General features: G+C 63.1%; 214 protein-coding genes and 3 pseudogenes (1 of these 217 running past the window's edge). 101 read left to right on the top strand and 116 right to left on the bottom strand.

Annotation, left to right across the window (positions count from 1 at the left end):
* The 3 genes from hemH to GSQ90_RS23015 all read right to left on the bottom strand — a co-directional run.
* On the bottom strand, positions 1-770 hold the 5' portion of the coding sequence (gene hemH, locus GSQ90_RS23025; RefSeq protein WP_158817224.1) for a ferrochelatase. Its footprint begins 298 nt before the window's first position; 770 of the gene's 1068 nt are visible here — the first part of the coding sequence; it begins with the start codon at positions 768-770; its stop codon lies beyond the left edge, outside the window.
* Between the two features lie 73 nt (positions 771-843).
* The gene (gene msrB / locus GSQ90_RS23020; protein ID WP_158817222.1) at positions 844-1245 is read right to left on the bottom strand and encodes a peptide-methionine (R)-S-oxide reductase MsrB; all 402 of its coding nucleotides are present in this window, start codon (positions 1243-1245) and stop codon (positions 844-846) included.
* 62 nt (positions 1246-1307) lie between these two features.
* Positions 1308-3089, bottom strand: a complete 1782-nt coding sequence (locus GSQ90_RS23015) for a glucan ABC transporter ATP-binding protein/ permease (protein WP_158817221.1) — start codon at positions 3087-3089, stop codon at positions 1308-1310.
* 308 nt (positions 3090-3397) lie between these two features.
* Between GSQ90_RS23015 and GSQ90_RS23010 the strand changes: the two genes are divergently transcribed.
* Entirely contained in the window at positions 3398-4576 is a 1179-nt protein-coding gene (locus GSQ90_RS23010) for a site-specific DNA-methyltransferase (protein ID WP_158817219.1), read from the top strand.
* Positions 4577-4619: 43 nt separating this feature from the next.
* On the opposite strand, the gene GSQ90_RS23005 is transcribed toward GSQ90_RS23010, so the two are convergent.
* Positions 4620-4817 carry a hypothetical protein gene (locus GSQ90_RS23005; RefSeq protein ID WP_158817217.1) on the bottom strand — a complete coding sequence of 66 codons (198 nt, stop codon included), beginning with the start codon at positions 4815-4817 and terminating at the stop codon, positions 4620-4622.
* A 162-nt stretch (positions 4818-4979) separates the two neighbouring features.
* On the opposite strand from GSQ90_RS23005, the gene GSQ90_RS23000 reads away from it, so the two are divergent.
* Together GSQ90_RS23000 and GSQ90_RS22995 are read left to right on the top strand one after the other, a co-directional pair.
* A complete protein-coding gene (locus tag GSQ90_RS23000) occupies positions 4980-5348 on the top strand; it encodes a hypothetical protein (protein WP_246731723.1) in 369 nt (122 codons plus the stop codon).
* A gap of 671 nt (positions 5349-6019) precedes the next feature.
* Positions 6020-6319 (top strand): hypothetical protein, encoded by a 300-nt coding sequence (locus tag GSQ90_RS22995; RefSeq protein WP_158817215.1) that lies wholly within the window; start codon positions 6020-6022, stop codon positions 6317-6319.
* A 131-nt stretch (positions 6320-6450) separates the two neighbouring features.
* Here GSQ90_RS22995 and GSQ90_RS22990 read toward each other — a convergent pair whose 3' ends face one another.
* From GSQ90_RS22990 to msuE, 8 genes are all read right to left on the bottom strand, one after another.
* The gene (locus GSQ90_RS22990; protein WP_158817213.1) at positions 6451-7710 is read right to left on the bottom strand and encodes an SfnB family sulfur acquisition oxidoreductase; all 1260 of its coding nucleotides are present in this window, start codon (positions 7708-7710) and stop codon (positions 6451-6453) included.
* A gap of 23 nt (positions 7711-7733) precedes the next feature.
* Complete coding sequence (locus GSQ90_RS22985) at positions 7734-8546, bottom strand: ABC transporter ATP-binding protein (RefSeq protein WP_158817211.1); 813 nt, start codon at positions 8544-8546, stop codon at positions 7734-7736.
* 65 nt (positions 8547-8611) lie between these two features.
* Positions 8612-9955 carry an ABC transporter substrate-binding protein gene (locus GSQ90_RS22980; RefSeq protein ID WP_158817210.1) on the bottom strand — a complete coding sequence of 448 codons (1344 nt, stop codon included), beginning with the start codon at positions 9953-9955 and terminating at the stop codon, positions 8612-8614.
* A 41-nt stretch (positions 9956-9996) separates the two neighbouring features.
* Positions 9997-11052 (bottom strand): branched-chain amino acid ABC transporter permease, encoded by a 1056-nt coding sequence (locus tag GSQ90_RS22975; protein WP_158817208.1) that lies wholly within the window; start codon positions 11050-11052, stop codon positions 9997-9999.
* A 4-nt stretch (positions 11053-11056) separates the two neighbouring features.
* Positions 11057-11953 carry a branched-chain amino acid ABC transporter permease gene (locus tag GSQ90_RS22970; RefSeq protein ID WP_158817207.1) on the bottom strand — a complete coding sequence of 299 codons (897 nt, stop codon included), beginning with the start codon at positions 11951-11953 and terminating at the stop codon, positions 11057-11059.
* Positions 11953-12861, bottom strand: a complete 909-nt coding sequence (locus GSQ90_RS22965) for an ABC transporter ATP-binding protein (RefSeq protein ID WP_158817205.1) — start codon at positions 12859-12861, stop codon at positions 11953-11955. Before GSQ90_RS22965 ends, GSQ90_RS22970 begins: the two co-directional genes overlap by 1 nt.
* A gap of 52 nt (positions 12862-12913) precedes the next feature.
* Positions 12914-14038, bottom strand: a complete 1125-nt coding sequence (gene sfnG, locus GSQ90_RS22960; protein WP_158817204.1) for a dimethylsulfone monooxygenase SfnG — start codon at positions 14036-14038, stop codon at positions 12914-12916.
* Positions 14039-14079: 41 nt separating this feature from the next.
* Positions 14080-14664: an FMN reductase gene (msuE, locus tag GSQ90_RS22955; RefSeq protein WP_158817202.1), complete on the bottom strand. Its 585-nt coding sequence runs from the start codon at positions 14662-14664 to the stop codon at positions 14080-14082.
* Positions 14665-14858: 194 nt separating this feature from the next.
* On the opposite strand from msuE, the gene GSQ90_RS22950 reads away from it, so the two are divergent.
* The 3 genes from GSQ90_RS22950 to zwf all read left to right on the top strand — a co-directional run bounded on the left by GSQ90_RS22950 (position 14859) and on the right by zwf (position 16882).
* A complete protein-coding gene (locus GSQ90_RS22950) occupies positions 14859-15020 on the top strand; it encodes a hypothetical protein (RefSeq protein WP_371418434.1) in 162 nt (53 codons plus the stop codon).
* A gap of 35 nt (positions 15021-15055) precedes the next feature.
* Positions 15056-15220, top strand: a complete 165-nt coding sequence (locus GSQ90_RS22945) for a hypothetical protein (RefSeq protein WP_158817200.1) — start codon at positions 15056-15058, stop codon at positions 15218-15220.
* 264 nt (positions 15221-15484) lie between these two features.
* Positions 15485-16882 carry a glucose-6-phosphate dehydrogenase gene (gene zwf / locus GSQ90_RS22940; RefSeq protein WP_158817199.1) on the top strand — a complete coding sequence of 466 codons (1398 nt, stop codon included), beginning with the start codon at positions 15485-15487 and terminating at the stop codon, positions 16880-16882.
* Positions 16883-16940: 58 nt separating this feature from the next.
* On the opposite strand, the gene GSQ90_RS22935 is transcribed toward zwf, so the two are convergent.
* The gene (locus GSQ90_RS22935) at positions 16941-18332 is read right to left on the bottom strand and encodes a PLP-dependent aminotransferase family protein (RefSeq protein ID WP_158817198.1); all 1392 of its coding nucleotides are present in this window, start codon (positions 18330-18332) and stop codon (positions 16941-16943) included.
* 453 nt (positions 18333-18785) lie between these two features.
* Between GSQ90_RS22935 and GSQ90_RS22930 the strand changes: the two genes are divergently transcribed.
* The 11 genes from GSQ90_RS22930 (at position 18786) to GSQ90_RS22880 (ending at position 27765) form a co-directional block, all read left to right on the top strand.
* Complete coding sequence (locus GSQ90_RS22930; RefSeq protein ID WP_158817196.1) at positions 18786-19268, top strand: MSMEG_0572/Sll0783 family nitrogen starvation response protein; 483 nt, start codon at positions 18786-18788, stop codon at positions 19266-19268.
* A gap of 34 nt (positions 19269-19302) precedes the next feature.
* On the top strand, positions 19303-20337 hold the full coding sequence (locus tag GSQ90_RS22925; protein ID WP_158817194.1) for a Nit6803 family nitrilase: 1035 nt from the start codon (positions 19303-19305) through the stop codon (positions 20335-20337).
* Positions 20270-21397, top strand: a complete 1128-nt coding sequence (locus GSQ90_RS22920; protein WP_158817193.1) for an MSMEG_0568 family radical SAM protein — start codon at positions 20270-20272, stop codon at positions 21395-21397. The genes GSQ90_RS22925 and GSQ90_RS22920 overlap by 68 nt, the downstream gene beginning before the upstream one ends.
* Positions 21394-21933 carry an MSMEG_0567/Sll0786 family nitrogen starvation N-acetyltransferase gene (locus GSQ90_RS22915; RefSeq protein WP_174247521.1) on the top strand — a complete coding sequence of 180 codons (540 nt, stop codon included), beginning with the start codon at positions 21394-21396 and terminating at the stop codon, positions 21931-21933. Before GSQ90_RS22920 ends, GSQ90_RS22915 begins: the two co-directional genes overlap by 4 nt.
* On the top strand, positions 21933-22928 hold the full coding sequence (locus GSQ90_RS22910; RefSeq protein WP_158817192.1) for a sll0787 family AIR synthase-like protein: 996 nt from the start codon (positions 21933-21935) through the stop codon (positions 22926-22928). Before GSQ90_RS22915 ends, GSQ90_RS22910 begins: the two co-directional genes overlap by 1 nt.
* Positions 22925-24088 carry an MSMEG_0565 family glycosyltransferase gene (locus GSQ90_RS22905; RefSeq protein WP_158817191.1) on the top strand — a complete coding sequence of 388 codons (1164 nt, stop codon included), beginning with the start codon at positions 22925-22927 and terminating at the stop codon, positions 24086-24088. Before GSQ90_RS22910 ends, GSQ90_RS22905 begins: the two co-directional genes overlap by 4 nt.
* Positions 24081-24386, top strand: a complete 306-nt coding sequence (locus GSQ90_RS22900; protein WP_158817190.1) for an MSMEG_0570 family nitrogen starvation response protein — start codon at positions 24081-24083, stop codon at positions 24384-24386. Before GSQ90_RS22905 ends, GSQ90_RS22900 begins: the two co-directional genes overlap by 8 nt.
* Positions 24383-25630 carry an MSMEG_0569 family flavin-dependent oxidoreductase gene (locus GSQ90_RS22895; RefSeq protein ID WP_158817189.1) on the top strand — a complete coding sequence of 416 codons (1248 nt, stop codon included), beginning with the start codon at positions 24383-24385 and terminating at the stop codon, positions 25628-25630. Before GSQ90_RS22900 ends, GSQ90_RS22895 begins: the two co-directional genes overlap by 4 nt.
* A gap of 425 nt (positions 25631-26055) precedes the next feature.
* Positions 26056-26286: a hypothetical protein gene (locus GSQ90_RS22890; protein WP_158817188.1), complete on the top strand. Its 231-nt coding sequence runs from the start codon at positions 26056-26058 to the stop codon at positions 26284-26286.
* A 352-nt stretch (positions 26287-26638) separates the two neighbouring features.
* Positions 26639-27052 carry an MbcA/ParS/Xre antitoxin family protein gene (locus GSQ90_RS22885; protein ID WP_158817187.1) on the top strand — a complete coding sequence of 138 codons (414 nt, stop codon included), beginning with the start codon at positions 26639-26641 and terminating at the stop codon, positions 27050-27052.
* The gene (locus GSQ90_RS22880; protein WP_210254946.1) at positions 27046-27765 is read left to right on the top strand and encodes an RES family NAD+ phosphorylase; all 720 of its coding nucleotides are present in this window, start codon (positions 27046-27048) and stop codon (positions 27763-27765) included. Before GSQ90_RS22885 ends, GSQ90_RS22880 begins: the two co-directional genes overlap by 7 nt.
* 59 nt (positions 27766-27824) lie before the next feature.
* Here the strand turns inward: GSQ90_RS22880 and GSQ90_RS22875 are convergent, their stop codons facing one another.
* The 10 genes from GSQ90_RS22875 to GSQ90_RS22830 form a co-directional block, all read right to left on the bottom strand.
* Positions 27825-30092 (bottom strand): LamG domain-containing protein, encoded by a 2268-nt coding sequence (locus tag GSQ90_RS22875; RefSeq protein WP_158817185.1) that lies wholly within the window; start codon positions 30090-30092, stop codon positions 27825-27827.
* Between the two features lie 55 nt (positions 30093-30147).
* Positions 30148-30468 (bottom strand): hypothetical protein, encoded by a 321-nt coding sequence (locus GSQ90_RS22870; protein ID WP_158817184.1) that lies wholly within the window; start codon positions 30466-30468, stop codon positions 30148-30150.
* A 15-nt stretch (positions 30469-30483) separates the two neighbouring features.
* Positions 30484-31161 carry an HAD family phosphatase gene (locus GSQ90_RS22865; RefSeq protein WP_158817183.1) on the bottom strand — a complete coding sequence of 226 codons (678 nt, stop codon included), beginning with the start codon at positions 31159-31161 and terminating at the stop codon, positions 30484-30486.
* Entirely contained in the window at positions 31158-32657 is a 1500-nt protein-coding gene (locus GSQ90_RS22860; protein WP_158817182.1) for an FGGY-family carbohydrate kinase, read from the bottom strand. Before GSQ90_RS22860 ends, GSQ90_RS22865 begins: the two co-directional genes overlap by 4 nt.
* 59 nt (positions 32658-32716) lie before the next feature.
* Positions 32717-35377: a DEAD/DEAH box helicase gene (locus GSQ90_RS22855; RefSeq protein WP_158817181.1), complete on the bottom strand. Its 2661-nt coding sequence runs from the start codon at positions 35375-35377 to the stop codon at positions 32717-32719.
* The gene (locus GSQ90_RS22850) at positions 35374-36432 is read right to left on the bottom strand and encodes a virulence RhuM family protein (RefSeq protein ID WP_158817180.1); all 1059 of its coding nucleotides are present in this window, start codon (positions 36430-36432) and stop codon (positions 35374-35376) included. The genes GSQ90_RS22855 and GSQ90_RS22850 overlap by 4 nt, the downstream gene beginning before the upstream one ends.
* Before the next feature lie 2 nt (positions 36433-36434).
* Positions 36435-38066: a site-specific DNA-methyltransferase gene (locus GSQ90_RS22845; RefSeq protein WP_158817179.1), complete on the bottom strand. Its 1632-nt coding sequence runs from the start codon at positions 38064-38066 to the stop codon at positions 36435-36437.
* Between the two features lie 423 nt (positions 38067-38489).
* Positions 38490-39170, bottom strand: a complete 681-nt coding sequence (locus tag GSQ90_RS22840; RefSeq protein WP_158817178.1) for an SH3 domain-containing protein — start codon at positions 39168-39170, stop codon at positions 38490-38492.
* Between the two features lie 92 nt (positions 39171-39262).
* Positions 39263-40219 carry a 50S ribosomal protein L3 N(5)-glutamine methyltransferase gene (gene prmB / locus GSQ90_RS22835; RefSeq protein ID WP_158817177.1) on the bottom strand — a complete coding sequence of 319 codons (957 nt, stop codon included), beginning with the start codon at positions 40217-40219 and terminating at the stop codon, positions 39263-39265.
* Between the two features lie 105 nt (positions 40220-40324).
* Entirely contained in the window at positions 40325-40564 is a 240-nt protein-coding gene (locus GSQ90_RS22830; protein ID WP_158817176.1) for a PsiF family protein, read from the bottom strand.
* Between the two features lie 237 nt (positions 40565-40801).
* On the opposite strand from GSQ90_RS22830, the gene GSQ90_RS22825 reads away from it, so the two are divergent.
* A complete protein-coding gene (locus GSQ90_RS22825) occupies positions 40802-41842 on the top strand; it encodes a metalloregulator ArsR/SmtB family transcription factor (protein WP_158817175.1) in 1041 nt (346 codons plus the stop codon).
* Positions 41843-42802 carry a methylenetetrahydrofolate reductase [NAD(P)H] gene (metF, locus tag GSQ90_RS22820; protein ID WP_158817174.1) on the top strand — a complete coding sequence of 320 codons (960 nt, stop codon included), beginning with the start codon at positions 41843-41845 and terminating at the stop codon, positions 42800-42802.
* A 573-nt stretch (positions 42803-43375) separates the two neighbouring features.
* On the opposite strand, the gene GSQ90_RS22815 is transcribed toward metF, so the two are convergent.
* The 5 genes and pseudogenes from GSQ90_RS22815 to GSQ90_RS22795 all read right to left on the bottom strand — a co-directional run bounded on the left by GSQ90_RS22815 (position 43376) and on the right by GSQ90_RS22795 (position 50080).
* Complete coding sequence (locus tag GSQ90_RS22815) at positions 43376-44722, bottom strand: trypsin-like serine protease (RefSeq protein WP_158817173.1); 1347 nt, start codon at positions 44720-44722, stop codon at positions 43376-43378.
* A 735-nt stretch (positions 44723-45457) separates the two neighbouring features.
* Positions 45458-45676 (bottom strand): annotated as a pseudogene (locus tag GSQ90_RS32910) (hypothetical protein); the annotation flags it as partial.
* Positions 45677-45903: 227 nt separating this feature from the next.
* Entirely contained in the window at positions 45904-47517 is a 1614-nt protein-coding gene (locus GSQ90_RS22805; protein WP_158817171.1) for a hypothetical protein, read from the bottom strand.
* Between the two features lie 23 nt (positions 47518-47540).
* Entirely contained in the window at positions 47541-48755 is a 1215-nt protein-coding gene (locus tag GSQ90_RS22800; protein WP_158817170.1) for a hypothetical protein, read from the bottom strand.
* 392 nt (positions 48756-49147) lie between these two features.
* Positions 49148-50080 (bottom strand): LysR family transcriptional regulator, encoded by a 933-nt coding sequence (locus GSQ90_RS22795; RefSeq protein ID WP_158817169.1) that lies wholly within the window; start codon positions 50078-50080, stop codon positions 49148-49150.
* Positions 50081-50176: 96 nt separating this feature from the next.
* On the opposite strand from GSQ90_RS22795, the gene GSQ90_RS22790 reads away from it, so the two are divergent.
* Both GSQ90_RS22790 and GSQ90_RS22785 read left to right on the top strand, forming a co-directional pair.
* Complete coding sequence (locus GSQ90_RS22790; RefSeq protein ID WP_158817168.1) at positions 50177-50995, top strand: NAD(P)H-dependent oxidoreductase; 819 nt, start codon at positions 50177-50179, stop codon at positions 50993-50995.
* A 207-nt stretch (positions 50996-51202) separates the two neighbouring features.
* Complete coding sequence (locus GSQ90_RS22785; protein ID WP_158817167.1) at positions 51203-51931, top strand: outer membrane protein; 729 nt, start codon at positions 51203-51205, stop codon at positions 51929-51931.
* Positions 51932-52132: 201 nt separating this feature from the next.
* On the opposite strand, the gene GSQ90_RS22780 is transcribed toward GSQ90_RS22785, so the two are convergent.
* The 6 genes from GSQ90_RS22780 to GSQ90_RS22755 form a co-directional block, all read right to left on the bottom strand.
* The gene (locus GSQ90_RS22780) at positions 52133-53005 is read right to left on the bottom strand and encodes a LuxR C-terminal-related transcriptional regulator (protein WP_158817166.1); all 873 of its coding nucleotides are present in this window, start codon (positions 53003-53005) and stop codon (positions 52133-52135) included.
* A 246-nt stretch (positions 53006-53251) separates the two neighbouring features.
* Complete coding sequence (locus GSQ90_RS22775) at positions 53252-53680, bottom strand: hypothetical protein (RefSeq protein WP_158817165.1); 429 nt, start codon at positions 53678-53680, stop codon at positions 53252-53254.
* A 1096-nt stretch (positions 53681-54776) separates the two neighbouring features.
* Entirely contained in the window at positions 54777-55247 is a 471-nt protein-coding gene (locus tag GSQ90_RS22770; RefSeq protein WP_158817164.1) for a hypothetical protein, read from the bottom strand.
* Between the two features lie 427 nt (positions 55248-55674).
* Positions 55675-56373: a hypothetical protein gene (locus GSQ90_RS22765; protein ID WP_158817163.1), complete on the bottom strand. Its 699-nt coding sequence runs from the start codon at positions 56371-56373 to the stop codon at positions 55675-55677.
* Positions 56374-56518: 145 nt separating this feature from the next.
* A complete protein-coding gene (locus tag GSQ90_RS22760; RefSeq protein WP_158817162.1) occupies positions 56519-57064 on the bottom strand; it encodes a hypothetical protein in 546 nt (181 codons plus the stop codon).
* A gap of 211 nt (positions 57065-57275) precedes the next feature.
* On the bottom strand, positions 57276-59435 hold the full coding sequence (locus tag GSQ90_RS22755) for a BTAD domain-containing putative transcriptional regulator (protein WP_158817161.1): 2160 nt from the start codon (positions 59433-59435) through the stop codon (positions 57276-57278).
* A gap of 353 nt (positions 59436-59788) precedes the next feature.
* Between GSQ90_RS22755 and poxB the strand changes: the two genes are divergently transcribed.
* The 13 genes from poxB (at position 59789) to GSQ90_RS22690 (ending at position 74633) form a co-directional block, all read left to right on the top strand.
* Entirely contained in the window at positions 59789-61513 is a 1725-nt protein-coding gene (gene poxB / locus GSQ90_RS22750) for a ubiquinone-dependent pyruvate dehydrogenase (RefSeq protein WP_158817160.1), read from the top strand.
* Positions 61514-61878: 365 nt separating this feature from the next.
* Positions 61879-62232, top strand: a complete 354-nt coding sequence (locus GSQ90_RS22745) for a glycine zipper domain-containing protein (RefSeq protein ID WP_158817159.1) — start codon at positions 61879-61881, stop codon at positions 62230-62232.
* A gap of 66 nt (positions 62233-62298) precedes the next feature.
* Positions 62299-63081 carry an N-acetylmuramoyl-L-alanine amidase gene (locus GSQ90_RS22740; protein ID WP_158817158.1) on the top strand — a complete coding sequence of 261 codons (783 nt, stop codon included), beginning with the start codon at positions 62299-62301 and terminating at the stop codon, positions 63079-63081.
* Positions 63082-63293: 212 nt separating this feature from the next.
* A complete protein-coding gene (locus GSQ90_RS22735) occupies positions 63294-63806 on the top strand; it encodes a GNAT family N-acetyltransferase (RefSeq protein ID WP_158817157.1) in 513 nt (170 codons plus the stop codon).
* A gap of 199 nt (positions 63807-64005) precedes the next feature.
* Positions 64006-64869 carry an ABC transporter permease gene (locus tag GSQ90_RS22730; RefSeq protein WP_158817156.1) on the top strand — a complete coding sequence of 288 codons (864 nt, stop codon included), beginning with the start codon at positions 64006-64008 and terminating at the stop codon, positions 64867-64869.
* 71 nt (positions 64870-64940) lie between these two features.
* Positions 64941-66002, top strand: a complete 1062-nt coding sequence (locus GSQ90_RS22725; RefSeq protein ID WP_158817155.1) for an ABC transporter substrate-binding protein — start codon at positions 64941-64943, stop codon at positions 66000-66002.
* Between the two features lie 132 nt (positions 66003-66134).
* Complete coding sequence (locus tag GSQ90_RS22720) at positions 66135-66998, top strand: ABC transporter ATP-binding protein (RefSeq protein WP_246731735.1); 864 nt, start codon at positions 66135-66137, stop codon at positions 66996-66998.
* A gap of 25 nt (positions 66999-67023) precedes the next feature.
* Positions 67024-68448: an LLM class flavin-dependent oxidoreductase gene (locus GSQ90_RS22715; RefSeq protein WP_158817153.1), complete on the top strand. Its 1425-nt coding sequence runs from the start codon at positions 67024-67026 to the stop codon at positions 68446-68448.
* Positions 68449-68672: 224 nt separating this feature from the next.
* Positions 68673-69626 carry a DMT family transporter gene (locus GSQ90_RS22710; RefSeq protein ID WP_158817152.1) on the top strand — a complete coding sequence of 318 codons (954 nt, stop codon included), beginning with the start codon at positions 68673-68675 and terminating at the stop codon, positions 69624-69626.
* 112 nt (positions 69627-69738) lie between these two features.
* Positions 69739-70071 carry a hypothetical protein gene (locus GSQ90_RS22705; RefSeq protein ID WP_158817151.1) on the top strand — a complete coding sequence of 111 codons (333 nt, stop codon included), beginning with the start codon at positions 69739-69741 and terminating at the stop codon, positions 70069-70071.
* Positions 70072-70549: 478 nt separating this feature from the next.
* Positions 70550-72370 carry a chloride channel protein gene (locus GSQ90_RS22700; RefSeq protein WP_158817150.1) on the top strand — a complete coding sequence of 607 codons (1821 nt, stop codon included), beginning with the start codon at positions 70550-70552 and terminating at the stop codon, positions 72368-72370.
* Positions 72371-72583: 213 nt separating this feature from the next.
* Positions 72584-74188 (top strand): bifunctional diguanylate cyclase/phosphodiesterase, encoded by a 1605-nt coding sequence (locus GSQ90_RS22695; protein ID WP_246731722.1) that lies wholly within the window; start codon positions 72584-72586, stop codon positions 74186-74188.
* Positions 74189-74276: 88 nt separating this feature from the next.
* Entirely contained in the window at positions 74277-74633 is a 357-nt protein-coding gene (locus GSQ90_RS22690) for a lysozyme inhibitor LprI family protein (RefSeq protein WP_158817149.1), read from the top strand.
* Here the strand turns inward: GSQ90_RS22690 and GSQ90_RS22685 are convergent, their stop codons facing one another.
* On the bottom strand, positions 74634-76049 hold the full coding sequence (locus GSQ90_RS22685; protein WP_158817148.1) for a PLP-dependent aminotransferase family protein: 1416 nt from the start codon (positions 76047-76049) through the stop codon (positions 74634-74636). It abuts the gene before it with no gap.
* A gap of 111 nt (positions 76050-76160) precedes the next feature.
* Between GSQ90_RS22685 and GSQ90_RS22680 the strand changes: the two genes are divergently transcribed.
* Complete coding sequence (locus tag GSQ90_RS22680) at positions 76161-76415, top strand: DUF1127 domain-containing protein (protein ID WP_158817147.1); 255 nt, start codon at positions 76161-76163, stop codon at positions 76413-76415.
* A gap of 127 nt (positions 76416-76542) precedes the next feature.
* The gene (locus GSQ90_RS22675) at positions 76543-76704 is read left to right on the top strand and encodes a hypothetical protein (protein WP_158817146.1); all 162 of its coding nucleotides are present in this window, start codon (positions 76543-76545) and stop codon (positions 76702-76704) included.
* 154 nt (positions 76705-76858) lie between these two features.
* Here the strand turns inward: GSQ90_RS22675 and GSQ90_RS22670 are convergent, their stop codons facing one another.
* The 3 genes from GSQ90_RS22670 to GSQ90_RS22660 form a co-directional block, all read right to left on the bottom strand.
* Positions 76859-77950 (bottom strand): sensor histidine kinase, encoded by a 1092-nt coding sequence (locus tag GSQ90_RS22670; protein WP_158817145.1) that lies wholly within the window; start codon positions 77948-77950, stop codon positions 76859-76861.
* A 138-nt stretch (positions 77951-78088) separates the two neighbouring features.
* The gene (gene pcaF, locus GSQ90_RS22665) at positions 78089-79291 is read right to left on the bottom strand and encodes a 3-oxoadipyl-CoA thiolase (RefSeq protein WP_158817144.1); all 1203 of its coding nucleotides are present in this window, start codon (positions 79289-79291) and stop codon (positions 78089-78091) included.
* A gap of 16 nt (positions 79292-79307) precedes the next feature.
* Positions 79308-81422 carry a 3-hydroxyacyl-CoA dehydrogenase NAD-binding domain-containing protein gene (locus GSQ90_RS22660; RefSeq protein WP_158817143.1) on the bottom strand — a complete coding sequence of 705 codons (2115 nt, stop codon included), beginning with the start codon at positions 81420-81422 and terminating at the stop codon, positions 79308-79310.
* A gap of 245 nt (positions 81423-81667) precedes the next feature.
* Here GSQ90_RS22660 and GSQ90_RS22655 point away from each other — a divergent pair, with 245 nt between their 5' ends.
* The 3 genes from GSQ90_RS22655 (at position 81668) to GSQ90_RS22645 (ending at position 83857) form a co-directional block, all read left to right on the top strand.
* Complete coding sequence (locus GSQ90_RS22655; RefSeq protein ID WP_158817142.1) at positions 81668-82030, top strand: YciI family protein; 363 nt, start codon at positions 81668-81670, stop codon at positions 82028-82030.
* Between the two features lie 210 nt (positions 82031-82240).
* The gene (locus tag GSQ90_RS22650; RefSeq protein ID WP_158817141.1) at positions 82241-82588 is read left to right on the top strand and encodes a YciI family protein; all 348 of its coding nucleotides are present in this window, start codon (positions 82241-82243) and stop codon (positions 82586-82588) included.
* A gap of 12 nt (positions 82589-82600) precedes the next feature.
* Positions 82601-83857 carry an RNA polymerase sigma factor gene (locus GSQ90_RS22645; RefSeq protein ID WP_158817140.1) on the top strand — a complete coding sequence of 419 codons (1257 nt, stop codon included), beginning with the start codon at positions 82601-82603 and terminating at the stop codon, positions 83855-83857.
* A 1040-nt stretch (positions 83858-84897) separates the two neighbouring features.
* On the opposite strand, the gene GSQ90_RS22640 is transcribed toward GSQ90_RS22645, so the two are convergent.
* Positions 84898-85494 (bottom strand): malonic semialdehyde reductase, encoded by a 597-nt coding sequence (locus GSQ90_RS22640; RefSeq protein WP_158817139.1) that lies wholly within the window; start codon positions 85492-85494, stop codon positions 84898-84900.
* A gap of 141 nt (positions 85495-85635) precedes the next feature.
* Here GSQ90_RS22640 and GSQ90_RS22635 point away from each other — a divergent pair, with 141 nt between their 5' ends.
* Positions 85636-86562 (top strand): LysR family transcriptional regulator, encoded by a 927-nt coding sequence (locus GSQ90_RS22635; protein WP_158817138.1) that lies wholly within the window; start codon positions 85636-85638, stop codon positions 86560-86562.
* A gap of 1304 nt (positions 86563-87866) precedes the next feature.
* On the opposite strand, the gene GSQ90_RS22630 is transcribed toward GSQ90_RS22635, so the two are convergent.
* The 5 genes from GSQ90_RS22630 to GSQ90_RS22610 all read right to left on the bottom strand — a co-directional run bounded on the left by GSQ90_RS22630 (position 87867) and on the right by GSQ90_RS22610 (position 92817).
* Positions 87867-88925, bottom strand: a complete 1059-nt coding sequence (locus GSQ90_RS22630; protein WP_158817137.1) for a branched-chain amino acid ABC transporter permease — start codon at positions 88923-88925, stop codon at positions 87867-87869.
* Positions 88922-89932: a branched-chain amino acid ABC transporter permease gene (locus tag GSQ90_RS22625; protein ID WP_158817136.1), complete on the bottom strand. Its 1011-nt coding sequence runs from the start codon at positions 89930-89932 to the stop codon at positions 88922-88924. Before GSQ90_RS22625 ends, GSQ90_RS22630 begins: the two co-directional genes overlap by 4 nt.
* The gene (locus GSQ90_RS22620; protein WP_158817135.1) at positions 89929-90651 is read right to left on the bottom strand and encodes an ABC transporter ATP-binding protein; all 723 of its coding nucleotides are present in this window, start codon (positions 90649-90651) and stop codon (positions 89929-89931) included. Before GSQ90_RS22620 ends, GSQ90_RS22625 begins: the two co-directional genes overlap by 4 nt.
* Positions 90648-91415: an ABC transporter ATP-binding protein gene (locus GSQ90_RS22615; protein WP_158817134.1), complete on the bottom strand. Its 768-nt coding sequence runs from the start codon at positions 91413-91415 to the stop codon at positions 90648-90650. Before GSQ90_RS22615 ends, GSQ90_RS22620 begins: the two co-directional genes overlap by 4 nt.
* A gap of 214 nt (positions 91416-91629) precedes the next feature.
* Complete coding sequence (locus GSQ90_RS22610) at positions 91630-92817, bottom strand: substrate-binding domain-containing protein (RefSeq protein WP_158817133.1); 1188 nt, start codon at positions 92815-92817, stop codon at positions 91630-91632.
* Between the two features lie 312 nt (positions 92818-93129).
* Between GSQ90_RS22610 and dxs the strand changes: the two genes are divergently transcribed.
* On the top strand, positions 93130-95070 hold the full coding sequence (gene dxs / locus GSQ90_RS22605; RefSeq protein ID WP_158817132.1) for a 1-deoxy-D-xylulose-5-phosphate synthase: 1941 nt from the start codon (positions 93130-93132) through the stop codon (positions 95068-95070).
* Entirely contained in the window at positions 95067-95294 is a 228-nt protein-coding gene (locus tag GSQ90_RS22600) for a hypothetical protein (RefSeq protein ID WP_158817131.1), read from the top strand. Before dxs ends, GSQ90_RS22600 begins: the two co-directional genes overlap by 4 nt.
* Positions 95295-95330: 36 nt before the next feature.
* On the opposite strand, the gene GSQ90_RS22595 is transcribed toward GSQ90_RS22600, so the two are convergent.
* The gene (locus GSQ90_RS22595; protein WP_158817130.1) at positions 95331-96332 is read right to left on the bottom strand and encodes a LacI family DNA-binding transcriptional regulator; all 1002 of its coding nucleotides are present in this window, start codon (positions 96330-96332) and stop codon (positions 95331-95333) included.
* A 106-nt stretch (positions 96333-96438) separates the two neighbouring features.
* Here GSQ90_RS22595 and GSQ90_RS22590 point away from each other — a divergent pair, with 106 nt between their 5' ends.
* From GSQ90_RS22590 to GSQ90_RS22550, 9 genes are all read left to right on the top strand, one after another.
* Positions 96439-97797, top strand: coding sequence for a sugar ABC transporter substrate-binding protein (locus GSQ90_RS22590; RefSeq protein ID WP_158817129.1), 1359 nt, complete (start codon positions 96439-96441; stop codon positions 97795-97797).
* A gap of 2 nt (positions 97798-97799) precedes the next feature.
* Positions 97800-98753, top strand: coding sequence for a carbohydrate ABC transporter permease (locus tag GSQ90_RS22585; RefSeq protein ID WP_158817128.1), 954 nt, complete (start codon positions 97800-97802; stop codon positions 98751-98753).
* Positions 98746-99603 carry a carbohydrate ABC transporter permease gene (locus tag GSQ90_RS22580; protein ID WP_246731721.1) on the top strand — a complete coding sequence of 286 codons (858 nt, stop codon included), beginning with the start codon at positions 98746-98748 and terminating at the stop codon, positions 99601-99603. Before GSQ90_RS22585 ends, GSQ90_RS22580 begins: the two co-directional genes overlap by 8 nt.
* A gap of 39 nt (positions 99604-99642) precedes the next feature.
* Positions 99643-100752 (top strand): glycoside hydrolase family 172 protein, encoded by a 1110-nt coding sequence (locus GSQ90_RS22575; protein WP_158817126.1) that lies wholly within the window; start codon positions 99643-99645, stop codon positions 100750-100752.
* Between the two features lie 240 nt (positions 100753-100992).
* On the top strand, positions 100993-101127 hold the full coding sequence (rpmH, locus tag GSQ90_RS22570; protein WP_158817125.1) for a 50S ribosomal protein L34: 135 nt from the start codon (positions 100993-100995) through the stop codon (positions 101125-101127).
* 49 nt (positions 101128-101176) lie between these two features.
* The gene (gene rnpA / locus GSQ90_RS22565) at positions 101177-101623 is read left to right on the top strand and encodes a ribonuclease P protein component (protein ID WP_158817124.1); all 447 of its coding nucleotides are present in this window, start codon (positions 101177-101179) and stop codon (positions 101621-101623) included.
* Positions 101620-103440, top strand: coding sequence for a membrane protein insertase YidC (gene yidC / locus GSQ90_RS22560; protein ID WP_158817123.1), 1821 nt, complete (start codon positions 101620-101622; stop codon positions 103438-103440). Before rnpA ends, yidC begins: the two co-directional genes overlap by 4 nt.
* On the top strand, positions 103433-104116 hold the full coding sequence (gene yihA, locus GSQ90_RS22555) for a ribosome biogenesis GTP-binding protein YihA/YsxC (RefSeq protein WP_158817122.1): 684 nt from the start codon (positions 103433-103435) through the stop codon (positions 104114-104116). Before yidC ends, yihA begins: the two co-directional genes overlap by 8 nt.
* 154 nt (positions 104117-104270) lie before the next feature.
* On the top strand, positions 104271-104942 hold the full coding sequence (locus GSQ90_RS22550) for a hypothetical protein (RefSeq protein WP_158817121.1): 672 nt from the start codon (positions 104271-104273) through the stop codon (positions 104940-104942).
* 66 nt (positions 104943-105008) lie between these two features.
* Here GSQ90_RS22550 and GSQ90_RS22545 read toward each other — a convergent pair whose 3' ends face one another.
* The gene (locus tag GSQ90_RS22545) at positions 105009-106130 is read right to left on the bottom strand and encodes a sensor domain-containing diguanylate cyclase (protein ID WP_158817120.1); all 1122 of its coding nucleotides are present in this window, start codon (positions 106128-106130) and stop codon (positions 105009-105011) included.
* Positions 106131-106362: 232 nt separating this feature from the next.
* On the opposite strand from GSQ90_RS22545, the gene GSQ90_RS22540 reads away from it, so the two are divergent.
* From GSQ90_RS22540 to GSQ90_RS22530, 3 genes are all read left to right on the top strand, one after another.
* Positions 106363-107622, top strand: a complete 1260-nt coding sequence (locus GSQ90_RS22540) for an NAD(P)/FAD-dependent oxidoreductase (protein ID WP_158817119.1) — start codon at positions 106363-106365, stop codon at positions 107620-107622.
* A gap of 10 nt (positions 107623-107632) precedes the next feature.
* The gene (locus tag GSQ90_RS22535; RefSeq protein ID WP_158817118.1) at positions 107633-108259 is read left to right on the top strand and encodes a TMEM175 family protein; all 627 of its coding nucleotides are present in this window, start codon (positions 107633-107635) and stop codon (positions 108257-108259) included.
* Between the two features lie 81 nt (positions 108260-108340).
* Positions 108341-109291 carry an energy transducer TonB gene (locus GSQ90_RS22530; protein ID WP_158817117.1) on the top strand — a complete coding sequence of 317 codons (951 nt, stop codon included), beginning with the start codon at positions 108341-108343 and terminating at the stop codon, positions 109289-109291.
* 17 nt (positions 109292-109308) lie between these two features.
* Here GSQ90_RS22530 and GSQ90_RS22525 read toward each other — a convergent pair whose 3' ends face one another.
* The 4 genes and pseudogenes from GSQ90_RS22525 to GSQ90_RS22510 form a co-directional block, all read right to left on the bottom strand.
* Positions 109309-110670, bottom strand: coding sequence for an AarF/ABC1/UbiB kinase family protein (locus tag GSQ90_RS22525; RefSeq protein ID WP_158817116.1), 1362 nt, complete (start codon positions 110668-110670; stop codon positions 109309-109311).
* A 217-nt stretch (positions 110671-110887) separates the two neighbouring features.
* A pseudogene (locus tag GSQ90_RS22520) lies at positions 110888-111613 on the bottom strand (DUF3445 domain-containing protein); the annotation flags it as partial.
* Between the two features lie 14 nt (positions 111614-111627).
* On the bottom strand, positions 111628-112164 hold the full coding sequence (locus GSQ90_RS22515; RefSeq protein WP_158817115.1) for a GNAT family N-acetyltransferase: 537 nt from the start codon (positions 112162-112164) through the stop codon (positions 111628-111630).
* A gap of 49 nt (positions 112165-112213) precedes the next feature.
* The gene (locus tag GSQ90_RS22510) at positions 112214-114064 is read right to left on the bottom strand and encodes a M3 family oligoendopeptidase (protein ID WP_158817114.1); all 1851 of its coding nucleotides are present in this window, start codon (positions 114062-114064) and stop codon (positions 112214-112216) included.
* 172 nt (positions 114065-114236) lie between these two features.
* On the opposite strand from GSQ90_RS22510, the gene GSQ90_RS22505 reads away from it, so the two are divergent.
* From GSQ90_RS22505 to GSQ90_RS22495, 3 genes are all read left to right on the top strand, one after another.
* Positions 114237-115736, top strand: a complete 1500-nt coding sequence (locus GSQ90_RS22505; protein WP_158817113.1) for a sigma-54 dependent transcriptional regulator — start codon at positions 114237-114239, stop codon at positions 115734-115736.
* Positions 115737-115853: 117 nt separating this feature from the next.
* The gene (locus GSQ90_RS22500; protein WP_158817112.1) at positions 115854-117827 is read left to right on the top strand and encodes a murein L,D-transpeptidase; all 1974 of its coding nucleotides are present in this window, start codon (positions 115854-115856) and stop codon (positions 117825-117827) included.
* Positions 117828-117976: 149 nt separating this feature from the next.
* A complete protein-coding gene (locus GSQ90_RS22495) occupies positions 117977-119800 on the top strand; it encodes a DUF882 domain-containing protein (protein WP_158817111.1) in 1824 nt (607 codons plus the stop codon).
* A gap of 298 nt (positions 119801-120098) precedes the next feature.
* Here GSQ90_RS22495 and GSQ90_RS22490 read toward each other — a convergent pair whose 3' ends face one another.
* Both GSQ90_RS22490 and GSQ90_RS22485 read right to left on the bottom strand, forming a co-directional pair.
* Positions 120099-120485, bottom strand: a complete 387-nt coding sequence (locus GSQ90_RS22490) for a DoxX family protein (protein ID WP_158817366.1) — start codon at positions 120483-120485, stop codon at positions 120099-120101.
* 221 nt (positions 120486-120706) lie between these two features.
* Positions 120707-121303 (bottom strand): malonic semialdehyde reductase, encoded by a 597-nt coding sequence (locus GSQ90_RS22485; protein ID WP_158817110.1) that lies wholly within the window; start codon positions 121301-121303, stop codon positions 120707-120709.
* Between the two features lie 105 nt (positions 121304-121408).
* Between GSQ90_RS22485 and GSQ90_RS22480 the strand changes: the two genes are divergently transcribed.
* A complete protein-coding gene (locus tag GSQ90_RS22480) occupies positions 121409-122464 on the top strand; it encodes a LysR family transcriptional regulator (RefSeq protein ID WP_158817109.1) in 1056 nt (351 codons plus the stop codon).
* 58 nt (positions 122465-122522) lie between these two features.
* Here GSQ90_RS22480 and GSQ90_RS22475 read toward each other — a convergent pair whose 3' ends face one another.
* From GSQ90_RS22475 to GSQ90_RS22455, 5 genes are all read right to left on the bottom strand, one after another.
* Entirely contained in the window at positions 122523-122897 is a 375-nt protein-coding gene (locus tag GSQ90_RS22475) for a hypothetical protein (RefSeq protein ID WP_158817108.1), read from the bottom strand.
* A complete protein-coding gene (locus GSQ90_RS22470; RefSeq protein ID WP_158817365.1) occupies positions 122858-123592 on the bottom strand; it encodes an MIP/aquaporin family protein in 735 nt (244 codons plus the stop codon). The genes GSQ90_RS22475 and GSQ90_RS22470 overlap by 40 nt, the downstream gene beginning before the upstream one ends.
* Positions 123592-124017 (bottom strand): arsenate reductase (glutaredoxin), encoded by a 426-nt coding sequence (arsC, locus tag GSQ90_RS22465; RefSeq protein ID WP_158817107.1) that lies wholly within the window; start codon positions 124015-124017, stop codon positions 123592-123594. Before arsC ends, GSQ90_RS22470 begins: the two co-directional genes overlap by 1 nt.
* Positions 124017-124364, bottom strand: coding sequence for a helix-turn-helix transcriptional regulator (locus tag GSQ90_RS22460; protein ID WP_158817106.1), 348 nt, complete (start codon positions 124362-124364; stop codon positions 124017-124019). Before GSQ90_RS22460 ends, arsC begins: the two co-directional genes overlap by 1 nt.
* 140 nt (positions 124365-124504) lie before the next feature.
* Positions 124505-126037 carry an MFS transporter gene (locus GSQ90_RS22455; protein WP_158817105.1) on the bottom strand — a complete coding sequence of 511 codons (1533 nt, stop codon included), beginning with the start codon at positions 126035-126037 and terminating at the stop codon, positions 124505-124507.
* Positions 126038-126297: 260 nt separating this feature from the next.
* Between GSQ90_RS22455 and GSQ90_RS22450 the strand changes: the two genes are divergently transcribed.
* Positions 126298-126858 (top strand): TetR/AcrR family transcriptional regulator, encoded by a 561-nt coding sequence (locus GSQ90_RS22450; RefSeq protein ID WP_158817104.1) that lies wholly within the window; start codon positions 126298-126300, stop codon positions 126856-126858.
* Between the two features lie 58 nt (positions 126859-126916).
* Here the strand turns inward: GSQ90_RS22450 and rpsA are convergent, their stop codons facing one another.
* The 3 genes from rpsA to GSQ90_RS22435 all read right to left on the bottom strand — a co-directional run bounded on the left by rpsA (position 126917) and on the right by GSQ90_RS22435 (position 129502).
* The gene (gene rpsA / locus GSQ90_RS22445; protein ID WP_158817103.1) at positions 126917-128674 is read right to left on the bottom strand and encodes a 30S ribosomal protein S1; all 1758 of its coding nucleotides are present in this window, start codon (positions 128672-128674) and stop codon (positions 126917-126919) included.
* Between the two features lie 242 nt (positions 128675-128916).
* Positions 128917-129078: a hypothetical protein gene (locus GSQ90_RS22440; protein ID WP_158817102.1), complete on the bottom strand. Its 162-nt coding sequence runs from the start codon at positions 129076-129078 to the stop codon at positions 128917-128919.
* A gap of 106 nt (positions 129079-129184) precedes the next feature.
* Positions 129185-129502 (bottom strand): hypothetical protein, encoded by a 318-nt coding sequence (locus tag GSQ90_RS22435; protein WP_158817101.1) that lies wholly within the window; start codon positions 129500-129502, stop codon positions 129185-129187.
* 229 nt (positions 129503-129731) lie between these two features.
* Here GSQ90_RS22435 and GSQ90_RS22430 point away from each other — a divergent pair, with 229 nt between their 5' ends.
* The 3 genes from GSQ90_RS22430 (at position 129732) to mutT (ending at position 132784) form a co-directional block, all read left to right on the top strand.
* Complete coding sequence (locus tag GSQ90_RS22430; RefSeq protein WP_158817100.1) at positions 129732-130634, top strand: peptidylprolyl isomerase; 903 nt, start codon at positions 129732-129734, stop codon at positions 130632-130634.
* 67 nt (positions 130635-130701) lie between these two features.
* Positions 130702-131949 (top strand): bifunctional glutamate N-acetyltransferase/amino-acid acetyltransferase ArgJ, encoded by a 1248-nt coding sequence (gene argJ / locus GSQ90_RS22425; protein WP_158817099.1) that lies wholly within the window; start codon positions 130702-130704, stop codon positions 131947-131949.
* A 427-nt stretch (positions 131950-132376) separates the two neighbouring features.
* Positions 132377-132784 carry an 8-oxo-dGTP diphosphatase MutT gene (mutT, locus tag GSQ90_RS22420; RefSeq protein ID WP_246731720.1) on the top strand — a complete coding sequence of 136 codons (408 nt, stop codon included), beginning with the start codon at positions 132377-132379 and terminating at the stop codon, positions 132782-132784.
* 263 nt (positions 132785-133047) lie between these two features.
* On the opposite strand, the gene GSQ90_RS22415 is transcribed toward mutT, so the two are convergent.
* Positions 133048-133287, bottom strand: a complete 240-nt coding sequence (locus GSQ90_RS22415; RefSeq protein ID WP_158817097.1) for a hypothetical protein — start codon at positions 133285-133287, stop codon at positions 133048-133050.
* A 164-nt stretch (positions 133288-133451) separates the two neighbouring features.
* On the opposite strand from GSQ90_RS22415, the gene GSQ90_RS22410 reads away from it, so the two are divergent.
* The gene (locus GSQ90_RS22410; protein WP_158817096.1) at positions 133452-134393 is read left to right on the top strand and encodes a LysR family transcriptional regulator; all 942 of its coding nucleotides are present in this window, start codon (positions 133452-133454) and stop codon (positions 134391-134393) included.
* A 66-nt stretch (positions 134394-134459) separates the two neighbouring features.
* Here GSQ90_RS22410 and GSQ90_RS22405 read toward each other — a convergent pair whose 3' ends face one another.
* Together GSQ90_RS22405 and GSQ90_RS22400 are read right to left on the bottom strand one after the other, a co-directional pair.
* Positions 134460-134867 carry a hypothetical protein gene (locus GSQ90_RS22405; protein ID WP_158817095.1) on the bottom strand — a complete coding sequence of 136 codons (408 nt, stop codon included), beginning with the start codon at positions 134865-134867 and terminating at the stop codon, positions 134460-134462.
* A 30-nt stretch (positions 134868-134897) separates the two neighbouring features.
* Positions 134898-135386 (bottom strand): hypothetical protein, encoded by a 489-nt coding sequence (locus tag GSQ90_RS22400; protein ID WP_158817094.1) that lies wholly within the window; start codon positions 135384-135386, stop codon positions 134898-134900.
* Between the two features lie 349 nt (positions 135387-135735).
* On the opposite strand from GSQ90_RS22400, the gene dksA reads away from it, so the two are divergent.
* Positions 135736-136158: an RNA polymerase-binding protein DksA gene (gene dksA / locus GSQ90_RS22395; protein WP_371418431.1), complete on the top strand. Its 423-nt coding sequence runs from the start codon at positions 135736-135738 to the stop codon at positions 136156-136158.
* A 184-nt stretch (positions 136159-136342) separates the two neighbouring features.
* Here dksA and GSQ90_RS22390 read toward each other — a convergent pair whose 3' ends face one another.
* Positions 136343-137206 (bottom strand): C40 family peptidase, encoded by an 864-nt coding sequence (locus tag GSQ90_RS22390; RefSeq protein WP_158817093.1) that lies wholly within the window; start codon positions 137204-137206, stop codon positions 136343-136345.
* Positions 137207-137351: 145 nt separating this feature from the next.
* Here GSQ90_RS22390 and GSQ90_RS22385 point away from each other — a divergent pair, with 145 nt between their 5' ends.
* On the top strand, positions 137352-139463 hold the full coding sequence (locus GSQ90_RS22385) for a S9 family peptidase (RefSeq protein WP_158817092.1): 2112 nt from the start codon (positions 137352-137354) through the stop codon (positions 139461-139463).
* 45 nt (positions 139464-139508) lie between these two features.
* Here the strand turns inward: GSQ90_RS22385 and GSQ90_RS22380 are convergent, their stop codons facing one another.
* On the bottom strand, positions 139509-139871 hold the full coding sequence (locus GSQ90_RS22380) for a nuclear transport factor 2 family protein (protein WP_158817091.1): 363 nt from the start codon (positions 139869-139871) through the stop codon (positions 139509-139511).
* 121 nt (positions 139872-139992) lie between these two features.
* On the opposite strand from GSQ90_RS22380, the gene GSQ90_RS22375 reads away from it, so the two are divergent.
* Positions 139993-140781, top strand: coding sequence for a helix-turn-helix domain-containing protein (locus GSQ90_RS22375; RefSeq protein WP_158817090.1), 789 nt, complete (start codon positions 139993-139995; stop codon positions 140779-140781).
* Positions 140782-140791: 10 nt separating this feature from the next.
* Here the strand turns inward: GSQ90_RS22375 and GSQ90_RS22370 are convergent, their stop codons facing one another.
* The gene (locus tag GSQ90_RS22370; protein ID WP_158817089.1) at positions 140792-141739 is read right to left on the bottom strand and encodes a LysR substrate-binding domain-containing protein; all 948 of its coding nucleotides are present in this window, start codon (positions 141737-141739) and stop codon (positions 140792-140794) included.
* 125 nt (positions 141740-141864) lie between these two features.
* On the opposite strand from GSQ90_RS22370, the gene GSQ90_RS22365 reads away from it, so the two are divergent.
* From GSQ90_RS22365 to GSQ90_RS22355, 3 genes are read left to right on the top strand one after another with little or no spacing between them, the layout of a single operon-like run.
* Positions 141865-142254, top strand: coding sequence for a tautomerase family protein (locus GSQ90_RS22365; protein WP_158817088.1), 390 nt, complete (start codon positions 141865-141867; stop codon positions 142252-142254).
* 24 nt (positions 142255-142278) lie between these two features.
* Positions 142279-142716: a cupin domain-containing protein gene (locus tag GSQ90_RS22360; protein WP_246731719.1), complete on the top strand. Its 438-nt coding sequence runs from the start codon at positions 142279-142281 to the stop codon at positions 142714-142716.
* A complete protein-coding gene (locus GSQ90_RS22355) occupies positions 142713-143294 on the top strand; it encodes a DUF4865 family protein (protein WP_158817087.1) in 582 nt (193 codons plus the stop codon). The genes GSQ90_RS22360 and GSQ90_RS22355 overlap by 4 nt, the downstream gene beginning before the upstream one ends.
* Positions 143295-143339: 45 nt before the next feature.
* Here GSQ90_RS22355 and GSQ90_RS22350 read toward each other — a convergent pair whose 3' ends face one another.
* Positions 143340-144227, bottom strand: a complete 888-nt coding sequence (locus tag GSQ90_RS22350) for a LysR family transcriptional regulator (RefSeq protein WP_158817086.1) — start codon at positions 144225-144227, stop codon at positions 143340-143342.
* Between the two features lie 99 nt (positions 144228-144326).
* Between GSQ90_RS22350 and GSQ90_RS22345 the strand changes: the two genes are divergently transcribed.
* Positions 144327-145076, top strand: coding sequence for a sulfite exporter TauE/SafE family protein (locus GSQ90_RS22345; RefSeq protein ID WP_158817085.1), 750 nt, complete (start codon positions 144327-144329; stop codon positions 145074-145076).
* Positions 145077-145219: 143 nt separating this feature from the next.
* On the top strand, positions 145220-145534 hold the full coding sequence (locus tag GSQ90_RS22340; protein WP_158817084.1) for a Dabb family protein: 315 nt from the start codon (positions 145220-145222) through the stop codon (positions 145532-145534).
* A 15-nt stretch (positions 145535-145549) separates the two neighbouring features.
* Here GSQ90_RS22340 and yacG read toward each other — a convergent pair whose 3' ends face one another.
* From yacG to GSQ90_RS22310, 6 genes are all read right to left on the bottom strand, one after another.
* Positions 145550-145768, bottom strand: coding sequence for a DNA gyrase inhibitor YacG (gene yacG / locus GSQ90_RS22335; RefSeq protein ID WP_371418430.1), 219 nt, complete (start codon positions 145766-145768; stop codon positions 145550-145552).
* The gene (locus tag GSQ90_RS22330; protein ID WP_158817083.1) at positions 145765-146418 is read right to left on the bottom strand and encodes a Maf-like protein; all 654 of its coding nucleotides are present in this window, start codon (positions 146416-146418) and stop codon (positions 145765-145767) included. The genes yacG and GSQ90_RS22330 overlap by 4 nt, the downstream gene beginning before the upstream one ends.
* Positions 146419-146457: 39 nt before the next feature.
* Positions 146458-146676 carry a translation initiation factor IF-1 gene (infA, locus tag GSQ90_RS22325; protein ID WP_158817082.1) on the bottom strand — a complete coding sequence of 73 codons (219 nt, stop codon included), beginning with the start codon at positions 146674-146676 and terminating at the stop codon, positions 146458-146460.
* A gap of 235 nt (positions 146677-146911) precedes the next feature.
* A complete protein-coding gene (gene pssA, locus GSQ90_RS22320; protein ID WP_158817081.1) occupies positions 146912-147730 on the bottom strand; it encodes a CDP-diacylglycerol--serine O-phosphatidyltransferase in 819 nt (272 codons plus the stop codon).
* Between the two features lie 5 nt (positions 147731-147735).
* Positions 147736-148434: a phosphatidylserine decarboxylase gene (locus GSQ90_RS22315; RefSeq protein WP_158817080.1), complete on the bottom strand. Its 699-nt coding sequence runs from the start codon at positions 148432-148434 to the stop codon at positions 147736-147738.
* 20 nt (positions 148435-148454) lie between these two features.
* Entirely contained in the window at positions 148455-150434 is a 1980-nt protein-coding gene (locus GSQ90_RS22310) for an ABC transporter ATP-binding protein/permease (protein WP_158817079.1), read from the bottom strand.
* Between the two features lie 422 nt (positions 150435-150856).
* Between GSQ90_RS22310 and GSQ90_RS22305 the strand changes: the two genes are divergently transcribed.
* From GSQ90_RS22305 to GSQ90_RS22295, 3 genes are all read left to right on the top strand, one after another.
* Entirely contained in the window at positions 150857-151264 is a 408-nt protein-coding gene (locus tag GSQ90_RS22305) for a MucR family transcriptional regulator (RefSeq protein WP_158817078.1), read from the top strand.
* A 167-nt stretch (positions 151265-151431) separates the two neighbouring features.
* Entirely contained in the window at positions 151432-152013 is a 582-nt protein-coding gene (locus GSQ90_RS22300; protein ID WP_158817077.1) for a TIGR00730 family Rossman fold protein, read from the top strand.
* Between the two features lie 95 nt (positions 152014-152108).
* Entirely contained in the window at positions 152109-152534 is a 426-nt protein-coding gene (locus tag GSQ90_RS22295) for a hypothetical protein (RefSeq protein WP_158817076.1), read from the top strand.
* A gap of 81 nt (positions 152535-152615) precedes the next feature.
* On the opposite strand, the gene GSQ90_RS22290 is transcribed toward GSQ90_RS22295, so the two are convergent.
* Complete coding sequence (locus tag GSQ90_RS22290; RefSeq protein ID WP_158817075.1) at positions 152616-153215, bottom strand: superoxide dismutase; 600 nt, start codon at positions 153213-153215, stop codon at positions 152616-152618.
* Between the two features lie 200 nt (positions 153216-153415).
* Here GSQ90_RS22290 and GSQ90_RS22285 point away from each other — a divergent pair, with 200 nt between their 5' ends.
* A complete protein-coding gene (locus GSQ90_RS22285; RefSeq protein ID WP_158817074.1) occupies positions 153416-154024 on the top strand; it encodes a hypothetical protein in 609 nt (202 codons plus the stop codon).
* 24 nt (positions 154025-154048) lie between these two features.
* Here the strand turns inward: GSQ90_RS22285 and GSQ90_RS22280 are convergent, their stop codons facing one another.
* On the bottom strand, positions 154049-155851 hold the full coding sequence (locus GSQ90_RS22280; protein WP_158817073.1) for a hypothetical protein: 1803 nt from the start codon (positions 155849-155851) through the stop codon (positions 154049-154051).
* A 231-nt stretch (positions 155852-156082) separates the two neighbouring features.
* On the opposite strand from GSQ90_RS22280, the gene GSQ90_RS22275 reads away from it, so the two are divergent.
* The 11 genes from GSQ90_RS22275 (at position 156083) to GSQ90_RS22225 (ending at position 171590) form a co-directional block, all read left to right on the top strand.
* Entirely contained in the window at positions 156083-157090 is a 1008-nt protein-coding gene (locus tag GSQ90_RS22275; protein ID WP_246731718.1) for a glycosyltransferase, read from the top strand.
* Positions 157091-157230: 140 nt separating this feature from the next.
* Entirely contained in the window at positions 157231-157905 is a 675-nt protein-coding gene (locus GSQ90_RS22270; RefSeq protein ID WP_158817072.1) for a glutathione S-transferase family protein, read from the top strand.
* A gap of 118 nt (positions 157906-158023) precedes the next feature.
* A complete protein-coding gene (gene cfa / locus GSQ90_RS22265) occupies positions 158024-159154 on the top strand; it encodes a cyclopropane fatty acyl phospholipid synthase (protein WP_158817071.1) in 1131 nt (376 codons plus the stop codon).
* Between the two features lie 143 nt (positions 159155-159297).
* Entirely contained in the window at positions 159298-164505 is a 5208-nt protein-coding gene (locus GSQ90_RS22260; protein ID WP_158817070.1) for a ParB-like protein, read from the top strand.
* Between the two features lie 397 nt (positions 164506-164902).
* Positions 164903-165865 carry a helix-turn-helix transcriptional regulator gene (locus GSQ90_RS22255; RefSeq protein ID WP_158817069.1) on the top strand — a complete coding sequence of 321 codons (963 nt, stop codon included), beginning with the start codon at positions 164903-164905 and terminating at the stop codon, positions 165863-165865.
* 586 nt (positions 165866-166451) lie between these two features.
* Complete coding sequence (locus GSQ90_RS22250) at positions 166452-167339, top strand: outer membrane protein (RefSeq protein ID WP_210254944.1); 888 nt, start codon at positions 166452-166454, stop codon at positions 167337-167339.
* Between the two features lie 214 nt (positions 167340-167553).
* Positions 167554-167868 (top strand): phosphoribosyl-ATP diphosphatase, encoded by a 315-nt coding sequence (locus GSQ90_RS22245; RefSeq protein ID WP_158817067.1) that lies wholly within the window; start codon positions 167554-167556, stop codon positions 167866-167868.
* A gap of 85 nt (positions 167869-167953) precedes the next feature.
* On the top strand, positions 167954-168922 hold the full coding sequence (gene coaA, locus GSQ90_RS22240; RefSeq protein ID WP_158817360.1) for a type I pantothenate kinase: 969 nt from the start codon (positions 167954-167956) through the stop codon (positions 168920-168922).
* Positions 168919-169983 carry a TraB/GumN family protein gene (locus GSQ90_RS22235; protein WP_158817066.1) on the top strand — a complete coding sequence of 355 codons (1065 nt, stop codon included), beginning with the start codon at positions 168919-168921 and terminating at the stop codon, positions 169981-169983. Before coaA ends, GSQ90_RS22235 begins: the two co-directional genes overlap by 4 nt.
* A 125-nt stretch (positions 169984-170108) precedes the next feature.
* On the top strand, positions 170109-171020 hold the full coding sequence (locus tag GSQ90_RS22230) for a YgcG family protein (RefSeq protein ID WP_158817065.1): 912 nt from the start codon (positions 170109-170111) through the stop codon (positions 171018-171020).
* A 36-nt stretch (positions 171021-171056) separates the two neighbouring features.
* On the top strand, positions 171057-171590 hold the full coding sequence (locus tag GSQ90_RS22225) for a DUF3828 domain-containing protein (protein WP_158817064.1): 534 nt from the start codon (positions 171057-171059) through the stop codon (positions 171588-171590).
* A 38-nt stretch (positions 171591-171628) separates the two neighbouring features.
* On the opposite strand, the gene GSQ90_RS22220 is transcribed toward GSQ90_RS22225, so the two are convergent.
* A complete protein-coding gene (locus GSQ90_RS22220) occupies positions 171629-172627 on the bottom strand; it encodes an adenosine kinase (protein WP_158817063.1) in 999 nt (332 codons plus the stop codon).
* 233 nt (positions 172628-172860) lie between these two features.
* Here GSQ90_RS22220 and GSQ90_RS22215 point away from each other — a divergent pair, with 233 nt between their 5' ends.
* The 4 genes from GSQ90_RS22215 to GSQ90_RS22200 are packed head-to-tail and all read left to right on the top strand — an operon-like array spanning position 172861 to position 174910.
* The gene (locus GSQ90_RS22215; protein WP_158817359.1) at positions 172861-173469 is read left to right on the top strand and encodes a methyltransferase; all 609 of its coding nucleotides are present in this window, start codon (positions 172861-172863) and stop codon (positions 173467-173469) included.
* A gap of 48 nt (positions 173470-173517) precedes the next feature.
* Positions 173518-173832 carry a helix-turn-helix transcriptional regulator gene (locus GSQ90_RS22210; RefSeq protein WP_158817062.1) on the top strand — a complete coding sequence of 105 codons (315 nt, stop codon included), beginning with the start codon at positions 173518-173520 and terminating at the stop codon, positions 173830-173832.
* On the top strand, positions 173829-174248 hold the full coding sequence (locus GSQ90_RS22205; protein WP_158817061.1) for an SRPBCC domain-containing protein: 420 nt from the start codon (positions 173829-173831) through the stop codon (positions 174246-174248). The genes GSQ90_RS22210 and GSQ90_RS22205 overlap by 4 nt, the downstream gene beginning before the upstream one ends.
* A gap of 35 nt (positions 174249-174283) precedes the next feature.
* Complete coding sequence (locus GSQ90_RS22200; protein WP_158817060.1) at positions 174284-174910, top strand: ATP-dependent Clp protease proteolytic subunit; 627 nt, start codon at positions 174284-174286, stop codon at positions 174908-174910.
* A gap of 16 nt (positions 174911-174926) precedes the next feature.
* On the opposite strand, the gene dapA is transcribed toward GSQ90_RS22200, so the two are convergent.
* From dapA to GSQ90_RS22160, 8 genes are all read right to left on the bottom strand, one after another.
* A complete protein-coding gene (dapA, locus tag GSQ90_RS22195) occupies positions 174927-175838 on the bottom strand; it encodes a 4-hydroxy-tetrahydrodipicolinate synthase (RefSeq protein ID WP_158817059.1) in 912 nt (303 codons plus the stop codon).
* Between the two features lie 261 nt (positions 175839-176099).
* Positions 176100-176696, bottom strand: a complete 597-nt coding sequence (locus GSQ90_RS22190) for a Smr/MutS family protein (RefSeq protein ID WP_158817058.1) — start codon at positions 176694-176696, stop codon at positions 176100-176102.
* Entirely contained in the window at positions 176693-177802 is a 1110-nt protein-coding gene (locus GSQ90_RS22185) for a murein transglycosylase A (protein ID WP_158817057.1), read from the bottom strand. The genes GSQ90_RS22190 and GSQ90_RS22185 overlap by 4 nt, the downstream gene beginning before the upstream one ends.
* Positions 177803-177824: 22 nt before the next feature.
* The gene (locus GSQ90_RS22180) at positions 177825-178553 is read right to left on the bottom strand and encodes a Tim44/TimA family putative adaptor protein (RefSeq protein ID WP_371418429.1); all 729 of its coding nucleotides are present in this window, start codon (positions 178551-178553) and stop codon (positions 177825-177827) included.
* A 154-nt stretch (positions 178554-178707) separates the two neighbouring features.
* On the bottom strand, positions 178708-180828 hold the full coding sequence (locus GSQ90_RS22175) for a bifunctional diguanylate cyclase/phosphodiesterase (RefSeq protein WP_158817055.1): 2121 nt from the start codon (positions 180826-180828) through the stop codon (positions 178708-178710).
* A gap of 149 nt (positions 180829-180977) precedes the next feature.
* Positions 180978-181262 carry a DUF3892 domain-containing protein gene (locus GSQ90_RS22170; RefSeq protein ID WP_158817054.1) on the bottom strand — a complete coding sequence of 95 codons (285 nt, stop codon included), beginning with the start codon at positions 181260-181262 and terminating at the stop codon, positions 180978-180980.
* A 101-nt stretch (positions 181263-181363) separates the two neighbouring features.
* Positions 181364-182224, bottom strand: coding sequence for a prephenate dehydratase (locus tag GSQ90_RS22165; RefSeq protein ID WP_158817053.1), 861 nt, complete (start codon positions 182222-182224; stop codon positions 181364-181366).
* A complete protein-coding gene (locus GSQ90_RS22160; RefSeq protein ID WP_158817052.1) occupies positions 182211-182966 on the bottom strand; it encodes a 3-deoxy-manno-octulosonate cytidylyltransferase in 756 nt (251 codons plus the stop codon). Before GSQ90_RS22160 ends, GSQ90_RS22165 begins: the two co-directional genes overlap by 14 nt.
* Positions 182967-183131: 165 nt before the next feature.
* Between GSQ90_RS22160 and GSQ90_RS22155 the strand changes: the two genes are divergently transcribed.
* Positions 183132-183665 (top strand): cytochrome c family protein, encoded by a 534-nt coding sequence (locus tag GSQ90_RS22155; protein WP_158817051.1) that lies wholly within the window; start codon positions 183132-183134, stop codon positions 183663-183665.
* Between the two features lie 128 nt (positions 183666-183793).
* Here the strand turns inward: GSQ90_RS22155 and GSQ90_RS22150 are convergent, their stop codons facing one another.
* Together GSQ90_RS22150 and GSQ90_RS22145 are read right to left on the bottom strand one after the other, a co-directional pair.
* Complete coding sequence (locus tag GSQ90_RS22150; RefSeq protein WP_246731717.1) at positions 183794-184741, bottom strand: hypothetical protein; 948 nt, start codon at positions 184739-184741, stop codon at positions 183794-183796.
* Positions 184742-184944: 203 nt separating this feature from the next.
* On the bottom strand, positions 184945-185727 hold the full coding sequence (locus GSQ90_RS22145) for an HpcH/HpaI aldolase/citrate lyase family protein (protein WP_158817050.1): 783 nt from the start codon (positions 185725-185727) through the stop codon (positions 184945-184947).
* Between the two features lie 195 nt (positions 185728-185922).
* On the opposite strand from GSQ90_RS22145, the gene GSQ90_RS22140 reads away from it, so the two are divergent.
* Complete coding sequence (locus GSQ90_RS22140; protein WP_158817049.1) at positions 185923-186441, top strand: Spy/CpxP family protein refolding chaperone; 519 nt, start codon at positions 185923-185925, stop codon at positions 186439-186441.
* Positions 186442-186449: 8 nt separating this feature from the next.
* Here the strand turns inward: GSQ90_RS22140 and GSQ90_RS22135 are convergent, their stop codons facing one another.
* The 18 genes from GSQ90_RS22135 to GSQ90_RS22050 all read right to left on the bottom strand — a co-directional run bounded on the left by GSQ90_RS22135 (position 186450) and on the right by GSQ90_RS22050 (position 206919).
* A complete protein-coding gene (locus GSQ90_RS22135) occupies positions 186450-187103 on the bottom strand; it encodes a methyltransferase (protein WP_158817048.1) in 654 nt (217 codons plus the stop codon).
* A complete protein-coding gene (locus tag GSQ90_RS22130; protein WP_158817047.1) occupies positions 187100-187588 on the bottom strand; it encodes a UPF0262 family protein in 489 nt (162 codons plus the stop codon). The genes GSQ90_RS22135 and GSQ90_RS22130 overlap by 4 nt, the downstream gene beginning before the upstream one ends.
* A complete protein-coding gene (hisD, locus tag GSQ90_RS22125) occupies positions 187585-188889 on the bottom strand; it encodes a histidinol dehydrogenase (RefSeq protein WP_158817046.1) in 1305 nt (434 codons plus the stop codon). Before hisD ends, GSQ90_RS22130 begins: the two co-directional genes overlap by 4 nt.
* Positions 188890-188914: 25 nt before the next feature.
* Positions 188915-189373, bottom strand: a complete 459-nt coding sequence (locus GSQ90_RS22120; protein ID WP_158817045.1) for a DUF2948 family protein — start codon at positions 189371-189373, stop codon at positions 188915-188917.
* 3 nt (positions 189374-189376) lie between these two features.
* The gene (gene murA / locus GSQ90_RS22115) at positions 189377-190666 is read right to left on the bottom strand and encodes a UDP-N-acetylglucosamine 1-carboxyvinyltransferase (protein ID WP_158817044.1); all 1290 of its coding nucleotides are present in this window, start codon (positions 190664-190666) and stop codon (positions 189377-189379) included.
* Positions 190667-190976: 310 nt separating this feature from the next.
* Positions 190977-192647, bottom strand: a complete 1671-nt coding sequence (gene recN / locus GSQ90_RS22110; protein ID WP_158817043.1) for a DNA repair protein RecN — start codon at positions 192645-192647, stop codon at positions 190977-190979.
* A 21-nt stretch (positions 192648-192668) separates the two neighbouring features.
* Positions 192669-193547: an outer membrane protein assembly factor BamD gene (locus tag GSQ90_RS22105; protein ID WP_158817042.1), complete on the bottom strand. Its 879-nt coding sequence runs from the start codon at positions 193545-193547 to the stop codon at positions 192669-192671.
* A 331-nt stretch (positions 193548-193878) separates the two neighbouring features.
* Entirely contained in the window at positions 193879-194838 is a 960-nt protein-coding gene (gene lpxC / locus GSQ90_RS22100) for a UDP-3-O-acyl-N-acetylglucosamine deacetylase (protein WP_246731716.1), read from the bottom strand.
* Between the two features lie 351 nt (positions 194839-195189).
* A complete protein-coding gene (gene ftsZ, locus GSQ90_RS22095) occupies positions 195190-196833 on the bottom strand; it encodes a cell division protein FtsZ (RefSeq protein ID WP_158817041.1) in 1644 nt (547 codons plus the stop codon).
* A gap of 104 nt (positions 196834-196937) precedes the next feature.
* Positions 196938-198254 carry a cell division protein FtsA gene (ftsA, locus tag GSQ90_RS22090; protein WP_158817040.1) on the bottom strand — a complete coding sequence of 439 codons (1317 nt, stop codon included), beginning with the start codon at positions 198252-198254 and terminating at the stop codon, positions 196938-196940.
* Positions 198251-199171 carry a cell division protein FtsQ/DivIB gene (locus GSQ90_RS22085; protein ID WP_246731734.1) on the bottom strand — a complete coding sequence of 307 codons (921 nt, stop codon included), beginning with the start codon at positions 199169-199171 and terminating at the stop codon, positions 198251-198253. The genes ftsA and GSQ90_RS22085 overlap by 4 nt, the downstream gene beginning before the upstream one ends.
* A complete protein-coding gene (locus GSQ90_RS22080; protein WP_158817038.1) occupies positions 199168-200088 on the bottom strand; it encodes a D-alanine--D-alanine ligase in 921 nt (306 codons plus the stop codon). Before GSQ90_RS22080 ends, GSQ90_RS22085 begins: the two co-directional genes overlap by 4 nt.
* Positions 200089-200249: 161 nt before the next feature.
* Positions 200250-201173, bottom strand: coding sequence for a UDP-N-acetylmuramate dehydrogenase (gene murB, locus GSQ90_RS22075; RefSeq protein WP_158817037.1), 924 nt, complete (start codon positions 201171-201173; stop codon positions 200250-200252).
* Between the two features lie 187 nt (positions 201174-201360).
* Positions 201361-202770, bottom strand: a complete 1410-nt coding sequence (murC, locus tag GSQ90_RS22070; RefSeq protein ID WP_158817036.1) for a UDP-N-acetylmuramate--L-alanine ligase — start codon at positions 202768-202770, stop codon at positions 201361-201363.
* Between the two features lie 622 nt (positions 202771-203392).
* Positions 203393-204070: an L-2-amino-thiazoline-4-carboxylic acid hydrolase gene (locus GSQ90_RS22065; protein WP_174247520.1), complete on the bottom strand. Its 678-nt coding sequence runs from the start codon at positions 204068-204070 to the stop codon at positions 203393-203395.
* Between the two features lie 192 nt (positions 204071-204262).
* Positions 204263-206059: an NAD(P)/FAD-dependent oxidoreductase gene (locus GSQ90_RS22060; protein ID WP_158817034.1), complete on the bottom strand. Its 1797-nt coding sequence runs from the start codon at positions 206057-206059 to the stop codon at positions 204263-204265.
* 167 nt (positions 206060-206226) lie between these two features.
* The gene (locus GSQ90_RS22055; RefSeq protein WP_158817033.1) at positions 206227-206646 is read right to left on the bottom strand and encodes a type II toxin-antitoxin system VapC family toxin; all 420 of its coding nucleotides are present in this window, start codon (positions 206644-206646) and stop codon (positions 206227-206229) included.
* Between the two features lie 21 nt (positions 206647-206667).
* Positions 206668-206919 (bottom strand): Arc family DNA-binding protein, encoded by a 252-nt coding sequence (locus GSQ90_RS22050; protein WP_158817032.1) that lies wholly within the window; start codon positions 206917-206919, stop codon positions 206668-206670.
* A gap of 379 nt (positions 206920-207298) precedes the next feature.
* On the opposite strand from GSQ90_RS22050, the gene leuB reads away from it, so the two are divergent.
* Positions 207299-208411: a 3-isopropylmalate dehydrogenase gene (gene leuB / locus GSQ90_RS22045; protein ID WP_158817031.1), complete on the top strand. Its 1113-nt coding sequence runs from the start codon at positions 207299-207301 to the stop codon at positions 208409-208411.
* Positions 208412-208502: 91 nt separating this feature from the next.
* Here the strand turns inward: leuB and pgeF are convergent, their stop codons facing one another.
* The 3 genes from pgeF to lgt are packed head-to-tail and all read right to left on the bottom strand — an operon-like array spanning position 208503 to position 211197.
* The gene (gene pgeF / locus GSQ90_RS22040) at positions 208503-209285 is read right to left on the bottom strand and encodes a peptidoglycan editing factor PgeF (protein ID WP_158817030.1); all 783 of its coding nucleotides are present in this window, start codon (positions 209283-209285) and stop codon (positions 208503-208505) included.
* Complete coding sequence (locus tag GSQ90_RS22035) at positions 209282-210376, bottom strand: class I SAM-dependent methyltransferase (RefSeq protein ID WP_158817029.1); 1095 nt, start codon at positions 210374-210376, stop codon at positions 209282-209284. Before GSQ90_RS22035 ends, pgeF begins: the two co-directional genes overlap by 4 nt.
* Entirely contained in the window at positions 210373-211197 is an 825-nt protein-coding gene (lgt, locus tag GSQ90_RS22030) for a prolipoprotein diacylglyceryl transferase (RefSeq protein ID WP_158817028.1), read from the bottom strand. The genes GSQ90_RS22035 and lgt overlap by 4 nt, the downstream gene beginning before the upstream one ends.
* A gap of 186 nt (positions 211198-211383) precedes the next feature.
* Here lgt and GSQ90_RS22025 point away from each other — a divergent pair, with 186 nt between their 5' ends.
* From GSQ90_RS22025 to GSQ90_RS22005, 5 genes are all read left to right on the top strand, one after another.
* Positions 211384-211668 (top strand): aa3-type cytochrome c oxidase subunit IV, encoded by a 285-nt coding sequence (locus GSQ90_RS22025; protein ID WP_158817027.1) that lies wholly within the window; start codon positions 211384-211386, stop codon positions 211666-211668.
* Between the two features lie 65 nt (positions 211669-211733).
* Positions 211734-212870: a Re/Si-specific NAD(P)(+) transhydrogenase subunit alpha gene (locus GSQ90_RS22020; RefSeq protein ID WP_158817026.1), complete on the top strand. Its 1137-nt coding sequence runs from the start codon at positions 211734-211736 to the stop codon at positions 212868-212870.
* Between the two features lie 57 nt (positions 212871-212927).
* Positions 212928-213359 carry a proton-translocating transhydrogenase family protein gene (locus GSQ90_RS22015; protein ID WP_158817025.1) on the top strand — a complete coding sequence of 144 codons (432 nt, stop codon included), beginning with the start codon at positions 212928-212930 and terminating at the stop codon, positions 213357-213359.
* Positions 213356-214756 carry an NAD(P)(+) transhydrogenase (Re/Si-specific) subunit beta gene (locus tag GSQ90_RS22010; RefSeq protein ID WP_158817024.1) on the top strand — a complete coding sequence of 467 codons (1401 nt, stop codon included), beginning with the start codon at positions 213356-213358 and terminating at the stop codon, positions 214754-214756. The genes GSQ90_RS22015 and GSQ90_RS22010 overlap by 4 nt, the downstream gene beginning before the upstream one ends.
* 53 nt (positions 214757-214809) lie before the next feature.
* On the top strand, positions 214810-215613 hold the full coding sequence (locus GSQ90_RS22005; RefSeq protein ID WP_158817023.1) for an alpha/beta hydrolase: 804 nt from the start codon (positions 214810-214812) through the stop codon (positions 215611-215613).
* Positions 215614-215625: 12 nt separating this feature from the next.
* Here GSQ90_RS22005 and GSQ90_RS22000 read toward each other — a convergent pair whose 3' ends face one another.
* Together GSQ90_RS22000 and rpsU are read right to left on the bottom strand one after the other, a co-directional pair.
* On the bottom strand, positions 215626-216474 hold the full coding sequence (locus GSQ90_RS22000) for a tetratricopeptide repeat protein (protein ID WP_371418428.1): 849 nt from the start codon (positions 216472-216474) through the stop codon (positions 215626-215628).
* 230 nt (positions 216475-216704) lie between these two features.
* A complete protein-coding gene (gene rpsU, locus GSQ90_RS21995) occupies positions 216705-216947 on the bottom strand; it encodes a 30S ribosomal protein S21 (protein ID WP_158817022.1) in 243 nt (80 codons plus the stop codon).
* Between the two features lie 302 nt (positions 216948-217249).
* Here rpsU and GSQ90_RS21990 point away from each other — a divergent pair, with 302 nt between their 5' ends.
* Positions 217250-218212 (top strand): LysR family transcriptional regulator, encoded by a 963-nt coding sequence (locus GSQ90_RS21990; protein WP_246731715.1) that lies wholly within the window; start codon positions 217250-217252, stop codon positions 218210-218212.
* Here GSQ90_RS21990 and GSQ90_RS21985 read toward each other — a convergent pair.
* The 4 genes from GSQ90_RS21985 to GSQ90_RS21970 form a co-directional block, all read right to left on the bottom strand.
* The gene (locus tag GSQ90_RS21985; protein ID WP_158817021.1) at positions 218166-218906 is read right to left on the bottom strand and encodes an SDR family oxidoreductase; all 741 of its coding nucleotides are present in this window, start codon (positions 218904-218906) and stop codon (positions 218166-218168) included. The two genes, GSQ90_RS21990 and GSQ90_RS21985, sit on opposite strands and share 47 nt — an antisense overlap.
* 285 nt (positions 218907-219191) lie before the next feature.
* Positions 219192-220280, bottom strand: a complete 1089-nt coding sequence (locus tag GSQ90_RS21980) for a 5-(carboxyamino)imidazole ribonucleotide synthase (RefSeq protein WP_174247519.1) — start codon at positions 220278-220280, stop codon at positions 219192-219194.
* Positions 220277-220753 (bottom strand): 5-(carboxyamino)imidazole ribonucleotide mutase, encoded by a 477-nt coding sequence (gene purE / locus GSQ90_RS21975; RefSeq protein WP_158817353.1) that lies wholly within the window; start codon positions 220751-220753, stop codon positions 220277-220279. The genes GSQ90_RS21980 and purE overlap by 4 nt, the downstream gene beginning before the upstream one ends.
* A gap of 116 nt (positions 220754-220869) precedes the next feature.
* Complete coding sequence (locus GSQ90_RS21970) at positions 220870-221091, bottom strand: YdcH family protein (RefSeq protein WP_158817020.1); 222 nt, start codon at positions 221089-221091, stop codon at positions 220870-220872.
* A 264-nt stretch (positions 221092-221355) separates the two neighbouring features.
* On the opposite strand from GSQ90_RS21970, the gene GSQ90_RS21965 reads away from it, so the two are divergent.
* Positions 221356-221544, top strand: a complete 189-nt coding sequence (locus GSQ90_RS21965; RefSeq protein ID WP_158817019.1) for a DUF465 domain-containing protein — start codon at positions 221356-221358, stop codon at positions 221542-221544.
* A 37-nt stretch (positions 221545-221581) separates the two neighbouring features.
* Here GSQ90_RS21965 and queG read toward each other — a convergent pair whose 3' ends face one another.
* From queG to GSQ90_RS21950, 3 genes are all read right to left on the bottom strand, one after another.
* Positions 221582-222682 carry a tRNA epoxyqueuosine(34) reductase QueG gene (queG, locus tag GSQ90_RS21960; RefSeq protein WP_246731714.1) on the bottom strand — a complete coding sequence of 367 codons (1101 nt, stop codon included), beginning with the start codon at positions 222680-222682 and terminating at the stop codon, positions 221582-221584.
* A 5-nt stretch (positions 222683-222687) separates the two neighbouring features.
* The gene (locus GSQ90_RS21955; RefSeq protein WP_246731713.1) at positions 222688-223380 is read right to left on the bottom strand and encodes a glutathione S-transferase family protein; all 693 of its coding nucleotides are present in this window, start codon (positions 223378-223380) and stop codon (positions 222688-222690) included.
* 99 nt (positions 223381-223479) lie between these two features.
* Positions 223480-223782, bottom strand: coding sequence for a helix-turn-helix transcriptional regulator (locus GSQ90_RS21950; RefSeq protein WP_158817017.1), 303 nt, complete (start codon positions 223780-223782; stop codon positions 223480-223482).
* A 58-nt stretch (positions 223783-223840) separates the two neighbouring features.
* On the opposite strand from GSQ90_RS21950, the pseudogene GSQ90_RS21945 reads away from it, so the two are divergent.
* Positions 223841-224036: pseudogene (locus tag GSQ90_RS21945) on the top strand (threonine/serine dehydratase); the annotation flags it as partial.

Raw genomic sequence — 224036 nt, 5'->3', positions numbered from 1 at the left:
GGCGACAGACCGAGCGCTTCGCGCAGCAGCCGCCAGGTCTTGGCGCAATGACAATAATAGGGGTCGCCTTTGTCGAAATAGGTGCGCGGTATGCCGTGAAACGAGGCAAGGACGACCTCGGGCTCGAAATCGAGCGCCGCGAGCCCGGCGCGAACCGACTGCGCCACGGCGCCGATATAGACGGGATCGTCGAAATAAGGCGCCGCGACCCGCAATGTCGGCTGCCAGCGCATCGTTTTCAACGCGTCGAACGCCTTGTCGCAGACGGTCGCGCTGGTCGCGGCGCAATATTGCGGATAGAGCGGCACAAGGAGGATGCGATCGCAGCCCGCCGCGCGCATGGCGCCGAGGCGCTCGCCGATCGCCGGCTTGCCGTAGCGCATCGCCCAATCGACAAGGCAGCGCCCCGCCGGATCGCGCCCGGACTGGCCCAACGCATCGACGAGTTTCCCGGCGGTGGCGCGGGTAATGGTTTTCAGCGGGCTTTCGTCAAGCGCCTTGTTCCAGATGGCTTTGTAGTCCTTCCCCTTCACCTGCGGGCGCCGCGACAGAATGCCCAGATTGAGGATCGGCCACCATATCAGGCGATTGGTCTCGATGACCCGCCGGTCCGACAGGAACTCCTTGAGATAGCGGCGCACCGACCAATAATCCGTGCCCTCGGGCGTGCCCAGATTGACCAGGAGAACGCCGATGCGCCCGCTTTTGACGGCGGGGTGCCCGGCGGGCCTCTGGCCGCGAAAAGCGTCCGGCGATGCTGGCGCGTTCATGGCCAAGCCCTTTGTGCGGCGTTGAAAGTAATCCCCTCCGGCGCCAGGCGGAAGAAGGAATCGAGCGTGAGGCTCAGTCCGGCTTGAAATTCATCGCGACGCCGTTGATGCAATAGCGCAAATGCGTCGGCGCCGGCCCGTCGTCGAAGACATGGCCGAGGTGAGAGCCGCAACGCGCGCAATGCACCTCTGTGCGCGTCATGCCATAGCTGCGATCGACCGTCGTCTCCGTGGCGCCAGGAGCGGGATCGTTGAAGCTCGGCCAGCCGGTGCCGCTCTCGAACTTGGTTTTCGCAGTGAACAGCAGGGAATCGCAGCCCGCGCAAAAGAAGCTGCCGGCGCGCTTCTCGTAGTTGAGCGCGCAGCTTCCCGCTCGCTCGGTTCCGTGCTCGCGCATGATGGCGAATTGCTCGGGCGTCAGGATTTTGCGCCATTCCTCATCGGTGTGGGTCACAGCAAAATTTTCATGTTTCATGATCGCGCCTCCTCAAGGCATTGTATCTGGACGGCTCCCCCTTGGGAAACGGCCCCTGCGGCTTAAGCGGGAAGCTGATCCGGCGCCGCGGCCTCGCTCGCTATAAATTGGGCGCGCGCCAGCGAAGAAAAAAGGCCCTGGCGCGCAATAAGATCGTCAAACGAACCCGCCTCAACCACGCGTCCATGATCAAACACGAGGATTTGATCGGCGCGGCGGATCGTCGCGAGGCGATGGGCGATGATGAGGGTCGTGCGTCCGTGCATGGCGGCCTCAAGCGCCTCCTGCAACTGGCGCTCGGTGTTGGCGTCGAGCGCGCTGGTCGCCTCGTCGAGGATCATGATCGGCGGGTCTTTCAGCAACGCCCTGGCGATAGCGAGGCGCTGACGCTCGCCGCCCGACAGATTGCGGCCGCGCTCGCCCACAGGCGTCGCCAGGCCCATCGGCTGACCCGCGACGAAGGCGCTCGCCTGCGCGCGATCGAGCGCGGCGGCGATCTCGGCGGCGCTAGCGTCCGGCTTGCCGATGCGCAAATTCTCCTCGATCGAGCGCGCGAACAGAAACGGCTCCTGAAAAACCACGCCGATATTGTTGCGCAGCGATTGCAGCGTCATATCCCTGATATCAAGGCCATCGATCAGGATAGCGCCCTTTTGCGGATCGAAGACGCGATGCAGCAGGCTGAGCGTCGTCGATTTGCCAGAGCCCGTCGCGCCCACCAACGCGATCGTGCGCCCGGCCTCGGCCGTAAAGGACACATCGCTCACCGCCGCCTGCGCGCCCGCATAGGCGAACGAAACATGGTCAAAGGAAACCTTGCCCGTCAGGCGGCCGACATCAACCGCCCCGGGCCGCTCGGCGACATTCGAATGCGTATCGAGCACTTCGAAGAATTGCGCCAGTTTTGGCGCCTGCGTCACTGTCATATTGACGAAGGCGACGTTCTGTTCGAGCCTACCGATCAGCGTCGTCGCCAGACTCATGAACGTGACGATCTCGCCGATCGTCGCCAGGCCCTCGATGTCGAGCCAGATGCCGGTGACGAAAATGGCGAGCAGGGTCAGCGTCGCGCTCGCCCGCGTCGCCACCGCCGCGACGGCCCACCAGGAAAGGACCGGAAGCTGCGCGCCGAGCACGCGATCGATCAGGGAACGCAGCGCGCGCGCCTCTTCCTCGATCCGCGTGAAACTCTGGATGACCGGCACATTGCCGAGGACGTCGGAGACTCGTTCGGCAAGATCGGAATGCAGCCGATCGACGCTTCCCTGCAGGCCTTGCGTTTTCCGCAGGACGAAATTCATCATCAGCCCGAACGCGACGACGAGGGCGAGCAGCATCGCGCCGAGGCGAGCGTTGATCAACAGGGTCATCGGCAACAGGATCGTCAACGCGACGAAACCCGCGCAATGTTCTCGCAGGAAAGACTGCCAAAGCGCCATCTGCGCCGTGGCGCCTTCGATCATCACTTTCAGCAGGCGTCCGGAATGGGCGCCGGCGTGAAAGCCAGTCGGCAGGTGCAGGACGTGGTCGAAATAGGCCGCCATCGCCGAGAGGCGCTGGCGATGCGCGAGGCGATCGGCATGCAGCGCGACGAGGACCCCCGCTCCGATGGTGAAAAGCGCGAAGACGACCCAGGCCGCCAGCAAAGGCAGGATATCGAGCCATCGCGGCGCAGCGCCCGCCCGTTGGGCGTCCGCCAGCCGGTCGACGATGCGGCCAAATAGCACCGGCTCGGCAAATTGCGCTGCGGCAAGCCCCAGATTGGCGATGACGAGCGCGACCGCCACGCCTTTTGCGGCGCTCAATTGTCTGAGAACGCGCGCGTAAAGGCTGAGAAAGGACATGGCCGATGAAAGAAGTTCGAGGGAGAATGGCGGCCCGCCTTATCGGTCGGGTCTAATAAGGCAAGCGCGTTATCGCCCGCTTACATCCCGGCGCCAAGCAGGAATCGACGACAGCCCCGGATTCCCACGCATTCGCCAAGGGCTAGACGCGCTGCGCGAGAATACCTTTCGAAAGTGTTGAAATGTCGTCATTTTTTTCAATATTTCGGGCGTTCTAAAACGAGACGGCGGAACCCTGGCGCAGCTAACTAGCCTTTTACTCAAATGCGACAGATTCGCGTGGTCAGTCGCGTTGAGTGGTTGTGTAAATGCATATTTCCCGTGCCGGGGCGTCCGGCCAACCCGCCCAGATTCAGGTATCGCGTACTGGGAGCGGTCTGGCTCGACGCCCCGTCATCGGCGCGGCGCCGCGCGATGCGATCATCGTCGGCGATTGCATCGAAGAACTCGAAAAGCTCCCCCCCGCAAGCGTCGATCTGGTCTTCGCAGACCCGCCTTACAATCTGCAGCTCGAAGGCGCCTTGTCACGCCCGGACCAGAGCCTTGTCGACGCCGTCGACGACGATTGGGACAAATTCGCCAGTTTCGCCGACTATGATTCCTTCACGAGGCGATGGCTCGGCGCCGTGCGGCGCGTGATGAAGCCCGACGCGACGATTTTCGTCATCGGCTCCTATCATAATATTTTTCGCGTCGGCGCGATCATGCAGGATCTCGGCTTCTGGATTCTCAACGACATCGTCTGGCGCAAGGCCAATCCGATGCCCAACTTTCGCGGCCGGCGCTTCACCAACGCGCATGAGACGATGATCTGGGCGGCGCGCGGCGCCGAAGCCAAGAGCTACACCTTCAATTACGAAGCGCTGAAAGCGGGCAATGAGGATTGCCAGGCCCGCTCCGACTGGTTCCTGCCGATCTGCACCGGCGCCGAACGACTCAAAGACGCCGCGGGCCGCAAGACCCATCCGACGCAAAAGCCCGAGGCGCTGCTGGCGCGCGTCCTGCTCGCCGCCTCGAATGCCGGCGATCTCGTGCTCGATCCGTTTTTCGGCTCGGGCACCACCGGCGCGGTCGCAAGGCGCCTGCATCGCTCCTTTATCGGTCTTGAGCGTGACGAGACTTACGCCGACGCCGCGCGGGCGCGCATCGACGCGGTCGAGCCCCTGCCGGCCGACGCGATCGCTCTGGCGCCGACGCGCCGCAGCGAGCCGCGCGTCGCCTTTTCGAGCGTCATCGAAGCCGGGCTCATCCGCCCCGGCGAGCATCTGATCGACTCGCGCCGGCGTCACGCCGCTCTGGTGCGCGCCGATGGCGCATTGACGCTCGGGCCAGCGATCGGCTCGATCCACAAGATCGGCGCGCTTGCGCAAGGGTTGCCGGCCTGCAACGGTTGGACTTACTGGCATGTCGAGCGCGCTGGCTCGCTGATGCTCATCGACGACATGCGCACCAACATACGCGCAATGATGCGCGAGGCGGCGGAATAGCGCCTCAACCCCCGCGCGAGTTGCAGGAGCGGAGCCCCCACCCTCAAGCGCGCTTGCGCTCGTTGTGCTCCTTGAGCCAGGCGGCCGAACTGTTGGCGATCCACGCCCGCGCGTTGGCTTCCGTTTTGAAGCCGCCAATTCGCAGCTCTTTCGCATCCGGAAGTGTGACGAGCACGTACCATTCCGGCAGAATTTTCCATTCCACCGGCTCAAATTTCACTTCGGATTTGGCTTTAGGCATCCCTCTATTATGCCGCCGAAGCGACGATCTGACTAGGGTCGAAATCGCAGCAAGTCCGCACAACGTCGCGTCGCGCCAAGGGCGCCTGACCACGCCCTTTCATTGAGCGTTCATCGAGCTTATGTTTTAATGACGTGGCTGGGGGCAATACGGAGGTCATCCATGTCACTGCGAAGTTTAGCGAGCCGCTCGGTCGCCGCCCTTACCGGCGCCGCGATGCTCGCGCTCTCTTTGAACCCGGCGGCGGCTTTCACCCTTTCTGGGCCGTCTCTCGGCCAATCCGTCGCATCCGCGCAGATCGACAAGGTCTGGTGGCGGCATAGTTGGGGTTGGGGGTGGGGACCGGCGGCTGTCTTTGGCGGCTTGGCCGGCGGCGCGCTCGTCGGCTCCGCCCTGGCCGGACCAGGCTATTACGGCTATGGACCGGGCTATTATGGGCCCGGCTATTACGGGCCTGGACCCTATTATGGCGGATGCTGGCGTCGCGTCGCCGATTACTATGGGCGCCCGTTCTGGACGCGCGTTTGCTGAGAACGCGGCAAGACCGGCATTTGCGGCCGGCTGGATTGTAGCGCCTCCATCGACAAGAAGGCCGCCGGCGTAACGGCCGGCGGTCTGCAGGGTATTTTTGATTTTACTAATCAACTACGGATAATTTGCCCAAGGCTCCAAAAGGACGGGGAAAGAAGACCGACAAGAATGCTATAACCGGCTTGAGCGGTCGGGGCCGGGGCTCGCAGGGGCACAGGCGCCACAATCGAAATTGATGGTCGGGGAAGGCGCGTCGGGGCTTCTCCATGGAGCCCCGACGCTCCCGGCTCGCGATGCGCAGGGAGGACAATGCGCTCATCGCCGCGGCTCGGGTCGTTGTGTTCAATCAAGTCTTGCGGCCGCCCCGCGCCGCACGCCATCCCAATGTGCTAACGCAGGACTCAACGGACCGGAAGCAATCCATTTGAACCGCGATTGTTCAAAAATGTGCATCCGCCGGTCAGCAAGCTGTCGGAGCCGCTGCTTCCTCAAACGTCTTCAGCGTCTCGCGGCGGAGCCCGCGGGTCCAAAGCTCGCTTCCATTGCGCGGCGCCGCGACGACCAGGACTGGAATGGCGCAACCTTTTGGGCAATCCTGCGTTTGCATCAGCGGGCTTCATCAGGAGGCCGCCAGGAATTGGGAGGGGTGGACCATGTTATCGAGCCATTTGATGAGCGGCGCCATGACCGCGCTGGCCGCCGGCGCAATGATTCTCGCCGCTTCAACCGCGCAGGCCGCGATGTCGCCTCCGCCTTCCGAAGCCTATGCCGCATCGGACGTCCAATTGGCGGCGGGCGGTTGTGGCTATGGCAGCCATCGCCTCCTTTTCGGCGGGGGCTGCAGCCGGCGAGCCTACAACAAAGAACAGCGCGATTATATGAGAGACTTGCGGCCATGCGGCGTCGGCATGCACTCGGAGTCCTTCCCAAGTTCGCAGGGATATCGCTGCGTGTTCAATCGGCGGTATTAGGCGTTCAGCTCCCAGAAACAAGCCGTCGGGGCGACATGATGCGACGCAGCAAAGACGGGATGCGAGTCTCAGCGTCATTATGAATCGGGCGGCCGACCCGCCCGACGTCCAAGATTAAGAAATCGCCCGCCTCAACTCCAGGCGTGCAGCGGCGGGTCGACGCCGTTCAGGAAATAGTTCCCGAGAATGGCGTATTTCCAACGCACGGGATCGTGCAGCGTATGCGTGCGCGCATTGCGCCAGTGCCGGTCAAGATTGTGCACGGCGAGGGTCGAACGCGTGCCGGCCAGTTCGAACAGCTTGTTCGTCGCCGCGAGCGCAATCTCGGTGCTGAACACTTTGGCTTCCGCCACGGCGATCTGGGCCTCGGCCACCGTTTCGGCGGTGGGATTCTCCACCGCGCGGTCGGTGGCGAGCCCCGCCTTGTCGAGAAGCGCCTCGGTGGCGTGCAGCCGTAGCTTCAAATCGCCGATTGCCTGGATCGTATAGGGGTCCTGCCAGGCGTGCTCGACGCCGCTATCGATCCACGCGCGGGACTTGGTGCGCACAAACGCGATGGTCTCGTCGATCGCCGCGCGGGCGATGCCGGTATCGACCGCCGCCTGGATGATCTGGAAGATCGCGCCGTCCGCAGTCGGGTGGTCGTAGCCCTTATAGCCCGGCACGAGATGCGTCTTCGGCACTTTGACATTGTCGAGCAGCACGGTTCCGCTCAACGTGGTTTTTTGGCCGAAGCTGGACCAATCGTCGATCACCGTGAGGCCGGGCGCTTTGCGATCGGCGATCGCGTACCAGGCGCGTCCCTCATCATCGAGGGCGACAATCGGAACAAGATGCGCGAGCAAGGCGCCGCTTGCATAAAACTTGCGGCCGTTGACGATCACGTGATCGCCGGCGTCGGTGAATTTCGTTTCGAAATCGGCGGCGCGCTTGGAGCCAAACTCAGAAAAGGCGTTGCCGAATCGCACGCCCTTGAGGACTTCGGCAAACAGCAGCTTCTGCTGCGCCTCGTCGGACACGGTGCGAATGGCGGCGACGACGCCAAGATGGTTTTGCGGAATCTGCCCCAGCGACGGATCAGCCGCCGAAATGATCGCAATCACTTTCGAAAGGGTGACATAGGAGAGCTCAGGGCCGCCGAATTTTTTCGGCACATTGATCGACCACAGGCCGCTCTGCGAGAAGGCGTCGAGTTCCTCGACGGGCCATTTCCTCGTCAAATCCCGCTCCGAGGCGCCCTCGGCGAATTGTTTGGCGAGGCGTTCGGCGACAGCGATCGCCTCGGCGTCGTCCTTGATCACATGGGCCGGCTGCGACGGCCGGGCGACGCCCGGAACGCCTTCGAGCCTCGTCAGATTTTTCGTATCATCGGCTTTGAGCGGAATCGTCATAAGGATCTCCTTAAAAAGCTTTGTCAGGCGGCCGGCGCCATAGGTTCGGCGGCGCGCGGATGGGTCGGCGCGCCATCGGTCGAGACTCGGCTTTCGCCGAGGTAGAAGGCCTTGACGTCGTCGCGCTCGCGCAGCGTCGCCGCCGGGCCCTCCAGCACCGCGACGCCGTTCTCCAGCACCGTCGCACGGTCGGCATATTGAAGCGCGACCGTGGAATTCTGCTCGGCGACGAGGATCGACAGCCCTTCCGATTGGTTGAGCGATTTGAGCTTGCGAAAAATGTCGCGCACGATCAGCGGCGCCAACCCCATCGAGGGTTCGTCAAGGACGAGAAGGCGCGGCCGTGACATCAGCGCCCGTCCGATCGCGGTCATCTGCTGCTCGCCGCCGGAGGTCAGGCCGGAAATCTCCTTCCGCTTCTCCCTGAGACGCGGGAAGAGCGCATAGACCCGCTCCAGATCGCTCGTGATTTCGGCGCGGCTCGAACCGCGGCCGATTCCGCCGGTGACGAGGTTTTCCTCGACATTCAGCGAGCGGAAACAATGGCGCCCCTCCAGCACTTGCACGAGGCCGCGCCTGACGAGTTCGGCCGGGCTGGTGCGCGATACATCGAGGCCCTCGAATAGAATCGAGCCGCCGGTAATCTGGCCGCGCTCGGCCTGGAGCAGGTTTGAAATCGCCTTGAGCGTGGTTGACTTGCCGGCGCCGTTCGCGCCAAGCAAGGCGAGAATCTCGCCGCGCCGGACCGTCAGGCTGACGCCGTGGAGCGCGACGATCGAATGATTGTAGATCGCCTCGAGACGATCGACGACGAGCTGGATTTCATCCTGCGCCATGAGACGTAAGGCTCCTTCGTCTTCTCCCTCCCCGTACTGGGGAGGGAGAAGAGGTTAGCGCGACTTCAGTTGCTCGCCGCTTCCGCGTCGGCCGGCGTGCGCAGCTTGATATTGTGCTCGGCGGCATAAGCGGTGGAGGATTTCTCGATGATCGGGCGCAAGAGAGCCCAGTCCGGCGCGATCCAGTCGGACACGACGTTCCATTTCGCGCCGTCCCATTGCTGGAAGGTCACGCGGCCGTCGCCTTCATGGTTGTCCCACGTAACGTTGATCGAATGGAACAGGTCCTTGGCGCCCAGCGCGGCGACGCGCGCCTGGTCGAGTTGCAGATGTTCGAATCCCCAGCGCACTTCATCGCCGGTGAGAGTGCGGTTGCCGAACTTCTGCTGCGCAATGCGGATCGCTTCGACATTGAGGATGCCGTTCACGATGCCGAGATTGTGATAGACGCTGCCAATGCGCTTCTTATCTTCGAGATTGCCCTTGCCGGCGCCGTAGACCGTCTTGATAATCTCCTGCAGCACGGGATATTGAGCGCCCGAGGCCTGGGTCGTGATCGCGACATAACCTTTGGCGGCGTCGCCAGCCGGGATCACGTCTTCTTCCGAATTCGACCAGACGTTGCCTACGATATGATCGGCTGGGAAGCCGGTCTTCTGGGCCGTTTTCAACGCCACCGGATTCATCACGCCCCAGCCGCGCAGCACGACATAGTCGGGTTTTTCGCGACGAATGGTCAGCCATTGCGACTGCTGTTCATTGCCCGGATGCGGCACTTCGATCTGGTCGACGGTGAAGCCGAACTTCTGCGCCAGCAGCTCGTAGATCGGGATCGTCTCCTTGCCATAGGGCGAACCGTGATAGAGCACGACGATCTTCTTGCCTTTGAGCTTGTCGACGCCGCCTTCCTTGCTGGCGATATAATTGATGATGCCGGAGCTCTCGCTATAGGGGTTCAGCAGCAGCGGGAAGACATAAGGAAACACCCGCCCGTCGGTGGAATCGGTGCGGCCGTGGTTGATCGTGATCAGCGGGATTTTGTCCTGCGTGATGCGGTCGATCATGGCGTAGGCGATGCCGACTGAGAGCGGATTCCAGGCCGCGATCGCCGGATGGCTCTTCTGTCGCTCGTAGCACTCGACGCCGCGCTCGACCTCATATTGGGTCTCGCATTCGTCCCAGGTCAGCTTGACGCCATTGACGCCGCCGTCGCGGATGTTGATCAGGTTCAGATAGTCGATGAAGCCGCCGAAGAAGCCGGTGCCGCCGGCGGCGTAAGGGCCGACGCGATAGCTCTGCAGCGGAAAATATTGTTCGTCGGCGCTGGCCGAGGCGGCGAGCGGTATCGCGAACGAGACAGCCAGCGCCGCCGAAAGCGCGGCTTTGCGAAGGTTTGAGAGATAGGACACGGGAGGTCTCCGGGGGTTGCAAGAGTTGAAGGAGAGAGGGATTAGCTTTTTCTGGTCGCTTCGCCTGATCGCAGGAATCCTTTCGTGAGGCGGTCCCAGAGAGCGACGAGACCGTCCGGTTCCGCGATGAGAAAGACGATGATGAGCGCGCCCAGGACGATGCGCTGGCTCATGTCCAGCACGCCCGAGTCGAAAAGGCCGCCAAGCAGGAAGCTTCCGACGCGAGACAGGATCAGCGGGAACACGACGATCAGCGCGGCGCCAAAGAAGGCGCCGCGGATCGAGGCCAAGCCGCCAATGATGATGATGAAAAGGATCTCGAAGGAGCGATCGAGATTGAAGCCGGCGGGCTCCACCGTGCGCAAATAGGCGAACGCCCAGAGCGCGCCGGCGACGCCGATCATGAAAGACGAAATTGCAAAGGCGAGCAGTTTGGTTTTCAGAACCGGCACGCCGATCACTTTGGCCGCAAGCTCGTTGTCGCGCACCGCGATGAAATTATGCCCGGTCTGCGTATTGGCGAGCCGGTAAGCGAACGCCGTGAGCGCGACGACGATCGTCAACGCGAAGAGGTAGCGCCCGACGGGACCATCGAAGGAAATTCCGAAGATCGCCAGCGCCGGCGCGTCGATCACGCCCGAAGGATTGTTGTTGGAGAACCAGCCGAATTTGGTCAGCGCCCATTGCACGAAAAACTGCGCCGCAAGCGTCGAGACCGCGAGATAGAACCCCCGTAATCTCAAGCTCGGCAGGCCGAAGGCGATGCCGATCGCGGCGGCGGAGAAACCTGCCAGCGCAATGCTGACGATCAGAGGCAATCCGTGGATACGCAGATTGAAATTATAGGCGGCGAAGGCGCCGACCGCCATGAAGGCGGCTGTGCCCAGCGACAATTGGCCGGCATATCCCGTCAGGAGATTGAGGCCGACCGCCGCGAGGGAGAGCGCCAGGAACGGCGTCAGGATCGCTTCAAAGATATAGCTGCCGCCGAGGAACGGCAGAACGCCGTAGGCGATGGCGAGCACGGCGACAGGGCCGGCCCAGGCGGGGATCCGCCAGGGGCTCGATGCGGGACGATCGACGACGGCTGTTGACATGATCTCAGGCCCTTTCGACCAGTTTCTGGCCGAACAGACCGGCGGGCCGGATCAGAAGAAAGACGAGAGCGACGACATAGGCGAACCAGCTCTCGATGCCGCCACCGAAAAACGGGCCGATATAGACTTCGGCGAGCTTCTCCGAAGCGCCGATCAGCAGACCGCCGACAATGGCGCCGAGGATCGAGTCGAAACCGCCGAGCACCAGCACCGGAAGCGCCTTCAGCACCACTAGCGACAACGAGAATTGCACGCCGAGGCGCGCGCCCCACAACAGACCCGCCACCAGCGCCACTGCGCCCGCCGCGGTCCAGACAATCGCCCAGATGCGCGGCAGCCTCAGGCCCACCGCGAAGGCCGCAAACTGATCGTCGGCGACCGCGCGAAAGGCGAGGCCGATTCTGGTGTAGCGAAAGAAGGCGGTGAGAAAGGCGACCATGGTCGCCGCGATAGCCGCGGCGAACAGATCGAACTTGCTGATTAGGATTCCTGAAACTTCAAACGGGGTATCGTCGACGCCAAGATCGAGGCCATGCACCTGCGTGCCCCAGACAAGCTGGGCGGCGCCTTCGATGACGTAGGACAAGCCGAGCGTCGCCATGAACAGCGTAATCGGCGGCTTGTTGACCAACGGGCGAAGCACGACCCGTTCGATCGCCATGCCGAGAACCGCCATGACCACGAAAGTGGCGATAAAGGCGAGCGGGAACGGAACGCCGCGCTCCACCAGGCTGACGAAGGTCAGCGCCGCGAACAACAGCATCGCCCCTTGCGCGAAATTGAGAACGCCGGAGGTCTTGTAGATCAGCACGAAACCGATCGCGACGAGCGAATACATCACGCCCGACAGCAATCCGCCGACAAGAACTTCTAGAAAGAACGAATAGTCGAAATCGAACATCAAGGCGCTCCGGCCGGTTGATGGTCGTGCGCGACGCCGAGATAGGCGTCGATGACGGCCGGATCGGCGCGAACCTCAGCGGGGGTCCCGTCAGCGATCTTGCGGCCGTAGTCGAGAACGGCGACCCGATCCGACAGGCCCATCACGACGCCGATATCATGCTCGATCAAGACGACGGTCGTTCCAAACTCGTCGCGCGCGGCGCGCACGAACTGCGCCATCTCGTGTTTTTCAGTGGCGGTCATACCGGCCATGGGTTCGTCGAGCAGCAGGATCTTCGGCCTTGCGACGAGCGCGCGGGCAAGTTCGACACGCTTCTGAAGACCGTAGGGAAGCGCGCTCACCAGTCGGCTGCGCACGGCGCCAAGATCGAGAAAGCCGACGATCGCCTCGGCGCGTGCGTGCGCATCGTCCCTTTCTCGTCGCGCGCGCCCCAGGCCGATAATCTGTTCGACGAAATTGGCGCGGCGGGCGGCGACCCGGCCGCTCACGATATTGTCGAGAACGCTCAGCCCTTTGAACAGGGCGAGATTTTGAAAGGTTCGTGCAATGCCAAGCCGCGCCAATTGCTGCGTCGGCGCCTGGGTGAAACTTTGCGCGCCGATCCGGACCCTGCCGCTATCGGGTCGGTAGATGCCGCTGATCACATTGATCAGCGAGCTCTTGCCTGCGCCGTTAGGGCCGATAATGGCGCGGATTTCACCGGGCTCGACCGCGAGATCGACGTCGGCCAGCGCGACGACGCCGCCAAAGGACAGCGTGATCGCCTCCAACCGCAGCGCCGGCGATGTCGCGGTCGCGTCAAATCTTGGCGCCCGCCCCTCACTGGGAGGAGATGCGGGACGGGCGCCCGCCGCCGGAGCCTCGATCTCATCGAAGGCCGCGGCTCCAAAGGCGACGCTGGTCATCAATGTCCTCGCGCTATCAGCGTGCGATCTGATCGAAACAATCTCGCGGCGCTCATTCGGCGGCGACCGCCAGCTTCTGGTCGGCCTCCAATTGGCGCACCAGCGGGATGACATGCTTGCCGAAATATTCGACCTCTTCCTGGAAATGCAGGAAGGCGAGCAGAATGAGATCGGCGCCGGCGTTCTTGAGGCGGACGATGCGCTCGGCGATCTGCTCGGGCGTGCCGATCAGGTTGGAGCGGAATCCGTCGTTATATTGGACGAGATCCTCGAAACTCGACTTGGCCCAATTGCCCTGTCCTTCCGGCGAGGCCTTGCCGGCGTTTTTCACTTCGTGGCCGAACGCGTTCACCGCTTCCGGATCGGCCTTTGCAATGATTTCCGCGAGAACCTCGCGCGCCTCGGCCTCGCTCTCGCGCGCGATCAGGAAGGCGTTGACGCCGACCTTGACGGAATGGCCGTTCTGCGCGGCCTTGGCGCGGATGTCGTCGGCTTGCTTTTTGATCTCTTCGGGCGTGTTGCCGTTAGTGAAATACCAGTCGGAAACGCGCGCGGCCATGTCGCGCGCCGCGCGCGACGAACCACCCTGGAAAACCTCGGGCTGCGGGTCGCTCGGCTTCGGTTTCAGCGTGTAATTGTTGAAGCGATAGAAATCGCCGCGGAACGTGAAATTGTCTTCGCTCCAGATGCCGCGCAAGGCGCGGATGAATTCCTCGGAGCGGCGATAGCGTTCGTCATGGTCGAGCCAGGGCTCGCCGATCGCCGCGAACTCGCCGCGAAACCAACCGCTGACGACATTGACCGCGACCCGGCCGCCATAGAGCTGATTGAGCGTCGCGATCTGTTTGGCCGCCACCGCGGGATTCCAGGGCCCCGGCAGCAGCGCCGCGATCACCTTGAGCCGCGTGGTCGCCTCGAGCAGAGCCTGGCTGAAGGTCACCGGTTCGTGCTGGAATTCAGCGCCATAGCCGGCGGTGAAGCGGATCTGGCTCAGCGCGTAGTCGAAGCCGTTCTGCTCGGCGATCTGCGCGAGCTTGCGGTTGTAATCGATGTCGTGGCTGGTCCGCTGCTCGATCTTGCTGATCACCAGGCCGCCCGAAACGTTGGGTACCCAATAAGCGAATTTGAGGGCGCCGGGCGCGCTCTCAGCGGCGACGTTGCGCGAATGTGCGGTCATCGAGAAGCCTTTCGGTCTGCTGTCGGGGTTGGGGAGGAGGTTCAGCCGGCGGCCAGCGCGCGACGGTCTTCTTGCTCGGCGCTCTCAGCGCCTTGTCGGCCCAATTGCGTCAGCGCTTCGGTGACGGCGCGCTCGACGCGGTCGAGGATTTTCGAACTGGATACGCGATAGTCGAGAAAATCGGTCTCGACCGCATAGACCGTCGTCGGCAACGTCAGCGCGTTAAGGAAGCCGAACAGCGGGCGCAATTGATGCTCAGTCACAAGCCCGTGCAGATGGCTGCCGCCCGTCGCCGTCAGGATGATCGGCTTGCTGGCGAATCCCGCATGATGGACGAGATCGAAAAGATGCTTGAGGGCGCCGGTGTAAGAGGCGCGATAGACCGGCGTGCCGATCACCAGCAGGTCGGCTTGCTCGATGGCCTGGACGAGCGCCCTGGCGTCTCCGACGAGCTTGTCGCGCGTGAGGGCGCCGAACAGACGCGGCGCTGAATCGACGAGCTCGATCAACCTCGTGGCGATTCCGCTACGCGCCTCGATGCGGTCGAGAACCGCCTGCACCAGCGCCGTCGTCCGCGAAGGACGCGTGACGCTCCCTGAAACGCCGATGATCGAAATCCCCGCCATTCGCATCGATCCTTCGTTCGAATTCACAGACAATATCTATTATTTCTGTCTATCATACATTTTCTATCTATTTACTAGAAACATGAAAGGACAATGATGTCAACAGAGATTCGACGCGGTCAATTCAACGCCGACAGCGAGCAATTCCCGTGATGCGCGGACGCTCGCCGTGAGCAAGCCGGCTGGGTTCGACCATGATCTATGTCACCCATGATCAGGTCGAGGCGATGACGATGGCCGATGCGATTGTCGTTCTGCGCGAAGGAATCATTGAGCAGGTCAGATCGCCGATCGAGCTTTACGCGCGGCCGCGCAATCGCTTCGTCGCCTCTTTCCTCGGCGCCCCCCGCAGATGAACATGCTTTTGCTCACGACGAAGAGCGCTTCGCCCATGGAGCTGCGACTCGCGGTCGATGAGGATCGAAGCATCATCGACGCGTCGGTGGTGGGCAAGGAAGACGCGGGTGCGGCGCTCACCATCGGCGTCCGGCCCGAGCATCTCGCGCGTTCGGAACGCGGATTGCGCGGTAGGGTGGAGGCGAGCGACGAAGCTTGACGCAAATAGGGCCACCGCTCGGCGAACCTTCTCGTCAGCCGATGAAAGAAAGCTTGCGCAACCGCGATCCGCGCTGGCGCCGGAACGATGCGAACCTTCCGCCCGCTCCCCGCATTTCGCCAAATCCTCACTTACCATCACGGGAACGGAACTCGCTGGGCTCCTTCCCGCTTCTTTTCATTGACATCGCCGCCTTCGTGGGCGCACCGAAAAAGAATAGGATTTCGCAACATGCCGCCAAAACCTGAAAAGCGAGGGCCGCCGATGAATCCGCTCCATTCGGATGCGCTCGTGCTTTTCGGCGCGACGGGCGATCTCGCGCATAAGATGGTCTTCCCCGCGCTCTACCAGCTCGCTAAGAGTGGGGCCCTCAACGTTCCGGTGGTCGGCGTCGCCTCTACGAACTGGAGTCTCGCGCAATTGCGCGTCCGCGTCGAGGACAGCATCAAGCATTCGGGCGGCGTCGACGACCCCGCCGCCCTGCGGCGCCTGATGGCGCTGCTTGGCTATGTCAGCGGCGACTATAACGATCCCGCCACGTTCACCGCGATCAAGACGGCGCTCGTCGGCGCGCGGCGCCCCGCGCATTATCTCGCGATCCCGCCCTCGCTGTTCGAAACAGTGATCAAAGGTCTCGGCGCCGCCGGTCTCGCAGAGCACGCGCGCGTCATCGTCGAAAAGCCCTTCGGACGCGACCTCGCCTCCGCACGCGCGCTCAACCGCGTCGCGCGCAGCGTCTTCCCCGAAAACTCAATCTTCCGCATCGATCACTTCCTCGGCAAGGAAGCGATCATGAACATCCTCTACTTCCGCTTCGCCAATGCGTTCCTTGAGCCGATCTGGAACCGCAATTATGTCGCGAGCGTCCAGGTGACGCTGGCGGAGGATTTCGGCGTCAAGGACCGCGGCGCCTTTTATGAGACCGCGGGCTGCCTGCGCGACGTGATCCAGAACCACTTGTTCCAGATCGTCGCGCTGCTCGCCATGGAGCCGTCTGCTGGGCGCAACTATGGCGCCTTGCAGGACGAGAAGGCCAAGGTCTTCGCCGCGATGCGCCCGCTCAAATCCGACGATCTCGTGCGCGGTCAATATGCCGGCTATCGCCAGGAGCCGGATGTCGCGAAGCATTCCGACGTCGAGACCTTTTGCGCGCTGCGGCTGTTCATCGATTCCTGGCGCTGGCAGGGCGTGCCGTTCTATCTGCGCTCGGGAAAATATCTCGCCCAAACGATCACCGAGGTTCTGGTCGAATTGAAGCCGCCGCCGCAGCTTCTGTTCACCGATTCGGCGCCCGCGACGGGCCGCGACAATTATTTTCGCTTCCAGCTTTCGCCCAAATCCGCCATCGCGCTCGCCGCGCGCGTCAAACGCCCCGGCAAGGAATTCGTCGGCGACCAGCGCGAACTCACCTTGATCGACGAGCATCCGGGCGAGCAGACCGCCTATGCCCGGCTGCTTGGCGACGCCATGGCGGGCGATGGCGCGCTATTCACGAGAGAGGACGCGGTCGAGGCCGCCTGGGCCGTGGTCGACCCCATCCTCGACGCCCATCCCAAGGCGCTCCCGTACAGGCGCGGGACCTGGGGGCCGAAAGAGGCCGACGCGCTGATCGCCGCGCATGGCGGATGGGATAATCCGGGAGCCAAAGCGGCGCGGCGATAGGCGGCAACGCAGCCATGCCGCCCCGTCGCGCGCGTACGCATCCGGCAAAGCGCCCCGCTTAAAGAAACGTCGACGCCAGGGTCGGCGATTCCGCCAGAGCATGCGACATATATTCGAGCGCGCGCCGAAGCACCGGGCGCGTCGTCGGACCGCCCAGACAGATGCGGACGGCCTCGGGCGGATTTTCGCCAACGGTGAAGGCGTCGCTCGCCACCACGCCCACGCCGGTCGTGCGCATATGTCCAATGAAAGCCGATCGCGTCCAACCAACCGGCAATTGCGCCCACAGATTGAAGCTGAGCGGATCGGCCTTGAAACTTCCTGGCGGTAGAAGCTCCGTTGCAAGCACCTGTCGCGCGGCGGTTTCCGCTCTGATGAAGCGCAGAATCGCGTCCGCCGTACCGTCCTCAATCCAACGCGTGGCGAGCGCCACTGTGAGCGGCGAGGCCATCACGGTCGCGGCGCGAACGGCGGCGGCGAACAGCCAGCCCGAGCGCACGTCCGGAACCACGACATACGCGGCCCGAATGCCTGCGCCGATGCATTTGGCGAGGCCCGCGACATGCCAGGTGATGTCGGGCGCGATCGCCGCAAACGGCGCCGGTCCGTGAACCGGAATAAAGCCATAGGCGTCATCTTCGATGATCGGGACGCGCCAGCGCCGCGCGACCGCGGCAAGTTCGCCGCGCCGTCGCTCGGAGACGGTCAGCGTCGTCGGATTCTGCAGCGTCGGGTTGAGATAGAGGCCCTTCGGCTTGAGACGCGCGCAGGCGTCCGCGAAAGCGGCGGGGTCGACGCCCTCATGGTCCATGGGCAATCCAACGAGCTCGAGCCCCAATTGGGCCGCGATCGAGCGGGCGCCGGGATAGGTGATCGCTTCGCTCAGAATGACGTCGCCCGCTTTCCCCAGAATCCCAAAAATTCCCAGCAGCGCGGGATGAGCGCCCGGGGTGATGAAGATGCGATCCTGGGAGGGAACAAGCGCGCGCCGCCCTAACCATGCGGACGCCGCGTCCTTGTCGGCGGGCGATCCGCCAAAACCCTGGTAGCGCAAAAGCGAAACGAGATCGCGGCCGACCTCGGCAAGGCCGGCCTGCATACGTTCGATCAGCGCCGGGTCGTCGGGCTCCGGCGGCAGATTCATTGAAAGATCGACAATCTCGACACGGCGTTGCGCCGGGAGCCGCACGGGCAGACCAAGTTTGGGCGCCGCGCGCACGAAAGTGCCCTGCCCGACGCGCGATTCGATCAGGCCGCGCTTCTGCGCTTCGACATAACCCCTCGCAACAGTCGTGAAATCGACATTGAGCCGGCCCGCCAGCTTGCGCTGCGGCGGCAGGCGATCGCCGGGAGAAAGTCGCCCTTCTTTCATATCCGCCGCAATGAGGTCGGCGATGGCCAAATAGCGAGGTCTATCGCTGCTAGCGAGATTGGGCGTCCATTCGGCCATTTTACTCAATCTGAATGCGATATTTCGCGGCGACTCGGCGTCGCGGAAATTGACTGTATCGTGCGGCAAGCCGGCTTGTCACGCTGGCCGATCGCGCACCTTGCGATAGACTTCGGTTGAGGATGCTCGCCTTTTACGCGAGTGACTCTGCGGCGAATGACTGCATTATTGACTGCACAGGAAAACTTTGTCAATCGGACGCGAAATTCATCATTCCACCGGCACAGTTTTACATCAAACGAAGCCTAGCTATTGGGCGATGAGAGATTATTAGGCGCCTATCTCCGTGGGATGGATCGTAGCGGGACCGGCCCAATAAATCTGTAATTGAATGTATTGATTGCCATTTCCAGGATACCAGTCATTACATACAATAATTGGCACATTGATTGCAGTGTTCTCCTGTGATCCACGGCCTACGCCGCGGACGATCCGTCTCAGGAGAAACGCCTCATGCCCGCCGTCACGATGCCAGCCCACAAGAAGGGCGATTTTCTTGTCGATTACGAAGAGAAAGTGTTCGAGGACGTCAAAGCCGCGCCCGGCGAGAAGGCGCTGGTCACCTTCCACACCGTCGCTTTCGAAGGCTCCATCGGCTTCGTGAACCTGCTGCAGGCCACACGCCTGAAGCGCAAGGGCTTCGAAACGTCGGTGCTGCTGTATGGACCCGGCGTCACGCTCGGCGTGCAGCGCGGCTTTCCAAAGCTGGGCGACGAAGCGTTTCCAGGCCATCAGAACTTCAACAATCAGCTCGCCAAATTCATGGAGGAAGGCGGCAAGGTTTATGCTTGCCGCTTCGCCCTGCAGGCGCTCTACGGCCACGGCGACGTGTCGCTCATTCCCGGCATCAAAGGGATCAACCCGCTCGACGTGCTCGACCTGATCCTGCTGCATCGGAGGGACAACGCCTTCATCCTCGACACCTGGACCCTCTAGCGGCCGGTCCGCGCCCATCAGGAGAAGGCAGGCGATGACGGAACCGACATTGATCAGGGTCGCGGCGGCGCAGATCTCGCCCGACCTGGAGACGGCGGCCGGAACGGTCGACCGCGTTCTGGCGGCGATCGGCGAGGCGGCCGGCAAGGGCGCCAAACTCATCGTCTTTCCCGAGACCTTTGTGCCCTGGTATCCGTATTTTTCCTTCGTGCTGCCGCCGGTCCAGACCGGCGGCGAGCATGTGCGGCTCTACGAAAACGCCGTCGTCGTCCCCGGCCCCGTGACCGAGGCGGTGGCGAGCGCGGCGCGCCGCCACGCCATCGTCGTCGCGCTCGGCGTCAACGAGCGCGATCACGGCTCCCTCTACAATACGCAGATCATCTTCGACGCGACCGGCGAAATCCTGTTGAAGCGGCGCAAGATCACGCCGACTTTCCACGAGCGCATGATCTGGGGCCAGGGCGACGGCGCCGGCCTCAAAGTCGTCCACAGCGCCGTCGGGCGCATCGGCGCCCTTGCCTGCTGGGAGCACTACAATCCGCTCGCCCGTTACGCGCTGATGGCCCAGCACGAGGAAATCCACATCGCCCAGTTCCCGGGCTCTCTCGTCGGGCCGATTTTTGCCGATCAGATCGAAGTCACCATCCGCCATCACGCTTTGGAGAGCGGTTGCTTCGTCGTCAATGCGACCGGCTGGCTGTCGGAAGCGCAGATCGCCAAAATCTCGCCCGACGAAAAGCTGCGCAAGGCGCTCACCGGCGGATGCATGACGGCGATCATTTCGCCCGAAGGCAAGCATCTTGCGCCGCCGCTGACGCAGGGCGAGGGCCTTCTCATCGCCGATCTCGACATGAGCCTCATCGTCAAGCGCAAGCGGATGATGGATTCGGTCGGCCATTACGCGCGCCCCGAACTGCTCAGTCTCAATTTCGACAACAGACCCGCAGCGGCGATGCATGCCGCCGCGCCGTTCCCTTCTCTCGCTGTTGGAAGCCACGCCCATGAAACCGATGATGACGACCGAGCGACTGATCAACGAGTTGCAGTCCTTCGGAATGCGTCTGGTTGATCCGAAAGCGGGCGCGGACAGCCGCCGCGGCGGCGCCGGGCCTTCGGATCACAAGGCGATCACGATCGACGGCATGACCGTGATGGCGCCCGTCCATACGGCGCCGGCCTTCGAAAGCCCCTATCTCATCGAAAAGCCCGACGCCTTCGGGCGCAGCCGGGTTTTGCGCGACGGGCTCGCGCTCGGCGAGGTTTCTTTTCCGCTGCGCCCGAAATTCTACGACCTGCAAACGGCCGACGGCGTGCCCTATTCCAAGATCGCGGTCCTGCATGGGCGCGACGTGCTGGCGACGACGGTGCTGCAAACCTGCATCCGCTATCAAAGCCGCGCCAAGACCTGCCAGTTCTGCGCGATCGGCCAGTCGCTCGCCGCCGGGCGCACGATCGCGCGCAAGACGCCCGCCCAGCTCGCCGAAGTGGCCGAGGCCGCGGTTCGGCTCGATGGCGTCAAGCATATGGTCATGACCACCGGCACGCCGGCCGGCGCCGATCGCGGCGCCGCCATTCTTGCCGAGAGCGCGGCGGCGGTGAAAGCGGCGGTCGATCTGCCCATTCAGGTGCAATGCGAGCCGCCCGACGACGACGCCTGGTTCGGCCGGCTGAAGGAAGCGGGAGCGGATGCGCTCGGCATGCATCTCGAAGCGGTGACGGAGCGCGTGCGCCATCGCATCATGCCGGGCAAGGCGCAGGTCTCGGTGGCGCGCTATTTCTCGGCTTTCGCGGCGGCGACGCCCGTTTTCGGACGCGGGCAGGTTTCCAGCTACATTCTCGCCGGACTCGGCGATACGGCGGAGGAAATTCTCGGCGTCTGCGAACGAATGGTCGCCATCGGCGTCTATCCCTTTGTCGTACCCTTCGTGCCGATTTCGGGGACGCCGCTCGAGAGCCATCCGGCGCCGGCCCCGTCCTTCATGCACGCGATCCTCAAACCGCTCGCGCGCATGCTGATCGATGGCGGCCTCAAATCCGTCGACGTCAAAGCCGGTTGCGCCAAATGCGGCGCCTGTTCCGCGCTCGCGACCTACGAGCGCCATCAACCCGAACTGGAGGCGATCGCATGATTTTCGAACCTTTCGCGCCGTTCCTGCCGAGCGAATTCCAGATCAAATTCGCGGTCGATTCCTGGGAGAAGAACGCCGCCGCCGCGCTGCGTCGTCAGGTTTTCTGCGAGGAGCAGAAAATTTTCGCACATGACGACCGCGACGCGACCGACAAAATCGCCATTGCGCTCGTCGCCGTCTCATTCGTCGGCGTCGCCGCGGATGAAGTGGTCGGAACGGTGCGCATTCACGAAACCGAACCAGGCGTCTGGTGGGGCTCGCGGCTCGCGGTCGCAGCCGAATATCGACGGATCGGCGCGCTCGGCGCTGGCCTGATCCGCCTCGCCGTCTCATCGGCGCATGCGCGCGGCTGCACGCGCTTCCTGGCCCATGTGCAGAGCCAGAACGCGTTGCTGTTCAGCAAATTGCACTGGAGCGCCATCGCGCCCATCGACCTGCACGGCAGGCCGCACCATCTGATGGAAGCCAATCTCGATTTCTATCCGCCTTTCGCTGCGCCGGAGACGGGCTTCGTGGCTTTGCGCAAGGCGGCGTGATGCAAGCGGACGCCACAATCGAGCGCATCGACATCCAGGCGCTGGCGCGCTCGCTGCGCGCGAACCGCGGGCTTGCCGCCAAGGCCGACATCGGCGCGGTCGCGCGCCGGCTTGGCCTGTCGGGCCGATCGCTCACGCCGGTCGGCGACGATTGCGCCGCAATCGAGGATGGCGACGGCCATCTGTTGTTTGCGATCGAAGGGTTCATGAACGAATTCGTCGCCGGCGATCCCTGGTTCGCCGGCTGGTGCGGCGTGATGGTCAATGTCTCCGACATCGCGGCGATGGGTGGACGGCCTATCGCGATCATCGACGCCTTATGGGCCGATGGCGAGGCGGAAGCGGCGCCGATTCTCGACGGCATGCGCGCGGCCTCGCAACGTTTTGGCGTGCCGATCGTCGGCGGCCATACCAACATCCGCACGGATCGGGCGCAGCTTTCCGTCGCCATTCTCGGCCGCGCCAGCCGCCTGCTGACGAGTTTCGACGCGCGGCCGGGCGATCGCCTTGTCGCTGCGATCGATCTGCGGGGGCGCTACCGCGAGCCCTTTTCCAATTGGGAGGCGGCGACTGACACGCCCGCCGCGCGTCTGCGCGGCGACCTCGAACTTTTGCCGCGCATCGCAGAAGCGGGACTCGCGCACGCCGCCAAGGATATCAGCCAGGGCGGCCTCGTCGGCACCGCCGCGATGCTGGCGGAATGTTCAGGCGTTGGCATCGTCATCGACGTCGAGGCCGCGCCCAGGCCCGCTGGCGTCGCGCTCGACCGCTGGCTCACGACCTTTCCGAGCTACGGCTATCTCATCGCCGTTCGCCCCGCCAATGTCGGGGCCGTGACGCGCCTGTTCGCCGAACGCCACATCGCGGCCGCCGACATCGGCGCCGTGCATGCGGGCGGCGCGGTGTCGATCCGGCATGGCGGAGCCGTCGAGACGATCTGGGATTTCGCGGCAAACCCCCTCCTTGGCTGCGGACCGCGGGAGAGCGCGGCATGACGAGCGCCCCGCCGCTGCGCGTCGCCATCCTCGCGCATTCGACCAATCCGCGCGGCGGCGTCGTCCATGCGCTGGAACTGGGCGATGCGCTGACGCGGCTTGGCTGCGAAATTGTCGTCCACGCGCCCGACGTGAAGGGTACGGGCTTCTTCCGCGAGACGCTATGCGGCGCCGTGTCGGTTCCCGCCTCGCCGGTCGGCGCCGACAGGACGGCGATGGTGGAGGCGCGCATCGCCGATTATGTCGCCCATTTCGAAAATCCGGCGCATCGGCGCTTCGATGTTTTCCACGCCCAGGACGGTATTTCCGGCAATGCTTTGGCGACGCTGAAGGAGCGCGGCCTGATCCGCCGCTTCGCGCGCACCGTCCATCATGTCGACGCCTTCGCCGACCAACGCCTGTCGGCGCTGCAGACCCGCGCGATCCTCGACGCCGATGAGCTTTTCGTCGTCAGCCGCCTATGGCGCGACCATCTGGGCGCGCATTTTGGCCGCGCCGCCACGCTGGTGGGCAATGGCGTCGATCGCATCCGGTTTTCGCCGCAAGGCGATAGACGGGAGGACTCGCTACGCGCACGCCTCGGCCTGAAAGCCGGCCCGATATTCCTCGCCATCGGCGGCGTGGAGGAGCGCAAGAACACGATTGGCGTCCTCGAAGCCTTCGCTCAGGTCCGACGCATCCGCGCCGGCGCGCAACTCCTGATCGCTGGCGGCGCGTCTTTGCTCGATCACGCGGATTATCAGGCGCGCTTCTCCACAGCGCTCGCCGCCAGCGGGCTCCCACCCGGCGCGGTGGCGATCGCCGGCCCGATCGCGCAATCCGACCTGCCCGCACTCTACCGGATCGCCGATGCGCTGGTCTTTCCCTCCGTCAAGGAAGGCTTCGGCCTCGTCGTCCTTGAGGCGATGGCGAGCGGCGTCCCTGTCGTCACGTCGCGGATCGCGCCTTTCACCGAATATCTCGCCGAAGACGATGTCGTCTGGTGTCGTCCCAATTCCATTTCGAGCATTGCCGATGCGATGCTGATGGCGCTGGCGCCGGTTTTGCGCGCGCGTCTCGTCAAACGCGGATTGGCCGTCGCGGCGCGCCACGACTGGCTCCGCGTCGGCGCGGCGCATCGCCCCGTCTATGACGCGCTCGCGGAGCTTGAGCATGCCTGAAATGCGCTTCCACATCCAATGGCCGGATGGGAGCAGGGAGAGCTGCTACTCACCCTCGCTGGTGGTCGCTGAGCATTTCGCGCCCGGCGAATCCTATGCGCTCGCCGATTTTCTGGCGCGCAGCCAGACCGCGCTTCATATCGCCAGCGATCGGGTCAAGGCCAAATACGGCCGCGCCTGTTCGTTGGCGCTTGGCCAGCTCGCCCGCATCGAAGCGAGCTGCGCGCGCTTCGCAGATATCGAAGACGCGTGCGTGCGCGTCGATTCTTTCGAACAAGAGGGATCAGCCCGCCCATGACATCCCCTGTCCCCTCCCATCTGCCCGTCGCCATCGTCGGCGCAGGCCAGGCCGGCCTGTCGCTCAGTCATTTCCTGAAACAGCGCGGCGTGGATCATCTCGTTTTCGAAAAGCACAGCGCCATGCATGTCTGGAGCGACAGCCGCTGGGATTCTTTCACGCTGGTGACGCCGAACTGGCAATGCGATCTGCCCGGCCATCCCTATGCCGGGTCCGATCCGCACGGTTTCATGAAGAAGAACGAGATCACCACCTATCTCAGCGGATTTCGCGACCTCGTCGATGCGCCCTTGCGCGAAGGAATCGCGGTCACCCGCGTGACCCCTCGCAGTGAAGGCGGCTTTGACGTCGTCACTTCGGACGGCGCGTACCAAGCCGATCAGGTCGCCGTCGCCTCCGGCGGCTACCACATTCCGATCGTGCCGCGCATGGCCGAGCGGCTACCCAAATCGATCACGCAGATTCATTCCGAGCAATATCGCAACCCCGCCGCGCTTCCCGATGGCGGCGTGCTCGTCGTCGGCTCGGGGCAGTCGGGCGCGCAGATCGCCGAAGATTTGCATCTGGCCGGGCGCAAGGTGCATCTGGCGATCGGCCATGCGCCGCGCTGCGCGCGTTTTTATCGCGGCCGCGACGTCGTCGCCTGGCTCGCAGACATGGGCTATTATCAAATGCCGGTCGAGCGTCATCCCTTGCGCGAAGGCGTGCGCGACAACACCAATCATTACGTGACGGGACGCGACGGCGGGCGCGATATCGATCTGCGCAAATTTGCGCTCGAAGGCATGCGCCTCTACGGCCTGTTGAAGGATCTCGATGGCGCCACGCTGAGTTTTGCCGGCAATTTGCGCGCCTCGCTCGACCAGGCCGACCAGACCTATAACGGCATCAACGCCGCAATCGACAAATATATCGCTGAAAACAAAATCGAAGCGCCCGCGCCCTCGGTCTATGCGCCGGTCTGGCAGCCGGCTGAAGAGACGCTCTCGCTCGATCTTGAGGCGGCAGGCATAAGTTCGATCATCTGGTGCATCGGCTTCCAGCCCGATTTTCGCTGGCTCGACGCGCCCGTCTTTAACGGCGCCGGCCATCCCAAACACCATCGCGGCGTCTCGCCGCATCCGGGTCTCTATTTTATCGGCCTGCCCTGGCTGCACACGTGGGGCTCTGGTCGCTTCTCAGGCGTCGCGCGCGACGCTTCCTATCTGGCCGACCGCATCGTCGAGGCGCGCGCAGGTTTATGAGGCGAGAGCGCGCCGTTCCCTGCCGGCGACCCAGCGCGTCCGCGACGCGTGGGCGAGCCAATCCAAAAACCGCCGCCGCAATTCCGGCGGTCGTTTTGTTTCAGTGAGCGACGTCGCTCGTATGATCCTGCGAAGCCGCTCGGGCGTCAGACCAAAGCGCGATGGCGAGGGCGGCGACAATGGCGGCGATGGTGGAAAGCGCGATTGCTGCGAACATGGGAGCCTCCAAAGCAGTCCAGACTTGCTGGCAAGCTTTTATGAGACAGCCTGGATACGGAGGATGTGGCGGCCGCCACATGTCGGGCGCGCGTCGGAGATCGGCAGGCTCCGTGCTGAAGCCAGAGCCGCCAGCCGCTTTGGTCGGCCATTCCGAATGGAACGATCCGTTGGCGCCCGCGTTACTCCTCCAACAACAGGAGGCAAATATGCGCAATCAAATTTTAGCGGCGGCTGTCGTTCTCACAGCGCTCGCATTTCCAGCCGCGGCGATGGCCGATGAGACGGGTCTGGTCGGCGGCGCCGTCGCCGGAGCGGTCGTAGGCGGCCCGGTCGGGGCGGTCGTGGGCGGAGTCGTCGGAAACGCCGTCACCGATCATCGCTACCATCATCGCCATTACGCGCAATATCATCGCTATCACAACGACTACCGCGACTAACAATCGATGGCTTCTGGGGCGCAGCGCATTCGCGCCGCGCGTCGGGCGTCAAAAGCGGCGCCGCTTCTCGCTGCGGCGCAATCTTCAAGAATCTGAAACATCACGACAACGCTGTTGCGATGCCGCCTTCTATCGCGAACGCAACCTCGTCGCGTGCTTAAGGCGAATCGTCAGCCGCTGCGACCAAACCCCAAGAACTCGCCTCTCCATCTTAAGCCTCGTTGGCCCGCTCATCCGGCCCCATTGAGCGCCAAGGAAAACCAAGGAAAACCGGCGGACCGGGATTGGCGCCAAGACGAATGTTGCCATTTGGCATTACATCCACTATGTTATGCCAAATTGGAGAGTCACAGTGACTGCATTGCGCCTCGTCGACACCGCGCCACAGAGCTTCTCGGCCGCGCCCATTACGGATGATGAAGCAGCCGCCATGTTCCGCGCGGCAATCAACCTCTTTCGACTCTGGTCGGTCACCGACGAACAGGCCGCTATTTTGCTGGACTTGCCTGTTCGTTCCTATCGGCGCTGGAAAGCTGGCGACATTGGCCGCATCGATCGCGACAGCAAGGCGCGACTGTCGAACCTTATGGGCATCCACAAGGCGCTGAGGATCATCTTCCGCGAACCTCAGCGGGGCTATGCCTGGATTCAGGCGTCGAACGCCGCGTTGGGAGGCCAAACGGCTCTGGCCGTGATGCTCGGCGGGGAACTCACCGATCTCATGCGGGTGCGCCGATATCTGGATAGCGAGCGGGGTGGTTGGTGATTGATATCGCCACCGTTCCCGTCGCCAAGGTCGAATGGCGGAACGCGGTCCGAATTATTCGCAGCGTCTTCCCGCCGATCGATTTGTTTGAGGATATCGCAGACCCAGCCGACTGGCCGCTCCTAATCTCCGCCGAGCAGAAGACCAATCCGAGGCTGATGGAGACGATCGGCGCCCTTGATCTCGTGCCGACGGCCAGACGCGTGGCCGGTCCAGGAGCCTCTTATTTGATGGCGCCGTTCACCCATGCGAGCGCCGACCGACCGAGCCGATTCAGCGACGGCTCCTTCGGCATCCTCTACGTCGGCGATTCCTTCGAAGTCGCTTTGTTCGAGACCGCCCACCATCACGGCCGGTTCATGGCGCGTACGAACGAGCTTGCGGGATGGACCTCGCAGTTTCTGGAGATTGTGCTCGAGATCAGCGCCGAGTTGCATGACCTTCGAGGCGGGAACCCTTCTCATTTGGCGGCGCTCGACCCAGATGATTATGCCCAAAGCCAAACCCTCGGCGCTCAACTACGCGCCGCGGGATCGAATGGCCTTGTCTATCCGAGCCTTCGATACGAAGGCGGCCAATGCGTCGGGCTTTTATACCCAGATGGCGCCACAAATCCGATCCAGGGTCGACGCCTCGACTATCATTGGGACGGAGCGCGCGTGGATATGTACCGAGATCTGGCGAGCGACCACGTCTATCGGATCGAAAGTTGAGGGCGCGAACATCAGCGAGAAATATCCAAACGACCGCGCTTTCGATGGCGGCTTCATCGTCAAGGCCCCGTTGGGAAAGGCGCCTCCTCCATGAACCGTTTCAAGACGTTCAAAGTGATTCTGGAAACATTATTGTCGTAATGGTTGTGGGAGAGCGACCCGCACCATGCGATCGACGAGGTGCAAAATAGCGCGCCGCCCGCTGGCGTTTCGCCAAAGGCGAGATCGGCCCGAACGCGGGCGTTGACGTCGCCGCCCAGATTGGGCGGCACGACGCCGAACTCCTCGTTCACCAACATGATCATCGGCGAATGTTCGTCAGAGGAAGCGAGCCGGAGCATGTTCGGCGGCGATCCAAGATCGGTGGCGAGGCAGTCCAGCTCGATGCCGGCCGCGCCGCCGCCGATCAGCCCGAAATCGCCAATGATTTCGTCCTCGACACCCTCGAAGATAAAGGCCGCGCGCGGGTTGGCGGCGTCCGGCGCGCGCCGATAAAACGAACTGATGTCAAACCCCTGAGCGATGAAGCCGACGCCGCACATCACGTTCGGCGCGCGCCCGATGCGCCGCCAAAGTCCGCCATATTCGCCATTGAAGGATTGATAATATTCGCCGGGCTCCGCGATCCAGGTGCGGATGCCGTCCTCGGCGCGGCGCAGCTCGATCACGCCGGGCAGTTCATCGTGAAACGCAATCCGCCAATACCAGCCGTTGCCGCCCATATACATCAGACGCCCGCCGCGATCGATCCACGCCTTCATCGCGTCCCACATCGCCGTCGAATGATATTCGGGGTGGGTTCCCGTCAGGATGACACGGTAATCCTGGATCAGACGATAGCCGTCCTGATGCAGGTCCTCGTCGGTCACGACATCGTAGTCGACGCCTTGATGGTCGAGCCAGTCGAACAGATGCGTGTCGGCGTTATATTGATAGAGCGCCGATCCGTGGCCGCCGAGCCAGGAATGATAGCGCGGGGAATAATTGAGGTTGGGGCGCAGCCGGCTCGAATAGCAGACGCCCGAACCGTCGGCGTGGCAATCATAGAGCGAGCCGCCCAGTTCCGGATGATCGTACATGTAGAGGTCGGCATGGCCGAACGGCAGCAACCGGCCCATCTGCAGCTCCGCCCCGCGCGCGGTTATGTGTTCGCCGTGATTGGCATAGGCGAGATAGGAGGCGGTCGGCGCAAGGAACGCCACCGAAGGCCGCTTCCGCCCGGGAATCGCGCGGCGCGGCGGGCGCACGAAAAAGGCGATGTAATCTTCGCGTGTCGCCGTCTCGTCGCTGTCGCCGCAACGCACATGCAAAGCGTAGGGCCCGCTCTTCAGGCCGGCGGGAATCGTCAGCGCGACCGAGGGATCCCAGCCGGCGTCGTAGACGTCGTCGCTATGGAAATGAATGGCGCCGTAATGTTCGGGCTTGCTGGCCCAGTCATGCGCCTCGCCGGTCCAGTTCCAGCCCTTCATGCCGCGCGCCGGCAGATGGACGAGGCGTCCATGGCGCCCATGCGAGCCGATGTCGACGGCGCGCGTGGTACTTATTTCCTTTGAAAAATCCCAGCGGGCGAGCACGGCGACGCTGAGCGCGTGAGAGAGATGGGCGCGCAAGAGCGCATCGCGGGTTTCGGGCGCATGGACGCCAGCCAGAAATGTCGGGCCATCTATTTTCCCATCGAAATGCATGCCGATTTCGCCGTCCGCTTGCGGACAGCCGGCGATGAAGAGCGGCGCGTCGAACGCCGCCGGGGCGATGTCGAGGACGCCCTGGAATCGATCGCGGTCGTCGATCTGCGCATAAGCGCGCATTGGCTGCTGATCGAGCGTGACGGCGCGCGCGCCGGGATCGATCGACACGACGACCGAATACCATTGGCGCGTGAGCATGGCTTTGCCGGTCGAGATTGTGGAAACCGCGCCCGAACCATCGCCAACGGTCAGAGCGAGCCGGCCGCGGTTGATCTCGATCCTGAAACCGCGCTTGCCGGCCGAATCCCATTGCGCGGCGAGCGTCTGATCGGGCCGGTCGGGCAAGGTCGGCCAGATCATCGCAAAGAACGTGAACGGCGCCGCCGCGATCGCCGGCGCCGCCTCGGTCGTCATGTAAGAGCCGGCATCGATCCGCTGCGGCTTGCCGCGATAGCGGCCGTCGACCGCCGTCGGAACGGATCGAAACTTCAGACCGGGGCCTCCGGGATTGCAATCGCCGTGGACGACGCGCACCAGGCGCGCGTCGAAATGATCGCCTTCTTCGAGCGACACAAGGAAGGCGATGTCTTCGCCTGGCGCCACCGTATAGCGATCGGGATATCCGACGATCTTGAGCATGGCCTGTCTCTGCTTGCTGGATGAAACGTCCCCGGTCGATCGGTGGCGGCCGTCGTCAATCGCCAAACGCCTGGTTGATCGCCTCGCCGGTGAGTTTGCGCCACCGGCGCCGGAAGACTTCCCATTCCGCCTCCTCCCGACTGGCGAAGACCGGAGCGTCTTCGATGACGATGGGATCGGCGCGGTTGGGGGGCATCGTCGCCAGCACCCATTCCGCGAATGGCTTCCGGCAGACGAGGATCACCTGGAAGCCGCTGGGATCCTGGCGCATGATGGTGAGCAGCCGCATCAGGCCGGGGCTATGCGCGCCGATCGGCTTGCGGTGGAATTCCTCGATATATTGCCGATCATGCTCAGGATCGATCCGATAGACCATCGCCGCCTCCGCCCATCAGCCGCTTTCGCCGAGAACCTTTCGGCGCGCCGGCGCGTCGAGCCCGGCGTCGAAGAAATCCAAGACATCGAGGAGCCGATCAATCTTCATGTCGGTCGGCTCGAGACTTTGCCCCGATGGCGCAAAGCCAATGACGAACAGGCCGGCAGCCCGCGCCGAGCGCGCGCCGGTTTGGCTATCCTCGACGGCGAGCGCCGAGGACGGCGCGAGACCCAGAAGTTCGCAAGCCCTGCGATAGGGTTCCGGGTCGGGCTTGCCCATCGCAACATCGTCGAGACTGATCGAGAAGGCGATGCGCCGCCTGATCGCCAGCGCATCAAGATTGGCGTCGACCACACGGCGGCTCGAGTTTGATACGCAGACCTGCCGAATCCCTCGGGCCGCCAGCCCTTCAATGGCCGCGATCGCGCCGGGCAGCGCGACGATCTCCTGACTGTGTCCAGCGTAATAATCTTCGACCGTCGTCAAGAACGCGGCCTCGGCGACATCGGAGGGAAACCTGGCGGCGAGCGCGCGCCAGACGTCGCGCATATGGACGCCGCTGAAAGCCCGATCCGGCAGATCCGAGAGATCGATGCCCCAGATCGCGGACGCCGCCAGCAGCGCGCGATGATGCAGGCCCTCGCTATCCGCCAGTGTGCCGTCAATGTCCCATGCGACCGCCGACAGGTTCATGGCGCGGCTCCCGCCATCCTCCGGTAGAGATCGCGGAACTCGCGGTAGCCGGCGGCGTAGACCTCCGCGTGGCGCGGATCGGGATCGAGGCGGTCGCCCGATCCGACGAAACGCGCCACCCCGGCCCAATCATCCGTGAGACCCGCCCCGATCGCCGCCGTCCATGCGGCGCCGAGGCACGAGCCGGGATGGCCGGTCAATTGATGGATGGGCTTTTGCAGCACGTCGGCAACGATCTGCATCCAGATTCGGCTGTTCGAGCCCCCATCGGAGACAAGATATTTCTCGATGCGATGGCCGATGTCGTTGAGCACCTCGATGTGATGGGCGATCGCATAGGCATAGGCTTCGAGCAAAGCGCGCCAGACATGGCCGACATCGTGCGAAAGGGTGAGGCCGCTGATCAGGCCGCGCGCCGACGGATCGTGGATGGGCGTCTTTTCGCCAAGAAAATAAGGAAGCGCGCGCACGCCGTCAGCGCCGGCTGGCTTGGCCGCCGCCAGACGATCGAGATGCTGATGGAGCGTCAGGCCGCTCGCCGCGGCGGCGGACTTCTCGCCACCGGCGAAATGGGCGGCGAACCAATTCAGGCCGGACCCGCCTGTCGACATGCAGCCGTTCGGCACGAACAGGCCGGGGATCAAATGATAGTCGAGATAGAGGCGCGGATCGGGCCTGATCTTGTCGGTCGCAATGAGGATGTCGATCGAACCGCCGAACTTCAACAGCACATCGCCCGGCCGCGCGAGACCGGCGCCGAGCGCCGACGCGATGAAGTCGGCGGCGCCGCCAACGACGGGCAGGCCGGCGGGAAGGCCGCTTTGCGCGGCCGCGTCCGCGCTCACCCGCCCAAGAATGTCGTGCGAGGCGACTTTGCGCGGCAGGGCGCGGCGCGGAATATGGGCGAGCGCGACCAGATCGTCGGCGATCCTATGAGTCCGCACATCGACGAAGCCGGCTTCGAGCGCCCAGTTCTGTTCGACCGCGCGCTCCCCCGTCAACCGCCAGTTGATGTAATCATAGGAGCCGAACACCGTCGCAATGCGGCGGAAGACTTCCGGTTCGTGCTTCTCGATCCAGCGCAGCTTGGCGGCGACGAGCTGCTGATTGACGCCGTTTCCCGCCTGGGCGATGAACGCCGCCTCATCGACTTCGCGGCGCAGATCGGCGACTTCGGCGCCGCAGCGCCCGTCGCTCTGCTGGATGCTCGGCCGCAGCAATGCGCCGCTCTCGTCGAGGAGGACGACGGCCGGCAGCATGCCGGACACACCGATCGCCGCCAGCTCGCCAGGCGCGAGCGCGCTATTGGCCATCAATTCGCGGCTGATCGCGCAGACATTGTCCCACCATTGCAGCGGGTCCTCCTCGGCCCAGCCAGGCTTTGGCGTGTGCAGCGCGACGGGGCGCGAGGCCAAAGCGAGAACCTGATCCGGCAGGCGGATCAAAATGCCGATCGTTGAAGTCGTGCCGATATCCAGCCCTATGACACAGGCCATCGCGTCTCTCTGGTTTCGGGTTGGCGAAGGATAACCGTAACGCAAGATATCGTTCTTGCTCAGTTAAGGAATCTGCGGATTTCTTGATCAATACGCTCAAATTGCCTGCTCTCAACCATCAAGAACAAACATCGGCCTTCCGATTTATCCGCCCACAACTCGCCAATAAGGCGCTTCTCTTTCGCATCGTCGGCCGTAGCGATGTAGGCGCCCTTGTATTCCACAACGAGCACGCGCCCGTCATTCAACAACGCAACGAAATCGGGATAGAATTTATCTGACGACGTTTGCAGCCAAAACGAATGGGGCTGCTTCGATGTGTTACGGACCCATGCCTTCACGTCCGTTGAGCGCTCCAGGTAAACGGCGCAATCGAATTCCTCGCCGCTCGCCTCAAGATCGCCAACGACGCGGAACAGATGCTTTTTGAACTCGGTTCCGCCTTTGTAGGGCTGATTGTAGCCGTATCGATTTTCATCGAAGATAAGTTCCACGTCCGAACTTGTTTCGAATTCGAGCCCGCTTTGTGGAAACAACGCACGCTCGAACGCCGCGGCCTCGCGTGTGTCACGATACTTCGCGATCACCTTGACGAATGCATCGACAAGCCGGAACTTCGCTCTCGCCAGGGCGTCAAGGGTCATGCCCGTCTTGGCGGAAATCACGTCGAGCGCCTTCGTGATGAAAAGTGTCGACGACACGCGCGTAATATCGCGACGCGCCGAAGTCGGCAGTCGCCGGTCAAGCCAATTGACGAGCGCGGCTTTCGTCCAGCCACGTTCTTGCAGCGCGAGGGCCAGCTGCTCGTGAAGATCGGTCACGAATTCGACCGTCACTTTGCCGGTCGCGCTGACGTCCAAATGCGCTTCATCGAGTCCGGGTTTTGGCGGCGCGAAAAAATCCCGAAGCGACGTCGGGTCGCATTCTTCTAATTTCCAAGGGATATCGAGGAAATGCGCCCGGTCGAACAATTCCAGGCCCTTTTGCGAGCGGACAGCGAGGCGCGGCACAGCGAAGCGAGGTGCCTCATACGTAGCGCCGGTCGTTTTCAGCCGCGCCCCGCGCGATTTATGCACAAGCGATTCGATCGCCTTCGCCGCCGCCGTCGGCATCGCGCTTAACATCGCGTCGCGGTCGTAGTTGTTCAGCGCGCCGTGCGCTCGGATCACACCCGATTCGATGTCGACCTCGACGCGGCCGCCCGTGGCCGTCTCGACGTTCGTCTTGAACGAAGTGGCGTCGATTCCCTCGGGGATCGGCTCGTCAAAAATGAATGCTGCGCCGCCTTCCTCGAAGCCCCTGAAGGACTCGGCGACGGCGCGCACGAGCGCTCGCGCCTCGACGCGCTCGAAGCCGTTGCCCACGAGCCCGTCGCGAAGCGTCGCGGCGGCGTTCAGGAAGCTTGTCGTGGTCGCAAACGCAAAGGCGCGGTTCAAGTCCTCACGGCGCTTGCGTGTCGCACGCGGAAGCCGAAGCACGCGCCCCAAGAGCTGCTCAACGGCGCGCGGCGATTTTTGCTCGGCGACCGAACAGAGCACATAGGCGAAGGAGCAATCCCAGCCCTCTTTCAGCGCCTGTTGCGTAATGATGAACCGCACCTTGCAATCGCGGTCGAAAAGGTCGACGCCTTCAAGGCCTTTCGTCTCACCGGTAGCAACAACGATGTGCTCTTCAGGCGCACGAAAATCCGCGATAAGCAACTTCTTGACTTCCTCGGCGTGAAGCGTCGGCCTGTCCTTGGATTTCGGTTCGGCCTGAATCAGCATGACCGGGCGAACGAATTCGCCGGTCTCCTTTTCTTCGGCGCCGGCGAGCGTCACCAGTTCGTCCAGCCATGCGATGGCGTCGCCTAGGGTTTCCTTCGGGTCGGAGCGTCCGCGCAAGATCACCGGCAATTTGATCATATCCGCCGCTCTTAACTCAGCAGCGGACACATGATGCAGGATATTCGACGCGTAAACGCCCCTTTCCGGCTTGTGCTCTTCGGGCGTGACTGGCGTCGCCGTGAATTCGACGATGAGCGCGGGATTGAGCCTCGCCAGCGTGTCGAAGGACAAATCCGTTCGCGCGTTATGCGCTTCGTCGACGATCACCATCGGGCGGCGCGAGCGCAGCACGTTGGCGAGCGAGGGAACCGGATCGCCCGACGGTCCAATTTCGAGCGTGGCGCGCAAGCCTTCGGCAAGACTCGTGAAGTGGTCCATGAGTTCGCCGTTGGCGTCATAAACCTTGCGGCCTTCTGTCTCATCGACGCGGAAAGCCTGAATGGTCGCGACAATCACGACCGCGCCGCCGTCATAGTCGGCGCGTTTAGCGTAGAGCGCATCGGCGACGGTCATAATGCGGACGTTCTCGCCGAAGCGATCGGCGAGTGCGCGGCGGTTCGGATGCGCTCGATCCTGCAACGTCGCCAAGGTTTGATCGCGGATCGTCTGCGACGGTGTCAGCCAAAGCACCGCCGGCGCATCGGTGCGAAGAAAACTATCGGCGGCGACCTTCACGGAATGCGCGGCCAGTATCGTCTTGCCCCCGCCGGTGGGGATGCGAAGACAAACGTAGGGCAGACCCGGCATGGTCGGCGGCTGCACGAAGGGTCGCTTCGTGATGGCGTAGAAGGCGGTATCCGCTTCCCCCAGTTCTACAACCTTTTCGAGGAAGCGCTGAAGAGTCGCAAGCGTTTGAAGTTGATAGTCCTTGAGGACGAAGAGGGGCAAAGTCATTCTGTTCCCCCTTTCGGCCGATTCTTGCCTCCCGCCTTCAATGCTTTGCCCGTCGAAATTGCGCGCGTCGCCTCCCGCTCGAAATCACTTTCAAAAGCGCGATCTTGGATCACCCGGAAGGCGGAATATTCCTTCTCGGCCAGTTCCTTTGCGACGGCATGGGAAACCTTGCCCGCGTCCTGCAATATTTCGTATTCGTTGAACGCGAGAAACGCGTCGAGCTTCGCCGCCCAATCATTCATCCGCATCGCGATTTGGCGCGCCGCCTGGTTTTCTGCATAGTCGAGATACATCGACACGATGCGCTCAAGCCCCTTGATCTCGGCCTCGCGCATGTAATTCTTGGCGATCGAAACGTCCGATTTCAGGATTTTGCCGTCTGGCGCATTCTTCCAGGTTTGCAGCCCCATGTTCGGCTTCGAGGCGTCGGCGCGCGCGCCGACGATTTCCGCCGCCGTTTTTCCGGTGATCGCCCAATGCAGCTTGTTTTGAACTGTCTTGAAGAAGGTCTGCGTGACTTCGGCGTCACTGCTATAGTCGATGCTGCACTGCTCGTAGATATCGGTGATCTTCAGATAGAAGCGGCGCTCGCTCGCCCGTATCTCACGGATACGTTCGAGCAGTTCGTCGAAATAGTCTTTGCCGAATTTCTTGCCTTGCTTCAGGCGCTGGTCATCGAGCGCGAAGCCCTTGATGATGAATTCGCGCAGAACCGAGGTCGCCCAGATTCGAAATTGCGTCGCCTGTCTGCTGTTGACGCGGTAGCCGACCGCGATAATGACGTCGAGATTGTAGAAGCTCGTGAGATAGCTCTTGCCGTCGGCGGCAGTCATCCGGAATTTCCGGATAACTGAATCTTCGGCGAGTTCGCCGGTCCTGAAAATGTTTTTCAAATGTTCGTTGACCGTGCGGACGTCCACCTCGAAAAGCTCGGCCATCCGCTTTTGCGTAAGCCAAAAGCTTTCCTCTTCAAACAGGACTTCGACCCGGATAGCGCCGGCCGACCCGGTATACAGAAGGATTTCGCCTTCACGCGGCGGCGGCCTGTCCGCCATGCTCACAGCCCCTCGATTTGATAGGGAATTTGCTTGAACGTGACCCCATGGCGTGCGAGCCGCTCGTCCGGAACCGTGCAACCTTCGCCATAGACGATGCGCACACCGCCAAAGCCCGGCTCGGGCGAGGGGAGGCTTGCCAACATGGACACGGTCAGGACATTGCCCGCGTTTGCGCTCGCGACGCCGATTGCTTCGGCGGAATGCAGCAGGAAGATCGCGCGGCCTTGGAAGACGCCGATGAGCGGCGACGATCCGTCGGCGCGGCGCGGAATCGGCGAGCCCGTTTCGCAAAAGAAGACGTGCGCGGCGAGGTCGGCGTAGGTGACGGCGGGGCTCACATTGCCGTCGGCGTCGAAGAGAGGATCGCCGAGGGTGCAGAAACGGAAGCCGGAGCTGATGCCTTTAACACGATCCTTTGTTCCGTCGGTCTTCTCTCGATCATAGCCTTCGATGACCCTCTGTAACCGCGTCGCAGTGACCGATTGACAAATGGTCGATTCCATTTCGATCAATATGAATCTCCGCCCGTCTCCCTCGCGAGCGACTGCTACCCCCGTTGTCCCCGAACCCGCGAATGAATCGAGAACAATATCGCCTGGTTCGGTGCAGAGCTGCACAATGCGAGCGATCAATGAAATTGGCTTCGGCGTGGGGAACAGATTGTCCTCGCGCCCAAATATATCGATTAATTCTCTCTTGGCGTCCTGGTTGTGACCGACATCAGAATGCAGCCAAATCGTGCTCGGGCGAACATCGCCCACTTTATCCAGAAATCGTTTGAAACGAGGCGTCGTGTTCCTTCCAGTCTTGCCCCACCAAATTAAACCCTCCGCGACGTGACGCCTGTGCTCTTCTGGAGAGTAACGCCACACTGCGGTTCTTGAAGGCCAAATCTCTTCCCCGGTATTCGGCTGAATGAGCGGATAGAAACTCTTCGGTCGTTCGTCGCTGTTCTTATTGGCTGTATAATTGTCTGACTGCCAAGGGCCGCGCGGATCGTTGTCAGGATTTTTATAAAGCGAATTTTGCTTAGCTGTTCGCTTCAACCCTTTCGGTGACCAATTCCTCCTGTCCTTGGCAATAAACAGGATAAAATCGTGCTCTTCGGAAAACCATGTCGCGTCTCCTGCGGGCGAATAGCGCTTCTGCCAAATGATCGTGCTCACGAAGTTTTTCGAACCAAATATGTCGTCAATGACCGAACGGAGTCGGTGTGCCTCGTTATCGTCACAACTTATCGCCAGGATCCCATCGTCTCGCAGAAACTCCTTCAATAAGCGCAATCGCGGATACATCATGCAAAGCCATTTGTCGTGCCGCGACAGATCCTCCGCCTCCTTGCCCACAACTGAGCCCAGCCACGCCTTGATTTCCGGCGAATTGACGTTGTCGTTGTAGACCCAGCCCTCATTGCCGGTGTTGTACGGCGGGTCGATATAGATGCACTTCACCTTACCCGCGTAATAGGGAAGCAGCGCCTTCAGCGCCTCAAGATTGTCGCCCTGAACCAGCAGATTGCCCGCGTCCGGATCGCCGACGCTCTTGTCCTTGTCGCAATGAATGAGTCGATAGGGAACCTCGCGATGATGATTCACCACCGCCTTCTTCCCAATCCAATCCAGAACCGGCATTCGCAACCCTCGCCTTCGATGAGCGACGCCAATCAGCCACCCGAACGAATCAGTGAAGTATCCTATTTCCGCCGCTTCCGGAGAACGAGGCCATATCTCATGCAGGGGCCACGCCGCCGAGTCGCCGTCAAGCGGCTGCGCCGCTTCTTCGCTGCGCTACGATCCCTTCGGGATGACTGCGTCTCGTCAGCGTGGCGTTTTGCATCCATGCGCTTTTGGTGAGCGACGCGGCCTTGAGGCCGCGCCGCTCACCAAAAGCGCATGGGAGGCCAACAGCCAGCGCCGCGCGGAGGCGTCAAGCCGTCGCGATGCGAAGCATCGTCGATCTGCGAAGCGACCGCGTAGCGGCTTGACCTTGACGCCGAGCACGGCGATGGCATCGCAACGGTTGGGAGGTCTTGGTTTTCGCCTGTCGACCCCCCCTCAGCTACACGTCGTCAATTGCAACGCGCAGGAGCCTGTCGTCCAGCCGCGCACGGAATCTTTGGGGCCGTCCGAGGGGAGCGTGGGGTTCAGGCGATCGCCATTGGCGTTGAGGGGGACCTCGACGCGGAACCAGGAGCCGGAGCAGCCGAGAATGGCGCGCACGCTGACTTCCGAGGGGCCGAAGGCTTCGCCCGAAAGCACGACGACGTCCGCGGCGTCCGGGTCCGGCGCCGCCTTCAGCGTCGGCGTGCGCAGGCCGGTGGCGATCAGCTTTCCCGAAACCCAGCCGCGCCCGGCATAGAGCTTTGGCGTATTTTTGGGCAGGTGATAGTCGGTGTCGTAATAGGCGCCTTCGATCAGGAACCAGCCGTCCTGCGTTCCGATCACGCGGAACCGCGGCAGGATGGTTCCCATCGCCGGCTCGGTGCTTTCCACCGGGGGCAGACGTCCGAGAATGCGCGCCCCGGCGCTCGGAGCCTCGCGAATGTTGAGGCCAGCGGGATCGGGATCATGCGTCAGGGCGTCGAAGGCGCAAGCGGCGACGCCCGGCGGCAACGATTTAGACGCCTGGTTCTGGCCGAACGCCGGCGCCTGGCAGAGCCCGGCGAAGGCCGCGAGGCCGGCGAAAGCCAGCAGCGGCGCCCGATAAGTGCAAGCTTTCCTTTGTTTCCTGTTCATGTGACCTCGCCTATCGCCTCCAGGACACAGCGTCCGCCTGGTTCCGTCAAGCGCCTTACGGGCCGATGGCTCGAAGGAGCCAGCGCCCTGCCCTACGACCGGCGCGGGCGCTTGCGCGCCGGCGCCACAAGATCGGCGGCGTGCACAAAAAACACCTCGCCCTCGCTCTCGGCCGTATCGAGCCAGATCAGCGGCAGGGCGGGGAATTCCGCCTCGAGCCGTGCGCGTCCCGCGCCGATTTCGCAGATGAGGACGCCATCCCCAGTCAAATGCCCCGGCGCTTCGCGCAGGATGCGGCGCACGATCGCCAGGCCGTCGCCGCCGCCCTCATGGGCGAGGCGCGGCTCGGCGGCGAATTCCGGCGGGAAGGCGTCGACCGCCGCGGTCTCGACATAGGGCGGATTGGTCAGGATCAGGTCGTAGCGCCGCGCGCCCAGCGGCGCGAAGAGATCGCCCTCATGCAGCGCTATGCGTGCGCCAAGGCCATGGTCCTCGACATTGCGGCGGGCGACCGCCAGCGCGTCCGGCGACAGATCGACGGCGTCGATCCGGGCATGGGGGAAAACCCGCGCCGCCAGGATCGCCAGCGAGCCGCCGCCCGTGCAGAGGTCGAGGAGCGTTGCGATTTCGCCGGGGTTTTCGATCAGCGCGCCTTCGCCGACGAGGCCGCCGAACAGCAATTCGCCGATGAAGCTGCGCGGCACGATGACGCGCTCGTCGACATAAAAGGGCTCGCCCTGGATATAGGCGCGGTTGACGAGATAGGCGGCGGGTTTGCGGGTGGCGACGCGCGCTTCGATCAGGGACATGAGGCGCGCGCGCTCGCTACGCGTGAGCCTCGCGTCGAGGAAAGGATCGAGCGTGTCGATGGGCAGATGCAGCGCCTCGAGCAGCAGGAAAGCCGCTTCGTCGACAGCATTGGTCGTTCCATGGCCGAAGGCAAGCTGGGCCTCGTTGAACCGGCTGACCGCATAGCGGAAAAAGTCGCGCAAACAGACGAAGGTTTCGAGGATCTCGTCATGCGCGGGATTTGTCGCAGGATTGGGCAACGCCGCGCCTCAGGTCTGGCTATGATAAGAAAATGGCCGGGGGTGGGCCCGGCCATCTCCGTCGGAAACATCAGGCCGCCGGTAAAACGCGGCGGCGAAAGCCGATTATTTGGCTTTCTTCTTGCATTCCGAGCGGAATTTCTTGCGCGCCGTGCCGTGCAGGCCCTTGGCGTCCGCTTCCTTCGAACATTCGACCGACGCGGCGCTCAGCGGCGCGGGGGCGGCCTTGGCCGGGGCCGCGGCGGCCGGCGCTGCGGGAGCCGGCGCGGCTGTCTGGGCGAGGGCGACGCCGCCCATCAAGAAAGCGGTCATGGCCGCGGCGGTGGCAAGGCTGATGATCTTCATGGTTAAAAATCTTTCCGGTTTGAACAAATCTCAGGCGCTCGCCTGGAACCCAACGCTCCGCGGAGGCGACCTACACACGCGTTATAGAGCCAGGCTGCGGTTGCAGACAAGTCCGACCCCGGCATCGCGCGCCAATGCGTCGCTGCGCTCATCGCCCGCTTCCCGGCCCGAATCCGACACTGGACGACGCAATTTTGTGGCTTGCTGACAGGCCCGATGAGATATAAAGATATATTTATGTCTAGTAGACCCCCCGCATTTCATCCACCGGCGCCCTTGGGCGTCGAGGGCCTGTTGGCCGGCCTTGAGGCGGCGGGCGAGATCACCCGGCTGCGTCTGCTCAATCTGCTTTGCGAGGCGGAACTCACCGTCAGCGAACTCGTCGCCATTCTGGGCCAATCGCAACCGCGCGTCTCGCGTCACCTCAAACTGCTGGTCGAGGCGGGGCTCGCCGAGCGCCAGCGCGAAGGCGCCTGGGCTTTTTTCCGGCTTGCCGACGCGGGCGGCGCTTTGGCGCGCGACCTGATTGCGCGCCTCGATCCCAATGATCCCCTGCTGGTCGCCGATCGCGCGCGGCTCGACATGACGCGTGAGGCCCGGCGCCGCCAGGCCGCCGCCTATTTCGCGCAGCGCGCCACCGATTGGGACAATATTCGCGCGTTGCACGCGCCCGAGGAACGGGTCGAGGCCGCGATCATGACGATGATCGGCGATAAGCCGATCCGCGCCGTGCTGGATCTGGGCACCGGTACGGGGCGCATGCTCGAACTGATCGCCCCCTTGGCCGAGCGCGCGGTCGGCGTCGACCAGAGCACGCCGATGCTGGCGCTGGCCCGCTCGCGCATCGACCAGAGCGGCCTGCATAATGCGCAATTGCGCCAGGGCGACATTTACGCGCCGCCCATCGAGCGCGATTCCTACGACCTGGTGATCATTCACCAGGTCCTGCATTTTCTCGACGATCCCGCGCGCGCGATCAGCGAAGCGGCGCGCGCGCTGAGGCCGGGCGGACGTCTGATCCTCGTCGATTTCAAGGCGCATGACGAAGAAGTCCTGCGGCAGGATTACGCCCACCGCCATCTCGGCTTTAGCCAAGTCGAGATCGAGAGCTACCTCAGCGACGCCGGCCTCGCCGCCGTGCAGACCCACGAAATCATCCCGACCCCCGGCGAATCGGCGAACCTGACGGTCGCGATCTGGCTGGCGCGGGACATGCGTTTCCAGACCGCCGATTCGCCGCCCGCCACGCCGGCGCGCTACACCGTGGAGATTGCTTGAATGGCCGCCAGTCCCATTCGTCTCAGCCGCTCGGGCGCGCCGGTCCGCGTCTCGTTTGAGTTTTTTCCGCCCAAGACCGAAGAGATGGAGAAAACTCTTTGGGAGGCGATCGCGCGCCTTGAGCCATTGGCGCCCAATTTCGTCTCGATCACCTACGGCGCCGGCGGCACGACGCGCGAGCGCACGCATGCGACGGTGGCGCGCATCGTCGAAGAAACGACGCTGAAGCCGGCCGCGCATCTCACCTGCGTCGGCGCCTCGCGCGCCGAGATCGACGAGATCGTGCGCGGCTATTACAGCGCGGGCGTGCGCCATATCGTGGCGCTTCGCGGCGATCCGCCGGGCGGTCCTGACGCGCCCTACCAGCCAAGCCCCGATGGCTATCGCACGACCGCCGAACTGGTCGCCGGCATCAAGGCGATTGGCGATTTCGAAGTCTCGGTCGCCGCCTATCCCGAAAAACATCCGCAGAGCCCGAACCTCCTGCACGACATCGACCTCCTGAAACGCAAGGTCGACGCCGGCGCCGATCGTGCGATCACCCAGTTCTTTTTCGACAACAGCGTCTACTTGCGCTTTCTCGACGTCGCGGCGGCGGCCGGGCTCACTATCCCGATCGTGCCGGGCATCGTGCCGATGCAGAATTTCAAGCAGACTGCCGGCTTCGCCAAGCGCACCGGCGCCAGCGTGCCGGCCTGGCTCGCCGAACGTTTCGAAGGGCTCGACGACGATCCCGTCACGCGCCGTCTTGTGGCGGCCGCCGTCTGCGCCGAACAGGTCGTCGACCTCATCGACCGCGGCATCGAGGACCTGCATTTCATCACCATGAACCGCGCCGATCTCGTCTTCGCGATCTGCCATCTGATCGGCCTGCGGGCGCGCGACTTTTCGCCGGCCTCCCAGGCGCGCGCGCCTGGCAATGGCCAGGGGCGCGCGGCGACCGCTCAGGCGGCGCAATAGCGCGCAGCGGGCAATTTCCATCGTTCCACCCGCGCGGCCCCTCAGCTCGATTTGAGGACGTTCATTCAAAGAGCGGGCGTCCGAAAAAGGCGGCAGCGGATGGCCGCGGAATAGCAAAGGATGCGAAACGGCCCGACGAAAACCGGGCTAAGTCCTTGATATCCGCCTCCTCGGAAGCCCATTTCCTTCCGCATTTCTCGCGGTATCAAAGGGTTAGGTAGCATTGTCCTTCCGACCGCTATTTTTTGCCCCGTTTCGACAGGCTGATTCACGAAATCAGAAGCGCCGGCGGTCCTTTCGCGCCTGCCCGCGCAGACGCCTAGGGATCGTCGGGCGACCTTCCCGCATAGATTCCCTTGGATCGAAAGTACGTTCACAATACCACGAAAAAACAGAAACTGCCAGATTGATGTTCTATCGAGCCTCGCTGTGGCGGAGCCGCTGGCCGGGGAAGCCGTCGAGGGCGTTCACGAACTGCTCGTCGCCGGAGAGGTAGCCCCACTCGGCGAGAGGGGCGATGAATGCGCCGTCGCCGTGACTGCAAAATGCCGATCCGCATCTGCAAAGAAAAGATCAGAAACTGGTGGCGACGACCTGGATTTGTTGATTGGGTTCGCCGAAAACGGTGACCGTCCAATCAGCGTTCGGGGGCTGCGCGATGGGGATATCGCAGATAAGGCCTGTAGCGGTTTTGGCTTGAACGCATGGCGCGGCGGCCCCGCCGAAATCGACGACCAGCTTGATGCCCTTTCCGGACATCGGAATCGTATCGACTCCGACCCGAACCCACGAGGCGTCGGCTGGAACTTTGACCGGATGGCTCCAGGCGCCCACTTGATCGAGAGGCTCATCGCGAAAAAGGAGGAGATACCTTGTGTCGTCGTTGAGAACGGGGCTCAAGACGCGGCCGGCTTTGATGGCGGCCGGACTATCCGGGTTCGTTGGCGTGGGATGCAATTGAAGCTGGGGCAATATCCAATCTTTTGCAAACCCGGACACGTCCACAAAAATGGAGGTGTCGCCCTGCGTACAATCACTCATTGTCGAAGCGACGCCTACGATCGCCCACGCTCCGCCTATCCTGGCGAATAAGGGGCCGCCGGAATCGCCGTCACAAATGCTTCCGGTTCCTGCCGCGGATCCGAAATGGCCGCATATCAGGGCCTGCTTCTTCCGGTCGCCGGAGCATTCAGCGCGCACAATCTTCGTGTAAGTTTTTATGCCAGCAGCCTCGATGCCAGGATCCCAGATGCGGGCAGGCGCTTGGGGCTGCCCGCTGGCGTCAATGACGAGGGCGTTGCTATGCACGCCGAACCCGACCGACGTCAGCTCGGAATAATTTCCAGCCGCGCCGCTCAAATTGAGCGAGGCGGGCAAAATTCCGGAAATCCTGGACTCCAGAAACACTAGAGCGAGATCTCCGACAGGAGGACCGACAGGAGGCCCACTGTTGTCGTGAAGCACGACATGGTCGGCGCCGCCCAGCTTCTCTATCTTGACGAAGCCATAATGTTGAAAGAAAGCGCCGACAAGTTCCCTGTGAGGGCACGGCGGCTTCTCGCTTATCGCAATATTGCATTTCTCGATGCAATGGCGCGCGGTGAGCAAGGCGTTCGGCGCCACCAAAGTGGCGGTACAACCCGCAGCCTCCCATCCCTCAAAGGCGTCCGTATAAAATAGGGCTGCGACGGACGGATAATCAACCGAAATATGGTCCCTGATGAGAAGCTGTATGTATCTTTCAAGCCATTCCGGACGGACGGCGCCCGGGCTTGGAGATGTCGTCAGCACAGGGCTCCCTGGGTTGCCCTGCAAACCCGGTATGCCTGTCGTCGGATCGCCGTTGAAGACCTCTTCCGTGCGCTGATCCATCGCCTTGAAGTTTGCCGCGACATCCGGCGATTCTAACAGGCCGGTCATTTGGTAGTCTGGGGTTATTTTTATTTGGTTCTGGAATTGCTTGAAGTATAGCGAAGCTGCCTTAAAGTTCGTCGCTGTTGGAGCGGGGGCGCCATTCCCTAACGGCTGGCGGCCATGGGTTTGGATGAGAGCCGGTGCGGATGGGTTAAGGCCGAACGTCGATCCGCCTGGTCCCTGCCCCGGCATTTCGGGCGGCGCATGGCCAGGCTGAAACGGATCAAATGCATACGGGCTCCTCGCAATGGCCTCCCTCTCTCCGATGACGCGGAGCGATTTTGCGAACGACCCCACTTCCTGCATCAGAGTCATGCGCGCCAAATCACCGCTGGAATCCGCCGCCGGCGCCGCAGACGGGCGCGCCTTATCGAAAATCCCATCGGCTGCGGGCGGCGAGATTGTTTTTAGCCCTGGACTGCCGGGAGCCCAGCCTGGTCCCTGATTGGCGATGGCGCCTGAATGGGGAATGGGGACGGCGCCAGATGGAGGGGCGCCTCCTGCGAATCCGCTATTTGGCGCTTGAGGGGCGGGCGCCGCCGCGAATTGCGGCGGGCATGGAGGCTTCTTTCCATTCTTGCAAAGATAGTTCGACGCTCCCGCGGCGATCATGTCGCTCACCAGTGAAAATGCCCCTGTGGCCTGCAACGCGCCATCGGCGTCCGTTGTCGCGGTCGCCGGCCCACTTGTCGCGTCCGGCGGACCGGATAAGACGGCGCCTGTCGCGTTCGGAATGACAGACCCAATAGTGACAATGGGTATTCCGGCATCCTTGAGAACATGCACCGCATTGTTGAGGGCGCTCGTGTCGCTGCGATCCGCCACAAACAAGATGCCGTCGACGCCTATCCCGCGAAGATCGTCGATCAATGCGACCGCGTGATCCAGATTGTTGTCGTAAGATTCGGTGATAACTTTCTTATTTGCTCTTGCGGCGGCCTTTTCGACCGCACTCCTCATCATCTGATAGTAAGCCGACGCGCCGCTGGGAATGATCAATCCAATGGACGCCGCGCCGGCGTGATGAAGCTGCGCGGCCAACCCAAGCAGAATGAAGGCTCCGATAAGAAGGAGCCGCTTCCGGGCGGCGCGCGGACGGAACAAATGGGCAAAGCGCATGGCAACCCCGAATTTAATGGGATCGATCATCGAACGCCCGTTCGGCGGCCGAAGTTCGCGGCAATCGGTTACGGCGGCGGCAACAGCTCCCGCAACGTGGCGTTCAGGGCTGCAGCGTTGATCGCCTGCTGATTTCCATCGGGCGCTTTTGCCGCCGATGAAGGCCCGAGCACGATCGACAAGGTTTGGGTATTATTGTGCGCCAGGTTCAACAGGGCCGGCGAAGTCGCGGACTTGAACCGCGCCAGGTTCCAACTCGGCGTCGCGTTGATGCTTGTCGCGACGACAAATTGAACAGTGTGCGTGATGCTATCAAGCGGAGGATCTTCTTCGGCCTTCACCGGCTTTTTGTCTTCGCCGACCGTCAACAGACCCGGGCAGACTTTGGTCACATCGTAGATTTTTCTACCCGTATCAGCGGCGATGCCTTCTTGCTTCTCCAGCGTCGAGATCGCGACATTGACTTCGTCAATTCGACCGTTTGCGACGCCGCAATAGGAAGAGTGCGCTCCATCGGGACAAACGCCTCCGTCAGCAATGTTCTTGATTGCGTCGCGTATCGACAAAATAAGCCCGCGCGCTTCGGTGAGTTTTTGATCGGCCAAATTCACCGCGTTATTGTACGCCGTTTCATCCTCCGCCGGTAACGTTGGGCAGAGTTTTGGATCGTTCTTTGCATTTTTATAGATCGGCGCGATGATCTTCTTCAAATTCGATTTCAATTTGTCGAGATCAGTCGCTCGCTGTTGTTTCGGATCGATTTTCCCTTCCAATCCTGTGAGAGAGGTCTTGATGCAGGCGAGGTCTTTACAGTCCGAACCGCCGGCCGCCGCCTGCGCCCCAATATTCACCGGGTTCACGGGAATCGGCTTCGTCGGGCCGGTTGACGATGCCGGCGGATGCACCCCCGGGCGCAGATAGCGAAATCCTTGGCCTGCTTCGCATGTTTGCAGCGGGGCTTGTTCGCCGGTTGGGCCTCGGCAAAGTGTCGGGCCGAGGGCCGATTCGGTCCAGTCTTCAAGGCCAAGACCGCCCTCCAGAAACGCGCCGTCTCCCAATTCCTTGCCCCGATGCGTGCAGAATTTGTACTCCGCTTCGGTCTGTTCCCGCCTGATATCGAATTCGTCGACAAGCTCGGCCATCGACATGGAGAATTGAATATCGTCGGTTCGCACCGCCTGCGTCGTCACGCCCCCGCCGATGCCGAGACTAAAGCTCTGGGTAATGGCGGAGGCGCCTGGAGAATAGGTTGCTGGAACCTTGCCGATGGGCACGGAACTGGCTCCCGCCGCCGCGTTATACGCGTTCTTCAACAGATCGGTGAAGGTGACGCCGGGCGCTACGCTTCCCTGCTCGTTAAGCACCAATTCCAGCCGCACCGTGGCGTCCCATTGCGAAAGCCAAAAGCGCGGATCCTTTTTGTCGAACGTCGGAAGTTTTGATTTGTCCGCGCCGCCCTTGGCCGGCGCCGGCGAACTTACAACCAGCGGCAGGTGATCTTTCATCGCCCAGTAGAGTTCGCATTTGACGCGCTTCACCACGTCAAGCACCAGCACCTTTGGATCGCCGGTCACCGGAGCGTCGATCGGCGAATCGAACGACGGGACGCGAACACAACTCTCAAGAAGAAACGCGGCGACGGCCGCGCACGCGATAGTACGAATCAACATAAGGTTTCTCACAACGCCCCGCCCTTTCCCATGCGCTATGGCGCGCAGCGATTGATCGACGAACCCGTCATGCCGCAGGCGATGATGTCCATGGTGTCGTCGCTTTGGAGATAATTCAGATGCGCGCCGGAGGGCGACGCGGCCACTTCCAGGACGGGAAGGCGGTAAAGCCCGAAATATTCGCCGGTTACGCCGAGATAGACGTTCGCGACGTTCTCGTTGGGACGGTCGAACTCTTTGCTTGTGACCTCCCAGGACAGAATATCATTGGGATCGCTGATCGCGATGATCTGGCGGGAGCGCAGCCCGCGCGCTGACCGGCACGTCTGAACGCGCGGACTGTTCATTACTTCGTGAAATCTTTGCACGATCCGCGGCGTTTCTATTTCGGACGTCCGGGTCGTGAGGTCGAGCATCTTGAGCTGATTGGCCAGCATGAAGATTTGATCGAGATAGCAAGCAGCCTTCGTCGACGCGTCAAAGCTCTCCGGCGGTTTGCGGTGCGACGCAGGACGATAAATATCGGCCAGCGCGTCCATCACCATATAGGCGCCGAGACTGTGCGTGATGATGGCCGTAGGAATGTTGGCTTGACCGCCGTCGCAGACCGTCGCGTCCTGCTCCGGCGCGCCACCGATGAAGTAGCAGATCGCACGCTCGACGGCTGACCGCAAAACCTGCCGGTACTTGCCGCCGTAAAGCACGACATCGGCCAAATTGTCCTGCTCAAACGTCTTCACCCAGTCGGTCAGCAGGGCGTGATGGACCGGGAGGTCCGGCTCAAGCAACGTCTGTTTTGGCACGTCGGTCAGCGGCGACCAGACCAGGAACCAGAAGTCGACATGCCGCTCTGCGCCTGAAAACTTGTAATGGTAGAGCCGCGCCTGATGTTGAGCATTGTCGGCGGGGACCGGAATAGGCGTCGGCAGCGCGAAGTGGAAGGCGGCTTCCTGAAGACAAGGATCCGTCGTGTCGACGCTTGTCGGGCGATCCTGTTGCACGCCCAGCGCCTTGGTCAGATGCACCAGCAGCGGATCGACATAGCAAGCGTTGTAGACGCCCATGCCGTGGACGAACAGAATTCTCATGGCGCCCTGATCGCCGCCGCCGCCGTTGGGAAGCAGGTCGACCAGTCCCTTGATCTTGTCCGGCCAGGTCGAGGCGTGGACGGGGACAACATCGGGCGGCAGATAGGAGCAGGCGCCCAGCAACGCGCTGGAGCCGACGATGCACGTTCGCACAAAGATCATGAGCAGTAAGCGCGCGACCGCGCCCCCTCCGGACGGCCCTGTACGCAACGCCGTGTACGCGACAAAGCGGTCTAAAGGCTTCGAGACTTTGGAATTCAGACTGAGCGCAATAAGCCACGCCATGCGACCGCCCCCCGACGCCGCAAGAATGAACCGCTAAATTACACACGCCGGGCTTGGACTCGGAAGCAACCAATTGAGCAACGCTTGATCAAATTTGAACAAGAGAATTTGACGCCTTTGATCGCGCCTGCGCCGTCAGCGAGACAAGTTCGGCGGCGGCGATTGGGGTAATTCCTTGCGGGCAAGCAACCCGAAAGCGCGTCATGTTCGTTGGGCGGCTGGCGGTTGCGGCGACATCATGCGCGCGGCATGGCGTTGAGCCTCGCCGACTAACGCTCCGGCCGCGGCTTCTCGATCCCGGGGATGGCGCCAATTTGCTCGGCGAGAAACTCGACCAGCAGCCGGACCCGGGCGACGCCCGCGCGCTCGGGGACAATCAGCATGTTCAGCGGCGCGGAAGGCAGGCGATAGTCCGGCAGGATCGTCTCGAGCCGGCCCGCGGTCAGGAGATCGTCGACCAGCCATCGATGGGCGGGGGCGATGCCGCGCCCCGCGACAAGGGCCTCGCGCGCGGCAAGCCCATGGTCGATCCGAAATCGCCCCGCGAAGGGCGCCGTATGGCGCTCGCCCCCTGGGCCCTGCAAAGTGAGCGTGTCGCTGCCCGCCACATTCGACATCCGAATGCCCTCATGGGCCGAGAGATCCCGCGGCGCCGCCGGCCGCCCGCGCGCGGCGAGATAAGCCGGCGCCGCCACGAGCAGACGCCGGGACTGGCCGAGGGCGCGCAGCTTCATCGAACTGTCGGTAAGCGGACCTAAGCGAAGTGCGATATCGACGCCCTCCCGCACAAGATCGACGCGCTCGTCGGTGAGGCTGAGGTCAATGCCGATGTCGGGATAAAGATCCTGAAAGGCGAAGATCAGCCGGCTTACATGCAAGATTCCGAAAGCCGCCGTGCAGGATATCCGGATCGCGCCAGCCGGCGCGCCGCGCGCGCCCCGCGCTTCATCGCTGGCCTGCTCGACGAGGCGCAGGATCTGGACGCTGTCGGCGTAATAGCGGCCGCCTTCGTCGGTCACCGTGACGCGCCGGGTGGTCCGGCTGAGCAAAGGCGCGCCGACGGCCTCCTCAAGCTCCCGCAAATGCCGCGTGACCGTCGACTGTCCGATACCGAGTTCGCGCGCGACCGCCGATAGATTGCCGCGCTCGGCGACGCGGACGAAGGTGCGCATGCGCTCGAGCGTGATGTCTGACTTATCCATTATTTGGCATAATCTTATGAATTATCGAGATATAGCGGATCGTGCCGGCGCAGGCTACCTCAAGGGTCTCCTGTCCCCTCATTGGATCGCTGACCCATGAAAGTCCTGCTTGTCTTCGCTCATCCCGAACCGCGCTCGCTCAACGGCGCGCTCCGCGACGTCGCCATCGCCGCGCTTGAGGCTCAAGGCCATGAGGTGCGCGTGTCGGACCTCTACGCCGAGCGCTGGAAATCCGAGGTCGATCGCGCCGACTTTCCCTCGTTGACGCCGGACGCGCGCTTCATACCGGTCGCGGCCTCCAAAAAGGCCTTCGACGCCAACGCGCTGACCGACGATGTCAAAGCTGAGATCGAGAAGCTCCTATGGGCCGACGCCCTGATCCTGCAATTCCCCCTTTGGTGGTTCGCCATGCCGGCCATCCTCAAGGGCTGGGTCGATCGAGTGTTCGCCTACGGCTTTGCCTATGGCGTCGGCGAGCATAGCGATCAGCGATGGGGGGACCGCTACGGTGAGGGAACGCTAGCGGGCAAGCGCGCCATGTTGATCGTGACCGCCGGCGGCTGGGAGGAACATTACGCGCCTCGCGGGGTCAACGGACCGATCGACGACCTGCTGTTCCCGATCCATCATGGCATCCTCTATTATCCAGGCTACGACGTGCTTCCGCCGTTCGTGGTCTACAGAGTCGACCGTTTCGATGAGGCCGGCTTTGAGCCCGTCGCCGAGCGCCTGCGCGAGAGGATGCGGACGCTCGCGACCACGCAGCCCATCCCCTATCGGCGGCAGAATGGCGGCGACTATCTGATTCCGAGCATGAATCTCCGCCCCGCCCTGGGCGATCCGGGCGCCGCCGGCTTCGCGCTTCACGTGGACGACGCGGACGCGGACGGCTCGTTGAAAGCGACCCGGCCTTGAGAAGCGCGATCGTCGCTAGGAATGCGGGCTATGCGGTCGTCGCCTCAGCGGCTGCCGTGGACTTCCCGCCGCAAGATTTCACTGACGAAATCGAAAAGACGTTCGGCAATTACCCTATTTGAGTGGCGCGCGGGCCCCTTCCGTTGAGCTAGCAATACGCCAACCGCATTGCGGCAACGATCAACAGAATGGACTGGGGTAGACGATATGATCAAATTTACCGGCAAAGCACTCGCCGTTTCCGCTGCGCTCACCTTCTCCGCCAGCGCTTTTGCCGCCGACCTCCCGACAAGTAAGCCCGCTCCCGTGTTTCCCGCGAGCGGCCCTTACAATTGGTCCGGCTTCTACGTCGGCGGTTATGCGGGCGGCTCGTTCGGAACAACATCTTTTTCCGATCTCAGCTTCCCGAACTTCAACGGCATCGGCAATCTGTCGTCGACCAGTTTCACCGGAGGCATCCTGAACGGCTACAATGTGCAGTTTAGCGCTTTCGTCGTCGGCGCCGAAGTCGAGTTCGGCTATGATGGCCGCCACGGGTCCGGCTCTTTTCTCAACCCTGCGCTCGCAACACGCGACTATCAGGTCGACGGATCGTATATCGGCCGCCTTCGCGCGCGCGCCGGCTACGCGCTCGACAATATTCTGATCTACGCCGCCGCGGGCCTCTCCGTGGGCAATTTGCAAGCCAAGTTCACCAATCCCTTCAATGGATTCAATGAGTCGATCGCGCAGGATCTGGTCGGCTACAATATCGGCGGCGGCGTCGAATACGCCTTCACCCAAAATTGGATCGCCAGGGTCGAATATATCTATGATGGCTTCGGCGCGCGGACCTACAGCTTCAACATTACCCCGCCGACAGGCTCTCTTTTCGACACCGACAGGATCAAGTTGAGCGAGAACACCGTGCGGGCGGGCGTCGAATATAAATTCTGACATCCTCAGTCCCAGAGAAGCTCATTCCACGAAGGAAAAGGCCGCCCGCGAGCGGCCTTTTCATGATTGCGATCACAAAGAGATCACGCAGGCTTTTCTCAAGGCTCCTCGAAGAGCGCGCATGATTGCGATCACGCGCAGGCAGCAGGCGACGAGCGCGCGATTTGAGGTATGGGCGCGTATGGGAACACGGAGTGCAGGCTAAAAATGAAGGTCCGCCGCCGCGCGGACGGCGAGTCGCACCAATTGCGCCTGACTGCGGACGCCCATCCGCAGGAACGTCGACTTGAGATGAAAACGGACCGTATGAAGCGAGAGCCCGGCGCGGTCGGCGTAATCCTTCAACTCTTCGCCGACCGCCAGAGCCGCCACGAGTTCCGCTGTTTTCGGCGTTAGTCCGAAGATTTCGGCGAGAACGCGAGCGGATAGCTTCTCCGCGGAATCCGGATCGTGAATCAGCATCAGGATTCCGGCGCGACTTTCCCCACTCGCCCCCAAGCCGCCTGAACTTGCCGGCAGGGGCGCGACCATAATCGCATAGGGCCGCATGTCGCCCTCGCGCGGGACTTGCGCCAGGCCGCCCGGCCCCTCTTCGAGCGCCTTATCCTGCAAGAGGGCGAGCGCGCGATCGGCGGCGCGTTTGACGGCGCGCAGACGGCCGCCGCGGTCGAGGGTCAAGCCGTCTTTGCGCGCTATAAATTTGCGCGCGGCGTCGTTGATGTAAAGCGATTGACCTTGACCGTCCAAGACGATCACACCTGCGCTCAATCGGTCGGCCACGGCAGCAAGGCCGAGAGCTTCGGCCTGCAAACGTTCAAAGGACTCTCTCAATCGCGAGGCGCGTACGACGTGCTGCGCCAGCGTTTCCGCACCCATGGCGTTCGCTTCAGATTCCGGGCGATCGAAGCTGGCGCAAGCCGCGTCCACGCGCCCTTCGACGGCTTCCGCAAGCTCAGGAAACGCCGCGAAGGATCCAAAGTATTTTCGAAATTCGTCAAGGGCGTGACGCCAGCGCCCGGCGTCGATCACGCTCTCGTACAATAGGTCGATCAATTCGTTTTCGCGCAACGTCATGCCGCCGCGCCATATCGTTCTTCATGGGTCATCATCAGGCGCTTCAGCGATTGCGTCGGAGAACCGGGCGTTGTGCGCAGAGATGAATCACAACCTTCGTCAAGCCGCCGTCAAAATGGCGTCAACGCTGCGAGGAAATGAAAATATCGATGGATTTAAGTTCGCATCGGATACGCCAGCGCTTGCCTGAAAGCCTCGCGTCAGCCGCTGTGCGCATCCTTGTCGCGTCGGTCTGACAAAGTTCGTTCAATGTCGACCCTGAACCGGCGGCGGCTGACCGCGCAGATGGTGGTTAGCGGGGCCAGAATTAAGCGATGATTCGCCCAGCAGTTTTTTGCGCGCCGGATGTTCGGGCAACGCAGACTCCATCGCCATCGCGGTGAGTTGTGCAAAATCTTCCTCAGCCTGAACGCGATAGCGATCGCCAATCTTCTGGACGCGTATCCACCCCTTTTTCTGAGTTGGACGATCGGGGCGCGGCCTGGAAGCCATGGCGTAGGCATCGATGAATCGATTCGCCATCGAGGTGAAGGTTTTCTTGTCCGCGCCCTTCATGTGAGTGCGGGAATAGCGATCAAAATTGTCGCGATATTCGATCGCGGTCTCCAGCAAGATATCCATTTCTTCCTGGCTGTAGTGGGCGTCAATCATGCGGCCTTGGGGCGCCTCGGCCATGGAGCCCTCTTCAGGCGCCCTCGAACGGCCAAACTCTAGCGGCCTCGCAAGGTCCTTCGACGCCCCGTCGCCCTCGGCCTTTAGGAGCTCGAGATAGGCTCGTTTGAGCGCGGCCTCGGTCGGCAAACCTTGTTCGCTGGCCCGATAGAATTTGTGAAACGCCCATGCGAGCCGGGGAGTCGTGAGGCCGATGCCGATAGAAAACTCGCGGTCGCGATCGCTCAAGCCGCCCCACCATGCCAGCATGTCGCGCTCGTCGTCGATCAGGTCGTGGTTGTCGTTCATTCTGGCGGCTCTCGATGTGGACGAACACAATTCAACAATCAGACCGCAACCCAATGAACTGGCGGGTTACAAGGCCGGGCATGACCGCCACGCGCCCGCTTCCGGGTCTTTCCGGGCGGCGATCCCGGCAAACTCCCGCTTCCCGTCGTCGGGCCAGGATTTGCCTGTGACGCCGCTGATCAGCGGCGCGCGCGGCGCGGCGCCTTCGGCTCTGGCGATAGGGGCGAAGGCGCAACGCCGGCTCCGAGCGCGAATTCCGTCCGCTGCAACGCGCCCCTGAACCAGACAATGCGCCGACCGCCGGCTCCCAAACCGATGGTCCCGCCCTCGAATTACGGATGTCGTCCTCACGTCCGCTTCGTGATGCGATCGCGGCCGACGATGCAAGGCGAGCCCCGAAGGGCTCCGGCGTCCTGGCGATTCGGCATGGCGGCGACCGTGCATTCAGCTTATCCCGCGCTCCATGATGAACGCAGCGAGGATGAAGCACCGTTGCCGTCAAGCCGCCGTCAAAACAGCGTCAATGCCGCGGGGGAGTGAGAATATCGACACGTTTCCGTTCGTTGACGCATGGTCGCGGCTTGGAAGCCTTGGGTAGGCGTCGATGAATCGGCTCGCCAGGTCGATGAAGGCTTTCTCGTCGGCGTCTTCCACGCGGCTGTCGGGGCGGCGATCGAAATTGTCGCGATATTTGATCGCTCCCGCGGGAAGACATCCATTTCTTCCTGACTATGATCGGCGTCGATCATGCAGCCGTAAGGCGCGTCGGCTATGGGGCTCTCCTGACGCGTCAAAGCTGCGGACGCGACCGTCACCCGTCCTTTTTCAAGCGCCGGACCTGTTCTTGCAATTGTCCTATGTCAAGGCGGGCAAGCTCGGCGAACGCTCTTTGCGTCTCGGCGCGTTCCTCATCGGTCGGCTCGTCGGAGCAGCCGCGCTCAGCGGACTCGCGCAAGATCTCAACCGGCCATGATTTAGCAATCATGGCGGTGAGCATGGCGTGGCGCTTGAGGTCGCCTTCGGCTTCGGCGCTGTGAGCGAGCTCCCGCAGGCCGGAATCCGTGAGATCGCTGAGGCCGTCGTCGGCTACCAGATGAAATCCGCTCTCGATCCGGCTGATGCAAACCGGCGCGGCCTCGGGCCGCCGCTCGTCGACGGCGCGGTAGGCGTCGAGAAAATGTCCGCACATGACGACCAGCGCCGCCGTGTCCACGCCGAAAAAGTAGCTGCCGAAATAGTCGCGCCCGTAGCGATGAAAATGCTCCGCCGCCTCGACGAGCAAGGCCATTTCCTCGGGCGTATAAATCACGTCGATCACGGCTCGGTCCTCTCGATCGACCAAAGCTTCGGGTTTCGTGAGATCGAGAACGCGCCTGTTCGCGTCGCCTTCACGGCTTCGCCTCCTGGCATGCTTTTGCGTCGCCGCTGGCGCATTGCTCCTTGCGCATCTCTTCGTCTCCGTCTCCGTGAGTGATTTTGGCGGCGAACGCCGAGGTCGATAAAGCACCCGGCCCGTCAAGCCGCCGTCAAAACAGCGTCAACGCCGCGAGGGGATGAAAATATCGACGAATTTCGGTTCGTTTGGCCGCGCTGGCGAATCGGTCATCCGGGTCGTGATGGGCTGCTGGGGTAAAGGGAGAGGAAGCGCGCGCCATTCGTGACCCTCCGTACGAGGGTGAAGAACAGAGGATCGTCTCCGAAACCCCAAATTATTCGGATGTGAAAACTCTCAACGACCGGGCAAGATTTCTAAGTTCCTTGGCCTGCTTGAAGGCGGTGTAAGTCGTCAAGACCAGCACCGGCACGCTGAAAATGCTTCTCATAATAATATGCAACCAATCCCAGCCCGATAATTGCTGGGCCCCGACCTGCCATATGTCTTTGATTCCTTCGAGCACGCAAAAGAAGCTGAACAATGCGATGCCGGCGCAAGCCGACGCTCCAATCGAAAGATTGGAAATATTGTTCGTGTCTTCAGTCTTCAGCGCCTTGATGATTTCCTGCGTGGTAAAAACCTTACCGACTTGGTATGGAGACTTTTCAATTCGCGCTTCTTCGTCAAGATATTGAATCGAAGAAGTCTTCTGCTTTATTGATGATAAATTATGTAATATTACAAGAAATACAAAGAACGTATAAAGCACATGCGTAAGTTCGACGCCATTGTGATTGATGTCATTGAAGCCAAAAACTAGGAAAAGAGCGAACGCCAGTGAAAGGAACACGCTCCAACGGAAGTTGGACTTGATCATCCCCCAGACTGGCCGGGTTTGTCGCTCCATCAACTGTCGCCACGTTTCCCTTTCGGCTTGCTGCGTGGGCCATCTCGCGTCGGCAGCGGCGCCAGACGATTGCTGTCTGCCCGCCGAAGAAGCCTCAACGCCTGTTCCGAGTGCGAATTCTGTCATCTGGGCGATGCTCCTGGGTCGGACAATGTCTCAATCGCTTGACTCTTGAACCCACATTCCCGCGCCCGCCCGGCCTTTGTCCTCCGGCGATGAGGCGACGGGCCGTCATGGGAGTCCGTCGGGACAAGCAACCGGCGCGCCGTCCTCACCAGTGGCGGCGAGCTCGGTGCGTCATCAGGTCGAACAGGCCGTTGAACACAATCGCACGCACGATCGCAGGGACATTGGGTCCGCATCCCGATGGCGGACACTGGCGATAGTGGGGTTTGTTCAGCGTCATACGGGGCTTGGAATACCCTGGAAGAGGCGTCCGAACGTCCGCGGGTTTAGACTGGACCGGGTTCGGCTGCGCAACCGATGGCTCCGCGAAACCGACAGTCGGCGCCAAGTTCGAACCGCCCGGCTCCGCGACGCTCCCTGAAACGCCGGACGTCGGCTGCTGCTGCGCCGGCGCCTGATAACTATAGGACGGCGCGGGCGTCACATGCGGGTGCATGGCGTCATCGATAGCTTTGCGCTGCGCCTCTTCCTCACGCTGCGCCTGGTTATATCCAGAGTAACCGTCGGTGGTGTCGGGCCGCGCTTCATAATTATGGAACGCCTGCTTGCCCGCTTCATATTCGTCTTCCTGGGCATGGGCCGCGCCCACCGCGCCGATGACCAGTAGTCCGGCCAGGATCGTCCCCTTCATTCCTGACCGCGAAAATGGCTGTTTGGACAAGCTCAACACGTCGATCGTTCGACCAAGCCACGCAATGAGGCTCCGACTTTTGCAATGCGCTCCTGAAGACATCCTTCCCCCCCAATTCCCATGATCAATGCATGCGGAATGGATCACAGCGCCCGTCAAGCCGCCGTCAAAACAGCGTCAAAGCTGGGGGAATGAAAATTACCGATGAATTTCAGTTCGTTGGCGCGTAATTGTACGCATGCAGGAAATCCTCGTAGCAGGCGTCGCGTTGGTCCTGGTAGCGTTTGTCGGCCAAAGGCGCGCGATGCTGCATCCAGACGGACTGGTAGGGGACCGGCGGGTTTTGCGATTTCCGGGCTTCGTCCTGCGCCTCCCCCTTTCGACCCTTCCGCCAGAGGGCCACCGCGCGCCAGGCATGGTTGCGCGCAATCTCCGGATTGTGTGAAACCGCAGCGTCGAAATGGACCACGGCGCTGTCTGGATGATCCGCCATCAGCGCCGTCTCTCCTGCGATAAACGCCGTCACGTCGTCGACATCCTTGATCAACTCCATGTCGCGATAGGCCTCGTCGAAGAGGCCGCCAAACATTTTCACATGGGCGGCCTGGGCGGCCGCCGTCCGATTGCGGGGGCTGAGCTCCACCGCACGCGCGAAATGCGCGCCGGCCTCCGGATATTTGGATTGCAGCTTGTCGCGCATGCCTTCGAGGAAGGCGACTTCGGCAGGATCGGCCGATAGCGCCTTCGCCTGCTCCAAAGTCGCCGAGCCGCGCCGGATGTCCTCCGTTCTATCCACGTCCTTGCTCCGATCGACGCCCGCTCTCAGAAAGAGGGCGTCGGCCAGCCCGAGAAGGGCCTCGTTTTGCTCCCATGGACTCGGGCGGTTCGCGAGCACGGTTTCGAAGGCGGCGAGATTGGCGAGGTTGATGCCGGTTCTGGCTTCCACCGCTTGGGCCCGCCAGAGCAGCGCTGGATTCGAATTCGGTTTATGCGCCGCCAGCGCCTCCGCCTGATGGATCGCGATTTCCGGATAGACGAACTGATAGAGTTGGTGCACGAATTTGGTCTTATCGTCCGTCATCGGCGCCGGCGCGGTGAAAATTTGCCCCCCGGTCGCCGCATCGGACAGGCTAACGTCGAACCTCGCGCCATCGGCCGTTTTCGTCATGCTGGTCGCGACGACGTAGCGAACGTGCAGCGCGCGGCCGAGGCCGATCGGATCGCGCGACGTCAGGCCGTCGGGTCGTTCGACGAGCGACAGGTGGCGATTGTCGGCGAAGGCGAGCCTGGTCTCAGCCTCATAGGCCCCCGCCCGCGCGCGCAGATCGTCAAGACCGGGGCCAATCTCGAACGGCAGCACGACGACGGAGGCGCGTTCGGCCTCAGTGTCGACATAACCAAGCCACGCCGCGAACGGGCGCCAGGCCCGGGTTGTTATCAGTCCGCCGAACAGCAGGACGAGCGCGAAGCCCACGGCGAGGCCCGGCCGCCGCCAACTCCGCGCCGAGGCGCGGGCAGGAATTGTCGCGGGCGCGGCCGTCTCGGCGCCTTCCGCGGCTGTCGCCTGAGCGGTCGCCGCTACGGGCCCGACGTGTGTAGCCTGCTGCTGGCGCAGCTCTTCCAACAGGCGAAGGGTGGCGGGCTCGGGCCGTACGCTCAATTCGTCCCTGAGCAGCACGCGAAAAGCTTCGTAGCGTTGCATCGCGGAGGCGCGCCCCGACACGATCGCTTCCTGGGAGATCGCCAGCCGATGGGTCTCCTCGCGCAAAGGGTCGATCTCGGCGAGCCGGTTGGCGCGCCTCAGGGCCTCGTCATGGCGCCCAAGACTGATGAGCGCGCGGATCAGGCGATCGAACAGCGCAATCGCGGCTTCGCGGCTCCGCATCCGCTCGGCGGAGAGCCACGCGTCGAAATCGGGCTCGCCGATCTCCAGCCCCTGCGCAAAATCGTTACGATAGAGGTCGGCGGTCCGCATGAGTTCGGACACGTCGGCGTCGGCTGGCGCCTCCATCAAGGCAGCCCGGTCGACCGCAACCAGCGAAGAGGCAAGGCTCACGTTGGTCTCGTCGAAGGTGACGATCGCCGACGCGCGCGGATCGGCGCTGCGTCGGAAATTGCTGAGCAACTGACGCAGGCTCTGCCGCGCTTGATTGTCGCCGCTGCTCGCCCACAGCAGACCCGCGAGCCGCCGACGTGTGTCGGTGAACCGCGGCGCAGCCGCGAGATAGACGATCAACGCCTGCATTTTCGCGGCGGGCGCCGGGATCAACTCGCCGGATTGGCGATGCACAAGCTCGAATGGGCCCAACACGCGCAGTTCAAACGGCGCCGTGTGAGAAAGCAGCGGATCATCTTCATTACGCGCATGCATGGGTGTCGAATCCGAACTAGGGCGCCCGCAAGGAGGATCTGCGATCGGCAGGCCCTCAATGTAACAGCGAGCCTTTCACAGGTCCAAGTCGCATTTCCCGAAGTTGGCGCATTTCGCGGGGCTCCGCGGGTAAGGGCGGCCAAATGCTGCCTGAACCGCATTCGCAATCATTCGAATTTCGATCTTAGCCATCGTCGACAAAGCCCGACGAGCCGACACACGGCTTACGGCGATGGGATCGACTGTTGGACCATGGGCCCGGCCCGCGCTATTTTCAAACGGAGATTCAGCCGGCCGAATGGCGCGCACAAAGTCATCGGCGTTTCCACCTCCCAGTCGAAGGAGCAACCGCCATGACACGAACCGTTGCCGATCTCCTGGCCGAAACTCTCGCGCAAGTCGGCGTCGAACGCATCTGGGGCGTGACGGGCGACAGCCTGAACGGCCTTAACGACAGCCTGCGGCGTCTTGGCCGGATCGACTGGATGCATGTGCGCCATGAGGAGACCGCCGCCTTCGCCGCCGGCGCGGAAGCCGCCATCACCGGCAAGCTTGCCGTCTGCGCAGGGAGTTGCGGACCGGGAAACCTGCACCTGATCAACGGGCTCTACGACTGCCAGCGCAACCACGCGCCCGTCCTGGCGATCGCGGCGCATATCCCCTCCTCCGAAGTCGGGCTGGGCTATTTCCAGGAGACCCATCCGCAGGACTTGTTCCGCGAATGCAGCGATTTCTGCGAACTGGTGTCCAATCCCGCCCAGATGCCGGAGATCCTGCACAGAGCGCTCAACACCGCCATCGGTCGCAACGGCGTCGCCGTGCTCGTCATTCCCGGCGACGTGGCGCTGGCCGATGCGCCCGCGGGCGCGAAAACAGGTTGGGCGCCGCTGGAGCCGCCGCGCATCCTGCCTTCGGACGCGGAGGTCAGCCGGCTCTCGACGTTGCTCAACGGATCGGAGGCCATCACGATCCTGGCCGGCAGCGGCTGCGCCGGCGCCCATGACGCTTTGGTGGCGCTGGCCGAAAAGCTCGGCGCGCCGGTCGTTCATGCGCTACGCGGCAAGGAGCATGTCGAATGGGACAATCCCTATGATGTCGGCATGACCGGATTGATCGGCTTTTCGTCGGGCTATCAGGCCATGATGAACTGCGACACGCTCTTGATGCTGGGGACCGATTTCCCCTACCGCGCCTTCTATCCCAAGGACGCCAGGATCGTTCAGGTCGATCGCAATCCCTCGGCGCTGGGCAAACGGACGCAACTCGCCCAGGCGATCGTCGGCGATGTGGCCGAGACGATCGCGGCGCTGCTGCCGCGCCTGAAGGACAGGCCGAAGCACGCTTTCCTCGATGCCGCCCGCAAGCATTACGCCAAGGCGCGCGAGGGGCTCGACGAGCTCGCCGTCCCGTCGGCGAAGGGCGAGCCCATCCATCCCCAATATCTGGCGCGGCGGATAAGCGAAATCGCCGCGGCGGACACGATCTTCACCGCCGATGTCGGCACGCCGACCGTATGGGCGGCCCGCTATCTCGCGATGAACGGCAAGCGCCGTCTGCTCGGCTCGTTCAACCACGGCTCCATGGCGAATGCGATGCTGCAGGCCATCGGCGCGCAGGCGGCGGCGCCCGATCGGCAGGTCGTGTCGCTCTCGGGCGATGGCGGCTTCACGATGATGATGGGCGACTTCATCACCCTCTCCCAGCTCGAGCTGCCGGTGAAGGTGATTGTCTTCAACAACGGCTCGCTTGGCTTCGTCGCCATGGAAATGAAGGCCGGCGGCTTCCTCGACACCGGGACGGACTTGAAGAATCCAAACTTCGCCGCCATGGCTGAGGCGATGGGCGTGAAGGCGTTTAGAGTGGAGGAATCGGGCGATCTGGATGGCGCATTGCGCAAGGCATTGGCTCATCCGGGCCCGGCGCTCGTCGACGTCGTCACGGCGAAGCAGGAACTGGTCATGCCGCCGAAGATCAAGCTCGAACAAGCCAAGGGCTTCAGCCTCTACATGCTGAAAGCGATCATCAGCGGCCGCGGCGACGAGGTGGTGGAGCTTGCTAGAACCAATCTCAGGCTGTGACGGTGGCGGAGAGAGGCCGCCGGGGCGCCCTAATTGAGCGACATCGCCTGCGAGCGGGTTCATGTCGGAATAGCGCCGGCGCGCGATCCAGGCGCTGTCATATTCCCGTAACTCATCCGACGCTTATGGGGAAAACTTGGCCAGACGACCGCCGGCGGGCGCTTCGCCGTAATTAAGCCGGAAATTCACTCCCAATTCACTTTCTGCGGGCTAGTGTGGAGGAACTTTCGGAAAGAAGCGGCGTTGGCTGATGAAGCGATAAACGTTAATCCTCGCCGCGGCGGCCCGCCCGTCAATCCGTGTGCGCAAGCCCGTTGCGCGCCACAGACCTCAAGTTTCGCGCCATAGATTCGGAGTTTGAAAAAATGAACAGAGCGATCCTTCTTTCCTCGGCCCTGGCCGCGGCGATTTCGTTGGCGGGCTGCGACACGCCCCAGGGCCAGAATGCCGCCGGCGGCGCCCTTCTGGGCGGCGCGACGGGCGCCCTGATCGGCGGCCTGGCCACCGGCCATGCCGGCGGCGCGGTGGTTGGCGGCGCGCTTGGCGCGGCGACGGGCGCGATGATCGGATCGGCCTCGACGCCGCCCGGGCCTGGATATGGGCCTGGACCTGGATACGGGCCTGGACCTGGATACGGTCCGGGACCCGGTCCCGGCCCGCGCTGCGCCGAATTCTACTATGATTATAACGGCAATCGCGTCTGCCGCGCTTATTACTGACCAGTCTTGAGGGCGGCCGCTTCTGAGCGCCGCCCTCGCTTCCCCGCTGCATCGAACGGTCAAGGCATGGATCGCGGGCGCGTCCCCGACAGCCCGGTTGCGGGAGAATTCATCGCTTCGCCCAATCATGGCGAACGGCGGGGATTTGGCCGCCCCGATTGCATGATCGTGCATTATACCGGCATGCCAACCGGCGCCGCCGCGCTGGCCTGGCTGTGCGATCCGGCCTCTGAACTCTCGTCTCATTATTTCGTCTGGGAGGACGGGCGGGTCGCCCAGCTCGTTGCCGAGGATCGGCGCGCCTGGCATGCCGGGCATAGCCTCTGGAAGGGCGAGAGCGACCTCAATTCGGCCTCGATCGGCATCGAGATCGTCAATCCTGGACACGGCCCATCGCCCGGCGCGGACGATCCGCCGCCATTTCCCGCCGTTCAGATCGACGCCGTCATCGCGCTTTTGCGCGACATTGGCGCGCGCCATGACATTGCGCCAGAACGCGTGCTCGCCCATTCCGACATCGCCCCGACGCGCAAAATCGATCCCGGCGAGAAATTCCCGTGGGAGACGCTCTGGCGCGCGGGAATCGGCCATTGGACCCCGCCCGCGCCGATCATCGACGGCGCGGCCTATGGGCGCGGCCAGGAGGGCCCGCCGGTGCGCGCCCTGCAGGCTCTGCTGGCGCTCTATGGCTATGGCGTCGAACTCACCGGCGTTTATGACAAGCAGACGCAAACAATCGTCGCCGCCTTCCAGCGCCATTTTCGCCCCGAGCGCGTCGACGGCCTGGCGGATGCTTCAACGATCGCCACCTTGCGTGCGCTGATCGACGGGCTGCCCTCGCGCGTCTAATACCGATTCGTGTTTTCTGGCCGCGTTCGCGCGACCTCATGCCCAAAGTGCGCGTGGCGGTGGATGCATTGGTGAAGGCCTTTCTTCCGGTTCCCCCGTTAGGCGATCGTTGACAAATTCACGCGGATGAAAAACGCTCGCGCCTGCCAGACGACCAAGCGCTTGGCCGATGAATCGTCCCGCTCCAGACGGCAGGAAAGGCGAGAAGTCCCATGCTGATACGCGACGCGCAAGCGCATGACCTGCCTGAGATCCTCGCGATCTATAACGAGGTGATCGCGACATCGACGGCGGTCTATGCGACGCAGCCAAGCTCGCTCGCCGAACGCGCCGAATGGCTTGAACAGCGCCGCCAGCGCGGCTTTCCCGTTCTCGTGGCCGATGAAGACGGCGCCGTGCTCGGCTTTTCTTCCTTCGGCGAGTTTCGCGGCGCCTGGAATGGTTATCGCTATAGCATCGAACATAGCGTTCACGTTCGCGCCGACGCGCGCGGCAAGAACGTCGGGCGCCTTCTCGTCGAAGCGTTGTTTCCGCTTGGCGCGGCGCTCGGCAAACATGTGATGATCGGCGCCGTCGACGCAGCCAATGAAGGCTCGATCCGCTTTCACGAGCGGCTGGGCTTTGCGCGCGTCGGGCATTTCAAGGAAGTCGGACACAAATTCGACCGCTGGCTCGACCTCGTTTTCATGCAGCGGTTTCTCGATGCGCCGGGAAGTTCGCGGTAGGGCGTTTGGATCGAAATTTCGGTGGATCGCGGCCGATACCGCGCGCGCGGAGCGACGATGAAATCGCCGCCGTCGACACCCTGCGGCAATATGGACTCCTATATTTATATTAATTCTATAGACAAAGAATAATTTTCGATCTAACCCTACCCCCACGGAAGCGACGCGGACCTCGCATCGCTTCCGTGGGGACCGGGCCATGACGCTGCAAACCGCCGAGACGTTGCCAACCGCCGAGCAGCGCCTTGGGGGCTCCCGCTTCGAGCAAAGCGCGACGCCCTCGCGCATTCAGGCCCTCTGGCGAAACGTCGAGCCTTTGGTCCGCAATACGGCGGCGATCGCGGCGTTTCTGTTGCTCTGGGAACTCGCGCCGCGGTTGGGCCTGATCAATCGCACCTTTCTGCCGCCATTCTCCGAAATCATCGTCAAGGGCGTCGAATATGCGCTCGCCGGCAAGTTGCTGCCGCAGGTTCTGGTCAGCGTGGGACGCGCGGCCGGCGGCTTCGGCCTTGGAATCGTCACTGCGATTCCGCTGGGCGTTCTGTTAGGCTGGTACCGGCCGCTGGAAGCCTATTTCAACCCGCTGCTCCAGCTTCTCAGGCAGACCAATCCGGTTTCGCTGTTTCCGGCCTTCATCCTGTTCTTCGGCATCGGCTACGCCACTAATATCGCGATCATCTACTGGGTGGTTGTCTGGCCGATCCTGCTTGGGACCGTCAATGGCGTGCGGCAAGCCGATCCCGCCTTGATCAAATACGCCCGCTCCGTCGGCCTGCCCGACTGGCGCATTTTCATCAAGGTTGTGGCCCCCTCCGCCGCCCCCTCCGTCATCACCGGCATGCGATTGGCGGCGACCTATTCGTTCCTGATGCTGGTTGTTTCCGAAATGGTCGGCGCGAGCAGCGGCCTGGGCTATCTCATCGTCAACGCCCAATATCTGATGAGCATCCACCTGCTTTATGTCGGCGTGATCGTGCTCGCGCTTCTTGGCATCGCGAGCAATTGGGGACTCGTCGCGCTGGAGCGGCGGCTGACCGCCTGGAAGCAGGACATCAATCCCTGACGCGTTCGAACCTGGCGAGGCGCTGCGCGCTTCGCCGACGCTTGCCTTTCTCCACCGCAAAGGAAAACAAAATGGCTTTATCCCGATTACTCTCAGCGACGTCCGCAAGGCGCATCGCCAGAATGCTTCTGCTGGCCGCCGGCGTCGCCCTCGCGACCGGCGCAGCGAGCGCCGACGATCTCAAGACCATCAAGATTTTCTTTCCGCCGTTGAACAACGGATGGACGTCCGGCTTCGAACTGGTCGAAGTCGCCGACGCGCAGGGCTTCTTCAAGAAATATGGCGTCAAGGACGAACTCGAAGTCGTTCCCTGGGACCAATATACGGTGGCGCTCGACAGCGGCGCGCTCGATTTCGCGCCCTTTTCCGACTACGCCTATTTCATCAATGCGCTGGACAAGGGCCTGAAGGCGAAAGAGGTCGTGTCCTCGACGCTGCCGTTCAATCCCGACATCGCCGGCGACGGCCTTGTCGTACTCGACAAGGGCCCGATCAAGACCGCGCAGGATCTCAAGGGCAAGCGCATCGGCACGACCTATCCGAGCTTCTCGGGCGTCTGGTTCGCGCTCGACTGGCTGTCCAAGCGCGGCGTCGCCAAGGACGACGTCAGCATCGTCCCGGTGCCGCAGGCCCAGCTTGAGCAGGTGCTTCAGCAAGGCGGCGTCGACGCCATCATCGCTTACGCGCCGCTGAACATCCAACTGGTCCGCAAGGGCGACTTCCGCCAGTTGTTTTCCGTCTCCGATATCGCGGGCCGCTTCATCACCCGCGGCGGCACGATGGCCAGCGACAAGTTCATCGCCGAGCATCCCGACCTCGTGAGGGCCTATGTCTCCGCGATCTCGGACGCCGCCGAGTGGGCCAATACGCATCCCGCCGAGGTCATCAAGCTCGGCATTGAGCGCGGCCGCCTCGACACCGCCTTCCTGCCCGATCTCTACAACAAGGACCGCAAGGAGGATTACAGCAAGTTGCGCTGGGCGCCGCACGCGTTGAACAACGCGCAGGATCTCGCGTTCTGGCTCGACCTCGTCGAGAAAGCGGGCATCGTGCCGACCGGCAAGCTCAAGCCCGCCGACCTCTACACCAACGAATTCAATCCGCACGCCAAGGATTCAGCGGCGGCCAATTGAACGCGCTTCGACGCGGCGTTTCCCTCCCGACGCCAGCGACGAACCGGGAGCCAGGCACGGCGGTCGCCTGGCTCCCGGGAACTATATCGCCCTTGCGAGCGGAGCGAAGCAGCCACTTCGTCATCAGGATTCATCATGAGCAGCGCCATTCAAATCCAGAACGTCGGCAAGACTTTCGCGGTGCGACGCGCGGCGGGACGACGCGCCCGGGAGGCGGAGGCTTTCACCGCGCTCGAAAATATCAATCTCGACGTCAAAGCGGGCGAGTTCCTGTCGATTGTCGGACCCAGCGGTTGCGGCAAGTCGACCCTGCTCGACTTGTTGGGCGGGCTGACCTTGCCAAGTTCCGGGCGAATTCTGATCGACGGCCATCCGATAACAGGCCCGGCGCTCGATCGCGGTCTCGTTTTTCAGCAATATGCTTTGTTCCCCTGGCGAACCGCGCTCAAGAACATCGAATTCGGCCTGGAGGCGAAGGGTGTCGCGCGGCGCGAGCGCGCCGAAAAGGCCGAACATTTTCTGGGCATGGTCGGCCTCGCCGGCTTTGGCGACCGCTATCCCTTCGAACTGTCCGGCGGCATGAAGCAGCGTGTGGCGATCGCCCGCAGCCTTGCCTACGATCCCGACGTTCTGCTGATGGACGAGCCCTTCGCGGCGCTCGACGCGCAGACGCGAGAGATTTTGCAAGGCGAACTCCTGCGCATCTGGGAGGAATCGGGCAAGACGATCGTCTTCATCACCCATGGCATCGACGAAGCGGTCTATCTCGGCCAACGCGTCGCCGTCATGACCTCGCGCCCCGGGCGCATCAAGCAGGTGATCGACATCCCGCTGGAATCGCGCACGCGCCAGGAGGACCTGCGCGCCGCGCCTGAATTCGCGCGGCTGCGTCATGAGATATGGAGCCTGCTGCGCGACGAATTTCAGAAAGCGGAAATTCTCGAACGCGGCAAGGTCTCCGGCGCGGCGCCCGCCAAGGCCGCCGCCGTTCGCTGAAAACTTCGCCACAAGGGATCGCCCGATGACCAGAGCCATTCGCTTCAACGCTTTCGAGATGAACTGTGTCGGGCATCAATCGCCCGGATTGTGGGCGCATCCGCGTGATCGCTCCTGGCAATATAAGGACGTCGAATATTGGACCGATCTCGCGGTCACGCTTGAACGCGGCATCTTCGATGGTATCTTCATTGCCGATGTGATCGGCTATTACGACGTCTACAAGGCCAGCAATTATCACGCGATCGCGCAGGCCGCGCAGATCCCGGTCAACGATCCCCTGCAACTCGCCGTGCCGATTTCAATGGCGACCAAACATCTCGGCATTGGCATTACCGCTTCGACGACCTTCGAACACCCCTATACGTTCGCGCGGCGTCTTTCGACCGCCGACCACCTGACCAAGGGGCGCGTCGGCTGGAATATCGTAACGTCCTATCTGCAGAGCGGCGCCAAAAACATCGGCGAAGGCGCGCTTCGCGTTCACGATAACCGCTACGAGGTCGCTGAGGAATATATGGAGGTTCTCTACAAGCTGTTCGAAGGGTCCTGGGAGGAAGGCGCCGTGGTGCGCGACCGTAAGGCGCGGATCTTCGCGCATCCGGAAAAGGTCCATGAGATCGGCCATAAGGGGAAGTTCTTCGAGGTGCCCGGCTATCATCTCTGCGAGCCGTCGCCGCAGCGCACGCCGCTGCTTTACCAGGCGGGATCGTCGGGCGCCGGCAAGAGCTTCGCCGGCCGCAACGCGGAATGCGTATTCTCCGCGTCGTTGACGAAATATTTCCTCAAGAACTATGTCGCCGCCGTGCGCGCCGCCGCAGCTGCGGCGGGCCGCGACCCGCGCAAGGTTCTCACCTATAATCTGGCGACGGTGATCGTCGACGAGACCGACGCCAAGGCGCAGGCCAAATTCGAGGAATACCAGCGCTATGCGTCTTACGATGGTTCGCTGACCTTCATGTCCGGCTGGAGCGGCGTCGACTTCGGTCAATTCGCGCCGACCGACCTTATCCAGAAAGTTCCGTCGAACGCGATCACCTCGATGATCGAAACGCTCGCCAATAGCGGCCGGTCATGGACCGTTGAGGAACTGGCGCGCTGGGGCGGGATTGGCGGCCTCGGCCCCGTCTTCGTCGGTTCGGCCGCGACGGTCGCCGACATCCTGCAGGAATGGGTCGAGGAGACCGACGTCGACGGTTTCAACCTCGCCTATGCGGTGACGCACGAGACATTCGAGGATGTCGTCAACCACCTCGTCCCCGAGTTGCAGCGCCGCGGCGCCTATGCCCGGCAATATAGGCCGGGAACATTGCGCGAAAAGCTGTTCGGCGAGGGGCCGTATTTGCCGCCCAGCCATCCCGCTGCGCAATATCGCGACATCGAGGCGTTCAAGCGGAAAGAAGCACTTGCCGGGAAGAGACTTCTGATCGAAGAGCCTTCGCTGGCCTGAGGCTGGTAAGCATTCTTGCGAGCCGCGCGGCTTTCGTCCAAGCGCGCGACAGGCGCACGCGCTGGCCAAGTTGGCCGGCCATCTGTATTGCTTCTCCCGGTGGACAGTTTGGCGACCCGGCGCCCTTCTGTCTCTGGGACATCCCAGGCCTTGCGACGATCCTGCCTGAAACATTCAATGGGCAAGGCTGCAAATATGGATCATGCGAAACGGCTTTCCGCGCTATGAGCGCTCCCGATTTGGCTGCGGTCGCCTTCGCCCAACAAATTGACTCCCCGCGCCAAAGTCAGGCCGCCTCGCAAACGCGCGAACAGGAAAGCCTCGGCCTGCTGCTGGGCTTCCTCGGCGTCGTGATTTTCGCCGCGACCTTGCCATTGACGCGCCTCGCCGTGCCCAGTCTCGGCCCGGAATTTCTCACCGCGGCGCGCGCGCTGATCGCCGGCCTGATCGCAGCGGGCGTTTTGCTTGCCGCGCGTCGCCCACTGCCTCGCCGGCAATTCCCGCGGCTTGCGGTCGCCGCGCTTTGCCTTGCCGCCGGCTTTCCCGCCTTCAGCAGCTTTGCGATGCGCACTTTGCCGGCCGCCCATGGCGGCGTCATCGTCGGCGTCCTGCCGCTCGCCACCGCTGTCGTCGCGGCGCTCATCGCGCGCGAGCGCCCTTCCCTGTCGTTCTGGGTCTGCGCGGTGCTCGGCGCCCTGCTCGTCGGCGGCTTCGCGCTGCGGCAAGGGGGCGGCGCATTGCAATGGGGCGACGGGCTGCTGCTGCTCGCCATCGCCTCGGCCGCGCTCGGCTATACCCTCTCGGGCCAATTGTCGCGTGAAATTCCGGCAAGAGACGTCATTTCCTGGATCGTCGTCCTCGCCTTGCCGCTGTCCGCGCCGCTGACCTTCCTCTATCGTCCAGCCGAGCCCGCGCTTGTCCCGCTGTTCGCCTGGGGCTGCCTCGCCTATCTCGGCGCGATGAGCATGTATCTCGGTTTTTTCGCCTGGAACGCCGGCATGGCGCTCGGCGGCGTCGCGCGCGTCTCGCAGACGCAACTCGCGCAACCCTTCATCACCATCGGCCTGTCGGCGCTGCTGCTGGGCGAGAGGATCGACGCGGAGACGGTTGTATTCGCGGCGCTGGTGGTGGGGCTGGTGTTTGTGGGGCGCAGGCAGAGGGTGACGGCGGCGCGGTAGGGACGGAATCGCTCCGGCGGATCGAAACAAAACCTCGATTGCCAATATGCGCTGCGAATGACAATCTGCGCTAACGAAGGTCGATTGCCTCCTCCGCTTGGAACGACGCCCCGTGTTTGTTGGCAAGTCCGCCATCATAATTCTTGTCGCCGCGGCGATGGCGGCGCCCAGCATTGCGGATGCCGGATCGACATCGGGTCAATGCGGCGCGCTCAGAGCGGAGGATGCCAAGGTACGTGCCGACAACGAAATCATCCAAGAGGAGGGCCGTCGCAGAGGCCATCCAAGATGGTGCGCTTACGCGCGCGACATTATTCGCGCCGCGGACAAAGTGATCTTTATCATCACTCACGACCCTGCTAAATGCCAAGTGACTAGCGACCGGCTTGAGGCGATCGAGGCGGGGAGAACCCAAATGGTGGCGTTCACCGAGGGGTGTCCGTAACGAACGGGGCCGAACCTCGCGATAGAGCGCGACGTGAAAGCGCAGCGTCGGCGCTTGTGAGACAGTCATAGAGTTCAGAAACTTCCTCGCCAGCGACGAATTGTTTCAGTTCGATCCGGCGCTTCATCTTTTCCTGTGGCGCATCGCTAATCTCGGCCCATTCGGAATCGATGATGCTGAAGCGCGCCGCCCGCTGCCTCGCCGGCAATTCCCACGGCTTGGCGTAGCTGCCGAGACGATTGTATTCGCGGCGCTGGTGGTGGGGCTGGTGTTTATGGGGCGCAGGCAGAGGGGGACGGCTGCTTAAGGGCGTCAAGCGGCTATTGCCGCCGCTCCGAAAAAGTCTCCCGTCGATCCCCTTCCCGGTTCGTCGGAATCATGCAATGAGGCGACTTGTAATGCGGTCCGATCGCGCCACGCTAGCCAACGGAGCTGTCGAGCGAACCGGCCCTCGAATGCGATCCAGCCGAAAGTTGCTATGAACGAGAAAACCACCGGCAATCGCGAGCATTCTGACGCCATCAGCGAGGATGAGAGTCGCAGCCTGAGCCTTCTCCATCTGACGCTCCTGGCGCTGGCGCTTGGGATCGTCACCGGATTGGGCGCGGTGCTGTTTCGCGACCTGATCGGCCTGCTCCACAATCTTTTTTTCGCTGGGCGTTTCGCGCTGTCCTATGACGCCAATGATTTCACGGCGCCAAGCCCGTGGGGCGCCTTCATCATCCTGGCCCCGGTGATCGGCGCGGTGATCGTCACGTTCCTGGTGAGCAATTTCGCTCCCGAAGCCAAAGGTCACGGCGTTCCCGAAGTGATGGACGCCATTTACTATCGCGAGGGAATCATCCGGCCTGTCGTCGCTCTGGTCAAATCGCTCGCTTCGGCTTTCGCGATCGGCAGTGGTTCTTCCGTAGGGCGCGAAGGCCCCATCATTCAGATCGGTTCGGCTCTGGGTTCGACCCTGGGCCAGATTGTCGCGATGCCGCCCGGCCAGCGGATCGCGCTCGTCGCGGCCGGCGCAGGCGCTGGCATTGCCGCGACATTCAACACGCCGATCGGGGGCGTGATGTTCGCCATCGAATTGATGCTGCCGGAGGTGAGCGTCAGCACTTTTTTGCCCGTCGCGGTCGCCACAGGCGCGGCGACCTTTGTCGGACGCTGGTTCTTTGGGCAGCAGCCGGCCTTCCTGGTCCCTCAGATGGCGCCGCTGACCGCGGACGCCAGCGCGGTGGCGCTGCTGGTCCTGTATGCAGTCTTGGGCGCGCTCACAGGCGTCGCCGCGGCGGCCTTCATTCGCACCCTGCATCTGGCCGAGGATATTTTCGACAAGATTCCCTGGCGCTATCCGCGCCACATGCTGGGCATGCTGCTGGTCGGCGTCCTGATGTACGTCCTCTATCGAACGCTCGGGCAATATTATGTCGACGGCGTCGGCTATGCGACGATCGAGAGCATTCTGGTCGGCCATACATCCACGGTCTGGCTGCTGGCGCTGCTGTTTGTCTGCAAGGCGCTGGCGACATCGACCAGCCTCGGCTCAGGCTCGTCGGGCGGCATCTTTTCCCCGTCGCTGTTCATGGGCGCGACGCTCGGCGGCGGTTTCGCGGCGCTGCTGGCGGCGGCGGGCGTGCCTCTTCCGCTCAGCATTCCAGCCTTCGCGATGGTGGGCATGGGCGCGATGGTCGGGGGCGGCACCGGCGCGGTGATGACCGCCATCACGATGACGTTCGAGATGACGCGCGACTACGACATCGTCATGCCGATGATTCTGGCGGTGGCGACGAGCGTCGGCGTGCGCCGACTGCTGTCGCGGGAGAACATCTATACGATCAAGCTGGCGCGCCGCGGGCGCGCTGTTCCCAAGGCGCTGCACGCCAATATGTTCCTGGTGCGCCATGCGCGCGAGGTCATGGATTCCGACGTGCTCGTTCTGCCGGCGGAGCAGAGCTTCGACGCGTTCTTGCGCGAGCACGAAGCGGAAGGCCGGCTGCGCCATGTCGTGGTGACAAAAAGCGGCCGGCTGTTTGGAGTCATCCGCGTCAACACGGGGCTGCGGCGCGGCCTCGAAGGCGCCCATACCGGCGTCTCTCTTGGCGATGTCGCCAACCGCGATTATACGATCGCGGGCGAAGACGCGATCGCCTTCGACGTCATCGGGCGGATGTGGCGCAGGAAAGCGTTCATGGCGATCGTCGTGCGCGGCGGACGCGGCGTCCCGCGCGGCGACGACGTCGTCGGAATCATCACCAAGGAGCACGTCGCCGATTCCGTGGCGAACAGTCTGAAAATCTATCCGAATTAATGCCGGGCGCGGCGGCGTGTGCGATCGCGCGCGCTTGAACCCGCCATCGCATCTCCGCAGCCATCCGCGCGGCGTCGAATTCCCGCAAATCCCATTAGTTTCAATTAACCGTACAACGCACATAGATTGCATGTGCATCGTGTTCATTCCTCCCCATTAACCGGTTCTCCCGTATAGGCCCTGTTATCAACGGGCGGCTGGTGGGGTTTGCTTATGGATATGGGTCGTTTCGGGACCGGTCTGAGACGCGGCTCCTGGGAGCAGGGCGAGCTCTTCGAACTGTTGAGCCTCATGACAATGGGCGCCTGTCTGTGGATCATCGGCGCGCGGCTGGGCGTGTTCGACTCGATCAGCCGCTTTGCCCTCGCTCACGATCTGATGAACCTGGTCATGCTGAGCGGTTGCATGGGCCTGGGCGTCTTCGCCGCCGCGATCCGTAAATCATTCCTGCTGCGCAGGGCGATGCACGCGCGCATCGCAGCGGAGGCGCAGGCTGAATCGATCGCCCGTCATGACGCGCTGACGGGGCTCGCCAACCGGCGCCTGTTTCACGAGACCCTCGCCGAATCGCTGCGGTCGCGCCAGGCCGGCGAGCAATTCGCGGTGCTGCTGATCGATCTCGACCGGTTCAAGCCGGTCAACGATGTCCATGGCCATGCCGCCGGCAATGCGGTGCTGTGCGCCGTCGCCGATCGGCTGCGTTCGCTCACGCCGCCAAAGAGCATGGTCGCCCGTCTCGGCGGCGATGAATTCGCCGCGCTCGTGCCTTATGAGAGCGATCGCGATGCGCTGATCCGCTTGGCGCAGCAGATCATCGCCGCCGTGCGCAACCCGATTCCCTGGAACGAGGGACAGCTCGAAGTGGGTGCCACCATCGGCATCGCTCTGGCGGGCGCTGAAAACGTCGAGCCCGAGGCCCTTCTGCACGCGGCCGATGTCGCGATGTACCAAGGCAAGCGCGAAGGGCGCGGCGCCTTCCGTTTCTTCCAGGCCGAAATGGATGTCGCGCTGAAGGCGCGCGCACGGCTGGAGGCCGATCTCCGGCTGGCGATCACCCGCGGCGAAATCGCGCCCTACTTTCAGCCGATCGTTTCGCTGCCGGCGCAAGACCTGATTGGCTTCGAGGTTCTGGCGCGCTGGAACCATCCCACCGAAGGGCTGATCGCGCCTGACAATTTCATTCCCATTGCCGAGGAGACCGGAATGATCGCCGATCTCTTTTACGGCCTGCTGCGCCAGGCCTGTTCCGACGCAAGGAATTGGCCGCCTCATCTTCAGCTCGCCGTCAATATTTCGCCGCAGCAATTGCAAGATCAGTGGCTGCCCGAACGAATCCTCGGCATCCTTGCCGAGACCGGCTTCACGCCCAGCCGGCTCGAAGTCGAAATCACCGAAACGGCGCTCATCAACGATCTGGAGGCCGCGCGCTCCACCCTTACGTCGCTGCAAAACTCCGGCGTCAAGATCGCTCTCGACGATTTCGGCACCGGCTATTCGAGCCTCTATCACCTCAGGGAATTGCGCTTCAACAAGCTCAAGATCGACAGGAGCTACGTCACCTCGCTCAAGCAAGGAAGCGAGCGCGCCAAGCTCGTCGACGCCATCATTCAACTGGGCGCCAGCCTGAGCCTGCAGACGACCGCCGAGGGCATCGAAACAGCGACGAGCCTCGATTGGCTCTCCGACCAGGGCTGCAATTTCGGCCAGGGTTATTTCTTCGGCGCCCCAATGCCCAAGGACGCCGCCGACCGCTATCTCGATAGCGCGGAAGCGGCCCGGCTGGCGGAGCGGCAAGCCAAGGCCGCGCACGCCGCGTGAATCGGGCCGGCGGCCGCTGTGTTGACGCGTCGGCGGGTGCGGCCATAGGCTCGTCAGCCAGCCGCTCGCGCGGCGCATGGAGAGTTCAATGACGCGTCTGCTATCCGCCGCGATCGCGGCTTGCGTCCTGTGCTCGCCGTCCCTGGCGCTCGGCGCCGATTATGCCCCGATCAACTGCGCCAAAGCCGCTTCGCCCGCGCAACAGGCCATCTGCCGAAACTATGCGCTTGGCCAAGCGGAGGCGCGGATGGCGACGCTGTTTGGCATTTCGATGTCGCTGGTCGCGATGGGCCAGCGCGGCGATATCGGCGATGCGCAATTGCAATGGCTGAAGACGCGCGAAGCATGCGGCGGCGACGTCGCCTGCTTGACCCAGGCCTATGCGGCGCGCAACGCGCAACTGAGCGGAATCATCGACGATATCGCATCGCGCGGCCCGTATTGATCAGCCCGGCGGCCGCGCCGCCATCGCCTCTTCGAGCACTTCGAAAATGCGCGGATGCGCGCAAAGCGCCACATTGAAACGCAGGAACGCGCGCCCGCCTTGCGATAGGCTGAACACATTGCCCGGCGCGAAGACCACGTCGTTTTTCAGGCCATGGCGCGCGATGTCGGCGGCGTCGAGGCCGTCGGGCAGCCGCGCCCACAAGAACAGGCCGCCGCGCGGCTCGACCCATGGCTTGAGGCCAAGGACGCCGAGGCGGCGGATCGTCTGCCCCATCGCGCCCGAGAGCTTGGCGCGCAGCCCGACGAGATGGCGCCGGTGGCCGCCGTCGGCCAGCAGGCGATGCAGCAGCGCCGCCGATAAATGACCGTTGCCCTGGCTGATGGCGAGTTTGAGATCGACAAGCTGTTCGATCCATTCTGGCCTCGCCACGATATAGCCGCAGCGGATCGCCGCCGAGACGGTTTTGGAAAGACTGCCGACCTGGATCACCCGATCGAATCCGTCGAAGCCGGCGAAACGGGGCGCGGGCTCGGGTTCGAAATCGGCGAAAATATCGTCTTCGATAATGATCGTGTCATGCTTCTCGGCGAGCTTCAGCACGCGATGGGCGACGACCGGCGATATCGTCGCCCCGGTCGGATTATGCAGCCCCGCAATGGTCAGATAGAAGCGCGGCTTGTGGGCGGCCAGAATGCGCGCGAAAGCCTCGACATCAGGTCCCTCGGGCGTGAAAGGGACGCCGACAGCCTTCACGCGATGGGCCCGCAGCAGCGCCAGGAAATTGAAATAGCAGGGGTCGTCGACCAGCACGGTGTCGCCGGGCTCCAGCAGGAATCGGCACAACATGTCGAGCGATTGCGAGGCCGAATCGGTGAGCAGGATGTGATCGGGCTCGGCCATCACCCCGCGCTCGGCGAGGCGCCTTGCATGATGCAGACGCAAGGGGGCGAAGCCGAGCGGCGCGTCATATTGGATGCGGGCGGCCGACGGGCCGCGCGCCAGCGTGCGCAGGCCGCGCTGGATACTGAGATCGGGCATCCATGAATCAGGCAGCCAGCCCGACCCCGGCTTCAACACATCGGGGCCCGATTGCAGGGACTGGCGCATCAGCCAGAGCGGATCGATGGCGCGCTCGAGCTGCGGACCAAGCGCGGCGAGCGAGAGCGGCCGCGTCGGCCCGGCGACGTAAAAGCCCGAGCCGCGCCGCGCGACAATGGCCCCCTCGGCGATGAGCCGGTCATAGGCCTCGACTACCGTCGATTTCGAAACCTTCATCGTTTCCGCAAAGCCGCGCACCGAGGGCAGCCGGGCGCCGGGCGCAAGAGACCGGCTGTCGATGCGGCCCTGAATGGCGGCGACGACGGAGGCGGCGAGCGTCGGACCACGGCTCTCGGGCGATTGGCGATCAAGCATCTGTATTGGCTTTCATCACGGACAGTTTGGTGAAACTGTACTCATCTGTCTCTGGGATGGCTAGCGGTTTTCGACGATCCTGTCGGAAATAATGCAGGCAAGGTCGCCGCCATGTTCCATTCGAGACAGGTTTTTCAAACGACACCGACGCCGCCGGCCTGGGCGGCCTTGCAGCGGGTCGCCTCCTGGCCGTTTCGCGTGGCGGCCGCGCGCGCGGCCATGGGCCAACTCGCCGGCATGAGCGACCGCGAGCTTGCCGATATCCGCCTGACCCGCCAGGACCTGCGCGACGCTTCCGCGCTGCCGTTGGGCGATGATCCCACCCGGGTTTTCGCGATGCGCGTCAGAGAGCGGGACGGCCGGTAGAGCGGCAGGCTACGCGCGTCGGCGGAATGAACTGTCGCTGGAATTTCCCCATCCGGGCGAAGCGCTCTTGCGCGCGCCCGATATTTGCGGGAGGTTTCACAGATCAGAAACGGGACGGGAGGTTGAAATGAGCGAGAAGCATAAGCCTCAGGAAGACATTGTCCACAAAGCCGCTGTTTTTATGACGCATCCCGAAAAGGCGACGCCGGAAGACATCAAGCGGATGGCCGCGCGCATCCTCGATGACCAGCGCAACGATCCCGAAAAGCACGCCAAGGCCAAAAAATAACCGCAGGCCGGCGCGGCTTTTCCACTACGCCAGACGATGGCGCGGACGCCGTCCGCGCCATCGACGTGATTCAGCTTCGCCCGGGCGCCGGTCCTTCGGCTGAGCCCGCAATTTCACGCAGACGCGCGCGGCGCGATCGTCGCTCTAAAAGGGATCAGTCCGCTGATTGCGGCGCCGCGGCCGCGCGCGAGAAGACGATTGTCGTGCGTGTGCCCTTTCCGGGGCTCGATTCGGTCTCGACGCTCGCCTTCGCGTTCTCGCGCAGGGATTGGACGATCAACGCGCTAAGTTTGCCGCGCTCGGGCCACACGATTCCCTCGGGAAGGCCGATTCCATTGTCGGCGATGACAATGCGGCAACCGTTGCCATCGGACAGGCTGTTCAGCGTGATCGCGCCGCTGTCGCGGCCGGCGAACGCATGTTTCAAGGCGTTTGTCAGAAGCTCATTGACCACCAGCCCCGTCGGCATCGCGACATTCACCGACACCGGATAAGGATCGAGCTTCAGATCGAGCCGGATGCCCTCGACCGCGTGCGAACTCAACACCGAAGAAGCGATCTTGCTGAGATAGACGCCAAGGTCGATCTCATCTTTCGGCCCGTGATCCGCCAACAGAGCGTAGAGGTGCTGGATCGATTCGATCCGCCCCGCCAGACGTTCGAAAGGCGCGGTGTCCATACGCCCGCGCGCGTTCCTGGCCTCGATTCGCATCAGCGCCGTGATCATCTGCAGATTGTTCTTGACCCGGTGCTGGACCTCCATCAGCAGCGTGTCTTTTTCGCGAACCGCACGCTCAAGCTCTTCGCGCTCCTGCCCGTGCGCGCCGACATCCACCAGCGCGGCGAGCCGATAGCAAGGCTTCCCGTCATCATCCTCGATGACATTGGAATAGGCGTCGACGATGGAAAACTCCTGATCCCCGCGTTCGATCTTGAATGTCGCGACGAAATCGGTCGACTCGACGATGGCCGCGCCAAGGTCGCGCGTCTCGCTCTCCGCATCGCCACGGCCCTTGAGAATGCTCCACCGCTTTCCCGTCACTTCGGACGCGGCCTGCCCGGACAGTTTCTCAAATTCCGGATTGGCGTAGACGATCCGTTCGGGATCCTTCATTTCAGCGATAATGATGGCGATCGGAATTTGATCGAGAAAACGCCTGAACGCCTCGCTGTCGAGGGCGTCGGCCAGATCGGGCGTGGCGAGAAGCGTCTCGACTTGCTCGGCTTTCCCGCTTTCTTCGTTCATACGATGGCTCACTGTCGTCAGAATGACATTTCTGGCGAACGATAGGCTCACAAATCGGGCCAGGGAACAAGGAAGCGCGTTGCCGAAGCCGAGCGGGCCGAGCCCCGGAGGTCCATTTTGGCCTCCTGCTCCCTCCCCTCACGCCTTCTCCAGCGCCAGCGCGATCCCCTGCCCGACCCCGATGCACATCGTCGCCAGCGCACGCCGCGCGTCGCGATCGTTCATTTCGATCGCAGCGGTCAGCGCAAGGCGCGCGCCCGACATGCCGAGGGGATGGCCGATGGCGATGGCGCCGCCGTTGGGGTTCACATGCGGCGCATCGTCGGGCAGATGCAGCCCGCGCAAGACGGCGAGGGCCTGCGAGGCGAAGGCTTCGTTCAGTTCGATCACGCCGAAATCGCCGATCTTGAGACCCAGCCGCTCCATTAGCTTCACCGTCGCCGGCAGGGGGCCATAGCCCATGATGCGCGGCGCGACGCCCGCCGTGGCCAGGCCGATGATGCGCGCCAGCGGCTTCAGCCCGAAGCGCTTGACCGCCTCACCCGAGGCGACAATCACGGCGGCGGCGCCGTCGTTGACGCCTGAGGCGTTGCCCGCCGTCACCGTGCCGCCCTTGCGGAAGGGCGTGGGCAGAGCGGCGAGTTTGTCGAGGCTGGTCTCGCGCGGATGCTCGTCGCGCTCGACGAGCGTGACATTGCCCTTCCGGTCCTTGATTTCGACGGGCGCAATCTCGCGCGCCAGCCGGCCATTCTTTTGCGCGGCGGCGGCGCGCGCCTGGCTGCGCAGCGCGAAGGCGTCCTGATCGGCGCGCGAAATCTGGAATTCCTCGGCGACGTTCTCGCCAGTCTCGGGCATCGAATCGACGCCATATTGCGCCTTCATCAGCGGATTGACGAAGCGCCAGCCGATCGTCGTGTCATAGACTTCGACATGGCGCGAAAAAGCCTCGGCCGCCTTGCCCTGCACGAAAGGCGCGCGCGACATGGATTCGACGCCCCCTGCGATGGCGACATCGATCTCGCCGGCGCGGATCGCCCGCGCCGCGGTGCCGATCGCATCGAGGCCCGAACCGCACAGGCGGTTGATCGTCGCGCCCGGAACGCTCGTCGGTAGGCCGGCGAGTAGGCCCGCCATGCGCGCGACGTTCCGGTTATCCTCGCCCGCCTGATTGGCGCAGCCGGCGAACACATCATCGATCGCATGGGGATCGAGGCCCGGCGCCTTGGCGAGGACCGCCCTGATGGCGTGCCCGAGCAGATCGTCCGGCCGCACGGACGACAGCGCGCCGCCATAACGGCCGACCGGCGTGCGTGCGCCTTCGCAGAGGAATGCTTCGGTCATGTCACAAGCTCCATGATTACTGTCCGCCCGCCGCCTCGCCCGGCGCGAGATCGGCGAAACGGCGATCGGCGCGCGCGAGGCTGACGATCAGCGGCGCAGGCTCATAGCCCGCGCCAGCGAAGGCATGCGCCTCCTCTATATCGGCGAGGATCCGCCCAAGTCCAAGCGCATCGGCTTCGAACATCGGGCCGCCGCGCCAGGCGGGATAACCGTAGCCGCTGATCAGCACGACGTCGATGTCGAGCGCGCGACGCGCGATGCCATCGCTCAGGACCTTCGCGCCTTCGTTGACGATCGCCGCGCGCACCAGCCGCTGGATCGTGTCGTTGGAAAACACACGCTGTTCGCGATGCTTTTGGGCGCGCACCTTGTCGATGAGCCCGCTCACCAGGGGATCGAGCGCTTTCTTGCCGCCGGAATAGCTGTACCAGCCCGCCCCCGTCTTCTGGCCGAAGCGGCCGAGCGCGCAAAGCTCGTCGGCGATGGTCGAGGCGTAGCGCACATTCGGGTTCAGCGTCGGCGCGAGGCGCTTGCGCCGCGCCCAGCCGATATCGAGGCCGGCAAGGTCGCCGACCGCATAGGGCCCCATCGCAAAACCGAATTCCTCCAGCGCGCCATCCACCCCTTGCGGCGCCGCGCCGTCCTCGACCATCATATCGACGATCGGGCGCCAATGGGCGAGGATGCGATTGCCGATGAAGCCGTCGCAAACGCCGCAGACAACGGCGATCTTACCAAGCTTCTTGGCGACGGCGACGCCGGTGGCGACCGCATCCTTGGCGCTGGCCGGCGCTTCGACGACTTCGACGAGGCGCATGACATTGGCGGGCGAAAAGAAATGCAGCCCGATCACATCGCCTGGCCGGCCGCTCGCTTGCGCGATGATTCCAACATCGAGATAGGATGTATTGGTGGCGAGGACCGCGCCCGGCTTGGCGATGGCGCCGAGGCGCGCGAAAATGTCCTTCTTGACGTCCATATCCTCGAACGCCGCCTCGACGACGAGATCGCAAGCGGCAAGCGCTGCAAAATCGCTCCCCACCGCGACGCTGGCGCTGCGCGCCTCGTGCTGACTGGCGGTGAGGCGTCCCGATTTGAGCTGGCGGTCCCAGGGCGCAGCAATGCGCTTGCGCCCGGCCTCGACGGCCGCCTCGCTGGTCTCGACCACAATGACGGAAAAGCCCCCGTCGGTGAAGGCGACCGCGATCCCCGCCCCCATCGTGCCGGCGCCGATGATGCCGACGCGTTCGACCTTGCGCGGCGCGATGCCCTCAAGCTGCGGCGCGCGCGGCGCTTCCCGCTCCGCCATGAAGACGTAGCGCATCGCCTTCGACTGGTCGCTCTGCAGGCATTCGATGAAGGCCGCGCGCTCGCGCGCCATGCCCTCGGCGAAGGGCAGTTCGGCGGCGAGCAGCACGGTCCGCGCGGCGACCAAAGGCGAGGCCTGGCCGCGCGATTTCTGCGCGATTCCGGCCAGCGCGGCGTCGATTTCGGCGCGATCGAAGGGCGACGGCGCAAGCTCGCTCAGGCGGCGGATCGGGCGCCCGACAAGCGAACGGGCGAGAGCAATCGCGCTGTCGCGCAGATCGCCGGCGGCGAGGGAATCGGCGATTCCGAGCGCCAGCGCTTCATCCGCCTTGACCTGCCGGCCGCTCGCCGCGAGATCGATCGCGGCGCGGACGCCGATCAGGCGCGGCAGGCGCTGCGTGCCGCCGGCGCCGGGAATGAGGCCGAGCTTGACTTCCGGCAGGCCGACAATCGCGCCGGGGTCGAGCACGCGGGCGTGACAGGCGAGCGCCAGCTCGAAGCCGCCGCCGAGCGCGGTGCCATGGACCGCGGCGACGACAGGTTTGCCCGAGGCTTCGACGATCGTCAGGACATCGGGCAGCGCCGGCGGCAGCGGCGGCTTGCCGAATTCACGGATGTCGGCGCCCGCGACGAACGTACGCCCCTCGCAAGCGATGACGATCGCCGCGACGGCCGCGTCCTTATTAGCCGCCTCGATCGCCGTGACCAGACCTTTGCGAACCGCCTGCGAGGACGCGTTGACCGGCGGATTGTCGATCAGGATCAGCGCGACATCGCCGCGATTCTCGATCCGGACCGCGGACGCGACAGCATCGTCTGGCATTTTTCCGCTCCGCTTAGACTCGTTTCCTCGGGCAGCATCATTAATGGGGCGGTTGCTTCGACGCAATCGAGCGAGGCTGCGCGCGCTCCCCTTCTCCCGCCTCCGGCGGGAGAAGGGGAGCGCGCCGGTTTCCCATTCTTCTCACGCCCGGTTAAATATTCTTTCGGCCCCCTGTCAAAATCGCATCCGCTCGATCGTCATGGAAGCAGCGGGGCCTGACGCCTTGCGCAACCGGAGTGTGCATCATGCAATATATGCTGTTGATCTATGGCGACGAAAGCGCGCGGGCGCATGCGACGAAAGAGCAGATGGGCCAGATGTTCGCCGCCTATGGCGCCTATACCGAGGCGATGAAAAAGGCCGGCGTGTTCAAGGCGGGCGATCCGCTGGAAGCCGCCTCGACCGCGACGACCGTGCGCGTCGCCGACGGCAAGACCAAGGTGCTGAACGGCCCCTATATCGAAAGCAAGGAGCAGCTTGGCGGCTATTACCTGATCGAGGCGCCCGATCTCGACAGCGCCTTGTCCTGGGCGGCGCGCTGCCCCGGCGCGCAATTTGGCACGATGGAGGTCCGGCCCGTCAGGCCGATGGTGTTGTCTAACTTTTAACGCTGCGAGAGGGCGACGAGCGCGCGGGCGAGGCGGCGACGCAAGCGCCGCGCGCTTTCGCCTCCGCTTGGTCGATCGGACCGGCGCTGGTTTCCCATTGTTGCGATGCCGGCTCAATATTCCTGGGGCGCCCGGTCGAAATCGTGACGGCGCGAACGTCACTGAAACAGCGGGGCCTGACGCCCCGCCGTGAAAGATGAGGAGAGCGTCATGCAATATATGCTGTTGGTGTATTGGAACGAAGGCGCACAGGCCGCCGCGACAAAAGAGCAAAAGGCCGAGACTTTCGCCGCCTATAGCGCTTATGCCGAGGCGTTGAAGAAGGCCGGCGTGTTTCTGGCCGGCCATGGCTTGCAGGCGACGGCGACGGCGACCGTCGTGCGCGCCCCCGAGGGCAAAGCCAAGGCGCTCAATGGACCCTATGCCGAAAGCAAGGAGCAGCTTGGCGGTTACTTCCTCCTCGACGCGCCGGATCTCGACAGCGCGCATGCCTGGGCGGCGCGTTGCCCTGGCGCCCGGCATGGCGCGGTCGAGGTTCGCCCCCTCATGATCTATTGATCGAAACCTTCGATGCCGCGAGAAAGCGAACAACGGGCGGCAGAGACCGCGGAAGCGGTGGCGCGCCGAAGCTATGGCAAGCTCGTCGCCATTCTTGCGGCGCGAACGCGCGATGTGGCGGGCGCCGAAGACGCTTTGTCGGAGGCCTTCGCTTCCGCTTTGGTCGATTGGCCCGTCAACGGCGCGCCCCAATGCCCCGAGGCGTGGCTCGTCGCGGTCGCCCGGCGCAAGATGGTCGACGCCGCCAGGCGCAGACAGGTCGGCGATGCCGCCGCCGACCATTTGCAGCTTTTGGCGGAGGAGCTTGAGGCCATGGCCTGGGAGACGCCGCAAATTCCCGACGAGCGTCTCGCCTTGATGTTCGCCTGCGCCCATCCGGCGATCGAGGCCGGGATCAGGGCGCCGCTGATCCTGCAGACGATCCTCGGCTTTGACGCCGAGGCGATTGGCTCGGCTTTTCTCGTCTCGCCCGCCGCGATGGGCCAAAGGCTGGCGCGCGCCAAGAACAAGATCAGGGGCGCCGGCATTCCGTTCCGCGTCCCCGAACGCGCCGAAATGCGCGAGCGCCTGGAGGCGGTGCTGGAGGCGATCTACGCCGCCTATACCGAGGGCTGGAGCGATCCGGCGGGCGCCGACGTGCGCCTGCGCAATCTCGCCGAGGAGGCGATCTGGCTCGGCCGGCTGGTCGTCAAGCTTCTGCCCGACGAGGCCGAGGCGCTCGGCCTGCTCGCGCTGATGCTCTATTCGCAGGCGCGGCGCGGCGCGCGGCGCGATGCATCGGGCGAATTCGTGCCGCTCGCCGACCAAGATACCGCGCTGTGGGACGAAGGGCTGATCGACGAAGCCGAGGCGCTGCTGTTTCGCGCCAGCGCGCTGGAAAAGTTCGACCGCTACCAACTGGAGGCGGCGATCCAATCGGCCCATGTCGTGCGGCGGCGCGGCGGCGGCGCCGACTGGGCGGCGATCGAACGCCTCTACGATGGGCTCTGCGCCATCACCGGCTCGCCGGTGGCGGCGATCAATCGCGCGGTGGCTGTCGCCGAAACGCGCGGCGCGGCCGAAGGCCTCGCGGCGCTGCCCGCGCTCGGCGACCATCCCCGCCTCGCCGACTATCAGCCCTATTGGGCGGCGCGCGCCGAACTCCTGTCGCGGCTCGGCGACATCGCCGCCGCGCAGGAGGCCTACGACCAGGCGATCGGGCTGGAGGCGGACCCCGCCGTGCGGCGGTTTCTGCAGAAGCGACGGGCGGAGGGTTCGCGCGTTCACTGACGCTGGCGCACGGCGGTCGCCGATGGAAGCGCCGCGGAATAGCCGCGGCCCCCGAAAGACCCGAAACGGTCCGTCAAAATCCCCGCTAAGTCCTTGATTCTCGCCCACCCGGAAGGACGCGTGCTTCCGCGAAATAAGCCATATCAAGAACTTGCCCCCCATCGGGCTTCCACATCGTGTTTTTTGGCGCAACCGGCGGGCCTGTGAGCCCGCCGGGCGATCGCGTTCCTGCTTGGGCAGACAGGACGGGGACGTGCAAAGCGGGACGATCTGCCTTTTGGAAAACAAGCCTATGAGATTAGCGTAGATTTCATTTTTCAGAAAATAAATGTTGCGCGACGGCGATTCTCATGATGACCATGGGATACCCCCCTCCGTCATGGCCGGGCTTGTCCCGGCCATCCAAGCCGTAATGCCGAAATCAACCTCGAAAGGTTTTCGCGACGGCGCCGCGCGGATGGCCGGGACAAGCCCGGCCATGAGGACGGGTATTGCAGTAACGGTGTGGACATGGATTCACGCCCACGCCTTAGGCGGCGCGCATGCCATCGTCGTGCTCGGCGTCAAGTCGACCGCTACGCGGGCGCTTCGCGCGACTTGACCCCTCCGCTCGACGATGGCGTTTGGCTGCCAAGACCCTTTGCTGAGCAATGCGGCCCTGGGGCCGCTTCGCTCAGCAAAGGGTCTTGGTAGGCCACTTGCCGCGCCGACGAGACGCAGTCACCCCGAAGGGGCCGTAACGAAGTGAAGGAGCGGCGCAGCCGCTTGTCGGCGGCTCGGCGGTGTGGCCCTCCCCCCGAGGCGCCTCAATCGGACGGCCGTGGAGAGGCCAAAATGTGAGTTACTGAACCGCTTTGAGCCCGCTTTCGCAACCAATCAGGCGCCGTTCGCGACGCTTTCGACCTGTTTCCTACACGCAAGACCGGAAACAACTGCGCGGAGTCGAATGGATAAAGCGTATCCCGACGGCCTGCGAGCCGTAGCACGAGGCGAGCGCCCTCTGGCGCACGCGGCATGGGCGTTCCGCGCTCTTCTGCCCGTCATGCGAAATAAGCCACGTCCTCAAACGCCAGCCGCGCGTTGCGCGGTTGCAGCGATTCCGGCCTCCCATAGCCAAGACCGCAGATGAAGTTCGATTGAATTCGGCCGTCCGGGAAAAAGGCCTGATCGACAGCGTCATTGTCAAAGCCCGACATAGGCCCGCAGTCCAGGCCCAGGGCGCGCGCCGCCAGGATGAGATAAGCGCCTTGCAGGGCGCCGTTGCGCATCGCCGTGACTTCTGGAACCGGGTTCATGGCGGCCAGCATCTTCAATCGTTCGGGCGGCAGGTGACCCAAAAGCGTCGGGAATTTGTCCGCGAAATCGAGATCGTGGCCGATGATGACGGTCACCGGCGCCGCGAAGATTTTCGCGCGGTTGCCCTCCATCGCCGCGCCCGCGAGCTTTTGCTTGGCCGCCGGACTGCGGACAAAGATGAAACGCCCCGGGCAGGAGTTGAGCGAGGTCGGCCCCCATTTCAGGAGCTCGTAGAGCGCCCTTATGAGTTCCTCCTCAACAGGACGGTCGCTCCAGTCCTTGTGCGTTCGGGCGGCGCGAAAGAGTTGATCGAGCGAGGCGGATGGAAGCGCGTTTGGCATGTCATTTCCTTGTTCGGTTTGGCGGCGAACCCTGAATAGGATTCATGTGGTCAGGAGCAGACATAGGCGCCTGATTACCGCTTGATTAGCGGGTATTATTTTGTTTTAATTTCAAGCGATCGTTGAAAATGATAGGCCCCTATGGAAACGCTGGCGAACCTCGAATCCTTCGCGCGGACTGCGGAAGGCGGCAGCTTTTCAGAAGCGGGACGCAGGCTGGGACTGACCGCGGCCGCCGTCAGCCGCAACGTGGCGATGCTGGAACGCAACCTCGGGGTCAGGCTGTTTCATCGATCGACCCGCAAACTGACGCTCACGGAAGCCGGCGAGCGGTTCCTCGCCTCGATCGACGGCAACCTCGATGCGCTCCAGGCCGCCATTGCCGAGGCGGCGGCGCACAGCAGCGAGCCGGCAGGCGTCTTGAAAGTCAGCCTGAGCCCGACGTTTGGACTGACGCATATCCTGCCGCTGCTGCCGCCCCTGCTGGCGAAATACCCGCGCATCAAGCCGGAATGGCGCTTCGAGAACCGGCCCGTCGACCTGATCGCCGAGGGCTACGACGCCGCCATCGGCGGCGCCTTCGATCTCGCCCCCGGTCTCGTATCGCGCACCCTGGCCCCGGTGCATGTCGTCGCCGTGGCCTCGCCGACTTATATGGCCGGCCGGACGCCGCCGGCCGATCCCTCGGAACTCGCCGCCTATCACGGCATCGTCATGCGCCCGCCGGGCACCGGACGAATTCGTCACTGGATGCTGCGAAATGCGAATGGGATCGAGATCGCCGGAACGCTCACTGAGGCCATCGTCGTCAATGACCCCGCCGCGATGCGCGAGGCCGCGCGTCTTGGCCTGGGCGTGTCGTTGATCGCCCTGTTCGATGTGGCGCCCGAATTGGAGCGCGGCGGTCTGATCCGGCTGCTTCCGGACTGGTACGCGGACGCCGGCGCCATATCGCTCTACTACCCGTCGCGTACGCTCATTTCGGCCAAGACGCGTGTCTTTGTCGAACTCGTCGTCAACGCCTTCAAGAGCGAGCGGTCGGACGCCTCATTCCGCGCCGATCGTTGATGACGGCTTGAATCGCGCAACCGGCAGGCCGGCGCCAAGATTCGGCAGGTCCTCGAACATGGATTCGCGCCGACGGCTCGGCCGGCGGCCGCGGATGCCATCGTCGTGCTCGGCGTCAAGTCGACCGCTACGCGGGCTCTTCGCCCAAGGCGAATGCTTCGCATTCGCCGGGCTTGACCCCTCCGCGCGCCGATGGCGTTTGGCTGCCGAGACCTTTTGCTGAGCAATGCGGCCCTGGGGCCGCTTCGCTCAGCAAAAGGTCTTGGTAGGCCACTTGCCGCGCCGACGAGACGCAGTCACGCCGAAGGCGCCGTAACGAAGTGAAGGAGCGGCGCAGCCGCTTGACAGCGTCTCGGCGGCGTGGCCACGGCAAAGGACGCTGAGGAAATCGTGCAATGCGCATCGCATCCCCGCAATGTCAAATGAATGCACTATCAGCATATGTCGCCATTTGAAGGCTATTCTTTCGACAGTTCGAGGTGACCGCAACAGTCACTGTAGCCGACAGCGCTTGTTGACGGTCCTACGGTGTCTCATTATCCCGCCTGATGGCGTGCAACATGCGGGGTGGTTATGAGACTGCTTTTGTTGGCGCTCGGGTTAGGTTTGGTCGGCTACGGCATTTTCGTTGGTCGAAGAGCGCGAATTTCCTGGGAGGCGCGTAGCTATCCCACATTCGGCATCGTTATCGGCAGTAGATTGAGATTGGCTGGATGGACAAGCAGAAGGCCAACGTACGACGTGGACGTAAGAATCGAGAATACGGATCATCTGCCTCAACGACAGATCACACTTCATGGCTACGCTAATTATCGTCCGCGCATCGGTACAAAGCTTCCGGTTCGCTGCTCGCGTTCTGACGCTTGCTTCGTTTTACCGGAAGGCGTATCGGACAAGTCGATTTTCCCAATGATAATGATTGGGGTTGGCGGCATGGTAGCTATTTCGCAATTGTTTCGCCAATAAACCCCGCGAACCCAATTAATAATTTCGTACGCGCCAGCTAACCTTTCCCCACCGGTTCTGCAGGAACCGCTGCACGGCGGGGTCAACCTCCAACCCAATCGCCGATCATAGTCCTTCGGCGCGATGGCGCTTGATGACGCTCAGGCCGTTTGTCCTGACTGTTTTGGTGGCAATGCGCGCGCGCGCCGGGCTGACAGGGTCTCATTCCCTCCCCCCTTGTGGGGGAGGGTTAGGGAGGGGGGTCGCGCTGACCTGCCACGGCGAGGCGCAAGCACCTTTTCTTGATAGGCCTGTGCGACCCCCCTCCCCGGCCCTCCCCCACAAGGGGGGAGGGAGAATTAGCCCCTCCCCCGCAACCTCCCCACAATCCCCGTCGGCACAAAATAAACCGCGAGGATGAACATCAGCCCCAGCCACAGCAGCCAGCGATCCGGATGAAACAGCCCCGGCAGCAGCGGCAGGCCGGCGTCAGCCGCAGCGGACGAAAGCTTGCCCATCAAGGCCTGCAAATAGTTCTGCGCAAGCACGAAGACCGCCGCGCCCGCGATCGCGCCGTACATCGAGCCCATGCCGCCGATCACCACAATGACAAGCACGTCGATCTGGATCGAAAAGCTCAAGGCGGTGTCGGGGCCGGTATAGTGCAGCCAGAGCGCGCTGAGCGCGCCCGCCGCCGTCGCGCCCGCCGCCGAAAGGCAGGTCGCCAGCGTGCGGTGGAAGACGATGCGATAGCCGAGCGCCTCGGCGCGGAACGGATTTTCGCGGATCGCCTGCAGCACGCGGCCGAATGGCGAATTGACAATGCGCAGCAGAACAAGAAACAGCAAGGCGCAGACGACGAACACGAGATAATAGCTCAGCACGCGCCCCGAAATGGCGACGCCAAAGACATCGCCCTCGAACAGTTTGAAGCCGGGGCGCAAAATCTCGGGAACCTGGAACGAGCGCCCGTCCTCGCCGCCCGTCAGCCAGGAGAGCTGCGAGGCCAGCACATTGAAGGCGTAGGCGACCGCCAGCGTCATCATCGCAAAGAAAATCGTCTGCACGCGCAGCGAAAAAAGCCCGATCGCCAGCGCCAGAACCACCGAGACGGGGATGGCCGCGAGAACGCCGAGCGCCAGCGCACCCCAGCTTGCGCCGAGGCCGTAGAGCGCGATCGCAACGCCATAGGCGCCGATGCCAAAGAACATCACATGGGCGAAGGACACGATGCCGGCATAGCCGAGCAAGAGATCGTAGGAGGCGACCAGCAGCACGGAAATGCAGATATTGGCGGCGACATTGGCTGGCTTGGCGCCGGGGAACAGAAACGGCGCCAGCGCCAACACGAGCACGATGACGATCAGCAAAGCGGAAAGCGCTTTGGAGCGTGGGCCATCGCCCGACAGGATCATCATCGCCCGCTCACGGGATAAAGGCCGCGCGGGCGCCAGAGCAGCACGACGACCATCAACAGGATGTTCGACACCAGCGCCAGTTTGGGCACGAGAAACCCTGCATAATTGGCGATCAGCGCGACGAGGATCGAACCGATGAAGCAGCCGCCGACCGAGCCGAGGCCGCCGATGATGATGACGATGAAGGTCAGCACCAGCAATTCGGCGCCCATCGAGGCATGCACCTGCTCGCGATAGAGCGCCCAGAGCACGCCGCCCAGCCCCGCCAGCGCCGAGCCCGCCATGAACACGCCGATGAACAGCCGGTCGATGCGATAGCCGAGCGCCTCGACCATTTCGCGGTTTTCGACGCCGGCGCGGATCAGCAGGCCGATCTTGGTGCGGTTGAGGATCAGCATCTGGCCGGCGAAAACAGCAAGACCGACGATCGTCGCCGCGATCCGATATTTCTCGATCGCCGCATTGCCGAGGATGAACGAGCCGCGCAGGGAGGCGGGCAGCGGCAGCGGGATGAATTCGGGGCCGAACAGCGCATAGAGCAATTGCTCGGCGACGATCGCGCCGCCGATCGTCACCATGATCTGCTTGAGATGCTGGCCATAGACGGGCTTGACGAGCACGCGCTCGAACACGAATCCCACCGCGCCGCAGACGAGGCTCGCCGCGAGCAAGGCGAGCAGCAGCACGGCGAGATTCGCCCCAAGCGAATCGGCTTGCGACCAGCCGGCGAGCGGCAGCAGAACGAGCGTTGCGACATAGGCGCCCAGCGAGATGAAGGCGCCATGGCCGAAATTGAGCACGTCCATCAGACCGAACACCAGGGTCAGACCCGAAGCCATGGTGAAGATCATCATGCCCATCGCAAGGCCGGCGAGCGTCAAAGTGACGAAGGTCGAGGCCGAGCCGATGAACGGCGCGGCGACGAGCGCGACGAGCAGCGGCGTCAGCGCTGGGAGAATGTCGATCCTTTGCCGCGGCAGAGCCGCGCCTGCGTCGATTACGCTCATTGATGCGCATCCAAGGAGAGGCCGAGCAACCGGCTTTGCAACGCGCTGTCGGCGGCGAGCGCCGCCATCGCGCCCTGATGAATGATGCGGCCGCCATCCATGACGCGCACGTGATCGCCCACTTCCTGCGCGACGCGGAAATTCTGCTCGACCAGCAGGATCGTCACGCCGGTGCGCTTGATCTCCTTCAGGCAATCGATCAGGGCGCCGATGATCGCGGGCGCAAGGCCCTTGGTCGGCTCGTCGATCAGCAGCAGGCGGCGCGGCTCGACAATGGCGCGCGCGATCGACAGCATCTGCTTCTGGCCGCCCGACAAGGTTCCTGCGCGCGACAGCCAGAACTTTCTCAAGGCGGGGAAGAAGCCGAAAATCCATTCGATCCTGACATCGTCGAGCGGCCCGTCGCGCGCGGCGAGCACAAGGTTTTCCTTCACGCTGAGGTCGGAAAACACTGCCATCGTTTCGGGCACATAAGCGACGCCAGCGCGCGCGATCGCCGAGGCATGGAGCGCGGCGATCGGCGCGCCGTCCAGCATGACCGCGCCTTGCGAGGCGCGCCAAAGACCCATGATCGTGCGCAGGGCCGTCGTCTTGCCCGCGCCATTGCGCCCGAGCAGCATGGTCGTCTCGCCCTCGGGCGCGACAAGGTCGACGCCCTGCAAAATATGATAGCGGCCGATATGCGTGTGGACACCCTGCAGGATGAGGCCCGCGCTCATGACGTCCTCGCCCTTGGCGCGGCGCCCAGATACGCCTCCTGCACGATCGGCAAAGCGATGACGGCGCCAGGCTCGCCGTCGGCGACAAGCTGTCCGTTATGCAGGACGATGATGCGGTCGGCGAGCGAACGCACGACATCCATCTTATGCTCGACGAGCAGGATCGTCTTGGTTGTGTCCGCTTTCAGCCGCGCGATGAGATCGAGCACGACGGGAACCTCGTCGACGCTCATTCCCGCCGTCGGCTCGTCGAACATGAAGATATCGGGCTCCAGCGCCATCATCAGCGCGACTTCGAGTTTGCGCTGGTCGCCATGCGAAAGCGAGGCGGCGGCCTGATCGCGCTTGGGCGCCAGCGCGACCTCGTCGAGAACGCCGTTCGCCCGTTCGATCAGGTCGCGGCGCAGCATCCAGGGACGCGTCATCTCATAATGCACGCCGGCCCGCGCCTGCACGGCGAGGCGGACATTTTCGAGAACGCTCAAATTGGGGAAAAGATTGGTGAGCTGAAAAGCGCGCCCGATCCCGGCGCGCGCCCGCTGCGGCGCGCTTTGGCCCGTGATGTCGGCGCCGTTGAGAAACACGTTGCCGGAGGTCGCGCGCAACTGGCCCGACATCAGGTTGAAATAAGTGGTCTTGCCAGCGCCATTGGGACCGACGATCGCAGTCAGCTCGCCCGGACGAAACGCGCAAGACACCGCGTCGACCGCGACATGGCCGCCGAACCGGATGGTGAGGTCTTTGGTTTCAAGGGAGGGGGTCATAGGACGTTATTTTGTCGGCAAGCGCGCGCGCGCCCCTTCTCCCGCTTCGCGGGAGAAGGTGGCCCGACGAAGTCGGGTCGGATGAGGGCGGTTAAGCTGGGCGCGACCCCGAACCGCATCCGAATTGGGACCATCACGCCGACCGGCCCTCATCCGTCATGCTCCGCATGACGCCTTCTCCCGCGCAGCGGGAGAAGGGGCAAACGCCCCTGCCTCATGGCTTGTTGCGGATCGGGATCGTCATGTCTTCGATCTTCAATTCGCGCACAAGCTCAGGAATCGCCCAGGCGACCGCCGGATCGACCTTGATCTTGAACGCGTACATCGATTGCAGCGCCTGATGATCTTCTTTGCGGAAAATCATCGCGCCCTTGGGCGTCTCGAATTGCATGCCCTCCATCGCGGCAATCAGCTTTTCGCTATCGGTCGATTTGGCTTTCTCGACCGCCGCGACCACCGCCATCGCCGCGGCAAAGCCGCCGCAGGTGAAGAAATCAGGCGGCGCGTTGAAGCGCTTCTGATGCTCGGCGACCAGCCAGTCATTGATCGGATTTTTGGGGATGCCATAGTAATAATAGGCCGCGCCTTCGAGACCCGGGAACCTCTTATAGGCGGCGAGCGCGGGAAGAATATTGCCCCCCGTCGAGATTTCGATGCCGTAGCGGCCGGGATCGAGGTCCTGCAGCTTATCGAGCGGATTGACGCCGCCCGCCCAGATCACCCAGATGATCTTACGGCCGGGCTTGTCTTTGAGCGCGTCGAACAGGCGCTGGGCGGAGGCGGTGAAGTCGGTCGTGTTGGCCGGCGCATATTCTTCCGTCACGAGGGTCGCGCCCGTTTTGACGAGCGCTTCCTTGAAGGCGGCGACGCCGTCGCGCCCGAAGGCATAGTCCTGTCCGAGCGTCGCGACATAGACGCCCGGCTTGCCGATCGCCACCGCGTTCGAAATCGCGTCCTGCGACGAATTGCGCCCCGTGCGGAAGATGTAGCGGTTCCATTTGTCGCCGGTGATCTGGTCGGCGACGGCCGGCTCGACGATCAGGATTTTCTTATGCTCGTCGGCGACCGGCAGCATGGCGATCGCCGCCGCCGACGAAGAGGTGCCGATCGCAATATCAGCGTGATCGTCTTCATAAGCTTCGGCGAGCGCGGTTTTGGCCAGATCCGGCTTGCTCTGATCGTCCTTGAGAATGATGTTGATCTTGCGCCCGTCGACTTCCATCGACCCTTTGGTCGCATATTCCAAGCCGAGCCGCAGGCCGTTTTCCGTCTGTTTCGCATAGGCCTCAAGCGGTCCCGTCCGCCCATAAATCAGCGCAATATTGAGATCGGCCGCGCTCGCGGCGCCAGCGCCGCTCAGAACGGCCGCCGCGACAGCGAGGCCTTTGATGAAATGGGTCATTGCCGCTCCGGGCCAAGCTTGAGGAAAAGGGGACGATTATTGGCGCGCCGGCGCCGCGAATCCCCCCGAATGTGAGCCGAATTGTTATCTGGCTGACTTTCCCCGTCAGAATGGCCAAAGCGGACTTGAGCGTCAAGGCGCGCCTCCAACGGCGGATGCGCGCTTTCGCCACGATTCGACGTAACCCTTTGCCGCCGCGCCACTATCCGGCCTCTAGCGCGCCCCCGTTCGGCCAACAATTGGCGCCGAGCGCCATTCTGGTGTAACCCTCGCCTCATTTGCAGCGGCCGGACCTTCCGGCGCGGAACGGGAATGTGGGGCAAGGGGATATTGGTGACGGTTTCCGAAACGCCTCTTCTCGATAAAATCCAGACGCCCGAAGATTTGCGCGCGATGCCCGAGAGCGATCTACGCGCCCTCGCCGATCAGTTGCGCACCGAGACGATCAACGCCGTTTCGGTCACGGGCGGCCATCTCGGCGCGGGACTGGGCGTCGTCGAACTGACGCTCGCCCTGCATTATGTCTTCGATACGCCGCGCGATCGCATCATTTGGGATGTCGGGCACCAGGCCTATCCGCACAAAATTCTCACCGGGCGCCGCGACCGCATTCGCACCTTGCGCCAGGGCGGCGGCCTTTCCGGCTTCACCAGGCGGGTCGAGAGCGAATACGATCCTTTCGGCGCCGCCCATTCCTCGACCTCGATCTCGGCGGCGCTTGGCATGGCGATGGCGCGCGATCTGTCGCATGGCGACAATCACGTCATCGCCGTCATCGGCGATGGCGCCATGTCGGCTGGCATGGCCTATGAGGCGATGAACAATGCCGGCGCCCTGCATTCGCGCCTGATCGTCATCCTCAACGACAATGACATGTCGATCGCGCCGCCGACCGGCGCCATGTCGGCCTATCTGGCGCGCCTCGTTTCCAGCCAGACCTATCGCTCGATCCGCGAGACCGCCAAGCAGCTCGCCAAGCGCCTGCCCAAATTCTTCTATGACAAGGCGCGCCTGACCGAAGAATACAGCCGCGGCTTCTGGACCGGCGGCACTTTGTTCGAGGAGCTCGGCTTCTTCTATGTCGGGCCGGTCGATGGCCACAATCTCGACCATCTCCTGCCCGTCCTGAAAAATGTGCGCGACCTGCCCAACGGCCCTGTGCTTGTTCATGTCGTGACCAAGAAGGGCAAGGGCTATGGTCCCGCCGAAGCGTCGCCCGACAAATATCACGGCGTCAACGCCTTCGATGTGGTCACCGGCGCGCAGGCCAAGCCCAAAGCCAATGCGCCCGCCTATACCCGCGTGTTCGCCAATGCGCTGATCGACGAGGCGGCCCGCGACGACAAGATCGTCGCCATCACCGCCGCCATGCCCGGAGGCACCGGGCTCGACCATTTCGAGGCCGCCTACCCCGACCGCACTTTCGATGTCGGCATCGCCGAACAGCATGCGGTGACTTTCGCCGCCGGGCTGGCGAGCGAGGGCTACAAGCCGTTCTGCGCGATCTATTCGACCTTTCTGCAGCGCGGCTATGACCAGGTGGTGCATGACGTCGCGATCCAGAACCTGCCGGTGCGCTTCGCCATCGACCGGGCCGGCCTGGTGGGCGCCGATGGCGCGACCCATGCCGGGGCCTTCGACGTCGCCTATCTCGCCTGCCTGCCCAATATGGTTGTCATGGCGGCGGCCGACGAGGCGGAACTGGTGCATATGACGGCGACCTGCGCCGCCCATGATTCAGGCCCGATCGCGATGCGCTATCCGCGCGGCGATGGCGTCGGCGTGGAAATGCCCGAGCGCGGAATCCCGCTGGAGATCGGCAAGGGCCGCGTCATGCGCGAGGGGTCGCGCATCGCGATCCTGTCGCTCGGCACGCGCCTGGCCGAAGCGCTGAAGGCGGCCGAGGATCTTGCCGCGCGCGGCCTTTCGACGACGGTCGCCGATGCGCGCTTCGCCAAACCGCTCGATCGCGAACTCGTGCTACGCCTCGCCAGGACCCACGAATTGCTCATCACCATCGAAGAAGGCTCGATCGGCGGCTTTGGCTCGCATGTTCTTGGCCTGCTGGCGGAAAACGGCGCGCTCGACCGCGGCCTGAAGATCCGGACCATGACCTTGCCCGACGTCTTTCTCGACCACGACAAGCCCGACCGGCTTTATGCGCGGGCGGGCCTCGACGCCAAAGCGATCGTCGCCAAAGCGCTGGAAGCGCTGGGCGGCATGGCCGGAGCGGCCAAGAGCCGGATCGCGTGAGCCCAGAGGAGTCCCCTGGCTCCGAGCCGTCCTCCGAGGAAACCGAAGACCGGCAACACCGCGTGTTCGTCAATCTGGCCGCCGCCGCCTTCCTGCTGGCGCTGGCGATCGCGATTATCTGGGTCGTGATGTCGCTCGACGCCCGCCGCAAGCTGGAGAATTGCCTCAATTCCGGCCGCAGGAATTGCGAGGAACTCGCCCAGCCGGCCGGATCGGGGGGATAAGGTTCGCACTCAGGACAAGAGCGATGGCGGCGAGCCTTATTCCAGGACGCGCGTCGAGTCGCGAATGATGAGCCGGGGAGGCAGGACCACGCATTGGGGAGAAGCTCTGGAATCGCTACGGGCCAGAAGACGGCGCACCGCTTCCTGCCCCATGGCTTCGATCGGTTGCGCGACAGCCGTCAGGCGCGGCGCAAATCCCTCGGCCCATGTGAAATCGTCGATGGCGGCGACCGAGACATCGGCGGGGCAGCGCAATCCCAGCTCCGCGAGCGCCTTCATAACACCGACAGTCGTATGATTGCTGGTGGCGATCACCGCCGTGGGGCGCGCTCGTCGGCGCAGCACGGCGCGCGTTGCGTGATAGGCGAGTTCCGGGCGGAAGCCGCCGTCAACGACCAAGCTCTCTTCGAACGGCAATCCATGCGCGCGCATCGCCGCCCGGCATCCGGCGACGCGATCCTGTGAAATCTGGAGATGGGGAGGCCCTGCGACAATGCCGATCCGTCTGTGGCCATTTTGAACGAGATGATCCGCCGCGAGGCGGCCAGCCTCGACATTGTCGAGCAGAACGCAATCGAGCGCGAGGCTCGCAAAGGCGCGGTCGAGCAGGACCGCCGGGCCTTCGAGAAGGCGGCCGAGCGCCTCGGTGTCGTGCGTTGGGCTGCCGCCGGGCACAAAGATCACGCCGGCGACGCGCTGGGCCCGCATCATGCGCAAATGCCGCACTTCTTTCTCGGCATTATCGCTCGTGTTGCAAAGCATCAGGCTGAAGCCCGCGCTGTCGCAAGCCACTTCGATCGCGCTCGCCAGTTCCGAAAAGTGCGGGTTGGCGATGTCGGGCAGGATCAGTCCGATGACATTGACGCGCCCCATCTTGAGGTTGCGCGCCAAGGCGTGGGGAATGTAGCCGAGATCGGCGACGGCGCGCTCGACCTTTTTGCGCATGGCGGGGCTGACCGCCGCCGTATTGTTGATCACCGTGGATACGGAAGCGATCGATACGCCGGCCCGCAAGGCCACGTCTTTAAGCGTCTTCATAATTCCATTGCCAAAAGAGAAGCCTCTCTGTAGGTTATCTGAAACGTTTCAGATATTCAAATATCGGGCGCGGCGAAGACCGCGCCCTTGATCAGGGAGGAGCATGATGGAAACGCAGAAAAATGGTCGCGCCGCTTCGACAGGCGAACTGACGCGGCGACAGCTTCTGAGGCGAGGAACAATTCTGGGCGGCGCGGCCGCGCTCACCGGCTTTCCCGCCATCATCCGGGCGAAAGCGGCGACAACGACGCTGAGCTTCTGGCAGTTCTACGCGCCCGGCGGACCGGTTCCCGCTCAATCCCAATGGTTCGAAGACGCCGTCGCCGCGTGGAACGCCGCGCGTGACGCCAAAATCCAGCTCGAATACGTGCCGAGCGGCGATTACATGAACGGGACCAAACTGCCGACCGCCTTCGCATCGGGGCAAGGGCCGGATATTTTCCTCATCAGCCCGGGCGATTTCCTGCGCTATTACAATGGCGGCGTGCTCCAGGATCTGACGCCCTATATCGATGCGCATACGCGGTCCGACTTCTCTCAAAGCGTGATCGCGAGCCGCAAGGTCGACGATAAAATCTATGGCGTCCCCATGGAGGTCGAACCGATGGCCTTCTATTATCGCAAGGACTTTTTCGACAAGGCGGGATTAAACGAAAACGATCTGCCCAAGACGTGGGAGCAACTCCTCGAAATTGGCAAGAAACTGACGACCTCGGACCGGTTCGGTCTCTTGTTCGAAACAATGCCGGGCTATTATCAGAACTTCACCTGGTATCCGTTCCTGTGGCAGGGCGGCGGCGAGATCCAGGGTTCGGACGGCAAGAGCGCGTTCAATGCGCCGGCGACGATTCAGGCCCTGAAATTCTGGCAAGACGCGGTGAAATCGGGCGCGGCGCCGCGCAAACCTCTGGGCGGCGGCGTTTGGGACATCGTGCCCAACCTGGGCTCCGGTTATTGCGCCATCCAGAATTGCGGAATCTGGGGCATCAGCAATCTGCAAAGCGGCGCCAAGGACGTGCCTTACGGAATATTCAAGCTCCCGACGCCGCCAGGCGGCAAATACGTCACGGTCGGCGGCGGCTGGGCGATGGTGGCCAATGCGAAGGGCAAGAACCCCGATGCGGCCGGGCAGTTCTGCGCATGGGCCCTTGCGTCCGCCAGCCCGGATTCCCTCAAACGCATGGTTGATTGGTGCACGGTCGCCAAAAGCGATATGCCGCCGCGTCAATCGGCGTTCGATACGGGTAAGGCCGCCTTTGAAACCGGGCAGATGAAGATCTTCACCGAGCAAATCTATCCCGGCGCCCGCGCCGAACCGCGCGTTCCGCCGCAGGTTTACAAGATCGTTTCCGACGCCATTCAGGCCTGCCAGCTCAATGGCGCGGAACCGGCCAAACAAGCCGAGACGGCCTCGCAGCAGCTCGACGCTTTTCTGGCAGGCTATACCGGCGCCAAGATTCTCTGATCATGGCTTTTGGCGGCGCGGAGGGTGTTGAATACGAAACTGCGACCGGGCGCCGCGCCGCCCGCGGCGCTCCATGGTCGATGCGTCGGCGCGAAGCCGTCGCGGGATATTTATTCATTGCGCCTGACGCGATCGGCCTCGCCATATTCGCGGCGCTTCCGATGCTGCTGGCCCTTGGCCTTGGTTTCTACGAAGTCGATGGTTTTGGCGGATATCGGTTCGCCGGGCTCGCCAATTACCGCCGGATGTTTCTGGACCCTTTGTTCCTCCAAAGCCTCAGGGTGACGCTCTTCTACGTCCTGATGCTGGTTCCCAGCCTCTATGTCGTAGGTCTGGGGCTCGCGCTCCTGGCGCAGCGGCGCTCCCGGATATCGGGCCTGGTTCGAAGCTTGTTCTTCCTGCCCCAGATGGTCAGCCTCGTGGTCGTGGCCTTGGTGTGGCAGGTGCTGCTCGTCGACAAGATCGGCCCGGTGAACCGGCTGATGTCCCTGGTCGGGCTCGGCGGCCTTTCCTGGCTTGGCGATCCCGATCTGGCGCTTGCCTCGGTCGTCGTGGTCAGCCTGTGGTTTCTGATGGGCTTCTATATGCTGATCTTCCTCGGCGGCCTGCAGGACATTCCCAGGGAATATTACGAAGCGGCCTGGCTCGATGGGGCCAACCCGATCCGCGCCTTCTTCCACATCACTTTGCCGCTACTTCGAACCACCAGCTTCTTTGTGCTCCTGGTGGCGACGGTGACGGCGGTCGCCGGCGGCCAGGCGTTCGACCTGATTTACGTGATGACCAAGGGCGGGCCGGCCAATTCCACCGAACTCACCATCTATTACATCTACCAGCAGGCGTTTCAGTACAATGAGTTCGGCTATGCGGCCGCCATGGCCACGACGCTGGTCGCGATTCTGCTCGCTTTCACATTCCTGCTGTTTCGCATCACGCGCGGTGGCCGCTTTGAATGAGACCCGCGCGCCAGGATTGGGAAGGCCGGCCACATCAGGGACTTTCGCGGCCGTTCCCGCGATCCTGTCGCTATGCAGCCTGATCCTGGGCCTGATGACCATCATCCCTCTGCTTTGGATGCTCTCGACCGCGTTCAAACAGCAGAGCGAAGTGTTCGGACCAGGGATTCTGCCGCCGCATCCGACCCTCGATAATTTCATTTACGTATTCACCCAGCTCGACTTCCTCCGCTTCCTGTTCAACACGTTTTTCGTTTCCTCCTCCGTGACCGTACTGGCGCTGCTGCTGCACTCGATGGCGGGCTATGCGCTCGCCCGCCTGCGCTTTCCCGGCCGCGAAGCGATCTTCCTGACGATGTTCGCGACCTTTCTGGTGTCGCTCCCCGTCATCATCGTGCCCTTATTCGTTCTGGTGAAAGCTTTGGGCCTCCTGAACTCTTACGCGGGGTTGATCATTCCCGCGATCTTCAACGCTTTCGGCATCTTTCTGCTGCGGCAGTTTTATCTGGGCGTGCCGCGCGAGATCGAAGAAGCGGCGATCATGGATGGGGCCGGCTATTGGCGCATCTATTGGAGCGTCATCCTGCCGCTCAGTCGCCCCATTCTCTCCGCCCTGGCCATCTTGTTCTTCCTGGCCAATTGGAATGCATTTTTGTGGCCGCTCACCATCGTCAGCGATCGAAACCTGTGGGTTGTGCAAGTCGCCATCGCCAGCTTCCAGGGACAATATTCGGGATCGTGGAACTACATCATGGCGGCCTCCACGGTCGTGGCGCTGCCAACGCTCATTTTATTTGTCGTGTTTCAGCGGCAAATCATGGAGTCGATTAAGACCAGCGGCCTCAAATAAGCGCCGCTTTCCGATCAACCCCTCACTTCAGGATCGCCCATGTCGTATTTCTCCGGATTAGGCGTGAATCTCAGCAATTTGTTCCGGCTGTCGGACGCCAAAACCCGATCGATCTCCCCGGAAAATTTTTCCGGCGCCAAAGGCGGCGGCGGGCGCGCCACGGAGGGCACTGGCGCCATCCACGCCCGCGATCTCGGGCAAGGTTGGAAAATCTCGCCGTCGATCCGGATGGAGGCGGGAGAAACGCGCCTGCTCGCCGACATCGAGGGCCCCGGCGCCATCCAGCAGATATGGCTGACGCCGGCCAACGTGCGCTGGCGCGACCTGATTCTGCGCATGTATTGGGACGATCAGGAACATCCGTCGGTGGAGGCGCCGCTCGGAGATTTCTTCGCCTGCGGATGGAATAGCTATGCCCAGGTTTCCTCGCTCGCCGTCTGCGTCAATCCCGGCCGCGCTTTCAATTGCTATTGGGAGATGCCGTTCCGGCGCCGGGCGCGCATCACGCTGGAAAACCGCGATCCCGACGACCACGCGATCGTCTATTACCAGATCAACTATGCGCTCGCCGAAGTGCCGGCCGACGCGGCCTATTTTCATGCACAGTTCCGCCGCACCAATCCGCTGCCCTACAAACAAGATTACACCCTTCTGGAAGGCGTTCGCGGAAAAGGGCAGTATGTCGGCGCCTATATGGCCTGGGGCGTGAACAATTCGGGCTGGTGGGGCGAGGGCGAAATTAAGTTCTTCCTCGATGGCGACGCCTATCCGACGATCTGCGGAACCGGAACCGAGGATTACTTCTGCGGCGCCTATAATTTCGACTGCGGCACGGTCGATCCGGCGTTCCCGCGCGCCTATACGCCCTTCACCACCCCCTATGCCGGCATGCCGCAGGTTATTCGCCCTGATGGGACCTATAATTCCCAGCAACGCTTCGGGCTATACCGCTGGCATATTGCCGATCCGATCCGGTTCGAGTCCGACATCAAGGTGACGATTCAGGCGCTCGGCTGGCGCACGGAGAAGAAAGACAGGCGCTACCTGCCGCTCCAGGACGACATCGCCTCAGTCGCATTTTGGTATCAGACGCTGCCGACCGCGCCGTTCCCGGCGCTGGCCGATCGCGATTATCTGGAGATTATCTGACGGTCCGGCGGCCGAATATCGACCGCCGTTCCTGAAATTCGAGCTGGGAGGCTGCCCGCAATTGACTTCGCCGGGGCGGCGCCCCTATAAGGCGCGCGCTGCGGCGTTGCGCGGCATTTGCAGTTTTCCCCGGCTTGCTTGACGCCTTGGCGGCGTTCTGGCGAGGACCGGGGTTGGTTCATTGGGCGAAGCCTCTGGGCGTATCGTCCGAAAATTAAAGCGCCTTTTGGAGATTTGACTGTGAAGCGGACCTATCAACCGAGCAAGATCGTTCGCAAGCGTCGCCATGGCTTTCGCGCGCGTATGGAGACTGTGGGAGGCCGCAAGGTTCTCAATGCGCGCCGGGCTCGCGGCCGCAAGCGTCTTTCCGCCTGATCCCGCGCGCGCGGCTCGCGAGAGACCCTGGTCGCGCGGAAGGGAGCCAATGAACGAGCCCGAGGCCTGTGTCAGCGCCCTGATGCGCGACGACAGCCAAACGCCCGAGATTAGCCGCCTGAAACGCCGCGCCGATTTTCAGCGCGCCGCGCGTGGCCGACGGGCGCGGATGGAGGCGTTCGCGCTTCAAGCCAATCGCCGCGCCGCGGCGCCCGACGGCCTCGGCCCCCGCGTCGGCTTCACCGTCACGAAAAAATTGGGCGACGCCGTCTTGCGCAACCGCATTCGCCGGCGCCTGAAGGAAGCCGTGCGGCTGGCGCGCGATCTTGAGACCCGGCCCGATCATGATTACGTGGTGATGGCGCAGAAGGAAGCGCTGGCGCGGCCCTTCGCTTTGCTTCAGTCCGATCTTATCCGCGCCTTTTCACTGGTTCATTCGAGCGCGGCCCGTTCCGCGCCCGCGCGTCCATCCAACGACAGAGACAAACGCAGATGAACTCCGAGGATTCAAGAAACCTGATCCTGGCGATCGTCCTGTCAGTCCTTGTCCTGATCGGTTGGAACTATTTCTACGGCGCCCCGCAATTGCAAAAGGACCGTCAGGCGCAGACGCAGGCCAATTCCACCGCGTCCGGCTCCCCCGCGACCGGCGCCGGAGCGACGCTGCCGCCGACCGGGGCGCCGGTCGCCTCTGCGCCCGAAACCCGGCCTGAAGCGCTCGCCGCGAGCAAGCGGATCGCGATCGACACCAAGAGTCTCGGCGGCTCGATCGACCTGACCGGCGGCCTGCTCGACGACCTGACGCTCAAGGCCTATCGCGAGACGATCGACCCCAATAGCCCGACCATCACCCTGTTCTCGCCCCAGGGCGGCCCAGACCCCTATTGGGCAGAGACCGGTTATGTCCCCGACGCGGGAACGAAAGCCAAGACGCCCGTGCGCGACAGCGTATGGACGAGCGATTCGCAAACGCTCACCGCCGATAAGCCAGTTACGCTCACCTATGACAACGGTGCCGGCCTGATCTTTCACCGTACCATCGCGGTCGACGACCGCTACATGTTCACCATCACCAATTCGGTCGAGAACAAGAGCAACGAGCCTGTCACCCTGCATCCCTATGCGCTGATCCTGCGGCGCGGCAAACCGGTCGTCAGCGGCTATTCGGTGCTGCACGAAGGTTATGTCGGCAGCGTCGGCGACAATGCGGTCGACGAAGTCACCTACGCCAAGATCGACCCGGCCAAACCCGTCACGACCAAGGGCGCGGGCGGTTGGCTGGGCTTCACCGACAAATATTGGGCCTCGGCGATCATCCCCGATCAGACGATGCCGGTCGACGCGCGTTTTGCCGTCAGCGGCGCAGTCCAACCTGCCGATTATACAACTGATTATGTCGGTCCCGCGCAGACCGTGGCGCCGGACTCCACCAGCCAGGTCGTTTCCCGCATTTTCGCCGGCGCCAAAGAGGTCAACACGATCAACGCCTATATGGCCGATCTCGGCATCCGGAAATTCAATCTGATGATCGACTGGGGATGGTTCTGGATGATCACCCAGCCGATGTTCCAGCTCATCGACTTCATTTACAGATACGTCGGTAATTTCGGCATTGCGATCCTCATCGTCACCGTGCTCGTCAAGCTCGCCTTCTTCCCGCTCGCCAGCCGCAGCTACGCCTCGATGGCGAAAATGAAGAAAGTGCAGCCCCAGCTCGCTGCTTTGAAGGAGCGCTTCCCCGACGACCGCGCCAAACAGCAACAGGCGCAGATGGAGCTATTCAAGAAAGAGGGCGTCAATCCGGTCGCCGGCTGTCTGCCGATGGTGATCCAGATTCCGGTGTTCTTCGCGCTTTACAAGGTGATTTTCATCACCATCGAAATGCGCCATGCGCCGTTCTTCGGCTGGATTCACGATCTTTCGGCGCCCGATCCGACCAATATTTTCACCCTGTTCGGCCTGATCCCGTGGGACCCCACCGCTTTGCCGATGTTCGGCCATTTCCTCGCGCTCGGCATCTGGCCGCTCGTCATGGGCGTGTCGATGTTCTTCCAGATGAAGATGAATCCCGAGCCGACCGATCCCGTGCAGAAGACGATGTTCGCCTGGATGCCGGTGATCTTCACCTTCATGCTCGGCGCCTTCCCCGCTGGCCTGGTGATTTACTGGACCTGGAACAACACGCTGTCCGTGACGCAGCAATATTTCATCATGCGCAAGAACGGCGTGAAGGTGGAGCTTTGGGACAATCTGAGCAAGATGTTCAATGGTCTGCCCCTGATGTTCAAGAAGAAACCCGAACCAGGTGAATGAGGCTTCGCCCGAGCAGCGGACCGCCGCGCTGATCGAAGCGGGCCGCAAGCTTTTCGCCGGCCCCTGCGATTTCTTTTTCGCCGCCGCCAAATCCGATGGCCTGCCGCCGATCGGCGCGCCAGAAATTGCGTTCGCCGGACGCTCGAACGTCGGCAAATCCTCGCTCGTCAATGCACTCACCGGACGCCAGAGCCTGGCGCGCACGTCCAACACGCCGGGGCGCACGCAAGAGCTGATCTTCTTCAACCTTGGCGGACAACTGACGCTGGTCGATATGCCCGGCTATGGCTATGCCGCCGTCAACAAGAACAAGGTCGCGTCCTGGGGACAGTTGATGCGCGATTATCTGCGCGGGCGCGCGCCGCTGATGCGCGCCTTCGTGCTCGTCGATGGCCGGCGCGGCCTGAAAGACAGCGACATCGAGACGATGAAGCTGCTCGACAAATCCGCCGTCTCCTACGCCATCGTCCTGACCAAGCGCGACGAGGTCAAACTGGCCGATCAGCAGACGATCATCGACGCCACGCTGGAGGCTTTGCGCGCCCATCCCGCCGCCTATCCCGGCGCGTTTTTCACCTCATCGCGCACCGGCGAGGGCATTCCCGAATTGCGCGGCCATATCGTGCAATTGATGCGCGAGCGCGGCGGGATTGACGCAACGCAGCTCAAAGGCTGACGGATAGATCCGGCGCTTGGCGCCCGCACGGCAGGTCTTTATCAGGATCGCCAAATTCGCTCTCGCCTCGCGATTTCCCGCACTTCCGCCGGCGAGCGTCCCACCCATCGTCCCGCGTCGTCGCCCGAGGCGGATTTATATCTGGAACGCCTGCATGGACATCCTCGCCCATATCCTCTTTCTGATGGCGAAACATCGCTTCCTGTTTGTTCCCCTTTCCTTTGCGATCGCCTTCGGATTGGGTTGGCCGCTGTCTCGATTGATCGGAAGACACGCGCGCGTTTTCGCGCTCGTGGTGATCGCGGCCTTCCTGAATATATTCTTCGGCCCCGACCTTTCCGCCTACGTCCTCTACAAGCGCGGCGAGACCGGATCGGCGCAAATCACCGGGACTTTCGCCACGTCGACTCAATACAACAATCACGACGTCGTCGGTTACAACATCCTCATCAAGACCGCGGAGGGCAAAATCGTCGAGACCAGCTTCGAGGACGACGATTTCAATCTCTATCCGGCCCCGGACGGCTTCGTCTATCCGCAGCCCGGCGATCAATTCAATGTCCGATATCTCAGGACATTTCCGCAGGACTTCGTGATTGTCGCCGACGACGACAGCCCATGGGCGCGTCGCCGAAAATGCGACGGCCTTCGAGAGACGCTTCTCGAAGCGAAGCGCAAATTCGACTTCGACAATGCCGGCTCGACCTATCGCAGCCTCTATATCGCGGCGATCCGGACGTTCGTCGACGACAAATGCTACGACGATGACGATGACCGGCGGGCGTATGAGCAGGACATCGAGAATGCGCAGGCGGGCGTGAAATAGTCCGACGCGGCCCACGCGAGCGCAATGCAGGCCGCCGAAATCGTTTTCGCCGCGGCGAACTGCCGGTCAGGAACGGCCCGCGCGCCTGAACGCGCGGCGATCTGTCCGGTCGCTCGGCCGCAATATGTCGGGCTGCGTCGCGCGCGCATCCTCCACATGGGAAATGGCCGAGCCAAACATGCGGAAGACGCCGCGCCCTGACGCCTTGGCGGCGTAAAGAGCGGCGTCGGCCTTTTTGAAAAGCTCCACGGGCTCACAGTCGTCAATACGCGCGATCCCGACCGAGGCGCCGACCTTGAATGGCCGATCGTGGCCGCCCATCGGTTTGCGCAGGGCTTCAACGATTTGTTCGGCGACCTTCTCGATCTCGTCCTGATTGAGACCGGCGCCCAACAGCACAGCGAATTCATCGCCGCCAATTCGCGCGACGAAATCGCATTCGCGGCAGACGCTTCTAAGGCGCTCGGCGGCGCTCTTCAGGCACTCGTCGCCGAACGCATGCCCGAAAGTGTCGTTGATCTGCTTGAAACCGTCGAGGTCGACGAGAAGCAACGCGCTGAACGGAACCCCATCGGCGCGTCGCTCGCCGAGGACGGAAAGCCTCGATTGAAACGAACTCCGATTGGGCAGTTCGGTCAGAACGTCGAAGTCTGCGAGATAGCGCGTGCGGTCATAGAGGATTTTTTGCTCGGTAATGTCCTGCTTCATTCCGAAGATGCGAACGGCGACGCCGTCTTCGCATTCGACCGTGGCGGTCAGCCGAATCCAGCGAGGGCGGCCCTTCGCCGTGACGATCTCGGCGTCGAGCGTGAAGCCGCCAAGCTCCGCAATGGCTCTGCTGCGGACTTCGTGAAGCGCCTTCAGTGAGTCAGGCGAATAGTAAGTCAGGATTTGGTTGCGGTCGGGAACGGAACCGCGCGGAACTTCGAAAATATCATAGACTTGGTCGCTCCAGGACAGCGTCTCATCCGGCAGGCTGCATTCCCAAACGCCAATTCTCGCCACGGCCGAGGCGCGCTCGAAGATCTTGCGGCTGTGGGACAAGGACTTCGCCTGCTGGCGAATGATACAAGCCTGCGCGTGCAGTTCCGCTCTCAAGCGCGCGATCTCGGCGGCGGCGCTCATATTCATGTCAGGCGTCGCATGCGGTCGAGCGGGGGCGGCGTGAGGCCATGGGACAGCGGACATTCTGCAACTCGATTTGCTTTGCGTAAGCTGCCTTAAACGATGGCTCGAAATCTCTTAAGACTTATATAAATGACCGGAGAGACCGGGGGGCGGGCGAGATGGCGAGCGTCATGGTTTGACTTCCACCTTGCGCAGGCAATGCCTGAAAAGCCCGCTTCCCGCGCAAAGCAACGGCTTGATCAGGCCGCCAGCCGGTTTTTTTACTGTAGAATGAGGCCCGTGCAGGGGCGGCATGGGCAGATCATTCGACATAGCGATCATCGGCGCCGGCGTCGGCGGGCTTGCGGCGGCGACCTTGCTTCGCCGCGCTGGCCATCGCGTCGTCGTCTACGAACGCTTCGCCGCCGCGCGTCCGATCGGCTCCGGCCTGATGCTGCAGCCAACCGGCCTTGCTGCGCTCGAGCGGCTCGGCCTGCGCGCCTCCATCGAAGCGCTCGGCGCGCGCATCGATAGATTGCACGGGCTCAACGCGCGCGGCGGCCTCGTCTTCGATCTGAATTATGCCGATCTCGACCCGGCTTTTTACGCGATAGGCATCCATCGCACCGCGCTGCACGCCGCCCTTTGGGGAGCGTTCGCCGAGAGCGGCGCGGCCATTGAAACCGGCTGGACGATCGTCGACATCGGGACCGGCGCCGACGGGCGCGCGCGCCTCATCGACGACGGGGGACGCACATCGCCTGGCTTCGAACTTATCGTCGACGCTTCCGGCGCGCGATCGTCGCTGCGCCGGCTGGCGACGCAGAGCAAAGCGCGGCCATTCGCCTATGGCGCCGTATGGGCCAGCATTCCCGACCTCGCCGTTGCGCCTGCGACCCTCGCCCAACGTTATGTCGCGGCCAGGATCATGATCGGCCATCTGCCGGTCGGCCGCATCAGCGCCGATTCGGCCCCGCTCGCTGCTTTTTTCTGGAGTCTGAAGCCCGCCGAACATCCGGCCTGGCGAACGGGATTTGACGATTGGCGCAAGCAGGTCGCACAGCTCTGGCCGGCGCTGGCGCCGGTCGTCGCCCCATTGGGCCCCGACGATTTCACGCTCGCGACCTACATGCAATTCACCGCGCGACGCCCTTTCCGCGGGCCCCTCGCGCTGATCGGCGACGCCGCGCATGCGACATCGCCGCAGCTTGGCCAGGGCGCCAATAGCGCGCTGCTCGACGCGCTGGCGCTTGGCGACGCGCTCGATGCAACCGGCGATATGGCGCAAGCGCTCGATCTCTATGCGCGCCTTCGGCGCAAGCATGTGCGATTTTATCAATTCGCCAGCGCGGCGATGACGCCGTTCTTCCAGTCCGATTCGCGGCTTCTGGCCGAGGTCCGCGATCTTGCCTTTCATCGATTGAAAATCATTCCCTGGCTGCGCCGCGAAATGCTGCGCACGCTCGCCGGCCTGAAGACGGGCCTCGTGGCGAGCGCGACGCCCGGAGAGCTGGCGGGAACAGCGCGCGCGGCGTCGAATGTAGGCGTTGACGCGCTTGTTCCGATGGGATGAGACTGACGCGATGACCGTCTATAACCGCATCGCCGCGCAGGACCTTGGCCGCATCGCCGCGCTCAGCGACGGCATTTTCGCTTTTGCGATGACCGTGCTGGTGCTTGAGATTCATATTCCCGAGAGCGCCGACATTCATTCGGAAGCCCAGCTATGGGCCGGCCTCGCGGCGCTCGCGCCGCGGATCGTCACCTGGCTGCTCAGCCTGATGACGCTCGGGATTTTCTGGGTCGGACAGCAGACCCATCTCAATCACGTCGCGCACGCCGATCGCGATCTGACCTGGCTGAACTACCTCTTTCTGACTTTCGTAACGGCGCTCCCATTCTCGACGCGATTGCTCGCCGAATTCATCGGCTATGAAACAGCGTTCATTGTTTACTGGTTCAACATTCTTCTTTGCGGCCTCAGCATCCTCGCTTGCGTGATCTATGCCGAGCGCGCCGGCCTCATCAAGGCGGATGCGCCCGCGCACTTCTCGCAAGCCTATCGGCGCCGCGTCATTGTGGCGCAGGCGCTTTATGCCTTGGGCGCGGCGCTCGGCCTGATCAGCATCCCGCTCGGCATCGGCTTCATCGTGCTCGTGCAGCTCAATTATGCGATCGCGCCGCGCCTGCCGGTCCTGTTCAAGCTGTGAAGACGAGGCGCCGCGCCCGCTGGCGTTCATGCGGCCGGAGAATTAGGGTGCCGATCGTCGTTGGGGCCCTGGCTTATCTTCATGTCGCCGTCCGACAACAATTTTAAAGCAAACCCTGCCGAACGCTGGCTGCGGTCCCAAGCGGCCTTGTTCCTCGCAGAGCCGAGCGGTTATCTCGCGCTGCTCGGCGTTGGCCTCATCTATGCGCTCTTGTTGTCGCTATTGTTTTTCGAGAACGGACTGGAGCCGCCCCTCGCGCCTGAGACGATCGAGACGCCCATCGAAATCGTGATGGAGCCGCCGCCCCAAAAAGAGCCCGACAAGCCGCCGGCGAAACCCGAGCCGCAACCCACGGCGCAGCCGCCCCTCGAAGAACCCGCGACCGACGCGCCGCGCGCCGCCAACAGTCAAAAGAGCGAAATCGAGGGCCCCGATAAGCCCGCGAAGGCCCCGCCTGCGCCGGAGCCGGCGAAGCCGCCCAGCCCCGATCCTGGCGAGGCGGCCGGGCCGCCGCGGGACGGCGCGCCTCAGGCCAAGGAAGCCTCGGCCGAACCTGCTTTGGACAAACCTGCCGACGAGACGCGCCCGGCAACCGAATTGAATAGCGAAAAATCGGACCAACAGCAGGCGCGGGCGGATGCCGACGCCCAAACGGAAAAGTCTCAGACGTCAAACGCCTTTCAGCTTCCCACCTTTGAATCGGTGCCGGAGGTCGATTTCGGCGGCGCGGCCAAACAAACGCCGGTCGCCGGCGGCCAGGCCAAGGCGACCTATCTGTCGATCCTCTACGGGATGATCATGCCCCACATGCGCTTCGCCTCCGCCGTCCGCCCCAAATCCGGGAAATATGAGGGAACGATCGTCTTCAGCGTCGATGGAACGGGCAATCTCCTGCAACGGCGGGTCGTTCGCGAAAGCGGATCGCGCGAAATCGACGCGGCGGCTCTCGAGGCGATCAGCCAGGCATCGCCGTTTCCGCCGCCGCCGCGCGGCGCGCCGCTTGAAATGAGGTTTAGCTACGGCGCCAAATGAACTTAGGGGATTGCGCGCTAGGCCGCTTCGAGCCCCACCGCATCGAGCGCCGCTTTCTGGCGCGCGGCGATTTCCTCGACCTTGAAGCCTTCGATCGCCTCTTCGAACAAGCGATGAAAATTCAGTTCGGCGCGAAGGCGCAGGAAAGCGCCGCCAAGGCCGATGGCGGCGCGGTCCATGAAGACGAATTCGCGCGGCACTTTGAGCGGCCCCTGGGCCTTGAGCGCGCGCGCCACCGCGAAAGCTTCGCGGCGGCCATATTCGCCGGGCTTGACGCCGTCGGCGATGGTGCGCACGCGGTCCTCGACCAGCGGGCCATAGATGAAGCGCGCCCAGATATTCAGCGCCGCGATCGTCTCGCGCGACAGGTTTTTAAAGCCCCATATTTCATAGGCGTGAACCACGCGCGTCTCATCGCTGAATTTGAGACCTTCGTAGAGTTCGACGACGCCGCCGACGAAACTGGCGGGAAAGATGCGGATGCAGCCATAGTCGAAGAGATTGACGCCCTCGACACGCCGGCTGTCCCCTTGTCCCGTGCTGACGACCGAATAATTGCCCAGATGCGGATCGCCGTGAATGATTCCAAAATGCGAGAACGGCCGCCACCAGGCGTCGAACAAGGCCATCGCCACCGTATTGCGCGCGTCCGCCGGCGCATCCTCAAAATCCATCAGTTTGTCGCCGTCCAGCCATTCCATCGTCAGCAGGCGCCGGGTGGAAAGTTCGCCGAAGATGCGCGGCACGCGCACCAGCGGCCGACCGGCGAGCATCGCCTGATAGAGCCGCGCGAGCTTGGCCTCGCGGCTGTAGTCGAGCTCCTCGCGAACGCGCGCGCCGATCTCGCGTGCGATCTCGCGCGTATCGATCGCCGGTCCCATGCGGCGGTGGATCGAGAACAGCAGATCGAGCTGGACGAGATCGGCTTCGACCGTGGAGGCCATATCGGGATATTGCAGCTTGCAGGCAAGGCGCTCGCCGCCGAGGCTTGTGGCGCGATGCACCTGGCCCAATGAAGCGGCGGCGGCGGGAGCCAGATCGAACTCCGCAAAGCGCCGGCGCCAATCGACGCCAAGTTCGGCCTGCATGCGGCGCTTGACGAAAGCCGCGCCCATCGGCGGCGCCTGCGATTGCAGCTTCATCAATTCTTCGGCGTAGTCGGCCGGCAACGCTTCGGGAATGGTCGCCATCATCTGGGCGACTTTCATCAACGGCCCCTTGAGCGAGCCAAGCGAGCGCGCCAAGGCCTGCGCATCGCCGCCGCGCGCGCCGGTCACCCGATTGGACGCCATGCGTGCGGCGAACGCGCCCGCGCTGACGCCGAGGCGCGCATAGCGCGAGGCGCGCGCGGAAAATCGATTGGCTTCGTCGTCCTGCATCAAAGCGGTCTCGGGTTGGCGTTGTTTCTAGTAGGAACAATCAGGCTTTATCGAGACCTCATTCCGCCATCGCGGCCAGAGCATCCAACAGCCGCTCGCGCGCTTCGACAAGGCCTTTATAGGCAAGCTGCACCGGCGTCAGCGCCGCGAGTTGATCATGCAAAGCGCGCGCCAGTTCGCGCCCGTGCGCATGGTCGCAGAAAGCGGCCGCAGGATCGACATGCACGCGCACCGTGAACAAGATATCGCCGCTGCGCGGCAGTCGGCGCAGGGTCTGACGCTCGACGCGGATATGCGCGTGAGAGACGGACTGGCCAGATGGAAACCGCTCGAGCGGATCCTGCTTTGACTTGTTGTAGCGCAGCCGCCCATCGCCATAGATCGACCAGTTGAACCGTTCCACCGGCTGTTCGACCTTGAGATTGTCGAAGATGCGGGCGACCATCCCGGCCATTTTGCCGGCATAGCCGGGCGCCGGAGCGTGAATGGCGTCCATTCCGCGCCCGAGCTTCTCGGCAAGCACCCATGTCGAGGGAAAGCATAAGGAGCCCGCGACAAGGCGCCAACCCTCCTCATGACGCCGCATCAGCAACAGGTCTTCCTGCACGAGGCGCGAAGCGGTCAGCAACGCCGGCTCGCCATCAAGCGCAATGAGACGATCGCCCGGCAGGATGCGCAGGGCGTTTCCCTCGCGCCGATACGTCTGGGGATAGCGCGCCGGCAAATGCGCCGCCAGCAATTCCAGAACCTCTCCCTGCCCGGCCTCGCTGCCGGCCAGCGCGTCAAACGCGGCGGCGCGCTCTTGCGCGAGAATGGCCTCCTTGAGCGCGAGTTGCGCCGGCAGGCGTTCATCCTGTTCGATCCATTGGGCGAGATCGATCGGCGCAAGTCCGATCGAAAACGGCGATTTGCCGGAAGCATAGGGCGTGTGGAGGAAGGGCATGATGGGTTGAACGCCTATTCCGTTCTGATCGCCGATCGAGCGCCGTCTGGCGTCGCTGGGGCTTCCGCGAAATAGGCGATCACAGGGATGCCATGGAAGGTCTCCGATGCGCCGGCCTGCATGCCGATCTTCTCGGCCACGCGGATCGAGCGACGATTGCCCGGCTCGATCATCGCGACGATCCGGCTAAGCCGCAGGGTCGAGAAGCCATAATCCAGCCAGGCCTTGGCCGCCTCCGCCGCATAGCCCCGCCCCCATTGGTCGCGGCGCAGGCGATAGCCGATCTCGGTCCGGCCGTCGGCAAGAACCTCCAGGCCGCATTGCCCGACGATGTCCCCATCGCACCGGCGAAGAACCGCATACATGGCGAACCCATGCGCGCTCTGATGCCGAATGCCGTGCTCAATCCAGCCGGCGGTATCGGCCACGCTTTGATGGGCGCCCGCGACGCTGAAACGCATCACGTGGGGATCGCCGAGAGTCTCGAAGAGCGCGACGGCGTCCGCCGGAATGATCGGACGCATCGTCAAACGCGGAGTGTTCAATTCCAACCGGCGTTCGGGCATGCGATCGTGGGTCCCAGGATCGTTGAAGCGACCGCTAATCCATCCCCTCCAGCTCGACGATCATCCGCTCGATCAGCGACAGGCCGATCTGCCAAAAGGCGGGATCGCGGGCGTCGAGGCCAAAGGGGGCGAGCAGTTCGGCATGGTGCTTGGTGCCTCCGGCCGCCAGCATCGCGAGATAGCGTTCGGCGAAGCCTTCGCGCGAATTCTCATAGACGCCGTAAAGCGAATTCACCAGGCAATCGCCGAAGGCATAGGCGTAGACATAGAAGGGCGAATGAATGAAATGGCCGATATAGGCCCAATAGGTCTCATAGCCCGGCCCCAGCTTGATCGCCGGCCCGAGACTCTCGCCCTGCACGCTCATCCAGAGCTCGCCGATCCCCTGCGCGGTCAATTCGCCTTTCTTGCGCTCAGTATGCAGCTTGCGCTCGAAATTATAGAACGCGATCTGGCGCACCACGGTGTTGAGCATGTCCTCGACCTTCGAGGCGAGCATGGATTTGCGCAACGCGATATCAGTCGTCGAGGCGAGCAGCGCGCGGAAGGTCAGCATCTCGCCAAACACCGAGGCGGTCTCGGCCAAAGTCAAAGGCGTCGGCGCCATCAGCGCGCCATTGGGCGCCGCCAGCACCTGATGCACGCCATGGCCCAGTTCATGGGCGAGCGTCATCACGTCGCGCGGCTTGCCGAGATAATTGACGAGCACATAGGGATGCGCGGAGGGCGTGGTCGGATGGGCGAAGGCGCCCGGCGCCTTGCCCGGGCGCACCGGCGCGTCGATCCAGCCCTCGTCGAAAAAACGCCGCGCAATGTCGGACATGCGCGGAGAGAACCCGCGATAGGCGTCGAGCACGGTGTCGCGCGCGGCGTTCCAGGTGAACACCCGCTCAGGCGCGCTCGGTAACGGCGCGTTGCGATCCCAATGATTGAGCTGCTCCTTGCCAAACCAGCGCGCCTTCAGCTTGTAATAACGATGCGAGAGACGCGGAAAAGCGGCGGTGACGGCGGCGACCATCGCCTCGACCACTTCGCGCTCGACCCGATTGGCCAGGTGACGCGAATCGGCGATGTCCTCGAATTTGCGCCAGCGGTCGGAAACTTCCTTGTCCTTGGCGAGCGTATTGGAGATCAGCGTGAAAGTGCGCAAATTGGCGCCGAGCGTATCGCTGAGCGAAAGCGCGGCCGCCTCGCGCTTGTTCTCATCAGGGTCCTGCATTTTGGCGAGCAGGGGTTCGAGCGTCAGTTCCGCATCCTCGAATTTGAAGCGCAGCGAGGCGATCGTATCGTCGAACAATCGGTTCCAGGCCGCGGCGCCGCTCACCGATTTTTCCAGGAACAATTGCTCGATCTCGTCGGCGAGCTGATGCGGACGTTCTTTGCGGATGTCTTCGAGCCACGGGCGATAATGGCCCGTCAGCGGATTGGCCATGGCGGCGTCGATCAGTTTGTCGTCGAGCCGGTTGAGTTCGAGTTCGAAGAACAACAGATCACCGGCCAGGGCGGTCACTTTCTCCTGTGCGTCGCCATAAAATTTCGCGCGTGCGGGATCGCTGGTGTCGCCGGCGTAGACCAGACCGGCGTAAGACATGATTCGCCCGACCAGATCCTGGATGTCCTCATAGGCGCGCACCGCCAGTCCGAGCTTTTCTCCGGCCGCGGAATCTTTCGCGATCGCCTCGAGCCTGCCGCGATAGGTCTGCGCGAAAGCCTTCGCCTCCTCGCTCGCCCGCTGCAGATCGGCGGCGAACGCGGCCGAGTCGATGCCCGAATAAAGATCGTCCAGCCGCCATTCCGGCAGGGAACCGAGGTCCGGCGCGGCGGCGGCGCCCGAAGCGGCGGCCTGGCGGACGGCCCTGCTGGAAAAATCTGCGTGCTGGAACATTTCTTCGCCTCGCTTGGAATCTCAAGCCTATATCGTCCAGAGCGCGCGCGCATTCAATGGGCGACGCGCGCAGGGCGCGCCAAAATGGGACGCCATTAACACGGCATTTACTGCGATGGCGGACGATGGGTCGGCGAGCGGTTCAAATGAGGCCGCGTGACACGGGACTTTCATGGCCGCCTTGATCCTTATTGTCGACGACGATCCCATTCAGCGCCGGCTCCTCGAGGCCATGGTCCGGCGATTCGGCTATGAAGTGGAAACCGCCGAATCAGGGGAAGGCGCGCTGACGCGATTGGAATCCTCGGATCGCTCGCCGGTCGATCTCATCATTCTCGATCTGGTGATGCCCGATCTTGACGGCATGGGCGTGCTCGACCGCATGCGTCGGCGGGAAATCAAGGTTCCCGCCATCGTCCAGACGGCGCATGGCTCGATCGAGGCGGTGATCTCGGCGATGCGCGCCGGGGCGCTGGATTTCGTCGTCAAGCCCGTCGGGGCGGAACGGCTGCAAGTCTCCATCAAGAATGCGCTGCGCGTCGATGCGCTCGAAGACGAATTGCGCCGCGCGACGCGCCGCAGCGCCGGCGAGCTGACCTTTAGAGACATCGTCACCAAAGCGGAGAATATGGCGCGCGTCATCCGGCTGGCCGAGCGCGCCGCGAAATCGAACATTCCCGTGCTGATCGAGGGAGAATCTGGGGTCGGCAAGGAATTGATGGCGCGCGCCATCCAGGGCGGCTCGGAGCGGCGAGGCAAGACTTTTGTCACCGTCAATTGCGGCGCGTTGCCCGAAAACCTGATCGAATCCGTGCTGTTCGGCCATGAGAAGGGCGCTTTCACCGGCGCCACCGAAAAGCATGTCGGCAAATTCGCGGAAGCCAATGGCGGTACGCTGTTTCTGGACGAAATCGGCGAATTGCCGCTGGACGCCCAGGTCAAATTGCTGCGCGCCCTGCAGGAGGGCGAAATCGATCCGGTCGGCGCTAGACGGCCGGTCAAAGTCGATTTCCGGCTGGTCTCCGCGACCAACAAGAATCTCATCGATCTCGTCAAGCGCGGTAAGTTCCGCGAAGATCTGTTCTATCGCCTGAACGTCTTTCCGATCACGATTCCCCCGCTCAGGGCCCGCGCCAGCGACGTCGCCGATCTCGCCCGGCGCTTCACGGCGCGTTTTTGCGCCGAGGAAGGCAAGCGCATTCGCGGTCTTTCGAGCGAAGCCTACGCCCTGCTGAGCGCCTATGACTGGCCGGGCAACGTGCGCCAGTTGGAGAACGCGGTGTTTCGCGCGGTCGTGCTGGCCGACGGCGACGAACTGACGACCGCCGAATTTCCGCAAATCGCCGCCCAGGTCGAAGGTTTCGACGTCAGAATTCCACCGGTTCCCGCCGCCATTCAGCCCAGCCCAATGGCGCCGAGCCAGGAGGAAATGACGCATTTCGAGCCGCGCGATCCCAATCTCATGCGCCTCATCGACGACACCGGCGATGTGCGCAAGCTCTGGGACATCGAGGCGGAGGCCATCCGCTTCGCCCTCGCCCATTATCGCGGTCAAATGTCGCAGATGGCGCGCAAACTTGGCATAGGCCGCTCGACTCTTTATCGGAAAATGAAAGATATTGGCGTCGATGGCGACGTTTTGGGCGAAGATATCGACGATGCGGCGGCGTGAACCCCGTCCCGCCTCCATCCCCCGTCCGGACGATATGAAGCGACAAGACAACGCGGTAGATTGGCGCGCTGGCAAAGCAGACCGCTATTGTTATAGGGTATCGTACGGGGCTGTTTCATGACACGGCAAGGCAAGTCGTTTGGGTTGGCGTCAGTCTGCGTCGCGGCGGTGCTGGGCTTTTGTTTGCACGGTCCGGTAGCGCATGCGGACGAAACGGCCGCCCCGACGCCCCCCGTCGCAATCGACATGACGCCGACTGGCGCGTTGAGAACTTCGCCAACGGAAGCGCCTTCGGTCGGCGCTCCGCCTGCGGGGGATGAAGGCGTTTCTGCGGGAAGCGTTCAACGGCAGGCTGACCAGGCCAGCGCGCCGTTCCAGCCAGAATTGCCGCCCGACGCCGCCAATGAGCCGTCGACAATCCTCGCCCCTTCTTCGATCGCATCGTCGGCTCAGCAATCCTCGCCCGAAAAGCCGGGCGGCGACGGGCCGGTCGCCAAATTGAACGACGAAACGGCGCCAGCGGCGGCGCATAGCGTCGATGCGCCGGTTCTCGCGCCCTCGATGTCGGCGGCGGCGCAACCGGGCGATCTCAGCTCGACCGGCGCTTCGGCGACGGAAATCGAGGCGGCGGTCGAGGCGATGCTCAAGCAGGACGTAAAAGCCGCGCCGACTGGCGTTCGCGACACGCGCGCCGCGCGCCTGGCGGTCGGCGTTTTCTATTTCGAGCGCGCCTATGCGCCTTTATGGACCAATGAGGACGGCTTCACGCCGCACGCGCGCGCCGCGATCGCGCGCCTACGCCGCGCACGGGAAGACGGCCTCGATCTGTCCGCCTTCGCCATCCCCTCTGGCGACGGCAAAGGCGACACCGCGGCGCAACGCGCCCAGGCTGACGTCATGCTGTCGCAAGCCATCATCTTTTATGCCGTGCAGGCGAGCGGCGGCCGCATCCAGCCCAGCAGCCTATCGCCGCAAATCACCGCCAAGCCCGATGTCGCCGAACCGTTCAAGGCGCTCGCGCTGGTCGCCGCCGCCAACGATCCGGACGCCGCGCTTGAAGATTTCAATCCGCCGCAAAAGGGCTATCGCGATCTTCGCGACAAGCTCGCCCAGTTGCGCGCCGACAACGCGCCCGTCGCGAGGATTCCGACCGGCCCCATGCTCAAGATCGGCATGGTCGATCCGCGCGTGCCGCTCATCCGCACGCGTTTCGGGCTCGATGCGCTCGCCGAGGGGCAGGCGTCAGGCGCGCTCGTCTATGATGCGCAAGTCGCCGCGCTGGTAGCTGATTTCCAGCGCGCCAATGGCCTGCCGCCATCGGGCCTGCTGACGGCCAACACCGTGCAGGCCTTGTCGGGCGGCGCTTCTTCCCGACAAGAGGCGGACATCCTCGCCAACATGGAGATGTGGCGCTGGGAGCCGCGCGACATGGGCGAAGAGCGCGTGGAGGTCAATGTCCCCGACTTCACGCTGAAAGTCACGCAAGGCGACGAGGTCATTCACCGGGCGCGCGTGATTGTCGGCAAGCCGACCACGCCAACGGCGATTTTTTCAAACCAGATCAAATATCTGCTGGTCAATCCGGCTTGGAACGTGCCGATATCCATCATCAAAAAAGAGATGATGCCCAAGCTCGCCGCCGATCCCGATTATCTCACGCGCGCGGGCTTCGAAGTGACGGAGAAAAACGGCATATTGACGGTGCGACAGCCGCCCGGCGAGCGCAATGCGCTGGGTCATATCCTGTTCATGTTCCCAAACGAGCACTCGATCTATCTGCACGACACGCCGGCGCGCGGCATGTTCACCGCGCAGCGCCGCGCCTTCAGTCACGGCTGCGTGCGCGTCGACGATCCGATGCGCCTGGGCGAACTGGTGATGGGCGGCGCCGAAGCCGGTTGGACGCAGGCGCGCTTGCGTTCGCTCGTGGGCAATACCGAGCGGACCATCTTTCTGCCGCGCCCGCTCGCCATCCACATCGAATATTTCACCGCATTCGTCGACGATTCCGGCGCATTGCAAACGCGTGAAGACATTTACGGCTTTACGCGCCAGGTTGAGGCCGCGCTTGGCCTTGAAATCCAGGGTTGAATCAAGGGCCCTGAAACGGTAAAGCACGCGTCGCTGGCGTTCCCGGCGTTTTTTTGCCATGATGTGTCTTTGGCGACACAGGCCAAAAGTCATAGGGGTGGCGTTTCGCCTCGAAAGCTTCTCGATCTGGAGGCTTGAAGGGAAACGTCGTGTGGCTTTCGAGTCTTGCGGAAGGGACGATTTTGCCGGCGCTAAAAACTTTCGACGTTTCAAAATTTGGAAGATCGACCCTCGCAAGAGCGCTCGTTGCGCCGCTGCTTTTGTGTCTGGGGTTTGCGTCGAACTCAACGGAATCGGCGATCGCCAATGGCGAGACGCGCACGATCAACCTCTCGGACTCGCATACCAACGAAGCCGGCTCGTTCACCTACATGGTCAACGGCGTCTATGATTCCTCCGTCCTGGAGAAACTCAACTGGTTCATGCGCGACTGGCGGCATGACGAAAAAATAAACATCGATCCCAAACTGTTCGACATCGTCTGGGAAGTCTATCGCGAATCGGGATCGAGCCAGCCGGTCGACGTGCTTTCGGGCTATCGCTCGCCAGAGACCAACGCGATGTTGCGCCGCCGTTCGCGGCAGGTCGCCGAACATTCGCAGCATATGCTGGGCAAGGCGATGGACGCCCATTTCCTCGATGTTCCTACCGCCAAAATCCGTGACATCGCGATGCGCCTGCAATCGGGCGGCGTCGGCTTTTATCCGACCGGCAATACGCCCTGGGTTCATCTAGACTCGGGTTCCGTGCGCTACTGGCCGCGCATGGGCCACGACCAGATCGCGCGGCTTTTCCCGGACGGCAAAACCGTTTTTATCCCGTCAGACGGCGTACCGCTCCCCGGCTACCAGCAGGCGGCGGCCGAAATCGAGGCGCGCGGCGGCGCCGTCTATGCGGCTTCGGCCGAATCGGGCGGACCGAAGGGCCTGTTCGCGATGCTGTTTGGCGGCGGCGAGGACGATGCGGAAGAAAGCTCGCCGCACGGCAACGCTCTCATTGCGACGGCGACGCCCCCCGCAAGCAGCCGCAGCGGCGGCGGCGCGCAAACCTTCTTTGCGACGCAATACCAAGTCGCCAGCGGCGCGCCTGACGCGATCAGCCGAGCCAAGCACGATCTGCCGCATGGCGAGACTTATATGACGGCGCCCGATAGCGCGCCGACCGCCGCGATCGCCGCCGCCTCGCAAAAACCCCAACTTGTCGCGTCGCTCGGACAGCCCGGCGACGCCGGCGCCACGGATGCGCAAGGCGCGACGGCGGCGCAACGGGTTGCGCCGATGCCTCCGCGCCGGCCAAGCGACCCGGAGCTCGCAATGGCCAACGCGCCGACGCCGCCCGCGCGCCCTGTCGAATTCGCTTCGTTGCAGGCGATCGCGCCTAATGCGTCGCTGACGCGTTCGCTCGGGCCGATCCCCTCCGACGCTGCCACGCATAAGAATGATCTGATCGCTGCGCTGCTGGCGCGCAAACTGCCCGGCGTCATTACGCGAGGCGCGGACGGCGTCATTCCGGCCGGCGCGCTCGCTTTGGCCGAAGTCCCCGAACCGGTCGCGCGTCCCGCCTCGCTCGCCAGGGCCGCTGCGCTTTCCGCCACCCTGCCGCTCACGGGTTCGCAACCGCTCTCGCCCCTCGCGCGCGCCGCCTTGCTCTCGGCGCCGCTCCCGCCGGCTCGCACCCTGCTTAAGACAATCCTCGTCGCCGCCAGGATCGACCGATCCAATTTTACCGTGATGACCGCTGCGCCGGCGAAAACTCAAAGTCAGGAGAACGCTGCCGCCCGCATCGTTCCGGCTGCGCCCGGCGCTCGTCCCGATGTGCTTCTGGCGATGGCGATGTTGGCGCCCAATGTCGAGGCGCCGGCAGCCTTCGCAAAACAGCCTTACGGCGATCTGCGCGCAGACGCTTTCACAGGCCCTGCGATAAAGCCGCTCAACGAAGTAGCGACAGCGGACCTGCGCGGCTCATCACAATAAGACGCTTGCCGCGATATCGCTGAAGTCCCGCCTCATCGGAACTCTGCGGTTAAATCCCTCTCCGACCTGTCGGCTTGCTGTTCGCAGCCGCTGCGGCGAGAGAGTGCCTCGTCGAGTTGGTTTGTGGGACCGATCGTCGCGCCGACGCGCTCCGCACAGCTCACGAGCCAGCAAATTCGGAAGCGACCGAAACCGTCCGGCCTGTAAAGCGAATGACAAAAAACCGGCGAGCGCGGATTGCGCGCTCGCCGGCGTGTGAGTTTCCCACAAGATTCGTGTAGCGCGCCTTGGCTTCCCTTTATTCTTTGTCGACCGCCCAGGGGCCGGCGCCCGCCGCGGCCAGATAGAGGAAGATGAAGCAGAAGAGAATCGCGGCGTCGCCGCCGTTCAGGGCCGGAAAAAATCCATGCGGGAAATGAGCCATGAAATAGGCCGCGGCCGTGAAGCCCGAAAGGATGAAAGCGGCGGGGCGGGTCAGGAAACCGACCAGAATGAGCAGACCGCCGACCAATTCGATCGCCCCGGTTACGTAGAATAGCGAGCCCAGCATCGGTTGCATCGCCGACAAATCGGGAAAGCCAAGAATTTTGCCCGTTCCGTGATCGAGCAACACCAGGCCGGTCACGATACGCAGAACCGCGTGCAACGTCGGCGTAAAGGATCGCGGGATAATCGTGAAGTTCATGACAGACATGCCTTTCTTGGCGCGACTTGACGCCCCTTAAGATGATCTTCCAGCGCATTGATCGTCGTTCGCCGGGCTAAATTACGACAGGACGATGCACTCAAACGTTGCCCGTTTTTTAACGGACTCGCCATAGTCGATATAGTTATATATTATAACTATATCGACTGGATCAACGCGCCTCTTACGACGCGGCCGATAACATTAGCGTGACCCTCGCCTCAGATGATCTTGGCGATCTGGTCGAACGAGAAGCGCGGGCTGCGCGGGAACAGCTTAGAATGATCGCCATAACCGATGTTGATCAGCACGTTCGACTTGAAGCGCCCGTCGGGGAAGAATTCCGCATCGACTTTGGCGTTGTCGAAGCCCGTCATCGGACCCGTGTCGAGGCCGACCGCGCGCAGGGCGAGAATGAGATAGGCGACCTGCAACGTGCCGTTCTGGAATGCGCTGCGGGTTGCGAAGGCTTCATTGCCCTCAAACCACGGCCTGACATCGAAATGCGGCATCAGATACGGCGCATGTTCGAAGAATTTGACGTCATAAGCCGTCAGCGCGACGACGGGCGCAGCCATGGTCTTGGCGAGATTGCCCTCCATGAGAGCGGGGCGGAGCCGCTCCTTGGCCGCGGCTGAACGCAAGAATACGATGCGAAGCGGCGACTGGTTGGCGCTGGTCGGGCCGATCTTGGCGATATCGACCGCCTCGCGCAGCAAATCGTCGGAAACGGGGCGGTCCAGATAGGCGTTATGGGTGCGCGCCTCGGTAAAAATCTGGGCGAGGGCGGCGGAGTCGATTTTTTTGTGATCGGTCATTGGTTTCTCCTTCGCGCACACAGATGATTTGTTTAAGGCATCATTGCAACTGGTAAAATTATGTTAGTATCCATCGGTATGGATGATGGATAGCCGAGGCAAACCATGATTGACCCGCTTACGCTCGACCAGATGAGAATCCTTGTCGCTGTCGCGGAAACCGGCAGTTTTTCGGCGGCCGCGCGGCGGCTGGGCCGGGTGCAATCGGCTGTCAGCCAGGCCGTCAATACGCTCGAACACGTGCTGGGGATTCCGCTTTTCGATCGCGCCGGCAAAACGCCGATCCTCACCGGCGCCGGGGCCATCATCGTGAAGGACGCCCTGCGCCTGATCGAGGGCGCCCGCACCATGAAAGCGCGCGCCGCCAGCATCATGGGCGATGTCGAGCCGGAACTCACGCTGGCGGTGGACGCCATTTTCCCCAACGACCTGCTGATGGGCAGCCTCAAGGCGCTCAGCGGCGAATTTCCACAAATGCCCGTTTCAGTGTTCACCGAAGGGCTTGGCGGCGCCGAACAGCGCTTACGCGACGGATTGGTGCGATTCGCCATTTACCCGATCGACGCCACCGGCGCGCGCGATCTGGCCGCGGACTTTCTGACCGAAATCGCCCTGATCCCGGTTGTGGCCGCCGATCATCCGCTGGCGCGCGAGACAGCGCCGATCGCGCGCGAGACGCTTGAGCCGCATGTCCAGCTTGTCCTGACCGACCGCACGCCATTGACCCACAACATCGGCGGCGGCATCGTCAGCCACCACATCTGGCGCTTCGCCGATCTGGCGACGCGGCTCGAATTCCTGCTCGCCGGTTTTGGCTGGTGCAATATGCCCGCCCATATGGTCGCCGATCATATCGCCGCAGGCCGGCTGAAGCGGCTTGAAACGGCCGAGCGCGACGCCATCGAATTCCGTGTCCATGTGGTGCATGAGCGCGGTCGCGAAATCGGCCGCGCCGGACGCTGGCTCATCGCCGATTTGCGCGAACGCATGAACGGGCCCGCATGCGAGAGTCAGCGGCAAAGGCTCGAAAGCCAGGGTTTGGTCGACCCCCACCATCCCGCCCGCGACCGCGTTCACAGATCCGCGCGCCATGCGGTCGCGTCGAACCTGGTCGCGCACGATGATCTTGTCCCGGCTTTGGCGGACAATCCGACAAGCTAGCGACGCAGCTTTCCCGCATAGGCCCGACGTCAACGCGCGGCGATTGTTCGTGGCGTCGTCACAAACAGTCGCTTTCGTAAGTTCCGCCCACCTCGGTCAGAAGGCCCGCCGCATCGGCGCGCCACAACACACGAATGGTCTTCTTGCAAATCAGCCCATTCCAAATGAAGGCGCTCGCGTTCGAATCCTCGCGTCGCCGCCATTCGGGCGAGAAGCCTTCGCTGGCAAGATAGAGGATCAAGGTTTCCTCATCAGTCCCGATCGGAAAACGCTCGCGCAATCGGGCGTCGAGCTCCTGGCTGAAGTCGGGCTCGTCGCCCGGCAAGGTCGCCACGATGCCGGGCAGAGGACGAAAGCCGCCGGTCTTGCGTCCAACCGCGAAAGACACAGCCATCAAGACGAGCGTGACGACGGGCCATGTGAGGTTGCGCATGAGACTCGTTCCATCGCGGCGCAGCCCGCAGGGAGAGATGGCGCGGCGAAGAACCAGCGCATGACGGCAAGACCAGCCAAGGCGCCGACAAGCTGCGCGATGATAAACATCGGCGCATCAGAAGGCGATATGCCGGAAAAACTTGCTGTAAACGCGCGGGCGATAGTGATGGCGGGATTGGCGAAAGACGTGGACGCAGTGAACCAATAGGCGGCTGTGATGTAAAGACCGACCGTCGCTGGAATCGCCTCGCTCTTGAAACGCGACACGGCGAGAATGGCGACGATCAGGCCGAAGGTGGCGATAAATTCCGAAAACCATTGCGCCGGGCCGGTGCGCGCCTTGATCGCGAGTTCGAACAGCGGCAGTTCGAACATGCCATGCGCGACGAGCGTTCCCACGCAACCGCCGACAATCTGCGCGACAGCATAAGGGATGAACTCCCGCCGTGGCTGCTCTTTGCACAGCCACATCGCCAACGAAACCGCGGGGTTGAAATGCGCGCCCGAGATTGGCCCGAACACAAGGATCAGCACCGCCAGAATCGCGCCGGTTGGCAGCGTATTGCCAAGCAGCGCGAGGGCGACATTGCCGCCGGCAAGCCTCTCGCCCATGATGCCCGAGCCGACCACTGTGGCGACGAGCAAACCGGTCCCCAGGCATTCGGCGGCGAGGCGTCGGGTCACGGAAAAGATCACGCCGTCGCCACGCGCCGCCCTTGGTCGTCGATCACGCGCTCGCCATCCTCCTTGATGAATTGTCCGCGCTGGGGCGGCAGCAGATCGAGGACTTGCTCGGAGGGGCGGCACAGGCGCACGCCTTCGGGCGTGACGACGAGCGGGCGGTTCATCAGGATCGGATGGGCGCCGATCGCGCTAAGCAACGCATCGTCGCTGAGGGCCGGATCGCCGAGCCCGAGATCGTGGAAAGGCGTATCCTTCTCGCGCAGGACCTGGCGCACGGTCAGGCCGGCGCGCACGAGCAATTGCGCCAGCAGCAAACGCGTTGGCGGGCATTTCAGATATTCGATGATATGCGGCTCGACGCCGGCGTTACGGATCATCGCGAGCGTATTGCGCGATGTTTCACAGGCGGGTTTGTGGTAGATGATCACATCCATTACGCGACCTCCGGCCGATGGCAAGGAGTGAGATCGGCGATCAGGGGCGCGCATAGATCGGCGCGGCCGCCGCAGCAATCTTTGAGCAGGAACAGCGCGACCTCGCGAAAGCGATCGAGATCGACGCGGTAAATAATGGAGCGGCTCTGTCGTTCGCCAACAATCAGCCCCGCCCGCGCAAGAACCGCCAGATGCGCCGACATAGTGTTTTGCGGCGCCCCGATCAGACGCGCCAGTTCACCGGCCGGAACGCCGTCGGGCTCGCGCCTGACCAGCAGCCGGAACGTGTCGAGCCGGGTTGGCTGAGCCAGCGCCGCGAGAGCGGCAATCGCCTCCATCGTATCCATATATCCAGACTTACAGATATTTATGAGCGTGGCAAGGCATTTCGCGCCCAAACGAAAAGCCCGCGCGGAGTTTTCCACGCGGGCCCATGTTTAGGAGAAATGCTGGCGAAGGCGTCGCTTTCCCTTTCGAATATACTCCCTCACGCCTCCGCTTCCCGTAGGCACGGTTCATCGTCGAGGGCATAATGTCTTTTGCGCAACGCGGCGAAGGCGACAATGGCCGCCGCGAAGGTGATCGTCGCGCAGATCAGCAGCGTCGTGTGAAAGGCGGCGCCATAGGCTTCGCTGAAGGCGGCCCTGGGAAGCGCCGGCGCCAGCCGCGCCGCTTCATCGAACGCTCCGCCGGCCACGACGAGCGCCAAGGCGCCGGCGTCGGCGGTCGGCGCCGATGGACCAAGAGCGCCGCCGACAAAGCCGGCCAGCGCCGCGCCGATCAGCGCGATAGCGATCGTCTCGCCGGCGACGCGCATCGTCCCGAATATCCCCGTCGCCATGCCGGCCCGTTCCGTCGGCACGACCGATATAGCAAGGTCGTCCATCAGACCCCACGGGAAGCCCGCTCCGACGCCGATGAGCAAGAGAGGCGGCGCAAAGGCCAGGGGAGTCGCCCCCGGCGCGATCATCGACAGCCAGACGATGCCCAGTCCCGAGAACACGAGGCCGATTCCAGCCAGAATGCCGGACGGGATCCAGCGCGCAATATGGCCGGCGATGAATGGCACGATCGCGACCGGCGCCGAAATCGGCAGCAGCATCAGCCCGGTCTGAAATTCATCGAGCCCCTCGACCCGAATGAAGCGCACGGGCAAGAGGATTAGGGGCACGACGAAGGAATAGGCGACGGCGATCGGCAACGCCTGCACGCCGACAAAGCGCGGATAGCGGAACAACGACAGATCGAGCATCGGCCGCTTCTGATTGTTCTCGATGACGATAAAGGCGGCCAATAATAACGCGGCCAATCCGAGAAGGACGATGACCAGCGGATCGCTCCAGCCGCGTTCCGGCCCTTCGATGATGCCGAAGGTGAGCGCAACGAGAGCGCCCGTAAAGCTCGCAGCGCCCAACCGGTCGATGCCCGTGGCGCCCGGGTCGCGCGATTCGCGCAGGCGCGGCGCGCCGACAGCGAGCACCGCGCCGCCCACGGCGGCTGAAGCAAAGAACAAAGCACGCCAACCCAACGATCCGATCAGCGCGCCGGCGATGAGAGGTCCGAAAGCAATGCCGATGCCAAAACCGCTGCCGATCAAGCCGAGCGCGCGCGTGCGCGCAGGCCCCTCATATTCCTGTGCGAGCGCGGCAAAGCCCGCCGATATGGCGATCGCGCCGCCACCCCCCTGCAAGCCGCGAAGCAGATCGAGCGTCAGCACATTCGGCGAGAATCCGATCGCCAAAGACGCCGCCGTAAAAGCGGTCAAACCCAGCTTGAACATCTTTTTGCGGCCGAATTGGTCCGCGAGCGCGCCGCCGAGCATCATCGTGCTGCCGATCGCCAGCATGAAAGCGTTGACGACCCAACTGAGCGCGGTGACGCCGCCGCCAAGAGCGCGGCCGATCGCCGGAATGGCGACGGCGGGACCTGTGAAAGAGATCGGAATCGTGATGGCGACGAGGAAGATCGCAGCGAGAATCAATCGCTTGTCGTTCGCCGCATCGGAGGATGCGTCGGTCATTGGATTTACCTTGGATTTGGGCGCGCAACGCAGGAAGGCGCGACGCAGGAGGAAGAGCGACGGTGGGCGCAGCCATAGCTTGAGGCCACGCATGGAGACGAAGATCGAGGTTCTATTCTGTAGTGATCGACACAGAAATAATAGCGCCTTGCGGTTTCCGGTCAAGCACTTTATGTGTCGATCGATACAGAAAATAAAAACCCATGATCGAAAGAGGACGTCCCCGCAGTTTCGAACGCTCCCACGCCTTGGAGAAGGCGATGGAGGTTTTTTGGGCGCGCGGCTATTCCGGCGCTTCGATCGCTGAATTGACGGCGGAGATGGGCATCAACTCGCCTTCGCTTTACGCCGCTTTCAGCTCGAAGGAGGCGTTGTTCCGCGAGGCCGTTTCTCTTTATCTCGCAACGGCCACTGCCGGCACGCTGAAAGCGCTCGAAGGCGATTTGTCGACGCGCGATTCGGTCGCCGCCATGCTTCTGGCCGCCGCCGAGGGCTGCACGGCGCCGGGCAAGCCGAAGGGTTGCCTCATCGTGCTGGGCGCCGCCAACGGCGGGCCGGACACTCAGGCGATGCAGCAGCATCTCTCCGACTGCAGGAAAGAAACGCCGAGGCGCATCCGCCGACGCCTGGAGCGCGGCGTCAAAGAAGGCGAATTGCCCGATGGCCTCGACCTTGACGGCATCGCCGCCTATTTCAGCACGATCATCAATGGCTTCTCGATCGAAGCGCGCGACGGCGCCACCATCGATGCGCTGCATCACATCGTCGGCCATGCGATGCTTGGCTGGGATGCGCTCACCGCGCCGCGCGCCGGACAATAAAAAGGCCCGCGCGGAACATTCCGCACGGGCCTTATCTCACAAATCGGTCGAAGGCTGATTAGTCCTTCTTGGCGCCCTTGTCGCGCGCCTTCAGGGCGGCGCCCAGAATGTCGCCCAGCGAAGCGCCGGAATCGGCCGACCCGTATTGGGCGATCGCTTCCTTCTCTTCGGCGACTTCGAGCGCCTTGATCGACACGGCGATCTTGCGGGCGCGCCGGTCGAACTGCGTGATGCGCGCATCGACCTTTTCGCCAACGGCGAAGCGCTCGGGGCGCTGATCGCCGCGGTCGCGGGCCAGTTCCGAACGCTTGATGAAGGCGGTCAGATCGGAATTGGCGATCTTGACTTCGATGCCGCCTTCCTTGACCTCGATCACTTCGCAGGTGACGACAAGACCCTTGCGCAATTCGCCAGAGCTGGCGTCGGCCGCGCCGTCGTCAGCCGCGGCGGGCTTCTTGGCGGCGAAAGGATCGCCTCCGAGCTGCTTGACGCCGAGCGAGATGCGCTCCTTCTCCATGTCGACGTCGAGCACTTTGGCGCGCACGATATCGCCCTTCTTGAAGTCCTCGATCACCTGCTCGCCCGGCTTGTTCCAGTCGAGATCGGACAGATGGACCATGCCGTCGACGTCGCCGTCGAGACCGATGAACAGACCGAATTCCGTCTTGTTCTTGACCTCGCCTTCGACTTCGGAGCCGATCGGGTGCTTCTCGGCGAAGGCCTCCCACGGATTTTGCAGAGTTTGCTTGAGGCCGAGCGAAATCCGGCGCTTGGCCGAATCGACTTCGAGCACCTGGACGTCGACTTCCTGGCTTGTCGCGATGATCTTGCCGGGATGGACGTTCTTCTTGGTCCAGGACATTTCGGAGACGTGGATGAGGCCCTCGATGCCCGGCTCCAGTTCAACGAACGCGCCGTAATCGGTGATGTTGGTCACGCGGCCCTTGAGACGCATGCCCAGCGCATATTTGGTCTCGATCGCCGCCCAGGGATCCTCGAGCAATTGCTTCATGCCGAGCGAAATGCGGTGCGTCTCATGGTTGATCTTGATGATCCGGACCTTGACCGTCTGACCGATGCTGAGCACTTCGGTCGGATGGTTGACGCGGCGCCAGGCTATGTCGGTGACATGCAGCAGGCCGTCGATGCCGCCCAGATCCACGAACGCGCCGTAATCGGTGATGTTTTTGACGGTGCCGTCGATGACCTGACCTTCGGCGAGGTTGGCGACGATCTCGTGACGCTGCTCGGCGCGGCTCTCTTCGAGCACGGTGCGGCGGGACACGACGATATTGCCGCGCCGGCGATCCATTTTCAGGATCTGGAACGGCTGCGGCACATTCATCAGCGGCGCGACGTCGCGCACGGGGCGAATGTCGACCTGGCTGCGCGGCAGGAACGCCACGGCGCCGTCAAGATCGACGGTGAAGCCGCCCTTGACCTGATTGAAGATGACGCCATCGACCTTTTCGTTCTTCTCGAAGGCCTGTTCGAGCTTGACCCAGCTCTCTTCGCGCCGCGCCTTGTCGCGCGAGATGACGGCCTCGCCGAGCGCGTTTTCGATACGCTCGAGATAGACCTCGACTTCGTCGCCGACGCCGGGCGCGGGATCGCGGCCGTGATTGGTGAATTCTTTGAGCGCGACGCGCCCCTCGGTCTTCAGACCGCAATCGATGATCGCCATGTCTTTTTCGATGGCGACGACCCGACCCTTGACGACGGACCCTTCAAAGGCCTCGTCCTCGCCATAGGTCTCATTCAATAAAGCGGAAAAATCCTCGCGCGACGGCGCGTAGGTATCAGTGGAAGCGGACATTCTTTCTCCTAAAGAGCCCCATGGGGCGGCGCCGGCGGGTTGGCGTTAAAGGGCGCTCCCGGTCGCCAGATAGAGCCGCGCGAGGCGACATCATCACCGCCAGGAGGCGGGCCGGCGCTTGGACCGGCGACGAGAGCAGGGTTTGTCGCGCCAGGCCGGGAAGCCGGACGCGCCGCTCATATAGATATAACGGCCATCGACAGCAAGGGAATTATGCGCATCGTCGATGTCGCGGCATCCCGTCAACTCACCGGCGCGCAGACGAGAAATATTCCCCTGCCGGGCGCCAGCGGAGCCTGCCACTCGATCTTCGAGTCGGTTCGCGCGCCATAAGTCTCGTAAAGCGCCGAGAGGATCACGTCAGCGACGGCGCCAAAATCGTCCGGGCTCGCGATATCGATCATGCGCTGATAATTCCCCTTGGAATCGTCGGTCGAGAAGCCAAGTTTCGCAAGGGCGGCGAGAGCCTCCGGGGTGACGCGGAACCGCCTCGCCTGGTCAGGCTTCTGATCATAAAAAACCAGACTCGGCCTCGCATAGCAGCCTATGGTCGTCTTCGACGAACAAGCATTGCACATAACCCCTTTGCGCCCCCAGCAATCCGATCACGAGGTAGCGACTCTTTGGCGCACGATCGGCGTGGATCATTTTCAGGCGTTCAACCACATCGCATCGATAGGCGGCCAGGAAAGCCGACAGATCGGTAGAACTCGCGGCGACGACAGAACTCGCCGCCAGAACCAAGGCGCCCGCCAAAACCATTCCGACGGCCCATCGCCCGCGGCGGTTCGGCCAGATGCGGAACAGATGATCAACACGTTTTTGCACCGCGAGAACTCCGACCCAATCCGGTCAACCCGCCCCGATAAACGGAGCCTACCGGGCCGCCGGAATGCGCGCCAGATGTCCTGTGCGCTCTATTTGCGCCCACCTTGCCGGAAATTAAGCCGCCGGCCATGCGACCCCTCTCGCAAAATCCCGAATTTCCCTTTATAGCCGCGTCGCGACATCCATAGCCGATCGGGCCTGCCGGAACGGCCCGGCCAAAGGAGCTTTCATGACCCTGTTCCACAACGCGCCGTTCGTCCGGCGCGGCCGCGCCGTCGCCCTGGGTTTGGGCGCTTTTCTTTTTGCGGCCGGCGTCGCCAGCGCGGAGCCCAAGGTTCTCGCCAAAATCAACGGCGCCCCCATCACCGAAGACGATGTCAACGACGCCCTGGAGGATATCGGGCCCGGGCTGCCGCAAAAGCTCGACGGGCCGGCGCGCCAGCAATATGCGCTCGACTATCTCATCGATATGAAGCTCGTCGCCAAGAAGGCCGCGGAAGACAAGATGGATTCGGGCGACGCCTTCGCCCGGCGCATGGCCTATTATCACGACAAGCTCGCCATGGAGGCGCTGCTGACCGATGTCGCGGCCAAGGCCGCCACCGACGAGGCCGAGCACAAGGCTTACGACGAGGCCGCCAAATCCAACCCGCCCGTCCCCGAAGTGCATGCGCGCCATATCCTCGTGCCGACCGAGGAAGAGGCCAAGGCGGCGCTCGCGCGCGTCAAGGCCGGCGAGGATTTCGCCAAGGTCGCGACCGAGCTTTCCAAGGATCCCGGCAGCGAGGGCGGCGATCTTGGCTGGTTCACCAAGGACAAGATGGTGCCCGAATTCGCCGACGCGGCGTTCAAGATGGAGCCCGGCCAGGTTTCCGACCCCGTGAAGAGCCAGTTCGGCTGGCACATCATCAAGGTCGAGGAGAAGCGCATGAAGACCTTCCCGCCCTTCGAGCAGGTGAAGGATCAGGCGGCGCGTTATGTCGTCCAGAAGGCGCAGAGCGATCTGATCGTCAAGCTGCACGAAGGCGTGAAGATCGAGCGCACCGAGCCCGAGGCCAAGCCGGCGGACCCGGCCGCGCCTGCTGACGCCGCCAAGCCGGCGGATAAGCCCGCCGACGCGACCAAGCCATAACACGCGCCGCGAAGAAGGCGCCCTGCTCTCTTCGCGGTCCCACCGCTCAACGCCCGGACGATTCGCCATGGCCGCCTCCGCTCCCCTGTCGCCGCTCGCGCCCAAGAAATATCCTGTTCTGCCGCCGGTCGAAGGCGTGCGCTTTGCGACGATTGCAGCGGGTGTGCGTTATGCCGGGCGCACCGATGTGATGCTCGCTTTGTTCGATGCCCCGGCGACAGTGGCCGGCGTTTTCACACGCTCCAAATGCCCGTCAGCGCCGGTCGACTGGTGCCGCCAGAATCTGGCCCAGGGCAAGGCGCGCGCGCTCGTCGTCAATTCCGGCAACGCCAACGCCTTCACGGGCGGGATCGGCGCGAGCGCCGTCGCCCATGTCGCGGAGGCCGTGCATAAAACGACAGGCGCCCCGGCGTCCGAAATTTTCATGGCTTCGACCGGCGTGATCGGCGAACCGCTCGACCCCGCCAAGATCGCCAATGTCCTTGGCGAACTCAACGCCAAAGCGGCGCCCGACGGCATGATGGACGCCGCGCGCGCCATCATGACGACAGATACGTTTCCCAAGGTCGCCACCGCGACGGTGAAGCTCGGCGATAGGGACGTCGTCATCGCCGGCATGGCGAAAGGCGCCGGCATGATTGCGCCCGATATGGCGACCATGCTCTCCTTCGTCTTCACCGACGCGCCGATCGCCGCCCCCGCCCTGCAGGCGATGCTGGCGAAATCCGTCGACCGCTCGTTCAATTGCATCACCGTCGACAGCGACACTTCGACCTCTGACACGCTATTGCTGTTCGCCACGGGCGCGGCGGCCAAGCATGGCGCGCCTGCGATCGCCGCGGTCGACGATCCGCGGCTCGGCGCCTTCAAGCGCGCGCTCGACAAAGTGCTGCTCGACCTCGCCCATCAGGTTGTTTGCGACGGCGAAGGCGCGCGCAAATTTATCGCGATCAAGGTCGAGGGCGCGAAATCCCGCAAAGCCGCCAAGCGCATCGCGATGTCGATCGCCAATTCGCCTTTGGTCAAGACGGCGGCGGCGGGCGAGGACGCCAATTGGGGCCGCATCGTCATGGCGGTCGGCAAGGCCGGCGAGAAGGCCGAGCGGGACAAGCTCGACATCTATTTCGGCAAGATCCGCGTCGCCCATAACGGCCTGCGCGATCCCGCCTACAGCGAGGCCGAAGCATCCGCCTATATGAAGCGGGCGAAGATCGACATCACGGTCCATGTCGGCGTCGGCAGCGCGACGGCGAAGGTCTGGACCTGCGATCTGACGAAGGAATATGTCGCGATCAACGGCGACTATCGGTCGTAGCGTGGGCTGACCGGCCGCCCGCAAGCGCGGCGGAGGCCGGCGATGGAAGGGCTGCGGAATAGCCCGGGCTTCCAAAAGACCCAAAACGGCGCGTCAAAACCTCGGCTAACCCCTTGATTCTCAGCCGCCCGGAAGCGTTCCGGCTTCCGCCAAACCAGCGATATCAACGGCTTGACCCCCTTTCGGCTTCCACATCGCGATTTTTGACGCGAAACAGGGCTTTCGAAGGAAGAGATCGCAAGCGTTCAAAGCAACTCCCAATACGAACAGAACGTTTCGGACAACGAGCCTGAAGATTATCACGAATTCTTATTTTCAGAAATAGCAATCTTCTGGCGCGCTTGCCAAAATTCCCGAAATGACCTGAATGGCGAGACGGATGCCCGCCATGCGCCGGCCCCAGGCCCCGCTCCGAAAGGACTCGCCCTTGAAGCTCCTCCTCGTCGTCGCCGCGGCCTTGATCGATTCCGACGGCCGCGTGCTGATCGCGCAGCGCCCGAAGGGCAAGCAGCTCGCCGATCTCTGGGAATTCCCCGGCGGCAAGATCGATGCGGGCGAGCGTCCGGAAGAGGCGCTGATCCGCGAACTCGCCGAAGAGCTTGGCATTGTCGTCAAGCTGGCCTGCCTCGCGCCGCTGACTTTCGCGAGCCACGCCTATGACGACTTCCATCTCCTGATGCCGCTCTATGTCTGCCGCCGCTGGGAAGGCTTTGTGACGCCGCGCGAGGGGCAGGCGCTGAAATGGGTCTGGGCGAAGGATCTGCGCAACTATCCGATGCCGCCGGCCGACGCGCCGCTGATCCCGCCGTTGATCGAATTGCTGGGACCCGGGTGAGGCTATAATTAGCGCGGCGCCTGCCCCAAACTCGGCGTCCCCGATCGAAGCGAGCGCAACGCGCGCGATATGCGGATCAAAGCGGGCCTGAACGATTTCCCACAGATCGTCGTGTGCGTAATCGGCCGCGAAAGCGCGATTGACCGATGACGAACAGGGGATGAGCGAAGGGAGCAGCAGTTTGCCGGATGCGGCCCGTCAGGCCGCATCCCAAGTCTCGCTTATCCCAAGTCTCGCTTATTCCAAGTCTCGCTTATTCCTGTTTACTCGCAAACCTGCACGTTGCGCCAAACGTGGTGAATCCGCACGCGAGCGGGATAGCAGCCTCGTTCGCCGCCCGTGTACGCGGCGCGCCCTTCCGGAATCTCCGCTGGCTGAGCCTGCTCCGCCGGGTGAAAGGTGAGCACCTCATAGGGCGAAAACAGCGGGCCGTTAGCGTAGACGCTGGAAGCGCCAAAGGTGAGAGCGACGACCGCCGCTCCAAACACGAGAATGTTACGCATGTTGTTTCCTCTCTCATTCATCGTTGCATTGCCGCGATAGCCAATCTTCGGCCGGCGGGGCGCTTTGGATAGCGATAATCCGCTGCATGAGATTCGAGATAGGTCTGCGCGGAAATGGTTTTAATCCTATATCTCGTGCATTGCCTGTTGAGGGAGATTCAGCAATGCGTCGCGGCGACTTTGACGATCTGACCGCGTTCATCGCCATCGCCGATCGCCTTAGCTTTCGGGCGGCCGCATCGCGGCTCAGCGTCACGCCCTCGGCCCTCAGTCATACGATGCGGCAACTCGAGGAGCGCCTCGGAGTGCGGTTGCTGAACCGCACGACGCATAGCGTATCGCTGACCGACGCCGGCCTGCGGTTGCTGGAGCGACTGCGGCCGGCGATCGATCAGGTCGTCGGCGCGCTGGAGGACCTGAACCAGGAGCGAGGCCGACCCTTCGGCAACCTGCGCATCTATGCGAGCCATATGGCCGCGGCGGCCGTGGTGACGCCGGTCTGGCGCCGCTTCCTATCGACCTATCCGGAGGTTCGTCTTGAGCTGCAGTTGGGTGAGGCGCCGCTCGATATCGTGGCAATGGCGTTCGACGCCGGCATCGGACCGCGCGACCGGGCGCAGGCCGATATGATTGTTGTTCGGGTGATGGGACCGATGAAAGTGGCCGTGGTTGGCGCGCCTTCCTACTTCGCGCAACGCCCCGAGCCGCGCGCCCCAGACGATCTCACGCGTCATAGCTGCGTGCAATATCGACGAGGCGGCGATGGCGTCGTGTTCGAATGGCCGTTCGAGCAGAACGGCAAGTCGCGGAAGATTTCCGTGGACGGCCAGGTGATGGTCGACGTTCCGGATTTGGCCGTCCGCGCGGCGGTCGACGGGCTAGGGATCGCCTATACGATCGAAGCTTACGTCGAACCGTTCTTGCGCTCGGGACAGTTGATCCGCGTGCTGGAGGATTGGTCTCCGTCCTTCGAAGGACTGTTCCTGTATTATCCCAGCCACCGCCAGGTCCCGGCCGCGCTGCGCGCCTTCATTGACATGATCCGCGCCGCCAACGGCGCGGCGCCGGCGAAGTGCCTGGTCGAGAATCCCTTCACGGCGGATTGAGTGCGACGCTCGGGATCGCACAGGGTCCGGCGGCGCGACGCGGCTCCGCGACCGCTTGCGCAGCCGCTATTCAAGCGGCGCGACCGGTACATCATTGACCTTGGACGCGGAGGCTTTTGGCGGCGCGGCGTCCAGCGCGACCGCTGCGGTCCCCGACGACGGCGCGGGAGGCGCCTTGGCGCCCGGTGTGTTGGGCGACGGCGCCTTGTTATCGCTCGGAGCTGTTGTCGATCGGGCGACCGGCGCCGGCTCGGACTTGTGGCGCTTGACTCGCGGCTTCGACTTCGGCGTTTCAAAAAAATCGGCCGCCGAGCGCGGCGGGGCGACATCATCGTGACGACCAAACAGGCGCTCGAACAAGGTGGGTTGCGGCTGCGCCCAAGCCGCGAGCTCGCCCATTCCGATCATCGAGACGGCGAGGGCGAATGCCGCGGCGGGCGCGCGCGCGAAAGACCGCTTCGAACGAATGTTCATCGGACGCAACTCCCTCGGGGCCTATTCGTGTCAGGAATTGTAGGCGACGCGGACCTGTCCGACGCTTCGAATCGCGTCCGTCAACGCCGGCAAGTCGAATCCGGCAATTGTCATCTGCCGGATTTGGCCTTCGGAATTGAAGGTCATGGTGATCGCGACCGGCGTTGATTCAAACGCGTCGTGCGCTCCCGGCAGACCCAAATTGCCCAGCAGAATGACGCTGTCTCCCCAAATGACCTCGATGGCGACTGACAGGTTCTTTCTGAAGTCGCCGCAGGCGCCCTTCAGCATGCGCTTGACTTGCGGTCGCCCGCTCTCCTGGAGATCGCAGGTGAATTCGCGACTTTCGTCGGGCCGGCTGTCGTTCAATGCGCCCAGTCGGAGCGAGAGGATGATATCGTCCGCGAGCAATTCGTTCCAAGAAAGCAAATCCCAGGTCGCCAGGATCGTCTCGATCCTCCGTCGCGAGTGCGTCCGATCACCCGCGTCCAGTTGCGATTCAACGTTTATGGCCAACATTCGACGATCTCCGGAATGCAGTTTCGTCTTTGGCAATGCTCGCCCGGAGCGTTGACGACGGAACTGGCGCGATCTCAACCTGAATGCGCGCCGGAAAATTATTGACGGCAGCCGTAAATGAAAATCCTGTATTTATTACATTTGGTGTTGAGGGAAATTCAGGAACGGCGGGCGATTGCCCCGAGCCTCCGAGCTCTTGGCGGGGCCGCTCCGAAATGGGCGACGCTGGGGCCGGGGGTCCGATTCCCAATTTTTTTCAACCGATTGCCCTGCCCCACGCGCGTATTGTCATTGTGAGGCAATGAACGGGTCGCTATAAGGGCGCCGAACCAATGGGAGATTCTCGCGCATGGGCCTGGCCGGGGTGATCAAGGACGGTTACAAACCGTCGGATAATGAGCCCTTCATGAATGAGCGCCAAAAGGATTATTTCCGGCGCAAGTTGGTGGATTGGAAAGAAGGCATTCTTCGCGAAAGCCGCGACACGCTGGCGGCGTTGCAAAGCGAAAGCGAAAATCATCCTGACATCGCCGATCGTGCTTCATCGGAAACCGACCGCGCGATCGAACTGCGCGCACGCGACCGGCAGCGCAAGCTGATCTCCAAGATCGAAAGCGCCCTTGGACGGCTCGACGACGGCACTTACGGCTATTGCGAGGAGACGGGCGAGCCCATCTCCCTGCGCCGCCTCGACGCGCGTCCCATTGCGACGCTGTCGGTCGAAGCCCAGGAACGCCACGAGCGCCGCGAGAAGATTTATCGCGACGATTGATGTTGGAAGCGGACGCCTCTCTCGTCATTGCGAGCGGAGCGAAGCAATCCAGCGATCGTGACCTTTGCCCAATGTTCGCGGCGGTCCGGGTTGCGGAGTCTTGGTTAGCAACCGTCTCGACCTCTGGATTGCTTCGCTCCGCTCGCAATGACCGGGTCTGTCGGAGCAATCGCGCAATTCCTGATCACAGCCTGCGAATCGACGTGATCGGCTCCTTGTTCCGGTCTCTGGCGACGCGCAGCGGTTCGCTCACCACGCGCATATGATAGCCGTTGGCGTGCAACAGCGTTTCAGCGTCGCGCATGATTCCGACATGCCCCTTCCAGAAGATAAGATCGCCGCGCCGGAGATTGGCTAGGCCTCCATCAAAGGCGACGGGCGCGCCGACCGAGGCTTCGATCATGTCGCTATCGCGCGGCGCGGTGAATCCGGCTTCGACGAGCGCGGTTTGCGCAAGGGCGGAACAATCGATCCCTTGCGAAGTGCGGCCGCCCCACAAATAGGGAGCTTCCACAAAGCGCTCCGCGACGGCGACGAAATCGGGCGCCGCGGCGGCAAGTGGCGCGAGGTGGCTGAAGTAAACATGCAGGCCTTCGGCGTTGATCGCAAAGTCGCCGGCATACCCCGTGATCGCCAGACGCGCGCCTAGCGAAAGCGCGAGAACCGGCGGCAATTTGATGCTCGGCCCGGGATAGGCGAAGCTGCGCGGCACGGCGAGGCGATGGGTCGGCTCGCCCGGAACGCCAAGCGCGTCGGCGGGGAGATAGCCGACGTAATCGTCGCGCTCCAGTTGCGCCCAGGCCCAGCCGTCGCGCTCCTCATAGACGATGACGCTCTCGCCATAGAGCGCCTCGGTGTCCAGCGATGCGTCATGCGACGGCGTGCGCCGCAAGGGCGCGGCGCCGGCAATGACGCGCCGGCGCCAGCCTTCGACAAACCGCGCGGCTTCAACCCTGCCGCGAAGCCCGGCGGCGGCAAGATCGGGGCGCGCCGGGGTCAGGCGCCGGTCGAGGGGCTTGTTTTCGGACAAAACATCGGAACTGGACATGCAGGGGCCTGATTCAGCGCAAGACCTGTCCAGTCTATGGGCTTTTCGGTTACGATGGAATTGACGCCGATGCGGCGCGGTGAAGTTCAAGCCATCGCATGGGCTACATTCCCATCTGCTTTGAGAAAGCCTGACCGAAGAGACGATGACGCTATCCAAACCTCTTGCCAAACCCCTCGCCGCGATTATTCCGCCCTCGGCGACAAAATTTCCCGAGACCCGGTCCGCCCATGGCGTTCGATGGATCGACGACTATGCCTGGATCAGGGCGCATAACTGGCGCGAAGTGCTGCGCGACCCCAGCGCGCTGCCCCCCGCCATCCACGATCTCCTGAAGGCGGAGAACGCCTATGCCGAGCGTGCGCTCGGTCCCGCCAAGACCCTCCAGCGCCAATTGGCGCGCGAGATGCGCGCGCGTTTGAAGGAAGACGATAGCGAGGTTCCCCAACCCGACGGCCCGTTCGCCTATTACGCGCGCTTTCGTCATGGCGGGCAGCACAAGATCTTCTGCCGAAAGCCGCGCGAAGGAGGCAAGGAAACCATCCTGCTCGACGGCGACGCCCGCGCGGCCGGCAAGGCGTTCTTCCAGTTCCTCGATGCGCGCCATTCTCCCGACCATAGCAAGGTCGCCTGGAGCGCGGACGAGAAGGGTTCGGAGATTTTCACGCTCTATGTCAGGGACATCGACAAGGCGGTCGATCTCGACGACATCGTCGGCAATTGCACGGGCCATGTCGTATGGACGCGCGACTCGCGCGGTTTTCTTTACGTCAGCCTCGACGAAAATCACCGACCCTGCCGCGTGCTGCTGCATCGGATCGGGACGCCGGCCAGCGACGACGTTGAGGTCTATGAGGAAGCCGATCCCGCCTGGTTCATCAATATAGCAGCGACGCGCCTTGGCGCCCTGGCGATCATCTCGGTGCATGGCCACGACGCCTCCGAGGCGCATGTCGTCGACCTCGATCATCCAGCCTTGGCGCCGCGATTGATCGCCGCGCGCCAGCCCGGCCTGCGTTATGACGTGATGGACCATGGCGATGTTTTTTTCATCCGCGCCAATGCCGGCGGCGCCCAAGATTTCAAAATCGTCGCCGCGTCCAAAGACGCGCCAGGCATGGAAAACTGGCGCGAGTTCATTCCGCATCGGCCAGGCCGCCTGATCGTCGCCACAGCCTTGTTCAAGAACTTTCTCGCCCGGCTGGAGCGCGAGAATGGCGCGCCGCGCATCATCGTGCATGAACTGGCCACGGGCGAGGAACATGCGATCGCCTTCGACGCCGAAACCTACTTTCTCGGCTTCGAGCCCGTCTTCGAATTCGATACGCCGATCTTTCGCTTCGGCTTTTCGTCGATGAGTTGCCCGAGGGAGACTTACGACTACGATATGGCGCTGCGCCAGCGCATGTTGCGCAAGAAGCAGATGGCGCCGAAGGACTTCGACGCTTCGGCCTATGTCACGCGGCGGATTTTCGCCCTTGCGCCGGACGGCGAGAGCGTGCCGATTTCGATCCTGCATCGACGCGAGACGCCGATCGACGGAACGGCGCCGCTCTTGGTCTACGGCTATGGCGCCTATGGCCAGGTGATCGACGCGTCCTTTTCCACCAACCGCCTGTCGCTTGTCGATCGCGGCTTTGTCTATGCGATCGCCCATATTCGCGGGGGCACGGACAAAGGCTGGCGCTGGTATGAAGAGGGCAAGCTAGCGCGCAAGGCCAATACGTTCGGCGATTTCATCGCCGCGACGAAACATCTGGTCGCGCATGGTTTTGGCGCCGGGGACCGCGTCGTCGCGCATGGCGGCAGCGCCGGCGGGATGCTGATGGGGGCCATCGCCAATGCGGCGCCGCAGCTTTACGCCGCGATCATCGCCGACGTGCCCTTTGTCGATGTCCTCAATACGATGCTCGACGCCGACCTGCCGCTGACGCCGCCCGAATGGCTGGAATGGGGCAATCCGATTCTCGATCGCACCGCCTTCGACACGATCCGGGGCTATTCTCCCTATGACAATGTCCAGCGCCAGGATTATCCCGCCATTCTCGCTTTGGCGGGTCTGACCGATCCGCGCGTCACTTATTGGGAGCCGGCCAAATGGGTCGCCAGGCTGCGCGCCGTCATGACCGGGGGCGGCCCGATCATCCTCAAGACGAATATGGACGCCGGGCACGCCGGCGCCTCCGGACGTTTCGATCAACTCGAAGATATCGCGCTGGCCTATTCCTTTGCGCTGACGCGCGTAGGGAGCGCCTAGAGTCCTTCTCCCGAGAATCGGGAGAAGGGTTTCGCGTCCGCATTCTTACGCTTTGACCTGATCGAGAAATCCGCTGATGCTTTTCAGCCGCCCATCCGCGGCGACAATTCCGAAATCGGTGCCGCCGGCGATCGGTTCGGCGGCAGGAACGCCGAGCGTCCAGGAAAACCGCAGCCTGTCGCCATGGCCGTCAGGCGCACTCGCAAGCGCAAAGCGGTGGCCAGGGAAACGTTCGTGCACGGCGCCGATCAGCGCGTCGATCTCGGAATGCCCGTGCCCCTTCATCAGGGGATCCACGTAAATAGCGTCTTCGGTCCAGGCCGAGGCGATCAGCTTCCTGCGGTTCTGCGGGTCCGTCTCGTTCCACAGATCGATGTAACGTTCGGCAATTTTCGCGGCGTCGGTCATTGGCGGCTCCTTTGGGTTCGCCGGCTCATCCCGGCATGCCCAATCCTGAGCGAGCGGCCGCGGCGCGTCGATTACGCTTGAGGTAATGGCGGGCCGCGATCGCGCCAGCTATTCTCGGTCCATGCAAACACACACGCTTCCCATCGGAGAACAGGTCCGTCACTGGCGCCAGCGTCGCCGCCTGAGCCAGCTTGATCTGGCGTGCGAGGCCGAAATCTCAACGCGTCATCTCAGTTTCATCGAAACGGGACGCGCGGCGCCGAGCCGGGACATGATTCTGCATCTGGCCGAAAGCCTCGACGTGCCGCTGCGCCAGCGCAACGCTCTGCTGCTGGCGGCGGGATTCGCGCCGATCTTCCAGGAACGCACGCTTGACGATCCCGCTTTGCGCCCGGCGCGCGAGGCGATCGAGGCATTGCTCACCGCCCACGAGCCCTATCCCGCGCTGGCGATCGATCGCCACTGGAATCTGATCTCGGCCAATCGGGCGATCGCGCCGCTGATGGTCGGCGCGGCGTATGATCTGCTCAAACCTCCGGTGAATGTGCTGCGCCTGAGCCTGCACCCTCAAGGCCTTGCGCCGCGCATCGCCAATCTGCCGGAATGGCGCGACCATTTGCTGTTCCGCTTGCGCCGGCAATTTGCCGAAACGGCCGACCCGATCCTGTCCGATTTGCTCGCCGAACTGACGGCCTATCCGCATGGCGGCTTACGGGCCCCTGCGCGTGATGTGTCGACGATCGCGGCGCCTCTGCAATTTCGCACCGAGCATGGCGTTCTCTCCCTGCTTAGCGCGACAATGATGTTCGGCGCGCCGCTCGATCCGACGCTGTCGGAACTCGCGCTGGAGACCTTCTTGCCCGCCGACGCGGCGACGGCCGAGGCATTGCGGCGGCTTATCGCAAGCTGAGAATAATTCCTCAGCCCGCCTGGACCAGCGCCGCCGCGCCGGCGCCTGCGACATCGGCGGGAAGGCTGTGAAACTCCGGCACGGCGTCGCGCACCGCTTGCAACATGATCGCGGCGAGGCGGGCGGCGGCGGGGCCAGGCTCCGCCTCGGCGCGATGCAAGACAAGGCCCAGCGAGGGCAATGCCGGCAGTCCGCTCTCTCCCCGCGCAAGAGGACGCACGCTGGCGGGGAGGCCGATCGACGTTCGCACGGTGACGCCAAGCCCAGCAGCAGCCGCCGCCCACAAGCCCCCGAGGCTCGGGCTGACGAAGGCGAGCCGCCAGGCGATGCCAGCGCGGTCCAAAGCGTTGGTCGCGGCCGTCCGCAACAGACACGGCGCCTCCAAAGCCGCCAGCGGCAAGGGCTCGCCGCTCGACGCCTTCCAGGCTTCGCGCGGCGCCGCCGACCCGACCCAGCACATCGGCGTTTCCGCCACGCGCTCGCTATGGGACGTGAGCGCGCCATCGCTCCAGGCGAGCGCGAGGTCGAGGCGACCTGCAATCACCCGCTCGATCAATTCCGCATTGCGCGCGACCCGCGCCTCGATACGCACTTTGGGATGGGCGCGCGTGAACCGCCCCAGCACTTCGGGCAGCAATGCTTCGCTAAAGTCTTCCTGAAGGCCAAGCCGCACCCAGCCCTCAAGTTCGACGCCATGAATCGCGGCCGCCGCTTCGTCGTTGAGGTCGATGAGACGGCGCGCATAGGCGAGCATGGTTTCGCCCGCTTCGGTCAATGCGAGGCCGCGCCCGACCTTACGAAAGATCGGCGTGCCCGCCTGCGCCTCCAGCTTTTTGAGCTGAGCGCTCACGGCCGAGGTCGAGCGGCCGAGCCGGTCGGCCGCCCTGGCGAAGCTGCCAAGGTCCATGCCGGTGGCGAAACTGCGCAGCACATCGAGATCGAATGTCACCCGCCGCATGCCAATCATCCATATTTTTGGAACTATGCGTTCTATATTTTCTGATTTTATGGATGAAGATGCGGCGCTATATCGGCAACGTCAAGTCCATCGCGCTTCGAGCGCATTCGACGGAAGCCCATCCTATGCCTTTCACCCGCATCTCCTTGCTCAAGGGCAAGTCGCCCGAATATCTCAAGGCGCTTTCCGACGGCCTGCACCGGGCTCTGGTCGAGGCCTTCGATGTGCCGCCCGACGACCGCTTCCAGGCGATCCGCCAACATGAGCCGGGCGAGTTGGTTTTTGATCGGCGCTATCTTGGCGGCCCGCGCTCGGATGATTTCGTGCTGTTCGAGATCACCGCCGGGCGGCCGCGCACGACGCCAGTCAAGCAGGCCTTCTACAAGCGCCTCGTGACGCTACTGGCCGAAACGCCCGGGATCCGGCCTGAGGATGTCATGGTCATCATCGCCACGACAAGCCCAGAAGACTGGTCCTTCAGCGGCGGCGACGCCTGGACGTTCAAGGCCGCTTGAACCCATGGACAGAAGGAAACAATCATGACCGATGATGTCGCCGCAAAGCTGCGCGCGCTGCCCATGCAAATGACGATCCGCCGGCCGGGAGAGGCGATCGCGCGCGCGCCCGACGGGATCGCCTCGGCGCCGTTCTGGGCCGAAGTGCTGTTCGATAGCGCACAGGACGGCGAGAATACAATGATGCGCGCGCACGTCGATCCTGGAATCGTCACGCGCTGGCACACCCATCCGCGCGGGCAGCTTCTCTATGTCCTCTCCGGCGTCGGCCTCGCGCAGCGCGATGGCGGACCGGTGGAGGAATTGCGAGCGGGCGATTGCGTCTGGTTCGCGCCGGGCGAGCGGCACTGGCATGGCGCTCAGCGCCATAGTACTTTCTCCTACGTCAGCATCCAGGCCGTGCGCGATGGGGCGATGGTCCATTGGCTGGAGCCGGTTGCACAGGAAAGGAACGCGCCATGATCGCGATGCAGTATAGTTTCGCGCTGCCCGCCGATTACGACATGGGGATCATCGACCGGCGCATCGCCGAAAAAGGACATCTGCTCGACAATTTTCCGGGCCTCAAATTCAAGGCCTATCTCACCGCCCGGAAGAGCGGCGACGAAACGCGCAGCCAGGAGAATCTGTACGCGCCGTTCTACGTCTGGAATCAGACCGACGGATTGAACGACTTTGTCTGCGGCGACGGTTTTGCCGGCGTAACCCAAGCGTTCGGCTGGCCGCAGGTCAAGACCTGGATCGTCTGGCGCGCACAACTGTCCAAGAGCGTTTCGCATGCGGCCTTCGCCACGCGCGAAATCCTGACGACGGCGCCCCACGCCGCCTTGGACGAATTGCGCCCGCGCGAAAGCGATGAAGCGTTCGACGATGTGGAACGCGGCGGCGCGCTCGCCTCCGTCGCCGCCTTCGAACCCACGACCTGGACGCGCGTGCGTTTCCGCCTTTGGGGCGAAAGACCAGCGGCGGTCGGCGCGGGCGTCCAGACTTATAAAGTCGGGCATCTCTCGTTGCCGACAGCGGGTTCTGAAAACCGGTGATCTCCGGCAATCGCGCTATTGCCGCGGCGCCCTGTCAGTTTCCGATCAATCGGCTGCGGCCAAATGCGCGACCAGTTTTCGCGCGTGCGGCGGCAGAGCATCGAGCTGGCGCACGCACAGAGCGAGGCGCCGCGTGGCCCAGGGATTCGTCAGCCTGATCGATCGGATCGCCATCGATCGACGACATCTTCGGGCCGCGGTCTCCGGGACGACGCCAATGCCGACATTTTGCGCCGCCATGCGGCAGACTCCGTCGAACGTGCGCATGCGAACGCGGAAGGACAGCGGATGTCCGGCGCGGATTGCCTGCTCTCCGAGATAATCCTGCAACGGACTGCCGGCGCTCAACCCGACGAACTCATGTTCGACAATATCTTCGAACGCGATGCGCCGGCGCGTCGCCAGCGGGCTATCGCGCGACGCGACCACAACAAGATGGTCCGTCGCAAAGGGCAGCACTTGCAAGGCCCCGTGATCGACGGCGTCGGAAATGATGCCGACGTCGGCGGCGCCGCTGGACACAGCCTTGACGATTTCAACGCTGAGGCGTTCTTTCAGGTCGACGTCAATATTGGGATGGCGCGCGAGATAAGAAGCAAGCCGTTCGGGTAGAAACTCCGTCATAGCGGCGGTGTTCGTCTGCAACCGGATATGTCCCTTCAGGCCCTTTGTATATTCCCCCAACTCCCCGCGTAATTGCTCAATCTGTCGAAGAACGATCCGGGCGTGATGGGCAAGCGCATCGCCCGCGGGCGTCGCTTCGACGCCGCGGCGACCGCGTTCGAGCAATTGCAGTCCGATCGTCTCCTCCATGCCGCGCAGGCGGGCGCTGGCGGAAGGCAGGGCCATATTGGCTTGCGCCGCGCCGCGCGTGATGCTTCCCGCCTCGACCACGAGGGAAAAGAGACGAAGATCAATCAGGTCGAAACGCATGGGCGAGATATTATCAGCCGATCAGCCTTCGCTCCAGCCTAAGGCTGGATACGCCCCTTCCGCATTGCATGGACCGTCCGGTCAGGCCAGATAGCCCCTATGATTGATTTTTCCCCGCTGCATATACTGGCCATTGCGCTGGTGTTTTTCCTCGCCGGCGCCGTCAAGGGCGTGACGGGAATGGGGCTGCCCACAGTCGCAATGGGTCTCCTGGGCGTGATCATGCCCCCTGTCGGCGCCGCCGCGCTCCTGATCGCGCCCTCCTTCGTCACCAATGTCTGGCAATTGTTTTCGGGGCCGAGCTTCGCCGCGCTGGCGTCGCGGCTGTGGCTGATGATGCTGGGCATAGCGGCGGGCGCGATTGCCGGAGCGCGGCTGCTGACGAGCGACGCGGCGAGATGGACGACAATGGGGCTCGGAGCGGCGTTGACGATCTACGCGGGGATAAGCCTTCTCGCATGGCGATGGTCGGTCCCGGCCCATATGGAGAGACGATTGTCGCCCTTCATCGGTCTGGCGACCGGCGTGATTACGGGTGGAACCGGAGTTTTTGTCATTCCCGCCGTTCCCTATCTTCAGGCGCTCGATCTCGACAAGGAGGATCTCATCCAGGCGCTCGGCCTGTCCTTCACGGTTTCGACCATCGCGCTGGCGATCGGACTGGCGGGCAACGGAGCCTTTCAATTTGGAAACATTGACGCTTCCGCTCTCGCGATTGCGCCCGCTTTGCTGGGCATGGGATTGGGGCAACGTATCCGTCAGCGCGTCAGCCCCGCCGCGTTTCGCCGCTGGTTCCTGATTGGCCTCCTGCTCCTGGGTCTCCAACTGGTCTTGCGACCGCTCCTCTGATCGCGGGTTATCAGCGACGGCGCCTGCTGCCGGAATACAAGGCGCAAGCCCCCCGTGCTGTTGATCCCGTCCGCTTGCCGCAACCGCGCGCCCCTCGTAAGAATGCGGCCCGCCAGGCAATGCCGAACCATCGCGAGAACTTCATGATCCGCCACACCGTCCTTGTGAGGTTCCCCGCGGACACGCGCGCCGACGCGATCGACGCCTTGTTTGGCGCCCTCGACGATTTGAGAGCCCTGCTGCCGGGCATGTTGAACTTCAAAGGCGGCGCGAATGTCAGCCCTGAAGGGCTGGCGCGCGGCTTCACCCATGCCTTCGTCGCCGATTTCGTCGATAGCGCCGCGCGAGACGCCTATCTCGTCCACCCCGCCCATCAGGCGGCTGGCGCGCGGCTCGTCGTCGCCGCCGAGGGTGGGATTGACGGTCTCATCGTCGTCGATATCGACATGGGCGGCTAGCGGCGGCGATGACGACTACTCGTCCTCGAGCCTGACATCCCGGCTGTCCTCGTCGGGTTCTTCACTTGCGGGGATCGCATATTTCCCGTTCAGCCAGCGATAGAGATCGACGTCGGCGCATCGGCTTGAGCAAAAGGGTGTGTATTTCTCGACGCGGGGGCGCCCACAAATGGCGCAAGCGGGCGCCGCTTTGACTTTCGCATTGTCATTGGCGGGCGGCGAAGCCTTCATCATTTCGCCTCCGATGTTTCAAGTTCAAGCTTATGCGTCCAATGCGCATGGGCTGGATAGCCCTCGCCGGCGAGCAGGGCCGCCGTTTCGGCCAGCGGCAGGCCGACGACGGCCGTATAGGAGCCGATCAGCCGTACGACGAAGGCGCCGGCGAAGCCCTGAATGGCGTAGCCGCCCGCTTTGCCGCGCCATTCCCCGGAGGCGAGATAGGCGTCGATTTCGTCGCGCGACAGGCGCTTGAAGCGCACGCGCGCCTCGACCAAACGCTGGCGCGTCGACCCGCCCCAGGTGATCAGCGTCACGGCGGTGTAGACGCGATGCGCGCGCCCGGACAAAAGCCGCAAGCACGCGGCGGCTTCATCGGAAACTTCGCATTTGGGCAGGACGCGCCGCCCCACGCATACGACCGTATCGGCGGCCAACGTGAGGCAGCGGCCAAGTTCCGCGCGTTTCAAAGCCACGGCGGAGGCGATCGCGGCCTTCTCGGCCGAAAGCCGCTGCGCGAGCGCGCGCGGCGATTCGCTGCGGCGCGGCGTCTCGTCGATATCGGCGGGGATCACCGCATCGGGGTCGATGCCGATCTGCGCAAGCAAGGCGAGACGCCGGGGTGAGCCGGAGGCCAAAACCAGACGGGGGCGCGGGGCCTGGCTCATCGCAAATTTCGACTGCGTTTTAGCCGGGCCACGCCTGGATCACTTGAAACGATAGGTGATGCGGCCCTTGGTCAAATCATAGGGCGTCATTTCGACGAGAACCTTGTCCCCCGCGAGCACGCGGATGCGGTTCTTGCGCATTTTGCCGGCGGTATGGGCGATGATCTCGTGTTCGTTTTCGAGCTTCACGCGAAAAGTCGCATTGGGCAATAGCTCAACCACGAAACCGGGAAATTCAAGCAATTCTTCTTTCGACATTGGGGCCTTTCTTTGCCGCGTTTGACGCTTATTGGCGCGTTAAACGCTCACCGCCTGGCGGATTGCCGTCCGCCTGCAAGCGGTTCTATTCTAGATTCCTGACGAACGTCTCTCAAATATCCAAAAACGGGGTCCGCTTCGCCGCCTCAAGCGACGCAACCGGACTCACGCTCTAAATTGCGGCGGACCCTATATTATTTCCGGAAAAAGAGGAAACCGGTTTTAACGCCGCCGATCAGGGGGAGGCCGATTCCGCATTTGCGCGCTGCATCTGCCGGAACCGTCGGATGCTGAACGGGATCGAGGCGAGATAGACAAGGGATAGCGCAACCAGCATTTCCATCGGGAAATTAGCCAGAAGCAACACGGCGGCGGCCAGACCGAACAGCACCACGGCGACATATTCGCGGGGCACCCGGCCGATCGACTTGCCGGAAAAATGCGGAATCCGGCTCGCCATCAGAAAGGCGATCCCCAGCACATAAGCGATTTCGAAGGGCGCCGCCGCATGGACATTGGGAACATTGAACAGCGAAAGATGCAGGAAAATCGGCAGCAGGCCGGTGACGGCGCCCGCCGGCGCGGGCATGCCGACAAAGAAATAACCACGCCACGCCGGCTGGTCATGATCTTCGATCATCACATTGAATCGCGCGAGGCGCAGCGCACAGGCGATCGCGAAAATGAGGGCGGCGAACCAGCCCAGACTTTTCATTTCATGCAGGCCGAAGACATACAGCACGATCGCCGGCGCCACGCCGAAATCGACAAAATCCGCCAGCGAATCGAGCTCGGCGCCGAACCGCGAGGTGCCTTTCAGCGCGCGCGCGATGCGCCCGTCGAGACCGTCGAGCACGGCGGCGACGGCGATCGCGATCACCGCCCATTCGATCTGATCCTCAAACGCGAAACGAATCGCGGTCAGGCCAAGACAAAGCGCCAGCAGCGTCACCAGATTGGGAATCAGCAGCCGCAGCGGCACGCCTCTGAAACGGCGCGCGCGCAGCCCCCGCGCCGAGGCTTTGTCGAAATTACCGCTCAAGGGTTCGTTCATCGACGTCAGCTTTGCCGAAACAAGCGCGGCGGCTCGTCGATCGCGGTCTCGGCAATCACCGTCTCGCCGGCCACCGCGCGCGATTTGACGCCGACCAGAATGCGCGCGCTATCGGGGAGATAGACGTCGACGCGCGAGCCAAAGCGGATAAGGCCGAAACGATCGCCGGCGCTTAAATTGGCGCCGTCATTGACGAAGCACACGATGCGCCGGGCGATGAGGCCGGCGATTTGAACAATGCCAAAGACGCCTGCCGCGCTTTCGATCACGATTCCATTGCGTTCATTGTCCTCGCTCGCCTTGTCGAGATCGGCGTTGAGGAACAGGCCGGGCTTGTAAGCGACGCGAATCACGCGCCCCGCCACAGGCGCGCGGTTCACATGGCAATCGAAAACCGACATGAAGATCGAGACGCGCTGCATCGGCCGCGCGCCCAGCCCCAATTCAGGCGGCGGCGCCGCATAGCCGCTGAAGCTGACGACGCCATCGGCCGGCGAAACGACGAGGCCCTCGCGCAAAGGCGTGACCCGGGCGGGATCGCGAAAAAAATAGACGCACCAGGCTGTCGCGATGGCGCCGAGCCATCCCAGCGGACTCCAGAGCCAGGCAAGCGCCAACGTCGCCACGAAAAACGCCGCAATGAAAACATAGCCCTCGGGATGGACAGGCGTTATCTGGCGGCGGATAGAATCCAGGACGGACATGAAATGGCGCTCGGGCTGCGTTACGACGGTCTTTTGGCGCCAAACGCCTCAAGAGTCACGGGCGCGGAATCGTCCGGCGCAAATGCGACCAGCGATTCCTCGACCGTAGCGTCGACCGCCGGCTCGTCGCCGGTCTCTATCTCCGCGCGCCGCAACGTCTCCTGCGCCGCATCGACTTCGCGCTGGCGGCTCCATAGCGCGGCGTAAACGCCGCCTCTGGCGAGCAACTCATCATGCGTGCCACGCTCCACAATCACGCCCTTGTCGAGAACCAGGATTTCGTCGGCATGAACGACGGTCGAAAGCCTGTGCGCGATGATCAGCGTCGTCCGCCCTTTCGACACGCGCTCAAGCGCGGCCTGGATTTCACGCTCGGTAAAGCTGTCGAGCGCCGACGTCGCCTCGTCCAGCACCAGAATCGGCGGCCCTTTCAGCATGGTGCGCGCGATCGCCACGCGTTGCTTTTCGCCGCCCGACAGTTTGAGGCCGCGCTCGCCAACCTGGGAGCGATAGCCCTGCGGCAATGAGCGAATGAACGCATCGATCTGCGCATTATTGGCGGCGGCCGTGACCTCTTCGTCGCTCGCGCCATCGCGGCCGTAGCGAATATTGTAAAGAATCGTATCGTTGAACAAGACAGTGTCCTGCGGCACCATGCCGATCGCGTCTCTTAAAGAAGCCTGCGTGACGGCGCCGATATCCTGCCCGTCGATGGTGATGCGCCCGGCCGAGGGTTCATAAAAACGAAACAGCAGCCGCGAAATCGTCGACTTGCCGGCGCCTGACGGACCCACGATCGCGATGGTCTTTCCCGCCGGCGCCTCGAAAGAGACGCCGCGCAATATCTTGCGCGCGGGATCATAATTGAACTCGACATTCTCGAAGCGCACCGCGCCCTGACTCACAACGAGGGCAGGCGCGCCGGTGCGATCTTGAATTTCAGGATTCTGTTCAAGGATGCTGAACATCGATTCAATATCGACGATCGCCTGCTTGATATCGCGATACACCATCCCCATGAAGTTGAGCGGCTGATAGAGCTGAAGCATCATCAGATTGATCAGCACGAAATCGCCGACCGTATTGCGGCCGCTGCGGATGCCCGCGACGCACATGACGATCACGGCGACGAGGCCGACGGTGAAGATCACGGCTTGTCCGGCGTTGAGAATGGCGAGCGAAACATAAGTCCGAATGCTCAGGCGCTCGTAGCGCTCCATCGACTTGTCGTAACGCGCCGCTTCGCGTTTTTCGGCGCCGAAATATTTCACCGTTTCGAAATTGAGCAGGCTGTCGATCGCCTTGGTGTTGGCGTCGGTGTCGCTTTCGTTCATCGAGCGGCGGATCGCGATGCGCCAATTGGTCGCCAACGTCGTGTAGACCATATAGATGACGATCATCAGCGTGACGGCGACGACATAGCGCCAGTCGAACGAGAATAGAAATACGCCAAGAATAAGTGCGAATTCGACGATCGTGGGCACGGCCACCAGCATCGAGGTGCGGATGATCGTCTCGATCGCATTGCGGCCGCGCTCGAGAATGCGCGTCAGGCCGCCCGTCTTGCGCTCCAGATGAAAGCGCAATGACAATTGATGCAGGTGGACGAAGACCTCGATCGCCAGGCGGCGCACCGCGTTCATCGCCACCGCCGCGAACAACGCGTCGCGACCCTGGGTGAACAGAGCCATCGCCATGCGAAGTAAACCGTAGAGGATCGTCAGCGCGACCACGCCGGAAAGCACGGTGGGCAGAGGTATCTTGTCCGCCGCCCCTTCACCCGCCAGAGCGTCCGTCGCCCACTTATAGGCATAGGGGATCGCGATCGTGGCGAATTTCGCAGCCACCATAAAGACGACCGCCAATAGAACACGGAGTTTCAGATCGTTCCGGTCGGTCGGCCAGATATAAGGCCATAATTGGCGAACCGTGCTGGTCAGCGTCGCCTCGGCGCGCGGACCTGCCCCGGCGATGAATTTCGTCGATTTCTGATGCTGCATTTCAACTCGCGGCGATAATTGAGGCTAGATATAGGGCGAAGCGCGCCCACCTGCATCCCCGGAAGCGCCACATCTCGCCGTTTTCTGACCTGGCCCGCCTGCGTTGTTCACACGAGAATTTGAACAGGGAACGGTCGGCAAGCGAACGTTAAGTGCTGAGAATCGTTTTCTATAGTGATTTCTGGTAAATCTTTGGCGATGCCTGGCGATGGATAGTGGGCGATTGGCCTTCCTGCAAGATTTGACGTGAATTTCTCTCTTATTAGTCTTGCTGTAGCGTTTGAATATGACTAAGGAGGAGAACAGTGAGGTCTCGAATCGCCGCTAAGACCTCACCGTTGAAATGTTAACCGACGATAGCTCGGGTTTTGCGCTGGGAGCCGAGAGCGCTGCGCAATTTCGAATTGGGAGCAAGGCCACGCATGTCCGATACATTGAACTATATTGAACTGGCCGCCGAAATTGTTTCGGCCTATGTCTCGAACAATTCAGTGCCGGCAAGCGATCTCCCGACATTGCTCGGCGACGTTCACGCCGCGATTCTGCGCGTTTCAACGGGCGCCGCGGTCGTTGTTCCCGAAGTCGCCAAGCCGGCGATCGCGCCGAAGAAGTCGATCACCAATGATTATCTTATTTGCCTGGAAGACGGGCGGAAGTTCAAATCCCTGAAGCGTCACTTGCGCACCCAGTATAATTTGTCGCCGGAGGAATACCGCGAAAAATGGGGTCTGGCCTCCGATTATCCGATGGTGGCCCCCGCCTACGCCAAGGCGCGCTCCGCCCTCGCCAAGCAGATGGGGCTCGGCCAGCAACGCCGGCGCCGGAAATAAGCGTTTTCGCGTAATGCGGCGAAGCGGCGGTCACGGAGTTCCGCCTGTTCCCAATGAGACAGGCGGGTTGGTCGGATGAGACGGCGCCTCGGCGCCGTTTTCTACTTGGGCGCCTTTCTTGCAACGCGGCGCTTGACGTTTGGCGATCTCGCGCATCAAAAAAGCCGATGAAAACGATTCAGAACATTTGCGTCTATTGCGGCTCCAGCCTGGGAGCCGACCCTCGCTTCGCGGAGGCCGCCGATGCGCTTGGCGCGGCCATGGCCATGGCTGGCGTCGGCCTGGTTTTCGGCGGCGGCGAGGATGGATTGATGGGCCGGCTGGCTCATTCCGTTATCAACAACGGCGGCCGGGTGACGGGGATCATCCCGACTTTCCTCATCAAGCGCGAACATGCGCTCAAAGAAGCGCAGGAATTGATCGTCGTCGAGGATATGCATCAACGCAAACAGTTGATGTTCGAGCGCGCCGACGCTTTCATTGCGTTGCCGGGCGGGATCGGCACATTGGAAGAACTTGTCGAGCAACTGACCTGGGTTCAATTGGCGCGTCACGTCAAACCGGTGCTGATCGCCGACATCGGCGGCTTTTGGCGCCCATTGCTGAGCCTGATCGCGCATATGCATAATCTAGGCTTCATCCGTGAAGGCTTCGATCTGCATTATATGGTGGCCGAGAAGATCGAAGATGCATTGCCGATGCTTGAGAGCGCCGCGCGGAAAACACTCTCCCCAGCATCTTTAGCCTGAAGCTTGGCCGTAGGCTTTCCTTGCGCCGGACTTGATGTCATTCTTACGTTCAACTGCCTGGGGCGCGCCAACAGCGCCCGGCGGGAGGGAGTAGCATGAGCAATCTTTACGGAAAATCATCCGCCCTTGTCGCGTTGGTTGTCGGCGCGGCGTTGATGAGCGGCGCGGCCTGCGCCCAGACGGCGGCCCCGGCGCCTGGCGCACCCGCGCCGACGGTGGCCGACGCGCCCCCGGTCAAGGCCGCTGTCGTCAAACCGCGCAAGAGAGTGACGCCGACAATCGTCGTCCTTGTCACCAATTCGCGGGCGGTTCCGCTTACCGAGCTGGACGCGGCGGCGGCCGGCGGCGCCCCGGCAAAGCAAATTGTCGCCAATCTCGCCCCCGGCAAGAAAACGTCCGTGAAGGTCGCGCACGGCAAGTCCTGCCTGTTCGACCTGCATGGCGCCTATGCCGATGGTTCGAGCACCGATTTAACGAGCATCGATTTGTGCAAGGATAAGACCGTCAATCTCGTCGAGTGACACGGCGCATCAACGAAACGCGCCCGGAACCAAAGCGCCCGCCCGTCAATCGCAACGGCGCGGGCGCTTTTTTGTCCGGCGTTACTTCACGGCTGCGGCGTGGAGCTCGGCGACATAGTCCCAGTTGACCAGATTCTCGACGAAAGCCTTGAGATAATCGGGTCGGCGATTGCGGTAATCGATGTAGTAAGAATGTTCCCACACATCGACGCCGAGGATCGGATGGGCGCCATGAACAAGCGGGCTCTCCCCATTGGCCGTCTTGGTCACGACGATCTTGCCGTCTTTCACCGCCAGCCAGGCCCAACCCGAGCCAAACTGCGTGACGCCGGCCTGAATGAAGTCTTCTTTCGCCTTTTCGACTGAACCGAGCGAATCGACTATGGCTTTTTCGAGCGCGCCGGGAATCTTTCCCCCGCCATGCGGCTTCATCCATTTCCAGAAATGGGAATGATTGTAGTGCTGGCCGGCGTTGTTGAAGAGGCCAGGATTCTTGCCGAACGAGCCCTTGACGATCTCGACAAGCGACTTGCCTTCCCATTCCGTGCCTTTGAGCAAATTATTGCCGTTGTTGACATAGGCGAGATGATGCTTGTCGTGATGAAATTCCAGTGTTTCCTTGGACATATAGGGACCCAAGGCGTCATGGGCGTAGGGCAATTCGGGAAGGGAGAAACTCATGGGTTCAGCTCCTGTTGAACGACACCGGGGTCGGAACGCGCCGGCCGGAACGCCAGCTCACGAACGATGCGGCGCATTGTTAAACCGCTCAAGCGGCGGCGGCAACCGTAGGAGGGGAACGCTTTACGCCGCTGCGCGTTCCCATCGCCGGTTGCACAATCGCGCCGCTTTTCTGACAAAATGAACACGTTGGATTGGTTATGAGCTGGATTGCATTCTTTCTGGGCCTGATTCTCACCCTGGCCGGCGGCGCGTCGCTTGCTGCGAGCTTCGACCTGCTGACGACGGAGCTTGGCCTTCTCTATGCGACCTGCGGCGCTATCGGCGTCAGCGGCGGCTTCATCGTCATAGCGATCGGCTTGTTGATCCGTCGCGTCGATGCGTTGCGCTATGGGTTCCTGGACAGGAGCGAAGCAAAGCCGGTGGAGCGCGCCGAGCCGATCGTGCCGCCGCTCGTGGCCGGCATCGAGCCCGTCACGGTTCCTGAGCCCGTCGCGGCGGCCGACACGGATGTTTCGGGGCTGTCGCCGGCGACGGCGCCGGAGCCCTCCGCCATGTTGGATGATTCTGGCGACGACGAAGCGCCGCCGATCAATGAAAACCGAAAAGGGCATCTTCCGTCTTTGGAGACGCCCGACACGCCTGTTGCAGAGCCGGCGCCGCCGACGCTCGTTGGCCGTTATGGCGCGGGCGGCGCCAATTACTCGATCTTCTCCGATGGTTCGATCGAGGCCGAGACCGATCAGGGCGCCTTTAAATTTGCGTCAATGGGCGACTTCAAAGCCTATATCGCGGCCAAGCGGAGCTAAGATCAAGCGGCCGGGACTAAACAGCTAGCGGACTTTATAGATGCGGTACGGCGATCCGGCGATCGGCTCTGGGACGAGCCAATCGGGCGATTTGCCGCTGAGCAGCGCCGCCGCGAGCCCGTCGGGACTGGCCGCGGCGTATATTTCGAGTTCCGGCATCGCCGGGCAGAAAACGACATAGGCGGCGCCGCTGTTCCTGACGATTTGCCGAGCGGCCTCAGGCTCGGCCATCATCGCATCGACCATTTCCCGATTGCCGTGATTGTCGCGATGATAGGGCGCCGCGAGTACGGAATGGTGAGAGTTGGCGAGGATGTCCGACCCCATGTCGATCGGCGCCATCAGCAACGACGTCGGCAACGCGCCAAGCGCCTCGATCGCCGCCGGCGCGCGACAGATCGTGCGGCCTTCGACCGCGTTCGACTGGGCCTGGGCCGGCGCGACAGCCGCCCAGAAAACCGAGCAGAACGGCAAGCCCAGCGCAAATGGCGCAAGCTTGGCCAGCGCGCCGGAGCGCCGCGCGGCCCAATCGGCCGTGCGCGCGACGACCCAGGCGCCGCCGAATATGGCGACGGCCGAGGCCGACGAGAGTGCGCGCACTTGCCATAGCGAAGTCGCAAGGCCGATGGCGATAAAGGCGCAGACGACGAGCCAATTGACTCGCGTCGCGCCTTCCTCGCGCCAGGCGGCGGCGAGCGCGCCGGCAAAGCCGAGCAGCGTCGCAAGGGCCAGGGTGACGAATTTCACGGGATGGGCGACGACGAGGCTGAAAAGCGGGCGCGCCTCTTCGACGTGTTCGAGCCACAGCTTGCGCAGCAGCGGATCCACGCCCGCTTGCGGATCGTGCAGACAGGCGGGATAGGCGAGCGCCATCACGCCCAGCACGACAGCGCCGCCCAGAGCGCAGCCGGCCAAACGCAGGGGCGCGCTCGTCAAACGATGGGATAGAGCTGCGAGAATAGAGAATGCCGCCGCTCCAAAGAAAATCGCGACGAGATGGGCAGTCGAGAAGGCGTCGCAGGCGCCGACAAAGTAGCGCGACGGCCCAACCGTCGCGATAAAGACGATCAACGAGGAAGCCGCCAGCGAGAGGCCAAATCCTAAAAGCGCGGCGCGGAACCGCTCCCCTTGCGCGACGAACACCAAAGCGAAGGCGGCGATCTCGACCAGAATATAGGTCAGGTTCTCGATATTGATCGACAAGGACAAAGCGGCCAAAGCCGCCGCGCCCGCCGCCGGCCAGAATTTCCGCGCGTCGATCGCGCCGATGGTCGCCCAAAGGATCAGCACGGCAAGTAGGATTTGCGCGGAATGATGATGGATGCGCCCCGGCTGAAATTGCACGAGGACGCCGCCGGTCAGGGCGGCGATCATGACGGCCGGCAGCATGGCGGCGGGGCCGGCCAACCTTCGCGCGAGACAAGCGATGGCGGCGAACAAAGCGCCGTGCAGCGCCAGCGGAAAGACGATGCGGGTCAACCGCTCGGCGCTCTCGACCGGCAGGAAAACCGAGAAAATCCTGATCAGCAGCCCCAAAGGCAGATCGAGAACGCGAGTCCAATGCATGGGCTCGCCGTCCGGCGGATCGAGCCGATATTGATGCAGATCGAACCAGGCCTGGCCGGCGAGCCAGTCGCGCACTTCCACGAGACGCATCGCATCGTCGGTATTGGCGAAAGCGCCGGTTCGCCAGACCTCCGCCGCGTCCCGCCAGGAAATCGCCAGGGTGAAGATAAGGCCGACGGCGGTGAGAAAAGCGACGGAGTGAAGCGGCGAGCCCGCGCGGGCGGCGTACGCTTGCGAGGGGCGGACAAAAGCGACGGACATGCCTGATTCCCAAAGGCCGAAACAGCGCGCGGCAGGCGGTCGCCGGAAATGGAGCGCGCTCTTTCACCAAGGCTCAACTTTTCCCAGCCAATGATTGAGATCGGGTTAGCTCGTCGCCGCAAACCCAGTCTCGGGGCTTGAATGTCGAAACTAGAGCGCGCCGCTTCGGCTTCCGATAGAGCCGCACAGCAAGACGTTTTAACAAATAAATTCAATCATATAGAAAATAATATGTCAGTCATCATGACTCATTCGCTGCGCAATGCGGCGCGCCATATGCGCGGCGCACTCGACGGACTTGGCGCCGCCAAAGAAGCCGCGCCGCGCGTCGCCGTGATCCTGCCCTGCCACAACGAGGCGGCCGCGATCGCGCGTGTGATCGGCGAATTCCAAGCCGCTTTGCCCGAGGCGCGCGTCATTGTCTTCGACAATGCCTCCAGCGACGCGACCGCCGCCATCGCCGCCGCGGCCGGCGCCGAGGTGCATTTCGAGCCGAGGCCCGGCAAGGGCAATGTCGTGCGCCGCATGTTCGCCGACATCGACGCCGACATCTATCTGATGGCCGACGGCGACGGCACGTACGACGCCGCTTCCGCGCCGCTGCTCGTCGCCTGCGTGGCGCAGGACAATGTCGATATGGCGATCGGCGCCCGGGCGATGGTGATGCAGGATGCGCATAGGCGCGGCCACGCCATCGGCAACCGCCTGTTCAACCGGCTTTATCACGCGCTGTTTGGCGCCGGATTCGAGGATATTTTCTCAGGCTATCGCGCCTTCTCGCGCCGTTTCGTCAAAAGCTTCCCCGCTTTGTCGTCCGGCTTCGAGATCGAGACGGAGCTTTGCGTCCACGCCAGCCAATTGAAACTGCCGACCGCCGAAATCATCCTGCCCTATGGCAAGCGCGACGAAGGTTCGTCCTCCAAGCTGCGCACCTTCCGCGACGGCCTGCGCATCCTCTCGACCTTCGCTGTCCTGCTCAAGGAAACGCGCCCGGCCCTGTTCTTCGGATCGTTCGCCGGCGCGGCGATGGCGCTGGCGATCGCGCTGGCGATCCCCATCGTTACGACCTTCATCGCGACAGGCCTCGTGCCGCGCATTCCCACCGTAGTGCTCTGCACGGGCCTCACTTTGTTCGCCGCGCTGATGGGCGCCTGCGGGCTGATCCTCGACAGCCTCGCGCGATCGAGAGTCGAGCAAAAGCGCATCCTTTATCTGACGATGGCCGCGCCGAGGGCGTAGCGGGCGCTTCTCCCGCCTTCGGCGCCAGAACGATGCGGCGACCGCGTCGTCGGCTTTTTCCGACTCCCCATCGACGCCTCCTCGGATATAAATGGCGCCCTGGCAGGGATCGCAGCCTGCCCGACCGACCGGAGACCTTCATGCTGAAATTCTATTTCAACGGCTCGCCCAACCCGACGAAAGTGGCGCTGTTCCTCGAAGAGGCGGGCCTGCCCTTCGAGCCCGCGCCCATCGATACGCGCAAAGGCGATCAATTCGCGCCGGAATTCCTCAAAATCAATCCGAACGGCAAGGTCCCGGTCATCGTCGACGGCGAGACCATTGTGTTCGACAGCAATGCGATCCTGCTCTATCTCGCCGAGAAGACCGGCAAGTTTCTGCCCGCGACGCCATCGAGCCGCGGCGAATTGCTGTCCTGGCTGATGCTGGCGGCCACCGGCCTTGGCCCGTTCTGCGGCCAGGCGGTGCATTTCAAGCATTTCGCACCCGAGAAAGTGCTCTACGCCCACAAGCGCTATCAATATGAAGCCCACCGCCATTTCTCGGTGCTGAACGATCGCCTCGCCGATCGTCCTTATATCGTCGGCGACGTCTACACGATCGTCGACATGGATGTCTGGGGCTGGGCGCGCATGATCCCGTTCGTCCTCGGCGACGACGCCTGGAGCAAATACCCGCATCTCAAGCGGCTGTTCGACGAGATCGACGCGCGACCGGCCGCCGCCCGCGCCAAGACTTTAAAAGACCGCCATCCGTTCAAACCCGAAATGGACGATGAGGCGCGAAGCCATATGTTCAAGCATCTGGCGGCGTGACGTCGCGGCGACCCATGGCGGCGCCACGCGCCTGTTTCCCTTGTCGCATTGTCGCCTCCCGCGTCGATGACATAGGCGCGCCTCTATTCAAATCGAGGAATGATCGAGTCTTTCGACAATGAATCAAGAGACGGTTGCGCGAGACCTGCTGTCGCGGGCGGGCATTGAAATCAACGGCCACAATCCCTGGGACATCCAGGTTCACGACAAGGCCGTGTATGCGCGCGTTTTCGCAAGCGGATCGCTCGGCCTTGGCGAAGCCTATATGGACGGCTGGTTCACCTGCGAACGGCTCGACGAGTTCTTTGCGCGGGTGGTGGGCGCCCGGCTCAGCGAAAAGCTTCCCTTATCGATGAACCTGGCCTTGCTCGTCGCCAGGTCGAAGCTGCAGAACAGACAGACCCGGCGCCGAGCGCGCCGCGTCGCCGAGGTGCATTACGACCTGCCCGTCGAAGTGTTCGAAGCGACTTTCGACAGCCGCCTCACCGGCAGTTGCGGCTATTGGAAGGAGGCCCGCACCCTCGACGAAGCGCAGGACGGCAAGCTCGACCTCATCTGCCGCAAGCTTGGATTGCGCGCGGGCCAGCACATTCTCGATATCGGCTGCGGCTGGGGCGCTTTCATCGGCTTTGCCGCCGAGCGCTATGGCGCCCAATGCATCGGCGTCACGGTTTCCGAGGAACAGGTCGCCTATGCCCGCCGCCGCTATGCTGGGCTTGCTGCGGAATTCCGGCTTCAGGATTATCGCGATGTCGCGGACGCGCCGTTCGACCATATCGCATCGATGGGCATGTTCGAGCATGTCGGACCGAAGAATTATCGGGCCTATTTCGAAGGCGCCCGGCGCCTTGTTCGCGAAGACGGATTGTTCCTGCTTCACACAATCTGGTCGAATGAACCCTCGCCTCTCGACCCGTGGATCGACAGATACATTTTTCCCAACGGGGTCCTGCCGACCGTCGGGCAGATCGGGACGGCCGTTCACGGGCTGTTCGTCGTCGAGGATGTGCATAATTTCGGCGCCGACTACGACAAGACCTTGATGGCCTGGAATGCGAAGTTCCAATCCAATCGGACGGACATTGCGGCGTTGATGAACAAGAAGGGGCAGGACGGCGGGCGCTTCTGCCGCATGTGGGAATATTATCTCCTGGGCTGCGCGGGTAGCTTTCGATCGCGGGAGATCAGCGTCGGCCAGTTCGTTCTGTCGCCCCGCGGCGTTCCCGGCGGCTATCAAAGCGTTCGCTGACCGCAAATGGCGCGCGGAATGGCGCAGCCGCGTAAATCGCCCGTTGTGTTAAAAATGTGTTAAGAATTTGTCGCTAACGCGTCAAACTCACCCCCTACCGATGCGCCCCTGTCGTGACGAAACCGGGACTGGGGCGTTTGCAGATGCGTATTCAAGAATCGAAAGTTGCGCGCGGCTCGCTGCGTCCCCGGGCCCTTTATTACGCCGCCCTCGTCACCCCCGCGATTCTTCTTGCTATAGGCGCTGGCCAAGCTACGGCGGGGCAACTCCCCATCAGCGCATTCCAGACCTATAACAGCGCCACTGCCGCCGCCATCCAACCTGGACCGCTCGCCCTTTACAGCGTGCCAGTGGACAGCCTGCTGCCAACGCAAATGAACGAAGGATTGACCGAGGTCGGCAAGAAGGCGGCGGGTTTCGACCTTTTGGCGCCGTCGCAATTGCAGTCCAACTTGTTGACGGACATCGAACCCGTCGTCGTCGGCCCGGGCGGCAAGCTTTACCTGACCGACGGCCATCACACCTTCACCGCCTTGGAGAACTCTATTTACGGCGCGTCGGACCCGACGGTTTATGTCAATGTCATCGCCAATTATTCGAATCTGACGACCGCGGAATTCTTTGCGATGATGCAGGCGCAAAACCTGCTGCTTCCCTTGAACGACGGCGTTGCCGAAACCGTCAATACGGCGACCGGCGCGCCAATTCCCACGAGCCTGACCGGCCTGAACAGCGACGTCTATCGCGGCCTTGAATACAGCATCCTCAAGAACAAAAGTTCGGTCCTTTTCACCAGTGCGGCGAACATCACGGGGGCGGTCGGCGCTTCGACGCCGGGCCTCGACAAGATGACAGGCCTTTATTCCGATTTCCTGGAAGCGGCCGCCTATCGAAACGCCAAAGGCGGACTCGGGCTTCCCTACCTGTCGCCCGGCGATATCGCGCTGGCCACGCAGTGGAATCTCAATGCGAAGAGCGTGACGAGCCTGCCCAATGTGGCGGGCGCCGTCACGGCGGCTCAATTGCCCGGCTTCATCCTCAGCGCCAATATCGTGAACAGCGGCGGGATCAGCAACGCGACGCTGGCCGATGGCGCGATGGACGGCAACGGCGGGTTCACCGGAATCACCCAGATCAACGCCGGCACGGCGACGGCGCCAATTATGATCGGCACGCCCAACACCGGCTTCATTATGGAGCTCGGAGACGACGCGGGGCATACGGTGACTCTGAATGGCATCAATACTTATACCGGCGGCACGTCGATCCTCGCCGGCACGTTGATCGTCGCCAGCGACGCCTCGCTCGGCGCGGCTTCGCCGGCCGGCGCGACCATCAACCCGAACAGCGTCCTGCAAAGCGTTCAAAGCGCCAACGGCATCGTGTTCAACAGCCTAACGGAAGGCAACGGCACGCTGCAGATCGGCACGGCGGCAGGCAATGGAACGAGCACGTTCACGCTGGATCGGCCGATCGCGGTCGACGGCGAAGCGGCGACCATCAATGTCAACGGCTATGTCGTCAGCCTGACCGGCGAAATCGCTTCCCTCGGCACGATCGGCGTCGGGATCGGCAACGCTACGGGCTATTCGGATCTGACGATCGACGATCTCAATAGCGGAACCCAGGGAAAGTTGATCCTGTCGGGAAGCAATCCCTATTTCTATGGCAATCTGATCATCGGCGCCACCGGGACTCCGACGGTCGAAGTCATGAGCGACGCCGCGCTCGGCAATACGACCGGCCCGGCCGCTTCGATCGGCGAGGTCGAGTTGAACGGCGGCACGTTCCAGGCGGGCGCGAATATTACCGCGCTGGAGCGCGACTTTTTTCTCGGCGGCGGCAGCACATTCGACGTCAACGGATTTACGACGAGTTGGGGTTCGCTGACCGATGTGCAGCGGACTTTGGTCGTCACCAATAGCAATGCGACAACCGCCGGCGCCGTGACATTCAGCAGTCTGAACATCGGCGCGACGGCGGCCCTCCAATTGACGGGCGGCGCCGCGGGAGAGACGGTGACATTCACCAACGGCATCGATCGCACCGGCAATGATACATTGATCCTCTCCCCGTCCAGCGCAACGACGCTTGGATCGAAGGAAAAAGTGTTTTCGGGCACGGGCGCCGCCTCGCTCGTCAACGGCATCGCGCCGGCCTGGATCGTCACCAACAATGGCGTGTCCAAAAACGCCGGTCCCTATGATTTTGTGACTTATGGCGCCAATGGCTATGTCAAGGCGACCTATAGCGCGACGACGCTCGGCACGGCGAGCGGCCAGGTCGTCGCGCTCGCCGCCAATGCGACGCCGACGGGCAATGTCGACGCCTTCGCGCTCAACACCGAGGGCAAGACGATCACGCTTGGCGCGTCGAATAGTCTGACGATCGGCGATGGCGTCAATCCGGCCGGACTTATTCTGGCGAGCGGCAGCGCGATCAAGAACGGGACGCTAGCCTTCGGCGCCAGCGAAGGCGTGGTCTGGCTGAGCGGCGCAAATGCGACGATTTCATCCGAGATCACCGGCGCGAACGGGTTGACGTTTGCGGGCTCCGGCGCGGTCGCTTTGTCCACAGCGGCGAACGTCAGCGGCCCCATCACAGTGGATTCGGGCACGGTGACTCTCGCCGGGGTCAATATTTTTGCAAGCGATGTCGACGGCGTCCTTCTGGACGACACCAAGAGCAAACCGGCGCCCGCGACTTTGGCCGTGACGGCCAACAATATGCTGACCGCGCTGAACACGGTGGGAAACAACAGCGCCGTGACGCTGAGCAACGGCGCCGCGCTGACGCTGGGCGATACGGTCAACAATCTCAGTTCGACCATCAGCAGCACGGTGACGCAAACCGGGACCGCCGTCGCCGGCGCCTTGACGCTCAACGGCTCCGGCCTGTTCGATTTCAGCGGCGGCAGCAAGAACGCGCTCGCTCTGGTGGCCGGCAGCTCGATCATCGTCGACAACAGCGCCCAGTTCCGCGTCGTCGCTAACGAATTCGCCAATTCCAATATCAGCGTCGTGCTGAACGGCTCAAGCCAGTTGCAATTCGCGCAGAACGACGGCGGCGTTTTCGCCAATACCGTATCGGGCACAGGCGCTCTGCATCTGATCGGCGGCATTCTGCAGATCACCGGAACGAACAACACTTATTCCGGCGGCACGATCGTCGAGACCGGCTCGACCCTCGACATCACCACAGCCAATCTGCCGGCGATCAATCCCAATATCGTCAATGCCGGCGGCCTGGTCGTCTTCGATCAGGCGACGAGCGGAACCTATAACGGCGTTATCAGCGACGGCGCCGAAATGGGAACCGGCCCGGTTCTCTCCGGTTCGCTGGACAAGGACGACAGCAGCGGCGCCAATGGCGGCAATGTGACGCTCGCCAAGGCGCAGACTTTTACCGGCGCCACGACGATCGAAGCGGGGACACTGACCCTGGCCGCGGTCGATACGCTGGCGACCAGCAGCGGCGTCGATCTTGGCCGCGTCGGCGGCAGTTCGGTTGCGACCCTCGCGCTCGGCGCCGACAATACGATCCAGGCTTTGACCAGCGAAGCCGACAATTCGACCTTCGTGACGCTCGGCGCTCATATGCTGACGATCAACACGGCGGCGGCGACGGACGCCAATTTCGGCGGCGTGATCAGCGGATCGGGCGCCGTTGTGAAAAAAGGAGCGGGAACTCAAATCTTCGCCGGCGCCGACGCCTATTCTGGCGGAACCATTGTCCAGGCTGGCGCGCTTATCGTGACCGGTAGCATCAATTCCACCGGCGCGACAACGGTGAGCGGGGGCGTGCTGGATGTCGCCAAAAACGGCTCGCTTGTCACGTCGGCGACAAACGTCAATGGCGGCGTCCTGGAATTGGACAGCGGCTCTACTTTCGACAGCGCCACCCTCAACGTCGCCGCCGGCGGGACGGTCGACGCGGCGGGCGGGTCGATCTCGCTCGCTGGCGCGACCTACAACAACAGCGGCGTCCTGAACCTTCAGAACGGTTCGGCGAGCAACGTGCTGACGCTGGGCGCTTATAACGGCGCCGCGGGAAGCCAGATCGATGTCGGCGTCAATTTCGGGACGGGTTCGGCGGACAAGCTGGTCGTGACCAGCGTGACGGGCGGTAGCCAGATCGTCGTCACCGACGTCGCGCCCAACACGCCCGGCGTCTATAATCCCGCGGGCATTCCCATTGTGGTTTCGACGAATCCGATGAGTGCGACGAGCTTCACTCTGGCGGGGTCGCCGATTCAAAAGGGGCTGTTCCAGTACGATCTGGTCTACGATGCCGATCCGGAGTTCTTGCTGGTCGGCGTTCCCTCGGCGGACGCCTATCGGCTCGCGACCTTGCCGACGGCGGCGCAATCGATCTGGCAGGACACCGCCGGCGTCTGGCTCGATCGTCAGGCCGATTTGCGTGACCTTCTGAGCGCGGGCGCACCGCCATCGGCGCCCCAGGGCGACGCGCGAGCCGCGGCCACCCCGCCAATGACTGAGGGCGTCTGGGCGCGCGCCATCGGCGACTGGGCCAACAGGAGCGAAACGCAGACCTATTCGCTGTTGAGCAAAACCTATTCCTACCAGACCGGCTACAGCCAGAATACCGGCGCCTTTTTTGGCGGCGTCGACGGCGCGATGGAACATCTATTGAACCGCGACGACACGCTGCTGATGGGCGTCACGGGCGGCTATATCAACTCGACCCAATCCTTCAAGGGATCGTCGGCGACGGCGACTTACCAGGGCGGATCGGTCGGGGTTTCCGCGACCTATCTGAACCAAAACTTTTTTGTCGACACGCTGTTGAAGGCCGATTTCCTGAACCTCAACTTCTCCGACTCGGCTCTTTCCGGTTATGGAGCCAACCAGCAAAAGGCCAATGTTGCGAACTATGGCGCGATCATCGACGCCGGATATCGCTTCAGCTTCAACCGAACGACCTTTGTCGAGCCGCTGGCGACGCTGGCCTATGTCTCTTCGCATATCGGCGGCCTGACGCTCGCCGGATCGCAGATCGGCTTCGGCGACAATGACATTTTGCGCGGCAGGCTCGGTCTGCGCGGCGGTTCGATGCTGTTCGAAAATGCAGACTTCCGGATCGACGGATCGGCGAGCGCGAGTTACTGGGCGCGCCTGTCGGGCAGCGCCATGGCGACGATCAATAGCGGCGTCGGCGCGCCCTTGCTGACCATTTCCGACAAGCAAGTGGCGGGCTATGGAGAACTCGGTCTGGGTCTGAACATCGCCAGCCAGACAAGCGGCTGGTCCGGCTTTGTGAAGGGCGACTACGAGTTCGCCTCGGGTTTCAACGCCGGCTCGATCAAAGGCGGCGTCAGCTACAAATTCTGATCGTCAGCCCTTTCCAAATTGCGACGATAGCGCAGGCGCTCTGCTCGGCGGTCGAGCGCTATGCCAAGATGGTTGTCGTCACTGGCGGAGTTTGAAAGAGCGCCTCCCACGCCATCGCTGCAATTTTCGCTGTGGGCGCGTTTGGGCGTCTCATATTCGCAGATTATGCCGTAAAGGCGTCTCCGTTCGCGCGCATCGAGCCCGCGCGGCGGCGGTCACTCCATCCCGTAAAAGAGCTCCGGCTTGCCCAAAACGCCAGATCGTCGCAGATTTGGCGTCGGGGCGGGCGCTGTCTGGGGAGTGTCGACCTGGCAGGTCCTGGAGCGCGTGTCGGAATCACGCTTCCAGAGTTTCAAGACAGCGCTTCGCCTGTCGGCGAGAAGGCTCGGGCCAGGACATGGATGTTTTGCGAATTTCCACCGCCGCCTTGCCGCCGGAGCATCGCGCCGAAACGTTCCGTGAAGTGTTCGGCCGCAAAATCCTCAAATTCGAGATGGAGCCGAAGCCAGGCGCGTTGTTTGAAGTGGATATGACGTTGCAGTCTTTGCCGGGGTTGGGCATCGGCGCTGGTTCGCTCTCCCCGATGCGCAACAGCCTCACAACCCCGCTTATCGATAACGACGATCTCATTCTCGTTATTCTACGGGCGGGCAGCGGAACGGCCCAGCAACACGGGCGAGAAGAAACCATCAGGGACGGTCAGGCGATCGTGACCGCCAATGACGCCCAAGCATGTTTTGTCGCCCACACGCAAACGCAGGTCATCAACCTTCGTTTCGAACGAAAAAAGCTGGCCGAGCAGCTCGCGGACGTCGATTCCAGCGTGCTTCGACCGATGGCGAGGGACAATCAGGCGCTGCGGCTGCTGACGTCGTACGTCCGCCTTATGAACCCGGAGTTCCCGCGCTCAACCCTGGATCTGCAGCGGATCGCGGCCGACCATATCTACGATCTGGGGGCTCTCGCGCTCGGCGCCACGCGCGACGCGACGGAGATCGCCAAGGGACGAGGCGTGCGGATCGCCCGTGTTCACGCGATCAAGGCGGATGTGATCGCCAATATCGGCGCGAACTGGCTTTCGGCGGATGCTCTCGCCGCGCGCCATGGCGTGTCCCCGCGCTATATTCGCTCGCTCTTCCAAGGCGAGGAAACGACCTTCACCGATTTCGTGTTGGGTCAGCGGCTGGCGCGCGCCCATAGGCTGCTTGTCGCATCACGCCTGGACGGCAGCTCGATCAGCGCCATCGCTTTTGAGGCCGGGTTCGACGACCTGTCCTATTTCAACCGCTGCTTTCGCCGGCGCTATGAGGCGACGCCGTCCGACATCCGCGCCGCCGCGCGGCGCGGCGGCGAAAGATAGAGCGCATCCGCAGCCGGCGCGACGACTCCCGATCGGCCGCCAAGAGATCGGCGAAAAGATACTTTCGTGTTCCGTCCAGCCCTAGGCCTGTGCCGCTTGGTCCAAGACAGGCGATTTCCCGGTCGATAGTTTGATGCGGACTCTCCAAACGGGCTCTCCGTGGCCGGAGGCTCGGAGAGAGACGTGAACACAACCCAAGAACGGGTCAGGGAGAACCATTTCATGCGCCTACACGCTTCCATCATCGCCGCCGCGACGGCAATTCTTATCGCTCTGCCCACTTCGGCCTTCGCCATATCAGGACGTTGTGAGGAATTACGCCTCGCCTGCGAACACAAAGACCAACTCGGCGAGCAAGGCGGGGGCAATTGCGCGACATACCGCGCGACCTGCCAACGGCAGATATGCTGGCAATTGCGCTACCAGTGCCTCCACAAGGATCAACTGGGCGTTCAAGGCCAGGGGACTTGCGAACAATATCGCGAAACTTGCCACCGCTAGGGCGACGCGGCGCCATGCGATGCGGACGGTTGCGGCGTGAAAACCGCCGCGCCGGCCGGTCGCGTCTGGGATATCAGGAACACCGATGTCAGGGATGATAGTCAGGTTAGGGCTGGCGGTCGCCGTGTTTGTTGGCGTCGCATGGAGTCACGAGGCGAAGGCTGACGGCCCGGCCGTCGCCCCGGCGCCGAATGCCCCAATGTTGGCCCTGGCGGCGCCTTACAATTGGAGCGGTTTCTACATCGGCGCGAACGTCGGGGGAAGCTGGGGACGCTCCAGTTCGAATGTGGTCTTCGACAAAGCTTCCCATTCCGGCGTGATCGAAACCCCCATCGGCTCGGCGTCCCAGGCCATGGGCGGCGTTCTAGGAGGTTATCAGGGCGGCTATAATTTTCAGGCGAACGGGATGGTTTTTGGCCTCGAAGGCGACTTCCAGGCCACCAGCCAGCAACGCGACGCGGTGCTCTCAGATACGGCCGTTATTCCGCATATTTGTATCGCGCCCTGCGCGCCGCCGCCGCCGACCCTCACGACGGGAACATTGGATTACGCCCGGAGCCTGCCATGGTTCGCCACGTTGCGTGGGCGGGTTGGCGTCACGCCGACGGATCGTTGGCTTGTTTACGCAACCGGCGGCCTGAGCCTCGGCGAGATAAGGACCGACGCGAATTTCGCCTTGCCGGCGGGGAGCGTCTGCGTCGCTCCGTGTACGTCAGGCGAATCGGGCGCAGGGGCCTTCAACCAGATCAAGGCGGGATGGGCGCTCGGCGGCGGCGTGGAAACCGCGCTCGGCGGCGGTTGGACGGGCAAGCTCGAATATCTGCACGTGGACTTTGGCCGCGTCAGCAACAGCTTCGCCGTCAGGACAGGCCCCTTCGATGGGACTTTCAGAGCGAGCGGCCGGGTCGCCGACGATATCGTGCGCGTCGGCGTGAACTATTCTTGGGGCGGCCCCGTCGGCGGGAAATATTAAGCAAAGATAGGCGCGAGCGCGGTTCTTCACCGCCGGATTCGCAAGCGCCGGCTCCCATGTCCTGGACGTCCGGCGTCGGCTCGGCGTCGGACGAACGCCAGTTTTGTCTTCAAGCCCGGCCTCCGAGGCGACAAGCTGCCCGCTTCCTCGACATCTGCCTGTTTCGGCGTCACAATAGGCGTTTCGCTCCTCCCTCGCGGAACCGCCTTGCTTCATGTTTTCTCTTGACGATCTCGCCAGAACCATCGCGCTGCGCGCCCAGGCCAGCAGCGAAAAGTCCTATACGCGCTCGCTGCTCGAAAAAGGGCCGCGCGGGGCGGCCAAGAAGTTTGGCGAGGAGGCGGTGGAATTGGTCATCGCCGCGGTGGGGCAGAGCGACGAAGCTTTGCGCGCGGAGGCGGCCGACGTGCTCTACCATCTGCTTGTCGTGCTCAAGTCGCGCGAGGTTTCGCTCGGCGACGTGCTTGGCGAGCTTGAACGGCGAACCACCCGCTCGGGGCATGAGGAAAAGGCGTCGCGCGCCTCGTGACGCTGGAAAGGTCATTGCGCCGGCGAAGAACGGTCCCCTATGCGGCGCAAAGCCGCGCAGTGTTGCTTGAGGTCTCATGTTGGATATGAACAATCCGGCGCCAGCGCAAATTCCCGAGGCGGTCGCTTCGCCTTTTCGGCGCTTCACCCGCGACGAATGGGCGAAACTGCGCGCCGACACGCAACTGACCCTCAACATCGAGGATCTGCGCAAACTGGAATCGATGCACGATCCGATTTCGCTCGAAGAGGTGATCGCGATCTATCTGCCGCTATCGCGGCTGCTTGCGCTCTATGTCGCGGCGACGCAGGGCCTGTTTAAAGCGACGCAAAGATTTCTGGGCGCCGACGACGGCAAGGTGCCCTATATCATTGGCATTGCCGGCTCGGTCGCTGTCGGCAAGTCGACGACGGCGCGCGTGCTGCAGGCGCTGCTGACGCGCTGGCCCAATACGCCGAAGGTCCAGTTGGTGACGACGGACGGCTTCCTGCGTCCCAATGCAGTGCTGAACCGCGAAGGCCTGATGGAGCGCAAGGGCTTTCCAGAAAGCTATGACGGCACGGCGTTGATCCGCTTCCTGTCGGACGTCAAGGCGGGCAAGCATAATGTCGTCGCGCCGGTCTATTCGCATCTGGTCTATGACGTCGTGCCCGGCGAGACGATCACGGTCGACCGGCCCGACATTCTGATCGTCGAGGGCCTCAACGTCCTCTTGCCCAATCGCTTGTCGCGCGAGGACAAGATGATCCCGTTCGTCTCGGACTTTTTTGATTTTTCGGTATTCCTGCACGCCGACGAGGCGCTGCTCGAAAAATGGTATGTCGCGCGCTTCATGCGGCTTCGCGAAACGGCGTTCCGCGACCCGCGCAGCTATTTTCACAAATATGCCGATCTTGGCGACGACGCGGCGCAGGCGATCGCGCGCGCAATCTGGACGCGCATCAATCTCGTCAATCTTCAGGAAAACATCCTGCCGACGCGGCCCCGCGCAAGCCTGTTGCTGACCAAGGGCGCGAGCCATCGGATCGAGGAAGTCGCGTTGCGCAAGCTGTGACCGGTCGGGCGTCGCTCTGCCGAAGGCGTATTGTTCGGCGCTTTGCACGGGCCTGGGCCATCGCTCTCGCGCTGCTTTTCGCCGCGCCCTCGCCTCCAAGCCTTGCGCAAGAGGCGCCGGCCGCGGCGCCCGATTGCCAAGGCCACGATCTTTCACAACGAGCGGCCTCTTACCCCCAGGCGCTTGCCTGGGCGCGGGAGGCTCGCAGCGATTGGCTTATCAACGGCCAGGGCCTGTTGTGGCGCATCGACAAGCCGAATGCCGCGCCGTCCTTTCTGTTCGGCACGATCCATTCGACCGATGAACGCGCCATCGCCATCGCAAAGACAGCAGCGGCTCATATCGTCGGCGCCAAAGTCGTCGCCACGGAACTTGGCGGTCCGTTCGACACATTCGCCTTGGCCGAGATGGGCGCGGCGATGATGGTCAAGGCTCTGGCGCGCGATGGCGACACGCTGGCTGGCCTCGCTTCGCCCGAAGACACGACGCTCATCGAGACAAATCTGGCGGCGCGCGGCGTCAACGCCGTTATGGCGCATCATCTTCGCGCCTGGTTTCTTGTGGCGCTGACGGAATCGCCGGCCTGCGAGGTCGCCAGGCAGGCGCGCGCCTTGCCGATCGTCGATCAGGTCATCGCGCAAATGGGCAAGGACCTCGGCGTGAAGGTCGTCGGCCTGGAGACCGTGGCCGAACAGACCGATGTTCTGTCGTCGATGGACCCGTCGCTGGCGGCGACTGTTCTTGTGAACACCGCCAGGAACCCCGATGTCAGCGATGATATCTATGCAACCTTGCTCGATCTTTATGTCGAGGGGAAGCCCGGTGAAATTCTGCCCGTCATCGACGCCAGCCAGATATTGACGCGGCAGGAAACCGAGGCGGAGGACGAAGTGGCCCAGCATCTGCTGGGCGGACGCAACAAGATCATGGCCGAGCGCATGCGCCCGCTGATCGAGGCTGGCGGCGCTTTTGTCGCGGTGGGGGCGCTTCATCTTGCCGGCAAAGGCGGGCTCGTCGCCTTGTTGCGCGAGGCGGGCTTTACCGTGACCGCGGTCCAGTGACGACCGCCGCAGAACCGAAGCGGGCTGGATTCTGCTTCTCAAACATACGCCGATCAGGACCGAGACCGTAAGAAGCTGGCGACCGTTCGCCAATAGACGCGAAGCTGGCGAGCGATGAGCGCAAAATGACCAAAGCGAAACGCCGGACTGACGATCCCTCGCCTGCGGACTCGAAACCGGCGAGCGATGTGCGTAAGGCGACCAGAGCGAAACGCCCGAAGAGCGCCAAACCAAAAATTGTGTTCGGGCTGGTCATCCTCATCTTCGTCGTCGCAATCGTCTTCGTCCGTTACGCCAAGCAGCGGCAGGAGGCCTATGAGGTCGAACACCCCACCCTCGCCCATTATGTGATGGCCGACAGCCTGCTCGTTGGTCGGTCCGACGAAGCGGCGATGGAGGAGCAGCTCGAAAAGCTCAACAAGGATGGCGCCGCGCAAATGATCGTCGTCGTCGAGGGGCGCCTGACGTCGGGCGCGATCGCCGAGGACACGCTGCAGATCGGCCGCCGCTACGGCATCGGCCATGCCGGCAAGAACGACGGCATCGTGCTGCTGATCGCAGCGCAGGAAAAGAAGGCGCGCATCGAAGTCGGCTATGGCCTCGAAGGCGTTCTGACCGACGCGCAATCGCGTCTTATCATCGCCAATGACATCGAACCTTATCTGGCCAAAGACGATGTCGCCGGCGCGGCGCGCCACGGCCTCGATGCGATCCTTACGCTCGTGCATCCCGCGCCTTTCGCGCAGCCCGTCGTCGAGAAGTCCGCCGTCGAGAAGCCAGGCTTCGGCCAGAGTCTCGGCGTGCTCCTGTTCATGCTGATTCCCGTGCTGATTGGAATTGGCGTCATCCAGACGATTCTTCTCGCCATCCCCGCGACGCGCAAACGCATCGCCGCTTCGAAACGCTGGGGTTGGTTCGCGCGCATGACCATTCTTGGCGGGTCGAGCAGGGACGATGAACGCGGATCGTCAAGCGGGTCTTCGTCAAGCGGCATCGGCGGCGGCGGATCGTTTGGCGGCGGCGGCGCCAATAATTGAGCCGATGTCGCATTTTCAAGCCATGAGAAAAAAACTTTGAGAAAGACAATCGACCATTTTGTTTTCAGTCGACGCAGCTTTCTCGCTGCGAGCGCAGCGGCGCTTCTGGGCGGCGGCGCTTTGGCCGCTGCTGCTGCACCCGATCCCGTCGCCGTCATCACGGCTATTTATCAGGCCGCGGTGAAGGGCGATGGGCCGAACTGGATCGACAAGGGCGAAAGGCCGCGATATCTGTCGAAATCCCTCGTCGGGCTCTGGGCGAAGACGGACAGGAAGCGGGTCGCTGACGAGGGCGGTCCTGTCGATTTCGATCTGGTCGCCGACACCAATGGCCTGACGCTCACAGGTTTCTCGCTCGCCACTGAGAAGCTCGACGAAAAGGCAGCGACCATCGCCGTCACGCTCGTCTACAAGGAAGACAATCCGCGGCCCGAACCGTCGATCGTCCACTACGATCTGGTGCGCGAAAACGGCCAGTGGAAGATCGATGAAATCCGCGGCGGCGCCTGGTCCGCGCGAAATATGCTCATGCTATTTCTGAAACAGCGAGTGCGGACGCCGAAGTTGTGAAGCTGATCAGCGATCGCGGCTTGCTCATTTGCCCCGCTCTAAAAAGCGATCCCATGCTGCGCGGCCAGCGCGGCCAGCGCGACCTGCGGGCGAGCGCCCAGATGCTGGATGATCTCGGCGGCGGCAAGGGCGCCGAGACGCGCGCAAGTGACATAATCGGCGCTGCGCGCCATGCCGGCCAGGAAACCCGAGGCGAACAGATCGCCGGCGCCCGTCGTGTCGACGACCCGATCGATCGGAAAGGCCGGCACTTCATGCGTGTTCGGCCCGTCGAGGACGATCGAGCCCTTTTCCGACCGCGTCACGATTCCAAGCACGCGCTCGGCGCGTAGCGCGTCCAGCGCCGTCGCGAAATCGGCGGTCTGATAGAGCGAGAGAACCTCTTCGGTGTTGGAAAAGATCGTATCGACAAAACCACTGCGCATGAGATCGAGGAATTCCGAGCGGAAGCGATCGACGCAAAAGGAATCCGACAGCGTCAGCGCGACGCGACTGCCCGCCTCATGCGCGATCTTCGCGGCCTTCTGAAACGCGGATTTTGCCGCCGGCCTGTCCCACATATAGCCTTCGAGATAGATGATGCCGGCGCCGCGCACGAGCGATTCATCGACGTCGGGGGGCGACAAAAACGAACTGGCGCCAAGATAGGTGTTCATCGTGCGCTCGCCGTCGGGCGTGACATAGACGAAGCAGCGTCCGGTCGCCGGCCCTTCCGCGGCGTGGCTCGTCGTGAAATCCACACCCATCGCGCGGATGTCATGGGTGAAGTGACCGCCGAGCGCATCGTTCTTCACTTTGCCGATATAGGCGCCTTTGACGCCAAAGGAGCCCACTCCGACGATGGTATTGGCCGCCGAACCGCCCGACACGATGGTAGGCTCCACGCGCGCGGCGTAAAGGCTTTCCGCGCGGGGTTCGTCGATCAGCGTCATCGCGCCTTTCCGCATTTTTTGCGCGACGAGATAATCGTCGCTTGTCACGGCGATGATGTCGACCAGCGAATTGCCCAGACCCAGAACTTCGACCGCGCGCGTCATATCTTGGATTTCCCTAACAAAAGCGCGCCCTCCTCGCATCCTGGCGGGTTCGCGTCAATGCGTCGTTTTTTGCCCGGGGCGCTCAACCCGCGCAGACTTGTGGGGGATGCCGTTTGGCGCGATATAGAAATTTCGATGATGCGAGAAAATATGCCTTGGTCAGGAGCGAAACGGACGACGTCGCGGTGAATCCAGGCGCGCGCCCGGAATCGGCGTCCTTCATCCAGGCCCATATGCGTCTCGCCCCAGCGCTTTTTCTTCCTGAAATCCGCCTTTACGCCGCCCATCCGGCGAGCGGCCTGCGGCGGCTTGTCGATCCGCACCGAGCGGGCGGCGATCCGCCGCCCTACTGGGCCTATCATTGGGCCGGCGGCGCGGCGCTCGCCCGTTACATCCTCGATCGGCCGGCAACGGCGGCGGGCGTCCGCGTTCTGGATCTTGGCGCTGGCTCTGGCGTCGTTGGCATAGCTGCGGCGATAGCTGGAGCGAGGACGGTGTTGGCTGCCGACATCGATCGCAATGCGATCGCCGCGATCGGCCTCAACGCCGCCGCCAATGGCGTCACGATTACAGCGGTCGAAGACGATCTCACCGCCGGGCCGCCGCCCGAGATGGACCTCATCGCGGTCGGCGACCTCTTTTACGAGCAAGGGCTCGCGACGCGGGTTACGGCCTTCCTCGGTCGTTGTGTCGCGGCGGGCGTCAGGGTTCTCATCGGCGATCCCGGCCGCGCCTATCTGCCGCATGCGCGGCTTCGCCTGCTCGCCGAATATCCGATTCCCGATTTTGGCGACGCCAAAGACGCCGCAACGAAGCGGAGCGCCGTCTTTTCGTTCGAGTAAAAATGCTCGGGGCTTGCGAATCACATAAGTGTATGCTTATGTATTGTCATGTCCGAGGCGGAAATCTTCAAAGCCCTTGCCGACCCCACGCGCCGCGCCGTCTTCGAACGGCTGGCGGACGGGCAAAAGAACGCCACGCAATTGCGCGGCGGCCTCGCCATATCCCAGCCGGCGATGTCGCAGCACCTGGCCGTGTTGCGCTCGGCCGGCCTCATCGCCGAGCAGCGCAGCGGACGAAACGTCAATTATCGCGTCAGGCCGGAAGGATTGGCGCAGATGGTTCGATGGCTGCAGCGCTATCAGATCTTCTGGCCGGAACGGGTGGATGCGCTGAAACAGCTTTTGAAGGAGATGGATCAATGAAGTCGCGCCGCGAAACACCCCCGGATCAGCGAATTCTGCGCTTCGAATATGAGCTCGACGCCCCGCCCGCCAAAGTATGGCGGGCTTTGACGGTGCCCGAATTCGTCGCGCGTTGGCTCACAGCGCCTCTCGTTGAGACCGGATCGGGCGCGCCCGATCCTGAAGGCGTAAAGCCGTTCCCATCGGCGCCCTTTTCTCTTCGCGTGATGGAACAGGAATCCTGCCGATTCGTTCGCTACGCCTGGCGCGAGGAAGGAAGTCTGGTTTTCGACAATATCGTCACCTTCCGCCTGCATCCCAATGATTCGGGCGGCACAACCTTCAACATTGTCCATGAGCTAACCAACGCGTGCGGCCCGTTGGCGAGCCGCGACATGGCGAACGACAACACGCCGCGGCTACGTCTCGCCGCCTGATTCCCCTTCATTCTTATTCCAGGAGCTTTTCGCCGATGCGCGACATGATGCAGCTTGTCCCGATGGTCGTTGAGCAATCAGCGCGCGGCGAGAGATCGTTCGACATCTATTCCCGCTTGCTGCGCGAACGCATCGTCTTCCTGAACGGCGAGGTGGAGGATGGCATAGCGGGGCTTGTCTGCGCGCAATTGCTGTTTCTGGAGGCTGAAAATCCAAAGAAGCCGATCGCCATGTATATCAATTCTCCTGGCGGCGTGGTCACCAGCGGACTGGCGATCTACGACACCATGCAGTTCATCAGGAGCCCGGTCGCCACGCTCTGCATGGGCACGGCGCGCTCGATGGGATCTTTCCTGCTGATGGCGGGTGAGCCGGGACATCGCTCCGCTCTCCCCAACGCCAGCATCCACGTTCACCAGCCGCTCGGCGGTTTTCAGGGCCAGGCGTCCGACATTCTCATCCATGCCGAGGAGACGCGGCAAACCAAGCATCGCCTCGCAAGCCTTTACGCGCGCCATTGCGGACGTTCCTACGAGGAAGTGGAAAAGACGCTCGATCGGGATCACTTCATGACCGCCGAGGAGGCCATGAAATGGGGGATCATCGACGCCGTCGTCGCCAAGCGAAGCGACGCCGAAAACAACGACGCGGCGGCGCCATGATTGTCTCTTGAAGGGGCTACGCGCGACGCAACGGCCTGCAGCGTTCAATCTCCCGATCGATCCGGGCGCCAAGCTCATCGCTCACGGGCGTCATGGGTAGGCGCACCTCAGGGCTGTCGATCAGACCGACGCGCCACAACCAGTGCTTGATCGGCGCCGGGCTCGGTTCGGCGAACAGCAGTCGCGGCAGGTCGACGAGCTTTCTCCAATCCGACAATGCGCCGGCCTGATCGCCTTCCATCAGCTTGTTTCGAATGGTCGCGAAGGCGCGCGTTTCAACATGCGCCGCGGCGAGAATGCCGCCGTCCGCTCCCTGGGTCAGCGCTCCGTAAAAGAGGGCGTCCTCGCCAGTGAGCACAGCAAAACCAGGCGGCCGGTGGCGCAATAGATCAAAGGACTGCGCCGGATCGGCCGAGCAATCCTTGACGCCGACGATGTTCGCATGCCCGGCCAGTTGCAACATCGCCTCATTGCCGAGATTGACGCCGGTGCGATAAGGGATGTTGTAGATGAGAATGGGGTGTGAAGCGCTATCGGCCAGAGCGGAGAAGTGGCGCAACAGCCCTTGCTGGGATGGCCGGGTATAGTAGGGACAGGCGATCAGATACCCGTCGACAGCCCAGGAGGCGGTGCGCTCCAGCGCCTTGACGCCCTTGCGCGTATCGCTGCCGGATAGTCCGAGATAGACCGGCGCGCGCTTTCCGATCCTGGCAAGTTCGGCCGCGATTGTGGAAGTGAGCCGCTCGGCCTCCTCTTCATCCAACGTCAAGCCTTCGCCGGTCGTGGCGCCCAGGATCAGGCCGTCAATCGGTTCCGTGGCAAAGTGCTTTATAAGTCGGCGCAGCGACGGTTCATCGAGCGCGCCATCGCGAAACGGCGTGACGAGCGGCAGCCATAAGCCCCGCGGCGACGAATGATTGTTTTCCATTGTAATCCCTCTCCTGCGAAGCCGGAGACGGGAATAAAAAAAGACCCCGTCCAAACCGGCGGGGTCCAACTCGATCCTTATGCGTTGCAAATTACCGCGCGCGACGAGCTCTGCCCCCTGTTACGGGGGATTTTTTCGACGTCGCGAGCTTGGAGCGTTCAAGGATCATGCGATTACGATCGCCCAGGGACGCCATTATTGTCAAGGCGATGAGCCGGTCAAAGGCCAAGCGGCGATTTGAGAGCTTTCCTTATCTACGATTCACCGCCCGCCCATCCGCTCGCTGCGGCGCAATCGCACATAAAGCGCGCCCGAGCCGCCATGCGCGCGCCCGGCCTCTTCGAATCCGAGCACGATCGCGCGCATGTCGGACGCTTGCAGCCAATGGGGAACGAGGCGGCGCAAGATTCCCGGTTCGTCGAAATCATTGGGCGCAAAAGCCCTGACTTTGGGCGCGCCTTTGCCGGTGACGACCAGAACTAGCCGGTCGCCCTGGGCTTGCGCATAAATGAGAAAGCCGCGCAGAGCCTGGTGCGCCTGCGCTTGCGTCATGCCGTGCAGATCGATCGATTGGTCGATGGCGCTGCGCCCGCGCGCCAATTGCTTCTTGAGCCGCCTCTCCAATGGCGCGAGCGGCGGCGGCGAAGGCGCCTTTGGCGCGGGGCTCGCGCGCCTTTTCTCCGGCTCGGACGACGAGGCCATAGCTTCAACGGGCGGCGGCGGGATCTTGCGTGGGTTTGGCAGTTTCGCGCCTTTGCGCCGCGAGACGCTTTTGGCGACCGCGATCCACAGATCGATTTCCTCATCGCTGAGGCGGCGCAAGCGGACCGGGCGCGGCGTTTGGGGCGGCTCCTTCACCTCGGTTCTCCCAAAGGCAGGAGAACCGTGAAATCGCAGGCATGGCGGATGTCGCCGGCGCGCCGGCCCGCTTCGTCGCCGCCGCCAAAGAAGAGATCGGCGCGCCCGGCGCCCAGAATAGCCGATCCGGTGTCCTGTGCGATTGTCAGCTGGGCGAACGCGCTTGATTCAGCCCCGCGCCACGGCAGATGCGCATCGAGCCAGAACGGCGTCCCATAGGCCCAGATGGAGCGGTCCACGGCAATGGAGCGCAGCGCGGTGAGCGCTATGCCTGCGCCGCCGGTCGGCCCGTCGGCGGGGTCGAACGCCGTCTCCAGCTTGAAGAAGACGTAAGAGCGGTTGCGCTGCATCAACGCACGCGCTCTTCCTCCCGGCGCGAGATCGTTGGCGCGCAGCCATGATTTCAGACGCGCCAGCGACATTTCGCGCTCAGTGATCTCACCCGATTCGATCAACAGGCGGCCGATCGAACTATAGGGCTGGCCGTTGCGCCCGTCATAGGCGAGGCGCACGAGCCGCCCATCGGGGAGTTCGACGCTCGCCGAGCCCTGCACTTGCGCCATGAAAAGCTCGACAGGATCGCTCAGCCACAGGATCGGACGCCCCTGCCCCGCCGCCGCGGCGGCTTCGATGTCGGCGCGCTCGGGATAGGGGCGCAGCGCGCCGCCGGGCAGGCGCTGCGCGCCCGACAAAGCCGCATCGAACGATGGCGGCGCCTGCCCGGCGGCGAAAGTGACGAGATCGTCGGGGCGCGCCAGCACCGGCGTCGAAAATTCGCGGGAAGACTCTAGCGAACCGCGCAGGCGCGGCTCGTAATAGCCAGTCAGGAAGCCCGCCGGCTTTCCGGGTTCGGGCGTCACGCGAAAGGGTTGAAAACGCCGCTCGAAAAACGCCCGCGCCGCGCCAGCATCCGCGATGTCCGCCGAAAGGGCCTCTCTCGCGATCCCCAGCAGCGCCGGGGGAGGCGCGACCCCCGGCCGCGTGGGCGCGACGCCGTCGGCAAGCGCTTTGGCGGATCGACGAAAGGTTTGAAACGCCGCCAGGCTGTCATCCCAGGCAAAGCCGGCAAGATCGGCGAAGCGGACCGGATCGAGAGCCTGCGCCATCGCTCACCCCACAGCGAAGGCCTTAATGGACGGTCTCGGTCGCGCTCAATTGCCAATTGGGATTGCGCGAGCCAGTATCCCTGGAAAAGGTCCAGATATCAAGGTGATCGACCACGGATTCAGCCGAGCCCTCGGTCACCGCGCCCGTCTTGTCCCGCGTGTGGGAGATCAGCTTGGTGGCGAAACGGACGGAGATTTGCGCGCTCGCGCCGCTTAGCCGTGCGTCCTCGAATGTCGCCGAATCGATCGACACCAGGGTTGTTTCCATCGTCTCGGCGCGGGCGGCGCGCGCTTCGATCGCCTTGGCGAAATTATCCAGCACTTCGGGCGCGAGGAGATTGCCCAGCGTCGCGCGATCGCCCTTGGCGAAGGCGGTCACGATCATCTCATAGGCCGAACGGGCGCCGGCTAGAAAGCTGTCGGGTGAAAAGCTGCGATCGGCGGCGGCGATGGCGTCGAGACCCGCCGCGACCTTGGAGCCGGGCTCGGCAAACCCTTTCCATCGCGCCGCCGCGTCGGCCGGCGCCGCGCCGAACGGGGTAGAAGTGTCCCGAGCGGCGGTCGGCAAGCGCACGACCTGGCCCATGGGTTTGGGCGCATTGGCGCCGTTCGGGCCAAGATTGGGGCCAGAGCCGGGCTCGATCGGCGGGCGCTCCGCGCCATTCCTTGTGCCGAGCACCGAGCGCAGCTTCCAGACGACGAAGATCGCGATGATCGCAAAAACGATCGTAGAAGGGTCTAGACCTGGCATCATCAAATCCTGATTTCCGCCGCGCCGCTCAGGGCGAGTGACAACCAGAGCCCTGCGCGGCTCGCCCCATAGTTAGGCGTTGCGGAAGGGTTTGGCTAGGACCGGCCTGTCTACGGGCTCGCTCAACGCCCGCCAGTCTGGCCGGCGCATGGCGCTAACCGGCTTTGGCGTAGGATCGCCTTTGGCCCACCTTCGATATGTCGCTGGCGATGAGCGCATCCGCTTCGATGCGTGGTCGCGGCCGGCTGAAAAAGAAGCCCTGGCCCTCCGTGCAGCCCTGCTCGACGAGCAATTCGGCGGCTTCGGCGGTTTCGATGCCTTCGGCCGTCACCTGAATGCCCAGACTCGCGCCGAGCGTGACGATGGCCCGCACGATCGCGGCCGCGTCCGCGCTCGTCGCCATTTCCTGCACAAAGGATCGGTCGATCTTGATCTTGTCGAAGGGAAAACTGCGGAGATAGCTGAGCGAGGAATAACCGGTGCCAAAATCATCCATCGAAATCCGCACCCCGAGTGCGCGCAGCGCATGCAGCGTCGATTGGACGAGGTCCGTCGGCTCCAGAAGCATCGCCTCGGTTATTTCCAGCTCAAGCCGCGCCGCGGGCAAGCCAGACTTCTGCAAGGCGGCCTGCACGGTGGCGAGCAGGCCGCCGGAGCGGAACTGCCGGGGTGACAGATTGACCGCCACCTTGATCGGATCAGGCCAGGCGACGGCGTCCATGCAGGCGCGCTCCAGCACAAAGGCGCCGAGCCGGCAGATCAGATTGGTTTCCTCGGCGATCGGGATGAACGTCGAAGGAGGAACGTCGCCTCGTTCGGGATGGGGCCAGCGCGCCAGAGCCTCGAAGGCCGCGATATCGCCGGTCGAGAGCGTGACCAGAGGTTGATAGAAGACCTGCAGCTCCGCGCGCTCTAACGCCGCGGCCAGCTCGACCTCCATGGATCGGCGCTCGCGCAGACGGGCGTCCATCGCCGCCTCGAAGTAATGATAGGTGCCGCGGCCGTCGGCCTTGGCGCGGTAAAGCGCCAGATCGGCGCTGCGAATCAACCGATCGGGATCGTCGCCGTCGGCGGGCCCGATCGCGATGCCGATGCTGGCGCCGATCGACGCCTCCTGACTTTCGAGCCTGTAGGTCATCGAAAGCGATTCGATCAAATTCTCGGCCAGCCGGCCGAGTTCGCCCACATCGGTGACGCCGGTCACCACGGCGAATTCGTCGCCGCCTAGCCGGGCGACGAAATCCTGCTCGCCGAGCGCGTTGCGAATGCGACGCGCCACTTCCTGTAGCAATTTGTCGCCGCTGAAATGACCGAGCGTATCATTGACCAGCTTGAAGCGATCGAGATCAATCAAGAGCACGGCGATCGCGGGCGCCACGGAATGGCGTTCAAACAATTCGCAAAGCCGCAGATGCAGATAAGCGCGGTTCGCCAGCCCGGTCAGTTGATCGTGATGGGCGAGATAAGCGGCCTTGGCTTCGGCGCGGTTGCGATCGGTAACGTCGAACGCTGCGATCAGACAGGCGGCCTCGCCGGCATAATCGAGCGGGCGGGAAAACAATGTGACGTCGATGGCGTCGTCGTTCGCCTTGCGATGGGTGCTGGTCCAGCTTTGCGCGTCTCTCGCGCCCCAGTCGGGATCGGCCTCGTCCTTGACGCCCGGCCATTCGATCCTGCTGAACGGGGCGCGCATGATCGCGGTGCGAGCGAAGCCATAATGGCGCAGAGCGGAATCGTTCACCGCCAGAATGCATTTGTCCGCCGCGCTGACCACGAACATCGGGACGGGATTGGCGTCGAACAGCAGACGGAAGGATTCCTCGCGGGCTTTGATGTCGGTGATATCGACGCGCAGCCCGATGAACCCGCCGTCCGAGGTGCGCCGTTCGTCGATCAGGATCCAGCGGCCATCGGCCAGCTTCTGCTCGATTTTGCCCACCGGATTGCGCATCCGCTCCATGCGCTCGTTGAGCCAAGCCTCCTCGCGGCCCGCGGACTCGGGATATTCGCCGCGCGCAATGCCGATGCGCAACGTGTCTTCCAAACGAACGCCGGCCTGAAACAGATCGGCGCTGCCTCTATAAATGTCGGCATAGCGCTGGTTCCAGAAGATATAGCGCCCGTCGGGGTCGAGCAGCACAATGCCCTGGGGAAGCACGTCCAACGTCTCGCGCAGAACATCGACATCCGACTGGCGTTCGCCGGCGGGGAGCTGCGCCGGGCGCGGCCAGCCAAACGCGCGCGACAATCCCCGGATAAAAGTCGCCGTGCTCATGCGCGATCCTCATGAAGTTGAAGAACGCAGCATGGCGGCCAAAGAGTTACTGAAATTTTGCTAAATCGAAATAATACTGCGCAAACTTTGAGCACGCCTAGTGAATAGGCAAACTGCACAATCCGCTTGCAGGAATTTCGCAGACTTCATTATGGACATTCTGGAAGAGAAAGCAGCGTATTGGGTTGAATATCGTCGCCCGCGGCTTTGATATATTTATATCCGAGATAGGTCGCGACAACTATTCTGTCCCGCCTCCATACGAGCTGGGAATAATATTCCCATGAACCCTCTTCTATTTCTTTTATCGTTTGCTGCTGGCTTTGCTTCCAGTGAGAACCGTCTTCGTTGACGCCGCCGACGTTCAGAATTCTCTCATGCGGAGATCGGCCATAGCCCTTGTTGATGCATCGGATAGTCTGAGAATGCGGCATGGGAACCCCGCATCGTCCAAGAGAATCGTACAGCAAAATCTATTCGCGGATACGGCTCTGTCAAACGCGGGATCGGCAGGCGAGAACGAAGGAGTCGCGCCTTATTCCGCGCCCCTTTGCGTCTCCACCCGAAAGGTATGGGCGGGATAGACGCCCAGAATGCGCACTTCTTTTGAAAAGAACGTCAATTCTTCCAACGCTCGGCGCAGGGCCGGATCGTCGGGATGGCCATCGACGTCGGAAAGAAACTGCGTGGCGGCGAATTCGCCCTCTACCATATAGCTCTCGAGCTTGGTCATATTGACGCCATTGGTCGCAAAACCGCCAAGCGCTTTATAAAGCGCGGCGGGCACGTTGCGCACGCGGAAGATGAAAGTCGTCACCAACGGCCCCACGCCGGCCAGCGCCCATTGCGGCGTCTTGGAGAGGATCACGAAGCGCGTCGTGTTATGCGCCTCGTCCTCAACGTCGACGCCCAGACTATCCAGCCCATAGATTTCGCCAGCCAGCTTGGTCGCGAGCGAGGCTCTGGTCGGGTCGCCCCATTCGGCGACTTCGCGCGCGGAACCGGCGGTGTCGCCGGCGACAACCGCCTTCAGACCGAGCTTGCGGATGATCTTGCGGCACTGGCCGAGCGCATGAATGTGGCTATGCACCGAGCGCAGATCGGACGCTTTGGCGCCTTTGACTCCCAAGAGCTGGAAATGAATCGGCAGGAAAGTCTCGCCCACGATATGCAGGCCGGAAGCAGGCAACAGATTGTGAATGTCGGCGACGCGTCCGGCGATCGAATTCTCGATCGGAATCATGCCGAGATCCGCGGCGCCGTCCTGGATCGCCGCGAAAGCGTCTTCGAAGGTCGCGCAAGGCAACGGCGTCAAGTCGGGAAAGCGTTCGGCGCAGGCGATATGCGAATTGGCGCCTGGTTCGCCCTGATAGGCGATGGATTTATGACCGGACATGCTTCCCTCCACGCGGCGCAAGCATCTGCCTGGCGCGCTCCAGATCCTCAGGCGTGTCGACGCCAAGCGGCGGCGTGTCGACGAGCGCGATGTCGATGCGCATTCCCGCCTCCAGCGCCCGCAATTGTTCGAGCTTCTCACGCCGCTCCAGCTTTGAGGGCGGCAGGGCCACGAAACGGGCCAGCGCCTCGCGGCGATAGGCGTAGAGCCCGATGTGATGGAGCAAAGGCCCCTCGCCCCATGGCGCGCTGGCGCGGGTGAAATAAAGCGCGCGTAGACGTCCGGGCGCTATTTCGCTCCCCACCGCTTTGACGACATTCGGGTCGTCGCGCTCCTGGCGACGCACGATGGGCGTGGCCAGCGTCGCAATATCGACTTGCGCGTCGTCAAGCGGCCCGACGGCGGCGCGCACCGCTAAGGCCTCAATGGTCGGCAGATCGCCCTGCACATTGACGACGATGTCGTGGCGCCCTTGCGCATCAAAGGCGTTGAGCGCCTCAAAAATCCGATCGGAGCCCGAGGCATGGTCCGCCCGCGTCAAAATGGCGCGCCCGCCAACCGCTTCGATGGCGCGGATGATCGCCGGTTCGTCGGCGGCGACCAGGACGGGGCCGACATCGGCCTCCACCGCGCGCCGCCAGACGTGCGCAATCATCGGCTCCCCATGGATATCCGCCAACGGTTTGCCTGGCAGGCGCGTCGAGGCCATCCGCGCCGGGATAATTACGATCGGGTTCGCCATGGGCGCTATGAAAACTCTGGGCGCCCGTTGCGGGCTCAAAAAGGACAAAGGGTCGCGTTTATACGTGTTGCCAAGTCCCGCGCAAAGCGGGTAATCAAAACGCTGTCCGGGCTGCCTGCCAATGCGCCCCGGCGATCGAATTCCTGATTTGGGGCTGCGCCGCGCATGGAAACGACAAATTCCAACAAGCTCGCCTTGGCGTTTCTTGGAACATTGTTGGCGACGATGGCGCTGGGAATTTTCAGCAGCGCGATTTTCTCGCCTCATAAGCCGATCAAGGCGGGCTATGAGCTTCCGGCGGCCGAGGTGGCCGCGGCGGCGGCGCCCGCCGCCGCGCCCGACGATCCCCTGCCCGCCTTGCTCGCCAAGGCGGACCCGGCCAAGGGCGCCAACGACACCAAGCCATGCCAGGCCTGCCACAGCTTCGACAAGGGCGGTCCCGCCAAGGTCGGCCCGCCGCTCTATGGCGTGGTCGGGCGCCCCGTCGCCTCGATCGCGGGCTTTGCCTATTCCGACGTCCTGAAGGGGATGGGCGGCGACTGGACCTATGACAAGATTTTCACCTTCATCAAGAGCCCGAAGACGATGGAGCCGGGCACCAAGATGACATTCCCCGGCGAATCCGACGAGCATAAGCGCGCCGACATCCTCGCCTATCTGCAGACCCTGTCGGACAACCCAGTCCCGTTCCCCAAATAAGGCTCAGAGGGTTCTCGGGAGGCGCGGCGCCGTTGTTGATGATGGCGGTTCCTGTTGCTGTGACCGCTGATTGCAACAAGCCGGTCAGACGCCTCAGGCCGGTCCGCATGGCGACCGGCCCAGCCGCTTCAGTCATCCATGCCTTCATGAAAAGCGTGATCGATGATGGCCAGCTTGATGGACTGCTGGCTATGATATTCGTACAGAAAACCCGCCGACACCCACATGGTGGATTTGCCCCGCTCGCCCTGCCAGCCGAGACTCCCCATGTCTTCCGCCATGCGCAGCTTGCGGCTCAGATGGGTGCGCGACAGATTGATCCGCTCGCCCAAATCCGCGAATGAGGCGACGGTCGAGGGGATGCGCTGGCAGTCGGGCGCGACCTCCGCCAGCCCCGCATAGAGCCAGTCCATGACGACTCCGCCCTCATTCAGCCAGGTGAACAGCGAAAAGGTCGGGGCCGGTTCGCGGATCGCTTTGGACCGCACAAGCCCGTCAGCGACCAGCGGGTGGATCAAGGCGATCGCGTGTGGCCGGGCCTGAAAGGCGGCGCGGCGGTCACGGCCGTCAAGTCCGTCCAGCGTCGCTAGATGAGTCGCGAGCCAGGCGGAAATCATCTCAATGCTGACCGATGTCGGCGCAAGTGGCCGGATTCGGCGATCGCGCCCCGCAGGAGCGGTCTGGAGATGCCCATATTGCTGCATCTCTTTGAGAAAGGCGTCGGCGGTGTTCCGACTGGCCACGCCATGAGACACAATGGCGTCTATCAATTTAGCGGCGTGCAATTCGCCAACATGAGCCAATCCCGCGCTCCTGAAATATTGCGCCAGCGCCAGATGAGCCATCAGCCACCTTTGCTGGGTGGCGAAGACGGACGCGAGCCTCGGGTTGATCGCATGGAGCGACAGGAGGGTCGAAGCCTGCTGGCGGACGCAGGAAATCAATCGCGGATGGCGCGCAATGTCGTCAGCGCTCAGGCTCCTGTCGCGCGCGCTAGTCGCGACGGGTCGCGGCCTAACGGCCAATTCCACGAATTGGGCCTGCTTGGCCGCCTCTCGAAGCTCCCCTGTCTTCATGTGTTTTTCGCTCTGTCAAAATCCGGCGCCGGCAACCCACTTACGCCAACCGGCGTCCCCTCGCAAAGCTAAGCAAACTTTACGGTATGAGCCGCTCAAGTCGATACGATGAAGGCTGCGGTGCGGATGAAAAAATCATCTGGCGGTCGCACAACCGCCGCCGGAGGGCGGCGCGGACTTCCGAGGCTCGTCCGGTCAGTCGGTCAGCGCGTGCGCGCCGCCGCTAGTTCAGCGCGCGCCGCGGCGCGCAGCAGCAACGCGTCGGTCGAGACCGAACAGAGCGAAAAGCCGCGCCCCGCCAGCTCTCGCGCGCGCTTGCCATCGAAACAGAATGCGGCGGCGAACTTGCCATGCGCCTTGGCGCGCTGAACGACTTTGGTCAGCGCGGCGTCGACATCGGCGCCATGCGGGTCGACGAGCGCGCCGCGATGGAGCGCGATGGAGAGATCGGACGGGCCGACAAAGACGCCATCGATGCCCGGCGTCCCAAGGATTTCGTCAAGGGCGTCGAGCGCCTCGCTCGTCTCGACCATCGCGATGGCGAGCGTGAACGCATTGGCGCTATGAAGATAGGCGGGGCCGATCACGCCGCTATGGGTGAGCGCCGCGCGCGGTCCCCACGAGCGCTGGCCGATCGGCGGATATTTCATGAAATCGGCAAAGCGTCGCGCATCCGCGCCGCTGTTGATCATGGGGGCAATGACCGCCGCCGCGCCGGCGTCGATCACGCGCGAAGCCGTTGCAAATTCGCCGACCGGAATGCGCACGATCGCAGGCTTGCCGGCGAGCGCGACAGCCCCGATCCCGTGCATCGCGCCCGCGAGATCAATGGCGCCGTGCTGCATATCGAGCGTGATCGTGTCATAGCCGTCGCGCGCGAGCTGCTCTGCAACCGCGGGATCATTGATGCCGACCCAGGCCGAGAGTGCGCATTGACCCGCGCCGATCTGGCGCGCCAGCGCTCCGACAATTCCGCCCTCGGTCATGACGATCTCCTTGAAGCGCCAGAGTCCGGGAGCGATAGGGCCCGCGAAAGACGCGACGCGCCACCATTATTGGACGCGCCGTTCGCGTCAATGGCGCGCATCGTCACGGCGACGTTACCTCAATGTAATTTGACTTTAATGCGCGGGAATCGGACCGCTTATATGTTGGCCCCACTTGCTCCAAAAGGTGTCCCCATGAGGAAACTCCTTCTTGCCTCCGTCGCACTGGCCGGTCTGGCCAGCGCGACTTTCGCCCTCAATGCATTCGCCGGCGACGCGCCGACCGCGCCCGACGCGGCCCAAACGCAACGCATGATGGACAATCATGCCGTTTTGCTCGAGGCCCATCTTGCCGGCATGAAAGCCGGCCTCAAGCTGACCGCCGAACAGGAAAAGAACTGGCCGGCTTTCGAATCGGCGATTCGCGACGCCGCCAAGGCGCACGCGGAAGGCTGGCGTCAAATGCACGAGCATATGGACGGCGGCGAGCGGCCCTCGCCGATCGAACACATGACCAAGATGTCCGAACATCTTCAGAAAATGTCGGCCGAACTCAAGATGGTCGCCGATGCCGGCAAGCCTCTTTACGACAGCCTCGACGATTCGCAGAAGCGCCATTTCGGCCCGCTGCTGCGCGACTTCCTGCCGCGCGGCCCGCATGAAGGCGACGCTATGCGCCACGAAGGCGAAGGCGGTTCCGAGCATATGGAGTAACGCGAAGACTAACGAAACCGGAAAACGCCCGTGCGCTTGATCTCGGAATCTTCAAGCGCGCGGGTCGTCGGCACGCTGTATTCGGCGATCGGCTCCAGCAAATCTCGCGCGAGATAGCTGCGCCAGGGATCGCCGATCAGCACTTGCGCGCCGCGTCGCGCCAGAGCGCCGAGCCAAAGCGTGACGGCTTCGGCCATGTCCTGCTGATAGGAGACGTCGCCCGCCAGCACGACATCCCAGCCCTCGTCTCGTCCGACGAGATCACCGGCCCGGACGCTGAGGGAAACATTGTTTTGCGTTGCGTTCAGGGCGATCGCCGCCAGCGCAAATTCATCGATCTCGCTCGCCTCGACCGCACATGCGCCAGCCTTAGCGGCGGCGATCGCCACCAGCCCGGAGCCGGAGGCGAAGTCGAGGACGCGCCGTCCCGCGACAAGATCGGGGTGATCGAGAATATGGCGCGCCAACCCCTGTCCGCCGGCCCAGGCAAAAGCCCAAAAGGGCGGCGGCAACCCGATCTCACCCAGCTCGTCTTCCGTTTTTTGCCAAAGTTCGGTCGCTTCATCGGCAAGCTGCAATTGAATCTCCGGCGCAAGCGGCGGCGCGAGCAAGCGCGTATGCGCGAGGATGAAAGCGGGTCGATCGACGATCGGCGCGCTCATGCCTTCCAATGCAGCGCGCAAATCAGCGTAAACAGGCGCCGCGCCGTCGCGCTGTCGACATCGACCTTGTCGGCGAGCCTTTGCGCGACAAGATCCGCGCCTTCATTGTGCAGCGCGCCGCGGCTTCGGTCGATCGCCTCGATCTGCGCCGGGCTGGCCGTTCGAATCGCGGCGTAATAGCTCTCGCAGATGAGGAAATAATCCTTGAGGATCGATCGGAATGGCGTCAGCGAAAGTCCAAAGGACAGCACCATTTCGCCCGACATTGTCCTGACATCGAACGCCAGCCTGGAATCGTGCATGCCGACACGCAAGGCATAAGGACCGTCGTCGCGGCCGGGCGCCGCGAAGCTGTTCTCTTCGATGAGATCATAGATGGCGATGGCGCGTTCATGCTCCTGGTCGGGAGTGCCGCGGTCGATGGAGCTTTCGTCGAGCGAGACCGCGCAAAGCCGTCGACGCCTGGCGGCTTCGTCCACGCTCATGATTTGTCGCCGCGCTCAAGACGCAGCGCGACGGATCGCGCATGGGCCGCCAATCCTTCGGCGTGGCCGAGCGTGATCGCGGCGGGTCCAAGCACCCCCAGCGAGCGCGCGTCGCAGCGGAGCAGCGACGTGCGTTTGAGAAAATCAAGCACGCCGAGGCCGGAGGAAAACCGCGCCGAGCGCGCGGTCGGCAAGACGTGATTGGAGCCGCCGACATAATCGCCGATCGCCTCGGGCGTGTGCTCGCCCAAAAATATGGCGCCGGCATTGTTGATGCTCTGGCTCAGAGCATCGGCGTCGCGCGCCATGATTTCGAGATGCTCGGGCGCGAGGCGATCGACCAGCGGCACAGCCTCGGCCAGATTCGGCGCGACAATGATCGCGCCAAAATCGCGCCAACTTGCGGCGGCGATCTTCTCTCTGGGCAGGTCAGCGAGTTGGCTCTCGACGGCTTTGGAGACTTCGCGGCCAAGCCGCGCATCGTCGGTGATCAGGATCGATTGCGCCGCTTCGTCATGTTCAGCCTGAGCCAGCAGATCGGCGGCGATGAAGCGCGGATCGGCCGACGAATCGGCGAGCACCACGACTTCAGACGGGCCAGCGATCATGTCGATGCCGACAATGCCGAACACACGGCGCTTGGCGGCGGCGACATAGGCATTGCCAGGGCCGACGATTTTGGCGACGGGCCGGATGCTCTGTGTGCCATAGGCGAAAGCCGCGATCGCCTGCGCGCCGCCGACGCGATAGATTTCAGAAACGCCGGCAAGCCTTGCCGCGGCCAGAACCAGCGGATTGATCTGTCCTTCCGGCGTCGGGACCGCCATCACGACCCGCGCGCAACCCGCGACTTTGGCCGGAACGGCGTTCATCACGACGGAAGAGGGATAGCTTGCCGCGCCGCCGGGCACATAGAGGCCAACAGCATCGATCGGGCGCCAACGCCAACCCAGTTCGACGCCAAGCGCATCGACGAACGAGACATCGGTCGGCTTCTGGCGCTGGTGATAGGCGAGCACGCGATCATGGGCGAGTTCGAGTGCGCCGAGGGCCGCCCGGTCGCAGGCGTCGCACGCGGCGTCGACCTCCCGGCGCGTCACCGCAATGCCAAGGCGCGCGAGATCGACGCGATCGAAACGCAAGGAATAATCGGCTAGCGCATCGTCGCCGCGCTTGCGCACATCGTCGATGATCGCGGCGACGATGGCGTCGATGTCGGTGGAGGACTCGCGTTTGGACGTCAGCAAGGCTTCAAAGGCCGCCTCAAATCCATCAGCGCTCATGTCGAGCCATGCCGGCATCAGAAGAATCTCCAAACGAAAGCGATTAGCGGGCGGCGCCTTTTGGCGGCTCGTCATGGCCGAGGCAGACCTCGGCTTCGCGGCGCGGACCGATGTCGCGCAACTCCCCCTCGAGGCATTCCACTTCGAGTCGGATGGCGGAGCCGCCGAAGAAAGCGAGGGTCACAAATCCCGAAGGCGCGTCTGTCTCTTCAAAACTGACGGCGAGCAGATTGAGCGTCGCCGCTTTATCCCCGGGATTCAATCCAATCTGGGCGACTTTCAGCACCCGGTCGAAACGAAGCACCGAGCCGACGCGCTCATGGCGTCCGCTCGCCGCAGCGCTCCAGTCATAGCGCATGGTGGCCAGAACGAATCTTTTTTGCCCGGGCAACCAGGTAATTTCTTCGCTTTGCACGCAGGAATCCTGGACATGCGCGGAAATAATAGCGAGATCTTCCTCGTCGAGAGCGATCAGCTTGAGCGCGGTTTCGGTTTCAGGCATGGCTCATCCAGAAATTCGAGTGATGTCGGCGCCGCAAGCGCCAAGCTTTTGTTCGAGATTCTCGAACCCGCGATCGAGATGATAGACGCGGTTGACCGTGGTTTCGCCTTCCGCGGCGAGCGCCGCGATGACCAGGGAAACGGAAGCGCGCAGATCGGTCGCCATCACCGGCGCGCCCCGCAATTCCTTGACGCCTTCGACGATCGCCGTATCGCCCTCCAGTTTGATGTGGGCGCCGAGGCGCGCCAGCTCCTGCACATGCATGAAGCGATTTTCGAAGATCGTTTCCTTGATGCGCGAGACGCCCTTGGCGCGCGTCATCAGCGCCATGAACTGGGCCTGCAGATCGGTGGCGAACCCAGGGAATGGCGCGGTGGCGACATCCACCGCGCTGATGCCCGCGCCGTTGCGCCGAACGCGCACGCCGCTGTTGTCGCTGGTGATCGTGGCGCCCGCCGCGGTCAGCGCGTCGAGCGCCTCCTGCAGCAAGTCGGGCCGCACGCCCTCGAGCAGGACGTCGCCGCCCGTCATCGCCACCGCGGTCGCGTAGGTGCCGGCCTCGATGCGGTCGGGCAGTACGGAATGGCGCGCGCCGTTCAACCGGGCGACGCCTGTCACCTCGATGGTCGAGGTGCCAGCCCCGTGAATGCGCGCGCCCATCTTGTTGAGGCAATCGGCGAGATCCTTGACCTCCGGTTCGCGCGCGGCGTTGCGGATGACGCTCGTTCCATGCGCCGTCGCGGCGGCCATCAGCGCGGTATGCGTCCCGCCCACCGTCACTTTGGGGAACTCGACTTCGGCGCCGATGAATCCGTTCGGCGTCGTCGCCACGACATAGCCCGCGTCGATAGTGACCTTCGCGCCGAGCCGCTCCAGCACCATCAGCAGGAGGTCGACAGGGCGCGTGCCGATCGCGCAGCCGCCCGGCAAGGAAACGCGCGCTTCGCCCATGCGCGCGAGCAATGGCGCGATCACCCAAAAGCTGGCGCGCATCTTGGAGACGAGTTCATAGGGGGCGGTCGTGTCGACGATCGAGCGAGCCGTCAAATGCGCGGTCTGGCCGGCGTTCGCCTCTTCGGCGCGGCGCTTGCCGTCAATCGAATAATCGACGCCATGATTGCCCAGAATGCGCACGAGCTGATTGACGTCGGCAAGGCGCGGCAGATTTTCCAGCGTCAAGGTCTGCTCGGTCAGCAGGCTCGCGATCATCAATGGCAGCGCGGCGTTTTTGGCGCCCGAAATCTGGATCGTCCCGTTGAGTTTGGCGCCGCCCCTGATTTGAATGCGATCCATTGTCAAAAATCTCCACTGATTCCAGATGCTTGAAAATGCCGTTAAACTTCGTGCTCGCCGGACGCGGGCGACGGGAATTCCCGCTCCGCCTGATTGTCCGCCGATCGGCGACCGCCGCCGTTCTCGATCGCGCGGCCCCGTTGCTGAATCTTGCGTCGTTTCAAATTCTCGCGCAGCGATGCGGCCAATCGGTCGCGCCGCCGCATTTCCCCGACTTCCCGTCCATTATCCGACGCCATCGCGTCCCTCGATGCGCTTAGCCAGCGCATGGCTTGATAGGCCCGCATCAGAGTCGGGGCAAGCCCGGTCCCTATCCGGCATTCTCGATCAACCGCTTGGCGGCGGCGCGCGCTTCCTCGGTGATGGTCGCGCCGGCGAGCATTCGGGCGATTTCCTCGCGGCGGGCGGGCGCATCGAGGTTCAACACCCTCGTCGCCACGCGCTCGCCCCGACCCACATCGCTCTTGGCGATTCGGAAATGACTGGTCGAGCGTGCGGCGACCTGGGGCGCATGGGTGACGGCCAGCACCTGCGCCCGCGTCGCCAGACGCGCCAGACGCTGGCCGATGGCGTCGGCGACAGCCCCCCCGACCCCGGTATCGATCTCATCAAACACCAATGTGGGCGCCGAACCACGGTCGGCGAGGGCGACCTTCAGCGCCAGCATGAAACGCGCAAGTTCGCCGCCAGAAGCCACCCTCATCAAAGGGCCCGCCCTGGAGCCCGGATTGGTCTGCACGCAAAACTCCACCCGATCGATCCCTTCCGCTGAGAGAATATTGGGATCGCTGGCGATTTCGACAATGAAGCGGGCGCGCTCCAGCTTCAGGGGCGCGAGTTCGGCGCCCACCGCCCTTTCCAACTCGCGCGCGCTCGACTGGCGCGCTTTCGACAGCGAGGCCGCGGCAAGCGCATATTGGCGGCGCGCTTCTTTTGCCGCTTGGGTCAGCGCCACGAGCCTGGCCCGACCGGCATCCAGCGCGGCGAGGTCCGCGCCGTATTTCTCAGCGAGCGCCGCCAGTTGCGCCACAGGCGCGGAATATTTGCGCGACATGCCGCGCAACGCGAAAAGCCGCGCCTCGGCGCGCTCAAGCTCATTGGGATCGAAATCGGCGGCGCGCAGCGCGGTCTCGATCGCGCTGGTCGCCGCATCGAGCGCTTCGAGCGCGCTATCGAGGGCTTTGACGCAAGGCTCGATGAGCGTGGGGGCTTGCGACAACCGCCGCTCCAGACGGCGCGCCGCGGCGACGAGAATGGGCGTCGCGGAGGCCTCGCCCGACAGGCTCTCATAGGCCTCGCGAATGTCGGCGGAAACCTTTTCCGCCTGCATCATCTGTGACCGTCGCTCCGCCAAAACCTCCTCTTCGCCGGGTTCGACGGCCAGCTTTGTGAGTTCCTGATGGGCATGGGCGGCAAAATCCGCCTCGGCTTGCGCCGCCGCGACGCGCGCCGTCTCATCGGCCAGTTCCGATTCGACCGCCTTGACCGCGCCGAATGCCGCTTTCGTCGATTCCGCCATCGCGTCCAGAGCGCCGTAGGCGTCGACCAGCGTGCGATGGGTCGACGCATCCATCAGCGCGCGCTCGTCGTGTTGTCCGTGGATTTCCACAAGCCCGCCCGAAATGACGCGAATCATTTGCGCACTGACAGGCTGGTCGTTGATGAAGGCGCGCGTTCGCCCGTCCGCCAATTGCACACGGCGCAGAATCAGTTCGCCATCGGTTTCGATATTGCGTTCGCGCGCCATGGCGAGCGCCGGATGATCGTCCGCCAGATCGAAAACCGCCGTCACCTGGCCCTGCGCCTGACCCTGGCGCACGAGGGCGCCGTCGCCGCGCGCGCCAAGCGCCAGGGACAGAGCATCAAGAAGGATCGACTTTCCGGCGCCGGTTTCGCCAGTCAGAATCGAGAGGCCGGCTGCGAATTCGAGATCGAGCTGATCGATCAGCACAATGTCGCGGATCGCGAGCCGAACAAGCATAAGGAGGCGCCTTCCTCCCAATCAGCCGGGCACGACCGAATGGTAGATTTTCGATATCCAGGAGGCCTGATCCTCATTGGGTGAAAGGCCGCCGCCCTTCAGAAGAGCGAAGGCGTCCTTATACCACTGGCCATCGGGGAAATTATGCCCGAGCACCGCCGCGGCCGTCTCCGCTTCGCCGGTAATGCCAAGCCCGAGATAGGCCTCGGTCAGACGATACAAAGCCTCTTCGGAATGCCGGCTCGTCTGATAATTGGTCAGCACGTTGCGGAACCGGTTGATGGCCGCCGTATAATTGCGGCGCGTGAGATAGAAGCGGCCGACCGACATTTCCTTGCCGGCGATCTGGTCGCGCGTGACCTGGATCTTGAATTTCGAATCGTTGACATATTCGGAATTGGGATATTTCTCGACAACCTGCTGGAACAAAGCCAGCGCTTTGACGGCGCGATCCTGATCGCGCGAAATATCGGGGATCTGATTGTAATAAGACTGCGCCTCCAGATAGATCATATAGGCCGTCTCGGGCGTATTGGGGTAAAGCTTGGCGTAATGCTCGGCCGATTGCTCGGCGCTATCGTAATCCTGAGCCTCGTATTGCGAGTATGTCGTCATCAGCAATCCCTTTTTCGACCAGTCCGAATAGGGATATTGCTTGCCAAGGTCGGTGAATTTTTTGGCGGCCCCGTCATCGTCGCCCTTTTTCAATCTGGCGAGGGCTTGATCATAGATCGCGGTGGGGGGCACCTCCTCCTCGATCTTGGTCTTATATTTTTCGGGGCCAAACGGATTGAGATCGCCAAGGCTGTCGATTGTGGAACATGCGCCAAGCGACGCAGCCGCCGCGACGACCGCCATGAGCCTGACGACGAAAGCCATCGGGCGAATTGCCGAGGCCATTGAGCTGCTTTTGGAATCAACAAGTGTCATGCGCAAGAACTCAACAATCTGGGCAATGCCGAAATCTGGACAAAGCTAGTCTGGCCAACCGCGCTTGACCTGAAGCGACGATGCTTTCCTTTAGCCTAAACTTCGTCTTCGCGCCACCGAGCCTATGTAGGCTTTGGCGACATGAGCCAAGGGAAGCCGCAATATCAGAAACGCGCCTCAATAGAACGATGGATTGTGGCGCAAAAGAGCCGTATCGCGTCGAAATTTTGGAGGCGCTCGTTTTGTAGGCTGCGTCTCTCGGGCCGTGCCTACCCGATCGATTCGAAGACGCCTTGCGCCTTCAATCGACTTCGGCGGCGTAGGTCGCATGGGCGAGAGCACCCGCTCCGGCGCGAGCGACGGCAAGCTCGCGGCGCGGCGCCGTTTCAATGAATTCATAAGCGCTCTTGTCAGCGAAAAGCGCCTCCAGAGCGAGGAAGTTCATATTGTGGCCCGGCATATAGGACCGATAGCCGCCAATGATCGGCGCTCCGGCCAAAGACAGATCGCCAACCGAATCCAGGGCTTTGTGACGAACGAACTCGTCAGCGTAGCGCAGGCCTTCCGGATTGAGAATCCGCTCGCCATCGAGCGCGATGCAATTGTCAAGCGACGAGCCGAGCGCGAAACCCATCTTCCATAAACGCTCGACATCGCTGACGAAGCCGAACGTGCGGGCCCGCGCGATTTCGCTGCGAAAGGTCGCGGGATCGAGATCGAATGTCCGGCGTTGGCGCCCGATCGCCGCTGCTGCAAAGTCGATCTCAATATCGAGATGAAAGCCCCATTCGGCCGGACGGAGTTCGGCAAAGCCGCGTCCGCGCTCAACGCGCACGGGTTTGAGAACTTTGAGATGACGACGCGGGCGTGACTGCTCGACGATCCCGGCCTGGTCGATCGCCGCGACGAAAGCAGCCGCGGAGCCATCCATGATCGGAGCCTCGGGCCCATCAACCTCGATCATGACGTTATCGATATTGAGCCCGGAAAGCGCGGCCAGAAGATGTTCGACCGTCGAAACGGAGGCCAGCGAAGAATCGCCCAGCACCGTGCATAATTCTGTCTGCGAAACGTTCGACCATTTCGCCTCGATCAGGCGCTCGCGTCCGTTGGACAGCCCCGTACGAAGGAAAACGATTCCCGAATTGGCGTCGGCGGGGTGAAGAATAAGGCTGACTGGCGCATTGGAATGGACGCCGAAACCGGAAATCGTCACACGGTCGCGGATCGTCGTCTGTCGCCCAAGCTTATTCAAACTCAATTCCCCTAATCCCGGTGTCCGAAAAACAACGAACACGCCCCGAAATTTTCCCGATGAACCGCTCCAGGTCCATCTCCGCGACCTCGGCTTTGGCGACGTCTTCTGCGTCGCTCCCGAAAGACGGAGGAAAATTCGGTTGGGAACATACGGGCCAGCGCGCCGAGCGCCAAATCACCTTTCTTAACCTTCTGTAACATTACGCGTCGCGGAGATTCTATGTGACTTATCCGCGTGTTAGGCCTTTTGAGAATGGTCCCGCCCGTCTGTGGGGCAGGGAAAAGATTTGCATTGCGGGGCCGCCTGCGGTCGTCAAGCCGCAGGCGCTGCGTTTCCCTGCTGTCCCTTGATTCGTCAATTCGATTGCCGGCGCAGAAAAGCCGGGATCTCGAGCTGATCCTCTTCGAGCGCCGCCGGCCTCGCGGCCATTCGGCCATGAGGATCGAGAGAACCCTGGGCCGGGCGCGGCGCAGCGACGCGCGGCTGCGGGCGCCCATATTCCGCGTGAAGCGCTGTTTGAGCGGGACGCTGGGGCGCCGGCGCCGGCAGGCTTGGCGGGATCGCGCGCGGCGCCTGGGCCGGCGGAGCCTCGTCATGCCGGCTGATGCCAAAGGCCGCGAGCTTTTCCAGCAGCGAGCGCCGTCGCGTTTCGACCTGAACGGCAGGCGCGGCCTGTTCGCCCCGATGGACGCGCATCTGCTGCTGAACGACCGGCGGCAGATCCTCGATTTGCGGCATGCGAGCGGGCCGAATGACCGGTTGTTCGGGCGCGGGCGGAATGTAGTCGTGCGCCACCGGCTCCTCGACGCGCGGCGCTGGCGCCGCCGCATAGACCGCCTTCGGGGCGGCCGGTCGGATTTCGACTTCGTCGGGCGCAGACGGGGCGGCCGCGCTGGGCGCCGGCTGGGCGGCGACAGGCGCTTCGGCGGCAACGGGGGCCGGCTGGCTGCGGGCGGTCGCTTGCGCGCGCAGGCGTTGCTGAGCCTCGATGATGCGAACCTGGCTCGCCGAGGGCTCGTGAATTTCCAGCGTCGTCTGATCGATGCCGGTGGCGACCACAGAAACGCGGACGACGCCGTCCAGACTCTGATCGAATGTCGCGCCAAGGATGATATTGGCCTCCTCGTCGACTTCCTGGCGAATGCGGCTCGCCGCTTCATCGACCTCATAAAGGGTCAGGTCATTGCCGCCGGTGATCGAAATCAGCAGGCCGCGCGCGCCCTTCATCGAGACTTCGTCGAGCAGCGGATTGGCGATCGCCGCCTCGGCCGCCAGAACGGCGCGACGGTCGCCCGACGCCTCGCCAGTGCCCATCATCGCCTTGCCCATTTCGCTCATGATCGAGCGCACGTCGGCGAAGTCGAGATTGATCAGGCCTTCCTTGACCATCAAATCGGTAATGCAGGCGACGCCGGAATAGAGAACCTGATCGGCCATCGCGAAAGCGTCGGCGAAAGTCGTCTTCTCATTGGCGACCCGGAACAGATTCTGATTGGGGATGATGATCAGCGTATCGACCGATTTCTGCAATTCGGCGATGCCGCCTTCGGCCAGGCGCATGCGGCGCCCGCCTTCGAACTGGAACGGCTTGGTCACCACGCCGACGGTCAGGATGCCCATTTCGCGGGCGACGCGCGCAACGACTGGCGCCGCGCCGGTTCCCGTGCCGCCGCCCATGCCGGCGGTGACGAACACCATATGGGCGCCAGCCAGATGATCGCGGATTTCCTCAATAGCCTCTTCGGCGGCCGCGCGGCCGACCTCGGGTTTGGAGCCCGCGCCGAGACCTTCGGTAACCTGAAGACCCATTTGAATGATGCGTTCCGCCTTCGATGAGGCCAGCGCCTGGGCGTCCGTGTTGGCGACAATGAAGTCGACGCCCGCGAGGCCCGAAACGATCATGTTGTTGACAGCGTTGCCGCCGGCGCCGCCGACGCCGCACACCATGATGCGTGGCTTTAGTTCCCGCAATTCTGGGGCTTTCAAATTGATAGTCATCCTTGGCCTCTTGACGTTAGACGCCCGCCGGCGCCGGTTAAATCGCGACATTTCATTCTAAAGACACATCCCCGGCAGCGCCGCCGCTCGGCGCCGCCGCGGCGTTAGAAGCTTTCCTTCAACCACCGGCCCACGCGCGCAACATAGCCATCCTCGCCGGCGCCGGGCGCATAGCGCTGGCGACGGGGCTCGAAATGCTCGATGCCCGCCACCTGCGGGTAAACCATCAGGCCCACCGCCGCGGCGAAAGCCGGGCTCTTGGCCGATTCGGGCAGCCCCTCGACGCCGAGCGGGCGACCGATGCGAATCTGATCCGAGACGATCGTGCGCGCCAGCGCCGGCAGACCCGTCAACTGACAGGCGCCGCCCGCCAGCACGAGCCGCCGTCCGGCATGGGCCGTGAGCCCGGCGCCCTTGAGCCGATCGCGTACGAGTTCGAGAATTTCCTCGACTCGTGGGCGAATGATGCGCGCGAGTTCGGATTTGGGGAGATAGCTGGGATGATCCATGTCGTCGCCCACGCGATGGACGGCGATCGTGTCGCGCTCATCGGCGGGCCCGGCGATGCAGGCCCCATGCAAGGTTTTGAGACGCTCCGCATCCGCGACGCTGATCGTCAACCCGCGGGCGATGTCCATGGTGATATGATTGCCGCCGACCGCTACTGCGTCGACATGAGCGAGCCGCCCGCCGGCGAAGACGCCAACCGACGTCGAACCGCCGCCAAAATCGATCAGGGCGGCGCCAAGCTCGGCTTCGTCATCGACCAATGTCGAAAGACCGGCGGCATAGGGCGTCGCCACGACCGCCTCGACGCGCAAATGACACCGCTCGATCGCCAGCATCAGATTGCGCGCCGCCGCGCCGTCGCAGGAGGCGACGTGCATTTCTGCGCCCAGATCTTCGCCTACCATGCCCTTGGGGTTGCGCACGCCGGCGGTCCCATCGAGCCAGAACCCCGTCGGCAGCGCGTGCAGCACAGTGCGCCCCGTCCGGGAACTGGCCGCGGAGGCCGCCTCCAGCACGCGATGAACGTCATATTCGCTGACAGGTTTGCCGCCGATCGCGACCTTGGCGTTATAGAGCTGCGAGGAAAGGCGCCCGCCCGTCATATTGACGATGACGCTGTCGACCTCGACGCCGGCCATCCTTTCGGCTGCGTCGATCGCGAGGCGTATCGCGTTTTCAGCCGAGTCGAGATCGACGATCGCGCCCGCTTTCACGCCGCGCGAACGCTGATGGCCGATGCCCAGCACCTTGCAGCGATGGGTGCGCCCGCGCAGGGAATCGGAAGGCGCCATCGGCGACAGACGCGCGATGAGGCAGACGATTTTGGAGGCGCCGACGTCAAGTACCGACAGAACGGCGTTTCTGCGCGGCGGCAACTGCCTGAGGCGAGGCGTGAGCGGCCTGAAATTCATGTCGCGCCCCCCTTCTTCGGACGGGCGGCGAGGCGCGCGGCGGCGGCGTCTTCGGTGAGTCTTGCGAACATGCGCCCTTCCAGCCGCAGATCGAGCGAAATCACGTCGCGATCCAGCACCCGCGATTCACGCTGGAGGCGAACGAGCGTCGCCACCGCGGCCAGCGGATTAGTCTCAGGCAGCATCACATCGACGCCCGAGGTCATTTTGAGGTTCCATCGCCGATTGGCGACGAGCACGCCCGCCCTGATCTTGGGCCCCAATTCGCCGGCCGCCGCGAGCAAACCGGTAAATTCGGACAAGCGCTCATTGGCGCCCTCGCCCACGACGAACGGCAGGCTGGCGAAGCGCTGATCGCGCATTTGATCGATCACGGCGCCGTCGGCGGCGACAATATTGACTTGCCCATCCTTCTGCCACAGCCCATAGGGCGCGCGCTCGACGAGGTCGATGACGAGATGATTGGGGTAGAGCTTGCGCACGCTCGCCTGTTTGACGAGCGGTATCGTCTCCAGGCGCGCGCGCGCTTGCGCCACGTCAAGGAACAGCAGCGAATTCTTGGGGCTGATGCCGGCGTCGGCCAGAATTTCGGATTCGCGCAGTTCCGCCTGGCCCGAGATCGTCACGATCGCAATGTCGAAGCCGAGCGCGCGCGCGACAAAGTCGCCAATGCTCCCCTGGCTGGCGACGAAGGACGCATATTCGCCGCCACGCACGAATCCAAACGTGGCGGAGCCCAAAATAAGCCCAAGGGCCAGCGCCAGTCCGAGACCGCGCGGGGCCGGCCGCCAAAGGAGCCCTGTCCATGCAAAAAGGCTCCCCGTCGAGCGTTCGCCGGCTAGCAGCACGCGCGCGGAGGCGATGTCGGCGCCCGCATAGGCGGGCGCGGGCGCACGAAGCGCAAAGGCTTCGGTCATCGATCGCACGAGGCGTCTTCCACCATCCATGAAACAAGCTCACCAAACGAAACGCCGGCATGAGCGGCGATTTCAGGCACAAGAGACGTTTCGGTCATTCCGGGTTGCGTATTGACTTCCAGGCAGACCAATTCGCCCGATTCCCCTTTTGATTCGTCGTATCTGAAGTCCGCGCGGCTCACGCCGCGGCAGCCCAGCGCCCGATGCGCCATCAGCGTCAACCTTTGGACCTCATGGTAAATATTTGGTTTAATTTTAGCCGGCAGAACATGGATTGACCCGCCTTTGGCGTATTTCGCGTCATATCCGTAGAAGGATTCCGAAACCGGTTGGATTTCGATAATGCCGAGAGCCTTGTCCCCCATCACGGCGCAAGTGAGTTCGAGCCCATCGACGAATTTCTCGGCGAGCAACCGATCGCCGTAAGGCCAGTCGGGCCGGCCAACCTCCTGAGGCGGGTGAGCCCGTCCTTCTTTGACGATGATCACGCCCAGCGAGGAGCCTTCTTTAATGGGCTTGAGCACATAGGGCGGCTCCAGTGCGTGGCGCCTGGCCGCCTCATGGCGATCGATCGTTACGCCATGGGCGACGGGCACGCCGGCCGCCTGCATGACGATCTTGGCGAGGTCTTTTTCCACCGCCAGCGCCGAGGCGAGCACGCCCGAATGCGTATAGGGAATGCGCAGAACCTCCAGAAGACCCTGAATCGTCCCGTCTTCGCCTATCGGCCCATGCAGCGCATTGAAGGCAACATCAGGTTTTAACTTGGCGAGCACCTCGGCGATATCGCGGGCGACGTCGATCCGGGTGACGCGGTAGCCGGCGCCTTCGAGCGCATCAGCGCAACCGCGTCCCGAATTGAGCGAGACCGGCCGCTCCGCCGACCATCCGCCCATCAGCACCGCAACATGTTTCATGAACCGCCTGGCGCCCCCGCCTCGCCGCAACGCGGCATTAAGCGACAATTAACGCGAGGGCGTTAACGGCGCGTTAACCAGAGGCCCATGGGGGTGGAAAAGCGTGGCGGGGATGTGGCGGCGAAGACAGGAAGGTTAATTTGCCGAGCCGAGCCGCCGGCCTAACCCGCCTCCCCCACCCGCTTGATCTCCCATTCCAGCTCAATCCCGCTCGTCTCGCGCACGCGCCGGCGCACCTCCTCGCCCAAAGCTTCGATCTGCGCGGCCGTGGCGGCCCCGCGGTTGATCAGGAAGTTGCAATGCATCGGCGACACCTGCGCATCGCCCAGCACAAGCCCCCGGCAGCCCGCCTTATCGATCAACATCCAGGCTTTTTCGCCAGGCGGGTTCTTGAAGGTCGAACCGCCGGTTTTTTCGCGGATCGGTTGCGAGGCTTCGCGCGCGGCGGTGATCCGGTCCATCTCCGCAAGGATTTCGCCTCTGTCGCCCGACCGTCCCTGGAAGACGGCTTGGGTGAAGATCACATCCGCCGGCGCGCGCGAGTGACGGTAGGAAAAGCCCATCTCCTGCGCGGAGAATATTCGGACGGCGCCGGCGCGATCGACGCCGCGCGCCTCGACGAGCGCCTCTCTCGTCTCGCCGCCATGAGCGCCCGCGTTCATGCGCAGCGCGCCGCCGATCGAGCCGGGAATGCCGCGATAGAATTCGAGGCCGGCGACGCCCGCCTCAGCCGCCGCCCGCGCCACCTTGACATCGGGCGCCGCCGTCCCCGCGACGACACGATAATCCGGCATCGCTTCGATCGCGCCGAACGCCCTGCCCCCTAGGCGAATGACGATTCCCGCGACGCCGCGGTCGCGCACGATAAGATTGGAGCCAAGGCCGATCAGCGTGACGCGAATTTCAGCGGGCAGGCGCGCGAGGAAATAGGCCAGATCCTCCTCGTCGGCCGGCTGGAACAGAACCTGCGCCGGGCCGCCGACGCGAAACCAGGTGAAGGGCGCGAGCGGCGCATCGGCGCTGAGCTTGCCGCGCAAAGCCGGGGCCTGCGCGGCGATCTGCGGAACAATGTCGGGGAAGGTCAAGAGGCGCCCTCCCTTCTCCCGCTTCGCGGGAGAAGGTGGCCGGCGGAGCCGGCCGGATGAGGGCCTATCGGCGTGATGATGCTCATTCGGATGCGGCCGTCCGCGGTCGCGCCCAGCTTGGCCGCCCTCATCCGGCGCTGCGCGCCACCTTCTCCCGCACAGCGGGAGAAGGACAGCCCTTCCCCCCTCACTTATCGTCCCCCGCCGCCAGTTCGCCGGGCAGCGCATAGGCCCATTGGGTGATGTTTCCCGCGCCCAGAAACACGACGTAATCGCCGGGACGGGCAATTTCGCGCACGAGACCGGCAAGCTGGTCGGGCGAGGCGAGCGCCACGGCATGGCGATGGCCATGCGCATTGATCGCCGCCACAAGCGCCGATTTGTCGGCGCCTTCGATCGGCGCTTCGCCGGCGGGATAAACATCGGCGACGATCACCGTGTCGGCGTCGTTGAAGCAGCTCGCAAATTGCTCGAACAGGGATTGCAGACGCGTGTAGCGATGGGGCTGCACGATCGCGATGACTCTATCCCTAGTCGCGGCGCGCGCCGCGCGCAGCACCGCCGATATCTCCACGGGATGATGGCCGTAATCGTCGAAAATCGCGACGCCCTTCCACTCGCCGGTGCGGGTGAAACGCCGCTTGACGCCGCCAAAGCCGGCAAGCGCGCTGCGAATCGCCTCGATCGGCGCCTTCAACTCATAGGCGACTGCGATCGCCGCGGTCGCGTTGAGCGCATTGTGATGGCCGGGCATCGGCAGGACGAGATTGTCGATATAGGTCGCCTGGTTGGTCTTGCGATCGCGGATCAGCACGTTGAAGCGCGTGATGCCGCCCGTCAGGTCGACATCGAGCAATCGCACGTCGGCTTGCGGATTTTCGCCATAGGTGATGACGCGCCGGTCCTCGATCCGCCCGACCAGTTCCTGCACGATCGGATGATCGAGGCACATGACGGCGAAACCGTAGAACGGCAGGTTCTCGACAAGCGCGAGAAACGCGTCCTTGATCGCCTCGAAAGTCTTGAAATGATCGAGATGCTCGGGATCGATATTGGTGACGATCGCGATATCGGCGGGCAATTTCAGGAACGTGCCGTCGCTTTCGTCGGCTTCGACGACCATCCAGTCGCCCTCGCCCTTTTTGGCGTTGGCGCCATAGGCGTTGATGATGCCGCCATTGATGACGGTGGGATCAAGGCCCGCGGCGTCGAGAAGCGTCGCGACCAGCGAGGTCGTGGTCGTCTTGCCATGCGTGCCGGCGATCGCCACGCATTGCTTGAGGCGCATCAATTCGGCAAGCATTTCGGCGCGGCGCACGACCGGCAGGCGCTTTTCGCGCGCGGCGGCAAGTTCGACATTGTCGCGCTTGATGGCGGTGGAGACGACGACGACGGCGGCTTCGCCAAGATTGGCCGCATCATGGCCGATGAAGACGCTGGCGCCCTTGTCGCGCAGCCGCTTGACGTTGGAATTGTCGCTCGCATCCGAGCCCTGCACGCGATAGCCCTGATTGAGCAGCATTTCGGCGATGCCCGACATGCCGATGCCGCCAATGCCGACAAAATGAATGGGGCCAAGCTCGCGCGGCAGCTTCATGAAAATCGATCTCCGGACCGCCGGCGCGTCGGGGAGCGCTTGAGCGCCTCACGCCGGGCCGGTCCGGCATAATGCGATTTGCCGATTCGGCCAAATCGGCGGGCCGATGGCGACAGTGGGCGAGACCGGGTTCGCACTGCGCATCAGGGCGACAAAGAGCGCAAAGGGAATAGCCGCGGAATAGCTGAGGCGCCCGAATGACCCAAAACTGCGCGTCAAAATCCTCGCTAAGTCCTTGATTCTCACCTGCCCGGAAGAGGGCGTGCTTCCGCGAAACGGGCGATATCAATGACTTAGACCTCTTTGGGCTTCCACATCGAAATTTCGAGGCGCAAAATCGGGCCTGCGCGCCGCGCCAGACGGTAAGGCGGTCTTGCGGACCGGCCGGGCGATCGGGCTTTCAGGCGCGAGGACGGGGTGTTCAAGGATGGTCTCTTTGTCGATCGCTTTTGGAAAATAAGACGAGTAATTTATCACGGATTCTTATTTTCAGAAACAACAAATGGCGCCATCGATCGCGGCCATTTTCCCGGGCCGGGCGAGCCTCGTTGGAATCGTCCGCCTGTCGCCGCCCGAGGCTTCGACCGAAACCCGTGGCGCCGAAGTCCATCCGTACGTCGCCCTAGTCCGACGGGAGCCGCGAGAATCGGAAGTCGCAGTGGTTCGCGCCGCCAGCCAGTGTTTGGGTTCTTTCCAGGTGGATGCCTCGCGTTGCATAGGCGTCGAAATCAAGCCCACAAATGTTCGGCAAGATTTCTTTATCTCCATGGCGAGCCGCGAATTTGCAAAAGCCGCAAGCTATGTAGTTGATGCCGAATTCGAAGTTGTCGCCCGGGCCGGGCTCGACGAAATCGTAGACGAAATCTTCCGGAAATTCTTCTCGATGGCTTTTTGCAGCCTGCTCGCGCAGCAAAGTCTGATTCTCTGACGACATGAATTGGCGCCCCGAGGCGAGACGTTCCGCTTCGGGCGCGGTGAGCAATTGCGCCTTGTAGGTTTCTCGCTCGATTTCGCCGATCACGGACAGCGACACGCCATGTCGCCGGAGCACGCGGCTGATGGCCATAAAGCCTATGAGACGCATGAAGAAATCGCTCATGCGACTTGCCGCGCCTCCGACATAGGGCATTTGGGTGAGCACGATTTCGAATTCGTCCATCGCCTCCCGCCTAATCCCATCAATATTGGATAGATGCGCGCGCTCGCGCAACATCGCTTCGGCAAGGTCGAGGCGATGACGCATGGCGGCCTCCATGGCGCCGCGATGCGACTCGTAAAAGGGATGGATGATCTCAGCCATTGGGCGCTTCTCTAACACACAATGAGCCGAAAGCGGTTTCGGCATTGATGTCGCGCCGCTGCATGATGATCTTCCTGAAGGCGCGATCGGCGCCCGCTTTCTCCCGCACGCCCGGGCCCCGGCCCCAATCCCGGCCTGCATGCCGGAGCGATGGCGCTCGCACCCGGCTTGGGAGCCCACAAGAAGGCTCGCCTAGCTGATGTGATGCGTCTCCTGCAGGCCATAGACCGGCGTCGGCAGGCCCTCCATCCGCGCCTTCAGTTGCAGCGAGAGATATTGCGAATAGTGCCGCGATTGATGGAGATTGCCGCCGTGGAACCAGAGCGCCTCCTGCTGGGTCGGCTTCCACATATTGCGCAATTCGCCTTCCCAGGGACCTGGGTCCTTGGTCGTGTTGGAGCCAAGCCCCCAGCATTTGCCGACTTTGTCCGCCACCTCCTTGGAAATCAGCGCCGCCGCCCAGCCGTTCATCGAGCCATAGCCGGTCGCATAGACGATGAGATCGGCGGGCAGTTCCGAGCCGTCGCTGAAAACCACCGAGTGCTTTTTGATGCGCGCGACGCCGACGCCGCTTTTCAGCTTGATCTTGCCGTCGGCGACAAGTTGGGACGCGCCGACATCGATGTAATAGCCCGATCCGCGCCGCAGATATTTCATCGTCAGGCCTGTCCCGTCGTCGCCCCAATCATGCATGAAGCCGGACTTCTCGAGCTTTGCGTAAAAATCGGCGTCACGCTTGGCGATCGCTTTGGCGACCGGCAGCTCAAACTCATGCTTGAGTTTGTACGGGATGGAAGCGGCGAGCAGGTCCGCCTTGTCGGTGGTGATTCCCGCCGCCAGCGCTTTTTCCGAATAGATCGGCCCCAGCCCGAGCTCCATCAGCGAGTCGGATTTGGAGACATGGGTCGAGGAGCGCTGCACCATGGTGACGTCGGCGCCGTTCTCCCAAAGATCGGCGCATATGTCATGCGCCGAATTATTCGATCCAATGACGACGCATTTCTTGCCTTTGAACGCTTCGCCGCCGGAGTGCCGGCTTGAATGATGATGGACGCCGGCGAAATCCTCCATGCCGGGAAATTTCGGCGCATGGGGCACGCCCGCCATGCCGGTCGCGAGCACAAGTTGCTTGGGATGCAGCGTCAGGGACTTGCCCGCGCGATTGACGACGACGGTCCAGATTTTTTTCTTCTCGTCGTATTTCGCGCTCTTGCATTCGGTGGAAGCCCAATAATTGAGCTCCATCACCTTGGCGTACATTTCGAGCCAATCGCCGATCTTGTCCTTGGGCGCGAAGACCGGCCAATCGTCGGGGAAGGGCAGATAGGGCAGATGGTCGTACCAGACGGGATCGTGCAGGCAGAGCGTCTTGTAGCGCTTGCGCCATTGGTCGCCGGCCCGCTCGTGCTTATCGACAATGATCGTGGGGACGCCAAGACGTTTGAGGCGCGCGCCGAGCGCCACGCCGCCCTGGCCGCCGCCGACGATCAGGCAATAGGGCTGCTGGCTAAATCCCAGTTCGGCTTCCTCGCGCGCCTTGCGCTCCGCCCATGTCTCGCGCCCCTTGATGACGCCGTGTTGAACGCCCTTGTCGCGCGCAGCACCGCGCTTTTCCTCAAAGCCCTTGAGTTCGATCATCGAAGTGAGAAGCGTCCAGCATTTCTTGCCCTTGAGGCGAATGTGGCCCTCGCCGCGGCCCAAAGCCGTTTCGAAGACGAACAAGCCCTGGGTGATTTCTCCGGCCTCGGTCGCCTCGTCCTTGACCGCCCAATGCGACGGCTTCACATCGGCAAGGCGCGCGCGCAGCATGTCCGCGACCGCCGGCCGGCCCTCAAGCGTTTTGATGTTCCAGGTGAAGGCGACGAGATCGCGCCAATAGCAATCCTTGTCGAAGAGGGCCGCGACGGCGTCGACGTCCGATGCGGCCAACGCCTTGTCGAATTTTTTAAGCCAACGCGCCACGCGCTGGGTCGGGCCGCTCTTTACCATAAACCTGTCCTCCCGCGGCAAGACGTGAAGTCTTGCTCAAAAATCATTCGCCTATGTCCCGGCGGCGCCGGTTCGGGCGCGAAGCCCAAACACAGCGCCGACTCGAATCATTGTGCCCGGCGACAACCGCTTTAGGCAAGCGCTCCGACGCCCCCTCGAGAACACGTTCACGCGCTCCAGGGATCGACGACATGGAGCGCCGCGTCGTCGAAATGCCGGACATTGCGTGTGGCGATCGTCGCGCGCCAGGCCAAAGCGATGCCGGCGATCTGCGTATCATGCGTGTCGATCGGCTGCCCGCGATCAGCGCGCGCCGCCGCCAACGCCGCGGCGGCCTCGGCTGCGGCATGGTCGAATGCCAGCACGCGCCCTTCCAGAGCCTGGGTCACGAGGCGCTCCATGGCGGCCATCAAGCCATCGCGTCGGCGGCCCGCCGACATGATCCTGAGGCCATAGGAGGCTGCAAGAATATTGATCGCCGTCGTCCACACCGACAGCCGCGGTTGTCGATCCAGCCATGCGACGACTTGTCCATTTTGCTCGGGCCGCATCAGGGCCGAGATGACATTGGTGTCCAGAATGATCATTGGCCACCCATGGCTGTCGCATCATTCCTGAGTGCGCATAGGTTTCAGAGTCTGGCGCGGGAACGGTTTCAGATCGTCCTCGCGCAACTCGAATTCGCGAAACAAGCCGGCGATCTCGGCGCCAAGCCCCGCCGTCGGCGCATTCTCGAACTTGACGGCGTCGCGCAGGATATCGCGCACCTCTTCCTCCATGCTGCGCTTGTGCCGCTTCGCCCGTCGCTGCAGCTTGACCTTCACATCATCTTCGAGGTGGCGAACGACGAATTGGGCCATACGATCTTCCTGAATCCAAAGAGATATCATGATATCAATCTGCCGGCCGCATCGCAGGCAAGATGTTAGACCCAATCACGAGTAACCGGGGCGTCACACCAAATCTCAGTGAGCATGACCTGTCGGAAAACGCTTCTTCAGCGTCTTGGCCGGACTTATCCCAGCCATTCCACGCCGCGCCGCCGCGCTTCACTTTGCACGTTTTGACCAAGCTGCGCCGCGTGGAATGGCTGGGACAAGTCCGGCCAAGACGGCGTGGGGTTCGCGGGCGATCCCTCGCGCAAGTAGTACAATTTATACCAGGATAAACTACGATCTTGTGCCAGTATAAAATTCCTCTCACCTTGCCCGGCGACGGCGTCACGAGAGGAAAGACCCTATGCCCACTTATAAGCTGTTCCTGTTGCCCGGCGACGGCATCGGGCCGGAAGTGATGGCGGAAGCGCTGAAAACAGCCGATCTGCTCGGGCAGATTGGCGTCGCCAAATTCGAGACCGAAATGGGCCTGGTCGGCGGCGCCGCCTATGACAGCCACGGCAAGGCGATTTCCGATTCCGACATGCGCCTCGCCGGGGCGGCGGACGCTGTGCTGCTCGGCGCGGTCGGCGGCCCGCAGTGGGACAGCGTCGCCTTCGACAGACGTCCCGAGGCCGGCCTGTTTCGTCTGCGCAAGGACATGGACCTGTTCGCCAATCTGCGCCCGGCGGTTTGCTATCCCGCCTTGGCCGACGCCTCCTCGCTGAAGCGCGAAGCGATCGAAAGCCTCGATCTGATGTTCGTGCGCGAATTGACGGGCGGCATTTATTTCGGCGAGCCCAAAGCGATCATCGACCTTGGCGACGGCCGGAAGCGCGCCGTCGACACGCAGGTCTACGATACGCACGAAATCGAGCGCGTCGGCCGCGCCGCCTTCGAACTGGCGCGCAAACGCAAAAACAAAGTGACTTCCGCGGACAAACACAACGTGATGAAATCCGGCGTGCTGTGGCGCGAGGTCATCACTGCGCTGCATAGCCATGAATTCGCCGATGTGACGCTGGAGCACCAGCTCGCCGACTCGCTCGGCATGCAACTCGTGCGCAGGCCGACGCAATTCGACGTGATCGTGACCGACAATCTGTTCGGCGATCTTCTCTCCGATGTCGCCGCCATGCTCACGGGATCGCTGGGCATGCTGCCCTCCGCCTCGCTCGGCGCGCCCGACCCCACAACCGGCAAGCGCCGAGCGCTCTATGAGCCCGTCCATGGTTCAGCGCCCGATATCGCCGGCAAGGGCATCGCCAACCCGATCGCGATGATCGGGTCGCTCGCTTTGTGCCTGCGCTATTCCCTCGGCCTCGACGAGGCGGCGGACAAGGCGGAACAGGCGATCGCCAACGTGCTCGCCGCCGGACTGCGCACTGCCGACATCGCCCGCGACGTCAGCGCCGTCGTCTCGACCGCTGAGATGGGCGCGGCGATCCGGGCCGAATTGCGGAGGCTGCTGGCGTGAGGCTGCTTGTCGGGAGCGCGCTGGCCGCGCGATTCGGTCGGCGATCCCGCTGCGGCCCATTATGGGCGCGCTCGCAGGGCGGCAGGCGCGCCTAAACCAGCGCAATCGCCGCCACAAGGCGCCCATAGTCCGGTTCTTTGCGATGGGTCGCGCGGCGGTAGCTGAAGAAGCGCTCTTCGTCGGCATAAGTGTCGAGGCCGAGATCCTCGAATTGCGTCACGCCGCTACGGGCGACCCGCATGCCGATGAAGCCGTGCAGATCGAACATCGAACGCCCCGGATTGCGGCTCGGCGCGAAGAACCGTCCGGCGTCGGATTCGGCCGCCGCAAAAGTCGCGACAAATTCGGGGCCGACTTCATAGGAGGGCTGCGCGATCGTCGGGCCGAGCGCGGCGACGATATCTCCGGCCCGTGCGCCAAGCCCTTCCATCGCCGCGACGGTCGCCTCGATGATCCCGCTCAGCGCGCCGCGCCAGCCGGCATGGGCGGCGCCGATCACGCCCGCCGAAGGCGCCGCGAACAGGATGATTCCGCAATCGGCCCCCGTCACGCCAAGCCCCAGCCCTGGCGTGGCGGTGACGAGCGCGTCGCATCGCGGCCGCGCATCGGACGGCCAGGGCGCGACGACCGCCAAAGCGTCGGGCGAATGCACCTGATAGGGAATCAGCAGCCGCGACGCCTCGATCCCGAGCGTCGCGGCCATACGAGCGCGATTGTCGCGAACGGCGTCCGGATCGTCGCGCGATCCGACGCCGCCATTGAGCGAGGCGTAAACGCCTTGCGAAACGCCGCCGCGGCGCGTGAAGAAGGCATGGGCGATTCCAGACGCGCCCAAGCCGTCCGCGCGCAGACATTCGAGGCCCGCGTCGCTCACGCCGCCGCCCCCGAGAGCCCATGAAACCCGGGCGGGACGGGCAATTGACGATGAGCGACCGCCATGACCTTGAACAAGGCGCCCATTCCGCCCACGCTCTTGCCGGACAGTCGCTCCCGCGCCGCCTCGACATCGGCGGCCTGGGCGGCACCGGCGCGGCTGATCAAGGCCTGCGCGCGCTGATCGAGGCCAAGCACCTTGAGAAAATCGCCCTGATCGATCGGTCCGTAGACGACGGCCCCGGCGGCGCGCGCGCTGCGCGCCATCGCGGCGAAATCGACATGGGCGGTAATGTCGGCTTCGCCCGGCTCCGTCAAAGGATCGACCATGCGATGCGCGCGCAAAGCCTGCAGCGTGTCGCCGAAACCCGTTGCGGTATGGCCGTAGTCGATAAACAAAGCGGCGCCGCCCTGCCGCGCCAGACGCGCGCCCAGCGCGAACATCAGACGATGACCGACCGCGCCGACTTCGAGCACATCGCCCTCTTGCGCCTGCGCCTTGATGAAGCGTTCGGGCTCCGGGGAAAGGCCGAACGCCAGATTGCCGGCGCTGTCGAGGCCGACCTGTCGCTCGCACCAGCCGCGTGGGCCGCGCACATATTGGCGGATCGGCAGCGCATCGAGGAATTCATTGGCGATCATAATGGCCGGACCGTCCGGCGCTTCGTCCAACTGCGCCGCCCAGGAGACGGCGGCGCCCGCCGTCAATAGCGTATCGTGCTGGACGGCCGCCAGGGTCGGGCTCGTCTCGATCAGGCAAACATCGAGCGCGGCGCGAAAATCGGGCGCGACGCGCGACGCGCGCAAGGCGTCGCTCATCAAAGTGCCGCGGCCCGGGCCAAATTCGATCAGCCGCAACGGGTTGGGACTGTCCATCGCCGTCCATACTTCGGCCGCCCACAGCCCCAGCAATTCGCCAAACATCTGGCTGATTTCCGGCGCCGTGGTGAAATCTCCTTCCGCCCCGAAGGGGTCGCGCTTCATGTAATAGCCATGCGTCGGGTGAGTGAGCGCCAAAGCCATGTAACGCTCCAGCGAGATCGGGCCTTCCTGGCCGATCAACGCTTTTATCTCATCCCCCAGCGCGCTCATTGGCGCCCCCCCGGCCCCTTTCGCAGGCTCCAGCCGATCAGCCCCAGACCGATGATAGCCAGCGGCGCGGACAATACCATCCCCATGGTCAAGCCGCCGCCAAGGTCCTCCAGGCGAGGATCGGGATCGCGATAGAATTCGCAAAAGATGCGCGCGAGGCCGTAGAGCGCGCCAAAAGCGCCCGCGATCAAGCCCGGACGGCGCAATGCGCCGAGGCGCGCCGCGATCGACAGAATGACGAACAAAGCCAGTCCCTCGAGCAACGCCTCGTAGATCTGGCTGGGATGACGCGGCAGCCCGTCAGTGCCGGGAAAAATGACCGCCCAGGGAACATCGGTCGGGCGACCCCAAAGTTCAGGCTTGATGAAATTGGCGATGCGCGCAAAGAAAATGCCGATCGGCGCGACGAGGCAGGCCAGATCGAGCACGGTGAGAGTCGGCGCTTGATAGCGCCGGGAGAACAGAACGATGCCGATCAGCGCGCCGATCAGGCCGCCGTGGAAGGCCATGCCGCCTTCCCAGATTTTGAAAATTTCGATCGGATGCGCGAAGTAATAGCCCGGATCGTAAAACAGCACATTGCCCAGACGCCCGCCCACGATGACGCCGATGGCGCAATAGACCAGCAGATCGTCGATGCTGACGGGGCTTGGCCGCGCCGCGCCGCGCCATAGGGACTCGGCGACGAGAATGCGACGGATCAGCGCCCAGCCGAGGATGAGGCCCGCGATATAAGACAGCGCATACCAGCGAATGGCGAGCGGACCCAACTGAATGAGGATCGGATCGATCGCGGGAAAGGGCAAGGCGAGGAGCGGCATCGGTCCAGCGGTGATGCGCTGATGCGCCCCCTCGCGTCAAGGCCGCAAGCCGCATGAACCTCGCTTTGGCGTCGTTTCGTCGGGGGCGCCAGGCGCTTGCGTTGCGGCGCTTTGTATCGTTGCGATCCCCCGCGCTTTGCGGTAAATGCGAGGCCAACGGTTCTCTGGGCGCATTGAGGCTATGGCATGGCGGACGATCATTCGGCGGCGACGGCGGACAATGGCATGGATATGCCGGCTCACGAGGCGACCTACGCAGCCTTTATCGCGCTGACCGAAACGAGCGTCGTCACGCTCATCTGCATTGTGCTCGAGCTTGTTCTTTGGGGCCTCAAGGGCCAAGGGGCGATCGCCCTGATCGGCTTTGTGCTCACCATCGGCGCCGCGACGTTCGGCAGCATGTCGGGCCTGACCTGGCGCGCTGTCCTCCCGGTGCTGGTGCTGCTGGGCTTGGCCTGCATCGTCCTTTAGCGAATGGCGCTTTGCGGCGGCCAAGCGCTCCTCCCTATCGTCTCCCGTCGCTAGAGGATTGACCCATGCTGATTGGGGTTGTCGCCGAAACCGATCCGTTGGAGACGCGCGTCGCCGCAAGCGCGGAAACCGTCAAGAAATTCGTCGCGCTCGGCGCGGAATTCGTCGTCCAGCATGGCGCGGGCCTGAGCGCGGGCGTGACCGACGCTGATTATCAGGGCGCGGGCGCCAGAATGGCGCCGGCCGCCGAGGTTCTCTCCAGCGCCGATGTCCTGCTTAAAGTGCGCCGCCCGAGCGGCATGGAGCTGACCCAGATCAAGCGCGGCGCGCTCGTCGTCGCCATCATGGACCCTTACGGCCATGGCCCCGCGATCGAGGCGATGGCCAAGGCCGGCGTCGACGCTTTCGCGATGGAATTGATGCCGCGTATCACGCGCGCGCAGGTCATGGACGTGCTTTCCAGCCAGGCGAATCTCGCCGGCTATCGCGCGGTGATCGACGCGGCGAGCGAATATGGCCGCGCCCTGCCGATGATGATGACGCCGGCGGGGACAGTTCCGGCCGCCAAGTTTTTCATCATGGGCGTCGGCGTCGCCGGCTTGCAGGCGATCGCGACCGCGCGGCGCCTCGGCGCCGTCGTGACCGCCACCGACGTGCGCCCCGCCACCAAGGAACAGGTCGAATCCCTGGGCGCGAAATTCGTCGCCGTCGAGGACGACGAATTCAAGCAGGCCGAGACATCGGGCGGCTACGCCAAGGAAATGTCCGCCGAGTATAAAGCCAAGCAGGCGGCTTTGGTCGCCTCCCACATCGCCAAGCAGGATGTCGTGGTGACGACCGCGCTGATTCCGGGCCGGCCCGCGCCGCGCCTGATCACCGCCGACATGATTCAGTCGATGCGGCCAGGTTCGGTCATTGTCGATCTGGCGGTCGAGCGCGGCGGCAATTGCGAATTGGCCAAGGCGGGCGAACTGGTGACGACATCGGGCGGCGTCAAGATCGTCGGCTATTCCAGCGTCACCCGGCTCGCCGCGACCGCCTCCAGCCTCTATGCGCGCAATCTCTACGCGTTTGTCGAAACCCTGATCGACAAGGCGAGCCAATCCTTGAAGGTCAATTGGGACGACGAACTGGTCAAGGCGACATGCCTGACCCGCGACGGCGCGATCGTTCATCCCAACTTCCAGCCCAAACCCGAATGATGACCCGGACCGACTGACGTAGGCTCGGCCTGCGCCTTTGACGCCAAAGAGGGCCAAATGGACAATCTCGATCAGACCGTCGCCAAACTGAAAGCCGCGGCCGACGCCGCCGAACAGGCGGCCGGCGCCGCGCAAGCCTATGCGGAGCAACTGGCCGCCGCCGGCCATGCCGCCACCGGCGGAGCGATCGATCCTTTCGTGTTTCGTCTCGCGATTTTCGCTCTCGCGGTGTTCGTCGGCTATTACGTCGTCTGGTCGGTGACGCCGGCGCTGCATACGCCGCTGATGTCCGTCACCAATGCGATTTCCTCGGTGATCGTCGTCGGAGCGCTGCTGTCGGTCGGCGTCGGCGGTGTCGAGAGCGGCTCGGGCTTTGCGCGGCTGGTCGGATTTCTCGCTTTGATCCTCGCCTCGGTGAACATATTCGGCGGCTTCACGGTCACCGAGCGCATGCTCGCAATGTATAAGAAGAAAGGGGCGGCCAAGTGAACGCGAACCTCGCCGCTCTTCTCTATCTCGTCGCGGGCGTGCTGTTCATTCTGGCTCTGCGCGGCCTGTCTTCGCCCGCCAGCTCCCGCCAGGGCAATCGCTTCGGCATGATCGGCATGGGCATCGCAGTGCTGACGACGCTCGCGCTCAGCCCGCCGGCGAGTTTCTTCTCCTGGGTTCTGGTCGTCGCCGGCTTCGCGATCGGCGGCGGCATCGGCGTCTGGCGCGCGCGCACGGTGCAAATGACCGCCATGCCGCAGCTTGTGGCGATGTTCCATTCGCTGGTCGGGCTCGCCGCCGTTCTGGTGGCCGCTGGCGCGCTCTATGCGCCGCAGGCTTTCGGCATCGGCGAGCGCGGCGACATCCACGGCGCCAGCCTCGTCGAAATGTCGGTCGGTCTGGCGATCGGCGCGATGACGTTCACGGGCTCGATCATCGCCTTCCTGAAGCTGGACGGGCGCATGTCGGGCAAGCCGATCATGCTGCCGCAGCGCCATGTCATCAATCTCGCCCTCGGCATTGCGCTTGTGCTGATGGTCATCCTGTTCGTCACGACCCAGTCGACCATCTTCTTCTGGCTGATTGCGCTGGCGGCGCTGGCGCTCGGCGTCTTGCTGATCGTGCCGATCGGCGGCGCCGACATGCCCGTCGTCGTGTCGATGCTCAATTCCTATTCGGGCTGGGCGGCGGCCGGCATCGGCTTTACGCTTGGCAATCTCGCGCTCATCATCACCGGCGCTTTGGTCGGCTCGTCGGGCGCCATCCTCTCCTACATCATGTGCAAGGGGATGAACCGCTCGTTCATCGCCGTCATTCTGGGCGGCTTTGGCGGCGAAGTGGCGAGCGCGGCCGGCGCCGCCGAGCAGCGGCCGGTCAAGCAGGGCTCGGCCGACGACGCCGCGTTCATGATGAAAAACGCTTCAAAGGTCATCATCGTGCCGGGCTATGGCATGGCGGTCGCCCAGGCGCAGCACGCCTTGCGCGAAATGGCCGATATCCTCAAGAAAGAGGGCGTCGAGGTCAAATACGCGATTCATCCCGTGGCCGGGCGCATGCCGGGCCATATGAACGTGCTGCTCGCCGAAGCCAATGTGCCTTACGACGAAGTGTTCGAGCTCGAGGACATCAATAGCGAATTCGCGCAGGCCGACGTCGCTTATGTCATCGGGGCCAATGACGTGACCAATCCGGCCGCCAAGACCGATCCGAAATCGCCGATATTCGGCATGCCGATCCTGGATGTCGAGAAGGCCAAGACGGTGCTGTTCGTCAAGCGCGGCATGGGTTCGGGCTATGCCGGCGTCGAGAACGAACTGTTCTTTCGCGACAATACGATGATGCTGTTTGGCGACGCCAAGAAGGTCACCGATTCGATCGTCAAAGCGCTCGCGCATTGACGAGCGTTGCGAGTCCGAAACGGACTCGCAGGCGCGGACGAGCAAAGGGGATCATGACATTCATCCTCCTCGCCTGCGTCGTTCTTTATATTGTCGCGCTGGCGGCGATCGCTCTCGGGCAGCGTAAGCTGCTTTACTTCCCAAACGCCTCAGAAGTCGCGCCGGCCGCGGTGGGATTGCCCAACGCCCAGGCGCTTCACCTGCAAACCGACGATGGCGAAACGCTCCTCGCCTGGTACGTCGCGCCGGCCGCGGGCAAACCGCTGATCCTTTATTTTCACGGCAACGCCGATGGTCTGGCGGCGCGCAACGAGCGGTTCAAGAGGCTCACCGCTTCCGGCAACGGCTTGCTCGCGGTCGAATATCGAGGCTACGCCGGCTCAACCGGCGCGCCATCGGAACAAGGCCTTCTGCGCGATGGAGAGGCGACCTACGCCAAAGCGCTTGCCCTCGGCGTTCCCGCCGGCCGCATCGTCGCCATGGGCGAATCGCTGGGCACGGGCGTCGCCATTGACCTCGCAGCGCGCCATAAGATCGGCGCGCTCGTTCTCGACTCGCCCTATTCGTCGATCGTCGACGTCGCGGCGGCCAAGTTCTGGATGTTTCCCGTGCGCCTGCTGATGGTCGACACATTCCGTTCCGACGATAAAATCGGCCAGGTCGCCGCGCCGGCGCTGATGGTTCACGGAACCGCCGATGCGACAATCCCGATCCGTTTCGCCGAGAGACTGTTTGCGCTGGCGCGCGAGCCCAAGGATTTCATCCGCGTCGATGGCGCGGGCCATCTCGCCTTAGGCTCGGTCATCCCGCAGGTTGTACAATGGATCGATCAGGCGATGGCGCGCGCCGCGCCCTGAAGCGGGTCGCCGTTAGCGCAGGCGCGCCATGCCGTCGCGCGCTGTCTGGTTCGACGCATCGACCGCGATGGCGTGGCTGTAGGATTCCATCGCCTTGACCTTGTTGTTCTGTTTCTCATAAGCGATGCCAAGGCCCGCCCAGCCATCCGCATTTTTCGCATCGACATTCAAGGCGGCGTTAAAATCCTCGATCGCCGCGTCATATTTGCCGGTGGCGAGCAGGCTCTGCCCGCGCGCCAGATAAGGAGCCCCGGCGAAGGGATCGCGATCGATCGCATTGTTGAAATCGGTGATCGCCTGCGGGTGATTGCCCTGGCGCTGATAGATCAGCCCGCGCGCGTGAAAGGCCTGCGCGCCTTCGGGGTTGAGCGCGATCGCCTGATTGAGATCGGCCAGCGCTTCGGGCAAATGGCCCTGCGAGCGCAGCAGATTGGCGCGACCGAGATAAGCGGCGGCATGTTTGGGATTGGCGACGATCGCCTGATTGAAATCGGCCAGCGCCGGTCCGTCTTTTTGAATCTGGCGATAGGCCAGCGCGCGATTCGTATAGGCGCCGGCGAAATTGGGGTCGATCTGCACCGCCTTGGTGAAATCCTCGATGGCGTTCTGATAGCGCCCGATCTTCGCATAGGCGGCGCCGCGCGTATTATAGGCGACCGAATCGTTGGGATTGCGCTGGATGACGTCGCTCAACGAGGCGATATTGACCGAGCTTGCGCCTGAATTGTCGACTTCGACTTCCGCGACATTGCCGGTCGGCGGCCCGCCAAAGCCCGTGCTCTCACAGCCGGCAAGCGCAAAGGCGACGCCCGCGATGGCGAGAAACCGCATAGTGGAAGCGCCGGAAAGCCTGATCATCATCGGTATTTCGTCTCAGTCTCGCCGCGCCGAAATGCGGGCGTCTCTTTCATACACGCGTTCGCCTGACAAATTGGCCGCGAAAAAGGCAAAGACGGCAAAAAAGAGCGGCGGGTGCAATTTCACCGCCGCTGTTTCATAAAAATCACGCCATCAAGCGGCGCGCGGCGACCAACCCGGATAATGAGAGCGCCAACACCCTCAAATCCACGCGCGCCGCTGTAAAATCAGCTTCAGCGGGGAGCGCCCATGACCGGCTTCGGCTTCATCGGCAGAAGCCCTTCGCGCTGCAATTTCTTGCGCGCGAGCTTGCGCGCCCGGCGAATCGCCTCAGCCTTTTCGCGCGCGCGCTTCTCGGACGGTTTCTCGTAATGCCCCCGCAATTTCATTTCGCGGAAAATTCCCTCGCGCTGCATCTTTTTCTTGAGCGCTTTGAGGGCCTGATCGACATTGTTGTCGCGGACGAGAACTTGCACGGGCGATCCTGTTTCTAGAGGCTGGCGTCAGCCTAGCATGGGAATGGGCGGCGAATGAGGCAATAGATAACCGGGGCGCTGCGAGAGCGCCCGAATATTCAGAGCGCGCCGATAGCAGACTCAAGGGGCATTGTCCAGAGATTGTGCCGGGCCGACGGCCCTCAGTTTGAATTTCTGCTTCCCGCCCTTCACGACCCCAATAAACTGGCAATTTGCTGTCGCAAACGCCTTATCTTGCGGCGGGGCGAATATCAGTCGCGAAAGTCTCGTTCTCATCGAGACATTCGCGATAGGATTGTTTTTTGCCGCAACGCCATTCGACAGTTCAGATTATGCAGCTTCGATTTCTCAAAACTTTCACGGCGGTCGCTGCGACCTTGAACGTCACGCGGGCCTCTGAACAGGTTCACCTTGCCCAATCGAGCGTAACCGAGCAGATTCAGGCATTGGAGGCCGACCTTGGCGCGTCTCTCTTCGATCGGTCGCGGCGTGGGTTGAAGCTGACGCCCGCCGGACGGCGTCTGCTCGATTACGCCGGCGATCTGCTCAGCCTCGCCGATGAGGCCCGCGCCGCGGTCTCTGACGCGGCCGGCGCCGTCGGCGGGCGACTGACGATCGGCGGCCTCGAAACGCTTTGCGCCGTCCGATTGCCCGCTTTGCTGGTGGAATTCCGGCAGCGTCATCCCAATGTGGAGCTGATTTTGAGGACGGCCGATAGCGGTCAGTTGCGCGGCGGCGTGAAAAGCGGCGCGATGGATGTGTGTTTCCTCTTCGGGGACGCCACTGTCGGGCCGGACCTGCGAAGCGAACAGGTGGCCCAGGAAAGGCTCGTCATCATAGCCCCGCGAAACCATCCGCTTGCCGGACGCGAGGTCATCCAGCCTGACGATCTGGCGGACGACGCCTTTCTGGTGACCGAGCGCGGCTGCGTCTACCGGCGGATGTTCGAGGAGGCGTTTGCGGCGACGCTGCCCGATCGCCCGAAGCGCGTCGGCGAATTCGCGAGCCTCGCGGCCATATGGGGTCTCGTCGAAGCGGGCCTTGGATGCGCGCTCGTCCCCCGTCTCGCTGTGCCGGAGGCCAATGCCGATGTTGCTGTGCTGCCCTGGGTCGGCAACAATCCAATGGCGCCGATCACGATGATATGGCGTCGGCGCCGCGTTCAATCGCCGGCGTTAGGACTATTCCTCGCAGCGGCGCGCGACACGCTGGCTCCCGCTAAACCAGCCGCTGACCGCCATCGACGTGAAGCACCGTTCCTGTGATGAAGCCGTTGTGCATCAGAGACGCGATGGCCTGAGCGACATCGGCGGCCTGTCCAATCCGGCCGACAGGAAGCCGCTTGGCCATGGCGTCCAATGCGGCCGCCTTTCCGCTGCCCGCGACAGCGTCCCAGATCGGCGTATCCACCCATCCCGGCGAAACGACATTCACGCGGATCGGCGCCAACTCGACCGCAAGCGCAAAGGCGAGCGAAGCCAACGCGCCATTGACGGCGGCCACGACCGAACCCTTCGGCGCAGGGCGATAGGCGGCGATGCCCGAGGTCAGGGTGATCGATCCACCCGAAGCCAAATGGCGCGCGCCGTGCTTTGCAAGAAGGAGAGGCCCGATCAATTTCGAATCCATGACCCTGCGCGCGATGGAGATATCCATATCGGGAAGCAGCACATAGACGCCGGCGATGTCGGCGGCCGTCGATACGATGTGGTCGAGCGTCCCGATGGTCTGGAACAGGCGCTCGACATCGTCCTCGCGCGTGATGTCGGCGGCGATCGCGCGCAGCCTTTCCGGGTGAGGCAGGCGTTGCCTTGCTGCCGACAGCCGGTCCTCGGATCGACCAACGACCGTCACCTCGGCTCCGGCCATAAGCATGTGTTCGGCAAGCGCCAACCCCATGCCGGAACTGCCGCCGACGATGAGAACGCGCTCGGACATAATTGTCGTTTCCAGGCTCATGAAATCTCCATCGGATGTCCCGCCGGTCGCACAGCGCGCGGCGAGAACCTGACAGCGTTTTGCCGCGAGGAGGCGATGAAAGGAAACGGGAAGATACGAATGCTCCAATCGGATAATCCGATGAGCGAAAACATGCGGTTTTGCGAACGCTTTGAGTGTCGAGGCCGAACCTTGCGGCGCCCGAACGTCAGCGCTCCATTCAGGACGGGACTTTCGACGGCGAAGGCCGAATATGCCCCGTTCCGGGCGTGGCGACAGATTTCAGGCGCGCCCAGGGTCTCCGGGCTATTTCGCCCCTTCAGGCAGAATCCGCGTCACATGACCCATCTTGCGGCCGGAACGGACCTCCATCTTGCCGTAGAGATGAAGGCACAGACCGGGCTCAGCGAGAATCTCGCGCCATCCCGCCGCTTCCTCGCCGATGAGGTTATGCATTTCGATCCGCCCGCGCCGCGTCGTGGCCCCGAGCGGCCAGCCGGCGATGGCGCGCACATGCTGTTCGAATTGCGAGGTTTGCGCGCCGTCGATCGTCCAATGCCCGGAATTATGGACGCGCGGCGCCAGTTCGTTGACCACCAGGCCTTCCAGGCCGTCGGCCTCGCGGGTGACGAACATTTCGACCGCGAGCACGCCGACATAATCGAGCGCCTCGATAATCTGCCGCGCGAGCGCCACCGCCGCGGCCGCGGTCGCCGGCGCGATGGCCGCGGGGACGCGGGTGCGCGCCAGAATATGTTTCTCATGCTCGTTTTCGCAAATATCGAAAGCCGCGAAGGCGCCGTCGAGGCCGCGCGCCGCGATCACCGACACTTCGCGCTCGAAATTCACGAAGCCTTCGAGGATTGTCGGCTCCCCGCCAAGACCGCGATAGAGCGCGGAAAGGTTGGACCCTTCGCGGATCAGCGCCTGGCCCTTGCCGTCATAGCCAAAGCGTCGCGTCTTCAGAATGGACGGGCGCCCCAACGCGGCGACGGCGCGCACCAGCGCGCCGGCGTCCTCGACGGCCATGAAGGGCGCGGTGCGAAGGCCAAGATCGCTTAGGAACGACTTTTCGACGAGGCGATCCTGGGTGAGCGAAAGCGCTCGCGCGCCCGGCCGCACCGGGCGCAAGGCCGATAGAAAGTCGACGCAAGAGGTGGGCACGTTCTCAAATTCATAAGTGACGACATCGACGGCCTCGGCGAAGGCCGTCAGCGCGGCTTCATCCTCATAGGCGCCGATCGTTCTCGCGCTCGCGACATCGAAAGCCGGGGCCTCGGTCTCGGGGGCGAATATATGGCTGCGCAAGCCCAGCCGCGCCGCCGCCATCGCCAGCATCCGGCCAAGCTGTCCGGCGCCCAAAATGCCAATGGTCGCGCCCGGAGTGAGGATCATCGGACGCCGGCGGCCGCATCCGAAGGCCGATCGGCCACGGATTTTGTATGGGCCGCGCGCCAGGCGTCGAGCCGATCCGCCAGGGCGGCGTCGCTCAGGGCGAGCACCGCCGCGGCCAGCAACGCCGCGTTGATCGCGCCCGCTTCGCCGATCGCCAGCGTTCCCACGGGCACGCCGGCCGGCATCTGGACGATCGACAACAGGCTGTCCTGGCCCGAAAGCGCCTTGGACGCTACGGGAACGCCGAACACCGGCAGCGGCGTGAAAGCCGCGGTCATGCCCGGCAGATGGGCGGCGCCGCCCGCGCCTGCGATGATCACCTTGAAGCCGGCCGCGCGCGCGCCTTTGGCGAAGGCGACCAGCCGGTCGGGCGTGCGATGGGCGGAAATGATTTGCGCGTCAAAGCCGATCGCCAATTGATCGAGCGTTTCGCCGGCGCGGCGCATGGTCGCCCAGTCCGACTGGCTTCCCATAATGATCGCAACGGATTTCGGGTTCGGCGCCAAGGGTTCGTCCAGTTGCGGTAACGTCAAAGCCGCGGAGGCCCGTCCGCATAGACGAAGGGCGCCGACGGCGCAAGGCGAGCGCGTCAGGCTATGATATCGGGCGTCGACAAATCCTCAAGCTGCGCCAGACGGTCGCGCAGCGCCAATTTGCGTTTTTTGATGCGCTGCATTTGCAACCGATCCGCAGCGCCGGCGTTGTTCAAGGCTTCGATCGCGGCGTCGAGGTCGCGGTGCTCCTCACGCAGGCGCTCGATCTGCGCTCGCATTTCGGCGCGCTCGGTCTCGCTCAACTCTTGTTGCGGCATCCGGGCCCGCTCGGCTGATTCGTTTCGTAGGGTCGGCGCAGGGAGTCTTGAGGGTTGGGCAATTGTCATTGCGAGTATGATTGCGAGCGCGCAAGTTCGCAAGCGCGGCCCGTTCCCAACCTGCGCGCGCGAACGCGGCGTGGACAATTCGTCCAATTCAATCAGGTCCGTAAAAGAATTGATCGCCACCCCCTCTTTCCCGCCTTGAAATAGACGCGGGCTGTGTCACACTTTCGTCGTCGATCACAACCAGGGAGTCACTATATGTCCCTAGACTCGCACCTTGTGGAGCTTGAGCGTCGTCATCAGGCCATGGAACATGCGATAGCCGCCGAGAAGACGCATCCAGGAACCGACGATTTGAAATTGATCGAATTGAAACGAAAAAAATTATTGCTCAAGGATGAAATCGAAAAGTTGCGACAAGAGAGGCTCCTCGCGACGACGCATTAAAGCGCGCGCGAAAAGCGGATAGGGTTTCCAGAAATTGTCAGGCGCGCAAGGCTGCGCGCCATTCCGCGGCGACATCTTCGTCGCCTTCGCGTGGCGCGTGTGTTTGCGCCAAAGCCGCCAATGTTTCCCCGTCGCATAGGCGCCCCAGAGCCCAGACGGCCATGCCGCGCACCAGAGGCGAGGCATGGTCGAGGCGCTGGATCGCAATGGCGGCGAGCGTGCGATTGCCCGAATTGCCGATGGCGATCAGCACATTGCGCAGGAAGCGCGCATGGCCGATGCGCTTGATCGGCCCGCCGGCGAAGCGTTTGCGAAACGCCGCCTCATCGAGAGCGGCGAGCTCGCCGAGCGCAGGCGCCCGGAGGTCGTCGCGCGCGACCAGCTTGGCTTCTCGCCCATCCCTCGCAAACTTGTTCCACGGGCAGACCGCGAGGCAATCGTCGCAACCATAGATCCGGTTGCCGATCGGCGCGCGGAACTCCGGTGCGATATGTCCCTTATGCTCGATGGTGAGATAAGAGATGCAGCGCCGCGCATCGAGACGATAGGGCGCGGGAAAGGCGCGCGTCGGGCAAATATCAAGACAGGCGCGGCAGGTTCCGCAATGATCGACCTCCGGCTCGTCGGGCGGCAGTGCGAGATCGGTGAAGATGGCGCCGAGAAACAGCCAGGAGCCGAACTCCCGCGAGACGAGATTGGTGTGCTTGCCCTGCCAGCCAAGACCTGCTGCGGCGGCGAGTGGTTTTTCCATGACCGGCGCCGTGTCGACGAACACCTTCACTTGCGCGGGACTCGCGGAGGCCAGCCAACCGGCAAGGAGCTTCAACCGGCCCTTGATGACATCATGATAATCGCGATGGCGCGCATAGACGGAAATGACGCCGACATTTCCCTCGCCCAAAGCCGCCAGCGGATCGACCGCGGGCGCGTAGTTCACACCGAGCATGATGACGCTGCGGACCTCGCGCCAAAGAACGCGCGGGTCGGCGCGGCGCTCAAGGGTTTCGGCCATCCAGTCCATGTCGCCGTGCTCGCCTTGCGCGATCCAGCGCGCGAGATTGTCGCCGGCCTCCTGCGGCAATCGCGGCGCGGCGACGCGGCACAGATCGAAACCGAGCGCCTGCGCCTTGGCGCGCAAATCCCTTAGAAATCGAGATTGGCGTAGGCTTCGACCGGGATCATGCCGCGCATCCGGTCGGCCAGCAACGGACGGAACGAGGGGCGCGATTTCACTCGCGCGTACCAGTTCTTCGCCGTCTCGTTCTCGGCCCATGGAACATCGCCTAGATAGTCAATGCAGGAAAGATGGGCGGCCGCCGCCAGATCGGCAAAGCTCAGATCGTCGCCCGCCAGCCAGTTACGGGCGCCGATGAGGTGCCCGATATAGCGCAAATGATAGCGCACATTCGACCGCGCCGCGCGAATGGCCTCCATATCGGGCGCGCCGCCGCCCTGATGGGCCGGCATGAAGCGCTTGTAAATCTTTTCCGTGACGAGCCAGTTCGACGCTTCGTTGAAAAACTTGACGTTGAACCAGGCCATCAGCCGGCGCACCTCGGCGCGGCCGAGCGGATCTTCGGGCATCAGGCGCCGATCGCCCATGCCCATGCCGCGCGTTTCATCGAGAAATTCGGCGATCACGCCGGCGCCAGGCAGGCTCGGCGCCGATTCCTCGACCAGCACCGGCGTGGTGGCGTCGGCGTTCAGCAGCAGGAATTCGCGCCGCCGCTCCCATATCCGCTCCTCGACGAGTTCCGGCTCGATGCCAAACTCGCCCAACGCCAACCGCACGAAGCGGGAATGGGGGCAAAAGGGATGATGGTAAAGCATGATCATGGACGATTACTCTTGGCGTCCCTCCCGTTAACCGTTGGTAAAGGCGGGCCATCGATCTGGCCAGCCCCCCAGGGATAAGCGGAACGCTTCCCTTACAATTCAGAGGTTGGCGAGAAGTTCGGATTTGATCGCGCGGATTTCTTCTTCGTCGCGCCGGTAGAAGGTCCATTGCCTGATTCGTTTGGCGCGCAGCAGCCGGGCGCGAACCAGGACGCGCATATGCTCGCTCAGCGTCGCCGGGCTGACTCCGAGCTTTTCCGCAATGAACAAGGCGCAGACGCCGTCTTCAACCAGATCGCCGTCCGTCTGGGGCGGAAAATGGGCGCGTGGGTTCTTCAGCCAGTCGAGAATCTGGAGACGACGCTCGTTAGCGAGCGCCTTGATGACATCCGCCGCTTGCATTTCGTGAGTTTGCTAAGTTACTAAGAAATGTCAACCTGGACAGGAGGAGCGCCGCGCCATGGCAGCCGAACATCGGGTCACCTCAGAACGCATCGTCGAAGCCGAGCGGCTGATCCGCCCCTATATCCGCCACACGCCGGTCATCCGCGTCGATCTGGCGGACTTCGGCCTGCAGAGCCGGCCAGTTGAACTCAAGCTTGAAAGCCTCCAGCATTCCGGCTCGTTCAAGGCGCGCGGCGCCTTCACCAATCTTT

The organism is Methylocapsa sp. S129, assembly GCF_009765995.1.
Lineage (GTDB): Bacteria > Pseudomonadota > Alphaproteobacteria > Rhizobiales > Beijerinckiaceae > Roseiarcus.
The sequence above is the reverse complement of the archived record's forward strand: the minus strand, read 5'-3'. Positions and strand labels throughout refer to the sequence as shown.

Excerpts from the sequence above, each read along its gene's own strand:
- msrB (WP_158817222.1), bottom strand. The coding sequence starts at position 1,245 with ATGAAACATGAAAATTTTGCTGTGACCCACACCGATGAGGAATGGCGC.
- GSQ90_RS23015 (WP_158817221.1), bottom strand. The coding sequence starts at position 3,089 with ATGTCCTTTCTCAGCCTTTACGCGCGCGTTCTCAGACAATTGAGCGCC.
- GSQ90_RS23010 (WP_158817219.1), top strand. The coding sequence starts at position 3,398 with ATGCATATTTCCCGTGCCGGGGCGTCCGGCCAACCCGCCCAGATTCAG.
- GSQ90_RS23005 (WP_158817217.1), bottom strand. The coding sequence starts at position 4,817 with ATGCCTAAAGCCAAATCCGAAGTGAAATTTGAGCCGGTGGAATGGAAA.
- GSQ90_RS23000 (WP_246731723.1), top strand. The coding sequence starts at position 4,980 with ATGTCACTGCGAAGTTTAGCGAGCCGCTCGGTCGCCGCCCTTACCGGC.
- GSQ90_RS22995 (WP_158817215.1), top strand. The coding sequence starts at position 6,020 with ATGAGCGGCGCCATGACCGCGCTGGCCGCCGGCGCAATGATTCTCGCC.
- GSQ90_RS22990 (WP_158817213.1), bottom strand. The coding sequence starts at position 7,710 with ATGACGATTCCGCTCAAAGCCGATGATACGAAAAATCTGACGAGGCTC.
- GSQ90_RS22985 (WP_158817211.1), bottom strand. The coding sequence starts at position 8,546 with ATGGCGCAGGATGAAATCCAGCTCGTCGTCGATCGTCTCGAGGCGATC.
- GSQ90_RS22975 (WP_158817208.1), bottom strand. The coding sequence starts at position 11,052 with ATGTCAACAGCCGTCGTCGATCGTCCCGCATCGAGCCCCTGGCGGATC.
- GSQ90_RS22970 (WP_158817207.1), bottom strand. The coding sequence starts at position 11,953 with ATGTTCGATTTCGACTATTCGTTCTTTCTAGAAGTTCTTGTCGGCGGA.
- GSQ90_RS22965 (WP_158817205.1), bottom strand. The coding sequence starts at position 12,861 with ATGACCAGCGTCGCCTTTGGAGCCGCGGCCTTCGATGAGATCGAGGCT.
- sfnG (WP_158817204.1), bottom strand. The coding sequence starts at position 14,038 with ATGACCGCACATTCGCGCAACGTCGCCGCTGAGAGCGCGCCCGGCGCC.
- msuE (WP_158817202.1), bottom strand. The coding sequence starts at position 14,664 with ATGGCGGGGATTTCGATCATCGGCGTTTCAGGGAGCGTCACGCGTCCT.
- GSQ90_RS22950 (WP_371418434.1), top strand. The coding sequence starts at position 14,859 with ATGATCTATGTCACCCATGATCAGGTCGAGGCGATGACGATGGCCGAT.
- GSQ90_RS22945 (WP_158817200.1), top strand. The coding sequence starts at position 15,056 with ATGGAGCTGCGACTCGCGGTCGATGAGGATCGAAGCATCATCGACGCG.
- zwf (WP_158817199.1), top strand. The coding sequence starts at position 15,485 with ATGAATCCGCTCCATTCGGATGCGCTCGTGCTTTTCGGCGCGACGGGC.
- GSQ90_RS22935 (WP_158817198.1), bottom strand. The coding sequence starts at position 18,332 with ATGGCCGAATGGACGCCCAATCTCGCTAGCAGCGATAGACCTCGCTAT.
- GSQ90_RS22930 (WP_158817196.1), top strand. The coding sequence starts at position 18,786 with ATGCCCGCCGTCACGATGCCAGCCCACAAGAAGGGCGATTTTCTTGTC.
- GSQ90_RS22925 (WP_158817194.1), top strand. The coding sequence starts at position 19,303 with ATGACGGAACCGACATTGATCAGGGTCGCGGCGGCGCAGATCTCGCCC.
- GSQ90_RS22920 (WP_158817193.1), top strand. The coding sequence starts at position 20,270 with ATGAAACCGATGATGACGACCGAGCGACTGATCAACGAGTTGCAGTCC.
- GSQ90_RS22915 (WP_174247521.1), top strand. The coding sequence starts at position 21,394 with ATGATTTTCGAACCTTTCGCGCCGTTCCTGCCGAGCGAATTCCAGATC.
- GSQ90_RS22910 (WP_158817192.1), top strand. The coding sequence starts at position 21,933 with ATGCAAGCGGACGCCACAATCGAGCGCATCGACATCCAGGCGCTGGCG.
- GSQ90_RS22905 (WP_158817191.1), top strand. The coding sequence starts at position 22,925 with ATGACGAGCGCCCCGCCGCTGCGCGTCGCCATCCTCGCGCATTCGACC.
- GSQ90_RS22900 (WP_158817190.1), top strand. The coding sequence starts at position 24,081 with ATGCCTGAAATGCGCTTCCACATCCAATGGCCGGATGGGAGCAGGGAG.
- GSQ90_RS22895 (WP_158817189.1), top strand. The coding sequence starts at position 24,383 with ATGACATCCCCTGTCCCCTCCCATCTGCCCGTCGCCATCGTCGGCGCA.
- GSQ90_RS22890 (WP_158817188.1), top strand. The coding sequence starts at position 26,056 with ATGCGCAATCAAATTTTAGCGGCGGCTGTCGTTCTCACAGCGCTCGCA.
- GSQ90_RS22875 (WP_158817185.1), bottom strand. The coding sequence starts at position 30,092 with ATGCTCAAGATCGTCGGATATCCCGATCGCTATACGGTGGCGCCAGGC.
- GSQ90_RS22870 (WP_158817184.1), bottom strand. The coding sequence starts at position 30,468 with ATGGTCTATCGGATCGATCCTGAGCATGATCGGCAATATATCGAGGAA.
- GSQ90_RS22865 (WP_158817183.1), bottom strand. The coding sequence starts at position 31,161 with ATGAACCTGTCGGCGGTCGCATGGGACATTGACGGCACACTGGCGGAT.
- GSQ90_RS22860 (WP_158817182.1), bottom strand. The coding sequence starts at position 32,657 with ATGGCCTGTGTCATAGGGCTGGATATCGGCACGACTTCAACGATCGGC.
- GSQ90_RS22855 (WP_158817181.1), bottom strand. The coding sequence starts at position 35,377 with ATGACTTTGCCCCTCTTCGTCCTCAAGGACTATCAACTTCAAACGCTT.
- GSQ90_RS22850 (WP_158817180.1), bottom strand. The coding sequence starts at position 36,432 with ATGGCGGACAGGCCGCCGCCGCGTGAAGGCGAAATCCTTCTGTATACC.
- GSQ90_RS22845 (WP_158817179.1), bottom strand. The coding sequence starts at position 38,066 with ATGCCGGTTCTGGATTGGATTGGGAAGAAGGCGGTGGTGAATCATCAT.
- GSQ90_RS22840 (WP_158817178.1), bottom strand. The coding sequence starts at position 39,170 with ATGAACAGGAAACAAAGGAAAGCTTGCACTTATCGGGCGCCGCTGCTG.
- GSQ90_RS22830 (WP_158817176.1), bottom strand. The coding sequence starts at position 40,564 with ATGAAGATCATCAGCCTTGCCACCGCCGCGGCCATGACCGCTTTCTTG.
- GSQ90_RS22825 (WP_158817175.1), top strand. The coding sequence starts at position 40,802 with ATGTCTAGTAGACCCCCCGCATTTCATCCACCGGCGCCCTTGGGCGTC.
- metF (WP_158817174.1), top strand. The coding sequence starts at position 41,843 with ATGGCCGCCAGTCCCATTCGTCTCAGCCGCTCGGGCGCGCCGGTCCGC.
- GSQ90_RS22815 (WP_158817173.1), bottom strand. The coding sequence starts at position 44,722 with ATGACCGGCCTGTTAGAATCGCCGGATGTCGCGGCAAACTTCAAGGCG.
- GSQ90_RS22800 (WP_158817170.1), bottom strand. The coding sequence starts at position 48,755 with ATGATCTTTGTGCGAACGTGCATCGTCGGCTCCAGCGCGTTGCTGGGC.
- GSQ90_RS22795 (WP_158817169.1), bottom strand. The coding sequence starts at position 50,080 with ATGGATAAGTCAGACATCACGCTCGAGCGCATGCGCACCTTCGTCCGC.
- GSQ90_RS22790 (WP_158817168.1), top strand. The coding sequence starts at position 50,177 with ATGAAAGTCCTGCTTGTCTTCGCTCATCCCGAACCGCGCTCGCTCAAC.
- GSQ90_RS22785 (WP_158817167.1), top strand. The coding sequence starts at position 51,203 with ATGATCAAATTTACCGGCAAAGCACTCGCCGTTTCCGCTGCGCTCACC.
- GSQ90_RS22780 (WP_158817166.1), bottom strand. The coding sequence starts at position 53,005 with ATGACGTTGCGCGAAAACGAATTGATCGACCTATTGTACGAGAGCGTG.
- GSQ90_RS22775 (WP_158817165.1), bottom strand. The coding sequence starts at position 53,680 with ATGGCCGAGGCGCCCCAAGGCCGCATGATTGACGCCCACTACAGCCAG.
- GSQ90_RS22765 (WP_158817163.1), bottom strand. The coding sequence starts at position 56,373 with ATGACAGAATTCGCACTCGGAACAGGCGTTGAGGCTTCTTCGGCGGGC.
- GSQ90_RS22760 (WP_158817162.1), bottom strand. The coding sequence starts at position 57,064 with ATGAAGGGGACGATCCTGGCCGGACTACTGGTCATCGGCGCGGTGGGC.
- GSQ90_RS22755 (WP_158817161.1), bottom strand. The coding sequence starts at position 59,435 with ATGCATGCGCGTAATGAAGATGATCCGCTGCTTTCTCACACGGCGCCG.
- poxB (WP_158817160.1), top strand. The coding sequence starts at position 59,789 with ATGACACGAACCGTTGCCGATCTCCTGGCCGAAACTCTCGCGCAAGTC.
- GSQ90_RS22745 (WP_158817159.1), top strand. The coding sequence starts at position 61,879 with ATGAACAGAGCGATCCTTCTTTCCTCGGCCCTGGCCGCGGCGATTTCG.
- GSQ90_RS22740 (WP_158817158.1), top strand. The coding sequence starts at position 62,299 with ATGGATCGCGGGCGCGTCCCCGACAGCCCGGTTGCGGGAGAATTCATC.
- GSQ90_RS22735 (WP_158817157.1), top strand. The coding sequence starts at position 63,294 with ATGCTGATACGCGACGCGCAAGCGCATGACCTGCCTGAGATCCTCGCG.
- GSQ90_RS22730 (WP_158817156.1), top strand. The coding sequence starts at position 64,006 with ATGACGCTGCAAACCGCCGAGACGTTGCCAACCGCCGAGCAGCGCCTT.
- GSQ90_RS22725 (WP_158817155.1), top strand. The coding sequence starts at position 64,941 with ATGGCTTTATCCCGATTACTCTCAGCGACGTCCGCAAGGCGCATCGCC.
- GSQ90_RS22715 (WP_158817153.1), top strand. The coding sequence starts at position 67,024 with ATGACCAGAGCCATTCGCTTCAACGCTTTCGAGATGAACTGTGTCGGG.
- GSQ90_RS22710 (WP_158817152.1), top strand. The coding sequence starts at position 68,673 with ATGAGCGCTCCCGATTTGGCTGCGGTCGCCTTCGCCCAACAAATTGAC.
- GSQ90_RS22700 (WP_158817150.1), top strand. The coding sequence starts at position 70,550 with ATGAACGAGAAAACCACCGGCAATCGCGAGCATTCTGACGCCATCAGC.
- GSQ90_RS22695 (WP_246731722.1), top strand. The coding sequence starts at position 72,584 with ATGGATATGGGTCGTTTCGGGACCGGTCTGAGACGCGGCTCCTGGGAG.
- GSQ90_RS22690 (WP_158817149.1), top strand. The coding sequence starts at position 74,277 with ATGACGCGTCTGCTATCCGCCGCGATCGCGGCTTGCGTCCTGTGCTCG.
- GSQ90_RS22685 (WP_158817148.1), bottom strand. The coding sequence starts at position 76,049 with ATGCTTGATCGCCAATCGCCCGAGAGCCGTGGTCCGACGCTCGCCGCC.
- GSQ90_RS22680 (WP_158817147.1), top strand. The coding sequence starts at position 76,161 with ATGTTCCATTCGAGACAGGTTTTTCAAACGACACCGACGCCGCCGGCC.
- GSQ90_RS22675 (WP_158817146.1), top strand. The coding sequence starts at position 76,543 with ATGAGCGAGAAGCATAAGCCTCAGGAAGACATTGTCCACAAAGCCGCT.
- GSQ90_RS22670 (WP_158817145.1), bottom strand. The coding sequence starts at position 77,950 with ATGAACGAAGAAAGCGGGAAAGCCGAGCAAGTCGAGACGCTTCTCGCC.
- pcaF (WP_158817144.1), bottom strand. The coding sequence starts at position 79,291 with ATGACCGAAGCATTCCTCTGCGAAGGCGCACGCACGCCGGTCGGCCGT.
- GSQ90_RS22660 (WP_158817143.1), bottom strand. The coding sequence starts at position 81,422 with ATGCCAGACGATGCTGTCGCGTCCGCGGTCCGGATCGAGAATCGCGGC.
- GSQ90_RS22655 (WP_158817142.1), top strand. The coding sequence starts at position 81,668 with ATGCAATATATGCTGTTGATCTATGGCGACGAAAGCGCGCGGGCGCAT.
- GSQ90_RS22650 (WP_158817141.1), top strand. The coding sequence starts at position 82,241 with ATGCAATATATGCTGTTGGTGTATTGGAACGAAGGCGCACAGGCCGCC.
- GSQ90_RS22645 (WP_158817140.1), top strand. The coding sequence starts at position 82,601 with ATGCCGCGAGAAAGCGAACAACGGGCGGCAGAGACCGCGGAAGCGGTG.
- GSQ90_RS22640 (WP_158817139.1), bottom strand. The coding sequence starts at position 85,494 with ATGCCAAACGCGCTTCCATCCGCCTCGCTCGATCAACTCTTTCGCGCC.
- GSQ90_RS22635 (WP_158817138.1), top strand. The coding sequence starts at position 85,636 with ATGGAAACGCTGGCGAACCTCGAATCCTTCGCGCGGACTGCGGAAGGC.
- GSQ90_RS22630 (WP_158817137.1), bottom strand. The coding sequence starts at position 88,925 with ATGATGATCCTGTCGGGCGATGGCCCACGCTCCAAAGCGCTTTCCGCT.
- GSQ90_RS22625 (WP_158817136.1), bottom strand. The coding sequence starts at position 89,932 with ATGAGCGTAATCGACGCAGGCGCGGCTCTGCCGCGGCAAAGGATCGAC.
- GSQ90_RS22620 (WP_158817135.1), bottom strand. The coding sequence starts at position 90,651 with ATGAGCGCGGGCCTCATCCTGCAGGGTGTCCACACGCATATCGGCCGC.
- GSQ90_RS22615 (WP_158817134.1), bottom strand. The coding sequence starts at position 91,415 with ATGACCCCCTCCCTTGAAACCAAAGACCTCACCATCCGGTTCGGCGGC.
- GSQ90_RS22610 (WP_158817133.1), bottom strand. The coding sequence starts at position 92,817 with ATGACCCATTTCATCAAAGGCCTCGCTGTCGCGGCGGCCGTTCTGAGC.
- dxs (WP_158817132.1), top strand. The coding sequence starts at position 93,130 with ATGTGGGGCAAGGGGATATTGGTGACGGTTTCCGAAACGCCTCTTCTC.
- GSQ90_RS22595 (WP_158817130.1), bottom strand. The coding sequence starts at position 96,332 with ATGAAGACGCTTAAAGACGTGGCCTTGCGGGCCGGCGTATCGATCGCT.
- GSQ90_RS22590 (WP_158817129.1), top strand. The coding sequence starts at position 96,439 with ATGGAAACGCAGAAAAATGGTCGCGCCGCTTCGACAGGCGAACTGACG.
- GSQ90_RS22585 (WP_158817128.1), top strand. The coding sequence starts at position 97,800 with ATGGCTTTTGGCGGCGCGGAGGGTGTTGAATACGAAACTGCGACCGGG.
- GSQ90_RS22575 (WP_158817126.1), top strand. The coding sequence starts at position 99,643 with ATGTCGTATTTCTCCGGATTAGGCGTGAATCTCAGCAATTTGTTCCGG.
- rnpA (WP_158817124.1), top strand. The coding sequence starts at position 101,177 with ATGAACGAGCCCGAGGCCTGTGTCAGCGCCCTGATGCGCGACGACAGC.
- yidC (WP_158817123.1), top strand. The coding sequence starts at position 101,620 with ATGAACTCCGAGGATTCAAGAAACCTGATCCTGGCGATCGTCCTGTCA.
- GSQ90_RS22550 (WP_158817121.1), top strand. The coding sequence starts at position 104,271 with ATGGACATCCTCGCCCATATCCTCTTTCTGATGGCGAAACATCGCTTC.
- GSQ90_RS22545 (WP_158817120.1), bottom strand. The coding sequence starts at position 106,130 with ATGTCCGCTGTCCCATGGCCTCACGCCGCCCCCGCTCGACCGCATGCG.
- GSQ90_RS22540 (WP_158817119.1), top strand. The coding sequence starts at position 106,363 with ATGGGCAGATCATTCGACATAGCGATCATCGGCGCCGGCGTCGGCGGG.
- GSQ90_RS22535 (WP_158817118.1), top strand. The coding sequence starts at position 107,633 with ATGACCGTCTATAACCGCATCGCCGCGCAGGACCTTGGCCGCATCGCC.
- GSQ90_RS22530 (WP_158817117.1), top strand. The coding sequence starts at position 108,341 with ATGTCGCCGTCCGACAACAATTTTAAAGCAAACCCTGCCGAACGCTGG.
- GSQ90_RS22525 (WP_158817116.1), bottom strand. The coding sequence starts at position 110,670 with ATGCAGGACGACGAAGCCAATCGATTTTCCGCGCGCGCCTCGCGCTAT.
- GSQ90_RS22510 (WP_158817114.1), bottom strand. The coding sequence starts at position 114,064 with ATGTTCCAGCACGCAGATTTTTCCAGCAGGGCCGTCCGCCAGGCCGCC.
- GSQ90_RS22505 (WP_158817113.1), top strand. The coding sequence starts at position 114,237 with ATGGCCGCCTTGATCCTTATTGTCGACGACGATCCCATTCAGCGCCGG.
- GSQ90_RS22500 (WP_158817112.1), top strand. The coding sequence starts at position 115,854 with ATGACACGGCAAGGCAAGTCGTTTGGGTTGGCGTCAGTCTGCGTCGCG.
- GSQ90_RS22490 (WP_158817366.1), bottom strand. The coding sequence starts at position 120,485 with ATGAACTTCACGATTATCCCGCGATCCTTTACGCCGACGTTGCACGCG.
- GSQ90_RS22485 (WP_158817110.1), bottom strand. The coding sequence starts at position 121,303 with ATGACCGATCACAAAAAAATCGACTCCGCCGCCCTCGCCCAGATTTTT.
- GSQ90_RS22480 (WP_158817109.1), top strand. The coding sequence starts at position 121,409 with ATGATTGACCCGCTTACGCTCGACCAGATGAGAATCCTTGTCGCTGTC.
- GSQ90_RS22475 (WP_158817108.1), bottom strand. The coding sequence starts at position 122,897 with ATGCGCAACCTCACATGGCCCGTCGTCACGCTCGTCTTGATGGCTGTG.
- arsC (WP_158817107.1), bottom strand. The coding sequence starts at position 124,017 with ATGGATGTGATCATCTACCACAAACCCGCCTGTGAAACATCGCGCAAT.
- GSQ90_RS22460 (WP_158817106.1), bottom strand. The coding sequence starts at position 124,364 with ATGGATACGATGGAGGCGATTGCCGCTCTCGCGGCGCTGGCTCAGCCA.
- GSQ90_RS22455 (WP_158817105.1), bottom strand. The coding sequence starts at position 126,037 with ATGACCGACGCATCCTCCGATGCGGCGAACGACAAGCGATTGATTCTC.
- GSQ90_RS22450 (WP_158817104.1), top strand. The coding sequence starts at position 126,298 with ATGGAGGTTTTTTGGGCGCGCGGCTATTCCGGCGCTTCGATCGCTGAA.
- rpsA (WP_158817103.1), bottom strand. The coding sequence starts at position 128,674 with ATGTCCGCTTCCACTGATACCTACGCGCCGTCGCGCGAGGATTTTTCC.
- GSQ90_RS22440 (WP_158817102.1), bottom strand. The coding sequence starts at position 129,078 with ATGATCGATATCGCGAGCCCGGACGATTTTGGCGCCGTCGCTGACGTG.
- GSQ90_RS22430 (WP_158817100.1), top strand. The coding sequence starts at position 129,732 with ATGACCCTGTTCCACAACGCGCCGTTCGTCCGGCGCGGCCGCGCCGTC.
- argJ (WP_158817099.1), top strand. The coding sequence starts at position 130,702 with ATGGCCGCCTCCGCTCCCCTGTCGCCGCTCGCGCCCAAGAAATATCCT.
- GSQ90_RS22415 (WP_158817097.1), bottom strand. The coding sequence starts at position 133,287 with ATGCGTAACATTCTCGTGTTTGGAGCGGCGGTCGTCGCTCTCACCTTT.
- GSQ90_RS22410 (WP_158817096.1), top strand. The coding sequence starts at position 133,452 with ATGCGTCGCGGCGACTTTGACGATCTGACCGCGTTCATCGCCATCGCC.
- GSQ90_RS22405 (WP_158817095.1), bottom strand. The coding sequence starts at position 134,867 with ATGAACATTCGTTCGAAGCGGTCTTTCGCGCGCGCGCCCGCCGCGGCA.
- GSQ90_RS22400 (WP_158817094.1), bottom strand. The coding sequence starts at position 135,386 with ATGTTGGCCATAAACGTTGAATCGCAACTGGACGCGGGTGATCGGACG.
- dksA (WP_371418431.1), top strand. The coding sequence starts at position 135,736 with ATGGGCCTGGCCGGGGTGATCAAGGACGGTTACAAACCGTCGGATAAT.
- GSQ90_RS22390 (WP_158817093.1), bottom strand. The coding sequence starts at position 137,206 with ATGTCCAGTTCCGATGTTTTGTCCGAAAACAAGCCCCTCGACCGGCGC.
- GSQ90_RS22385 (WP_158817092.1), top strand. The coding sequence starts at position 137,352 with ATGACGCTATCCAAACCTCTTGCCAAACCCCTCGCCGCGATTATTCCG.
- GSQ90_RS22380 (WP_158817091.1), bottom strand. The coding sequence starts at position 139,871 with ATGACCGACGCCGCGAAAATTGCCGAACGTTACATCGATCTGTGGAAC.
- GSQ90_RS22375 (WP_158817090.1), top strand. The coding sequence starts at position 139,993 with ATGCAAACACACACGCTTCCCATCGGAGAACAGGTCCGTCACTGGCGC.
- GSQ90_RS22370 (WP_158817089.1), bottom strand. The coding sequence starts at position 141,739 with ATGCGGCGGGTGACATTCGATCTCGATGTGCTGCGCAGTTTCGCCACC.
- GSQ90_RS22365 (WP_158817088.1), top strand. The coding sequence starts at position 141,865 with ATGCCTTTCACCCGCATCTCCTTGCTCAAGGGCAAGTCGCCCGAATAT.
- GSQ90_RS22360 (WP_246731719.1), top strand. The coding sequence starts at position 142,279 with ATGACCGATGATGTCGCCGCAAAGCTGCGCGCGCTGCCCATGCAAATG.
- GSQ90_RS22355 (WP_158817087.1), top strand. The coding sequence starts at position 142,713 with ATGATCGCGATGCAGTATAGTTTCGCGCTGCCCGCCGATTACGACATG.
- GSQ90_RS22350 (WP_158817086.1), bottom strand. The coding sequence starts at position 144,227 with ATGCGTTTCGACCTGATTGATCTTCGTCTCTTTTCCCTCGTGGTCGAG.
- GSQ90_RS22345 (WP_158817085.1), top strand. The coding sequence starts at position 144,327 with ATGATTGATTTTTCCCCGCTGCATATACTGGCCATTGCGCTGGTGTTT.
- GSQ90_RS22340 (WP_158817084.1), top strand. The coding sequence starts at position 145,220 with ATGATCCGCCACACCGTCCTTGTGAGGTTCCCCGCGGACACGCGCGCC.
- yacG (WP_371418430.1), bottom strand. The coding sequence starts at position 145,768 with ATGATGAAGGCTTCGCCGCCCGCCAATGACAATGCGAAAGTCAAAGCG.
- GSQ90_RS22330 (WP_158817083.1), bottom strand. The coding sequence starts at position 146,418 with ATGAGCCAGGCCCCGCGCCCCCGTCTGGTTTTGGCCTCCGGCTCACCC.
- infA (WP_158817082.1), bottom strand. The coding sequence starts at position 146,676 with ATGTCGAAAGAAGAATTGCTTGAATTTCCCGGTTTCGTGGTTGAGCTA.
- pssA (WP_158817081.1), bottom strand. The coding sequence starts at position 147,730 with ATGAACGAACCCTTGAGCGGTAATTTCGACAAAGCCTCGGCGCGGGGG.
- GSQ90_RS22315 (WP_158817080.1), bottom strand. The coding sequence starts at position 148,434 with ATGTCCGTCCTGGATTCTATCCGCCGCCAGATAACGCCTGTCCATCCC.
- GSQ90_RS22310 (WP_158817079.1), bottom strand. The coding sequence starts at position 150,434 with ATGCAGCATCAGAAATCGACGAAATTCATCGCCGGGGCAGGTCCGCGC.
- GSQ90_RS22305 (WP_158817078.1), top strand. The coding sequence starts at position 150,857 with ATGTCCGATACATTGAACTATATTGAACTGGCCGCCGAAATTGTTTCG.
- GSQ90_RS22300 (WP_158817077.1), top strand. The coding sequence starts at position 151,432 with ATGAAAACGATTCAGAACATTTGCGTCTATTGCGGCTCCAGCCTGGGA.
- GSQ90_RS22295 (WP_158817076.1), top strand. The coding sequence starts at position 152,109 with ATGAGCAATCTTTACGGAAAATCATCCGCCCTTGTCGCGTTGGTTGTC.
- GSQ90_RS22290 (WP_158817075.1), bottom strand. The coding sequence starts at position 153,215 with ATGAGTTTCTCCCTTCCCGAATTGCCCTACGCCCATGACGCCTTGGGT.
- GSQ90_RS22285 (WP_158817074.1), top strand. The coding sequence starts at position 153,416 with ATGAGCTGGATTGCATTCTTTCTGGGCCTGATTCTCACCCTGGCCGGC.
- GSQ90_RS22280 (WP_158817073.1), bottom strand. The coding sequence starts at position 155,851 with ATGTCCGTCGCTTTTGTCCGCCCCTCGCAAGCGTACGCCGCCCGCGCG.
- GSQ90_RS22275 (WP_246731718.1), top strand. The coding sequence starts at position 156,083 with ATGTCAGTCATCATGACTCATTCGCTGCGCAATGCGGCGCGCCATATG.
- GSQ90_RS22270 (WP_158817072.1), top strand. The coding sequence starts at position 157,231 with ATGCTGAAATTCTATTTCAACGGCTCGCCCAACCCGACGAAAGTGGCG.
- cfa (WP_158817071.1), top strand. The coding sequence starts at position 158,024 with ATGAATCAAGAGACGGTTGCGCGAGACCTGCTGTCGCGGGCGGGCATT.
- GSQ90_RS22260 (WP_158817070.1), top strand. The coding sequence starts at position 159,298 with ATGCGTATTCAAGAATCGAAAGTTGCGCGCGGCTCGCTGCGTCCCCGG.
- GSQ90_RS22255 (WP_158817069.1), top strand. The coding sequence starts at position 164,903 with ATGGATGTTTTGCGAATTTCCACCGCCGCCTTGCCGCCGGAGCATCGC.
- GSQ90_RS22250 (WP_210254944.1), top strand. The coding sequence starts at position 166,452 with ATGTCAGGGATGATAGTCAGGTTAGGGCTGGCGGTCGCCGTGTTTGTT.
- GSQ90_RS22245 (WP_158817067.1), top strand. The coding sequence starts at position 167,554 with ATGTTTTCTCTTGACGATCTCGCCAGAACCATCGCGCTGCGCGCCCAG.
- coaA (WP_158817360.1), top strand. The coding sequence starts at position 167,954 with ATGAACAATCCGGCGCCAGCGCAAATTCCCGAGGCGGTCGCTTCGCCT.
- GSQ90_RS22230 (WP_158817065.1), top strand. The coding sequence starts at position 170,109 with ATGACCAAAGCGAAACGCCGGACTGACGATCCCTCGCCTGCGGACTCG.
- GSQ90_RS22220 (WP_158817063.1), bottom strand. The coding sequence starts at position 172,627 with ATGACGCGCGCGGTCGAAGTTCTGGGTCTGGGCAATTCGCTGGTCGAC.
- GSQ90_RS22215 (WP_158817359.1), top strand. The coding sequence starts at position 172,861 with ATGCGTCTCGCCCCAGCGCTTTTTCTTCCTGAAATCCGCCTTTACGCC.
- GSQ90_RS22210 (WP_158817062.1), top strand. The coding sequence starts at position 173,518 with ATGTCCGAGGCGGAAATCTTCAAAGCCCTTGCCGACCCCACGCGCCGC.
- GSQ90_RS22205 (WP_158817061.1), top strand. The coding sequence starts at position 173,829 with ATGAAGTCGCGCCGCGAAACACCCCCGGATCAGCGAATTCTGCGCTTC.
- GSQ90_RS22200 (WP_158817060.1), top strand. The coding sequence starts at position 174,284 with ATGCGCGACATGATGCAGCTTGTCCCGATGGTCGTTGAGCAATCAGCG.
- dapA (WP_158817059.1), bottom strand. The coding sequence starts at position 175,838 with ATGGAAAACAATCATTCGTCGCCGCGGGGCTTATGGCTGCCGCTCGTC.
- GSQ90_RS22185 (WP_158817057.1), bottom strand. The coding sequence starts at position 177,802 with ATGGCGCAGGCTCTCGATCCGGTCCGCTTCGCCGATCTTGCCGGCTTT.
- GSQ90_RS22180 (WP_371418429.1), bottom strand. The coding sequence starts at position 178,553 with ATGCCAGGTCTAGACCCTTCTACGATCGTTTTTGCGATCATCGCGATC.
- GSQ90_RS22175 (WP_158817055.1), bottom strand. The coding sequence starts at position 180,828 with ATGAGCACGGCGACTTTTATCCGGGGATTGTCGCGCGCGTTTGGCTGG.
- GSQ90_RS22170 (WP_158817054.1), bottom strand. The coding sequence starts at position 181,262 with ATGCCGCATTCTCAGACTATCCGATGCATCAACAAGGGCTATGGCCGA.
- GSQ90_RS22165 (WP_158817053.1), bottom strand. The coding sequence starts at position 182,224 with ATGTCCGGTCATAAATCCATCGCCTATCAGGGCGAACCAGGCGCCAAT.
- GSQ90_RS22160 (WP_158817052.1), bottom strand. The coding sequence starts at position 182,966 with ATGGCGAACCCGATCGTAATTATCCCGGCGCGGATGGCCTCGACGCGC.
- GSQ90_RS22155 (WP_158817051.1), top strand. The coding sequence starts at position 183,132 with ATGGAAACGACAAATTCCAACAAGCTCGCCTTGGCGTTTCTTGGAACA.
- GSQ90_RS22150 (WP_246731717.1), bottom strand. The coding sequence starts at position 184,741 with ATGAAGACAGGGGAGCTTCGAGAGGCGGCCAAGCAGGCCCAATTCGTG.
- GSQ90_RS22145 (WP_158817050.1), bottom strand. The coding sequence starts at position 185,727 with ATGACCGAGGGCGGAATTGTCGGAGCGCTGGCGCGCCAGATCGGCGCG.
- GSQ90_RS22140 (WP_158817049.1), top strand. The coding sequence starts at position 185,923 with ATGAGGAAACTCCTTCTTGCCTCCGTCGCACTGGCCGGTCTGGCCAGC.
- GSQ90_RS22135 (WP_158817048.1), bottom strand. The coding sequence starts at position 187,103 with ATGAGCGCGCCGATCGTCGATCGACCCGCTTTCATCCTCGCGCATACG.
- GSQ90_RS22130 (WP_158817047.1), bottom strand. The coding sequence starts at position 187,588 with ATGAGCGTGGACGAAGCCGCCAGGCGTCGACGGCTTTGCGCGGTCTCG.
- hisD (WP_158817046.1), bottom strand. The coding sequence starts at position 188,889 with ATGCCGGCATGGCTCGACATGAGCGCTGATGGATTTGAGGCGGCCTTT.
- GSQ90_RS22120 (WP_158817045.1), bottom strand. The coding sequence starts at position 189,373 with ATGCCTGAAACCGAAACCGCGCTCAAGCTGATCGCTCTCGACGAGGAA.
- murA (WP_158817044.1), bottom strand. The coding sequence starts at position 190,666 with ATGGATCGCATTCAAATCAGGGGCGGCGCCAAACTCAACGGGACGATC.
- recN (WP_158817043.1), bottom strand. The coding sequence starts at position 192,647 with ATGCTTGTTCGGCTCGCGATCCGCGACATTGTGCTGATCGATCAGCTC.
- GSQ90_RS22105 (WP_158817042.1), bottom strand. The coding sequence starts at position 193,547 with ATGGCCTCGGCAATTCGCCCGATGGCTTTCGTCGTCAGGCTCATGGCG.
- ftsZ (WP_158817041.1), bottom strand. The coding sequence starts at position 196,833 with ATGACTATCAATTTGAAAGCCCCAGAATTGCGGGAACTAAAGCCACGC.
- ftsA (WP_158817040.1), bottom strand. The coding sequence starts at position 198,254 with ATGAATTTCAGGCCGCTCACGCCTCGCCTCAGGCAGTTGCCGCCGCGC.
- GSQ90_RS22085 (WP_246731734.1), bottom strand. The coding sequence starts at position 199,171 with ATGACCGAAGCCTTTGCGCTTCGTGCGCCCGCGCCCGCCTATGCGGGC.
- GSQ90_RS22080 (WP_158817038.1), bottom strand. The coding sequence starts at position 200,088 with ATGAAACATGTTGCGGTGCTGATGGGCGGATGGTCGGCGGAGCGGCCG.
- murC (WP_158817036.1), bottom strand. The coding sequence starts at position 202,770 with ATGAAGCTGCCGCGCGAGCTTGGCCCCATTCATTTTGTCGGCATTGGC.
- GSQ90_RS22065 (WP_174247520.1), bottom strand. The coding sequence starts at position 204,070 with ATGGCTGAGATCATCCATCCCTTTTACGAGTCGCATCGCGGCGCCATG.
- GSQ90_RS22060 (WP_158817034.1), bottom strand. The coding sequence starts at position 206,059 with ATGGTAAAGAGCGGCCCGACCCAGCGCGTGGCGCGTTGGCTTAAAAAA.
- GSQ90_RS22055 (WP_158817033.1), bottom strand. The coding sequence starts at position 206,646 with ATGATCATTCTGGACACCAATGTCATCTCGGCCCTGATGCGGCCCGAG.
- GSQ90_RS22050 (WP_158817032.1), bottom strand. The coding sequence starts at position 206,919 with ATGGCCCAATTCGTCGTTCGCCACCTCGAAGATGATGTGAAGGTCAAG.
- leuB (WP_158817031.1), top strand. The coding sequence starts at position 207,299 with ATGCCCACTTATAAGCTGTTCCTGTTGCCCGGCGACGGCATCGGGCCG.
- GSQ90_RS22035 (WP_158817029.1), bottom strand. The coding sequence starts at position 210,376 with ATGAGCGCGCTGGGGGATGAGATAAAAGCGTTGATCGGCCAGGAAGGC.
- lgt (WP_158817028.1), bottom strand. The coding sequence starts at position 211,197 with ATGCCGCTCCTCGCCTTGCCCTTTCCCGCGATCGATCCGATCCTCATT.
- GSQ90_RS22025 (WP_158817027.1), top strand. The coding sequence starts at position 211,384 with ATGGCGGACGATCATTCGGCGGCGACGGCGGACAATGGCATGGATATG.
- GSQ90_RS22020 (WP_158817026.1), top strand. The coding sequence starts at position 211,734 with ATGCTGATTGGGGTTGTCGCCGAAACCGATCCGTTGGAGACGCGCGTC.
- GSQ90_RS22015 (WP_158817025.1), top strand. The coding sequence starts at position 212,928 with ATGGACAATCTCGATCAGACCGTCGCCAAACTGAAAGCCGCGGCCGAC.
- GSQ90_RS22005 (WP_158817023.1), top strand. The coding sequence starts at position 214,810 with ATGACATTCATCCTCCTCGCCTGCGTCGTTCTTTATATTGTCGCGCTG.
- GSQ90_RS22000 (WP_371418428.1), bottom strand. The coding sequence starts at position 216,474 with ATGATGATCAGGCTTTCCGGCGCTTCCACTATGCGGTTTCTCGCCATC.
- GSQ90_RS21985 (WP_158817021.1), bottom strand. The coding sequence starts at position 218,906 with ATGAGCCTGGAAACGACAATTATGTCCGAGCGCGTTCTCATCGTCGGC.
- GSQ90_RS21980 (WP_174247519.1), bottom strand. The coding sequence starts at position 220,280 with ATGATCCTCACTCCGGGCGCGACCATTGGCATTTTGGGCGCCGGACAG.
- purE (WP_158817353.1), bottom strand. The coding sequence starts at position 220,753 with ATGGGAAGCCAGTCGGACTGGGCGACCATGCGCCGCGCCGGCGAAACG.
- GSQ90_RS21970 (WP_158817020.1), bottom strand. The coding sequence starts at position 221,091 with ATGCCGCAACAAGAGTTGAGCGAGACCGAGCGCGCCGAAATGCGAGCG.
- GSQ90_RS21965 (WP_158817019.1), top strand. The coding sequence starts at position 221,356 with ATGTCCCTAGACTCGCACCTTGTGGAGCTTGAGCGTCGTCATCAGGCC.
- GSQ90_RS21955 (WP_246731713.1), bottom strand. The coding sequence starts at position 223,380 with ATGATCATGCTTTACCATCATCCCTTTTGCCCCCATTCCCGCTTCGTG.
- GSQ90_RS21950 (WP_158817017.1), bottom strand. The coding sequence starts at position 223,782 with ATGCAAGCGGCGGATGTCATCAAGGCGCTCGCTAACGAGCGTCGTCTC.